The following is a 222,709-nucleotide window of genomic DNA, read 5'->3' as shown; positions in this document are numbered from 1 at the left end:
TCGACCAGTATCTCGTTCGACGGAGACGACCTTATGACGAGGATCACGACGCGTCACCTCGGCTTCGCCGCCGGGCTGGCGACCCTGGCCGCCGCCTCGCCCGTGGCGGCGACCGACCTGCCCCCCGCGCCCGAGGAAGCCCTCTACGATCCGCAGCCGACGGTGGAGCCGGACCGGTTCACCCTGACGGCCACCGGCGTTCTGGCGACGGACCGGTTCGAGCGGGGCCTGACCCGGACCGAGCACGGCTTCTACGCGGAGACGCGCCTGACCGCCACGTCGGGCATGGTGCGGGGCGAACTGGCGGCGATCACCGCCGGCAACGATCCGGACGTGGGCTTCAACGCCAGGATCGCGGTCGCGCCCCGGTTCGAGGCGGTGGCGCTGGACCTTTCGGTCGCCCGCACGCACGTGCCGGGATACGAGCGGGACGAGGCCTGGACGTTTGCGCTCGGCGCCGAGGTCGCCGTCACGGACGCCCTGACGGCCCGGTCCGGCCTGGTCTTCGACCTGTTCGACGCCCGGCAGGATCGCACCGGCGTGACCGTCGGCGGCGACTACCGGTTCGACGGCGGCGTGAGCGCCAACGCGACGCTCACCTATGAACGGGAGACGGGGGACTCGCTCACCTACGGCGGCGGGGTTTCGGTGCCGGTGACCGACACGGTGTCGGTCGGCGGCGGCCTCGCCTACCGGCAGCAGTTCTCCGGTCCCCAGTCCTACGCCTACTGGGACGCGGGGATCACCTGGACCCCGACCGACTGGGCGACGGTGGACGTGCGCTATCACGGCAACACGCTGTCGGACGACGGCTGCGCCACCCACGCGGCCTCGTCGTGCGACGAGAGGGTGCTGGCGACGCTGACGCTGAGCGGGGACGTGATGGACGTGCTCGGCGGGGAGTGAGCGCGCCGGGGGGGCCGGGTCACGCTTCGCTCCGACGGCCACTCTCAGGTTGGCGGCCCAGCATGCGGGTCGGCGCTTGACGTCCGGCGCTTCGGCGTGCGGATGGCCGTTCCAACGCCGCCATGAGGATCGTCATCCCGGCGAACGCCGGATCCAAGCGGACCGTCCGCTGTCCGGAACGGTGGCAGGTTGCTTCGCGCGTCGTGCCGGGTGAGCCGTCGGTTGGATCCCGGCGTTCGCCGGGATGACGGGATGGGATCGGCATTACGGGCGGGTCAGCAAGGAGCGCGCTCGAGGCGTGGCTCGATACCCATGCGCACGCGGGCAGGCGTGCGTGCCGAATCATGGCCCGGATGCGGTGACCGCTCGGCCTTGCCACCTCACCCGTCCCCCTCGTGGAAATAGTCGTAGATGGCCTTGGCGGTGGCGGTGCTGAGGCCGGGGACGGCTTCCAGGTCGGTGAGGGCGGCGCGTTGGATGGCCTTCAGCGTGCCGAAGTGGTTGAGGAGGGCGCGCTTGCGGGTGGGGCCGACGCCGGGGATCTCCTGCAGGCCGCCCTGGCTGATCTGCTTGGTGCGTCGCGCCCGATGGCTGCCGATGGCGAAGCGGTGGGCCTCGTCGCGCAGGCGCTGGATGAAATAGAGCACCGGGTCGCGGGTCGGCAGCATGAAGTCGGCCCGGCCGGGCACGAAGAAGCGCTCGCGGCCGGCGTCCCGGTCGGGGCCCTTGGCGACGCCCACCATGGGAATGCCCGTGAGGCCGATCTCGTCCAGGATGGCCTTGGCGGCGTTGAGCTGGCCCTGGCCGCCGTCGATGAGGACGAGATCCGGCCAGGGGCCGAAGCCCTCCTCGTCGCGGGGCGCGGCCTCGCGGCTGCCGTGCTCCTTGAGGAGGCGGGAGAAGCGGCGCGTCATGACCTCGCGCATCATGCCGAAGTCGTCGCCCGGGGTGATCTCGTCGGAGCGGATGTTGAACTTGCGGTACTGCGTCTTCACGAAGCCGCCGGGGCCGGCGACGATCATGGCGCCCACCGGATTGGTGCCCATGATGTGGGAGTTGTCGTAGACCTCGATCCGCTTCGGCACGCCGTCGAGGCCGAACACCTTGCCGACGCCCTCCAGGAGCCTCGCCTGGGAGGAGGTGTCGGCGAGCTTGCGGGCGAGCGCCTCGCGGGCGTTCTGCACCGCGTGGTCGACGAGCTCCTTCTTCTCGCCGCGCTTCGGCACCGTGACCTCGACCTTGTGGCCGGCCTTCTCGGTGAGGGCGCGGCCGAGGAGGTCCAGCTCCGGCAGGTCGTGGCTGACGAGGACCAGCCGGGGCACCGGCTTGTCGTCGTAGAACTGGGCGAGGAAGCTGGTCAGCACCTCGGCGGCGCCGGTGCCGGCGGTCGCCTTCGGGAAGAAGGCGTGGTTGCCCCAGTTCTGGCCGGTGCGGAAGAAGAAGACCTGGACGCAGTGCTGGCCGCCGTCCTGGTGGAGGGCGAACACGTCCGCCTCCTCGACGCTCTGCGGGTTGATGCCCTGGTGGCCCTGGACGTGGCTGAGGGCGGCGAGCCGGTCGCGGTAGACGGCGGCGCGTTCGTAGTCCATGGCCTCGGCGGCGTCGCTCATGGCGGCGGCGAGCTCGGTCTTGATGGCGCCGCTGCGGCCGGACAGGAAGTTTTCCGCCGCGTCCACCAGCCGGCGATAGTCGGTGAGATGGATCTCGCCGGTGCAGGGGGCCGAGCAGCGCTTGATCTGGTGGAGCATGCAGGGGCGCGTGCGGCTGGCGTAGACCGAATCCGAGCAGGTGCGGATGAGGAACGCCTTCTGCATGGCGTTGATGGTGCGGCTGACCGCGCCCGCCGACGCGAACGGCCCGAAGTAGCGGCCCTTCCGGCTGCGCGCGCCCCGGTGCTTCACCAGCTGGGGCGCGTCATGGTCCTCGGCGATGAGGATGTAGGGGAAGCTCTTGTCGTCCCGGAGCAGCACGTTGTAGCGCGGCCGGAGCTGCTTGATGAGGTTGGCCTCCAGGAGCAGCGCCTCGGTTTCCGTGCCGGTGCGGACGAACTCCATGGAGGCGGTGAGCTGGACCATGCGGACGATGCGCGTGGGAAGCTGGCCGAGGCGGGTGTAGTTGGCGACGCGCTTCTTCAGCGAGCGGGCCTTGCCGACGTAGAGCACGTCGCCGGCCGCGTTCAGCATGCGGTAGACGCCGGGCGCGTTCGGCAGCAGCTTCACCATGGCGGAAATGACGGCGACGCCCTTGCGGCCCTCGGCGGCGTCGAGGTCGAGGTCGGAGCCCTCCGCCTCGATGGCGGCCACCTCCTCGTCGGACAGCTCGGCCGCGGCGGCCTCCTCGGCACCGGCGACGTCGGGCGCGTCCGCGTCGGGCGTCTCCTCGGTCTTCAGGAGGGCGAGCGTGTCGTCGTCGCCGCCGGCCACGGGCGCGAGCGGCGCACCCGCCTCGGCGGCGGCCTCGGCCGCCTCGGGGTCGAGGCGGACGGCGGTCGAGGGGCGCTGGGCGATGGGATCGGTCATGCCTCACCAGTCCGGGGCGTTCCGCCCTCTTCTTGCTGCCGAATCGCGTCATCCGGCGTCAGGGGTGAATATAGGGGGAATGGGGCGGGTTTGCGTGGGGGTGGGGGTGGGCTTCGGCGGTGGGTCGCTCCTCTTCAAGGGGAGAGGGAGGGTTGGCGGCGGGCGGCGGTGGTTCACCCCTCTCCCCCACCCTCTCCCTCAGGGGGAGAGGGGGCGCGTCGAGGTGGGGGAGAGGGGGTGCGAGACGTTCGAGGGGTGTTCGTGAATCGTCTTTGGCGGCGGTGGTTCACCCCTCTCCTTCACGGGGAGAGGGATGGAGGGTTGGCGGTGGGTGGGGGTGGTTCGCCCCTCTCCCCCACCCTCTCCCTCAAGGGGAGAGGGGGACCGAGGGAGGTTCATCGCAGACCCGTCAAACGTCTCGCCCCCCTCTCCCCCGCCTCGACGCGCCCCCTCTCCCCTTGAGGGAGAGGGTGGGGGTGAGGGGTGTCGGCTCGACGCCGATCGGTGATCCGGTGGGGAGAGTCGGGGCGAGAGTGGCCGGTGTTCTGGCAGGGAGTGTCGGCGCGGCGCTCATCACTGATGCGGCGAGACGTGTCGGCTCGACGCCGGCCGATCCGTCGTGCGGGTCTCTCGCCTGTCCTATCGCCGTGGACGGACCGGCCGGGTCTTGCCGGCGAGGAGGCCCTTCAGGATGCTGGCCATGGCGTTCTTCTCCGCCGGGGGCTCGGTGGAGGAGGACGCGGATCGCGGGTCTTGACCGGCGGTCGACTGCGGTTCGCCCGCCGGGGCGGATGGGCCGGTGGCCGGGGCGGCCGCCGACTGCGGCTCGCCCGCCGGGCCGGCGGCCGACGGGGCTTGCGGCTTGTCGGGCTTGGGCTTGCGCTCCTTCTTCGGCTCAAGGAGAAGATGGATGCGGTTCGCGAAGGTCTGGTCGTCGCCCTTCACCACGTCGTCGATGTGGTCGGTGACGGCGTCGAGGAAGGGCTCGAGCCAGGCGAGGTCGGCCTTGTGGAAGTCGGAGAGGACGTGGCCGTGGACCAGTTCCTTCTGGCCCGGATGGCCGATGCCGAGGCGCATGCGGCGGTAGCCGTCGGTGATCTGGCTGGTGATGGAGCGCAGGCCGTTGTGGCCGCCGTGGCCGCCGGCGAGCTTCATGCGCAGCTTGCCGGGCGGCAGGTCCAGCTCGTCGTGGAGGACGACCACGTCGGTGGGGGCGAGCTTCAGGAAGCGGACCGCCTCACCGACGGCGCGGCCGCTCTCGTTCATGTAGGTCTGCGGCTTCATCAGGAGCACGCGCTCGCCCGCGATGGTGCCCTCCGCCACCTCGGACTGGAAGTTCCGGCGCCAGGCCGGGAAGCGGTGGCGGGCGTGGATGCGGTCCACCGCCATGAAGCCGATGTTGTGCCGGTTGCCGGCGTATTTGGGTCCGGGGTTGCCGAGGCCGGCGAGGATGATCATGGACGTGTCTCGTCAGGGTCGGGGCGGACGGAAGGACAACGGGCGCAACGAAAAAGGGGTCCCGACCTTGTGGCCGGAACCCCTTCGTCAGGCAAGCCCTGGAGCGATGTCCGACCGGGCGGGATCGTCCGGTCGAGGATATCGCTCCCCAGGCAACGGACCGAGCGTTCCCCGCCGGACCGGGCTTTCGACCCGGCCGGAGGAGGCTCCGGCGGCGATCAGGCCTCGCCGGCGGCTTCCGACTGGGCGGCGGCGGAGCCGGCGATGGTCGCGATCGTGAAGTCGCGGTCCTTGATCACCGGAACGGCGCCGGCCGGCAGGGTGACGGCCGAGATGTGGATGGAGTCGCCGATGTCGGCGTTGGCCAGGTCCACCTCGATGAACTCGGGGATCGCGTCCGGCGACACCTCGAGCTCGACCTCGTGGCGGACGATGTTGAGCACGCCGCCGCGCTTCAGGCCCACGGAGGTGTCCTGGTTGATGAAGTGCACCGGCACCTCGACGGAGACCTTGCTGGAGGCGGTGACGCGCAGGAAATCCACGTGGAGGAGGAAGTCCTTCACCGGATCGAGCTGATAGTCGCGCGGCAGAACGCGGATGGCCTCGCCGTCAACGGACACGGTGGCCACGTGGGTGAGGAAGCCGCCCGCGTGGAGCTTCTTGGTCACCTCGTTGGCGTCGATCGCGATCGACAGGGGGGCCTGCTTGTCACCGTAGATCACGGCGGGGATCAAACCCTCGCGGCGCAGCTGTCGGGCGGACCCCTTTCCCACCCGGGCGCGCGCGGAGGCCTTGAGCTCGTAGGTCTGAGCCATGGCGGCTATCCTTCGCATTGGAACCTTGAAAACACGACGGCGGCCCACCGGCCGCCGCGCGGACCGCGCTCCCTCCAGGGGGGTCGGCGCGGACGCGCGGTGCATAGCCGGAAAGCCGCGGAAACGCAAGGACCCATGAGCATGGCGGACGGCATGATCGCGGCCATCGCGCGGCGGCATGGGGCGGCGCTGGCGACGCGCAACGGGGGGGATTTCGGCGGGGCGGGCCTGTCGGTCGTCGATCCGTTCGCCCCGCCGCATCCTCGGCCAGCCCGCGACCCCCTTTGACAGGCCGGCCCGCCGTCGCCACCATCCGCGCCTCACGACGAGGTGCTTCGCGATGATGGTGCGGTCCCCTACCCTTTCGGCCCTGCCGGGCGTCCGGCATGGCTGGTTCACGCGCGAGGGCGGCGTGTCGGACGGGATCTACGCCGGGCTGAACACGGGGCTCGGGTCGAACGACGACCAGGGCCGGGTGCGCGAGAACCGGGCGCGGATCGCCGCCGCCATGGAGGTCTCCCCGGACCGGCTGGTGACCTGCTACCAGGTGCACTCGCCCGACGTGGTGGTGGCCGAGACGCCGTGGGCGCCGGCCGACAACCCGAAGGCGGACGCGCTGGTGACCCGGGTGCCGGACCTCGCGATCGCGGTCTCGTCCGCCGACTGCGGCCCCGTGCTGTTCGCGGACGGCGAGGCGGGCGTGGTGGGCGCCGCCCATTCCGGCTGGAAGGGCGCGTTCACGGGCGTCCTGGAGGCGACCGTCGACGCCATGGAGCGGCTCGGCGCCGACCGCGGCCGGATCCACGCGGTGGTCGGGCCGATGATCTCCGGCGAGGCCTACGAGGTGGGGCCGGAGTTCGTGGCGCGGTTCGAGGCGGCCGGCGAGGACGTGGGGCGCTGGTTCCGGCCGACGGACAAGGCCGGCCACGCCCGCTTCGACCTGCCGGCCTACATCGTCCACCGGCTCGCGCGCGCCGGGATCGCGCGGGCGGAAAACCTCGGTCTCTGCACCTATGCGGACGAGGACCGCTTCTTCTCCTACCGGCGCATGACCCACCGGGGCGAGGCCGACTACGGCCGCCATCTGTCGGCCATCGCGCTCACCCCCCGCTGAAGGCATTCCACCATGGCACTGCATTTCGACCGCGCCGAGTTCAACCGTCGCCGCGTGGCGCTGAACGCCGCCCTGGAGGCCCGGGGCCTCGACGCCATCCTGCTGTTCGCGCAGGAGTCCATGTACTGGCTGACCGGCTACGACACTTTCGGCTTCTGCTTCTTCCAGTCCATGCTGGTGACCCGCGACGACCGGCTGGCGCTGCTCACCCGCTCGGCGGACCTGCGGCAGGCGCAGCACACCTCGATCGTGGACGACATCCGGATCTGGGAGGACCGGGCCGACGCGGGACCGGCGGACCAGCTGAAGGACCTCCTGGCGGAGTTCGCGCTCCGGGGCGTGCGGATCGGGGTGGAGTACGACACCCAGGGCCTGACCGCGCGGAACGGCAAGGCGCTGGACACGGCGCTATGGGGCTTCGCCGAGACCGTGGACGCATCCGACATCGTGCCGGCCCTGCGGGTGGTGAAGTCGGCGGCCGAGATCGCCCATGTGCGCGAGGCGGCCCGGATCGGCGACCTCGCCTACACCCGGGCGCTGGACGCGATCGGCCCCGGCGCCGACGAGGGACGGATCCTCGCCGTCCTGCAAGGCACCATCTTCGAGGCGGGCGGCGATTTCCCGGCCAACGAGGTGATCATCGGCTCCGGCCGGGATGCTCTCCTCTGCCGCTACAAGGCGGGCCGGCGGGTGCTGGACGCCAACGACCAGCTGACCCTGGAGTTCTCCGGCGTCTACCGCCACTACCACGCGCCGCTGATGCGCACGGTGGTGATCGGCGCGCCGACCGACCGACACCTGGAGCTGTTCGACGCCGCCGCGGAGGCGCTGGCCGCCGTGGAGGCGGAGCTGAGGCCCGGGCGGACCTTCGGCGACGTGTTCGCCGCCCACGCGCGGGTGCTGGACGGCCGCGGCCTTTCCGCCCACCGGCTGAACGCCTGCGGCTATTCGGTGGGCGCGCGCTTCACGCCGAGCTGGATGGACCGGCAGATGTTCTACCGCGACAACCCGGAACCGGTTCTGCCCGGCATGACCCTGTTCGCCCACATGATCCTGATGGACAGCGAGAGCGGCACCGCGATGACGCTGGGCCGGACCAGCCTGGTGACCGAGACCGGGCCGGAGGTGCTCTCGTCCCTGCCGCTGACCCTGTCCGTCCGGGCCTGAGGGGGACGCCGGGACGGCGGCGGGCGCGGCTCGCGGGCCCGACCGAGGCGGTCCGAGGGCCTGTCCGGGCCCTTCCGGCCGCCGTCAGGCTTGAACGCGGACGCCGCCTCGTCCACAAGTGACTCCGTCGACACCGACAAGAAGCCAGGGGAAGGACACGATGATCGACGTCGCCCGCCAGAGGGTTCCGATGCGCCGGACGGCAGCCGTGCTCGCCACGGGCGCGCTCGCCGCCCTTCTCCTCGCCGGCTGCCAGAACGGAACCGCCTCCAAGGTGACGGCGAACGCCGCCGCGCCCACGGCGCGGACGCTCAATACCCCGCCGGAGGCCGTCAGCCCGACCGTGCCGCCGATCCCGGCGGCGCAGGCGACCTTGCGCTTCGACCAGGTGCTGGGCGTGCCGACCAACAAGGCGGACAGCCTGGCGACCGACCTCGGCCGCTACGCCCGCGGCCGCAACCTGACGCTGGTGCGACGGGGCGACCCGACGGCCAGCTACCGGGTGCTCGGCTATCTTTCGGCCGTGGGCGGCGACGAGGCCACGAACGTGACCTACGTGTGGGACATCCTGGACGCCAGCGGCAACCGGCTGCACCGGATCACCGGGATCGAGATCGCCGGCAAGGCGGACGCGGACCCTTGGTCCGGCGTCAACGAGGCGGTGCTGAACGCGGTGGCGGCGCGCACCGTGGAACAGATCTACGCCTGGCTGAACCAGGTGCCGGCGGGCCCCGGCGCCCCGCCCATGCCGGCAGCCGCGGCCCCGATGCCGGGCACCGCGATCTGACCGGCGCGGACCGCCGGGAGCATTCACGACAGTTCTGTGAAGCACGGCGGCAATCCGCCGAACGGCAGGTTTACGCGCCCGGCCACCCCTGCTAAAAGGCGCGCGAACGCGGGGAAGGACCGCCCTTTCGGCCTGACGCAGTCACGTCCGTCGATCCCGCCGACCCATCGCAAGGATCGCCCGTACAATGAAGCTCGTCTCCGGGAATTCGAACCGCACCCTCTCCGAGGCGATCGCGGACTATCTGGACCTTGAGCTGACCCGCACCTCCGTGAAGCGTTTCGCCGACCAGGAAATCTTCGTCGAGATCCAGGAGAACGTGCGCGGCGAGGACGTGTTCGTCATCCAGCCGACCAGCTATCCGGCCAACGACAACCTGATGGAGCTCCTGATCATCACGGACGCCCTGCGCCGGTCGTCGGCCAAGCGCATCACGGCCGTGCTGCCCTACTTCGGCTACGCCCGCCAGGACCGCCGCTCCTCCGGCCGCACGCCCATCTCGGCCAAGCTCGTCGCCAACCTGATCACCAACGCGGGCGTCGACCGGGTGCTGACCCTCGACCTCCACGCCGGCCAGATCCAGGGCTTCTTCGACATCCCCACCGACAACCTGTTCGGCGCGCCCGTGCTGGTGCGCGACATCAAGGAACGCTACGCGGTGGAGAACGTGACGGTGGTGTCGCCGGACGTGGGCGGCGTGGTGCGCGCCCGCGCGCTCGCCAAGCGCATCGACGCGCCGCTCGCCATCGTGGACAAGCGCCGCGAGCGGGCGGGCGAGAGCGAGGTGATGAACATCATCGGCTCGGTCGAAGGGCGCGACTGCATCCTGGTGGACGACATCGTGGACAGCGGCGGCACCCTCTGCAACGCCGCCGACGCGCTTCTCAACAAGGGCGCCGCGTCGGTGACCGCCTATGCCACCCACGGCGTCCTCTCCGGCGGCGCGGTCGCGCGCATCACCGCCTCCCGGCTGAAGGAGATGGTGATCACGGACAGCATCCAGCCGACGTCGGCGGTGCTGGAGAGCCCGCGGCTCCGGGTGATCTCAATCGCCCCGCTGATGGGCGAGGCGATCGCCAGGACGGCGTCGGAACAGTCGGTGTCGAGCCTGTTCGACTGAGGGCGCCTGCCGAGGGCGTCGTCCCGGACGCTGTTGGCTTCGTCGCCTGATCGGCGGCGTGATCCGGGACCGTGTGGGCTCCGTCGCCTGACTAAGGGCGTGATCCCGGACCGTGTGGGCTCCGTCGCCTGACTAAGGGCGTCATCCCGGCGAAAGCCGGGACCCAGCCGACCAGGGGATCAAGTGGGACGGGTGGTCCTGTCGAGCCGACGGTTGGATCCCGGCATTCGCCGGGATGACAGCTGATGGGGGCCGGGGTGCTCGACCTGGACCGTGACGCCGGGACCGCGCCGACGGTTGGATCCCGGCTTTCGCCGGGATGACGGGTGGCGGGGGCGGGGTGCTCCACCGGGACCGTGACGCCAGGCCGGGACGACGGTTGGATCCCGGCGTTCGCCGGGATGACGGGTGATGAAGGTCGGGGTGCCTCGACGGCTCATTCCGCTCTTTCGGCCATCCTGTCCTCCTGCCGCTCAGAAGCCCGGCGGGGCGACGCCCGGGCGGGTGACGGCGATGGCCTTGAACAGCGTGCCCATCTGGTCCGGCGACGCCAGGCGGTTCACGGCGGCGACGAGGGCGGCGCGGGCGGTGTCGTCCTTGTCGGCGCCGAGCTGGCCGGCGCGCTCCAGGAGGCCGAGGGCGAGGAGGAAGTCGCCCTGGCCGACGGGGCCGTGGACGGCCGCGCCTTCCGAGCGGGCGGCGGCGGCGAGGGCTTGGAAATCCACCTGCACGGTCACGTCCACCTCGCCCGGCCGCTCCAGGGCGTCGGCGAAACGGTGGGCCGAGACGGCCTGGAGGGTGTCGCCGGTGCCGGAGCGGTCGCTGCCGTAGTCGATGGCGAGGAGCGCCCCGCCGTCGCGCACGATCCGGTGCGCGAGTCCGGCCATGATGGCGGCGGACGGGCCGGCGACCTCCACGACCGTGCCGACCGGCGCGAGCGCGGCGTGGGGCGGCACGAGATCCGGGTCGATGCCGGCGGCGCCGGCCCCGAACAGGAGCGAGCCGTCCGGCGCGAGGCCGATGACCCGTTCGCGCCAGCCCTCCGGGGTTCGAACGAGCTGGCGCACCGGGAGCGCATCGAAGAACTCGTTGGCGATTACGATGGCGGGGCCGGGCGGCAGGGTGTCGATCCGGTCGTGCCAAGTGGGCGTGACGCCGGAGGCCGCGAGGGTTTCGGCCTGGACGGCGCGCAGGCGCGGGCTCGTCTCCACGAGATGGAGGTCGATGGCGGCGCGGAACGCCGGCCGCACCCGGGCGGCGCGCAGAAGATCGGCCATCAGGGTGCCGCGGCCCGGGCCGAGCTCCACGAGGCGCACCGGATCGGGCGCGCCGATCGCCGCGTGGACGGCCATCGCCCAGGCGCCGATCAGCTCGCCGAACATCTGGCTGATCTCCGGGGCGGTGACGAAGTCGCCGGCGGCGCCGAACGGCTCGCGCGAGGCATAGTAGCCGTGCTCCGGGTCGCCGAGGGCGAGCGCCATGAAATCGGCCACGGAGATCGGGCCTCCGACCTCGATCAGCGTGCGGATCCGGTCGGCGAGGACGCCCATGGGATCAGGCCTTCATGACCGTGTGGCCGCCGCGCGCATAGACGACGAGGGCGGCCCCGATGACGACGAGCGGCACGGACAGGAGCATCCCCATGGTGACGAAGTCGAGGGCGATGTAGCCGACCTGCGGGTCCGGGCTGCGGAAGAACTCCACGAAGCTGCGCGACAGGCCGTAGCCTATGCCGAACACGCCGGTGACGAGGCCGGGCCGGGCGAGCGCGCCGGAGCGGACGAGAAGCGTGAGCACCACGAAGAGCACGAGGCCTTCCAGCCCCGCCTCGTAGAGCTGGCTCGGATGGCGCGGGTAGTCGTCGGCGGTGGGGAAGACGACGGCCCAGGGCACGTCGGTGGGGCGGCCGAAGAGCTCGCCGTTGATGAAGTTCGCGATGCGGCCGAGGAAGAGGCCGACCGGCACGGCTGCGGCCGCCAGATCGTAGAGCGACCAGACGTTCTGGCCGTTGCGCCGGGCGTAGAGCAGGATGGCGAGCGCCGTGCCGGCGAGTGCGCCATGGAAGGCCATGCCGCCGTGCCAGACCTTCAGGATCTCCCACGGATCCTCGCGGTAGGCGGCGAAATTGTAGAAGAGCACGTAGCCGATCCGCCCGCCGAGGACGACCCCGAGGGTGACCCAGACGAGGAGGTCGTCGATGTCGAGGGCGGTCGGGCGGCGGGTGGCGCCCCAGAGCGACGGCGAGGAGACGAGCCGGCGCAGGTACCACCAGCCGAACAGGAGGCCGGTGACATAGGCGAGCGCGTACCAGCGGATCGCGAAGGGGCCGATCTCGATCAGGACCGGGTCGATGGCCGGGAAGGGCAAGGCCAGGAGGGGCATCGAGGGCTCTCGGTCTGGGGCGGCGCGGGCGGGCCCGGAAGGGTCCCGGACCGGCCGGACGTTTGCGGGACGACGGCGGCCGCGTCAAGGGCGGGGGTGCGAACCGTTCAACCTTAGGCGAAGGCATGGAACCCGTGCGGAACAGCGGCCCGAACCCGGCGTTTCTCAAGGACAAGGCCCCGCGCGGGCCGGGCCTCGAATTCCCGAGGTGCGGCGCTCCGCGGTTCCGGGTATGATGGCGGCGGTCGGCCGGACGTTCCGCGCCCGTCCGCCTTTCGTGGAGTATCGCCATGTCCCAGTCTCAAGGCCGCCTGTTCGACGAGTTCGCCAAACTCATGAACGACGCGGCGGGGGTCGCCCAATCGGCGCGACGCGAGGTTGAGACGGTGATGCGGAGCCAGGCCGACCGGTTCGCCTCCGAGATGGATCTCGTTCGCCGGGAGGACCTGGAGATCGCCCAGGACCTCGCCACCCGGGCGCTGTCGGAGGTGGAACGCCTGTCGGCCCGCGTGGCCGCCCTGGAGGGCCAGATCGCCGTCCTCATGGCGGACAGCCGCAAGGGCGCGACCGCCGGCTCCGGCCCGGTGCCGGACGGCGCCGCCGGAGGCGCCTGAAGCCGCCATCGATCCTTGGAACGGAAGCGGAGCGCCGGCGACGAAGGTCGACCGGGCGCCGGCACAATTCCGTTGTACCGCAAGAAAAGCTGCCGCTATCGTGAGCACGATGAGGAAGGATGCAGGGGGCGCCCACGCCACACGGGTGGAATTATCGACGTTCGGGTCGAGATCACCCGTTTCGGTGCTTCCGATCGGCCCTATACTGATCCGAGATGAGATTCGCCGCGCCGGCCGCACGGCCCGCCGCGTTGCGCACCAGGTGGCTTTGAAGGAATTCCCGGGGGTTGCGTTGGCGCCCGCGGGTGACGAACCGACCGGTCGTCCGCACCTCCTCCCGTGGGGCGGCCGTCGGGGTGAAGGACGCTCCGGCCGGAGCAGCGGCCCCCGTCGTCGGGACGGGGTTGGCCGCTTCGGCCTCGGCCGGCACGTCCTTGAGGAAGCTAGCGTGCTGGGGTCCAGCCGCAACCTTGGAGGTCGACCGTGACCCTCATCGATGTCTCTACCGAGCGACCGAGCAATCCCGTCGATTCGATCGAACTCATCGCCGCCCAGAACGACTGGTCGTTCGAGCGGTCCGGGGAGGACGAAATCACCGTTTCCGTGCAGGGGAACTGGTGCGACTACCACGTCTCCTTCTCCTGGATGGAGGACCTGGAGGCGCTGCATCTCGCCTGCGCGTTCGACATCAAGGTGCTGGAGACGCGCCGCACCGAGGTGATCAAGCTCTTGTCCCTGGTGAACGAGCAGATGTGGGTCGGCCACTTCGACCTGTGGCAAAAGGAGGGCGTGATCATGTATCGCCACGCCCTGCTCCTGGCTGGCAACGCCGAGGCCACCGACGAACAGATCGCCGCCATGCTGGAGAACGCGCTGGAGTCCTGCGAGCGCTTCTACCAGGCGTTCCAGTTCGTGGTCTGGGCCGGCAAGCCCGCCCGCGAGGCGCTGGACCACTCGCTGATCGAGACGATGGGCGAAGCCTGATCGCGGACGCGGGGTTTCCTGGTTCGACGGCGTCCGGAGAGATCCGGGCGCCGTTCCCTTTTTGGCGGGGCGGCGCCCTCCCCTCTCCGGACGCGTCGTGGCCGGCCCGGGATGATTGGCCCGTTGTCGCTACACTGATGAAGTCGTGGGTGGTCCGCATTCGCGGACCATGACGGTCGGGGCGGGGGAGCGGAGGCAAAATGCGTGGGTGGTCCGCGTTCGCGGACCATGACGGTGGGGGCGGGGGAGCGGAGGCAAAATGCGTGGGTGGTCCGCATTCGCGGACGATGACGTCTGGGCGGGGGAGCGGGAAATCGCGTGAGCCGGGGAGCGGCGGAGCGCTCGCTGGCGGGGGCCGTGCGCCTGACGGGTGGTACGCCGAAGTCGTTGGGGCGCCGAATGCGTCGGGGCGCCTGACGGGCGGGGCGCCGGAGAGGCGGGGCGCGTGACGGGTGGAGGCGGCGCGGCGGGGCGGCGCTCGGGCCGGGGCGCGGCGTCAGTGCCCCGGGCCGCCGGGCGCGGGCCCGGCGGGTGGGTTTCAGCCGGTGCGGAACGAGAGGCGGGAGGCCACCTCGTCCATGTGGTCCTGGTCGAGCGCGTCGCCGGCGGCGCGGTCGCGGAGCTGGTCCCGCTCCTCGATCAGTTCCACCTTCTTCATGTCTTCCACCGCTTCCGACAGCGCCGCGCGGGCGGCGTCGAGCTGGACGCGGAGGTCGCCGGCCGACACGAGCAGATTGTCGCGCCGCTGCATGGCGGCCTTGGCGAAGGTCGGATAGGCGAAGTGGGTCACGTCGGTGATGCCGACGCGCTTCTGCTCCGCCTGGATCTGGTCGTCCAGTTCGGTCGCCATGCGCTCGAACTCGGCGATCATCATTTCGATCTGGGTCACCTGCCGACGCTTCTCGTCGACCTGGAACCGCTTCAGCCGGATGAGACTGTTACGCGACTTCATCATTCGTTACTCCCCGGATGCTGGGAAGCTTAACCCGATGGTCGTTTCCAAAAGGTTGGCGAGGAGGTGATAACCATCATCACGTGACGTGCATTCATCTTTACCCTGGGACAGAAAGGCCTCCAGGGGGCCGTTCACCGCGATGGCGTCGTCCACCTCCGGGCTGGAGCCCTTCCGGTAGGCGCCGAGCCGGATGAGCTCCTCCATGTCCGTGAAGGTGGCCATCAGGCGCCTGGCCTCCTTCAGGACCGGCCGCCACCGGGGCTCCACGCACCCCGGCATCGTGCGCGAGACGGACTTCAGCACATTGATGGCCGGATAGCGACCCCGCTCGGCGATGGCGCGCTCCATCACGATGTGGCCGTCCAGGATGCCGCGGACCGCGTCGGCGACCGGCTCGTTGTGATTGTCGCCCTCCACGAGGACGGTGAAGAGACCGGTGATGGACCCCTCCCCCGACCGGCCCGGACCCGCGCGCTCCAGGAGGCGCGGCAGTTCGGTGAAGACAGTTGGCGTGTAGCCCTTCGACGTGGGCGGCTCGCCCGCCGCCAGACCGATCTCGCGCTGGGCCATGGCGAAGCGGGTGACGGAGTCCATGAGGCAGAGGACGTCGCCGCCGCCGTCGCGGAAGTGCTCGGCCACCGTCAGCGTCAGATAGGCCGCCTGCCGGCGCATCAGGACGGACTCGTCGGAGGTCGCCACGATGACCACCGACCGGGCGAGGCCCTCCGGCCCGAGATCGTCCTCGATGAACTCCTGGACCTCGCGGCCGCGCTCGCCGATGAGGCCGATCACCGCCACGTCGCAGGCGGTGTAGCGGGCCAGCATGGAGAGGAGCACCGACTTGCCGACGCCGGAGCCGGCGAAGATGCCCATGCGCTGGCCGCGGCAGCAGGTCGCGAAGGTGTTGAGCGCCCGCACGCCGAGATCGATCGGCGCGCCGACGCGGGTGCGCTCGGACGCGGCCGGGGGCGCGGCGCGCAGAGACCGCTCCAGCGGCCCCTGGGCGAGCGGCCCCTTGCCGTCGATGGGCTCGCCGAACGCGTTGACGACCCGGCCGAGCCAGGCGTCGGACGGCCGCACCGTGGCGGCGTTGGACAGGATCGTCGCCTTGGCGCCGAGGCGCACGCCCTCCATGGAGGCGAACGGCAGGCAGAGCGCGCGGTCGCCGCGAAAGCCCACCACCTCCACGCCGACCGTGCGGCCGGCGAACCCGGTGACGCCGAGGCGCGCCCCGACGCTCATCTCCTGGACCGGGCCGGCGACCTCGACCAGGAGGCCCTGGACGGCCGCCACGCGGCCGTAGACCTCCCGCTCCGGAATGCCCTGAAGGGCTGCGATCAGACCGTCCATGACGCCCTCCTGGAGGCTCCCGCCTTCCTGGTGTGACCGGATTGCGACACTCTCGAATCCGTGAATGCGAAGTCCCGTTTGATTCGTCCAGGGTAACGGTTCGTTTACGGGCGGCGTTAATGATTTACCCGAGTGCGATGGGCGGCGGATGGCCGTGGCCCGGGCGTGCTGTGGACAACCCGGATGGTTGAGTCGTGTGAGTCGGTTAGGGGCCTTTGTTAAAATGGTAAGTGAGGTTCTCCGCCCGTGATTCCCGAAGGAATCAGAACGTGTTGAGACCCAATTTGCAGACTCTTCTCCAATTCGCTTGCGGCGTGGAATCAGAGTTTGTTAACCATTTCTGGGTAGCCTGAACTCCGACGTCGACGGCCCGGCAATGCCGGACCCCGTGGCCGACAGGAAGTTGGGACGGGGCCGAAAAACACGAGGGGATTGGCATGCGCGTTTTGCTGATCGAGGACGACAGCGCGACCGCACAGAGCATCGAGCTGATGCTGAAGTCTGAGAGCTTCAACGTCTACACGACGGACCTGGGCGAAGAAGGCATCGACCTGGGTAAACTCTACGACTACGACATCATCCTGCTCGACCTGAACCTCCCGGACATGTCCGGCTACGAGGTCCTGCGGACGCTCCGTGTGTCGAAGGTGAAAACGCCCATCCTGATCCTCTCGGGCCTGGGCAACATCGAGGACAAGGTGCGTGGTCTCGGCTTCGGCGCCGACGACTACATGACCAAGCCGTTCCACAAGGACGAGCTGATCGCCCGCATCCATGCGATCGTGCGCCGCTCGAAGGGACACGCCCAGTCGGTGATCGTGACCGGCGACCTGGTGGTGAACCTCGACACCAAGACGGTGGAAGTGAACGGCCAGCGGGTGCACCTGACCGGCAAGGAGTACCAGATGCTGGAGCTCCTGAGCCTGCGCAAGGGCACGACGCTGACCAAGGAGATGTTCCTCAACCATCTCTACGGCGGCATGGACGAGCCGGAGCTGAAGATCATCGACGTCTTCATCTGCAAGCTGCGCAAGAAGCTCGCCAACGCGACCGACGGCAAGAACTACATCGAGACCGTCTGGGGCCGCGGCTACGTGCTGCGCGAGCCGGACGACATCCGCGAGATCGCCTGACGGGAGAACCGGGCGCCGATCCGGCGTCCGCACCCGGAGAGCACCGACGAGCCCCGCCGACGCGGGGCTTTTTCGTGTTCGGCGGGGCGCACGGGGTGCGCTTCGCCTTGACGCGGACGGCCGGACTCCCGATAGTTGCGGACGCGGCGGACCCGTCGGACGTCGCCAAGGGTGGGGACCGTGCGCGTCATTTCCGTCGTGAACTCCAAGGGCGGCGTCGGCAAGACGACCGTCTCGACCAATCTGGCGTGCGCCCTGGCGCGGTCGGACGTCCGTCTGACGCTCGCCGACGCGGACTACCAGAAGAGCCTGACCCGGTGGAACGCCGCGCGGTCGGGCTACCCGGCCATCGCGGGCTGCCTGGACTTCCGCAAGCTCGACGCGGACGCCCTGAAGGCCGCCAAGACCGACGTGGTGCTGGTGGACGGGCGCGCGGGGCTGCGCAAGCAGTCGCTCCAGGACCTGATTACTCTCTCGGACGTGCTGGTGGTGCCGCTCTCCGCCTCGCCGCTGGACGTGGACGCGACGCTCGCCCTCATGAAGGCGGTGAACGAGAACAAGGGCGTGCGCAAGAACCGCATCGCCGTCCACTTCGTGCTGAACCGGGTGCGCAAGTCGCCGGCGACGGCCCGCGTGGTCGCCGAGGTGGAGGAGAAGCTGGGCGCGCCGGTGGCGGTCGTGCTTCCCGACAGCGTGGAATTCCAGCGCATGGTGCAGGCGGGCGGTGGCATGTTCGAGAGCGGCCACCCGGGCCGGGTCGCGATCGGCACCGACCTGATGCGTCTCGCGGACCTCTGCCTCGGCTGAGCCGGACGCGCTCATCCGCCGGTCGCTTCGCGCACCCAGGCCTCGACCCCCTCCCCCGCCGTCTCCACGGCGACCACCTCGACGGCCGGGAGGTCATAGGGGTGGGCCGCCTTCACGGCGGCCAGGAGCTCCGGCACCCGGTCGGCGGTGGTCTTGATCGCCGCGAGCACCTCCCGGTCCTCGCAGATCTCGCCCTCCCACCGGTAGACCGACAGGACGCCCGGCAGCACGTTCACGCAGGCCGCCAGCCGCGTCGCCACCACCTGGCGGGCCACCGCCCGGGCGGTCTCCTCGCTCGGGAACGTGACGGTGACGAGGCGCAACTGCGACGGTGCGGCCATGGGGTTGCCCTCCGTTGTCCGTTCCCTTTTCAAGGCGGCCATGTTAGCGGATGAAAAGCGGCAGAACGCGGACATGCGGGGGGCACCCTCCGGCAAAGGTCACGGAGGCACCGGCGCGCCGGGCCCCATGTCACGAGAGGACCGATGGCGCATCGCGTGATCCCCTCCTTCGATCGGCTCGCCTTCGTGGCGAGCGACACGGAAGAGGCGCAGGAGGCCCGCGCAAAGCTCGTCGACCTCTATGGCGACGTGCCGCCGGAGGAGGCCGACGTCATCATCACCCTCGGCGGCGACGGGCTGATGCTGACCACCCTGCACGCCTTCATGAACACCGACAAGCCGATCTACGGCATGAACCGCGGCTCGGTCGGCTTCCTGATGAACGAGTTCCGCTACGACGCCCTCCGGGAGCGCCTCGCAAACTCGGTGGTGACGGCGATCCACCCGCTGATCATGACCGCCGTGGACGCCTCCGGCGCGAGCCACGCGGCGCGGGCCATCAACGAGGTGTCGCTGCTGCGGCAGACCTATCAGGCCGCCAAGCTTCGGATCGCCATCGACGGCAAGGTGCGGCTGGAGGAACTGATCTGCGACGGCGTGATGGTGGCGACGCCCACGGGCTCCACCGCCTACAACCTGTCGGCCCACGGCCCCATCCTGCCGATTCACGCGCCGCTGCTGGCGCTGACGCCGATCAGCCCGTTCCGGCCGCGGCGCTGGCGCGGCGCCCTGGTGCCGAACCGTTGCACGGTGGTGATCGACGTGCTGGAGACCCAGAAGCGCCCGGTGAGCGCGGCGGCCGACTTCACCGAGATCCGGGACGTGGTGAAGGTGACCGTGCGCGAGGACCACAAGCAGCGCAGCCTGATCCTGTTCGACCGGGACCACAATTGGGACGAGCGGATCCTCGCCGAACAGTTCCGCTACTGACCGGCCGGCGGACACCTGAGCCATTCAGCTAAGCAAAAGTTTAACCCCGATCGGTCACTGTCGGGGATGGGAGCGCGCCGGCCGGGCCGGCGCCCGGCTGAGGACACGTCCGATCATGGCCGCACGCAAGCAGGCGCTCGAGGTCGTCGAGGCGAAGAACGATCTCCGCAAGAAGGTCCGCGAGGTAAAGAGCCGCGGCGCCGGCGACGACCCGGTGAGCCGGGCCGAGGCGGCGCTGAAGATCCTGTCGTCGAACTTCGAGACCTGGATGAGGGACGAGATCGCCACGGTGGGCCGTCGCTACGAGGCCTGGGGGGCGGCCGGCCATCCGGACGGCGAGGCGCGCGACGCCTTCTTCCGGGCGGTCCACGACCTGAAAGGCCAGGCCACCACCCTCGGCTATCCGCTGGTCGCCCATGCGGCGGGGAGCCTGTGCGCCCTCCTCGACCGGCTGCCGAGCCGGGACGACCTGCCGCTCGCCCTGGTGGACCAGCACGTGCAGGCGATCCAGGCGATCTTCCGGGAGTCCGTGCGCGACGAGGGCGACCGGATCGGATCGGAACTCGTCTCGCTGCTGAACGGCCTTTCGGCCGCCTACCTGGCGGAGCACGCTCCGCCGGAGCCGTCGCTGGACTGACCCGCCCCGGAGCGCCGCCGCCGGCGTCCGCCGCTCACGCGGCCATGTCCACGTCGGGCATCCGGGCGACCGCTTCGTCCATCATCTCGGCGGCCCGGGCGCGCGCCGCGTCCCGCGCGGCCTCGGCGGCGAGCCGGCGCAGGAGCGCCAGAAGATCGTCCACCTCGTCGTCCTTGAAGCTGCGGTAACGCGTCAGCACCCGCTCGACCATGCGCCGGGCGAAGGTGGGGCCCTCCACCACGGTCTCCTCGGCCACGAGCTCGCGCCAGGCTTCAAGGGCGGCGTAGAGCGCTCCGCGGCAGCGTTCCGGCAGCCCCGCGCGGGCGAACAGGGCGAGCACCGCCGATTGGCGACCGTCGATCAGGATGGCGTAGACCCGGTCGCCGGCAAGCCCCGTCAGGCGGGCGAGCGCGGCCTCCAGGAAGCGGATGTTGCCCGTGCAGGCGGAGCGCAGGATGAGCGCCGGCGTCAGCTGGCCGGTGGTGCGCAGGTGCTCCACGAGGTCCTCCAGCTCCTCCTCGCCGGCTTCGGCGGCCAGGACGACCGTGGCCTTCTCGCACGCCTCGCGCACGATGGACTTGGCGCGATCGCCGGCTATCCAGTCGCGCGCGACCATGAGACCGTTGAGGGCCGTGCCGAGGCGCGCGATGACGGACTGGCGGACCGCGATGGGAAGGTCCGGCCGTCCGAACAGGACCGCGCGCACGTCGGGATCGTCGCCGAAGCGCTCCGCCGCGGTGGCGAACGCCTCGTAGGAGAGGTCGGCGCCGTCGTTGCGCAGGAGCGCCAGCACCGCGCGGCCGTCCGCCTCGGCGGCGATGATGTCGGACACCGCGAAGCCGACCCACGGCCGGGAGGCGACCGCCACCTGGGCCCGCACGGACCCGCCGCGCACCGCCTCGACGAGTTCCGGATCGAGCAGGCAGGGCGAGCGCCGGAGCACGGGCTCGGCGACCGACGGCAGGTCGTGGGCGAGCGCCACGATGAGATGGCGGGGGGCGGTCTCGTGGATGGCGAGCGCCTCGGCGAGCGCGCGGCGCACCTCCGGCGCCGGGTCGTCGAGGAGGAGCGTCATGGCGACGTCAAGTGTTTCGCGGGCCGCGGGCGACAAGGCCTGGTGCATGTAGCTGTTGACGAGCGGGGCGACGGCCCCGGCGCGCGCCGGAGGCGGCGCGTTGTCCAACCACTGAAGCAACCGGACCGTGACCATCGACAGCCTCCGCCAGGACGCGCCGGCCGCCGTCCATCTGCCGTGGCGGCCGGGCCCAGACGCCGGATCGCGCCGCGAGGGCGCGCGCCCGACTCTGGTTCCGTGAAAGTGCCACGGTGATGCTTAACGAGCGGTTCACCACGTTTGGAAACCGGTCGTTCACCACTGCGGCGCGGAGAAGCCGCGCGGCGGGAAGGTGCGCGATGCGACCGAACTGCAGGCGGCCGGGCCGGGGGTCGCGCGCGGCCGGGGCCGCCTCGTCGGCGGGCGGGCGGGCGCCACGGCGTGGCGGCGTCAGGACTTGATGTTCAGGAAGCGGGTGAGGTCGAGCGGGCCGCGCCGCTTCTTGCGTTCGGCCTCGGCGAAGGGCGACGGGCCGGGCGTGGAGAGCGGCTGGGCTTCTTCGGCCGCGGCCGTCTCGGCGGCGGCCGTGTCGGCGGCGGCGGCCATCTCGAACAGGCCGGGCGCCAGGCTGAAGCCGCGGAAGAAGGTGGCCGTCTGGCCGACCGGCTTCGACGGCCCGTCGGTGCGGAACAGGCTCTCGAACGCGCCCGAAGCGGCCGCGGCGGTCCAGCCCGCGCGCACCCGGTCGCCCGGGTCCGCGTAGCCGAGCACCGCGTCGGCGCCGGCGATGCGCGCGGCGATCTCGACGCCCTCGGGAGACGGCTCGACGAGACCGTTGACGGTCTCGTCGACGGACGCGGTCGACGCCGATCCGGCGACGGCCGCCGTCCTCACCGGCTCGCCGCCGGCCGGATCGTTGCCGCGGTGGAGGCGCACCAGTTCGCCGTAGACCTCGCCGATCGTGCGGGCGCCGTCGCCGTCGTAGAATATGTGCCGGTTCGCGCCGGCCTGCCGGGGAAAGGCCGACGCGGCGTTCGCCTGGGGCGAGGCTTCGGCGAGGGCGATGAAGGAGGCCGCGCCGCGAGCGCCGAGGAAGTGCGCGATGTAGAGTTCGCCCGCGCTCGCCTCGCGGCCGAGCCGCCCGGCAAGATAGCTCGCGTTCTGGCGGGTGAGTGCGCCCGCCATCATGGACGAGATGTCCGGGTCGTAGCGAAGGTCCAGGATCTCGCGCCGGAGCCCGGGATCGCGGACCGTGTAGCGTCCGTTCGCGCTCCGCTCGATGGCGTCGGCGTAGCGGCCGAGACCGAAGTCGGCGCCGGCCGTCTTCATGGTGGCGAGCCAGGTGCTCTCGATGAACTGGAAGAGGCCGGCGGCGGACGACGTGCGGGCGTTGGCGGTGGTGTCGAGCGAGGACTCCCGCTGGGCCGTCTTCAGGAGGTATTCAAAGGACGTGCCGGTGGTGTCGCTGGCGGCGGCGAACGCCTGCTCGATGCGGTCGCTGACGGCGCTGTTGGACGGTTTGGGCGACGCCGGCCGCGCGGCCGTGGTCTGCGGCGTGTAGACCCATTCGAAGGCCGACTTCATCGATGCGTCCCCATGGGAGAGCCATGAGCGCAAACTGCCGCCATCATGGTTAACAACAGGTAAATTCGAATGAATACATACGACCAGAGGGCGTCGAGCCTGCGCGATCGCCATCGCTGGCTCGACCTGAAGCCGGGAGAGGTGGCGCCGTCGCGGTCGGTGGCGGCGAGGAGCGTCCACGATCCGGCTCCGGCGGACCTCGTGCGGCTGGACTGCCGCGCCGACGAGGCGACCGTGGCCGCCGCGGTGGCGCGCGCGCCGACGGCGCTGCTCGTCTCGGGGACGGGGGACATGGACGACTTCGGCCGCTTCCTCGTTCGGCTCTCGGTGGCGGAGGCGCTTCTGGACCGGCCGGACGGAGGGACTGCGGTCGCGCTTCTCCTGGACCGGCCGGCGGCCGTGCTCGCCGCCCCGCTGCTCGCCGCCCAGTCGCCCCGCCTTGTGGCGCTCGGGCTGGACCGCCCCGCGCTCGCGGCCGCGCTCGGCGGCGACGGGTCGGCGGGCGTGGCCACGGCCCGGGGGCTGTTGGCGCTCGCGGCGGCGGCGCGGGACCTGGTGCCGTTCGAGCGGACGGCGGCCGGCGAGCCGGAGACGGACGGGGACAGGAATGGACCGGCGGCGCGGCTGTCGCCGCTCGCCTCCGCCGTCGCCTGAGGCGCCCGGCGGCGGGGGGGCCGACGGCGGGGAGGTCGGCGACGGTCTGACAGGCGGCGGTCAGGCCGGCGGCTTGGGGCGCGCCATGTCGAAGACGCTCTCCACGACCGCGTAGTTCATGTAGCCGAGCCGGGCGAGCGGCTTCAGGCGGGCGGTGTCCACGAGGCCGTCCGACAGGATGCTCTCGTCGATGTGGATGCCGACCACCTCGCCGAGCACCAGATGGGCGGCCGGCTCGCCGCCCGCCGCGCCGCGGATCCCGACCACCTGGACCGTGACGCATTCGAGCGCCGCGAGCGCTTCGGCCACCCGGGGCGCCGCGACGAGGCGGGACGGCGCCGCCGTGAGCCCGGCGACCGCGAACTCGTCCACGTGCGGCGGCACCGCCACGGACGAGGCGTTCATGGCGTCCCGCAGGGAGAAGGACGCCACGTTGACCACGAAGGCGCCGGTCTCCTCGGCGTTGCGGACGCTGTCCTTGCGGGCGGTGCCGGAAAAGCCGACCACGTAGGGCCGCGTCGAGAAGGCGTTGAAGAAGCTGTAGGGCGAGAGGTTCGCCACGCCGTCCCTCGCCCGGGTGGAGATCCAGCCGATCGGCCGGGGCGCCACCAGGGACAGGAAGGGATCGTGCGGCAGGCCGTGCGGCTCGTGCCGCGGATCGTAGAACATCGCCCCCTCCCCTTTCAGCCGGCGGACCACTCGCTGACGATGTCGGCGAGCGCCGGGCGCGGGCGATCCTGCGGCGGCTGGGCGGGCGTGCCGATATGGACGAGGCCGGCGATGCGCTCGCCCTCCCGGGCGCCCACGACGGCCGCCGCCTCCGCGTCGTAGGCGACCCATTCGGACAGCCAGGCGGCGGCGAAGCCGAGGGCGTGGGCGGCGGTGACGAGGTTCATGGCCGACGCGCCGGCCGACAGCTGCTGCTCCCAGAGCGGAATCTTCACGTGCTCGGCCGCCCGGCTGATCACCGCGACGACCAGCGGCGCCCGGGCGAACCGGCGGCGCTCCTCCTCCAGGCGCGCGTCCGTGACGGATGGATCGCGGCGCTTCAGGAGGTCGGCGAGTCGCTCCCCGAGGCGGTGGCGGTTGTCGCCTCGGATCACGATGAAGCGCCAGGGGGCGAGCTTGCCGTGGTCGGGCACGCGGGAGGCGATCGTCAGCAGGGTGGCGATCTGGTCGTCGTCGGGGCCGGGTTCGACGAGGAAGGCCGGCGCGACGGAACGACGGGTGGAAAGCAGCGTCAGGGCATCGGTCATGGAGTTCTCGACAGGCTTGGGTCGAAGACGAAGAGCGCGAAAAGGGGTGGGTGGGCCACGACGGGGCTTGCCTTCCGGTGACCACTTAAGGACGATCGGCCAGAAGAGGAAGCCCCCGCCTCGACGAGACTTGAAATCGCCACGAATTTTCCCGATCAACACGGGATGCGCCCGGAGCATGCCACGGCGGGCGCCCCCCCAACTGAACGACGATGGACGGATCTCACGTGATCGAATGGTCGGGTCGCCGCCTCCGCCGGGCTTTCCGGTCGGTGCTGGCGCTGGTTCTGCTCGTCGCCGTCTGTCCCGCCGCCGCCCAGTCGTTCGACGGCGGCGCGGGCTCCCCGCTTCCCCCCGCCGCCATCCCGGGGCTGCCGCCGGGCCCACCGCTGGACCTGCCGTCGCTCGGCGCGCCGGAGGTTCCGCCGCCGTCCGACGCGACGCCGCCGCTTGATCCGGCCCTCGGGACCGGGAGCGGCGATCTCGGCCTGCCCGAGGCGGCGGCGCCGTTCGCGCCCTCCGATACCCTGACCGAGCCGAGCTTCGGGCTCGACAAGCTGCGGATCGGGGATCCGGAACTGGTTCTCACGGCCAAGCTGACCGCGGACGGCGATTCCCTGCGCAGCGGTCTCGTCTGGCGCGTCTTCGCGGCCAACCCCGGACCGGACGGCCGGCTGCCCATGGTGGCCTCGGCCAAGGGCGGCGACGCCAGCTTCCGCCTGCCGCCCGGCTCCTACCTGGTCCACTGCTGGTTCGGCTATGCGGACCGGACCGTGCGGGTGGACCTGGCCGGCCCGGTGAAGCAGGAGGCCGTGGTGCTGGACGCCGGCGGCCTGAAGCTGCTCGCCCAGGCGGACGACAGGCCGCTGCCGGACGCGGACGTGCGTTTCGACGTGCTCGCCCCGGAGACCGACGCCCGCGGGGAGCGCCGGCTGGTGGCCGGTGACGTGAAGCCGGGCGACCTCGTCCGCCTGCCGGCCGGCACCTATCACGTGGTCAGCCGTTACGGCGGCATCAACGCGGTGACGAGCGCCGAGGTGGTCGTCACCTCCGGCAAGCTGTCGGAGGTGACCCTCTACCAGCGCGCCGCGGAGGTGACGCTGAAGCTCGTGGGTGAACCGGGCGGCGAGGCGATCGCCGACACCCGCTGGTCGATCCTGACGCCCGGCGGCGACGTGGTGTCTGAAGGCGTCGGCGCGTTCCCGTCCTTCATCCTGGCGGAAGGCGACTACACGGCCATCGCCAAGCACGAGAACGGCGTCTACCAGCGCGTGTTCGGCGTGGAGACCGGGCGGGACGACGAGGTGGAGGTGCTGGCGACCCAGGCTTCCATGCAGCCCGGAAACTAGAGCAGTCTCCAATAAAGTGGCAGGACCCGATCGCCGAGAGAACGCTCCAGCTCATCGAATCTGGAGCGATGCCCTGTCGACCTGACGATTCCGTCAGGTCGGAAAGCGCTCCAGGACGGGCGACCGTCCGCCCGTCAGTCGGCCAGCTTGGCGATGCCGATGGTGCCGTTCCCGAGGCAGGAGAGGCTGCCGAGGAAGCGCATGCGCGTGCCGAGGCGGTCGGTCACCGTGATGGGCACCACCCAGGTCTCCTCCGCGTAGGTGATCGCGGACTCGTCGATGGCGGCGTCATAGGCGTCCGGGATGGCCGGGTCGACCGGGGCCTGCTGCTTCAGCTCCTGGAGGACGATCTGCCGGACCTGCGCGGTGGACCAGCCGGCGCAGGCGGTGTCCCGCGTCAGGACGTAGGCCGCGGCCGCGGCCGCGGCCACGACCAGGACAGCGACGACCAGAGTGCTGGCTTTCATTGCGACCTTTCGAAACCGGCGGAACGGATCGAGGCGAGGTCGGCGGCACCCCCTTCGGGCGGGGCCGGGCCGCGCGAAACCCTCACCAGCCGCCCGGGCGGGCGGCCGGGCCGGACATTAGCGGCGGGGCGGAAAGCCTGTCAAACATAGGTTTGGAAGCATGCGCCGGCAGGACCGGAGCCGGCCCCGGCCGGCGCGCGGGTGCGCCCGAGACGGGCGACCCGCGCGTCCGGGAGCGTCAGAAGCCGCCGAGGCCGGCCACCCGGACGCCCGCGATCGGGGCGGCGCCGCCGGCGGCGACGAGGTTCGGCGCGTAGAGGCCGCGCCGGTCGGGGACCGGCTTGAACGCTTCGGACAGGCCCACCACCGTCTCGGCGGCGCCGAGCACCATGTAGCCGTCCGGGGCGAGGAGCTTGCCGATCCGGTTGATGATGTCGGCCTTGGTCGGCTGGTCGAAGTAGATCAGCACGTTGCGGCAGAACACGATGTCGAACTGGCCCAGCCCGGCGAAGCTCTCCAGGAGATTGAACTTCCGCCACTGCACCATGGAGCGCAGTTCGGCGCTGATGGTCCACTGGTCGCCGGACTGGGTGAAGTATTTGAGGAGGTTCTGGATGGGCAGGCCGCGTTGCACCTCGAACTGGGTGTAGACGCCGGCGCGGGCGCGATCGAGCACCTCGTTGGAGATGTCGGTGCCGAGGATCTCGACCCGCCACCCGGCGAGGCGCGGCCCCATCTCCTTCAGGCACATGGCGAGCGAATAGGGCTCCTGGCCGGTGGAGGCCGCGGCGCACCAGATCCGCAGGTGACGCTTCGCCGCCCGGCGCTCCAGGAGCTGGGGCAGCATCAGCTGGGTGAAGTGATCGAACGGCACCTTGTCGCGGAAGAAGAAGGACTCGTTCGTCGTCATGGCCTCGACGACCGCGTCGGCGAGCTGCGCCTCGCGCGGGTCGCGCAGCTTGGAGACGAGCGCCGCGATGGACGCCAGCCCCGCCTTGCGGGCCACCGGCAGGAGCCGGCTCTCGATGAGGTACTGCTTCTCGTTGGACAGGACCAGACCGGACCGCGCCTTCAGGAACTGGCGCAGAAAATCGTATTCCGCAGGGCTCATGGGCGCCCTCCGAGCAGGATGCGCGACACCTTGCGGCCGATCTCCGGAAGCGGCAGCACGTCGGAACACTGGCCCGTGTGGGCCGCGGCGCCGGGCATGCCCCAGACCACGCTGGTCTCCTCGTCCTGGGCGATGATGCTGCCACCCGCCCGGCCGATGTCGCCGACGCCGCCCGCGCCGTCCGACCCCATGCCGGTGAGCACGACGGCGAGGCTTGCGTTGCCGTAGATCTCGGCGACGGTCTTGAACAGCGGGTCGACCGCCGGCTTGCAGAAGTTGACCGGCGGACCGTCGGTGAGGCGGACCACCGTGTCGGCGCCGTGGCGGGCGAGGATCATGTGCTTGCCGCCGGGCGCCACGTAGATCCGGCCGGGGGCGAGCACGTCGCCGTCCTTGCCCTCGGCGGCCGGGCGTCCGGCGGCCTTCGACAGGTGTTCGGCCAGGATGGCCGTGAAGGTGGGCGGCATGTGCTGGGTGATCACCACCGGCACCTGGCCGATGGACGAGCCGATCTCGCCGAAGAGCGTGTTGAGCGCCTGCGGGCCGCCGGTGGAGCTGCCGATCGCCAGGATGCGCGGGCGGACGGACGAATAGGCTCGGATCGTGAAGGAGGCCTTGGCCTTGGCCGCCGGCGCGGGCGCCGGGCGGCCGATGACGGGCATGCCGCTGCCGGGCGTGGAGGGGCGGCCGGTGACGCGGGAGCGGGCGCGCTGGCCGAGGTGGAGGACCTTGTCCACGAGCTCGCGGCGGAAGTCCGCCGACGTGGTCACGCCCGAATTGGTCTCCGGCTTGGGCACGTAGTCGGCGGCGCCGAGCTGCAGGGCCTTCAGCGAGATCTCGGCGTTGCGCCTCGTGAGCGTGGAGGCGACGAGGACGAACAGGTCGCGCTTCTTCTCCAGAAGCAACGGCAGGGCGGTGAGCCCGTCCATGTCCGGCATCTCGATGTCCAGGATGACCACGTCCGGGTTGGACTTGGTCACGTCGTCCACCGCCAGTCGGCCGTTGCGGTGGCTGGCCACGAGGGTCATGGCCGGATCCTCCTCGATCCAGCGACCGACGATCCCGCGGACGACGACGCTGTCGTCGACGACCATCACGCGGATCGGATTCGTGGCTGCGCCCGCGGCATTCGTGTGCCGAGCGATTGCCGACATGATGCTGCCCCCCTTCATGCTATCGAGTCAGATCAGGCCGACTTCCTGGAATTTCGCCTCGACGATCTCGCGATCGAAAGGCTTCATGATGTATTCGTTGGCACCCGCCCGGATGGCCTTGGCGATGTGGCCGACGTCGTTCTCCGTGGTGCAGAAGACGACCTTCGGGGCCTCGCCGCCGTCGAGCTTGCGCAGCTGGGCGAGGAATTCCAGGCCGTCCATCACCGGCATGTTCCAGTCGAGCAGGATCGCGTCCGGCATCTGCTGCCGGCAGGACTCGAGCGCCTGCTGGCCGTCCTCGGCTTCGGAGATCGCGAAGGACAGGTCCTCCAGGATCCGACGCGCGACCTTTCGGATGACGCTCGAGTCGTCGACTACGAGACAATGCTTCATTCCACTCTCCCAGGGTCCCGGGCGGTCACCCCCGCCGGACTTGTTCACGCGGCAAGCTGGTCAAGCATGCGGCCGAGCACGCGCTCGACGTCCAGGATGACCATGAGCTGGCCGGACAGGCGATGGACGCCGCCGGAGATCTCGGCCCACCGGCGATCGAGGTTGGCCGGGTTGGATTCCCGCCCGCTGGTCTGCAGGTTCAGGACCTCGCCGACCTCGTCGATGATCAGCCCGTAGGATTCGCCGCGGTACTCGATGCCCACGGCCATGATGCTGGAGCTGCCCTCGCGCGGCGGGAGGCCGAGCCGCCGTCGCATATTGATGGCCGTCACGATCCGGCCGCGCAGGTTCAGCACGCCGGCGATCTCGGGCGCCGACAGGGGCACCCGGGTCATGCTCTCGGGCACGAACACGTCGTGCACCTTGTGGATGGGCAGGCCGAACAGCTGACCGCCGATCATGACGGTCACGTACTGGATCGAGTCCTGGTGGGCGTCGTTGGCGGCGGCGCCGGGCGCGGTCGCGGGTGCTTTGCTCATGCGGCGAGTCCGACTTCGTGGCTGGTGAATTCCTTGAGCGAGGCGATGAGGCCAGGGCGGTCGAACTTGGCGACGTAGTCGTCGAAGCCCGACTGGCGGCCCCGCTCGATGGAGGCGGGGGTGCAGACGGCCGACAGGGCGATGATCGGCGTCTGGCGGAAGCGCGGGTCGCGGCGCAGCATCTCGGCGAGCTCGAACCCGTTCACGCCCGGCATCTCGATGTCGGACACGATGACGTCATACCGCTCGCCTTCGCCGAGGCGGCGCATGGCCTCGGTGGCGGACCCGCAGGTGGTCACGTCGAAACCGGCCGCCTTCAGCACCGGGCCCAGCATGTTTCGGAAGAACGGGCTGTCGTCGATGAAGAGGAGCGAGCGGGTGAGCGCCGCGGAGGAGATCTCCTTGCGGTGGAACCAGTCCTCGAAGGCGAGCGGCAGGAAGTGGCCGATGTCGATGATCTCGGTGGCCTTGCCCTTGATCACCGCCGAGCCGAGGACGCCGGAGATGTCGGAGCCGACTTGGATGTCCAGCTGCTCCTCCACGATGTCGACGATCTCGTCCACGACGAGGCCCATGGAGCGGCCGCTGTCGGAGAAGACCAGCATGGGCTGGGTGCCTTCCGTGCGCCGCTGGACGGTGTGGCTGAGGTAGACGAGCGGCATGAGCGAGCCGCGGTACTGGACGAGGTCGCGGCCGTTGGAATGCTCGATCTTGTCGATGTCGAACTCCTCCAGGCGCGTGACGAGGGACAGCGGCACCGCCTTCGGCTCCGGCGAGCCGGCGCGGAAGAGCAGCATGGAGACCTTCGCCGGGTCGTCCACGGACCGGGCCTTGGCGGCATCCTCCTTCTCGTTCACCTCGGCCGCGACGGCGGTGCCGATCGCGCTCGCCACCCCGTTCGGGTCGACGATCATGATCACCGAGCCGTCGCCGAGAATGGTGTTGCCCGAGAACATGGTGATGTGCCGGAGCATCTTGGACATCGGCTTGACGACGATCTCCTCCGTGTGGAAGACGCCGTCCACCACCATGCCGAAGGTGACGTTGCCGACCTGCATGACGACGATGAAGCCGTCGTCCTCGCTCTTCTCCCCCTCCTCGGCGACGCCGAGGATGCGGGCGAGCGGCACCAGCGGCAGCAGCTTGTTGCGCAGGCGCAGGACCGGCGTGTCCTTGATGCGCTCGATCCGGTGCTCCGAGTTGGACTGGACGCGGACGAGCTCCACGACGGAGAGCTGCGGGATGGCGAAGCGGTCGCCGGCGCTCTCCACGATGAGCGTGGACACGATGGCGAGCGTCAGCGGGATCTTGATGGTGAAGGTGGAGCCCTTGCCGGCCACCGACTTCAGGTCGATGGTGCCGCCGATCATCTCGATGTTGGTGCGCACCACGTCCATGCCGACGCCGCGGCCGGAGACGCTCGTCACCTTGGCGGCGGTGGAGAAGCCCGGCGCGAAGATGTACTTGAAGATCTGGCCTTCCGACATCTTCTCGAGCTCGGCCTCGCTGGCGAGCCCGTTCTCGACGACCTTCTGCTTGATCCGCTCCACGTTGAGGCCGCGGCCGTCGTCGGCGATGTCGATGATGATGTGGCCGCCCTCGTGATAGGCGGAGAGCTTGATCGTGCCCTTCTCCGGCTTGCCGGCCGCCTTGCGGTCCTCCGGCTTCTCCAGGCCGTGGTCGGCGGAGTTGCGGACCATGTGGGTCAGCGGATCCTTGATCAGCTCCAGCACCTGCCGGTCGAGCTCGGTCTCGGCGCCGAGCATCTCCAGCTCGATCTGCTTGCCGAGTTCGCCGGCGAGGTCCCGGACGATGCGCGGCAGCTTCTGCCACGCGTTGCCGATCGGCTGCATGCGCGTCTTCATGACGCCTTCCTGCAGCTCGGCCGTGACGTTGGAGAGGCGCTGCAGCGGGACCTTGAACTCGCTGTCCTCGTGACGGCGGACGATCTCCAGGAGCTGGTTGCGGGTGAGCACGAGCTCGGACACCATGGTCATCAGGTGCTCGAGCGTCTCCACGTTGACGCGGATGGACTGGCTCGACACGGAGCCCTTGCCGTCGCCCTTGGCGTCGGCGTCCGAGTCCTTGTCGTCGGCGACCTTCTCGGCCTTCTCCGGCTTGGTCTCGGTCTGCTTGTTGAGGCGCGCCTCGATCTCGGCGGCCACCTTGACGAGGTCGATGCCCTGCTGGGTCTGGTGGGAGGCGGGCGCCGCATCGGCGACGGCCACGGCCTCGACCGGCGCCTCGGGCTCGGCGGGAACCTCCACGGCGGTTTCGCGGAAGGCCTTCTCCAGGTCGTCGAGGGACACCTCGCCCGGACGCAGGCCGCGCTCCAGCACCTGGTAGACCAGGGAGCCGGCGCTCTCCTCCTTGGGTTTCTTGGCCGCTGCCGGCGCTTCCGCCGGCTTCTTGGCAGCCGCCTTGGCGGCGTCGCCGGCGAGCGACATGGCCTCCAGCTGCGAGATCAGGTCGCCGTCGTCGCCCTTCGGCTCCTCGCCCTCCAGGGCCTCCAGCTCGGCCAGGATGCCCTTGATCCGGTCGATGGTCTGGAGGATGAGGCTGACCGCCTCCTTGGTGACCGGAGCGCCCTCGCGGAACTTGCCCATGAGGGTCTCGGCCGCGTGGGCCAGCGCTTCGAGCCGGGGGAGCCCCAGGAAGCCGCAGGTGCCCTTGATGGTGTGGACCAGCCGGAAGATATTGTCCAGAATCCGAGCGTTGTTCGGCTCTTGTTCAAACTTGACGAGTTCGACGTCGACGACGTCGAGAGACTCGTTGGTCTCCGTCAGGAATTCCCGAAGCAGGTCATCCATCGCTCACCCCCAGAAGGTCGGCGTCAGGTCATCCCGCCACCGACTGTTTTCGCGACAGGCAGCACTCGTCGCACTCTGGGGAAGTGTCCAGTCAAACGGTTAAGATTGGTTGAAATCCGAAGGGCGCATCCAACCGAATAGCAGATTTGCTTCTTTCTATTTTAGACTGTGGGTCGCGCTTCGAAGATAACGGTCTCTTCACTTTTACTGATCTTGACGGTGAGTCCCGCTTCGCGGGCGAGCGAGCCGGCGTAGTACGGCTGGATCGCGTGGGCGTCGAGGCCGTCGCCGACGTCGCCGTTGATGAGGTCGGCCACCCGGGGCGGGATGCGGGACGACGGCCCGGTCGCCTCGATGATCTGGGCCGGGCACGGCATGTCGCCCTCGGTGCGGACCACGATCTTGCCGCCGCGCGGCACGGCGTGGAGCGACACCAGGAGAAGATTGAGCATCAGCTTGACCTGGTTCTTCGGCAGCAGCCGGCGCTCCGCCTGCCAGACCAGGTCCGCCTTCTCGCCCTCCATGTAGCGCTTGGCCACCGTCTCGGCGTCGCCGAGGTCCACCTCGGCGCCGGCCGAACCGGCCGCCCCGAAGGCCAGCCGGGCGAACTGGAGCTTGGAGGACGCGGTCTTGGCGCTCTTGCGGATGAGGTCGAAGGCGAAGGCCTTCATCTCCTCATTGTCCTCCTCGTCCAGCACCTCCAGGCCGTTGGTGATGGCGCCGACGGGCGAGATGATGTCGTGGCAGACGCGGGAGCACAGGAGGGCTGCGAAGTCGAGCGCTTCGATCTTGGTCGGCTCGGTCATGGCGGTCTCGGGTCCGGACGTGAGGCGTCAAGGGGTGACCGCTGCCTCGAATCGAAACATCGGCCGTTGTCCTGTGGATACAGGCCGAAAACCCGCCTGCCAACCGGGGACTGTCGGCGCGGACGGCAGAAAGCCGCCCGATTCAGCGCGCGAGGACCGCCGACAGGGTCGGCCAGCGCTCGAACGCGCGGCCGAGCTGGCCGTCCGGATCGGCCAGGAAGGCGTCCCGGTCGGCCGCGCGGGCGAAGAACAGGAGCCTGGACCGGTGGATCAGGAAGATCTCCGGATCGCCGGGCTGGAGGGCGCCCCGGGCGAGGCTGGCGGCGCAGTGGCCGCCGAAGAGCGGGGCGTAGACCGTGGGGGCGGCCGCGAAGGCCGCCGCGTTGCCCGGGTTGGCGAACCGCCAGTAGCCCCCGTCCCAGACCACCTCGATCCCGCGCCCGCGCACCGCCGCGCCGTCGGTGAAATAGGCGACCGGATCGTAGCCGCCGAGGGCGAGCCCGGTGTAGGGGTCGTGCACGATGCGCTCGTTGAGGGCGGACGCGGCCGCCGGGCGGGTCCACGGCCCGGCGAGACCGGCCGTCGCAGCCGCGAGAACGACCGCCAGCGTCGCCGCCGCCGTTTTCCGCCGGCGCCGCCGTTCTCCTGCCGGATTCGCGCTACACATGGGACGCAACGGATTATCGATTCGGATGATGGTGTCTTTCGCATTGATATCGGCGCGGACCTGTCGGCCCGGTTAACGGCGGCCGACCAGGATGGGAGGGCAGACATGGTGCGGTTGTTCGATCGGTTTCGGATTGTGACGGCGCTTCTCGCCTTGGTGGCCCTCCTGATGGCGCCGCCGGCGGGCGCCTTCGCCCAGCAGGCCCGCGCGCCGCAGCCGGGCGCCGGCACCAACTTCTCCTCGGAGGAACTGGTCAACGCCGGTAACGCCTTCTTCGGCGAGGTGTCGAGCGGGCTCGCGACCGTGATCGAGAAGGCCGTGGCGGACTACGGCCAGCCGAACGGCTACGTGCTCGGCCAGGAAGGCGGCGCCGCGCTCTTCGGCGGCCTGCGCTATGGCGAGGGCATGCTCTACACCCGCAACGCCGGCACGCACCGGGTCTACTGGCAGGGCCCTTCGCTCGGCCTCGACCTCGGCGCGGACGGCGCCCGCACCATGGTGCTGATCTACAATCTTCCGTCCGTGAACGCCCTCTTCAACCGCTACGGCGGCGTCGCCGGATCGGCCTATCTTGTGGGCGGTTTCGGCCTGACGGCGCTCAGGGCCGGCGACGTGACCCTGGTGCCGGTCCGCTCCGGGCTCGGCGCGCGGCTCGGCATCAACGTCGGCTATCTGAAGTTCACGCCGGAGCCGACCTGGAACCCGTTCTGAGCCGGCGCCGCCGCGGCCCGCTTGACCCGGCGCCGCCGTTGGGTCCAAGTGGCAGGAATGGCCCGGGCGCCCGGCTGGCGGCGCCCGGAGACCCGATGTCGTCACCGTCGGACCCGATGTGATCGAAAGCGCCCTCGTCTTCACGCTCGGTGCCCTGGCGGCCGGGCTGATCGCCCTCCTGGTCTTTCCGGCCTTCACCCGCCGTGCGGCCCGCCTCGCCCGCAAGGAGGCCGAGGCGCGCCTGCCCCGCTCGCTGAACGAGATCGCCGCCGCCAAGGACGCCGTGCGCGCCCTGTTCGCCGCCCGCACGGCCCGGGTGGAGGCGGAATCCGCCATGCTGCGCGAGAGGCTGACCGAGGAGCGGATGGCCCGCGCCGAGGAGAGCCTGCAGGTGAGCGCGGCGCGCGCCGAGGTCCAGTCGCTGACCACCGCCCTTCGCGAGACCGAGGAGCGCTTCGCGGCGCTCCACGCCCAGTTGCGCGACCGGGAGGAGGCCGTCGCCCGCCTGACGGTGGAGCGGCGCGACCTGGAGCGCCGCTACTCGGCCCTCCTGCAGCGCGCCCGCGCCGCCGAGACCCGCGTCGCCGAGGCCGAGCAGGTCATCAACACGCTCCGGACGCAGATGCCCGAGATGGGCTGGAGCGACACGGACGAGGCCTTCGCGGCGCCCGCCGACGACTACGTGGACGTGGACTATGCGGAGCTCGACGAGCGCCCGCGGCCGGCGGACGCGCAGGCCGCGCCGGCGCTTTCGCCCGCCGCGCCGGAGCGGCGGGACCGGGGCTTCGACCCCGTGCCCCTCCGGCCGGCGCAAGCCGCCGGGCCGGCGGAGGCGAGCGGGAGCGTCTCGGCCGATGGACCGGTGACGACCTATGGATCGGCGCTTCGGCCCGACGACGCGCCCCGGATGCCGGTGTCCGCGTCGGCGGCGCTCGCCACCGATACGGGCGTGGCGGGAATCGAGCCCGCCCGGCCGACCCGGCTGGAGGCGACCGTGGACTGGTCTGAGCGCATCGACGAACTCGCCCGCCGGATCCGCCGGTTCCGGACGGCGGCTGCGCCGACCGGGTCGCCGGCGGACGAAGCCGCCGACGCCGGTCCGGCGACCGCCGGCTCGCCGCCCGCCCCGGCCCCGTCGGACGTCGAGCGGCCCGAGGCCGGGCCGGCCGCCGCCGTGCCGGCGAGCGAACGCCAGGACGCCTGACGGCGCCGAGGCGCTCGCGTCAGGATATCCGGCCTCTGGTCAGGAGTTCTGCTCCATGGCCGACACGAGCGCATCGGCGTTGTGGCGCATCATGTCGATATAGGTGGCACCCGGCTCGCCCGCAGGCGACAGGGCGTCCGAATAGAGCGCGCCGCCGATGCGGGCCCCGCTTTCGCGGGCGATCTGGTCCAGAAGGCGCGGATCGGAGACGTTCTCCACGAAGAGGACCTTGACGCCGGTCTCCCGCACCTGGCGGACGAGGCGCGCCACATCCGACGCCGACGCCTCGCTCTCGGTGGAGACGCCCTGCGGGGCGAGGAAACGGACGCCGTAGGCGGCCGCGAAGTATCCGAAGGCGTCGTGGCTGGTGATCACCCGCCTCTTCTCGGACGGGATCGCGGCGATGCGCGCCTTCACGTCCTTCTCCAGGGCGTCGAGCTCCGCCGTATAGGTCGCCGCGTTGGCGCGGAAGCCGTCGCAGCCGGAGGCATCGACGCCGCAGAGGCCGTCCGTCACCGCCTCAACGTAGAGCTTCGCGTTGGCGATGCTCTGCCAGGCGTGCGGGTCGAGGCCGCCATGATGATCGTCGTGCCCGTCCGCCTGCGCCTCCTCGTGGTCGTGCTCGGCCTCGGCGTGAGCCTCCCCGTGCGCGTGTCCGGCCTCGGCGTGCGCCTCGCCATGGCCGTGACCATCGGCATGGGCGGCCTCGCCGTGGCCGTGCTCCTCCTCCTCCTCGCCGCCCGCGATGGGCGTCACGGCGGCGGCGGCGGTGACGACCGGGCCCTTGTACTCGGCGGCGGTGAGAAGGCGATCGAGGAAGCCCTCAAAGCCGAGGCCGTTCACCACCACGAGATCGGCGCCGAGCAGGGAGCGGGCGTCCGCCGGGGTGGGCTGATAGACGTGGGCGTCGCCGTTCGGCCCCACCAGCGTGGTGACCTCGACACGGTCGCCGCCGACGCGGGAGACCATGTCGCCGAGGATGGAGAAGGTGGCCACCACCTTCAGCGGTTCGGCGGCGGCGGTCCCGGAGGCGAGCGCCAGGAGGGCGGCGGAGGCGAGAAGCGTTGTCACGCGCATGAGGGATCTCCCGTTGGATAGGAACGGATCGGTGGTCATCCCGCCCGGTGCGGCGCCGGGATCAGCCGCGGCACCACGCCGCCGACCGGGCCGAACAGGACGGAGACCAGGTAGATGACGCCGGCGACCAGGATAATGGCGGGGCCGGACGGCAGATTGGCGTGGTAGGACAGGAGGAGGCCGGCGACGCACGCGACGGCCGCCACCAGGATGGCCACGGCGCAGAGCGCCCCCACGTCCCGCGCCCAGAAGCGGCTGGTGGCGGCCGGCAGCATCATGATGCCGACGGCGAGGAGCGTGCCGAGCGCCTGGAAGCCGGCGACGAGATTGAGCACCACCAGCACCATGAAGATCATGTGGATGGTCGCTCCCGCGCCGCTGACGACCCGGAGGTAGCCCGGATCCACGCATTCCACCACGAGCGGCCGCCAGACGACCGCCAGCGCCACCAGCGTGACCGACGCGATCGCGGCGATGAACTGGAGCGCCGCGTCGTCGAGCGCCAGCACGGTGCCGAAGAGCACGTGCATGAGGTCGACCGACGAGCCCTTCCAGGACACGATGAGGACGCCGAGGGCGAGCGATATGAGATAGAAGGCCGCGAGGCTGGCGTCCTCCCTCAGCACCGTGACGCGGGCGACCAGGGAGGTGAGCAGCGCCACCAGGAGGCCCGCCCCGATGCCGCCGACCGTCATGGCGAAGAGGTCGAGGCCGGAGATGAGGAACCCGATCGCCGCCCCCGGCAGGATGGCGTGCGCCATGGCGTCGCCGGTGAGGCTCATGCGCCGGAGGGTGAGGAAGACGCCGATCGGCGCCGCCCCGGCGGACAGCACCAGGCTGCCGACGAGCGCCCGGCGCATGAAGCCGAACTCCACGAACGGCGCGAACAGGAAATCCCAGGCAGTCACGGCGCGTCCTCGTGCCGGCAGATCGGGGCGTGGTCGTCCCAGGCCTCCGTCATGGCCCGGGTCGAGCGCAGCGCGTCGGCGGTGATCACGGTCCGGGTGTCGCCCCAGGCGACCACCCGGCGGGCGATCAGCATCGTGGTGGGGAAGTGATCGCGCACCTGGTGGAGGTCGTGGAGGACGGTGACCACCGTGCGCCCTTCCGCGTGCCAGCCGAGCACGAGGCCGAGAAGGGCCTCCGACGTGGCGTCGTCGAGCGCCGTGAAGGGCTCGTCGAGGAGGATGAGCGGCGAATCCTGCAGGATGAGGCGGGCGAACAGCACCCGCTGCACCTGCCCGCCGGACAGGGTGTCGAGGGTGCGGCGCTCGAAGCCGGCGAGGCCGACCGTCGCCAGCGCCCCGGCGACCGCCTCGTCCGCGCGGCGATCGAAGCCGCCGAAGAGACCCACCGACCGCCAGAGGCCCATGGCGATGAAGTCGAACACCGGGATCGGGAAGGACCGGTCGATTTCGGACTGCTGCGGCAGATAGGCGACCCGCCGGCGCGGGCAGCCCTCCACCCGGATCTCGCCGTCGAGCGGCGGCAGGAGGCCCGCGATGGCCTTGAGGAGCGTGGACTTGCCGGCGCCGTTCGGCCCGATCACCGCCACCAGGCTGCCCGGCTCGATGCCACCGTTCACATGATGGATGGCCGGGTGCCGGTCGTAGCCGACGGTGGCGTTGCGGAAGCGGATCGCCGCCTTGCGCGGGTCCGCGACCGACTGACGCATCAGGGACATGGACGGCCTCATCCGATCACCGAAAGGGTGGCGCTCCACACCGCCGCGACCAGGACGCCGGCGATCGCCAGCCGCCCCGGAAGTCCGAACCGGATCAGGGACGGGCGCACCAGGATGGCGCGCACCGGGCCGGCCGCGAACGAGGAGCGGATCGCGGCGCCGTGGGAGAGCGCGGGTCGGGAGGGAACCGTCTCGGCGTGCCCTTGGGCGTGCCGGTGATGGTCGTGCGGATGGCGGTCGTGGGAGTGATGGTCGTGCGGATGGTGGTCGTGCGGATGGCGGTCGTGCGCCTGATGGGCGTGGCCGTTCGTGCCGTGATCGTGCGTTTCGGGGTCGTGAGGGGGGTGGTCGTGCGCCCCGAGACCGTGAGCGGCATCCCGCTGGTCCTGGACGTCCCGGCCGTGGTCGTGCGCGACTGAAGCGATATCCATCGATGCGATCCCGTCCTGCCGACGCCGCGACGCGGATCATGCCGCGCGAAGCGGCCCCGCGCGCCCGTCCGGCCCTCGGTCCAGGAAAACCCGGTTCCCGGCGTCACTCGCCTGTTGATGTAACTTTATAACATTACGCTGTCAACACAACCTGAGATTGCGTCCAACCGACAGGTTTGTCCGGCCGCTGATATACGTAGAAATCGTTATGAGCGCCTCGATCGGCTCTCCTTCGAAAATGCAGATTTGATTTCGTCGGATCTTTTAATAGTAGTGGGAATAAGGTGATCACCCGGCCGTTTTGCTTCCGGAGACACCAGAGATCGGGATGAGCGGTCGTCAAGCTCCGTTCATATCGCTCTGCAAATCGCGGGATTAGCTCTGAAAACGCGCTCCAACGCCGACGACCGGCCGGTTGGCTTGAAGTCGGACAGACGGGTGACGTTGCGCAATCGACAGGGGCGATTAATTGTCGTATTTAATGTTCATATGCCACATGGCATCGACTCTTCGCGATGGCGTCACCCAAATGCCTGATGCGATCCACAACCGCCCTGCCCCAGCCCGCCTCAATTACCGGACATAAAGTGCATACGAAACTAGCGTCCGAGAGCGACTCGACCGCATCCAGCTCCATGCCGTTGGATCGTCCCAGCCTCATGACGGCGCTTCTGCGCGCCCGCGAGGCGGTGATGAGACAGCTCCGTCCGGCTCTCCGTCAGCATGGGCTGACCGAGCAGCAGTGGCGTGTGCTCAGCCAGCTTCTCGCAGCCAATGAAATCGCCGCGTCCGAGCTCGCCGCGGCCACGTGCCTGCGCGCCTCGTCGCTGTCGCGGATCATCAAGGATCTGGAGCAGCGCGGCTACATCGGCCGCCGTGCCCAGCTGGAGGACCTCCGCCGCACCATGGTGTCCATCACGGACCGCGGCCGGCGCACCATGCAGGCGATCGAGCCGGCGACCGCGGAGGTCTATGCCAGCATCGCCGAGCGCTTCGGCGACGAGCGGATCGACCTGATGATCCAGCTCTCGGTGGACCTCGTCACCTCGCTGGTCGGCAACGCCGCGCTGGTGCCGGAGGAGAACGGCGACGACTGACCGGCCGGGCGCCGACCATCGCGTCATCGGTGCCACAGGAATTCTGCAACGGAATCGTCGAGACAGGGCCGGATCGCCGCGAGGCGGCCCGGCTTTTTGGTGTCCGTCGCGGACGAGCGCTCAGGTCACGGCGCGGGGATCGGAGGCCGGGTCCGGCGGCGGGGCGGTCATCAGCACCTTGTCGATGCGCCGGCCGTCCATGTCGACCACCTCGAACGTCCAGCCCGCCCAGGAGATCACGTCGCCCGTGTTCGGGATCGCCTTGGAGACGGAGAGCACGAAGCCCGCCAGCGTCTCGTAGTCCCGGTCCGGATCGTCGAGCGCCTGGCAGGCGAGCTTGTCGGCCACGAGGTCCACCGGCAGGTCCGCGTCCACCAGCCAGGAGCCGTCGGAGCGGCGGACGATCGCGCTCGGCTGTTCGTCCTCGTCGGCCGCAAGGCTGCCGACGATGGCCTCCAGGATGTCGGCCGCCGTCACGATCCCCTCCACGGAGCCGTACTCGTCCACCACGATCGCCATGTGGACGGGCGCCCGGCGGAGGAGTTCGAGCACGCTGAGGGCGGGCGCGGAATCCGGCACCACCTCCACGGCCTTCATGGCCCGCTCCAGGTCGATCCCCTCGCCGGAGAGGTGGCTGTCGAGCAGGTCCTTGGCCTGGACGATGCCCTGCACCGTGTCGATCTCGCCGCGATAGACCGGATAGCGGGAATGGGTGGACCCGGTCAGCACCTCAATGACGCGCTCGTGGTCCCAGTCGAGATCGAGGCCGACCACATCGCGGCGCGGCGTCATGATGGCCCGGATGGAGCGGTCGCTGAACCGCATCACGCCGGCCATCAGCTCCTTCTCCTCCGGTTCCAGGATGCCGGTCTTGGTGCCCTCCGCGATCACGGCCCGGATCTCCTCCTCGGTCACCGACTGGTCGGCCGAGGTGTTCAGCCGCAGAAGCGCCAGCACCAGCCGGGACGAGAGGTCGAGCACGAAGACGATCGGCGCCGCGGCGATCGCCACCACCGCCATGGGCCCGGCCACGATCGCGGCGACGCCCTCCGGATTGGAGAGCGCGATCTGCTTCGGGACGAGTTCGCCGACGATCAGCGACGCGTAGGTGATCGAGCCGACCACGATGGCGATCGACAGGGCGTTGGCGGCGGACGACGACAGGCCCTGCTCCGCCAGCCAGGCGCCGAGCGGCTCGGCGAGCGTGGCGCCCGAGTAGGCGCCGGCCAGGATGCCCACGAGGGTGATGCCGATCTGGACCGAGGACAGGAAGCGGCCCGGATCGGACGCGAGGCGCAGCGCGGTCCGGGCGCCGCGGCTGCCCTGGGCGGCCATCGTCTCCAGCCGGGTCCGCCGGGAGGACACCACCGCCAGTTCCGACATGGCGAACCAGCCGTTGATGACCAGCAGCACGACCACGATACCGATCTCGAACACGTAGGACATCGTCTTTCCGTTCAGGCCAGCGCGTTGCGGATCAGGAAGATCCCGATCTTCACGAATCCATAGACGACGCTCGAGGCGATGATCACGCTCCCGGCGGCCGCCACGATCCCGACGGCCGCCATCAGGCCATCGTACTCGATCATCGCGAGAGCGATGAAACAGATCGCCAGCGCCGGCAGAAGATTGGCGAGCGGAATCGGCAGGGTCAGGATCACCGCCATCATGAGCGCGATGGCGGCGAGCACCCGTTCGCCGTTCGGGCTGACGAGAACGCGCAGCCGGGGTCTCAGCAGCCGCTCGACCCGCTTCAGCCAGGGTTCCGCCTGGACGACGAAGCGGCGGAAGTCCTCCGTCGCGATGGACCGGTCGCCGAGCACCTTCGGGAACCACGGCCGCGGCCGCCCCATCACCTGCTGGGCCGCAACGAGGACGAGCGGCACGCCGAGGATGGCCGTGACGCCCGGAACCGGGTTGGGGATCGCGTTCGGGATCGCGAAGATCAGAAGGATGAGGCCGTAGACCCGATCGCCCAGCATGTCGACGATGTCGGCGAGCCGGACCCGATCGGAAGCCCACGTTGCGGCGAAATCATTGAGAAGGGTGGAGGCCGAAGGCGGACGCTTCGGCTCGATGAAGGGTGGCGGTTCGCCGAAAGGCACGGAGTGGGAAGGTCCTCGACCCAGTCGTTGCGGACGCGCCCTTATAGCGAAGGCCGGGCGCAAGCAAAAGCATACCGTCAACCCGACGTGGCCGGCCACGGTTCCCGCGCCCGCCGGGCGGGGGGATCGGCCGGCGGCGCGTACCAGCGCGCGCCGGCGCGCTTGCGGCCAACCGTGCGGCCCTGCCAAAGTCCACCCCGGAAGGACGGTCGGCGACCGGTCGGGAATTCATGCGCATCTTGCTGGTGGAGGACGCGGAGGATCTGGGGCACGCGGTGGCACGGCACCTGACCCGGGCCGGCCACGCGGTCGACTGGGCGCGCGACGGCGGCGACGGCGGCCACCTGCTCGCCAGCGCCGACTATGACGCCGTGCTCCTAGACCTCTCGCTTCCGGGCGTCAGCGGCACCGATCTCCTCGCCCGGCTGCGGGCCGCGGGCCGGCGCGAGCCCGTGATCGTGCTGACCGCGCGCGGCGACATGGACGACAAGCTGCGCCACTTCCAGCTCGGCGCCGACGACTACCTGGTGAAGCCGTTCGACCTTCGCGAGCTGGACGCCCGCCTGGAGGCCCTGCAGCGCCGGCGGCACGGCCTCGGCGCCGGACCGCTCGTGCTCGGCAACATGGCCTTCGACGCGGGCGGCCGGCGGGTGAGCGTGGACGACCGGCTCGTGGACCTGTCGGCGCGGGAGTACCGGCTGCTCGAATACTTCGTCCACGGACGGGGGCGCATCCTCTCCAAGGAACAGATCCTGGACCAGCTGTTCAACCTGGACGGCGAGAGCGGCCACAACGCGGTGGAGCTCTCCGTGTCGCGCCTGCGCCGCAAGCTGGAGGGCTCCACCTTCGAGATCCGCACCATTCGCGGCCTCGGCTACGTGGCCGAGGTGCGCCGTGACTGAGCCCGCCGCCTATTCCATCGGCCGCCGGCTCGCCCTCTGGGGCGCCCTGTCGGTGGCGACCTTCCTGACGGTGATCGCCGCCATCGTGGTGGGCTTCGCCGAGCGGGCGGCGGACGGCGCCTACGACCGGCTCCTGATCGCGTCCGCCCTGTCGGTGGCGGATGCGATCCAGATCGCCGACGGCTCGGTCACCGTGGACGTGCCGACGACGGCCTTCTCCATGCTGGCGATCGGCAAGACGGATCGGGTCTTCCACCGGGTGTTCGACGACACCGGCGCGACCGTGACCGGTTATGCGGACCTCGACGTGGCGCTCCGCTTCCCGCGCGGCAGCGACGTGGCGACCGCCGACGGCGTGTTCCGCGGCTTCCCGGTGCGCGTCGCCGCCAACCGCCGGCTCATCACCGTGGAGGGCCGGCCGCGCTGGGTGACGGTGGCCATGGCGGAGACGCGGGAAAGCCGCGAGATGCTCGCCGCCGAGATCCGGACCTACGCGATGGTGCCGCTGATCGTGGTCGGGATCGCGGCGATCGTCATGATCCCGCTCTCCATCCGCCAGGTGCTGCGGCCGGTGGCGGCGCTGGAACGGGCGCTGGAGGCGCGGGGCAGCGCCGACCTCGGCCCGCTCGGCCTCGCCGGCGTGCCGACCGAGATCGCGCCGCTCGTCCGCACGCTCGACCATTTCGTCGACCGTCTGCGCACCACCCTGGAGCGCAACCGCGACTTCCTGGCGGAGGCGGCCCACCAGATCCGCACGCCGCTCGCCAGCCTCATGTCCATGGCCGAGGTGGCGAGCACGGAGACCGACCCGTCGGAGTTGCGCGACCAGGTGCGCCGGATCCGCCGCAACGCCGAGGTGGCCACCCGGATCACCAACCAGCTTCTCGCCGACGCGGCGGTCGCCAATCGCCTCGTGCTCGGGCGGGGGGAACCCGTGCGGCTGGACCGGCTGGCGGCGGAAACGGTGAACGACGCCTACGCCTATTCGGCCGACCGGTCGATCCGCTTCGACGTGGCGGAGGACGCCGAGGGCGCCGTGGTGAGCGGCGACCCGGTGGCGCTCAGGGAAGCGATCCGCAACCTCCTCGACAACGCCCTCGCCTATGCGCCGCCGAGCGAGCGCGTCGACGTGACCGTGCGGCGGACGGACGACGGCCACTGCGTGGAGGTGATCGACCGCGGGCCGGGCATTCCGGACGCCGACAAGGCGCGCGTCCTCGGCCGGTTCGAGCGCGGCGCCGATCGGTCCGGAGCCGGATCGGGGCTCGGGCTCGCCATCGTGGCCCGGGTGGCGGCCGCCCATGGCGGCCGCGTATCGCTTCGCGACCGGCCGGGAGGCGGGCTCGTCGCCGCCATCCACCTGCCGGCCCGACCGGTGCCGGGCGGCCCCGCGCGGGACGGGGCCGCGCCGTCTCAGCGGTAGACGTGGACGATGCGCCGGGTGTTCGGGTCGACGAGCACGCGCTGGCCGTTCACATAGGCATAGCGGTACTCGTACTCCGGCACCGGGGCGAGCTGCACGGTCTCCGGCACGCCGGCGCCGACCACGACCTCGCCTTCCAGGTAGACCGGCTCGGTCTGCTGCTCGGTCACGTAGGTGCGCACGCGCTCCGGGGGATCGACCGTGCCGCCGAGGGTCGCGCCCGCCACGCCGCCGATTGCGGCGCCCACCGGGCCGCCGATCAGTGCGCCGGTGATGGCGCCGCCCGCCGCGCCGGTGACGGCGCCTGTGGAGCCGCTCGCCGACGTGGTGGTGCTGCTGGTCACGTAGCGGTCGCGCTGGCTGTAGAAGGGCTGCTGGCGATAGTTCTCGTCCCAGTAGACCTGGGTGTCGTAGTTGGCGGTCGGCACCTGCACGCGGCCGGCGACCTCCGGGATGGCCATGCGCTGGCCGCCCACCTCGGCGGCGAGATAGGTGGCGTAGGCCCAGCCACGCGTGCCGTTCCAGACCACGTCGCACCAGAGCCCGCTCGGCGTGCAGCCGAGGATCTGCACGGCGCCGTTCGCGTCGATCGCCGTCACCACGGGATATTCCGGCCCCGGGCCCGCCCGGAGGTTGAGATCGGTGGTCGCATAGGCGACCTGCGCCTGCGTCGCCTGGCCCTGCACAACCTGCGGAGAGGTCGTCTGGGCCAGGGCGCCGCCCGAGGCGAGCACGGTGCCCGCCAGGACGGCGACGGCGAGTGATACGGTCTTGGTCATGACAACCCTCGAAGTCCGCGCCCCCGCGCACCGGATGAACGCCGCCCGGACAAGGGGTGTTCCGGCGCTCATGCCGGCAGGGTGAACACGTCCGCCTTCACGGTGAAGCGGTCCGGGTCGGCCCGCTCCGGCCCCGGGGCGTCGTAGAGCACGATGAGGGACCGGCGCTCCGGGTCCGGCCAGAGGTCGAGGCCCTCGGGGTGGTCGGTGTCGTGCTCGTAGGGGAGTTCGGCCAGAACCTCGATCCGATCCGGCGGCACCACGCCGGACGCGTCGTCCTCCGTCACGCCGCGCCAGCGGATCACGTAGGCCTGCCCGTCGAGCGACATGGTCGGGCCGACGAGGAGCAGCATGTCGTCGCCGCAGAGGCGCATGTCACGGATGCCGAGCCCGCGAGTGTCGATCAGGTGCTTGTGGAAATGGCGCGCGCCGTCCACCCGCCTGCCCTTGAGATGACCCTTGCGCCCTTCCGTGAGCTGGAGGTCGAGCACGACCGCATGGCCCCGGAGCACCGGCCCGCGCAGCCCCACCCACACCCGGTCGCCGCGGACGGCGAGGCCTTCGGCGTCGAAGCCGTTCTCCTTGGAGGGAATGTCCAGGAAGGGCGCCAGATGGTCGTCCTCGGCAATCCACCGGAGAAGCCGACTGCGGCGCCGGCCGACCTTCAGCCAGGCGGCCCGGCGGTCGCCGTCCGCCTCCACCAGGCGCCAGAGGCCGGCCCCCTCCTCCACGAGCGGGACGCGGCCGAGGAAGGAGCGGTTCGGCTCGCGCTCGGTCGCCCGCATCCGCTTCATGGCCTTCTCGCGGCCGTGCTTCTCCACCTCCGGCTTGCAGCGCTTGGCCGCGTGCGAGCCGAGGATCCAGAGATAGCCGTCCGAGGCGCAGAGCCCCTCGATGTCCATCTCGCCATCGCCTCCCGCCGGCAGGCGCACCAGGTCGTCGAGCGGCACGTGCTTGTGGTCGCCGAACGAACCGTCCCCGGTGCGGCGCAGCCGTTCCACGCTGGCGGTCTCGTCGCAGGCGACGAACAGGGTGTCGCCGACGAGGGCCACGGCGGACAGGTCCTTGTGGAGCGGATCGTCCACATGGCGGAGCGGCCGCCAATCGGAAAAGACGAGGTCGATCTGGCGGGTCGGCGTGGCTGCGGGCATGGGATCTTCCTCCGGTCGTCACCGTCGCGCGCGAGCGCTGACGTGAACGGCGCCGCCATGGCCGATGTTCCTCGCCGACGGCCCGCCGGACCGTCGTCGTCCCGGCAGGACCCTTGCCGTTTCGACCGGGAGCCCTGGCAGGTTCTGCGCCGTCGCGCCGCATCGCCGCATGGCGGCCCTGTCGAGAACGGTCGGGTCGCGGCCGCCCGAGTCGGCTAGAGTGGCCATCCTCCCGGAGTTCCTCATGTCCCTTCCTCTGCCGCTGCTCGCCCTGGCGGCCGGTGCCTTCGGCATCGGCACCACCGAATTCGTCATCATGGGTCTCCTGCCCCAGGTGGCCGCCGATCTCGGCGTCACCATCCCGGAGGCCGGCCTCCTGGTCACCGGCTACGCGGTCGGCGTGGTGGTCGGCGCGCCGCTCCTGGCGATCCTGACCGCGCGCCTGCCGCGCAAGGGCACGCTCCTCGGCCTGATGGCGCTGTTCGTCGCCGGCAACCTCTTCTGCGCGATCGCGCCCGGCTACTGGAGCCTGCTCGCCGCCCGGGTGCTGACGGCCTTCGCCCACGCGGCCTATTTCGGAATCGGCGCGGTGGTGGCGGCGAGCCTGGTGCCGGCCGACCGGCGCGCCCAGGCCATGGCCCTGATGTTCATGGGCCTGACGGTCGCCAATATCCTGGGCGTGCCCGGCGGCACGGCCCTCGGGCAGGCGTTCGGCTGGCGCGCCACCTTCGTGGCGGTGGCGGCGATCGGCGTCGTCGCCTTCGCGGGCGTCGCGCTCTTCGTGCCGCGCGCCTTGAAGACGCCGGAGGGCGACGTGCTGAAGGAGTTCCGGGTGCTGCGGGACCCGCAGGTCCTCCTCGGCATGACCATGAGCGCGGTCTCGGCGGCCGCCTTCTTCTGCACCTTCACCTACGTGTCGCCCATCCTGCGGGAGGTGACCGGTCTGTCCGAGGAGGCGGTGACGGCCGCGCTCTTCCTCTACGGCTTCGGCCTCACCGCCGGAAACTGGATCGGCGGCCGCATCGCCGATTGGGACGTGCACCGGGCGATCATGGGCGTGTTCACGGCGGTGGGCCTGACCATGGCGGTCTTCCTCTTCACCGCCCATTCGGTGCCGCTCGCCTACGCGACCCTGTTCGTCTGGGGAATCGTGTCGTTCGCGGCGGTCGCGCCGCTGCAGATGCTGGTGGTGGACAGCGCCCGGGCGGCGCCGAACCTCGCCTCCACGCTGAACCAGGGCGCCTTCAACGTGGGCTGCGCCAGCGGCGCCTGGTTCGGCGCGCTCGCACTCGACGGCGGGCTCGGGCTCGACCGCCTGCCGCTCGTCGGCGTCGCGCTCACGGCGGTCGGCCTCGCGCTCTCGGTCGCCACCTGGCGCAGCGCCCGGGCCGAGCCGGTCGCGGCGGAGTGAGCCGGCCCGATCGCAGCCCGACATGACAAGGCTCCGGTCCGTCGCCGGACCGGAGCCTTCACGTCGTTCTTCGGATCGCCCGGTCAGACCGACGGGGCGGGCACGGACATGGGCGGTACGCGGGTGTCGTCCTGGACGCCCAGATCGCGGCAGGCCTGGTCCCAATGTTCGGCGGCGCGGCCGTCGGGACGGCCCTCCTCCTCCCAGATCTCGTAGGCGCGCTTCTGCACCCGTTCTTCCGTTTCCTCGTCCATGGGTCGTCTCCTTGATCGATGGGCGGTTCGGGATGCAAACCGGCCGGCCCGAGCCTTGTTCCTTTGCCGGTCCCGTGCCGTCACCTGGCCGCGAGGGCACCGCCGCGGCTGGCGAAATAGGCGGCCACCGCCTCCAGGTCCTCGTCCTTCAGCTCGTGCACGGCCGCCGTCATCAGGCGGGCGTAGGGAGAGCCGCCGCGCTCGCCCTCCCGGAACAGGCTGAGCTGACGGGCGAGATAGTCGCGATGCTGGCCGTCGAGCCGCGGGAAGTGGACGTCTCGGGGCCTGCCCTCGCCATGGCAGGAGAGGCAGGCCGGCACCCCGTCGATCGGGACGCCCGCCTCGGCGATCACCCGGCCGCGCTCCACCTCGCCCGGGTTCGCATCCAATGCCGGCTGGGGCCGAGCGGGGGTCTGCGAGGCGTAGTGCTCCGCCAGCCGGTCGAGGGTCTCCACCGAGAGGTCGGCGACGGCGCCCTGCATGAAGCCGCTCGCGCGCTCGCCCGCCGCGTAGGCCCGGAGCGAGGCCGCCAGGTAGACGGGCTTCTGGCCGCCGATCACCGGGATGCGGTCGCTGCGGCCGGCGCCGTCCGTGCCGTGGCAGCGGGCGCAGTCGCCGAGCGCCCGATCGAAGGCGGCGTCGCCGGAGACGGGGGTCGTGCCCGCCTCCCCGTAGGCGAGCGTCCGGTAGGTGGCCTCGTCCATGTCCGGCAGGCGGTCGAGGAAGGCCACCATGGCCCAGACCTCGTCGGGCCGCTTCAGGCTGGGCCAGGCCGGCATGCCGGAGTATTTCACGCCATGCTCCACGATCCGGTGGAGTTCCTTGTCGGTCCAGTCCACGTGCGCCAGCCACTCGTGCAGCGCCGGCGGCGGCGGCGTCATCGCCTCGGCGATCTGGGACTGGGGCTCGCCGGGAGCCGCGTGACACCAGGCGCAGCCCTGGGCGTAGTGACCGGCGGCCGCCGGCAGCAGGGCCGGATCATCGAGAGGCGGCGGCGTCTCCACCGTGGCGAGCGCGTAGGTGCGCACGGAGTTCTGCATCACCCAGTGCAGGAACCAGTTGGTGATCGGCCAGTGGCCGGTGCTCGCCGCCACGTTGAAGAGGCCGGACCAGGCGAACAGCATGCCGGCGGCCGCAAGGGCGAGAACCGCGAGCACGGCCCGCCGCACGGTGAGGATCATGGGCGTCTCCCGGTGAGGACGGCGGCCTCGGCGGCCGGGCGGTCGGGCTCTCCGTCGGCGAGGAGCCGGCGCATCAGCCCGACGCCGCCGGCGAGGTAGACGGCCGCGCCGACGAGAAGCATCACGACGCCGCCGATGGTCTGGTCGTCCACCGCCTCGAGCGTCAGCCCCAGGCAGGTGACCACGCCCTCGCCGTAGAGCGGCCGGGGCGTGAGCGCGAGAAGGGCGCCGAGGAGCGTCATGTGGACGGAGGTGAGGAGGAGGCCGAAGGCGCCCGCCGCCGCCCGCTTCGGCCCCTCGCCGGCCCGGTGACCGACGCACGAGAACCAGAGCGCGAGGCCGACGAGGAGGAAGCTCGCCTGCTCCAGAACGAGAGCGGCGGCGGACCCGTCCGCGAACGCCCGCGCCGCCGGCGCATGCCAGCCCCAGACGACGACGAGTTCCGCAAGCGAGATCGGGACCGGCGCGAAGACGGCCGGCCAGCGCGCCGACGGATCCGCCGGCCCGCCGGCGAGCCCGACCGCGATCAGCGGCGCCGCCACCGCCACCACGCCCATGTGGGCGATCATGTGGGCGGCGAAGGATTCGCCGTCGCGCGTCAGCAGCGGCCCGCCCCAGACGGCGGCGAGCACCACGAGGCCGGCGATGAGGGCGACACGCTTCACCAGGTGCACTCCGGGATGAAGGCGGCCGGGAGCGCCACGAAGATCACCGAGACGGCGCTGAGCGCGGCAAGAAGCAGGGTGGCGTAGCCGAGGAAGCGGCGCCGGTCCTCCTCCGTGTCGTCCGCGTGGGGCGGCTCGTACCGGCCGAAGCCCCAGACCCGCCAGGCGTGGTAGCTCGCATAGGCGATGGCCGCGAGCGCCAGGACGGTCATCACCCCGATGCCGATGCGGGCGGTGAGATAGATCGCGTCTTCGTGGGTGGTCTTGGCGCACGCGATCGCCGCCCAGACGTAGGAGGCGGTGAAATGGATGGCCCAGACCGCCGGCGGCCCGATCAGGGGCCAGAGCGTCTCGTTGCGGCCGCCGTGGATGAACATCGCGTCCCCTCCTTCAGCCGACCACGGGGAAGAGGCCGACGACGCCGAAGGTCACCACGGCCGTGATGGCCATGAAGTGCCAGTAGAGGGCGACGTTCGCCATGTCGATGTCCCACTCCCGGGTCAGCCGGCCGGCGAGGCTGCGGGCGAGGCAGTAGAGAAGCATGATCACCGCGACGCCCGCGTGGACCACCGCCCAGATCACCAGGATCCAGACGATCGCCGGATAAACGTCGCTGGTCGGATCGAGGTTCGTCGTCCACGGCCCCCAGAGGCCGGCCGCTCCGCCCGCCACGGTGAGGACCGTCGCGACGGCGAGCGAGAGGCGCACCGCCCCGGCGCGGCCGGCAGTGTTGAGCCGCCGCGCGGCGAGCGTCGCCGCCCAGGCGGCGACCAGGAGGCCCATCGCCACCATGGGCCAGAGCACGCCCGGCCCCGCTCCCTCGGGGACGAAGTCGGCATGGATGGTCCAGTAGAAGAAATAGCCGAACACCAGGCTCGCGAAGGCGGTGGCGTCGCCCACCATGGTGATGAACATGGCCCACCAGCCGATCGAAGCCGGCCCCGACCGGTAGATGGGCAGGACGAGCCCGTGGCCGACGTGCTTCTCGGTCTTCTCCGGGATCACGGACGTGCCCGTCCACAGCCAGTAGATCAGCGCCGCCAGGAAGGCGACGCAGAACACCAGGGTGGTGATCCAGAGCTTGAACGTGGCCGCGATGAAGACGCCGCCGAGGGTGAACGCCGCCACCATGGGGACGACGGCGTTGCCCGGCACGCGCAGGCACTGGATCGGCTCGGCGTCGAGCACGGAGGTTACCAGCGTCTCGCGCTTGCCCTCCTCCGCGTCCGGCAGCAGGCCGCGCCCCTCGTCCACGTCGCGGATGAGGTCCGGCTGGTCCCAGAGCGGATAGCGGCTCTTGATGAAGGGCACGGACCGGACGCCCCAGGACTCGCCCGGCATGCCGATGAGCCATTCCAGGGTGCCGGCGTTCCAGGGATTGCGCGCCGCGTAGGGCTCGCGGCCTTTCGGCCGCACCACGTCGTAGACGACCACCAGCACGCCCGCCGCGAAGATGAAGGCCCCGACGGTGGAGACGAGGTTCAGCCAGTCCCAGCCGAGCCCGTCCGCATAGGTGAACACCCGGCGCGGCATGCCCCTCAGCCCGGTGAGGTGCATGGGCAGGAATCCCACGTTGAACCCGACGAACATCAGCCAGAAGCCGATCTTGCCGAGGCGCATGGAGAGCATCTTCCCCGACACGAGCGGGTAGAAGTAGTAGATGCCCGCGGTGATCGGGAACAGCATGCCGCCGATCAGCACGTAGTGCAGGTGCGCCACCACGAAATAGGTGTCGTGGGCCTGCCAGTCGAACGGCGCGAGCGCCACCATGACGCCGGTGAGCCCGCCGATGACGAAGATGGCGAGACCGCCGGTGGCGAACAGCATCGGCACCGCGAAGATGACCCGGCCGGCGAGCAGGGTGGCGATGAAGACGAAGATCTGCACGCCCGTCGGGATCACCACCGCCTCGGACGCCGCTGAGAAGAAGGCGAGCGAGATGGTCGGCAGGCCGGTGGCGAACATGTGGTGGACCCAGAGCCCGAAGCTCAGGAACCCGGTGCCGACCGCCGCGAGCACGATCCACGAATAGCCGACGATCGGCCGCTGGGCGAAGGTCGGCACGATCATGGCGATGAGGGCGATCGCCGGCAGGAAGACAATGTAGACCTCCGGGTGGCCGAAGATCCAGAACAGGTGCTGCCAGAGCAGCGGATCGCCCCGCCGCTCCGGGTCGAAGAACGGCCAGTCGAACATCCGCTCCATCTCGAACAGGATGTCGCCGGCGATGAGCGGCGGGAAGGCGAACAGGATCATCCCGGCCACGATCAGGATGTACCAGGCGAACAGCGGGATGAGGTTGATCCGCATGCCCGGCGGCCGGCACTTCAGCGTGCCGACGATCAGCTCCACCGCCGCCGCGATGGACGCCACCTCGATGAAGGAGAGGCCGAGGAGCCAGATGTCCGCCCCGATGCCCGACTGCTTCTCGTCGGTGGCGAGCGGCGGGTACATGAACCAGCCGGTGTTCGGCGCCGCGTTGAAGAAGATGGACCCGCACACGAACACGCCGCCAAGGACGAAGCTCCAGAAGCCGAAGGCGGAGAGACGCGGGAACGGCAGGTCCCGCGCGCCCAGCATCTGCGGCAGGATCACGATGGCCACCGCCTCGAAGATCGGCACGGAGAACAGGAACATCATCACCGTGCCGTGCAGGGTGAAGGCCTGGTTGTAGAAGTCCGCCGAGACGAGGTCGTTTTCGGGCACCGCCAGCTGCGCCCGCATGATGAGCGCGAGGACGCCGGCGAACAGCATGAAGGCGAAGGCCGTGGCCGTGTACCAGACGCCCACCTCGGTGTTGTTGACCGCCGTCCAGTAGTGCCAGCCGGAGGGCGTCTCCCAGGCCTTGCGCAGGCGCACCTCCTGGGTGCGGCGCCGCTCCAGGTCGGCCGGGCTGTCGCGCTCCGGGAGGGTCGGCCGCGCCTCGATGTCGCTCGTCGGGGCGGTCATTTCAGGTCTCCCAGGAAGCGGGCCAGGGTCTCGATCTCGGCCGGCGGCAGCATGTCGTAGCCGGGCATGCGCACGCCCGGCTTCACGGCGTCCGGGTTCCTGAGGAAGCGCTCCCGCGAGGCCTGGTCGTTCGGCAGGGTCGCCGCCGCGATGGTCGGCCGCGACCCGACATGGGTGAGGTCCGGCCCCACGCCGCCGCGCGCCTCGGTGCCCCGGATGGCATGGCAGGCGGCGCAGCCCTTCTCCAGAAAGAGCCGGAGCCCCTCCCCGGAGGTCACCGCCGCCGGCCGGGCCTCGGCGGCCGCGAGCGCGGCGTGCTCCTGCGGCGGCACGGCGCGCACGGTGAACGCCATCAGGGCGTGGCTCTCGCCGCAGAACTCCGCGCAGACGCCCCGGTAGACGCCCGGCCGGTCGGCCCTCAGCGTGATGCGGTTGGTGCGGCCGGGGATCATGTCGATCTTGCCGGCGAGCGCCGGGATCCAGAAGGAGTGGATCACGTCCGGCGAGGTGAGGGTCAGGTCCACCCGCTGGCCGACGGGCACGATCAGCTCGTTGGCGCTCTCCACCGGGCCGCCCGGCCCCTCCATGCGCACCCGCCACCAGTACTGCTCGGCGGTCACGTGCCCCTTCACGCCTCCCTCGGCCATCGCTTCCCGCGTCCAGGGACGGAGGTCCGGCATCAGCCAGAGCGCGTAGGCCAGAAGGGCCGCGAGGATCAGCGTCGGCACGACGGCGCCGCCCCAGAGGATCAGCCGCTGGCCGGTCTCCTCGCTGAGGGTGCGCTGCTTGAAGCCGCCCGCATAGACCGCGAGCGCGATCACGGCGAGCCAGATGACGGCGCCGCCGATCGTCATCACGAAAAAGAGATGGGCCACGGTCTCGGCTTCGCGCCCGGCCGGGTCGAGGGCCGACTGCGGGCCGCTGCATCCGGCCGCCGCAAGGCAAAGGGCCAGGGGCAAGGTCCGACGGGCGGCCGTCTGGGTCGCGGAGAGCAGTGGTGTCACGAAACGATCCGGTGCGCGATGGGCCGACAAGCGGGCCCGCGACGACAAAGGGGCGCGGCTTCCGCTCAAGGTGGCTCTGGGTCGAACGGCGGGGACGCGATTCTGTTCCGACCGGATCGCCCGCTCCGGCCCGCGGCGCACGCCGGGCCGTCCAAGCCACCACCTTCTGGTCAGCGATCACAAATCACAGATCCGGGAAGTATTCCCGCCAAGCGACAGCGGGAGCTCGGCATGATTCAAAAATATTTCATAGGAACAAGCGATCCGGAAGGCTGTTCAACCGGCGGTGTCAGGCCACGAAAAGGAGCAGAACGATGTTCTACACAGACGGAAAACTGCAGTATCCGGTACGGGTCGAACGTCCGAACCCGAATTTCGCACGCGCCCTTCAGCAGGCGATCGGCGGCGTGGAAGGTGAGATCCGCGTGGCCATGCAGTACATGTTCCAGGCGTTCGGCGCCCGCGGGCCGGCCAAGTACCGCGACATGCTGCTGAACACGGCCACGGAGGAGCTCGGCCACATCGAGATGCTGGCGACCGCCGTGGCGCTCAACCTGGAGAACGCGCCCCTGTCGATCAAGGAGGACGTTTCCAAGGACGCCATCGGCGGCGCGGTGCTGAACGGCGTCGACTTCCGTCACATCCTGTCGACCGGCCTCGCGGCCCTTCCGTCCGATGCCAACGGCGTTCCGTTCGACGCGTCGCACGTCTATGCGTCGGGCAACCTCGCCGCCGACATGGTGGCGAACGTCACGGCGGAATCCTCCGGCCGCGTGCTCGCCGTGCGTCTCTACAACATGACCGACGATCCGGGCATGAAGGACATGCTGTCCTTCCTGATCGCCCGCGACACCATGCACCAGCAGCAGTGGCTGGCGGCCATCGAGGACATGGGCGGCATGGCGGCGTCGCTGCCGATCCCGAACAGCTTCCCGCAGGCCCAGGAGAACACCGAATTCTCCTACGTCTACCTCGGCCACATGGTGGACGGCTCGATCCCGGAAGGCCGCTGGACCAACGGCTCGAGCCTCGACGGCAAGGGGCAGTTCACCGCGCAGGTCTCCCAGCCGCTCGGCGAGAAGCCCTCGCTCGCCCCGGCCCGTCCGGACGGCGGCGCCCAGAGCGAGCAGACCTCCAAGTCCGGCATGGGCGGCGTGATCGGCGCCGTGGAAGGCGCCATCGAGCGCAATCTCTGATCCGCATCGGATTCATGATGGAAGGGCGGCGGACCGCGACCGGTTCGCCGCCCTTTTCCCTGCCCCCCTGCGACGCCATGCGCGCCGCACATGCCCGGTTTGCCGGCTTTCCGACGTGACGCTCGGCGGAAAGTGCGCTAACCGACGGCGATCCTGGGCGGCTCCCGCGAAAAGCCAGATCCCCGCCCGTCCCATTTCGCGCCGGACCCTGGCCGAGACCGGCGCTTGAACGCCCGTCCGCTTCGGTCTAAGTGTCCGCCGACCTGTCCGCAGCGAGCGTCCGATGAGCAATTTCTTCGAGGAACGCGTCCTCTCCGTCCACCACTGGACCGACCGTCTCTTCAGCTTCACCACCACCCGCGATCCGGGCTTCCGGTTCCTCAACGGCCAGTTCGTGATGATCGGCCTGATGGTGGACGGCAAGCCGCTCCTGCGCGCCTACTCCATCGTGTCGGCCAACTACGAGGAGCACCTGGAGTTCTTCTCCATCAAGGTGCAGAACGGCCCGCTCACCTCGCGCCTCCAGCACCTGAAGGTGGGCGACACCATCGTGGTCGGCCGCAAGGCCACCGGCACCCTGGTGCAGGACAACCTCGTCCCCGGCCGCAACCTCTATCTCCTCTCCACCGGCACCGGCCTCGCGCCTTTCCTCAGCGTCATCAAGGACCCGGAGGCCTATGCCCGCTACGAGAAGGTGATCCTGGTGCACGGCACCCGGACGGTGGCCGAGCTCGCCTACGAGGACCGCATCAAGGTGGAGCTGCCCGAGGACGAGTTCATCGGCGAAGACGTGCGCGCGAAGCTCCTCTACTACCCGACGGTCACCCGCGAGCCCTTCATCAACCAGGGCCGCATCCCGGCGCTCCTGGAGACCGGCCAGATCCAGGCCGACCTGCAGATCGAGCCGCTCGACCGGGAGCACGACCGGGTGATGATCTGCGGCAGCCCGGAGATGCTGAAGGACACGGTGGCGCTTCTGGAAGCCCGCGGCTTCCAGGAAGGCAACACCGGCGAGCCGGGCGACTACGTGGTCGAGAAGGCGTTCGTGCAGAAATGAGCCGGCGACCGCCGGCCTTGGCAACGGCGTCCGCCCCGTCTATCTCTCCGGCCGCTTGAACCGGAGACGTCATCCCATGTCCGATACCCCGCCCGACCGCCTCTCCAACGACCCCGACAGCCCCTTCTACGACGCCGACCTGCTGCAGCGGGGCGTGGGCATCCGCTTCAAGGGCCAGGAGAAGACCAACGTGGAGGAGTATTGCGTCAGCGAAGGCTGGATCCGCGTGGCGGCCGGCGCCGCCAAGGATCGCAAGGGACGGCCGCTGACCCTGAAGCTCAAGGGCGAGGTGGAGCCCTATTTCCGCGACGAATGACGGGCCTCGCGGCGGCTAGCGCCTGCGCAGCCGCCGCACGACGGCGATGGCCCACCGGCGCACCAGCCGCGGCAGATCCGGCGCAACGTCGCCCACCGGCCGGGCCGCAGGAGCCGGACCGGACGACGGCGGCTCCGGACCCTCGGCCAGCCCGTCGGCGGGCGTCGGACCGCTTTCGACGGCAGCTTCCGTCGAGGCGGTTACCGGCTCCGGGTCGACCAGGACCGCCCCGGTGGTCTCCACGGCCTTTGCCGCGCCCGCCTCGTCCGGGCGATCCGCCGGGCGGGCCGCGTCGAGAGCCGACGAACCGGACGGCGGGGCCGTCCAGCCCTCGCCCGTCGTCACGACCTCCGGCCGGTGTCCGGCGGACGGATCCGAACCGCCCGCGACCGCCGATTCGCTCGACATGCCCGCCTGCGGGACCGCACGCGCTCGTCCCGCGCCGCGTTGAGCGGGACGGCGGGCCCGAGCCGGCGACAGGTCCGCCAGGGTGGCGGGCGGCGGCGCGTCGGCCGTCGCCGTCGGCGGGTCTTCCACCGGAAGCAGTCCCCACACGTGCGCCGCCGCCACGGTGGCGGACACGCCCGCGTCCAGGAAGAAGGGCGCGGGCTCGGCCGCGAACGGGCCGGTGAAGCTTGCCGGCGTGCCGTGGCCGAGGCTCTCGATCCGGTGGTCGCGCACCCGCGCGCGCCCGTCGGCCGCCCACGTCCGCCGCACCATGCGGCCGTGACGCTGCTCCTCGGCCGGAGGGGTGTTCGACAGGCCGTGGAGGTCCAGCCACTGGGCGACGAGCGCGTCGGCGTTGGAGGGATGCACCGTCCGGTCGTCGGTGCCGTGCCAGATGTCCACCACGGGCCAGGCGGTCCGGTCGCCGGAGACGGCCCGCACGCGCCCTCCCCAGTCGTCCGCCGGATCCACGCCGTCCATCATGGCGCTGAAGGCCTGGGAAACGCTCGTCGCCGCCCCGAACGGCAGGCCCGCGATGACGGCGCCACCGGCGAACAGCTCCGGATGGAGCGCCATCAGGGTGGCCGTCATGGCGCCGCCGGCGGACAGGCCGGCGATGTAGACGCGCCTGTCGTCGGCCTGGTGCCGCTCCACCGCCGAGACGATCATCTGGCGGATCGACTCCGCCTCGCCGGCGCCCCGGCGGGTGTCGGTCGGCTTGAACCAGGAGAAGCACAGGCGGCGGTTGTTGGCGCTCACCTGTTCCGGATAGAGCACCACGAAGCCGCCGGCGTCCGCGAGGTCCGACCAGCGGGAGCCCTGGTCGTAGATCGCCGCGCTCTGCCGGCAGCCGTGCAGGACCACCACCACCGCCGGCCGCTCGGCGCGCCGCGCGGGCACGTATTCCACGAGCCGCAGGCCGCCCGGGTTCGCGCCGAACGCCTCCACCGCCGCGAGTCGCCCGGTCCGGGCCGCCGGTTCCGGACCGTCGCCATCAAGGGATTGGAAGCGCCGGCGACCCCGGTCGAGGTCGCGGAGGGTCTTGCCGAGGGAGGCCATGCGTCTGTCCCGAGCCCAAGCGGCGGTGCCACTCATCGCCGCGCATGCTGCACTGCAGCCAAGATAGGTGCAACGCACAATGCGGCTATGGGTTCACGCGCCGGCCGAACAGGGCAGCCGCGCCACACGGAACCGTCAGGCGGGCGCGAGACCCGCCGCCTCGGCGATCAGCCGGTAGGACCGGGTGCGCACCGCCGGGTCGTAGGCGGGCGCGAACAGCACGACCTCGTCCAGCCGGTGAGCCTCGGCGACCGCCTTCAGATTGGCCACCACCCGTTCGGGCGTACCGACGAGCGTCAGCCGTCGGAGCCGGTCGACCTGGCCCTCCTCCTCGGGCCGAAGCGCGCGGGCGGCGGCCATCTCCACGGACGGGAACGGCAAGGTCCGCCCCCGGTCGCGATCGAGCCGCCAGAGCGCATAGGGCCGGAACAGGGCGTCCGCCTCGTCCTCGGTGGGCGCCGCCAGGGCGAAGACGCAGAGCGACGCATAAGGCTCCGCCCGCCTCTGGGACGGCCGGAACGTACGCCGGTAGAGATCCACCGCATCCGCCGCGCCGACGCCGTCGTTGAAGAAATGGGCGAAACAGTAGGGCAGGCTGAAGTGCGCGGCGAGCTGGGCGGTGAAGTTCGTGCTGCCGACGATGAAGCAGTCCGGCGCCGACGGCCCGGTCGGCTGGGCCTTGATGCCGTGGAAGGTGTGGGCGTCGTCCGGGCCGTCGCCGCCCGCCCAGGCGATCACGTCCTCCACCGCCTGGGGGAAGCTGTCCATGCCGGACATCATGGCGATCGGGTTGTCCATGGAGTCGGGCTTCAGGGCGTAGCTGGTCATCCGGTCGGCGCCCGGCCCGCGTCCGAGGCCGAGGTCCACCCGGCCCGGCGCGAGGGCCTCCAGCACGCGGAACTGCTCGGCCACCTTCAGCGGCGCGTAGTGCGGCAGCATCACCCCCGCGCTGCCGATCCGGATCGTCCGGGTGGACGCCGCCAGGGCGCCGAGCAGCACCTCCGGGGCGGACCCGGCGATGCCGTCCGTGTTGTGGTGTTCCGACACCCAGAAGCGATGATAGCCGAAGGTCTCGCAGGCCTTGGCGAGCGCCAGCGTCTCGCGGATGGACTTGTCCGGCGAGACCCCGGCGGCGACGCCCGACTGATCGAGAACGGACAGGCGCATGGCGTGCACTCCCCATCGTGGGTCCGGCCGCCGGCATGGTGGCCCGCGGTCCGTCTCGGAGCCGAGCAAGACCCGTTCCAGCCGCCGCGTCCGCCCCGCCCGCCCGGCCGGATCCACGGCCCGCCGCCGGACCGCCGGCCGGCCCTGCCGAGGAAAGCGGCGCGATGACCATTCCCGGTGCAACGGATGCTCAGGCGAGTGCCGGGCGAGGTTTGCCCTTTGGGGATGGTCGCCGCCCTGCCGAAGCGGCTAGCGTCCCGGCATCTGTTCGGACCGCCGTCCGCGTCGGCAGACCAGGGCCGCGGCTCCCCTGCACGGCGCTGGTGCCCCCAAGCACGGCCGGGCGGCGGCCCGAGCCTTCTTTCGCCATTCCCCGACGAGGCTCGGCGGCGGCCATGGGCCGACGCGCGCGCCCTGATGCGCCGAGTGCCATGCCGCCGACCGACGTTCCCCTTCTCGCCGACGACCTCCCCGTCCAGGGCCGCCCGGCGACGGCGGCGGCGCGCCCCGCCCGGGAGACCTGGGCCGAGCACGCGGCCGACACCCTGCGCCTGTCCGCGCCCATCTCCATGGGCCATCTCTCGTTCCTGGCCACCATGACGGCCACCCTGGCGCTGTTCGGCTCCCTCGCCCCGGCGGCGCTGCCGGCCGGGGGCCTGTCGCTGCGCATGAGCATGTCGGGCTTCGTGATGGCCGGCATCCTGATCGTGGTCGGCGTGGCGGTGGCGGAGGCCCAGGGCGCCCGGCGCACCGGCAGCATCCCGGGCCTCTACTGGAACGGGCTCTACCTCACCGGCGTGCTCTCGGCGGTCTCCTTCGCCTGGTTCACCTACGGCCACCATGTGCTGACCGCCCTCGACCAGCCGCCGGACGTGGTGCGCCAGACCGATGAGTGCATGCGCATCATGCGCTGGGCGGAACCGGCGAACGTGCTCCGCCTCGGCCTGATGCGCACCGTGCTGCCGGCCTTCGGCCTCGCCCGCGTGCTCTACGTGCTGACGCCCCTGTCGCTGGCGCTCTACGTGCTGCTCGCCTGGGCGCTCGTGGACGGGCACCTGGGGCTGCCGGCCCTCGGCTGGCAGGGCATCGCCTGGGCCTTCGTGATCTCCACCACCCTCAGCGCCCTCGCCATGCTGGCGACCGTGCACGGCACCCGCTTCCGCAAGCAGATCCCGTTCACGCCGCCGAGCCTTGCCCACCTCGGCGCCATCCTCCGGCCCGGCCTGCCGATCGGCCTGCAGATGACGGTGGACAGCGCCTTCTTCCTGATCATGACCCTGCTCATGGGACAGCTCGGTGCGGTCGCCATCGCGGCGCACCAGATCGTCCACAACTTCGGCACCATCTGCTACGTGCTGGCCGCCTCGTGCGGCGACGCGGCGGCCTTGAGGATCAGCTATCGGCGCGGCGCCCGGCGCTTCCACGACGCCACCCTGTCCGGCTACGTGGCCTTCGTGCTCGGCATGGCCGGCATGGCCGGGGCGGCGCTCGTCATCTACGTCTTTCCCGAGGTCTTCATCGGTCTCTTCATCGACATCCGCGCCCCGGAGAACGCCGAGGTCCTCGCCTTCGCGCTGTCGCTCATCCCGGTCTGCGCCCTCTATGTGCTGGCCGACGGCTTCTACGGCGTCGGCATGGGTCTGCAGCGCGGCCTCAACGACAACACCTTCACCTTCTGGCTGGTGACCGTGTCCTACTGGGCGGTCGGCTTCCCGGTCGGCTACGGTCTCCTGACGCAGACCGACCTTGGCGCCCACGCGCTCTGGTGGGGCCTGATCGCGGGCCTCACCGCCATCGGCGCCGGCACGCTGTGGCGCTACGGGGTTCTCAGCCGGGCGGCGGCCGAGGGTCGCCTGCCGGCGCGCCGATCCCGGGCGCCCATCCCCGATCCGCGCGCGGAGACCTCATGAACGGTCCGATCCAGGAGCGCGGCACGGACCTCGCCGCCGGCGGCGGCGAGGAGGCCCTGCTCGCCACCGCGACGGTGATCGCCGACCCGCCCCGCCGGCGCGCCCGCGTCTACCGGATGGCCGATCTCACCGCCCTGCAGCGCCGGAGCGCCGGCCGTTTCGTCACCGCCTCGCCCAACCTTCAGGGCTCGGTGATGATGCTCGCCTCCATCGTGCTCTTCAGCATCATGCTGGCCGGCATCAAGCTGATCGGAGAGCGCCTGCCGGTGACGCAGATCCTGTTCCTGCGGCAGGTGATCCTCTCGGTCCTGCTCGTGCCGCTGTTCATGAAGGACATCCGCGGCACCCTGAGGACCAACCACCTGGGGCTCCAGCTCGGCCGCGGGCTCTTCTCGCTGGGCTCGCAGCTCTGCTTCTTCGTCGCCCTCGTCAACCTGCCCTTCGCCGAGATGACCGCCCTCGGCTTCAGCCAGGTGCTGTTCATGACGGTGCTGGCCGTGGTGATCCTGAAGGAGCGGGTGGACGCCCGCCGCTGGATCGCCACCGGCATCGGCTTCGTCGGCGTGCTCGTGATGCTGAAGCCGACCGGCGAGGGCCTGAACGTCTACGCCCTCATGTCCATCCTGGCGGCCCTCCTCGTCTGCGGCGGGACCATCACCATCCGGATGATGGCGACGCGGGAATCGACCGCCACCATCCTGATCTACCAGACGATCGTGCTGGTGCCGGCCTACCTGGTGCCGACCATCGTCTGGTGGGTGCCGCCGACGCCCTTCGAATGGGGCCTTCTGCTCGTCATCGGGGCGATCAGCACCGCCGCCCAGTGGCTGTTCACCCGCGCGTCCCAGATCGGCGAGGCGGCGGCCCTCGCGCCGTTCGAATTCACGCGGCTGCTGTTCGCCGTCGTATTCGGCTACGCGCTGTTCGCAGAGCTTCCGGACCTCGCCACCCTGGTGGGTGCCGCCATCGTGATCGGCTCGACCGCCTACACCATCCGGCGGAACACGGCGCGCGGAAGCTGACGGCCGGGGCCCGTCCTCGCGTGCGGCGGCCGTCCGCCGACGGGCCCGCCCTTAGGCGGGCCAACCGTTCAGCGCGCGCTGCGCTTGATGTCGAACGTCTCCTGGCCGCCACCCCTGGTCTGGACGCGCGGCGCCTTCAGCCGGGCGGCCGCGAGGGTGGAGACGGTCGGGTCCGAGCCCGTTTCCATGTGAAGGTCCACCAGGCAATCGACGAAGCGGCGGGCGAGCTTGAAGTCGGCCGAGCTCGGCCCCGTGATGGCGGTGATGGGATTGACCAGCCGGGCCAGGTCCGTCCTCAGCACCCTCAGCTGGCCGCGCTCCACATAGGCTTCGGCGATATGGCTCGGCACGTAGCCGATGTTGCGGCCGGACAGGATGAGCGCGAGGTGCGCATGGGCGCCGTGGCCCACGTCGCCGCGGGTCTCGCTCTGGCGCACGCGTTCCGGGTGGAAATACTCCAGATGGCCCCGGTGGCAGTAGGTGGCCGTCTCGATCATCTCCCGGGTCAGCGCCTCGTCGGGCACCTTGAAGAGCGGGTGCTTCGGCGCGCAGCAGATCCAGGCGTGCTCGTCGTAGAGATGCTCGAACGACAGCTGCTGGAACTGGTCGTTGATGAGCCCGATGCCCACGTGGATGAGGCCGTCCGCCACCCGGCCGATCAGCTGGAAGCCCAGCATGATCTCCACCTTGAAGCGCACGTTCGGATAGTATTCCGCGAAGCGCTCCATCGCGTCGGCGATGCGCGACTTCGGGTTCTCCACGATGCCGTCCTGGATCCCGATGGAGAGCTCGTAGATCGTGCCTTCGTTGATGTTGGACGCCCGCTGCTTGAACGTCTCGATGGAGGCGAACAGCTCCTTGGCGGCCTGATAGACCACCTCACCCTCGCGGAACAGCTTGAAGCCCTTGGGGCCGCGCTGGCAGAGCCGGGTGCCGAGGCGGATCTCCAGCGACTTCAGGTACTCGCTCAGCATCGACTGGGACAGATTGAGCGTGGCCTGCGCCGCCGTGAAACTGCCCTCCTCCACGATGGTGCAGAAGCACCTGAGGAGCTTCAGATCGACGTCGTAGATCTGGCTGAGGTTCGACATGACGACCGGATCCTTCTGAACAAGTCCGTACGTGTTCAAAAGAAAAGCATCGCAACCTTCGTGCCACGGCGCCTGCGACAGCTCGTCCGACCGGCCATCCTCTTAAGCTCCCACTTAATTCGCACTGCCGAAGGGCGTCTCGGCATCGCAGCATGCGGGAAACCCCGTGTGCCGCCGGGCCACCTGCCCAGAAAGCGACCGGAACCGGAGGCGATTGCCTAACCGGGCATCTGTGGTTCCCCGGATCGGCGCTTCCCGCTTTCCGGATGGTTCGCCCCCGGGCGTTGCGCTTCACTTTCCGAACAGAACGACCAGCCCGGTTTCCGCGGCCCGCCCTCACTGATCGGCGGACCGCCGTCTAAACCGGTCCTGGCCGTCGCCTCGCGGACGCAGCGGTGTCCCGCAAGGTCCCGAGCGACTGGCTACCTGGGGGATCAGACATGCCGAAGCCGTTCCACCTCGCCTGGTTCATGAACTTCGCCGTGGACGACTGGAACACCACCTATTCGGCGGGCGGCAAGCCGTGGGACGGCGGCTTCTACGTGGACATGGCCCAGGCCATGGAGCGCGCCGGCTTCGACTTCATCATGATCGAGGACACGCTCATGATGTCGGAGGCCTACGGCCACTCCAGCGAGGCCTATCTCAAGTACGCCCTCATGGGGCCGAAGGGCGATCCGGCGCCGCTCGCCGCGCTCATCGGCCAGAAAACCTCCAAGATCGGCGTGGTGGCGACCCTCTCCACCATGGCCTATCCGCCCTTCATGCTGGCCCGGCTCTGCGCCACCCTGGACCACATCTGCAAGGGCCGCTTCGGCTGGAACATCGTCACCAGCGGCGAGGATCTGGCGGCCCAGAACTTCGGCATGGACCATCTGCCGCCGCGCGAGGCGCGCTACGAGATGGCGGACGAATACGTCCAGGTCTGCATGAAGCTCTGGGGCAGCTGGCAGCCGGACGCGGTGGTGCGCGACCGCGCCACCAGCACCTACGCCGACCATTCCAAGGTCAAGCCCATCCACCACGAGGGCAAGTATTTCAAAGTCCGCGGCCCGCTCAACACCACGCCCATGCCGCAGGGTCGGCCGGCCTTCGTGCAGGCGGGCGGCTCGCCGCGCGGCCGGCAGTTCGCAGCCGAGACCGCCGACAGCATCATCGTCGCCGCCACCGGCGTGCCGGCCATGAAGGAGTTCCGCGACGACATCCGCAAGCGCGCCGCGTCCGCCGGCCGCAACCCGGACGACGTGAAGGTCTTCTTCATCGCTCAGCCGGTGCTGGGCGAGACCCGCCAGGAGGCGATGGACCGCTACGAGCGCTACTTCAATTCCGAAACCTACATCACGATGACCCTCGCCTCGATCTCGTCGGTGACGGACATCGACTTCTCTCAATTCGACCTCGACCAGGAACTGCCCCGTCTCACCACCAACGGCGAGCAGGGCTCCCTGGACGCCTTCGCCCAGTGGGGCAAGGGCAAGACCCTCCGCCAGCTGGTGAAGGACCGGGCCACTCGCGGCCTCGACGGCGTCGTCGGCACGCCGGAGGACGTGGCCGACCGGCTCGGCGAGGTGATGGAGGAGGTCGGCGGCGACGGCTTCCTGATCTCGTCGCCGTTCCAGAAGGTCAACCGCCAGTACATCAACCAGATCTGCGAAGGCCTCGTGCCGGCGCTGCAGCGCCGCGGCCTGACCCGGACCACCTACACCAAGTCGCACCTGCGCGACACCATGCGCGAGTTCTGAGCCGCCGCCGGCGGGCCGCCCGCCACCGCCCGGGCGCGGCTTCATTCCCCGCGCCCATCGCCCAAGACGATCCGCCGCCCGCGCCACCGGCGGCCACCAGACAAGGAAACTCCAGATGGCCACGCGCTTTCACCTGGGCTGGTTCACCAACTTCACGCCCGACGAGTGGAACAAGCCCTTCGCCAACGGCGGCGAACCGTGGGACGGCCAGTTCTTCATCGATTTCGCCCGGGCCATGGAGCGCGCCTGCTTCGACTACATCATGCTGGAGGACACGCTGATGATCTCGGATGCCTACGGGCATTCGACGGAGGCCTACCTCAAGCACGCCATCATGGGCCCGAAGCACGATCCTGCGCCCCTCGCCGCCCTGATCGGCGCGAACACCACGCGCATGGGCGTGGTCGCCACCATGTCCACCATGGCCTATCCGCCCTTCACGCTGGCGCGCCTCTGCACCACGCTCGACCACATCTGCAAGGGCCGCTTCGGCTGGAACATCGTGACCAGCGGCGAGAACCTCGCCGCCCAGAACTTCGGCATGGACGAACTGCCGCCGCGCCAGTCCCGCTACGACATGGCCGACGAATACGTGGAGCTCTGCAAGCAGCTCTGGCACTCCTGGGACCCGGACGCGGTGGTGCTGGACCGGGACACCAACACCTACGCCGACTACCGGAAGGTCCGGCCGATCAACTTCCAGGGCCAGTTCTTCAAGTGCCGCGGGCCCTTGAACGTGGCGCCCTCCCCGCAGCTGGAGCCGGTCTACGTGCAGGCGGGCGGCTCGCCGCGCGGTCGCCAGTTCGCCGCCGAGACGGCCGACAGCATCATCGCGCCGGCCTCCAACATCGAGTGGTGCAAGTCCTACCGCGACGACGTGCGCGCTCGCGCCGCCGCGGCCGGCCGCAACCCGGACGACATCAAGATCCTCTTCCTCGTCGCGCCCATCCTCGGCGAGACGGAGGCCGAGGCGAAGGCGAAGTTCGAGCGCATCCACACCGCGCCCGACTACCTGGAGAAGGTGCTGGCCTCCATCAGCTCCATCACGGACATCGACTTCTCCAAGTTCGACCTCGACAAGGAACTGCCCAAGCTCACCACCAACGGCGAGCAGGGCTCGCTGGACGCGTTCGCCCAGTGGGGCAGCGGCAAGACCCTGCGCGAGCTCTGCATCGAGCAGGTCTCGCGCGGCCTGGACGGCCTCGTCGGCACGCCCGACCAGGTGGCGGAGCGCATGGGCGAGATCGTCGACTACATCGGCGGCGACGGCTTCCTGATCACCCGGCCCTTCACCACCATCATCAGCCGCCAGTACATCAACGAGATCTGCGAAGGGCTCGTGCCGGCGCTGCAGCGTCGGGGGCTGGTGCGCACCGAATACAAGGGCGGCACCCTGCGCGAGGTCCTGCGCGAGTTCTGACGCGTCTCCGGGGCGCCAGGCCCGGCGCCCCGCCTCCGTCCGCCGCGTGTGGACGGATCCTTGCATAAGGACCGCCGGAGGACCGCCGGCGATCACCCTCCGCCAGCCTCCGCCGTGCCTGCGCCCTTCGAACACCCGCTTCCGACCGTTTCGCCAGGAGAGCCCTCGTGACCTACTCCGCCAGCATCACCACCCCGGCCGTGCCGCTCGATCTCCCGGTCGAGCCGGTGGACCGGCAGGTCTACCGGAACGGCATGTCCAAGCTCGCAGCCGCCGTGAACATCATCACCAGCGTCGGCCCGGACGGCCCGGTCGGCTTCACCGCCTCGGCCGTCACCAGCGTCACCGACAGCCCGCCGACGCTTCTCGTCTGCATCAACAAGACCGCCCAGTCCCGGCCGATCATCCGGGACAGCAACGTCCTGTGCGTGAACACCGTCGCCAGCCCGCACGAAGACCTCTCCATGCTGTTCGCCGGCGCGGGCGGCAACAAGGACATGGCCGCCCGCTTCGCCGCCGGCGAGTGGAAGACCCTCGTGACCGGCTCGCCGGTGCTCGTCGGCGCCAGCGTGTCCTTCGACTGCCGGGTCGCCGAGGTGGCGGAGATCGGTACCCACGACGTGCTCTTTTGCGAGGTTCTCGCCGTGGAGGAGAGCGGCCCGCCCGAGGGACTCGTCTACTTCTCGCGCAAGTTCCACCGCGTGGCGTGAGCGACCGCTCCTCCACAGGCACCGACACACACGCCGCCACCGGGGCCGCCGAGCGCGGTCCTGACCATGCCGAGGCCGCCATGAACACCTTCGCCCGCCGAAACGACTACGCCCCCGAGATCCCGCTCGCTCCCCTCTCCTCCGCCGAGGAGATCATCGCGGAGGCCCGCGCCGGCCGGATGGTGATCCTGGTCGACGACGACGACCGGGAGAACGAGGGCGACCTCGTCATCCCGGCCGACTGCGCGACGCCGGAGGCGATCACCTTCATGGCCCGGCATGCCTGCGGCCTGATCTGCCTGTCGCTCACCCAGGAGCGCATCGACGCGCTCGGCGTGCCGATGATGCGCCACGGGCCGGCTCACCGGTTCGAGACGGCCTTCACCCTCTCGATCGAGGCGAAGGACGGCGTCACCACCGGCATCTCCGCCCACGACCGCGCCCGCACCGTGGCCGTTGCGATCGATCCGGCCTGCGGCCCGGCCGACATCGTGGTGCCCGGGCACGTGTTCCCGCTCGCCGCCAAGGCCGGCGGGGTGCTGGAGCGCCCCGGTCACACGGAGGCCGCCGTGGACCTGTCCCGCCTCGCCGGCCGGGCGCCCGCGGGCGTGATCTGCGAGATCATGAACGAGGACGGCACCATGGCGCGCCTTCCGGACCTGATGGCCTTCGCCTGGCGGCACGGGCTGAAGATCGGCACCATCGCCGACCTGATCGCCTATCGCCGGCGCACCGAGCCGGGCGCCCGGCCCTGACACGACGGAGGACCGTTCATGACCGATACGCCTGCCTCCCTCCCGCGCATCGACGTGAAGACCTTCTGGCGCGTGCTCGGCGAACGCGCCACCGGCATGACCATCGTGACCGCCGACAGCGACGAGGGCCCGACCGGCTTCCTGGGCCTGTCCGCCGCCCATGTGACCGCCGACCCGGCCACCCTCCTCGTCTCCATCGACCGGAAGACCAGCGCCCTCGCGGGCGTGCTGTCGCGCCGGCACTTCGCCGTCAACTTCCTTCCCGCCACCGCCGGCCCCGTGGCGGACGCCTTCAGCGGCAAGGCGGGCCTTTCCGGCGCCGCCCGGTTCTTCGAGGGCGACTGGACGACGCTCGCCACCGGCGCGCCGGTCTACAAGGCCGCTCTCGGCGTGTTCGACTGCGTGGTCGACGACGTGATCGAGCGCGGCTCCATCTCCATCGTCATCGGCACCGTGGTCGGCGCCAGCACGGGCGAAGGCGAGCCGCTCGTCTTCTTCCGCGGCAAGACCCGCCCCGGCGTGCTTCCCGCCGAATAGGCCAAGTCACCGTCATCCCGGACAGAAAAGGCCCGCGGAGAACGCTCTTCGCGGGCCTTTTCCATGCCGATCGAACCCTCGCGAAAGTCGGGACCATCCCCTCGGGATTCGGTGGTCATCCTCTCGGAGCGTCGCCAGCCGCGTCGCAAGGCTTATGCGCGCCTTGACGCGAAACGGCCGCCGGGGCAGCCGGCGGCCGTGTCGGGCCGGAGTCCTCTCAGTGGAGATCAGTGCAGGATCTGGGCGAGGAAGGCCTTCAGCCGATCGCTCTTCGGCGCCTCGAAGAATTCCTCCGCGCGCGCCTCCTCGACGATCTCGCCCTGGTCCATGAACACGCAGCGGTTCGCCACCCGGCGGGCGAAGCCCATTTCGTGGGTGACGCAGATCATCGTCATGCCGTCCTCGGCGAGGTCCTCCATCACCTGGAGCACCTCCTTGATCATCTCCGGGTCCAGGGCGGACGTGGGTTCGTCGAACAGCATGATCGGCGGCTCCATGCAGAGCGCCCGGGCGATCGCCACCCGCTGCTGCTGCCCGCCGGAGAGCTGGCTCGGATATTTGTGCGTCTGGGCGCCGATATGCACCCGCTCCAGGTACTTCAGCGCCAGCGCCTCGGCCTGCGTCTTGGAGAGCTTGCGCGTCAGGCGCGGCGCCAGCATGCAGTTCTCCAGGATGGTCAGGTGCGGGAACAGGTTGAACTGCTGGAACACCATCCCGCATTCCAGCCGCACGTCCTGGACCGAGGTGGGCGATCCGTCGAGGGTGATGCCGTTCACCACGATGGTGCCGCCGTCGTGCGGCTCCAGGCGGTTGATGGTGCGGATGAGGGTGGACTTGCCGGACCCGGACGGGCCGCAGATGACGATCTTCTCGCCCTTGCGGACCGTCAGGTCGATGCCCGACAGGGCCTTGAACTTCCCGTAGTATTTCTCCACGCCGGTCATCTCGACGGCGATGGGGCGCGGCGCGGCCACGGGCTGCGGGCCCGTCTCGGTCTGGAGGGCGCTCATAGGGCGTGTTCCTTCGGCGTGGCGGTGGAAAGGGCGGGCGCCGCGGCCTTCACAGGCACCGGGCGACGATCGGAACCGATCATCCGGCGAAGCGGCGCGACGGGCGCGCCCGCCGGCGGTTCGGCGGCGGCTGCCGCCGCGCCCGCGGGGGTGGTGGGCTTCACGGCCTGTTCGCGCCGCTGGTGGCGGTTGAGGTGGTTTTCCAGCGCCCCGAACCCGAGCCGGATCGCGTTGACCAGGCACCAGTAGAAGGCGGCCGCCGTCAGCATGGGCGTGAACGGATCGTAGGTCTCCTCGAACAGTTCGTTCGCCACCGCGGTGAGGTCGATCACCGTGATGACGCTCACCACGGCCGTGCCCTTGGTGAACATCACCACCTCGTTCTGGTAGGCGGCGAGGCCGTAGCGCATGGCGAGCGGCAGGCGGATGTAGGTGAAGGTCTCGCGCGGCGTCAGGCCCAGCGCCGCGCTCGCCTCCACGAGGCCCGCCGGCACCGCGTTCAGGCTGCCGCGCACCACCTCCACCATGTAGGCGACGTGGTTGAGCGTGAGGCCGATCACCGCGCAGGCGAAGGCGCTGCCGAAGATCACCCAGAGCGGGCCGTCCCGCAGGGCCTCGATCTGGCCGAACCCATAATAGACCAGGTAGAGCAGGATCAGGAGCGGCGCGCCGCGGAAGAAGACCACGAAGGCCGCCGCCGGCCAGGACAGGATCCGGCTCCGCGACATGCGGGCGAGGGTCACCAGCACCGACAGCGGCAGGCCGAGCACCAGAACCAGAACGGTGATCAGCAGGGTGGTCACCAGGCCTTCTGCCATCTGCGGAAGGCTGTCCCAGGCGAGGGCGAAGTCGATCGGAAGGGCGCTCATGCTTTGACCTCCGCGAGGCCGCGGCCGAACCGCGCCTCGAGCCGTGCCGACAGCCGCAGCGTCAGGGCGCTGAAGACGATGAAGAAGAGCGAGGCGGCGATGAAGAAGATGAACGGCTCCTTCGTCGCGCCCGCGGCGATCTTGGCGTTCGCCACCAGGTCGTTGAGCCCGGCGAGCGAGACCAGCGGGGTGTCCTTGAGGACGATCATCCAGATGTTGACGAGGCCCGGCAGGGCGAGCCTCGTCAGCTGGGGCAGGATCACGTGTCGCCAGGCGGCCACGGGCCCGATGGCGAGCGCCGAGCAGGCCTCGAACTGGCCCTTGGGCAGGTTCATCACCGCCCCGTGGACCAGTTCGGCCACGTAGGCGGCGTAGACGATGGTCAGCGCCGTGACGCCGGCCCCGAAGGGCGTGACGTCGAACGACCGGTCGGTGCCGAAGAGGCCCGACAGCATGGCGCTGCCGCCGTAGTAGAGCAGGAAGATGATGAGGAGCGACGGCACGCCCATGATGATCGAGGCGTAGGTCTTCCAGACCGCCTGGATCAGCCAGTTTCTCGACAGCGTCACGATGCCGATCAGCGTGCCGAGGACGAGGGCCAGGGTGAAGCCCGCGGCGAACAGCTGGAGGGTTATGTAGGCCCCCTGGACCATCTGCCAAAGGTAGCCGTTGAATTGATCCGAGAACAGTTCCATCGCGGGAAGCTCCCTGCCCGTGTCGCGAAAGGAGAAAGGCGTCCTTTCGCGTCAGTTCGTCTTGGCTTCGCACTCCGCGTCAGCCGGCAGCGTCGTGATGTCCAGGTACTTCTTGCGGATCTTGGTGTAGGTGCAGTCCGCGATCATGGCCGCCAGGGTGGCGTCGATGCGGTCGCGCAGCTCCTCCCGGCCCTTGGCGACGGCCCACGACAGGCCGCGCTCGGCTTCCGGAACGGACTGCTCGCCGATCCAGTACTCGCCGCCATAGAGCTTGTAGTCCTTGCCTTCCGGCTTGTTGATCAGCTCCAGGGTGACGTTGATCTTCGCCTCGAACAGCATGTTGATGCGGCCGGCGAGAAGATCCATGCGGGTCTGGTCGGGGTTGTCGTAGAAGCTGTACTCGAGCGAGTCGCCGAGCCAGTTCTCGATATACTTGATGTGGGCGCCGCCGCGCTGCATGCCGATCTTCACGCCCTTGCCCTTCAGGGCCTCCTTGGTCAGGTCGGCGTTGAAGTCCTTGGGCACCACGAAGGTCATCGGGTTGGCGACCACGCGCTGGGTGAAGAGCATCTTCTCCTTGCGCTCGGCCGTCGGGGTGAGCTGGCTGATCAGGATGTCGAACTTGCCCTGCAGCATGGACGGCACCAAGGCCTTGAAATCCATGACGACGATCTCGCATTCCACCTTCATGCGGGCGCACATCTCGCGGGCGAGATCCGGCTCCACGCCGGTCAGGTTGCCGGCCGAATCCACCATGCTGAAGGGCGGGTAGACGCCCTCGTTGCCGAGCTTGAGCTTTTCCGCGCGGGCGGACACGGCCGTGCCGGCGATGAGCGTGCCGGCGAGGGCGAGCGAGGACAGGAGCGCGCCGAAACGGCGGACGAGAGCGGACTGGGACGACATCGAAACGATCCTTGACCGGGTGACGGGACATGGGTGGAACGCGATGCGCTGAAAGGCCCGGCGGCCGGGCCTGGAACGCGAACCCCCGTGGGCGTTTCGCCTCGTCGAGGGACAGGCTGTACGGACGATCCTCCCCCGTCAGCAACGTCGACCAGTGTGCATCATCTCCAACAAGAGTCAAGTATTACTACTTATTTCGGCTGGCGTCGCGCCGTATATTTTCTGAACGCACTTGTAGATCCCTTGGTCACGCAAAATCAGGAACGAGAAATTCGCCGCCGACCGGAGATCAAGATCCGGATCGGCGGCGATTTGTTGTGTCCACGACTGGATCAGAACTCCAGGAGATTGTCCCGGAGCTGCTCGTGGGCGTACTTCTTGCGGACGAGACCTCGCTGCTGGAGCGCCGGCACCAGGCCGTCGCAGATGGTCGCGATCGACCGGCGGGAGACGTCGGGAAGGTTGATCAGGAAGCCGTCGCCGCCGACCTCCTCCATGGCTTCGGCCATCTGGCCGGCCACCACGTCGGGGGTGCCGATGAGTTCGGTGGAATAGCCGCTGCTGGCGTGGGCGATGATGGCTTCCCGCAGCGTCTTCTTGCCGGCCTTGGTGACGAACTGCGCCAGCGACGACTGGTGGCCGTTGGTGCTGAGCTCGCCCACAGGGGCGTCCAGGTCGTGGCCGGAGAAGTCGATGTTGGTGCTCCAGCCGAGCTGGGCGAGGCAGCGGTCCACGTTCTTGGAGGCCCACACGGCCCTCTGGCCGGCCCGCCAGTTGGCCTCGTCCATGGTCTCGGCCACGATGGGGGTCACCAGGAACAGGATCTTGCAGCTGTCCGGGTCGCGGCCCATGGCCTTCATCTGGGCGCGCACGTCGTCGCGGTAGGCCTTCATGGCCGGGATGCCGCGCGGGGCGGCCACCACCGTGTCGGCGTACTTGGCGGCGAACGCCTTGCCCTTCACCGATCCGCCCGCCTGGGCGATCACCGGCTGCCCCTGTGGCAGCGGCCCGGAGTTGAGCGGTCCGCGGCAGCGGTAGTATTCGCCCTCGAAGTCGATGGTGTGGACCTTGGTGTGGTCGATCAGGATGCCGCTCTCGCGGTCGGCCACGATGGCGCCCGGCTCCCAGCTGCCCCAGAGCTGGCGGCAGATCTGGATGTACTCCTCCGCCATGTCGTAGCGCTTGTCGTGGTCGGGCAGCTGGTCGGCGCCGAAGTTCATGGCCGACAGGTCCGACGACCCTGTCACCATGTTCCAGCCGCCGCGGCCGGCCGAGATCTGGTCCAGCGTGCCGACGATGCGGGCGGTCAGGTAGGGCGCGTAGGCGAAGGTGGAGAGCGTCGGCACGATGCCGAGCCGGGTGGTCGCGGCCGCCATGATGGCCGCCACCACCGAGGGCTCCTGGCGCGGAACGGACATGCCGTTCTCCAGGAACATCTGCCGGCTGTCCTTCCAGTTCTGGCCGATGTAGATGGAATCCTCCACGAGGATGTAGTCGAAGCAGGCCCGCTCCATGTTGCGGACGAGATCGAGGAACATGGAGGCCGAGCCCCACTCCTCGCTGATGTTGCCCGTCCACGGCATGCCCCAGGCCTGGATGCTCGACCCCTGCAGGAACCAGGCGAGATGAAACGGATTGGCTGCCACGGCTGAAAGCCTCCTGAAGCGGGTGAATGCCGGAAGGACCGGGGGCCCAATCCCCGTGCGATCCTTCTCTCCACTGCCTGAAAGACTAGTCGGGCGTCCGCGACAGCGACCATCAACAAGGGGCAAAGCATCGTTGCGGCGCACTGGCGGCGTCGCATGCACGCGCCGTGCTCCCCGCGGCTAAATTCGCGCCACCCTGGCCGCACCCTGATCCGGCAAAGGACTGATAAGTCGCGCGATTTGGGTTCCGCTCCGGTTCCGGTCCAGTTGACCACCGGATAAGCGGTCCTGATCGTCGGCCCACATCTTGGGACGACGGCGGGGAAACCAAGCCGCCGGTCGGGTGTTTCATGGGCCGGGGGCCTGAACACTCGGAACAGCGATGACGGACCCTCTCGTGGGCCGGACCGTCGAGGTCGACGGCCGCCGCGTTCACTTCCACGTGCGTGGCGACGGCCCGCCGGTCGTCCTTCTCCACGGCCTCGGCAGCCTCGCCGAGGAGATCCTGCCGGCCTTCACCGCCACCCTGCCCGGTCGGCGCCTGTTCGCCTTCGACCGCCCCGGCTACGGCTTCTCCGATCCGCTGCCCGAGGCGGAGGCCGGAGCCGACGGCCAGGCCGACTGGCTCGCCGGCGTCCTGTCGGCGCTCGGCCTCTCCCGGATCACGCTCGTCGCCCATTCCATCGGCGCCGGACCCGCCCTCGCCTTCGCGGCCCGCCATCCGGGCCGGCTCGCCGGCGTGCTTCTGGTCGCGCCCTTCTGCCGGCCCACGCCCCATGCCCCGATGCCGCTCTTGAGGGCAGCGATCGCGCCGGTCATCGGGCCGGTGATGCGCACGGCCGTGGTGCCGCTGATCGCGCCGCTGATCGGGCCCGGCATCCTGGCCGCCGCCCTGAAGCCGAACGAGGTGCCGGACTATCTCGCCGACTTTCCGTTCGTTCACGCCGGGCGCGACAGCGCCATCCTGGCCATGGCGGCCGAACTCCTCGCCTTCAACGACGCCATGGCGGCGGTCGCGCCGATTCTCGCCGGCGGCGGCGTGCCGATGGCCGTGGTGGCCGGCGAGGCGGACGAGATCGCCGAGCCGGCCTGGCATCTCGCCTGGCTGTCCGGCGTCCTGCCGGACGCCCGGGTGGAGACGCTCCCCGGTGTCGGCCACGCGCCGCACCACGCCGACCCGCCCGCCGTCGCGGCCGCCCTCGCCCGCATCGGCGTCCCCTGACGGAACAAACGGCCCGGACGGCGGGTCTGGACTTGAGAGACCTGGAGAGCATCATGACCAAGGACGTCACCACCACGGCGCGGCTGCGCCACGGCATCGACAGCACGGAATCCGGCGACAAGGTCGCCTTCCCGGATCCGGCCGCGTCCCCGCTCGGCACCGACGACGAGGCCGCCGGCCGGCCGCCCACCGCGGACGCGGTGCGCGAGGCGGCGAGCCACGAGCTGCGCGGTCCCGCCGGCAGCGCCGTCGGCCAGCGCACCTCCGAGACCGGCCGCGCCATCAGCGGCGAGCCGGGCCGCACCACCGAGGCCACGACCCGCGCCAGCTTCGTCGGGCCGCTGATCGCGGTGCTCGTGCTGGCGGCCCTGATGGCGGTGTTCGGCTTCTGGCTGGCCTGAACGGAGGCGGACCGGAGACGCCGCCGGCGGTCACGTCTTTCTGATCCCGCTCCGCCCACGCTCAAGGCAACGGAAGGGCGAGCTTGGCGTTGACCGGTCGACGCACCGCAACCACCGAGCCGCCGCCCTTGCACTTCGGCCTCATCGCCCCGTCCTTCCCGAGCCACGTATCCGCCATCGAGGCGATCGCGGAGGCGCTGGTGGCGCGCGGCCACCGGGCGACGCTCGTGCATCGCCCGGACGTGCGCGGCTTCGTCGGGAGCCCTGCGCTAGGCTTCGCGCCCGTCGGCGAGCGCACCCACCCGCCCGGCAGCCTCGCCGCGGTGATCGCCCGCGCCGCCCGCCCCGGCGGCCCCTTCGGCATCCGCCGGGTGGTCGCCGACATGGTGGACGCCACCGACCTTCTCTGCCGGGAGGCGCCGGCCGTCCTTTCCGGCCTCGGCGTGGACGCCGTGGTGACCGACCAGATGGAGGCGGCGGGCGGCCTCGTCGCCGAGCATCTCGGTGTGCCATTCGTATCGGTCGCCTGCGCCCTGCCGGTGAACCGCGAGCCGGCCGTGCCCCTGCCGGTCCTCTCCTGGCCCTATGATCCCTCCGAAAGGGGCCTCGCCCGAAACCGCGGCGGCGAGTGGGTGAGCGGCTTCCTGATGAAGCCGCACGAGGACGCGGTCGCCGCCTGGGCGGAGCGTCTCGGCGTGCGCCCCCGCCGCCGGCTCGACGAGGGCCTGTCCCCGCTGGCGGACGTGGTCCAGCTCGTCCGCCGGTTCGACTTCCCCCGCACGCGGCTGCCGCCGCACGTGCACTATGTCGGTCCCTTCCGCCGCCCGGGCGACGACCACCGCGACCTGCCGTTCGAGTCGTCCGGCCGCCCCTTGGTGTTCTGCTCCCTCGGCACGCTCCAGGGCGGCCGGGCGCGCCTCCTGCGCACCGCCGCCAAGGCGGCGCGCTCCCTGGGCGCGGAGGTGCTGGTCGCCCATTGCGGCCTCCTGTCGGACAGGGAAGCGGCCCGCATCCCGGCCGACCACGTGGTCGCCTTCGCGCCGCAACGGGCGGTGATCGCCCGGGCGGCGGTCATCGTCACCCACGGCGGCCTCAACACGGTGATGGACGCCCTGTCCTTCGGCGTCCCCATGCTGGTTCTGCCGATCGCCTTCGACCAGCCCGGCATGGCGGCCCGGGTCCGCCACGCCGGCGTCGGCCTCGTCGCCGACCATCGCCTGCTGACCGCCAGCCGAACCGCCCGCGCCCTCCACCGCCTCCTGTCGGAGGACGGCTTCCGGAGCCGCGCCCGCGCCTTCGCGGACGACGTCGCCACCGCCGGCGGAGCGGAACGGGCGGCCGACATCATCCTGCAGGCGGTGCGCACCGGCTCGCCGGTCCGCGCCGAACCGGTGCCCTCATGACCAGCCGGACGGTCGACGTGCTCCTCGTCGGCGGCGGCCTCGCCAACGGGCTCCTCGCCCTGGCCCTGACCCAGCGGCGGCCGGACCTCTCCGTCCTCGTCCTCGAGGCGGGCGACCGACTCGGCGGCAATCACACCTGGTCCTTCCACGACACCGACCTCGACGCGGCCGGATCGGCCCTGGTGGCGCCGCTCGTCGCCCATCGCTGGCCGGCGCAGGCGGTCGTCTTCCCCGGCCACGCGCGAGAGCTCGCCAGCGGCTACGCGTCGGTCCCGTCGGACCGCTTCCACGACGTCCTCGCCGCCCGCCTCGGCGATCGCGTTCGTCTCGGCGCGTCCGTCGCGGCTCTCACCCCCACAACCGCGACCCTGTCGGACGGCGCCGTGCTGACCGCCCTGACGGTGATCGACGGGCGCGGGCCGGCGCCGAGCCCGCACCTCCGCCTCGGTTGGCAGACCTTCCTCGGCGAGGAGATCCGGCTCGCCGCGCCGCACGGCGTTCGCGCGCCGGTCATCATGGACGCCACCGTGCCGCAGCGGGGCGGCTACCGTTTCGTCTACGTCCTGCCGTTCGGCCCCGACCGGCTCCTCGTGGAGGACACCGCCTATGCGGACGCCCGCGACCAGCCGGGCCTCGATCACGCGGACAGCCTCGCCGCCTACCGGCGCGCCCGAGGCTGGGGCGAGGCGGAGGTGATCCGCCGGGAGACGGGCGTCCTCCCCATCACCCTCGACGGCGACGTGGAGGCCTTCTGGGCGGCGGCGGACGGCATCCCGCGCTCGGGCCTGAGAGCCGGCCTCTTCCACCCGACCACCGGCTATTCGCTGCCCGACGCGGCGCGCCTCGCGCTCCTGGTCGCCGATCTGCCGGACCATGCGGCGCCGGCGGTGTTCGCCGCCATCCGCGACCACGCGGTGCGCACGTTCAAGGAGCGGCGCTTCTTCCGCGCCCTCAACCGCATGCTCTTCCTCGCCGGACGGCCGGAGGCGCGCGTCGGCGTGATGGAGCGCTTCTACCGCCTGCCCCGGCCGCTCATCGAGCGCTTCTACGCCGCCCGCCTCACCCCGCTCGACAAGGCGCGCCTCCTCGCCGGCAAGCCGCCCGTGCCCGTGGGCGCGGCGCTCGCCGCGATCGCCGCCCCCACCCTCCGGAGACGCCTGCCATGACACAGAGAACAGCCGTGGTGATCGGCGCCGGCTTCGGCGGGCTCGCCCTCGCGGTGCGCCTGCAGGCGGCGGGCATCGCCACCACGCTCGTGGAGAAACGGGACAAGCCGGGCGGCCGCGCCTACGTCTACGAGGACGAGGGCTTCGTGTTCGACGCCGGCCCCACCGTCATCACCGACCCGGCCTGCCTGGAGGAGGTGTTCGCCGCCGCCGGCCGGCGGATGGCCGACTACGTGACGCTCCTGCCGGTCACGCCCTTCTACCGGCTCGCCTGGGAGGACGGCACGTCCTTCGACTACCTGGACGACCAGGACGCCCTCGACCGGCAGATCGCCGCCCGCAACCCGGCCGACGTGGAGGGCTACCGCCGCTTCCTCGCCTATTCGGAGGCGGTCTACCAGGAGGGCTACGTCAAGCTCGGGGCGGTGCCGTTCCAGTCGGTCGCCGACATGGTGCGGGTCGCCCCGCAGCTCGCCCGGCTGGAGGCCTGGCGCAGCGTCTACGGCATCGTCTCGCGCTTCATCAAGGACGAGCACCTGCGTCAGGTCTTCTCCTTCCACTCGCTCCTCGTCGGCGGCAATCCGTTCGCCACGTCGTCCATCTACACGCTGATCCACGCCCTGGAGCGCCGCGGCGGCGTCTGGTTTCCGAAGGGCGGCACCGGGGCGCTCATCCAGGGCCTCGCCCGCCTGTTCCGGGAGATCGGCGGCACGCTCCTCCTCGACACGCCCGTCGAGGCCATCACCACCGAAGGCGACCGGGTGACCGGCGTGCGGGCTGGCGGGCGCACGATCCCGGCCGATCTCGTCGCCTCCAACGGCGACGTGGTGCACACCTACGGCACGCTGCTGGCGGGTCATCCGCGCGGCCCGGCGCGGGCGAAGGCGCTCGCCGCCAAGCGGCACAGCATGTCGCTGTTCGTCATCTACTTCGGCCTGAAGCGGAACCACACCCGGCTCGCCCACCACACGGTGTGTTTCGGCCCCCGCTATCAGGGCCTCATCGACGAGATCTTCAAGCGCGACAAGCTCGCCGAGGACTTCTCCCTCTATCTCCACGCCCCGTGCGTGACCGACCCGTCGCTCGCCCCGCCCGGCTGCGGCAGCTACTACGTGCTCGCGCCCGTGCCGCACCTCGGCAACGCGCCGCTCGACTGGGCCGTGGAGGGACCGCGCTATCGCGACAGGATCCTCGCCTACCTGGAGGAGCGCTACATGCCCGGCCTCAGGTCCGACCTCGTGACCGTGCGCCACTTCACGCCGGTCGACTTCCGCGACGAGCTCAACGCCCACGTGGGCTCCGCCTTCTCGCTGGAGCCGATCCTCACCCAGAGCGCCTGGTTCCGTCCGCACAACCGCGACGACCGGATCCACAACCTCTACATCGTCGGCGCCGGCACCCATCCGGGCGCGGGCGTCCCGGGCGTCGTCGGCTCGGCCAAGGCCACCGCCGGCCTCGTGCTCGCCGACCTCGGGATGGCGGGGCCGCGATGAGCGCCGCCGTCCCCCTCGCCCACGCGGATGCCGCCATCACGGCCGGCTCGAAGAGCTTCGCGGCGGCGGCGCGCCTGTTCGATCCGGCCACCCGGCGGAGCGCCGTGCTGCTCTACGCCTGGTGCCGGCACTGCGACGACGTGATCGACGGTCAGGTGCTCGGCCACGGGGCCCTCCTCTCCCGCACGAGCGCGGCCGACCGGCTCGCCCGGCTGGAGGACCTCACGCGGCGGGCGCTCGCCGGCGAGCCCATGGCCGAACCGGCCTTCCAGGCGCTCCAGGCGGTCGCGACAGCCCACGCCATTCCCGACCACCTGCCCTTCGACCATCTGGCCGGCTTCCGGCTCGACGTGGAGGAGCGCACCTACCGGACGCTCGACGACCTCCTGGTCTACTGCTACGGCGTCGCCGGCGTGGTCGGCCTCATGATGGCCCATGTGATGGGGGTGCGCGGCGGCACGCCGGAGGGGGACGACACGCTCCACCGGGCCTGCGACCTCGGGCTCGCCTTCCAGCTCACCAACATCGCCCGGGACCTGGTGGAGGACGCCGCCGCCGGCCGCTGCTACCTGCCGCTCGCCTGGCTGGAGGAGGCCGGCGTCCCGCGCCGCGAGGTGGCCGCCACCCGGCACCGGCCGGCGCTCGCGCGCCTCGCGGCCCGGCTCGTCGCCGCCGCGGAGCCCTACTACGCCTCCGCGGAGGTCGGCGTCGGCCGCCTGCCCTATCGGTCCGCCTGGGCGGTCGCGACGGCGCTCAGGGTCTACCGGCAGATCGGCACCAAGGTGGTCGCCGCCGGCCCGGACGCCTGGGTCGGCCGGATCTCCACGTCGAAGGCGGACAAGCTCGGCCACGTGGCGGCCGGCGCCGCGATGGCGCTCGCGGCCCGCCGCCTTAAGCGCCGCCCGCGCGACCCGGCGCTCTGGACGCGGCCGGCGTGACGCCGGCGCCGCCCCGGGGCGTGATGCGCCCCGCCGGAGGCCTCAGGCCTCCCTGTCACTCTTCGAGCACGCGCTTCACCTTGCCGCCGTGGCGGGCGCGCAGATCCTGGCGCAGCTTCTGGAGCGGCGGCGCGTAGAGGAAGCCGAACGACACGCAGCCGTCCCGTCCCTCCACCGCATGGTGCAGCCGGTGCGCCTGCACCAGCCGCTTCAGGTAGGGATTCTTCGGCTGGTGCCGGAAGGGCCAGCGCTGGTGCACCAGGCCATCGTGAACGATGAAGTAGAGCACGCCGTAGACCGTGACCCCGACGGCCACCCAGAAGAGCGGCGGCCACCAGGCGGACCCGACCGTGAACAGGCCGATCGCCAGGATGGTGGAGAGCACCGCGTAGAGGTCGTTCTTCTCGAACGTGCCCTCGTGGGGCTCGTGGTGCGACCGGTGCCAGCCCCAGCCGAAGCCGTGCATGATCCACCGGTGCGACGCCCAGGCGACCCACTCCATGGCGGCGACGGTCGCGATCACGATCAGGATGTTGGTGACGACGGTCACGGTGGCAGAACCCTGTTGCTGTCCGCGCTCAGCCGAGCGCGGCCCGCCCGGCCCGCTCGCGCTTGGCCTCCAGCGCCTCGCCGAACACCCAGCGCACCATCTGGCCAAGCCGGCCGGCGCCGCGCGGCTGTTCCTTGAGGGCGCCGATCGCCTTCGACACATGGTGTCCCAGCCGCCGGCGTCCACCCTCCATGCCGACGAGCGCGATCAGGGTGGCCTTGTCCCGGTCCTGCTGCACGTCCTTGCCGAGCGTGTCCGCGTCGCCCGTCATGTCGAGGATGTCGTCGAGGATCTGGAAGGCCTGGCCGAGCTCGCGGGCGAACTCCCGCAGTCGCTTCCGGCAGGTGTCGTCGGAGCAGCCGATCACGCAGACCGCGTCGAGCGCCGCGGTGAACAGCGACCCGGTCTTGCGGTCGTTGGCGACCGCGATGTCCGCCGCGGTCCGCTCCCGCCCGCTCCGGAGGTCGGCGTACTGGCCGCCGACGAGCCCGTTCACCCCCACCGCGTCGGACAGGATGGTGACGAGCCGGGCGCGCTGGTCGCCGGTCACCCGCGGCACCGCCGCCATCAGCCCGAAGGCCTGCGAGAGGAGCGCGACCGCCGCCAGGATGGCGATGTCCTGGCCGAACCGCACGTGGATGCTCGGGTTGCCGCGCCTCAGCGCCGCGTCGTCCATGCACGGCAGGTCGTCCAGGATGAGCGAGGCCGTGTGCACCATCTCCAGGGCGCAGCCCGCGTCCAGCACCGCCGTCTCGTCGGCGTCGAGGTCGCGCGCGGCGAGAAGCGCCAGCATGGGCCTCAACCGCTTGCCGGGCGACATCACCGCCTCGTGCATCGCCTGGCGGACGAGGTCGCCCGTGCCCGGGTCGGGGACGAGCAGCTTGCCGAGGCGGGCGTCGATCAACCGGCGGAGGTGCCGGGTCTCCAGGTCGAACGCGTCGAAGTCCCTGGTCTCGCGTAGATCCTTGGGCTCTGGAACGACGGAGGACGCAGGCTCGCTGATCATGGGTTCTTCGACCTCCCGCGCCGGGCGCGCGGTCCCGTGGGACATGACGCGCCGCCATGTGAACTCTATTGCTCGCCCCGCGTTCATCGAAGCGTGAAGCCGAACCTCGAGTTTGGACGACAACGCCGGGAGTTGAACGATGGTTGCGTCCGGATCGCCCGACGTGCGTACCCGGTCCGCGGGGCTGGAAGCCCGGAAGGACGACCATCTGGACATCGTCCTGTCCGGCCTCGCGAGGCCGAGAGGCGTGGACACCGGCTTCGACTCCATCCGGTTCAGCCACGCGGCCGCCCCGGAACTCTCGCTCGACGAGATCGACCTCTCCACCCGCTTCCTCGGCCGGCGGATGACGGCCCCGCTCCTCGTCAGCTCCATGACCGGCGGCCCGCTCCGCGCCGCGGCCATCAACCGGCACCTGGCCGAGGCGGTCCAGCACCTCGGCCTCGCGCTCGCGGTCGGCTCCCAGCGGGTCGCCATCGAGACCGAGGCGGCCACCGGCCTCACCACCGCGCTCCGCCGCCTGGCGCCGGATGTGCCCCTTCTCGCCAATCTCGGCGCCGCCCAGCTCGTCCGCGGCTACGGCCTCGACCAGAGCCGCCGGGCCGTGGACATGATCGAGGCGGACGGCCTCATCATCCACTTCAACCCGCTCCAGGAGGCGCTCCAGCCGGAGGGCGACCGCGACTGGCGCGGCGTGCTCGCGGCGGTCGAACGCCTCGCGGCCGGGCTCGGCGTGCCGATCGTCGCCAAGGAGGTCGGCGGCGGCATCTCCGGCGCGCTCGCCCGGCGCCTCGTCGACGCCGGCGTGTCGGCGATCGACGTGGCCGGCGCCGGCGGCACCAGCTGGGCCGCCGTGGAGGCCGAGCGGGCGCCGTTGCCTGCGGACCGGGCGGTCGCGCTCGCCTTTGCCGGCTGGGGCATCCCCACCGCCATCGCGATCGCCGATGTGCGGGCCGCCTGCCCGGAAGCGACCGTGATCGGCTCCGGCGGCGTCCGCGACGGGGTCGACGCCGCCAAGGCGATCCGGCTCGGGGCCGACCTGGTCGGACAGGCCGCCGGCGTCCTCCAGCAGGCGACCGTCTCCACCGAGGCGGTGGTGGAGCACTTCCAGGTCGTCATGCGCCAGCTCGCGGTGGCGTGCTTCTGCACCGGATCGCGGGACCTGGCGGCCCTGCGCGAGGCGCCGCTGCTGACGCTTGCGTGAGCCGGCCGCCGCGCCGGAAACCGCACCGCCCCTTCGGGCATTTCGCCAGAAGGCCCCGATGGATGGAGCCCGACGGAGACGGCTGTTCATGACCCGCTTGGCGGCCCTGCCGCGTGACGTCTGGAAAACGGTGCGACGCTGGCTTCCCGCCCGGCGGAAGCGCTCGCCGCCGCCGCTGTCCGCCCCCGCCTATTGGGCCGTCGGCGTCGGCCTCGTGGTAGGCCTCGTCGGCCTCCTCGTCCTCTACGGCCGGCCGGTGCTCGGCCCGCCGGGCTTTCTCCTGGTGGGTCCGTCGGAGGGCTCCCTCGGATCGAGCGCCCTCTTCGACGGCTACACCATCCTTCACGGCGTCTACGGCATGGGTCTGCGGCTCCTTCTGCGGCGCACGTCCGGCCACTGGCCGGCGCCGTGGCTCGTGCTCGTCACCGTTGCGGCGGCCGTCACCTGGGAGGCGGTCGAAAACCTGCCCCTCATCGCGGAGGCCTTCTCCCTGGAGCCCGCCGCCGCCTACGAGGGCGACACCATCCTCAACGCCCTCGGCGACGTCGCCGCCGCTCTCGTCGGCTACGGCCTCGCCGCCGCCCTCCCCTGGCCGGCGGCGGTCGCCACGGCGGTCGCCCTGGAGATCGGCCTCGTCGCCGTCGGCTTCGACGGTATCGCCAGCGCTACCTGGAAGGTTCTGGCCGGCGCCGCTTGACGACGCATAAGGGACTTTCCTAATGGTGGATCCGTCATGGCCGCATGCAATTTGTCTTAACGACCTTCCGGTCGGGCACGGCCGTGCTATGGTTCGCGGAGCTGCCCGGGGGAATCCATGCTGCATACAGGTCATCCGGGCGAGGCGCAGTTTCGCGAGCTCGCCGATTTCGCCCCGGTCATGATCTGGCGGTCCGACCTCGACAAGCTCTGCGACTTTTTCAACGCGCCGTGGCTCGAGTTCACCGGGCGTCCCCTGGAGGCGGAGCTCGGGTTCGGCTGGGCGGACGGGGTTCATCCCGACGACTACGACCGGTGCGTGGCCATCTACTCGACGGCCTTCGACGAGCGGTCCAGCTTCTCCATGGACTATCGCCTCCGCCGTCACGACGGGGAATATCGCTGGGTCCGGGACAACGCCCGACCGTTTCTGACGAACGGTCAGTTCGCCGGCTACCTGGGGTCCTGCATCGACGTCACCGACATGATCGACGCGGTCGAGGAGCGCGGCCGCCTCGTCGCCGAGAAGGCGGCGCTCACCCGCGAACTCCACCACCGGGTGCGCAACAATCTCCAGCTGATCACCAGTCTGCTGGTTCTGCAAGCGGACACGGTCGACGGGCCGACCACGCGGGACGCCCTGCGCGAGGCGGCCCAGCGGGTCCAGACCATGGCGCTCGCCCAGACCACGCTGCACGAGACGGACAGCTTCAGCTCGGTCGACCTGTCGGACTATCTGCGCCTGCTCGTGGAAGCCGCCGGCTCGCTTCAGCCCGGCGCCGCCCGGTTCGAATTCACCGGCGTTCCCGTCCGGATGACCCTGGAGCGGAGCCTCTCCATCGGGCTCGCCATCAACGAGGCGCTCATGAATGCGGCCCGGCACGCCTTTCCGGACGGCCGGAAGGGGCACGTGTCCGTCACGCTGTCGTCCGGTCCGGACGACGCCATCCATATCGACGTGATGGACGACGGCGTCGGCCTGCCACGGCCGGATCTCTTGCACCGGCCGCGCACGCTCGGCCTGCGCCTCATGACCCGTCTGATCGCGCAGTCCGGCGGAGCCGCCCAGGTGCTGCCGTCCGAACGGGGCGCGTCCCTGCGCTTCCGGCTCGCGCCCTGATCCCCGGGTGGCCGGCGCCGTCCGCCGCACGCGGAACGGGCGGGTCCTCGCCGGAGCCCGCCCGTTCATGACGCGAATGTGAGAGGCGCCTCGACGCCCGTCCGGAGACCCTATCCCTCAGAACAGGTTGTAGCGCAGGCCCACGCGGAACTCGTGGGCGGCGATGTCCTCGTATTCGATGCTCTGGGTGAAGGTCGGGATGGTGTCGCTCTTGGCGTCGCCGAGATGCAGGTATCGGTAGTTGAAGTCGATGAGCATGTTCTCGCTCACCCGGACCGCCGTGCCGGCCATGAGCGCCCAGGACAAGTTCCAGGTGCTGTCGCCGTCGTAGCGGCTGCCCGGAGGCGCGTCGGCGCGCACGTTCGACGTGGAAACGTAGCTGGCGCCGATGCCCGCGCCCACATACGGGGTCAAGCTGCCCCATGTGGCGACGTCCACATAAGCGTTCACGAGCCCGGTCCAGGCGTCGATGTCGGCCTCTTCCAGGCTGGTGCCGCCGCCGCAGGGGCCAAGACAGGCGAGCCGGCCCGCGTAGCCGGCCTTGAACTCGTAGTCGAGCGTCGTGTCGAGACGCAGGTATTCGTTGACCTGATAGCCGACACCGAAACCGATCACCGCGGTGTCGTCCATCGATTCGTCGAACAGCCGGCCGTAGCCCGGCGCGTCGAACACCGCGTCCGGCGTCTCGTAGACCTTGTAGCCGATGTCGCCGCGCAGGTACCAGCCGCCCACCGCGGGCAGCGGCATGGGTTCCGGCGTCTCGATGATCGGGTATTCGGGCATGTCGGCCGCGGTGGCCGGCCCGAGAAGCCCGGCGACGGCCGCCGCGGCGACAGCGGCGAGAACGTGATACTTCATGGGGCGTCTGTCCCTTCACGGCACGAGCGGCCCGGCGAGGCCGATCGACGATTCATCCTGCGTCAACCATATTGGGAACCGGTTAAACGACGCTTAACCACGTTGATTAACCACGACGGGGCGGCCGACGGCCGTGAACGCGAAAAAGCCCGCCGACGACGCCGGCGGGCTTTTCGTGCGTGAAACGGGATCAGGCCGGCGCGATGGCCCGCGAGGGCTTTCGGTCGGCCGTCAGGCGGCCGCCTTGATGGCCGTGATGATGTCGTCCACCACCTCCGAGACGAGGCGCTCGTTGTCGCCCTCGCCCATGACGCGGATCAGCGGCTCGGTCCCGGACGGCCGCACGATGACACGCCCCGCGGCGCCCAGCCGCTCGGTCGCCGCGCTGATCGCGGCCCGCACCGTGTCGAGCTCCAGCGGCTTGCCGCCGGCGGTGCGCACGTTGCGCAGGATCTGCGGCACCGGGTCGAACCGGTGGCAGATCTCGCTCACCGGCCGGCCCGACCGCTTGACCACCGACAGCACCTGCAACGCGGCCACCAGGCCGTCGCCCGTGGTCGAATAGTCCGACAGCACGATGTGGCCGGACTGTTCGCCGCCCACGTTGTAGCCGCCGGCGCGCATCTCCTCCACCACATAGCGGTCGCCCACCTTCGTGCGCACCAGCGACAGGCCCTGGCCCGCCAGATAGCGCTCCAGGCCCAGGTTGGACATGATGGTCGCCACGATGCCCGGGCGGGACAGTCGGCCGTCCTCCGCGAAGGAGTGCGCCACCACGGCCATCAGCTGGTCGCCGTCGACGATCTGGCCCTTCTCGTCGATGAGGATCACCCGGTCCGCGTCGCCGTCGAGGGCGATGCCGATGTCGGCGCGCACCTCGTGCACCTTGGCGACCACCGCGTCCAGGCTGGTGGAGCCGCAATCCTTGTTGATGTTGAAGCCGTTCGGGTCCACCCCGAGCGTCACCACGTCGGCGCCGAGCTCCCAGAGCGCCTCGGGCGCCACGCGGTAGGCGGCGCCGTTGGCGCAGTCCACCACCACCCGCAGGCCGTCCAGCGAGAGGTGGCGCGGCAGCGTGCGCTTGGCGAACTCCACATAGCGCGCCCGGTCGCCGTCCACGCGCTTGGTGCGGCCGAGCTCCTGCGCGCCGGCGAGACGGCCCGACAGGTCGCTCTCGATCAGCGCCTCGATCTCCGCCTCCACCTCGTCCGACAGCTTGTAGCCGTCCGGCCCGAACAGCTTGATGCCGTTGTCCGCGAAGGGATTGTGGGACGCCGAGATCATCACGCCGAGATCGGCGCGCAGCGACCGGGTCAGCATGGCGACCGCCGGCGTCGGCACCGGCCCGGTGAGGAACACGTCCACGCCCACCGCCGTGAAGCCCGCGGTCAACGCCGGCTCGATCATGTAGCCCGACAGGCGGGTGTCCTTGCCGATCACCACCCGGTGCCGATGCTTGCCGCGCCGGAAGGCCAGGCCCGCCGCCATGCCCACCTTGAGGGCGATCTCGGGGGTGATCGGGAAGCGGTTCGCGGTGCCGCGGATGCCGTCGGTGCCGAAGTAGGTGCGCGCCATGGATGCAGGTACCGGTGAATGTCTCGGACAGGGTCGATCGACGACAGGGTCGATCATCGCGTCTTAACGCAAATCGTCCCGGCAAATGGTTCAAAAATTATGTGCGTCTGTAACGGTGCCTGAAGCTTGCCGGAAGCGGCGACGCCGTGCGTCAGCGTTCGGTCAGCTTCAGCTCGATCCGCCGGTTGCGGGCGTTGATCGCGTCCTCGTCGCCGGGCTCCAGCGGCTGGAACTCGCCGAAGCCGGCGGCCACCAGGTGTTCCGGAGACACGCCCCGGGAGACCAGGTATTTCACCACCGAGATGGCACGCGCTGCGGAAAGCTCCCAGTTGTCCCGGAACCGGCCGGATCCGGACAGCGGCCGGGCGTCCGTGTGGCCGTCCACGCGCAGCACCCAGGCGATCTCGTCCGGGATCTGCCCCTCCAGCTCCAGGAGGGCGGCGGCGAGCTTGTCCAGCTCCTGCTGGCCCGCCGGATTCACGTCCGCCTGGCCGGAGTTGAACAGAACCTCCGACTGGAAGACGAACCGGTCGCCCACGACGCGGATGTCTGAGCGCTGGGACAGGATTTCGCGCAGCCGGCCGAAGAAATCCGACCGGTAGCGGGCGAGCTCCTGCACCCGCTGGGCGAGCGCCACGTTCAGCCGCCGGCCGAGGTCCGCGATCTTGGCCGAGCTTTCCCGGTCGCGGCTTTCCGAGGCGGAGAGCGCGTCCTCCAGGGCGGCGATCTGCCGGCGCAGCGCCGCGATCTGCTGGTTGAGAAGCTCCACCTGCGCGAGCGCCCGCTGACTGGTGCGCTTTTCGTCTGACAATTGCCCCGACAGGGTGGAGATCTGCTGGTCCGCCGCCCCGGCGGTGCCGGCGTCCTGGTCGATGAGGCCCTGCAGCTCGTCCCGGGCGGTTTCGGCCGCGGTCAGGCTCGACTGCAGCAGCGAGATGTTGTCCTGCAGGTCCCGGTTGTTGGCCCGCTCCAGGGCCAGCAGTTCCGTCAGCTCGGCGATCTGGGCGTTGAGGCGCGTCAGCACCGTGTCGCGGTCGGTGATCTGCTGGCTTAGGAAGAACTGGGCCAGCATGAACACCGACAGGAGGAAGATGATCGACAGCACCAGCGTCGTCAGCATGTCGACGAAGGCCGGCCAGTAGTCCTGCTGTGCGGTGAACCGGCGGCGGCTGAGCATGGTCCTAGTCCTTGGTGCGTTCGACGGCGCCCGTCAGCAGCTCCAGGAGGCGGCGGATCTCCTTCTGCTGCTCGGCCTGGGCGTCGGCCCAGGAGCGGACCAGCTGCTGCTCCGCCCGCATGTGCTGGACGAGACCTTGCACCCCCTCGGCCAGGTTGGCGAGGGCGTGGCTCTGCAGCCGCCCGCCGCCGTCCTGCACCGTCCGGGTCAGGCGCTCGATGGCGAGCCGCAGCTGGTCGGTGGAACTGCCGCCGAAGCGCGACGCCCCGCCGTCGGTGTCGTCGAGCTCGGTCTGGGTGGACAGCCAGTCCTCCAGGTCCAGGTAGAAGCGGTTCTGCGCCTGGCCGGCCTGGAGGTCCAGGAAGCCGAGGATCAGCGAGCCGGCGAGGCCGAAAAGCGACGACGAGAAGGCCGTGCCCATGCCGGCGAGCGGCGCCTGCAGGCCCGCCTTCAGGTCTTCGAAGATCACACCGGCGCTGCCGGAGCCGACGTCCAGCGCCTGGATGGTGTTGCCCACCGACGAGACCGTGGAGATCAGGCCGTAGAAGGTGCCGAGGAGGCCGAGGAAGACCAGGAGGCCGGTCATGTAGCGGGAGATCTCCCGCGCCTCGTCCAGGCGGTTGGCGATCGAATCGAGCAGCGACCGCATGGCCGAGGTGGAGATGGAGGTCTGCCCCAGCCGGTCGCCGAGGAGGGTCGCCATGGGGGCGAGCAGCACCGGCTGGCGTCGCACCTCCAGGCCCGGCTCGCCGTAGCGGTAGGAGTTCACCCACCGGACCTCGGGAAAGAGCCGCACCACCTGCCGGAACGACAGCACGATGCCGATGAAGCCGACCGCGAAGATGAGCGCGTTGAGGCCCGGATTGGCCAGGAAGGCCGTTTCCAGCTGCCGGTAGAGGAGCAGCAGGAGGAAGGCGACGATCACCAGGAAGACGACCATCCGCAACAGGTAGACCACGGGACTGGAAAGCTTGTTCGGCTCGATGTCACTGGCCATGGCGTCGCTTCGTCCGGGTTCGGGTGCCGGCGGCAAGTAAACGCGGGCAAACCGGTTTAGGCAACGGGTCCGCCACGCTTATCCCGCTCCGCCTGCGTGCGGCCGCTGGTCTCGGCGACGCGCTGCGACGAGGTGCGGCGGACGGGCGACAGTGGGCGGGCCCCGACCATCCATCGGCCCATCGATCCGCCCGGCGGGAAGTCCGCCGCCCGGTCACCCACGCGCCTTGGCGAGCGTCGCCAGGAGCTGCCGGTGGATGTGCTCGTTGCCGGCCACGATGGTCCGGGTCTCGTGGATCTTCTCCTTGCCGTCGATGTCGGTCACGAAGCCGCCGGCCTCCTTGACCATCAGCCAGCCGGCGGACACGTCCCAGGGGTTGAGGCCGTGCTCCCAGAAGCCGTCGTAGCGCCCGGCCGCCACCCAGGCGAGGTCGAGCGCCGCCGAGCCGATGCGCCGTATGCCGGCGCAGTTCGCCATCACCTGGCGCAGTTCGCCGAGATAGGCGCCGTGGTCGCCGCGCCCGAGATGGGGAACGCCCGTCCCGATCACGCAGTCCACCATGTCCTTGCGGGCCGCCACGCGCAGGCGACGGTCGTTCAGGAAGGCGCCGCCGCCCCGCTCGGCGGTGAAGAGCTCGTCCGTGGCCGGATTGTAGATGACGCCGGCTACCGGCACCCCCGCCCGTTCCAGCGCGATCGAGATGGCGAACTGCGGGATGCCGTGGAGGAAGTTGGTGGTGCCGTCCAGGGGATCGACCACCCACACATGGTCCGGATCGTCGCCGGAGTGGACGCCCGATTCCTCCATCATCAGGCCGTAGCTCGGCCGGGCGCGGCGCAGCTCCTCCAGGAGCACGCCCTCGGCCTTCTTGTCGGCGGCGGAAACGAAATCGCCCGGGCCCTTCATGGAGACCTGCAGGTTCTCCACCTCGCCATAGTCGCGCGCGAGCCCGCGGCCGGCCTTGCGGGCGGCCGCCACCATCACGTTGAGAAGAGCCGATCGGGCCATCGGGCTGGGTCCTTGGGAAGAGGTCTGCGGAAAGTCGAGCGCGGGATGCACCATAAACGGCCGGGCAGATCAAGCGAAAAGCCCGGCCGCCCTGTCAATTCGGAGCGGCCGGCGGCGGTTCGGCCGCCGAAGGCCCGGCGGGGTCCGCCTCGCCGGCGCCGGTGGGCGCAGCATCGCCCGCGCCAACGGGAGAAGTCTCGCCCGCGCCGGCGGGGGCCGGGCCGTCCTCCTTCGGCATCATGTCGCCCACCATGCCGTCGAGCCACAGGTCGGAGATGCCGGCCTTGCGGGCGCGCGCGTGCCACTTGGCCGCCTCCTTGAGGCTGATCGGCACGCCGAGCCCGGCCGCGTAGAGCCGCGCCAGCCGGTTCTGCGCCACCGGGTTGCCGGCCTTGGCGGCGAGCTGGAACCAGGCGGCGGCCATCCGCTCGTCCTTCTCCACCCCGGCGCCGTTGAACAGCATGATGGCGTATTCGATCTGCGCGCCGATGTGGCCGCCGCGCGCGGCCCGGCCCATGCGCCGGGCCGCCTCGGCGGCGTTCCGCTCCACCCCTCGCCCCTCGGCGTACATGGTGGCGAGCGCATAGTCCGCGTCCGGGTTGCCGGTCTCGGCGGCCGTGGCGAACACCCGGGCGGCCTTGGCGAGGTCGCCGTCCTTGTTCTGGGGGTCCAGGTACAGAAGCCCGAGCCCGTAGGCGGCGTCCTTGCGCCCCTTGTCGAGCGCGGTCTCCAAAAGCGCGCGCGCCCGCGCCTGGTCGCGCTCCACGCCCTCGCCGAGGGCGTAGAGGTTCGCGAGCTCCACCATGGCGGCCGCGTCCCCGCCCTTGGCGGCGAGGTCGAACCAGATGGCCGCCTCCTTGGCGTCGCGCGGCACGCCGAAGCCGCCGGCATAGAGCATCCCGACCAGCGTCTGGGCGGTCGCCTCGCCGCCCTTGGCGAGCTCCAGCGCGATCGCGAGGGCGGTCAGGTAGAGCCCCCGCTGGAACGCCCCGTAGGCGTAGTCGATCGTGTCCGCGTTCGGCAGTTCCTGGAGCGGGTTGACGTCGATCGGCGGCGGCAGGAAGGGCTCCACGCCCGGCTCCGCCGCCTCGCCGATGCTCACGCTGTCGCGGCCGAGGGTCAGCGTCTTCACCGGCACAGCGTCCGGACCGGTGGTGCCGCCGGGCGCGGTGAGGCCGCCGGCGCCGCTCGGCGTGCCGCCGGCCGTGCTCGGCGCCGCGCCGGGCGCGGCCGCCGGCGGCGGAGTCTCGGCGGGCTCCTGCGCCGCCGCGCGCGGACCAAAGCCCGTCCCTGACAGGACGAGCGCCGCCGCCAGCGCCGCAAGGGTCCGCCGCGCCGTCCTCATTCCGCCTCTCCGATCCGCCCGTGGACCGCGTCGAGGATCGCGTTCGCCTCGGCGACGGCCGCCGCCGGGCCGTCCGGGTGATCCCACACGAAGCCGCGCACGGCCACGAACTCCGCGCCGGTGGCGGCGCAATCCTCCACGGACTGGCGGGTCCGGCCGGCGAGCACCACGCACGGCGGCTCGAACAGGCTCGCCCACCAGGCGCCGAGGTCCAGCGTCTTGCGGTGGGCCTCCTCGTCGTCCTCGCGGGCGAGAAGGCCGAACATCACGTAGTCCGCCCCGGCCTCGCCGGCCGCCATGGCCTCGTGCCGCGTCTTCAGGTTGCCGGCTCCCACGATGGACCGGCCCTCGAACTTCTCCACCGCCTCGGCGAGCGCCTCCAGCCCCGCCTCCACGTGAAGGCCGTCGGCCTTGGCGCGCCCCATGGCGCGGGTGTCGTCGGCGACGAGCACGGCCACGTCCCTCGCCTGGGCGATGGGCGTCAGCGCCTCGGCGATCCGCTGCAGGTGCGCCTCCGACGACACCTCCGGGGCGATCAGCAGCGAGGCGACGTCCCCACCGGCCAGCGCGGCCTCCAGGGTCGCCGGAAAGGCGGAAAGGTCGATGGCGCGGGGCGTGACGAGATAGAGGCGGGCGCGAGGCACGGGCGGGTACGGCTTTCGTGATGTCGGATCGGCATCGTGATGCGATCCGATTGCGGCGAAACAGGGAAGGCCGGACCGTCCCGCCTCCGCCGCAGCCTCTAGCACGGGAGCGGGATGCGCGTCAGGGGGAAGGGGTTCGGGGGCCGGGCTTCGGGCGTCGAAGTTCGGGCGTCGGGCGTCGGGCTTCGGGCTTCGGGCGTCGGGGGTGGGGCTTCGGGCTTCGAACGTGCGCTTGCCCCGCCCAACCCTCCCCGTCACGGTCCGCGCAGGCGGACCATCGATCCCCCCGCGTCATGGTCCGCGCAGGCGGACCACCCACGCCTTTGTCGTCATGGTCCGCGAAGGCGGACCACTCATCCTCCCCCGTCATGGTCCGCGAACGCGGACCACCGATCCCCCCCGTCATGGTCCGCGAAGGCGGACCACCCACGCCTTTGTCGTCCCGACCCTCATCGACGCGCCAATCGACCGCGCCCTGTCATCCCTGCATCAGCGCCTTAACGCCCGGCAGGTCCTTGCCTTCCAGCCATTCGAGGAAGGCGCCGCCGGCGGTGGACACGTAGGTGAAGTCGTCCGCCGCGCCGGCATGGTTGAGGGCCGCCACCGTGTCGCCGCCGCCGGCGACGGAGAGGAGCTTGCCGGCCTTGGTGCGCTCGGCCGCGTGCCGCGCCGCCGCCACGGTGGCGGCGTCGAAGGGGGCGATCTCGAAAGCGCCGAGGGGGCCGTTCCAGAGCAGCGTCGCGGCGCCGTCGATCTTCTCCGCCACCACGGCGACGGACGCCGGGCCGGCGTCGAGGATCATGGCGTCGGCCGGAACCTGGTCGACCGGCACCGTCTCGCTGTCGGCCCCCGCCTTGAACTCGCGCGCCACCACGGCGTCGACCGGCAGCACGATCTCCTTGCCGTCCGCCTTGGCCTTGTCGAGGATCCGCCGCGCCGTGTCGGCGAGGTCGTGCTCGCAGAGCGACTTGCCGACGTTCACGCCCTTGGCGGCCAGGAAGGTGTTCGCCATGCCGCCGCCGATGACCAGGATGTCCACCTTGGAGACGAGGTTCTCCAGGAGATCGATCTTGGTCGACACCTTGGCGCCGCCGACCACCGCCAGCACCGGCCGCTTCGGCGTGCTGAGGGCATTCTGGAGCGCGGTCAGCTCCGCCTCCATGGTCCGGCCCGCATAGGCCGGCAGCACGTGGGCGAGCCCCTCCGTGGAGGCGTGGGCCCGGTGCGCCGCGGAGAAGGCGTCGTTCACATAGGCGTCGCCGAGCTTGGCCATCTCGGCGACGAGGCCCGCGTCGTTCTTCTCCTCGCCCTTGTGGTAGCGGGTGTTCTCCAGAAGCAGGATCTCGCCGTTCGCCAGCATGCCGACCGCCGCCTCGGCGGTCTCGCCCACGCAGTCGTCCGCGAAGGCCACCGGCCTGCCCACCGCGTGGGCGAGCGGCGCCACCACCGGCTTCAGGCTGTCCTCCGGCTTGCGCTCGCCCTTCGGCCGGCCGAAGTGGGCGATGAGGATCACCTTGGCGCCCTTGTCCGACAGGTCCCGGATGGTCGGGACGATGCGGTCGATGCGGGTGGTGTCGGTGACGACGCCGTTCTCCATCGGGACGTTGAGGTCCACGCGCACGAGCACGCGCTTGCCGGCGAAATCGCCGTCGTCGAGGGTCTTGAAGGCGGACATGGGGAGGTCCTCCGGGAAGGTAGTTGAGAATGGACTCGTCATGCGGCGGGAAGGCCTCGAGGCGATGGTCCTTTAATGGCGGCGGTTCACCCCTCACCCCAACCCTCTCCCTCAAGGGGAGAGGGGGACCGTCGAGGGGCGGGTTGACCGTTGAGCCGAACCCGCCATGGAGCTATCCCCCGAACCACCCCCGCACCCCCTCCCCCCTGGAGGGGGAGGGTTGGGGAGAGGGGGAACCACCCACGTCAGCCGCCGAGAAACCCCACGCCAGCCGCCGAAAACATCCGGCCCACCAGCCGCCCCCACCCCACTGCGCCATCGAAAAGCCCCGCCTCGCGGCAGGGCTCGTCGTCTCAGAGCGTCTTCGCCAGCGCCACGGCGGTGTCCGCCATGCGGTTGGAGAAGCCCCACTCGTTGTCGTACCAGGACAGGATGCGCACCAGCACGCCGTCCATCACCTTGGTCTGGTCCATGTGGAAGGTGGACGAGTGCGGATCGTGGTTGAAGTCGATCGAGACGTTCGGCTCGTTGGTGTAGCCGAGCACGCCCTTCAGCGGGCCGTCGGCCGCCGCCTTGATGGCCGCGTTGATCTCTTCCACCGACGTCGCGCGCTTGGCCGTGAAGACGAGGTCCACCACCGACACGTTCGGGGTCGGCACCCGGATGGCGACGCCGTCCAGCTTGCCCTTCAGCTCCGGCAGCACCAGGCCCACGGCCTTGGCGGCGCCGGTCGACGTCGGGATCATGGACATGGCCGCGGCGCGGCCGCGATAAAGGTCCTTGTGCATGGTGTCCAGCGTCGGCTGGTCGCCGGTGTAGCTGTGGATGGTGGTCATGAAGCCCTTCTCGATGCCGACGGCGTCGTTGAGGACCTTGGCCACCGGCGCGAGGCAGTTGGTGGTGCACGAGGCGTTGGAGATCACCACGTGCTCCTTGGAGAGCTGCTGGTGATTGACGCCGTAGACCACGGTCATGTCGGCGCCGTCGGCCGGGGCCGACACGATCACCTTCTTGGCGCCGGCGGTCAGGTGCGCGGACGCCTTCTCCTTGGAGGTGAAGATGCCGGTGCACTCCAGGGCGATCTCCACGCCGAGGTCCTTGTGCGGCAGCTCGGCCGGGTTGCGCACGGCCGTCACCTTGATCGGGCCGCGGCCCACGTCGATGGTGTCGCCCGACACGGTGACGGTGCCCGGGAACTTGCCGTGCACGCTGTCGTAGCGCATCAGGTGAGCGTTGGTCTCGACCGGGCCGAGGTCGTTGATGGCCACCACCTCGATGTCGGTGCGGCCCGACTCGATGATGGCGCGCAGCACGTTGCGCCCGATGCGACCGAACCCGTTGATGGCGACCTTCACAGCCATGCGCGTCACTCCTTGAGTCAAGACCTCGCCCGTTCGTTCGGCGGGCGGCGGTGGCAGTCCACGCCCTCGGGCGCGGGATGGGGGGCCGAGGGCGGTGGCTGGCACGGGTTTATCCCCGCGAACGCCACGCGTCCACACCCCCGCTGATAGAAGTGCCCGAAGCTACACCGGGTCGGGGCCGTTTTCGGCGCGACCATAGTCGCGTCGGCAACCGCCCCGGAACCCGTTATCCCTCACGCCTTTGCAAGCGCCGCCTTGGCCTTCTCGGCCACCGCCTCGGCGGTGATGCCGAAGTGGGCGTAGACCTGCTCGGCCGGTCCGGAGAGGCCGAAGCCCGACATGCCGACGAAGATGCCGTCCTGGCCGATCAGCGCGTCCCAGCCCTGCCGGATCGCCGCCTCGACGCCCACCTTCACCGCCGCCGTGCCGATCACCGCCTTGCGGTAGGCCTCCGGCTGGGCGGCGAACAGCTCGAAGCTCGGCACCGAGACCACGCGGGTCGGATGGCCGGCCGCGTCCAGGATCGCCTTGGCGGCGACGGCGAGCGATACCTCCGAGCCCGTGGCGAAGATCGACACCACCGCCTCGCCGGCCGCCGGCGCGATCTCGTAGGCGCCCTTGGCGACGAGGTTCTCGGCGCTGTCCGTGGTGCGCAGCGCCGGCAGGTTCTGGCGCGACAGGGCGAGCACGGACGGACGCGCCCGCTCGCCGACCGCCACCTCCCAGGCCTCCAGGGTCTCCACCGCGTCCGCCGGGCGGAACACGAGGAGGTTCGGGATGGCCCGGAGCGCCGCCATGTGCTCCACCGGCTGGTGGGTCGGGCCGTCCTCGCCGAGGCCGATCGAGTCGTGGGTGAGCACGTGGATCACCCGCTGGTGCATCAGCGAGCCGAGGCGGATCGCCGGACGCGAATAGTCGGAGAAGACCAGGAAGGTCCCGCCGTAGGGGATCAGCCCGCCATGCAGCGCGAGGCCGTTCATGGCCGCCGCCATGCCGAACTCGCGGATGCCGTAGTGGATGTAGCTGCCCGAATAGTCGCCCGGCATCACCGGCGGCTGGCCCTTGGTCTTGGTCAGGTTGGAGCCGGTGAGGTCGGCCGAGCCGCCGATCATCTCCGGCACCGCCTTGTTGATCACCTCGAGCGCCATCTCGGACGCCTTGCGGGTCGCCACCTTCGGCTTGGAGGCGACGAGCTCGGCCTTGTAGGCCGCCACCGCGGCGGCGAAGTCCGCCGGCAGGTCGCCCTTGATCCGCCGCTCGAACTCGGCCCGCACCTCCGGTGCCGCCGCCGCGAGGCGCGCCTCCCAGGCCGCGCGCGCATCGGCCGAACGCCGGCCAGCCGTGCGCCACTGATCCAGGATCTCCGCCGGCACCTCGAACGGCGCCGCGGTCCAGCCGAGCGCCTGCCGGGCCGCCGCGATCTCGTCGCCGCCGAGCGGCGAGCCGTGCACCGAATGGCTGCCCGCCTTGTTGGGCGCGCCCTTGCCGATCACGGTCTTCGCCGCGATCAGCACCGGCTTGTCGGAGGTCTTCGCCGCCGCCAGCGCCGCCGCGATCTCGCTCGGATTGTGGCCGTCGATGCGCGAGGTCGCCCAGCCGGCCGCCTCGAAGCGACCGAGGATGTCGCCGGTCTCCGACAGCGAGACGGGGCCGTCGATCGAGATGCCGTTGTCGTCCCAGATCACCACCAGCTTGTTCAGCTTCAGGTGGCCGGCGAGCGAGATGGCCTCGTGGCTGATGCCCTCCATCAGGCAGCCGTCGCCCGCGATCACATAGGTGCGGTGGTCGACGAGATCATCGCCGAAGCGGGCGTTCATCAGCCGCTCGCCGAGCGCGAAGCCCACCGACATGGCGAGGCCCTGGCCGAGCGGGCCGGTGGTCGTCTCGATGCCGGCCGCGTAGCCGAACTCCGGATGGCCGGCGGTCTTGGAGCCGAGCTGACGGAAGTTGCGGATCTCGTCGAGGCTCATGTCGGCGACGCCGATCAGGTGCAGCACCGAGTAGAGCAGCATGGAGCCGTGGCCGGCCGACAGGATGAAGCGGTCCCGGTCCGGCCAGTAGGGCGCGGCGGCGTCGTACTTGATCGCCTGGCCGAACAGCACGGCGGCGATGTCCGCGCAGCCCATCGGCATGCCGGGATGGCCGGACTTGGCCTTTTCCACGGCGTCCATGGAGAGCGCCCGGATGGCGTTGGCCATGGCGGGGATGGAGGAGAGGTCGGTCATCGCGGATCCTATGTCAAAGGCTCGGCGGACGGCTGCGGACGGCCCGGCCTGTCGCCCGTTGGTCTGGTGCGCTCCCTACCATCGCCCGGGTCCGCAGAAAAGCGCCGGACCGGGTTCGGCGCACGATTCTTCACGCTCGCGCGCCCACCGTCCGCCCACCCCGACGGCCCGGAGTCTCCTTGTCGGGCCGGCTTGGCCGAAACCTGCAGCTTGTTCTAGTGTTTGTCTCTTGACGGTCGGGCGCGGCGGCCGGCTGGCAGTGGCAATGGTTTGAGAATCGTGGTCAAACAGTTGGGAGACCATCGTTTCTCGAGGGTCGGCGGAGGCGTGGAATGTCCGAAGCAGTGTCGCTGGATGCGGCCCTGTCCTCTCTGGATCAGGCGATCGGCCGGCTCGAGACCGCCGTCGACCGTCGGCTCGACGCCGACCGCACCATCATGACCCTGGAGGACGAGCTGTCCCGCCTCGGCGAGGACCGCTCCCGTCTCGCGCTCGACCTCGACGGCGCCATGGCCCGCGCGGGCCGCCTGGAGGACGCCAACCGCGAAGTGTCCCGCCGTCTCGTGGCCGCGATGGAGTCCATCCGCGCGGTGCTCGACGCGCATGGCGGCTGATCCCATGGCCCAGGTCACCGTCACCATCGCCGGCAAGACCTACCGCATGGCCTGTGACGACGGCCAGGAGGAGCATCTCTTCGGCCTCGCCCGGCGCCTGGACGAGACCGTGGACCAGCTCCGCGGCGTGTTCGGCGAGATCGGCGACCAGCGGCTCACGGTCATGTCGGCCATCACGGTGCTCGACCGCCTGTCCGAGGCGGAGCGCCGGCTCGACGCCCTCGCGGCCGAGGCCGACGCCGCCCGCGCCGAACGCGACCAGCTCCTCGACCAGCAGGCCGCCCTGGAAGCCCGCGTCGCCGAAACCCTCCTCACCACCGCCGGCCGCATCGAGGCCCTCGCCGAAAAGCTCGCCCCCGGCAAGACGACCGGCTGACCGCCCGCCCGAACCGGCCGGGAACCACCGCCATCGCCGAAGCGCACGAACCACCTTCATCGTCGAAGCGCAGGAAACCACCTCCCGTCATGGTCCGGTTCATCCGGACCGCCCACGCATTCCGCTGTCGCGCCGCCTTCGACGGCCCCGGCCGACTGCGCGTGCCTGACCTCCCGGCGCGGAGCATGACGTCGCCGCCCCCCTTCCCCTCCCCCTCGCCGGCCCCTATATTCGGCTCGTGGCGTTGCTGCGCTTCGCGTCAGGAACTCTAATATCCCCGGGGCCTTACGATTCCAAACGGGGGCTGTACCTGACCGGGCTCGTGGGCTCGGACAAACGGCTCCCACCTACGCTGTAGGTTCCCGGGATCGATCTTCCAACGGTCGCCGCGGGACGCCACGCTCGCTCTTCCGTCCGCCGGCCGCCAGGGTCCGGCGGTCTCGGCCGGCGATCCCCCGCGCCGGTGCCCGGCAGCCGCTGGCCCGCCCGATCGGGCGAGGACCTCCGGCCGCCGCCCATCGCCGCGGAGACCTCCCCTTGACCGGCCAGCCCACCACGCCCTCGCCCGGTTCGTCCGGCCTCGATCCGGCCGCAGTCGCGGCCCGCAAGGCGGCCCTCCGGGCCGAAAGCCTCGCCCGCCGCGACGCGCTCGGCGACGAGGAGCGCGCGACCGGCTCGCTCGCCATCGTCGGCCGGATCGCCGCGCTCGACCTGCCGGCCGGCGCCGCCGTCTCCGGCTTCCTGCCGATCCGGTCCGAGGTGGACCTCCGTCCTCTCCTCGCCGCCCTTCACCAGGCCGGCCACCCGGTCGGCCTGCCCTTCATGCGCAAGCCCGACCTGGTGTTCCGCCGCTGGACGCCGGAGACCGAGCTCGTCCCGTTCGGCTTCGGCACCTACGGCCCGCCGGAGACCGCGCCCGAAGTGGTTCCGGACGTCATGCTCGTCCCCCTGTCGGTGTTCGACCGCAAGGGCGGCCGTATCGGCTACGGCAAGGCCTACTACGACATCACCATCGCGCGCCTGCGATCGGAGGGACGCGATCCCCGCTTGATCGGCGTGGGCTTCTCGGTGCAGGAAGCGGAGGACGTGCCGATGGAGGCGCACGACATACCCCTCCACCTCGTCCTCACCGAGCGGGAGGTCATCCGCCCCGCCAGACCTTGAACGCGTTCCGACCGGAGTTTCCCCGCATGCGCATGCTCTTCATCGGCGATGTGGTGGGCCGATCCGGACGCAACGCCATCGCCGAGCGCCTGCCGGGGCTCGTCGCCGACCACCGGCTCGACTTCGTGGTGGTGAACGGGGAGAATTCCGCCGGCGGCTTCGGCATCACCGAGGAGATCTGCCAGGATCTCCTGGACGCGGGCGCCGACGTCGTCACCACGGGCAACCACATCTGGGACCAGCGCGAGACGCTCGTCTACATCGAGCGCCAGGGCCGCCTCCTCCGCCCGCTCAACTTCCCGGCGGGCACGCCCGGCCGGGGCGCCACCCTCGCCATCGCCCGCAACGGCGCCCGGGTGCTCGTCGCCAACGTGATGGGCCGCGTCTTCATGGACGCCCTCGACGATCCGTTCGCCGCCATCGAGCGGGAGCTCGCGGCGTGTCCGCTCGGCGAGCAGGCGGACGCGGTCCTCGTCGACATGCACGCGGAGGCCACGTCCGAGAAGCAGGCCATGGCGCATTTCCTCGACGGCCGCGCCACCCTCGTCGTCGGCACCCACACCCACGTGCCGACCGCCGACCACCAGATCCTCGCCGGCGGTACCGCCTACATGTCGGACGCCGGCATGACCGGCGACTACGACAGCGTGCTCGGCATGGAGAAGGACGAGCCGGTCAGCCGCTTCCTGCGCAAGATCCCGTCCGGGCGCTTCCAGCCCGCCATGGGCGAGCCCACCCTCTCCGGCGTCGCCGTGGAGGTTTCCGACCGCACCGGCCTCGCCGAAAAGATCGCCCCCCTCCGCCTCGGCGGCCGCCTCAGCGAGACCCGCCCGGACTTCTGGTGAGAGGCGCTGGCGCCGGGAACGGCGTTGGTGACGCCGCGTCCGACGGCTTACCTCCCTTCGCCGTCTCTTTATTTCCCGCGCCCCACCGCCTATAAGTCCGCCATTCCACGCTGGGGCCGGACCGGCCCTCGACGCCGCCGCGGTCGTCGGGCGCCGATGCCCGGGGCCGTCCGCGGCTCCACACCACGCCGAGGCTCCGATGGCCGGACACAGTCAGTTCAAGAACATCATGCACCGCAAGGGCGCGCAGGACGCCAAGCGGTCGAAGATCTTCTCCAAGCTCGCGCGCGAGATCACCGTGGCCGCCAAGATGGGCGGCGCTGATCCGAACATGAACGCCCGGCTGCGCCTCGCCATCCAGAACGCGCGCGCCGAGAACATGCCGAAGGACAACGTCGAGCGCGCCATCAAGAAGGCCGCCGGCGCCGACACGGACAACTACGACGAGGTCCGCTACGAGGGCTACGGCCCGGGCGGCGTCGCCGTCATCGTCGAGGCCCTGACCGACAACCGCAACCGCACCGCGTCGGCGGTCCGCTCCTACTTCACCAAGTCGGGCGGTGCGCTCGGCGAGACCGGCTCGGTCGCCTTCATGTTCGATCGGGTCGGCCAGATCACCTGCAAGGCCGATGTCGGAACCGCGGACGCGGTGCTGGAGGCCGCCATCGAGGCCGGCGCCGACGACGTGGAGTCCTCCGACGAGGCGCACGTGATCATCTGCGCCTTCGAGAGCCTGGGCGATGTCGCCAAGGCGCTTGAGGCGGCGCTCGGTCCGGCGGAGAGCGTGAAGAGCGTGTGGCGCCCGAAGACCGGCACCTCCCTCGACGAGGAGAAGGCCCAGTCCCTGATGAAGCTCATCGACACGCTGGAGGACGACGACGACGTCCAGAACGTCTACTCGAATTTCGAGGTGTCGGACGACGTGCTGGCCAAGCTCACGGCGGCCTGAGCGGATACCGCCGGCCCGGTTCGGGCCGTCCGGAAAAGCTAGCCGGTTCCAAGACACCGCTCCACAATGGAAGGCCGACGCCCCCGGTTCGATCCGGCGGCGTCGGCCTTTCCGTTTCCGGCCGTCGGGACCGTTCAGGTCCCGGGCCGTTCACGTCACTGGCGGCTCAGGCCCACGCCGGCGAGGCGGCGGGTGAGGTCCCGGTACGTTTCCGCCAGAGTGCGGATGTCCCGGGAGACGGTCTCGACGGTCTGGAACCGGTTGGCGATGCCGGCGGAGAATTCGGACGGCTGGGTGGAGGACCACTTGGACTTGGGCATCTTTCAACTCCTGACTGGTGGGATGCCTGATAACACCAAAGATACGTAGTTCTTACAGCGTTGGATCACCGGTCAGACTAAAAAACATGACTAATAGTGGTTCTAGCAGAAGCTAAGCGATTGTTAACCGTTGATCGGGATTATTGCGGAGCCGGGGAGTGGCCGAACCGCTCCGTTCGGCTTGCACACGAGCGCCCGAGCCTTCCGCCATGTCTCTTTTGTCCTTCCGCGCGACGACGACGACTACCTCGCCCGCCTCCTTCAGGACCCTAGTTGACACGCTGCCCCTTGCGGTCATGACCTGCCGGCCCACCGATTTCGTCATCGACTACGCCAACCGGGCTTCCGTCGCGATGCTGGAACGGATCCGCCACCTGGTCCCGGTCGACCCGGCCCGGATCGTCGGCACGTCGATCGACGTGTTCCACAAGAACCCCGCCCACCAGCGCGGCCTGCTGGCCGATCCGCGCAACCTGCCGCACAAGGCCACGATCAACCTCGGCGAGGAGATCCTCGAGCTCGACATCCAGGCGATCCGGGACGCGCGCGGCGGCTATCACCGGGCCATGCTCGTCTGGAACATCGTCACCGAGAAGGTGAAGGCGGACAAGGAATCCCGTCGGCTCCTGCAGATGATCGACAAGATGCCGGTCAACGTGATGACGTGCGACCCGAAGACCTTCAAGATCAACTACATCAACAACACCAGCCTGGAGACCCTGCGCCGGATCGAGACCTATCTGCCGATCCGCGCGGACCAGATGCTCGGCGCCTCCATCGACGTGTTCCACAAGCGGCCGGAACACCAGCGCGCGATGGTGGGCGAAGGCAACCGCTCGCTGCCCCACAAGACGGTGATCCAGGTCGGCCCGGAGCACCTGGAGCTGAACGTCTCGCCGATCACCAGCGAGGACGGCCGCTATCTAGGCCCCATGCTCTCCTGGTCGATCGTCACCGACCGGGTGAAGATCGCCGACGACGTCGGCGGCATTGTCCAGACGATGAACGACGTGGCCGACAGCCTGGAAACCGCGTCGGGAGAACTCGGCGCGGTCGCCCGGGACGCCCAGACGAAGTCCGCGGCCGTCTCGGCGGCGTCCGAGGAGATGAGCGCGTCCATCCGGGAGATCAATCTGCGGATGAACGAGACCGCGAAGGTCAGCGAGGACGCGGAACGCGAGGCGAGCGTCTGCACCCAGCGCATGTCCAGCCTGTCGACCACCAGCAGCCGGATCAGCGAGTTCACGGCCATCATCGAGGCGATCGCCGAGCAGACCAAGCTGCTCGCCCTCAACGCCACCATCGAGGCGGCCCGCGCCGGCGAGGCGGGCCGCGGCTTCGCCGTGGTGGCGGCCGAGGTGAAGGCCCTGTCCGAACAGACGGCGCGCGCCACCGAGCAGATCCGCAGCCAGATCGACGCCATCCAGGCCGACACGGCCGCGGCGGTCACCGCCAGCACCACCGTCAGCACGGTGATCGGCCGGATCCGCGAGTTCACCACCGCCGTCGCGGGCGCCATGGAGGAACAGCAGGCCGCCACCCAGGAGGTGGTCTCGCTCATCGGCGGCGTGAACAGCGCCGCCGCCTCCACCATCGACTCGGCCCGGTCCGTCGCCGAGGTGATCGGCCGGGTGCAGGAGGCGAACGCCCTGAACAGCCGGATCAAGGGCTATCTGCAGCGCGACTGACCGGACGCGAAGAGGCCCGCGCGGCGTGCGCGCAGGCCTCTTTCCGTCTCCCGATCTCGGCCCTCTCGGCGTTTCGCCTCTCAGGCGGCCCGGATGGTGCCGAGGAACCGACGCACCTCGGCGGACAGCACGTCCGCCTGGGCGAGCAGCCCATCGGACGACGTCAGCACCTGCCGGGAGGCCTCGGCCGCGTCCCGGGCCGCCCGGGACACGCCGAGGATGTTGGCCGACACCTCCTCGGTTCCCTTGGAGGCCTGGCTCACGTTCTGGGCGATCTCCCGGGTCGCGGCGCTCTGCTGCTCCACCGCGGACGCGATCGCCGAGGAGATCTCGTTGAGCTGGGAGATCACGCCGCTGATCTCCGCGATCGCCGTCACCGTGCCGGTGGTGGACGCCTGGATGTCGTTGATCTGCGACGCGATGGAGGACGTCGCCTTCGCGGTCTGGTCGGCGAGCTGCTTCACCTCCGCGGCCACCACCGCGAAGCCGCGGCCGGCCTCGCCGGCGCGCGCCGCCTCGATCGTGGCGTTGAGGGCCAGCAGGTTGGTCTGCCCCGCGATGGTCGTGATCAGCTCCACCACCTCGCCGATCTTCTGGGCGGCCGACGACAGGGCCCGGATCTGCTGGGCCGTGCGCTCCGCGTCGGCGGTGGCCCGGCCGGCCACCCGGGCTGCCTCGTCCACCTGCCGGCCGATCTCCAGGATCGAGGAGGCGAGCTCCTCGGAGGCGGACGCCACGGTCTGGACGTTCGCCGACGCCTGCTCGGACGCCGCCGCCACCGTGGACGACCGGGCGAGCGCCTGCTCGGAGGTGGTCGACATGGCCTCCGCCGTCCCTTTCAGCCCCGCGGAAGCCTGGCCGATGCCCGTCACAACCGATCCCACCGCCGTCTCGAAGTCGGCGGCGATGCGCTCCAGCATGCGCCGCCGCTCGTTGGCGGCCGCGATCGCGTAGGCCTCCATCAGCACCTCGATGTCGAGCCACGCGGCCCGGGTGAGGCTCAGGAGCAGGTGTTCGTGCCCGGCCACCGCCTTGCCGTTGAGCCCCAGGCGGTTGGCCGGCCGCGTCGCGGAGAGGGTGCGCAGCGCCACGTCGAGCACCGCGTTGTGGCAGAGCACGATGGAATGGGCCGGGATCTTCTTTTCCACGAAGGCCGCCGCGAAGCGCAGGGCCGACGTGACGAACTCCGGGCCGTAGTCGCCCGTCGCGGCCCGCATCCAGTGCTCTCGCCGCGCCTGGTGGATGACCGGCTCCGACAGCGACGCCACGATCTCCGGCCACTCGGCGAAATGCTGCCTGCTCTCCACCAGGATCGTTTCGAGATGGGTCTCGAGCACCGGCCTGAGCGCGCGCAAGGCCGCGATCTCGGCGCCGGACATCTTGAAGGCCCGCAGCTGCCTGGAAACGTCGATCGTGTCCATCGTATCTCCGAATTGATCAAGCGTGCCATACCGTTCCGGCCGCAGAGCCCGAACGCGCACGGCCGGCGCACCCTCGAGCCGAACGGGCCGGGCGCTTAAAAAATATGCAGGTTTCGGTGTTGAATGGCCGTATCTGCGGATCTTTTTCGGAGCTGTCAAAACAGCTTCAAGGCCCGCTTTTTCGGTCAGCGAACACCGACGCTCCGGTCCGGCTGAGCGGTTTTGTGCTTTCGCCCCCGGCGCCGTCCAACTCGGCAACCTATAGTCGCGTGCCGGCTCCATACATAGCGGCGAAGGATCGTCCGGCCGACCTTCCGCGTCTCGACCTGAACGGAAGTCCGGCCCGCGCGCCGTTTCTTGCGATCGTCTTCACGCGGCCTTCACTCTGGCGAGGCCGGATCCGCCGCGGCGAGGTAGACGGCCAGCGCGCCGCCGAGGTCCGCCCCGAAGGTCACGCCCCGGCGCGACAGCGCCCGCGCGACCGCGGACCACGCCGCCTCGCCGATCGCCCCGGAGCCGTCCGCCTCGGCCCGTCGCACCGTGGAGAGGGACACCTCGGCCGCGGTCGCCAGGTCGCCGAGCGACCAGTTCAGGAAGGCCCGCGCCGCGCGCAACTGGTGCCCCGGCACCGTCGCCGGGGGCGGCCTGTCGGCGCCCTGCAGGTCGTCCGCCCCGCAGGCGCCGAACCACCAGGCGACCGCGCCATCGCTCGTCCGCAGAGGCAGCGCCCTGGAATGGACCCGCGCATAGGTCCCGTCCGGGCGGCGCAGCCGGTAGCGGGCCTGGTACCGCTCGCCGCCGCTCACCGCCTCGCGCCAGGCGGCGCGGACGGTATCCCGGTCCTCCGGGTGCACCGCCTCCAGCCGCCCCCAGCCGGACACGTCCGCGGACGACTGAGCCGTCTTCCGCCGCCACGCCGCCGTGTCGACGGCGGACCCGTCCGGCCCGGCCGTCCAGAGTTCCACCTCGAGGAGCCGCGCCAGGAGGTCGAGCCGCCGGTTGGTCGCCTCCAGGGTGGCGCGCGCCTCCTCCTCCTCGGTGATGTCGCGCACGAGGCCGGTCATCAGCACCGCGTCCCCGTCGCGCGAATGGATCATCTCGACCCGGCTCGCCACGTGGCGCAGGCACCCGTCGCGCCGCAGGATCCGGAACGCCCGGCGCGTCAGCTTGCCGTCGGTGACGATCTGCGAGGGCTCGGGAAAGGCCAGCCGGTCGTCCGGGTGGATCATGGACCGAAACAGGTCGAGCGACACGGTTTCCGATGGGTCCACGCCGAGGATCCTGTAGAGGCCGGCCGACCACGTCAGGCTGTTCAGGGCGAGGTCCCAGGACCAGATCCCCAGACGGCCGTCCTCCTCCACGATCCTCAGGAGTTCATACGAGGACATCTTCCGAATCGAACCCACCTCGAGCCTCCCGGCCGAACCATCGGGCGACGGTCTTACAAGTCAGCCGGGGCGCTTGCCACCGTATGTGAATTGCATGTGTGAGTGGTCCATATGCTTTTTCTTGTAATGTTCACCGCACGTTGCGCCTGAACGGCGGCCTGGACGCGTGCGGGCGCGCCCGCCCCGGCCGTCGCCGCCTCACCACACCGGCAGCCCGGCGAGCCCGGCCCCGGCGATCAGCCCGTATGCGACGAGCCGGTAGGTCCGCTCGCTGGTGCGTCCGAACAGGCTGCCGCCGAGCGTCATGCCGGCCGCGAACACCGGCGCCATCCAGAGCACCTTCAGCCACACGGCGCCGTCGATCAGCCCGGCCATGAGGTAGGTCGCGAGGGTCGCGGCCGTGCCGATCGCGAAGAACAGCATGGCCGAGGCCCGGATCGTCTCCGGCGGGATCGCCCGGCCGAGCCAGAAGAGGATCAGCGGCGGGCCGCCGATCTGGGCGAGGCCGTTGAGGAAGCCCGACGCCGCTCCGACGCCCACGGCCGTGCCGGGCCCGGCGGTGGTCGGGACCTTGACGCCGGCGGCGATCAGCGCCACGCCGCCGAGCACCGCCAGCGAGATGGCCCAGCGCACCGTCTCGGTCGGGGCGGCCACCAGCGCCCACGCGCCCACCGGCGTCATCAGGCAGGCGCCCGCCGCGAGGGGCACCACCTCGCGCACGTTCGCCTTCGGCAGGAGGCGGATCACGAACGGCAGGGCGGCCGGGATGTCGAACAGCAGGATGGTGGCCGCCGCCGTCTTCGGGCCGAACAGGGCGGAGGCGACCGGCACGTAGATGAGCCCCGCCCCGAAGCCGGAGAAGCCGCGCACGAGGCCGGCGACGAACACCACCGCGAGCGCGACGGGCATGGCGCCCTGAAGGGGCACGGCGAGGAAGTCGGCGAACATGGGGCGGGTCCGGGCGCGGGCGGGAGACGGCCGCGCCACGCGCACCCTCTTCGGGACCCGCGCGCGGCCGTCGTCCCTCATCTCTAGCCGAGAACGTCCCGGATTCCGATGGACGTCTCGCCACTCGCCCGCCTTCGGGCGACACGCCGCGCGGCCGGCTGTACGAATCGGGAACGCCGGACTACACCTCGCTCATGAGCACCTTCGGCCGCATCGGCACCGTCACCCGCATCATCGGCATCGACCCGGGCCTGCGCCGCACCGGCTGGGGCGTCATCGACATCGCCGGCAACTCCCTCTCCTTCGTGGCCTCCGGGACGGTCACGTCGGACGGCGACGACGACCTCGCCCGCCGGCTCGTCTCGCTCCACGACGGCCTGGACAAGGTGCTGGAGACGTTCCACCCGGACGAGGCGGCCGTGGAGCAGACCTTCGTCAACAAGGACGCGGGCGCCACCCTGAAGCTCGGCCAGGCGCGCGGCATCGCCCTCCTCGTCCCGGCCCGCCGGGGCCTTGCCGTCGCCGAATACGCGCCGAACGCCGTCAAGAAGGCGGTGGTCGGCGCCGGCCACGCGGAAAAGCAGCAGATCCGCCTCATGGTGACCGTCCTGATGCCCAAGGCCGAGTTCAAGACCGACGACGCCGCGGACGCGCTTGCGATCGCCATCACCCATGCCCATCATCGCGGCTCGGCGACGGCTCGGCTCGCCCGCGCCGCCCTCGCCTGACGCGACGCCGCCGACGACGACCCACCCCGCTCCGCCACCTGCCAGACACACGAGACCGGTACCGCCATGATCGGCAAGCTGAAGGGGGTCGTCGACAGCGTCGGCGAGGACTACCTGATCCTCGACGTGCACGGCGTCGGCTACCAGGTCTTCTGTTCCGCCCGCACCCTGCAGCGCCAGGGCCGCGTGGGCGAGGCGCTCGTCCTCCACATCGAGACCTTCCTGCGCGAGGACATGATCCGCCTCTACGGCTTCGTCAGCGAGACCGAGCGGGAGTGGTTCCGCCTCCTCAACACCGTCCAGGGCGTCGGCGCCAAGGTGGCCCTGTCGGTCCTTTCCGTGCTCGATCCCGGCGGCCTCGCCACCGCCATCGCGATGCGCGATCTCACCGCCCTCTCCCGTGCGCCCGGCGTCGGAAAGCGGGTCGCCGAGCGCATCGCCACCGAGCTGAAGGACAAGGCGCCGGCCTTCGCGGACGCTGACCCCGCCGTCCTGCGCACCGCCGTGGACGTCGCCGAGGCCCGCGCCTCGGGCCCGGTGACGGAGGCCGTGTCCGCCCTCGTCAACCTCGGCTACGCCCAGCTCCAGGCCGCCGCGGCCGTCACCGCCGCGGCAAGGACCGCCGGCGAGGAGGCCACAACCGAAAAGCTCATCCGGCTCGGCCTCAAGGAACTCGCCCGCTGATGCCGCGCCGGTCCGGGTCGAACCCGCCGCCGCCCTGGCAGTTCGGTCAGGGTGCGGCCGGCTTCGCTTCGCGCTAGACAGGCTGCGACGCGAGCGCGCACCCCGGGAGATCCGCATGGGCTTGTTCAGGGGACTGATGGTCCCGATTTCCTTCGTGCTCTTCCTCGCCGTGTTCGGCGCCACGGCCGTCGCGGTCATCGCCGCCGGGCCGATCTCCGGCGGCCTCGCGCCCGCCGACCTGCCGACGCTCCTGCCCGCCGGCCAGGGCGCACCGAATCCCTTCTTCATCGCCGCCGCCCTCGCGCTCGTGGCGGATCTCTTCATCGGCATGATCGCCATGCTGATCTCCGAGCGCGTCCACACGGTCGGCGGCTTCCTCGGCAAGGTGCTGAAGACCACCCTCTGGTTCGCGGTCATCTTTGCCGGCGGCCTTGCCGTCTACCTCAACGGCCTGCCGGGCGAGGGCCTGCCGAAGTGGCTGCCCGCTCTCCTTCTCGCCGGCGGCCTCGTCGCCGGCGCCATCGTGGCGTCCATCCTCCTCGGCCTGCCCTTCCTCTGGTGGGTGAGCGAGCGCCCGCCCCGGAAGCGCCGCCGCCGGGCGCCCCCTCCCCCGCCGGTCGAGGTGGTCATCGAGGCGGAGCCGGACGCCGCCGCGCCGGGCGTCTACGCGCCGACCGCCCACACCGCCGCGCGCGCGCCAGAGCCGGCCGCCCACCCCGCCGAGCGCACCCTGGAGCCGGCCAGCGACGATCCGCGCCATCATCCCGCCGCGCCAGCCGCCGCACCGGCCGATGGCCGCGCGACGCCGCTCTCGCCCGCCGGCGCGCCGCCTCCCCCGGCGGTCTGAGCCTCAGCGGCGGCCGGTGACGACCGGCGCGATCGCCGACCAGATCTCCTCGCGGATGTCGTGGCTGTCGGGCGTCAACCGTGTCAGTTCCCGGCTGAAGAGGCCCGGCGACAGGCTGGCGAGCGGCAGCACGCTCACGGCACCGCGGGCGTACATCATGGCCACCGCCTCGTCGTTCATGGACGCCTCCACCCTGTCGGGCTTGAGGGCGATCACCGGCCGGCGCGCCGTCACCGCCTCGGTGATCATGGAGAGGCTGTCCTCCGTCACCACGATGGCGTCGAGCGCGAACAGCGCGTTGGCCGACCCCGCCCCCGCCGACCGGTAGTCGATGAAGCTATCCAGCACACCGCGGGCCGCCTGGCCGGCGAAAAGGTCCGCCACCTCTGTCGGCGTCCGCCGCGACGTCGACACGCTCCAGCGGATCCCGAGGGCCGCCGCGCTCTCCTCCACGAAGCGCACCACCGCCCGCCACTCGTCGGCCCGGAACGTGTGGCCGTGCGACTTGCCCCCGAGGAGGAGCGCGATCCGCGCGCCCTTCAGGTCGGCCTCGGTCTTCAGCGGCTTCGGCGTCGGCAGGGCGTCCGGGTCGATCATGCAGGGGATCGGCGAATAGGTGCTCCGCGGCTCCGCCGCATAGCGCGGGAACGGCACCAGCATCAGCCGGAAGTCCGCGCGGTCGTAGCCGGTGGCGCGGCCCGTGTAGACGAGATCCGCGCCGAAATGCCGGGCGAGGAAGATGCCCGCCGCGATCGTCGGCCGCCCGGACGCCAGGATCACGTCCGGCTTCGCCACCGCCGACACGTCCACCCCGTAGAGCCGCTCCAGCCAGACCGCCGGGTCCTTGCCGAACCAGCGCAGCGCCGCCCGGCGCACGAACGAATGGGCCAGCCGCCGCGGCTTCACCGGCAGCCGGTCGATCTCCGCCGGCACGCGGGCGGCGATCAGGCGCGCGAGGCCCTCCGTCTGGTGGAAGTGGCCGGGCTTGCGGTCGCGGACGATGAGAAGGCGCAACGAGCGGGTCCTGGTGTGACGACGTTCTGGCGCGTCGGCGCGTGGCCCGACGCATGCAACTCCGATATATCGTGAACCAACTGATTTGTTTCGATCAAAGTGACCGGCCCGCGCGGGCCGCCGAAAGCCTCATGAAGATCGCTCTCGTCCACACCACGTCCGACATCGGCCACCACGGCTGCACCCTGGTGAATCGTCGGATCGAGGCCCTCGCGGCTGCAGCCGGCCTGGAGATCGTCCGTCGCCTGCCGCTCTTCTTCGACGATGCGGCCGCGGACTGGCGGGGCATCGACGCGATCGTGCTCAACGGCGAGGGCTCGCTCCACCACGACCGCAAGCCCGCGCGCCGGATCGCGGACCTCGGCCGACGCTTCGCGGACATCGGCCTCCCGGCCCATCTCGTCAACACGATCTACGAGGGGAACGGCCCGGAGGTGGCGGAGGGCGTCGCCCGGTTCCGGTCCGTCACGGCCCGGGACGGCGCCAGCGCCGCCAGCCTCCGGGCCGCCGGCATCGAGGCCGGCATGGTGCCGGATCTGTCGCTCACCTGGGAGCCGGGGCCGGAGCTCGCCCCGCGCGGCACGCGCGTGGTGATCGGCGACAGCGTCCACCGGGACGTCTCCGCGGACCTCTGGCGCTACGCCAACAGCATCCAAGCCCCTTTCTTCTCGATGATGACCGTGCCGCCGGTGCTCGTCGACTATCCGGACCGCAACCGCCGGCACCGGCTGCGCTACGTCTGGCGGCGCGCCTCCACGGCGCTCCTGCCCGGTGGAGCCCGCCGCGCCCGCACCTGGGCGCAGTTCCCGACCTTCGAGCGCTACGTCCGCTTCCTCGCCGACAAGGCCGCGCTCGTGGTCACGGGCCGCTTCCACCAGCTCTGCATCGGCCTCGACATGGAGATCCCGGTGGTGGCCGTCTCGTCCAACACGCGCAAGCTGGAAAGCCTGTCCGCCGACGCGGGCGTGGAGGGCCGCGTGGTCGCGGATGTCGCCGCCGCCCGCGCGCTCGTCGCGGAGAAGGGCCTCGACGGCCTCGCCTACACGCCGGACGAGATCCGGCGCCTTCGCGCCTTCAGGGCCGACGCCCGCCAAAAGGCCGCCGCCCTGTTCGCCGCCATCGCCAGCGGCTGATCAGTTCAGGCGAGCACGTCGCAGACCCTGGCGACCTCCGTCCAGGCGCCGTCCACGTGCGGCTTCACCAGGATCGGCAGGCGCCAGCGCTCGAAGGACGCGAAGCTCTCCAGGTCCACCGTGATCTCCCGGTCGGTCCAGGTGAGCGGCACCCGCTCCACCTTCACGGTCCCGAAGTCGATGGCGACGCGCCCCACCTCCGGCCCGAAGCCCGGGTTCTTCAGCCGGATCACGTCCCGACGGTGGAAGCTGTCGTAGACCCGCTCGCCGATCCCGCCCGCCTTCGACGCCACCGTGCGGCGGAAGTCCTCGTAGCGGGCGTCGAGCTCGGCCGGAATGTCCACCGTCCGCCGGGCCGACCAGTCGATCGGCGCGGGCGGCGGCGCGTCCTTGCCGAAGTAGCGCACCGGCACGAACCGGTCGAAACCGGAAAACCTGTGCCGGTTGCGCTCCTGGTTGCGCACCAGCACCTGCACGGGCGTGCGGAAGCCCACGCACGGCAGCGCCGTGTGCAGGCGCTTGGTCACCACGAACTCCGCATGCCGCAGGAGGTCGCAGGTGCGGGCGATCTGGACGGCCCGGGCCAGCGGATCGTCCGGGATCAGCGGCGCCATCTGGTTGGAGATCCGCACGGCCCGCTCGCGCAGGTCCGCCGGGATCTCCGGTTCGATCTCCGGGTTCACGTCCACGAAGTAGACGCCCGACCGCTCCTCCTTCGGCACCGTCCTCAGGAACCGCCCCATGCGCAGGGTCAGGCAGCCGGCGAAATGGCCGTCGACGCCGATCCGCTTCAGCCGGTCCACCGAGTTGGCGTCGCGGCAGCCGATCGGCTGGTGCTTCTTCAGGTAGCGGGGCCAGAAGCCCCGCTTCATGTCCTCGCGGCCGTAGCAGAAGCCGCTGAAAATGGGGTCGATGGCGTCAGACGGCGCCAGGATGCGCTGCTGGGTGAACCAGGCGTTCATCACCACCAGGTGGCGCTCCGGCAGCCGCAGCTGCGCCAGCCGGTCGCGGTCCACCAGCCGGTCCACGTGGGGCAGGTTGAACGCCACGGCGAGCGACTGGAGATCGTCCCCGAGATTGGTGCTGGTGTAGCTGATCAGGCCGATCTTCATGCTGTCCTCGTCGGCGGACCGCGTGGTGCGGCGGCGGCGGAGCGCCCCGGGCGGGCCGTCGCGGTTCTCTCCGATCGGGCCGGCGCTGACAACATCCTTTTTCGAGCATGTCCGCCGTCCGCCCGGGCTCGTCGGGCGGACGCCGCGTCCCCGCCCTTCCCTTCGCCGCTCGATCCGTGCAAAACGAAAGGCGAACGCCCGTGGGCGTCGGCCGGTCCGAATCGCCCACCTCCCAGACCGCGGACACACGATGACAACGCCCAAGCGCCTGGTGACGGGCGAAAAGCGCGACGAGGACCTGGACCAGTCGATCCGCCCGTCGGCCCTTGCCGATTTCGTCGGGCAGAAGCCCGCGCGCGCCAACCTCCAGGTGTTCATCGACGCCGCCAAGGCGCGCGGCGAGGCGCTCGACCACGTGCTCTTCGTCGGCCCGCCCGGCCTCGGCAAGACCACCCTCGCGCAGATCGTCTCCCGCGAGCTCGGCGTCAACTTCCGCGCCACGTCCGGCCCGGTGATCGCCAAGGCCGGAGACCTCGCCGCCCTCCTGACCAACCTGGAGGAGCGCGACGTCCTCTTCATCGACGAGATCCACCGCATGTCCCCGGCCGTGGAGGAGATCCTCTACCCGGCCATGGAGGACTACCAGCTCGACCTCATCATCGGCGAAGGCCCCGCCGCCCGGTCGGTGCGCATCGATCTCGCCAAGTTCACCCTCGTCGGCGCCACCACCCGCCTCGGCCTCCTGACGACGCCGCTCCGCGACCGGTTCGGCATCCCGATCCGCTTGGAATTCTACACCACCGAGGAGCTCGAGCTGATCGTGCGCCGCGGCGCGCGCATCTTCGGCATCGGCATGACGGAGGACGGCGCCACGGAGATCGCCCGCCGCTCGCGCGGCACGCCGCGCATCGCCGGCCGGCTCCTGCGCCGCGTGCGCGACTTCGCCATCGTGGCCGGCGCCGACAAGGTGGACCGGCGCGTCGCCGACGAGGCCCTCACGCGGCTGGACGTGGACCCGATCGGCCTCGACGCTCTCGACCTCCGCTACCTCAACACCATCGCGCTCTCGTTCGGCGGCGGCCCGGTCGGCATCGAGACCATCGCGGCCGCCATCGCGGAGCCCCGCGACGCCATCGAGGACATCGTGGAGCCCTACCTGATCCAGAAGGGCTTCGTGCAGCGCACCCCGCGCGGCCGCGTCCTCACCCCCCACGCCTTCCGCCACCTGGGCCTCGCGGTCCCGAGCGGCCCGGAGCCACCGCAGCTGGGCCTCCTGTTCGGCGACGACTAGAGCGCTGTCCGACCTGACGGTAACGTCAGGTCGACAAGAAATCGCTCCAGATTCAATAAGCTGGAGCATTCTCCCGGCGATCAGGTCGTGCAACTTGATCGGAGAAGGCCCTCGACCGTCCTTCGGGACGCGGCTTGCACCGCCACCCGGGCCCGTCTATCCGTGCCGCCATGAGCAGCGCCCCGACGAGCCGTACAGCCCCCCACACCCACACCGTCCGCGTCTACTGGGAAGACACCGACGCCGGTGGCATCGTCTACCACGCGTCTCACATCCGATTCTTCGAACGCGGGCGCACCGAACTCCTGCGCTCGCTCGGCGTGCGCCAGTCCGCCACCGCCGACCGGTCGGCCGACGACGCCCTCCTGTTCACCGTCCGGCGCATGGAAGTCGACTACCTGAAGCCCGCCGTCCTGGACGACCTCCTCACCGTGGAAACGTCGGTGAAGGACCTCGGCGGCTCCCGCGTCACGCTCCTGCAGCGGCTCGTCCGGGGCGACGACCTCGTCGCCGAGGCGGTGGTCGTCGTGGTGGCGGTCGGCGGGGTCGGCCGGCCCAAGCGCATCCCGCCGGAGCTCAGATCCCGATTCGTCGCGATGCAATAACGCTTCCTTAACCTTGACGAACCATGACTGGATCGTCCGCTGAGGCGGCAGTCCATGTTTTGACAAAATTTCCAGGCAAGCCCGGCGTGTGCCGTGGATGCGTCTCGGTCCGGGGGCCAATCGGACGACGTCGAGGACACGGCGCCCATCGTGCAGTGCAGCAAGGGCCTGGATCCCGGACGACCGGACCGCCGGCCGGCGAACACCCGCCGGGTCCGGGCCGGACGTCGGACGTGGACGCCGCGCCCAGACGGCGAGGAGCCGGGCGGCTCCGGACGATTTCTTCAAGAAGGTTTTGACGAGACCCCATGAACCCGGCCGAACTCACCCAGGCGGCGCTCGCCGCTCCCGCCCCCGACATGACGCTGATCGGCCTGTTCCTGCAGGCCCACCTCGTCGTGAAGCTGGTGATGCTGGGCCTTCTCGGCGCCTCCGTCTGGTGCTGGGCCATCATCGTCGACAAGGTCGTCCTGTTCTCCCGGATGACCAAGTCCATGGATCGGTTCGAGAAGATCTTCTGGTCCGGCCAGTCGCTGGAGGATCTCTACCGCTCCCTCCTGAACCGTCAGAACCACGGCCTCTCGGCGGTCTTCGTCGCCGCCATGCGCGAATGGAAGCGCAGCCACGAGGCCGGCCGCACCTCCTTCCTCGGCCTCACCGACCGGATCGAGAAGGTCATCGACGTGACCATCGCGCGCGAGATGGAGCGGTTCGAGGGCCGGCTCCTGGTGCTCGCCACCGTGGGCTCCGCCGGTCCCTTCATCGGCCTCTTCGGCACGGTCTGGGGCATCATGACGTCCTTCCAGGCCATCGCGGCCTCCAAGAACACCAATCTCGCGGTGGTGGCGCCCGGCATCGCGGAGGCGCTGTTCGCCACCGCCATCGGCCTTGCGGCCGCCATCCCGGCGGTGCTCGCCTACAACAAGTTCACCGCCGACGCCGCCAAGCTCGGCGCCCGGATGGAGGGCTTCGCGGACGAGTTCTCCGCCATCCTGTCCCGCCAGATCGACGATCGGAGCTGACCGATGGGCATGGGCGTAGCGGGCGGAGGCGGTCGGGGCGGACGCCGGCGCGGACGGCGGGGCGGCGGTCGCGCCGTCATGAGCGAGATCAACGTCACGCCCTTCGTGGACGTGATGCTGGTGCTCCTCATCATCTTCATGGTGGCGGCGCCGCTCCTCACCGTGGGCGTGCCTATCGACCTTCCCGAAACGGCGGCCAAGCCCATGGAGGGCCAGACCGACCCGATCAACATCTCGGTCGACGCGGAGGGCCGCGTCTTCCTCCAGGACACCGAGATCCCCGCCGAGGAGGTGGTCGCCAAGCTCACCGCCATCGCCAAGAACGGCGTCGAGGACCGCATCTACGTGCGCGGCGACCGGAACGCCGACTACGGCACGGTGATGCGCGTCATGGCCCGCATCTCGGCCGCCGGCTTCAAGAAGATCGGCCTCATCACCACGGAAGAGACGGGCGCCCCGGTGCCCGCCAGCTGAAGTTTCCGAGAGTTTCCAGAAGTCCATGCGCGTCGGCCTCACCACGTCCGTCATCGGGCACACGCTTCTTCTCGCCTGGGGGCTCGTCTCGCTCCCGAGCGCGAAGCCGTTCGACGTGCAGGCCCAGGTGGACGCTCTTCCGGTGGACCTCATCCCGCTCTCCGACGTGACCAGGATCTCCGAGGGCAAGAAGACCGCCCCCAAGAAGGAGACCGCGTCCACCGGCAAGGCCAAGCCGCCGACGCCCCGGCCCGAGAGCCAGAAGATCGGCAACGCCAGGACCGACCAGGACGCCCCGGTCACCGAGAAGACCACCGACACCGCCGCCGCGCCCACCAGGCAGGCGGCCGCGCCGACGCCTCCTCCCCCGCCGCCCGCGCCGGAGCGCCCGAAGGCGCCCGAGAAGGCCCCGACGCCGCCCGCCCCGCCGGAACCGGCTCCCGCGCCGGAGCCCGAGCCCGTGAAGACCGAGGCGCCCAAGGAGGCCCCGAAGCCGACCGCCGAGGTGGCCGAGCTTCCCGCCGAGCCGGAGAAGCAGGTCGAGACCCCGCCGGCCCCGACGCCCGCCGTCGCGCCGAAGTCGAAGCCGAAGCCGCCCGCCCCGGTTCAGACCGCCGCGCTCGACCCGAAGCCCGCCCCGCCGTCCAAGGAGACGAAGCGGTCCGAGGAGGTGAAGCCGGTCGACACCAAGGCGCCGCCGAAGGAAGAGAAGACCGAGACCTTCAACCCCGACGACATCAACGCCCTCCTCAACAAGGTGGACCCGTCCGGCGGCGGCTCGCAGGCGTCCACCGAGGAGGCCTCCCTCGGCTCGGAGAAGGCCACCGGCCCGGTCGCCGACATGAGCCAGAGCGAGATCGACGCGCTCCGCTCGGCGGTGGCGGCCTGCTGGAACTATCCGGCGGGCGCGGACGGCGCGGAGAACCTCGTCGTGCGCCTGCGCATCGAGTTCACGCCCGACGGCGACGTCGCCGGCACGCCGGCCATCCTGGAACAGCCCGCCGGGCCGCTCGGCACGGTGGCGGCGGAGGGCGCCGTCCGGGCGGTCCTGCGCTGCGCGCCCTACACCTTCCTGCCGCCGGAGAAGTACGAAGTCTGGCAGGTGGTGAACTTCCGCTTCAACCCCGCCGAAATGTTCTGACGGCACGAAACGGGCGGCGCCGCGCCACAGAAAAGCGCCGATCGAATGTCTTTGGAAGCGCCATGATCACTGGAGAAGTTGGACACATGACGGGAGCACTTCCCATGCGTCGCGGTCTCGTCGAGCGGTTGGTGACCAGCCTCTTGACCCACATGCGGGCCGGCGCCGTCGCCCTCGTCGGGCTTGCCGCCGTGGTGGCGCCCGCCTCGGCGGAACTCAACATCGACATCTCGCAGGGCACCGTCCAGCCCCTGCCGATCGCCATCCCGGACTTCGTGGGCGGCGGCGACACGGCCCAGCTCGGCCGCGACATCGCCGGCGTGGTGTCGGCGGACCTGAAGCGGTCCGGCCTGTTCGCCACCCTGGACCCGGCCTCCTTCGTGGACCGGGCCGTCAACCCGAACGCCCTGCCGAACTTCCAGAACTGGCGCGTCATCAACGCCCAGGCCCTCGTCACCGGCGCCATCACCCGCGCGCCCGACGGCCGCCTGCAGGCGGACTTCCGCCTCTGGGACGTGTTCGCCGGCCAGCAGCTCACCGGCCAGCAGTTCTTCACCACGCCGGAGAACTGGCGCCGGGTCGCCCACATCATCGCGGACGCCATCTACGAGCGTCTCACCGGCGAGAAGGGCTACTTCGACACCCGCATCGTCTTCGTGGACGAGAGCGGCCCGAAGACCAACCGGATCAAGCGCCTCGCCATCATGGACCAGGACGGCGCCAACGTGCGCTACCTGACCAAGGGCCAGGACCTGGTGCTGACGCCGCGCTTCTCGCCGACCACCCAGGAGATCACCTACATGTCGTTCGGCAACGGCGACCCGCGGGTGTTCCTCCTCAACATCGAGACCGGCCAGCGCGAGGTCGTGGGCAACTTCCCCAACATGACCTTCTCGCCCCGCTTCTCGCCGGACGGCCAGCGGGTGGTGATGAGCCTGGAGCAGGGCGGGAACGCCAACATCTACGCCATGGACCTGCGGTCGCGCTCCACCACGCGCCTCACCGACGCGGCGGCCATCGACACCTCCCCGTCCTATTCGCCGGACGGCTCCAGGATCGTGTTCGAGTCCGACCGGGGCGGCAACCAGCAGCTCTACGTGATGAGCGCGGGCGGCGGACCGGCCCAGCGCATCTCCTTCGGCCAGGGCCGCTACTCGACCCCGGTCTGGAGCCCGCGCGGCGACCTCATCGCCTTCACCAAGCAGATGGGCGGCCGCTTCGCCATCGGCGTGATGCGCCCGGACGGCTCCGGCGAGCGCATCCTCACGGAAGGCTACCACAACGAGGGCCCCACCTGGGCGCCGAACGGCCGCGTGATCATGTTCTTCCGCGACGCCGGCGGCCAGTCCGGCGGCCCGCAGCTCTGGTCGGTGGACCTCACCGGCCGCAACGAGCAGCGCATCCCGACGCCGGCCTTCGGGTCGGACCCGGCATGGTCGCCGCTCCTCAACTGACATGGTGAACGAAGCGTCCGGCGGATCCGGGGGGATCCGGCCGCCGGACGTGTGACGGGAAACGACGCTCCGGCGGAAATCCGGCCCCAGACGCTCCGGTTGACGACGGCGATCAACGCCCGGTTAACCTAAGTCGTTTACCAAGGCGGGCATGGACCTCCGGTCGGATGTACAGAGGGTTACCGGGATGACCAGCATCGCATCGAAATCGTACCTCAGCCGCGCGGCCATCGCGTTCGGCCTCGCCCTTCTCGCCAGCGCCTGCGCCAAGAGCCCGAGCGAACTCGACTCCTCGCTCGCCGGCGGAGCCGGTGCCGGCGGCGCCGGCGCCGCGACCCCGGGCAGCGCCCAGGACTTCGTCGTGAACGTCGGCGACCGCGTCTTCTACGAGACCGACTCGTCCTCGCTGACCGCCGACGGCCGCTCCACCCTGGACCGCCAGGCCCAGTGGCTGAGCCTCTATCCGCGCTACACGGTCACCCTGGAAGGCCACGCCGACGAGCGCGGCACCCGCGAGTACAACCTCGCCCTCGGCGCCCGCCGCGCCAAGGCCGCCTACGACTATCTCGTCTCCCGCGGCGTCTCCCCGCAGCGCGTGAAGACCATCTCGTTCGGCAAGGAGCGCCCGGTGGCGCTCTGCAACGAGGACAGCTGCTGGGCCCAGAACCGGCGCGCCGTCACCGTGCTGAACAACGCCGGCAGCTGATCGGACCCGCCGGCGGTCGGCCCGACCGCCCGGCCCCTCGTCGCGGCCCCGCCCGGAGCGATCCGGCGGGGCCGTCGCGTTTTTCGCCCGGCCGTCCCTCTCGGTCCTCCGTCGGCCAAAATTTGGCCGATATGCCGGAGAGCTATGGTAGATCAGGCGGGCCGGGATCGATCCCCGCTCGCCGTGCCGGCACGCGTCGGCCCTTCACCCTCGATGCCCCAAGGAAACAGGCCGAGCTCATGATCATGGACGTCAAAGGCGCGATCGCGCGGCACGGATTGCCCGTCGCCGTCGCGCTTCTCCTCGTGACGGCGACCGCCGGCGGCGCCGCCGCCCAGATGTTCGGGCGCAGCCCGCCGACGCCTCCGGCCGCGATCGGCGGGACCGCGACCGAGGCGCAGTCGTCGGCCATCTACGCCGAGCAGTCCATGCGCATCGACCAGATGCAGGAGCAGATGCGCCAGCTGAACGGTCGCGTCGAGGAGCTGACCTACCAGATCCAGCAGCTCCAGGAGCTCATGCGCCGTCAGCAGGAGGACGCGGAGTTCCGCTTCCAGCAGCTCGAGGGCAACGGCCGCCCGGCCCAGAAGCGCTCGGACGCCGCCACCCCGGCGCCGAGCCGCGACACCGCCGCCGTGCCGACCCAGCCCGGCTTCACCGCGACCCCGCCCGCCACGGCGGACGGCTCGCTGACCGCCGGCGCGCCGCCGGCCGTCCTCGGCACCATCCCGGGCGACGGCAGCATGACGGCGCCCCCGTCCAACAGCGCCCTCGGCGGCCCGCTCGACCTGTCGGCGATCGCCCGCGGCGTGGAGCCGTCGGACACCTTCGGCTCGCCCGGCCTCGGCACTGGCTCGCTCGGAGCCGGCCCGGCGGGCGATCCGACCTTCGGGGCGCCCCAGCCGGGCGCGCTCCCCGGCGTCGCGACCGCGCCTCCGGCGGGCGGCCTCGGCGCCCCCCGGCCCGCGCCCGACGTCGGCACCCGGACCGCCGCGGTCATGCAGCCGACCGATCCGCGCGCGTCCTACGATCAGGCCTACGGCTACATCCTCTCCGGCGACTATCAGATGGCCGAGATGAGCCTGAAGCAGTTCCTCAGCGACAATCCGCGGTCCGAGCTCGCCTCCAGCGCCCAGTTCTGGCTCGGCGAGAGCTATTACGCGCGCGACCGCTTCCGCGAGGCCGCCGACGCCTTCCTGACCACCTATCGCGACTATCCGAAAAGCCCGAAGGCGCCGGAAAGCCTTCTGAAGCTCGGCCTCTCCCTGGAAGGCCTCGGCGAGCGCGACGCCGCCTGCGCCACCTATGGCGAACTCTCCAGGAAATTCCCGTCCGCGCCCGCCGCGCTCCTCGACCGCGCCAGCGCCCAGCGGACCAAGGCCGGCTGCTGACCGTGCCCGCGCCGGACCCTCGCCCGGTCGGCGACGACGAACTCGACGGCCTGTTCCAGGGCCTCGCCGATGTCGGCACCCTCGGGGTGGCCGTTTCCGGCGGCCCGGATTCCACCGCCCTTCTTCATTGCCTGCATCGGTTCGCGGCGCGCCGCGCCCCGCCGCCGCGCCTCGTGGTGCTGACGGTCGACCACGGCCTGCGCCCCGGCTCCGCCGCCGAGGCCGACGCGGTGTGCGCCCTCGCCCGGTCGCTCGGCCACGGGGCCGAACGGCTCGCCTGGGTCCACCACGACGCCCCGCCCGCCTCCGACCTACAGGCCCGCGCCCGCGCCGCCCGCTATCGCCTGCTGGCCGAGGCCGCGGCCGGCGCCGGCTGCGGCGCCGTCGCCCTCGCCCACACCCTCGACGACCAGGCCGAGACGTTCCTGATGCGCCTCGTCCGCGGCTCCGGCGTCTACGGCCTCGCCGGCATGGCGCCGGAGCGCGTGGTGGACGGCATGCGCTTCGTGCGGCCACTCCTCGCCGTCCCCAAGGCCCGGCTCGTCGCCACCTGCCGCGCCGCCGGGCTTGCGTTCGTGGACGATCCCTCCAACGCCGATGCGGACCGGTTCCTGAGGGCGAGGGTCCGGGCGCTCGCGCCCGCGCTCGCCGCCGCCGGCCTCACCGCCGAGGTCCTCGCCGACACCGCCGCCCGCCTCGCCCGCGCGGCCGCCGCGCTCGACCGGGTCACGGCGGATCTGGAGGCCGCCGCCGTGACGGACCACGGCGGGGTCGTCTCGGTGGAGGCCGCGCGCCTTCTCGCCGCCCCCGAGGAGGTCGCGCTCCGCCTCGTGTCGCGCCAGATCCGGCGCATCAGGCCCGGCGACCATCCGCCGCGGCTCGCCCCGCTGGAGGCCTGGTGGGCGCTCGTCGGCGCCGCCGCGCCGGCCGACGCCTGCCGGCGCACCATCGCGGGCGTGGTGCTGGAGCGGCGGGCCGGCCGGATCTGGCTCTACGCGGAGGCCGGCCGGCGCGGCTTTCCGGTGGTGCCGGTTTCCGCTGCCGGCTCCGTGCTCTGGGACGGCCGCATCCGCCTTCAGGTCGCCGGCCCGGTGCCGCCCGGCACCGTGATCCGGGCCGCCCGCGGGGACGAGCGGCGGCCCGATCTGCCGCCCCGGGCGGCCGCCAGCCTGCCCGTCGTGGCCCCGGCCGAGGCCGCGCCAGAGGCTCGGAACGGAAACTCCATTTCAGACTTTCAATAAACCACGACAGAAAAGGCCGACCGCAAAGCGGAAGGTCGGGTTGGCAACGGGGGCTCGGCCCCCTATCTTCAGGCTCGGGACAGGATCATTGGTACAGGATCACCTTCCCGATCGTGTCATTACCCGCGTCGTGCTTCGCGGCGCCAAAGGTCGACGATGAACGCCAATTTCCGCAATTTCGCCCTGTGGGTCATCATCGGGCTCCTGCTCATCGCCCTGTTCCAGCTCTTCCAGAGCCCGGGTCAACGGCCGACCTCCAACGAGATCACCTTCTCGAAATTCCTCCAGGAGGTCGAGCAGGACAACGTCCGTGACGTGACGATCATGGATCAGGCGATCAGCGGTCGCTACGCCAACGGCCAGACGTTCCAGACCTACGCGCCGCAGGGAGCTGACTACATCGCCGCGCTGCGCGACAAGAACGTCCAGATCGCCGCCAAGCCGCAGACCGAGGGCTTCTCCCTCATCGGCACGCTGATCTCGTGGCTGCCGATGATCGTGATCTTCGCGCTCTGGATCTTCTTCATGCGCCAGATGCAGGGCGGCGCGGGCGGCAAGGCCATGGGGTTCGGCAAGTCCAAGGCGAAGCTCCTGACCGAGGCCCACGGCCGCGTCACCTTCGACGACGTCGCCGGCGTCGACGAGGCCAAGGAGGACCTGCAGGAGATCGTCGAGTTCCTCCGCGACCCGCAGAAGTTCCAGCGCCTCGGCGGCCGCATTCCGCGCGGCGTGCTGCTCGTCGGCCCTCCGGGCACCGGCAAGACGCTCATCGCCCGCGCCGTCGCCGGCGAGGCGAACGTGCCCTTCTTCACCATCTCGGGCTCCGACTTCGTGGAGATGTTCGTGGGCGTCGGCGCCAGCCGCGTGCGCGACATGTTTGAGCAGGCCAAGAAGAACGCGCCCTGCATCATCTTCATCGACGAGATCGACGCGGTCGGCCGTCATCGCGGCGCCGGCCTCGGCGGCGGCAACGACGAGCGCGAGCAGACCCTGAACCAGCTGCTCGTCGAGATGGACGGCTTCGAGGCGAACGAAGGCATCATCATCATCGCGGCCACCAACCGTCCGGACGTGCTCGACCCGGCGCTCCTGCGCCCGGGCCGTTTCGACCGGCAGATCGTGGTCCCGAACCCGGACGTCGCCGGCCGCGAGAAGATCCTCAAGGTGCACGTCCGCAAGGTGCCGCTCGCGCCGGACGTGGACCTGAAGATCCTCGCCCGCGGCACCCCCGGCTTCTCGGGCGCCGACCTGATGAACCTCGTCAACGAGGCCGCGCTGCTCGCCGCGCGGCGGTCCAAGCGCCTCGTCACCATGGCGGAGTTCGAGGACGCCAAGGACAAGGTCATGATGGGCGCGGAGCGCCGCACCCTCGTGATGTCGGAGGAGGAGAAGAAGCTGACCGCCTATCACGAGGCCGGTCACGCGCTCGTCGCCCTCCACATGCCGGCGTCGGACCCGATCCACAAGGCCACCATCATCCCCCGCGGCCGCGCCCTCGGCATGGTGATGCGCCTGCCGGAGCGGGACCAGGTGTCGCTGACCCGCGCCAAGTGCAAGGCCGACCTCGCCGTCGCCATGGGCGGCCGCGTCGCCGAGGAACTGATCTTCGGCTACGAGAAGGTCACGTCCGGCGCCTCGGCCGACATCAAGATGGCGACCAACCTTGCCCGCGCCATGGCGACCCAGTTCGGCATGTCGGACCGGCTCGGCCCGCTCCTCTACGGCGACAACCAGGACGAGGTCTTCCTCGGCCACACGGTCGCCCGTCACCAGTCGGTGTCGGACGAGACCCAGTCGATCGTCGACGAGGAGATCAAGGGCTTCGTCAACCAGGGCTACGAGACCGCCAAGCGGGTGCTGACCGACAACATCGACCAGCTGCACGCCATCGCCCAGGGCCTCCTGGAGTACGAGACGCTCAACGGCGAGGAGATCCGCGGCCTGATCAGCGGCAAGTCGCCGATGCGCGACACCTTCGACGACGCGCCGACCTCGCGCACGTCGGCGGTGCCGACCACCCGCCCGAAGCCGAAAGGCGGCGAGGAACCCGACGCCGGCCTGGAGCCCCAGCCCTCCGCCTGAGGCCCGACCCTCCGCCTGGAGCCCAGAGACGAAACCAAGAAGCGCCGGACCAGCGATGGTCCGGCGCTTTCGTTTCGGAATGCCAGTCCCTTCCTGCTTCCGCCGTGCGCAAAGCAACCACGCCGCCACGCCCGAGCCGCCGCACCCCGCTCCCGTCACTCGGCCGCCACTCCCGAGCCGCCGCAACCCGCGCCCGTCACTCAGCCGTCGCTCCCCGCCCCGCTCCACTGCCACTGCCGCGCCCCGCCCCACACCGTCATCCCGGCGAACGCCGGGATCCAACCGCATGCGGCCTTGACCGCTACGCCGGCAGTCTCTCCTCGGACTCCTCGGACCCACTGTCCGAGCCTATCGACACCCCATGCCGCGCTCCCTTTCCGTCGGCTGGATCCCGGCTTCCGCCGGGATGACGGCCAACGTGCGACGACCAACGAGCGACAGCGAGCAAATAACAACGCGCGCACCAAGCCCCCACCACACGCCCCGCTCCAAATCCGTCATCCCGGCGAACGCCGGGATCCAACCGCATGCGGCCTTGACCGCCACGCCGGCAGTCTCTCCTCGGACCCACTGTCCGAGCCTATCGACACCCCGTGCCGCGCTCCCTTTCCGTCGGCAGGATCCCGGCGTCCGCCGGGACGACGGCGTGCGAGCGAGCGACGGCCAACGAGCGACGGCGCGCAAACGCCCGCCCGCCGAGGCTCCTCCCCCGCCCCCTCACGCCTCGGCGAACTGCAGCCGCGCCAGCCGCGCGTAGAGGCCGCCCCTCGCCACCAGCGTCTCGTGGGTGCCTTCCTCCACGATCCGGCCCTCGTCCAGCACGAGGATCCGGTCCGCCCCCACCACCGTCGCCAGGCGGTGCGCGATAACCAGGGTCGTCCGGCCCTTGGCCATCCGGTCCAGCGCGTCCTGAACCAGCCGCTCGCTCTCCGCGTCGAGCGCCGACGTCGCCTCGTCGAGGAGCAGGATGGACGCGTCCCGCAGGATCGCGCGGGCGATGGCGATGCGCTGGCGCTGGCCGCCCGAGATGGTCACGCCCCGCTCGCCGAGGAGCGTGTCGTAGCCCTCCGGCAGGGTGCGGATGAAGCCGTCCGCGTTGGCCGCCAGGGCAGCCTCCTCCACCGCCGCCCGGGGCGCGTGGGGGCGGCCGAACGCGATGTTGTCATAGGCCGAAACGGCGAAGATCACCGGGTCCTGGGCCACCAGGGCCATGCGGTCGCGCACGTCCACCGGGTCGGCGTCGCGGATGTCCACGCCGTCGAGCAGCACGCGCCCGTCCGTCGGGTCGTAGAAGCGCAGGAGAAGCTGCAGCACGGTGCTCTTGCCCGCCCCGGACGGCCCCACGATGGCGACCGTCTCTCCCGGCCGCACCGTGAAATTCACGCCGCGGAGCGACGCGATGTCCGGCCGGGTCGGGTAGGAGAAGGACACGCCCTCGAACCGGATCTCGCCCCGGGGCGGGGTCGGCAGGCGCGCGGGCCGCGGCGGCCCCACGATTGCGGGCTCCACGGCGAGGATCTCCATCAGCCGCTCGGTCGCGCCGGCGGCCTGCGAGATCTCGCCCCACACCTGGCTGAGCTCGCCGAGGGCGCCCGCCGCGAACACCGCGTAGAGCACGAACTGGCCAAGCGTCCCCGGCGTCATGGTGCCCGCCAGCACGTCGGTGGCGCCCACCCAGAGCACCGCCACCACGCTGGCGAAGACCAGGAACATGGCCACGAAGGTCAGCACCGCCCGCGACCGCATCTGGCCGCGCGCCGCCTCGAAGGCCCGCTCCACCGCGTGCCGATAGCGGTCGGCCGCCGCCGCCTCGTAGGTGTAGGCCTGCACGGTCCGGACCGCCCCGATCGACTCCTGGGCGTAGGCGCTCGCTTCCGCCAGGGTGTCCTGCGCCGACCGGGACCGCCGCCGAACCGAGCGGCCGAACGCCACCAGCGGCAGCACGATCAACGGAATGGCGCCCAGCACGAACATCGACAGGCGCGGGCTCGTCACCACCATCATGAAGGCCGCGCCCGCGAAGAGCAACAGGTTGCGCAGCGCCACCGAGGCGCTGGAGCCCACGGCCGCGCGGATCTGCGTCGTGTCGGCGGTGAGCCGCGACACCACCTCGCCCGACTGGGCGGTGTCGAAGAAGGCCGGCGACAGGATCATCACGTGCCGGAACACCGCCGCCCGGATGTCGGTGATCACCCGCTCGCCGAGCGTCATCACCAGGTAGTAGCGCAGCGACGAGGCGGCCGCGAGCCACAGCACCACCACGCCGAGCCCGAGGAAGGTCTGGTTGATCCGGTCCCCGTCCGCCGCCGAAAAGCCGTGGTCGATCACGCCCTTCACGGCCACCGGCACCATCAGCGTCGCCGCCGAGGCCGCCACCAGGGCCACCACCGCGCCGGCGAGCCGCCCCCGGTAGCGGAGCGCGAACGGCAGCAGCGCGCGGAGCGGCTTGATGCGGATGCGCCGGCGGTCGTCCGGGGTGGTGCCGTCGTCTGCCCTGTCGCGCGTCGCCACGTGGTGTCGTCCTGTCGCCCGTTGGTTCAAAGCCGCAGGAGATTGCCCCCATCCGCCGACCCCGCGCAACCCTCCGCGCCGCCACGGACGCGCCCCTCGCCCAGCCCGGTCGACCGGAGGCGGCCGCCCACCCCGTCCCGCCTCTCCCCTGCCTTGTGGGTCGGCCGGTCTTCCTGTATAGAGGCCGCCGAACGCGAGCAGTCCAGGGTCGCCACGCTTTCGTCGGCGGCCGTTCCGTCGTGTGCCCGTCGCCCTCTTCCGGGCGGATGGCGCGGGCGGCGCAAGGCCCTGGGACCGCTCTCTCACCGTATTCGGGCCCGCCTCGTCCGGCGCCCGCGTGCCCCGCGGCACGTCAGTCGATGCCCGCGGCACGTCAGTTGATGAAGGAACGACAGCGATGAAGCAGGGCATCCACCCCGACTATCACACCATCAAGGTCGTGATGACGGACGGCACCGAGTTCACCACCCGGTCGTGCTACGGCGCGGAAGGCGAGACGCTGAACCTCGACATCGACCCGAAGTCCCACCCGGCCTGGACCGGCGGCAACCAGCAGCTCCTGGACCGCGGCGGGCGCGTGTCGCGCTTCAACAACAAGTTCGGCAGCCTGTTCGGCAAGTGATCCGAACGGCTTCGGCCGATCCGACGAAACGCGAAAGCCCCGGTCACCCGGGGCTTTTTTCATGGCGGCAGGCGCGGCTGTCGAAAAGGTCGGCCCGGCCGACGGCATCCCGCCGCCGGAGAAAAGCACGGCGTCTCGACGAGCGAGCCACCGCCCGCTCGCCCTCGCGGCCGTCAGTCCCGGCGCGCCCCGAAGGCATCCGCGAGGCGGCCGAGGTCGCGCGCCACCGGGTTGGCGGTCGCGTCCACCACCGGCTTCGGGCCGTACATCGCCTGGTCCAGGTGACGGATCCGCTCCTGCAGCCGGCTCGACCGCTCGATCAGCGAGCGGAGCGCGTCCGGCAGCTCGTCGTAGCCCGCCACGGCCGAGGCGGTCGGCACGCCGTCCAGGCGCACCTTGCGCTTTTCCGAATTGGCCTGTTCGGACGAGATCTCGCCCTCGTTCACCGCCCGCTGCAGCAGCAGCCAGGAGGCGAGCTGCATCAGGCGCGTGGTCAGACGCATGGACTCGGTCGTGTAGAGCAGCGATCCGGCGCGCGGCAGGGTGCGGCTGTCCCGCCGCCCCTCCCCGTCCAGATAGGACGCCGTTTCCTCCACCAGGGTCATGCCCTCGCGGAACAGGTCCCGGAAGGTGTCCGAGTTGGCGAAACGCTCCGCGAACGCGATCGGATGCGGATCGGATGGATCGCTGGAGACGACATACTCACTCATACTCGCCAAGCCTCTCGTCCTCGAAGATCCGCTCGCGAGACCCCGCAAGCGCCGCATCCCCAGGCGTCGTTCCGACCGGACCGGCCAGGAAACCGATCATAGCGCGTTTCGTGCCGTTCCGGGACTCGTTGCGCCCAGGGATATGGCACACAGGCAACGCCCGTGCCACGCCTCCTATTCCGACCATCCGGAAAAGAAAAAAGGGCCGCGACGAGCGCGGCCCGGTGCAGTTGAACAGGGAGGCGTCAAAAAGAGTGACGATGGTCACCCACGATCCAGAAGTCTGGACAAGGCAAGTGTGCGCCGGAGTGGTTAACGGTTAGTTAAGCTAAGACGCATGTTTCGCCGCGATCCCGTTTCGGCACAGTCTTCGCCGCCGTTCGCCGCTTTCAGTGCTGGACGCGACGTTTCCGACTACAGTCGGCGGCAAGAAGACGTGGCATTCGCCGGCTCCTAACGGCGGAACAGGGAGTCCGCCGCCGTCCGGACCGAAGCCTTCGCCCGCATCGCGTTTTCCAGGCGGAGGATCTCCGCCTTGAGCATCTCGATCCGCTCGGCAAGGTCCTCCTCCGACAGCGACGACAGGTCCTGGCCGATCTGGTGGCCGGGTGGCTTCACAGCGCGCTCATCGTCCCACACCATGGCGTCCTCTCCTGACGGTGACGTCTGTCCAAGGTAGGGCGGCGACGGCGGCGGGAAAACAGGCCGGGTGCAGTCTTTGCGCGACGCGCCCCGGCCGCCTCAGAAGGAAATGCCTCCGTGTCCGACATCCCCGCCACCATGACCGCCATCGAGATCACCCGCCCGGGCGGCCCCGAGGTGCTGGCGCCGGCGACCCGCCCGGTGCCGTCGCCCGCCCCGCGCGAGATCCTGGTGAAGGTGGCGGCCGCCGGCGTGAACCGGCCCGACAGCCTGCAGCGCGAGGGCGGCTACCCGCCGCCGCCCGGCGCGTCCGACATCCCGGGCCTGGAGATCGCCGGCACCGTGGTCGCCCGCGGCGACCTCGCCGGCCCGTGGAAGGTCGGCGACCGGGTCACGGCGCTCGTCCCCGGCGGCGGCTACGCCGAATACGCCGTGGTGGACGGCTCCAACGCCCTGCCGCTGCCGGAGGGCTACGACATGGTCAAGGCGGCCGCCCTGCCGGAGACCTTCTTCACGGTCTGGTCCAACGTGTTCGACCGGGCGGGCCTCCTGTCCGGCGAAAGCTTCCTCGTCCACGGCGGCACCAGCGGCATCGGCACCACGGCGATCCAGCTCGCCAAGGCCTTCGGCGCGACGGTCTTCGCCACCGCCGGCAGCGACGAGAAGTGCCGCGTCTGCCGCGAACTCGGGGCGGACCTCGCGGTCAACTACCGGGAGGAGGACTTCGTCGCCGCCGTCAAGCAGGCGACCGGCGGCAAGGGCGTCGACGTCATCCTGGACATGGTCGGCGGCGACTACATCGACCGCAACTACGAGGCCGCCGCCGTGGAGGGCCGCATCGTCCAGATCGCCTTCCTGCGCGGGGCGAAGCAGACGGTGAACTTCAACCGCCTCATGCTGAAGCGCCTCACCCACACCGGCTCCACCCTCCGCGCCCGCGACCCCGCCTTCAAGGCCAAAATCGCCGCCTGCCTGGAGGAAAAGGTCTGGCCCCTCCTCGCCGCCGGCACCGTCGCCCCCGTCATCGACGCCGTCCTCCCCCTCACCGACGCCGCAAAGGCCCACGCCCTCCTCGAAGCCGACCACGTGGGCAAGATCATGCTGACGACGGAGTAGAGCTCCCCGCCGTCACGTTCGCGACGGCGGCCGCCCCAAGAGGTCCCGCCATCGTCCCCCACTCCCTCCCCGCCCCACGCAGAGCCGCCCGCACCATCCCTCCCCTCAGGGGAGGGTCCGGCGAAGCCGGGGGAGGGGTCGTCTTCTCCAGCTGGCGCAGGCTCGCCTCCAACCGCAAGCCCACCCCTCCCCCGAGCGCCCCGTCTTCCCTCTTCCGAAGAATTGCGTGGATCTTCTCAAGTGGATATAAGGACCCACATTCCCCGTCATCGCGAAGCGACTTCGGGCCACCGGCGAGAGCCGGGGGACCACACGAGAAGGATTTGACTTGATGTCGAACGCGCCCCTCATGCCGAAGGCGACGGCCGTGTGGCTGGTCGAGAACACGGCCCTGTCGTTCGATCAGATCGCCGCGTTCTGCAAGCTCCACCCGCTCGAGGTGAAGGCCATCGCGGACGGCGAGTCCGCCCAGGGCATCAAGGGCCTCGACCCGGTGCTCACCGGCCAGCTCACCCGCGACGAGATCCAGCGCGCCGAAAAGAACACGGAGCACCGCCTCAAGCTCGCCGACCCGAAGGTGCGCGTGCCGGAGGCCAAGCGCCGCGGTCCGCGCTACACCCCCGTGTCGCGCCGCCAGGACCGGCCGAACGCCATCCTCTGGCTGGTGCGCAACCATCCGGAGCTAAAGGACGCGCAGATCATGCGCCTGGTCGGCACCACCAAGTCGACCATCGCCCAGATCCGCGACCGCACCCACTGGAATTCCGCCAGCCTCTCCCCGCTCGATCCGGTGACGCTCGGCCTCTGCTCGCAGCTCGAGCTCGACATGGAAGTGGAGAAGGCCGGCAAGGCCTCGCCGGAGAAGGTGCTGGAGCCGGCGCCGTCCCTGCTGCCGGTGGACGAGACCACGTCCGAGGACGCCCTGGCGGGCTTCCGCTCCGGCTCGCGCGCCGACGAGGACGAGGAGCTGGACGCGGACGCGGTGTTCGCCAAGCTGAAGTCCATGACGCGCAAGCCCGAGGACGAGGACGACGACGCCTGACTGGCGCCGCCCTTCCCTCTTCGAGCTGATCGCAGCGGCGGCCGGGGCGACCCGGCCGTTTCCGCATCCGCCCCCTCCCGGCCGGTCTCCCCGGCCTCATCCGCGCCCGGCGCCCCGGTCCCTCCCCGGCGGCCCCGGTCGCCGCCGCGGCCTTATCCGTAGGCCTTCAGGAACACGTCCGCCGCCCGCTCCGCCGCGCGGCGGTTGTCCTCCGCGGTCGGCGTCGGGCTCGCGCCGAACAGGAGCCGCTGGCGCGTGGTGCCGAGGAGGAGGCCCACATAGTGGTCGGCGGCGACGTCCGCGCTCTCCGCCGACAGCCGCCCCGCCTCCACGTGCGGCCGCAGGTGGTCCGCCAGCAGCGCCACGCTCCGCTGCGGTCCGATCTCGTGGTGGACGAGCGCCAGGTCCGGGAACTGCCCCGCCTGGCCGATCAGCAGCCGGTGCAGACGGATCGTCTCCGGCGCGGTGATCTTATCGAGGAGCGCCGATCCGAACCGCACCAGCACGTCCCGGAGCGGCGCGTCCGCCGAAAGCGCCTCGTGCACCGGCCACTTGGTGCTGAGCGCCATCGCCCGGTAGAGACCTTCCTTGCTGCCGAAGTGGCTGTAGATCGTCTGCTTCGAGACGTCCGCCTCGGCGGCGATCCGGTCCACGCTCACCGCGAAGCCGTCCTCCAGGAAGCAGCGCTGGGCCGCCTTCAGGATCGCGTCCCGCTTGGCCTCGCCCCGCCGGCCGGTTTTCGGCTCGTCGTCTTGCATAATCATACTGGACCGTCTAGTTTGATTGTCATCACGTCTCCAACGGGAACAGATAGCATGACGGCCGGATCATTTCGCGCCACCGCAGTGCCGATCGCCGGCGCCACCTTCGCAACCATGCTGGGCTTCGGCATGATGGTGCCGGCCCTGCCGCTGCTCACGGCGGAGAACGGCAAGGGCGCGCTGGCGAGCGGGCTCCTCATGGGCGCCTTCGGCTTCGCGCGGCTTCTCTCCAACGTGCCGGCCGGAGTCCTGGTGGATCGGGTCGGGCTCCGGGCCGCGGCCGGCATCGGCCTCCTGGTCCTTCTCGCCGGATCGCTGCTCGCCATCGCGCCGCTCGGCTTCGCGGTGCTCATGGCGGCGCTCGCCCTCCAGGGCGCCGGCTCCGCCCTCTTCTCCACGGCGGCCATGACGGCACTGATCCTGAAGGCCGGGCCGGACCGGCGCGGCGCGGCCATGTCGTGGTTCCAGAGCTCGCTGCTGCTCGCCTTCGCGGTCGGGCCGCTCGTCGGCGGCTTCCTCACCGGGCCGTTCGGCGCCCACGTGCCCTTCATGGCCCAGGCCATTCTCGCCGTCGCGGCGCTCGCCGTCGTCCGGCTGCTCCCCGCCGCGCCCGCGACGAAGCCGGAGCGCGCGTCCGCCGGGGTCGCGGAGCGCCTCGTCGCGCCCATGCTCCTCGGCGGCGCCGTCATGGGCTGCGCGGCCTTCGTCGCCCGCATCGGCGCCGGCTGGACGGTGATCCCGAACGTCGGCCTCGCCGACCTCGCCCTGTCGCCGGAAACGATCGGCGCCATGGTGGGCATCGGCACGGCGGCCAATCTCGCCGTCATGCCCCTGTCGGCCCTCGGCATCGACCGGTGGGGCGCGGGCCGCACCCTCGCGGCCGCCTCTGCGGCCACCTTCGCGACCCTCGTCCTGATGGCGCTCGCCCCCACCGTGCCGGTGTTCTGGGTCGGCACCGCGCTCCTGATGGCGACCACCGGCACCATGATCCCGGCCGCCGGCGCGGTGGCGCTCCGCGGCGTCGACCGCCGGCACACCGGGCGGGCCATGGGCCTCTTCCGCACCGGCACCGATCTTGGCATGTCGCTCGGCCCCGTGGCCGTGCCGGGCCTCACGGCGGCGCTGATGCTGCCGCCGGCCGCCGGCTTCTCCGTCGCCGCCGGCGCGGTCGCGCTCGCCGCCGTCATCGCCCTCGGGCTCGACGCCGCCCGCCGACGCGCCCCGGACGCCCTTGCCGACCGGGCCGCCTGACGGCGGATCGCCCCGTCCCGCCGTCCTCATGCCGCCGCCGGGCCGTCTCGGCCCGCCGTCCTCATCAAGCCGCCGGGCCCTCTCGGCCCGGCGTCTCCGTCCCGCCTCAGGCCTTGCCGGTCTTCGCCCCCACCGCCGCCCGGATCTCGTCCAGGATGGCCGGGTCGTCGATGGTGGCCGGCATGCGGAAGTCCTCGCCGTCGGCGATCTGCCGCATGGTGCCGCGCAGGATCTTGCCCGATCGCGTCTTCGGCAGCCGGTCCACCGTGATGGCCAGCTTGAAGGCCGCCACCGGGCCGATCCTGTCGCGGACGAGGCCCACCAGCTCCGTCTCGATCTCCGCGTGCGGCCGGGTCACGCCCGCCTTCAGCACCACGAAGCCGCACGGCGCCTGCCCCTTCAGGGCGTCCGCGATGCCGATCACCGCGCACTCGGCCACGTCCGGGTGGCTCGCCAGCACCTCCTCCATGCCACCCGTGGACAGGCGATGGCCCGCGACGTTGATGATGTCGTCGGTCCGGCTCATGATGAACAGATAGCCGTCCTCGTCCATGATGCCGGCGTCCGCCGTCTTGTAGTAGCCGGGGAACTCGGCGAGATAGCTCGACCGGAAGCGCTCGTCCGCGTTCCACAACGTGGGCAGGCAGCCCGGCGGCAGCGGCAGCTTGATGACGATGTTGCCGAGCTTGCCCGCCTCCACCGGATGGCCGGCGTCGTCCAGCACCTCCACGTCGTAGCCCGGCATCGGCACCGTCGGCGATCCGTGCTTCACCGGCAGGAGGCCGAGGCCCACCGGGTTGGCGGCGATCGCCCAACCGGTCTCCGTCTGCCACCAGTGGTCCACCACCGGCACGTTCAGCTTCTCCTCGGCCCACTTCACCGTGTCCGGGTCCGCCCGCTCGCCGGCGAGGAACAGGGTGCGCAGGGACGAGAGGTCGTACTTGCCGATGAAGGCGCCGGTCGGGTCCTCCTTCTTGATCGCCCGGAAGGCGGTCGGCGCGGTGAAGAGCGCCGAGATCCGGTATTCCTCCACCATGCGCCAGAAGGCGCCCGCGTCGGGCGTCCCCACCGGCTTGCCCTCGTAGACCACGGTCGTCGCGCCGATCAGGAGCGGCGCGTAGACGATGTAGGAATGACCCACCACCCAGCCGACGTCGGAGGCCGCCCAGAACACCTCCCCCGGCTTGATGTCGTAGACCGCCCCCATCGACCAGGCGAGCGCCACAATGTGGCCGCCCGTGTCGCGGACCACGCCCTTCGGCTGGCCGGTGGTGCCGGACGTGTATAGGATGTAGGCCGGGTCCGTCGCCTTCACGGGTACGCACGGCACGCGCCGTCCGGCCACCGCCGCCATGGCGGCCGCCAGGTCCAGGTCGCGCCCCGCGTCGAGGCTCGCCGTCAATTGCTCGCGCTGGTGCACCAGCACCGTCTCGGGCTTGTGCGTGGAGAGGCTGATCGCCTCGTCGAGAAGCGGCTTGTAGGCGATGATCCGGTTCGGCTCGATGCCGCACGAGGCCGAGATGATGGCCTTCGGCTTGGCGTCGTCGATGCGGGTGGCGAGCTCGCGCGAGGCGAAGCCGCCGAACACCACCGAGTGGATCGCCCCGATGCGCGCGCAGGCGAGCATCGCCACCAGCGCCTCCGGGATCATCGGCATGTAGACGATCACCCGGTCGCCCGCCGTCACGCCCCGGTCCACGAGCACGGCCGCCACCGCTTCCACCTTGGCGGTCATCTCGCTGTAGGTGAGCACGCGCTTGGTGCCGGTGACCGGGCTGTCGTGGATCACCGCCGCCTGGTCGCCGCGCCCGGCCGCCACGTGCCGGTCCAGGCAGTTCCAGGCGGTGTTGCACACGCCGCCCACGAACCAGCGCCCGTAGACGCCGGCGTTCGGGTCGAACGCCGCCGTCGGCGTCTCGATCCACTCGATCGCGGCCGCGGCCTCGCTCCAGAAGCCGGCCGGATCCCGCTTCCACGCGGCATAGACCTCGCCGTAACGGCTCATCGCGTCTTCCTCCCGCTCCACCGATTTGGGCCGAAATGTCCGCCGCGCCGGCTGTTTTGGCAAGCGACGAGCGATGCCACTTTGGATGCGAGACTTTCGGCGATCCGCGTTTTGTCGTACGCGGGTGTCCCCTCCCGGAGGACGCCTCCCCGCCGATGCTGACCGACCCCTGGTTCTATGCCGCCGCCGTGCCGGCCGTCCTCCTCACCGGCCTGTCGAAGGGCGGCTTCGGGGGGGCGTTCGGCTTCGCCGCCGTCCCGCTCCTCGCGCTCGTCATCTCGCCGGTCCAGGCGGCCGGCCTGATGCTGCCGATCCTGCTCATCATGGATGCGGTGTCGGTCTGGGCCTACCGCAGCACCTTCGATCGCGGCGTGGTGCTCTCGCTCCTGCCGGGCGGCATGGTCGGCACCGCCGTCGGCTGGGCGACCGCCTCCCTGGTGTCGGACGATGCGGTCCGCCTCATCGTCGGCGCCATCGCGCTCGCCTTCCTGATCCGCTACGGCCTGCAGGAGCGCCGCCGCGCCCTGGCGAAGCGCACGCCGGAGGGCGTCCCCCCGATCAGGAAGCCGAACGGCGCGGCCGCCGGCTTCTGGGGCAGCCTCGCCGGCTACACGAGCTTCGTCGCCCACGCCGGCGGCCCGCCGTTCCAGACCTATGTGGTGCCGCTCCGCCTGCCGCCGGTGCTCTACGCCGGCACCTCGGCCATCTACTTCGCCATCCTCAACAGCGTGAAGGTGGTGCCCTACGCGGCCCTCGGCCAGTTCACCGCCGAGACCATGACGGCGGTCGCCATCCTGTCGCCGGCCGCCATCGGGGCCACCCTCGTCGGGGTCCGGCTCGTCCGCCTCATCAACGAGACGGCCTTCTACCGGCTGCTCGCCGTGTCGATCTTCCTGATCGCCATCAAATTGATCATCGACGGCGTCTCGGGTTTGGCGGCAAACTGAAGCGCGGCCGTGGCGGCCTGGACCGGCCGCTCATCTGCCGTTCAGGTTGCCGCGGCTACGGTCCCGGTGAACAACAGGACACGCACGCCCATCATGACCGTCAAGAGCCTCGGGGCGCGGGATCACCGGATCGATTTCATCCGCGGTCTCGCCCTCCTGACCATCTTCATCAACCACGTGCCCGGCAATGTGCTGGAGCCGTTCACGCACAAGAACTTCGGCCTCACCGATTCCGCCGAGCTGTTCGTGGTGCTGGCCGGCATCGCCGCCGCCTTCGCCTATTTCCCGCGCTTCAGCGAGGGTCATCGCCTGCTCGCCAGCCTGAAGGCGGTGAAGCGCGCCGGCACACTCTACGTCGCCCACGTGGCGTCCATCGTCGCCGGCATCGCGGTCTTCGCCTGGGCGGCCGTGCACTTCGGCCGCACGGACCTCCTCGACACCCTCAACATCGCCCCCGTGATGGCGGATCCGGTGCGCGGCCTCGTCGGCCTCGCCGCCATGACGCACCAGATCGGCTACCACAACATCCTGCCGATGTACGTGCTCCTGCTTCTCGCCCTGCCGCTGATGATGCTTCTCGCCTCCCGCGGTCTGGCGCCCCTCCTCGGCGTCTCGGCCATCGTCTACGCGCTCACGCAGATCTACGGCTGGTCGCCGCCCGCCTATCCGGCGGCGGGCCACTGGTTCTTCAATCCCTTCGCCTGGCAGCTCCTGTTCGTCACCGGCTTCTTCGTCGGCGTCCGCCTCATGCAGAAGCGCCCGCCGGTGCCCTATGTGCGCCCGCTCTGGTGGCTCGCCCTCGCCTATCTGGTGGCCGGCTGCGTCTTCCACCGCTGGAACCTCTACGGCTCCATGCCGGACCTGCCCCTACCCGACCGCTTCTACGCCAACGAGAAGCCGTTCGTCGCCATCGGCCGGCTCCTCCACATCCTGTCGCTCCTCTACGTGGTCGGCCACAGCGGGCTGATGGACCTGGTCCGCCGCCTGCCCGCGTCCAACCCGCTCACGGTGGCCGGCCGTCATGCCCTGCCGGTGTTCTGGACCGGCACCCTCCTCTGCATGGTCGGCCAGACCGTGATGGCGGTCTACGCGCCCACGGCGGGGGTCCAGCTGCCGCTCCTCGCGCTCGCGATCGCGATCCAGGCCGGCCTTGCCTACGGGCTCGACTGGATGGCGAGCGCCGAAAAGGCCGCGCGCGCCGGCAAGGCCGCCGGCCGCGCGGAGCCGGGCCTTGCAGCCGGCGTTCCCGCCGCCGCCTGACGGCCGTCCGCCGGCCCGTCGGCCGTCGGTCCGTTCTCCAGGCTCTTTCCAGGCTCTCTCCAGAGCTCCACGCGAAAAGGGCGCCGCGGTTGGCCGCGGCGCCCTTTTCACATGGTAGGATCTCTAGGAAAGATGTCTCAGTGCACCGAAGGTTTCGCGCTCGCCAATCTGACGATCTCATCCTTCAGGTGAAGCTTCCGTCGCTTGAGCTCTTTGAGTTGAATCGCATCGACACTGGGATGCTGCGCCGCTTCTTCGATTTGCCGCTCCAGGGCGGCATGACGACGCTCGAGCTCTGCAATATGCGACTGGATTGACATGTGGGCCTCCTTCCGTTGATCCCATGCCTACGTGACCAGTGTGTCACCAAACCTACATGATGTCGACCGGGAAGGACTGCAAGGGGGCAACTTTCCAAACTTCAAGCCGCCGAAACGGGTAATTTTGTTGCTCGAATTTGAACGGCCGGGTCAGGAATTCCCAAGGGGTCCGCACCGCCCCCGCCCGCGCTCGTCGAAGCCGTTGACGGACGGCAGACGGCACATGAAGTGGCGGCGAAGTTCTGGTATAGGGAAGACGGAATGACGTCATCCGGCCGCAAGGCCCGGCCGGGCGGCGTGCCGTGTTCGCGGGGTTAGGGCGGCGTATGACCGAGCACGATGAGCAGGAAGTCCGAATCGAATTGGCCCGCTTGCGTCAGGAGCATCGCGACTTGGACGCGGCGATCTCGGCCATGGTGGCGCTCGGCACGGGCGACACCATCCAGATCCAGCGCCTGAAGAAGCGCAAGCTGGTGCTGAAGGACCGGATCCAGCACCTGGAAGACCAGATCGTCCCCGACATCATCGCCTGACCGCCGGCCCGGCCGAAGCGCGCCCGCGCGCCGCCTTGCCTCCGGGCCCCGATCCGGCTAACTCCCCCTCCCGAACCTCACGAGAAGGGACCGGTGTCCGCGATGTCCGAGGCCAAACCCGTTGCCATCATCATGGGCAGCCAGTCCGACTGGTCCACCATGAAGCATGCGGCCGTCACCCTGGACGCGCTCGGCATCGCCTACGAGGCCCGCATCGTCTCCGCCCACCGCACGCCGGAGCGCATGGTGGCCTTCGCCAAGGGCGCCCGCGACGCCGGCTTCAAGGTCATCATCGCCGGGGCCGGCGGCGCCGCCCATCTGCCCGGCATGACCGCCTCGCTCACGCCTTTGCCGGTGTTCGGCGTGCCGGTGGAGAGCAAGGCCCTCTCCGGCGAGGACAGCCTCCTCTCCATCGTCCAGATGCCCGGCGGCATTCCGGTCGGAACGCTCGCCATCGGCAAGCCCGGCGCCATCAACGCCGCCCTCCTCGCCGCCGCCGTGCTGGCGCTGTCCGATCCGGATCTCGCCGGCCGGCTCGACGCCTTCCGGTCGGCCCAGACCGCCGCCGTCGCGGAGGTGCCCGTCGATGACGCGTGATCCCCTGAAGCCCGGTTCCGTCATCGGCATCCTCGGCGGCGGCCAGCTCGGCCGCATGGTGGCGCTCGCCGCCGCCCGCCTCGGCTTCCGATGCCACGTCTACTGCCCGGATCCGGCGAGCCCCGCCTTCGAAGTCGCCGCCGTCCACACCATCGCGCCCTACGAGGACGCGGACGCCCTCGCGGTGTTCGCCCGCGAGGTGGACGTCATCACCTACGAGTTCGAGAACGTCCCGGCGGAGACCGCCCGCATCCTGTCGGCCGCCAAGCCCCTCTATCCGGACGCCCGCGCCCTCGCGATCACCCAGGACCGCGTGGCCGAGAAGCGCTTTTTCGCCGGCGCCGGCATCGCGGTCGCGCCCTTCGCGCCCGTGGACGCCGAAGCGGACCTGGAGGCCGCCGTCGCCGTCACCGGCCTGCCGGCCATCCTGAAGACCACCCGGTTCGGCTACGACGGCAAGGGCCAGGCCAAGGTCGCCACCCTCGAGGAGGCCCGCGCCGCCCTCGCGCGCCTCGCCGCCCCCTGCATCCTGGAAGGCCTCGTCCCGTTCGCGCTGGAGGTCTCGGCCATCGTGGTCCGCGGCCGGTCCGGCGACACCGCCGTCTACGAGATCGGCGAGAACCGGCACGAGAACCACATTCTCGCCACCACCACCGTGCCCGCCGCCGTCTCGGCGGACACGCTGACGGCCGCCCGCGACCTCGGCTGCCGCATCGCCGAGGCGCTCGACTACGTGGGCGTCCTCGGCGTGGAGATGTTCGTCGTCCGCGACGGCGCCGGCGAGCGGCTCCTCGTCAACGAGCTCGCGCCGCGGGTCCACAACTCCGGCCACTGGACCGAGGACGGCGCCGTCACCTCCCAGTTCGAGAATCACGTGCGCGCCATTGCGGGCTGGCCGCTCGGGTCGGTGGACCGGCTCGGCGACGTGGAGATGCGCAACCTGATCGGCGCCGAGGCGGACGACTGGTTCGCCATCGTGTCCGATCCCGCCGCCCGCCTGCACCTCTACGGCAAGGCCGAGTCCCGTCCCGGCCGCAAGATGGGCCACGTCAACCGGGTGGTCCGCCGGGGCTGATCGCGCCGGCCGGGGAACCAGACGGACGCTCGGGAATTTGATGGGAGCGATGGTGGACAGGGCGGCCGGCATTTGCTAAAGCACCGTCCACTCGTGCGGTGGTGCCACCGCGGCGGGGGGCTTTCTTGGCTCCTCCTTTCTTGAGTTTCTAGTGTCGCGTCGATGATCATGTCCGCCGGCTGCCTGCGGTGCCGGACCCCGGACCATCGTCGAGGCGCAACCGACAACAGGAAGATCACGCGTGCAGGTACTCGTTCGCGACAACAACGTCGATCAGGCTCTCAAGGCGCTCAAGAAGAAGATGCAGCGCGAGGGCATTTTCCGTGAGATGAAGCTCCGCGGCCATTACGAGAAGCCGTCGGAGAAGAAGGCTCGCGAGAAGGCCGAGGCCGTCCGCCGCGCCCGCAAGCTGGCCCGCAAGCGCGCCCAGCGCGAGGGCCTCGTGCAGGGCAAGCCGACCCGCCGCTGACGACCGGACGAGGGTCCGCGCCGTCCGCGCGGCCACCCTCCATGCGCCCTGGCGCGCCGCCCGTCGGCGCCCATCATCGGCGCGTCCATCCTGACGACCGGATCCGACCAGAGACGACCCCGCCCGGGTCGTCTTTTTCGTTCGGCGCGGCTCCTCTCGTCCAGCGCGGCCGCTGTCTCCGTCAAGGTCCGCGACCGCGGACCACCCGCTCATCGCCCGTTTCGACCTCCCCCACCCACCGCTCCGGGCCATCCGGGGGAGCGCGTCCGCCCTCCCCATCTGTCGCCCCCGCACCACAGCCGGCACCCCACGGCTCTTTGATCGGCGGGTCCGGTGGCGCCCGGCGACCCGTCGCTCTATGGTCGGTTCCCGGCGATTCCCGTCGCGCTGAGGCTGAAGAGGCCCGCTTCTCGCGACGGGCGGCGATCGATCGGTTTGTGAGGGAGATTTGGCATGAAGCCCGCGACCCGTCCCACGAAGCACCGGCTGCGGCTTGCCGGCGCCCTTCTTGCGACCGTTCTCGTCTCGGCCTGCCAGACCAGCGATCCGGCCCCGATCGACCCGACGCCCATCGACCCGAACGCCGGGTCCGAGGCCAACCTGTCCTCGCTCACCGCCGTCATCCAGCAGAACCCGTCCGATCCGACCGCCTACAACATCCGCGGCACCGCCCTCGGGCAGGCGGGCCGGCTCCAGGAGGCGGTGGCCGACTTCGACACCGCCATCCGGCTCAATCCGTCCTTCCATCAGGCCTACGCCAACCGGGCGCTCGTCTACCGTCGCCTGCAGCGCAACCAGCAGGCGCTCAACGACTACAACCAGGCGATCGCCATCAACCCGAACTACGCGGTGGCCTATCTGGGGCGCGGCACGCTCTACCGGCAGGCCGGCCGGCTCGACCAGGCCCTTGCGGACTTCAACACCGCCATCACGCTGAACACCTCGGACGCCCGCGCCTACTACAACCGGGCCCTCATCTACCAGGCCCAGGGCGACCACACGCGCGCCATCGCGGACTTCGACGTGGCCATCGCGCTCGATCCGAACGCGGCCGAGCCCTACAACGCGCGCGGCCAGAGCCACCTCGCCGTCGGCGACAACGCCGATGCCCTCACGGACTTCGCCGCCGCCGTCAACCGCAACAAGCAGTCCGCGCCCTTCTGGACCAACCTCGGCATCGCCCAGGTCCGCACCGGCGACGTCTCCAACGGCCGCAACTCGATCACCCGCGCCACGGTGCTCGATCCGAACTACCGCCCCGCCAAGGACGCCCTGCGCACCACCGGCGTCTGACGCGTCCGTCCCGTCCGCCTCGCCGGCCGGACGCGGCCCGCCTCCCGAGCCGCCCGCGCCCCGCCGGGCCACCCGGGCCCGGCGGCGCGTTTCCGAGACGCCGTTGTCCGTCTTTTTCCGGCCCCTCGGGGCCATCCCGTCGGGCAGCTCTCTCAGGCCGCCAGTTCCTTCACGAACTTGCGCACCTCGCTCTGCAGGGCCGCCGCCTGGGAGGCGAGATCGCCCGACAGCGTCATCATCTGGGCGGAAGCCGCCCCGGTCGATTCCGCAGCCCGGCCCACGTCCGAGATCGTGGACGTCACCTCGCCGGCGCCCCGCGCCGCCCGCTGGGTGTTGACGGCGATCTCCCCCGTCACCACGCCCTGCTGCTCGATGGAGCTGGCGATCGCCGTCGATATGGCGCGGATGTCGTCCACGGTCCCGACGATCTTGTCGATCGAGCCGACCGTCCGGCTGGTGGCGTCCTGGATCTCCTGGATCTTGGCGCCGATCTGCTCGGTGGCTTTCGCGGTCTGGGAGGCGAGCTGCTTCACCTCCTGGGCGACCACCGCGAACCCCTTGCCGAGCTCGCCCGCCCGCGCCGCCTCGATGGTGGCGTTGAGGGCGAGCAGGTTCGTCTGGCCCGAGATGGTGTTGATCAGGTCCACCACCTCGCCGATCTTCACCGCCGCCTTGGCGAGCTGCGTCACGTCCGCCTCGGTCCGCGCCGCCTCGTCGGCCGCCAGGGCGGTGACCGTCGTGGAGCGCGAGACCTGGACGGTGATCTCCCGGATCGACGCCGCCATCTCCTCAGCGGCCTGCGCCACCGTTTCCACGTTGAGGGAGGCCTGCTCCGCCGCGCCGCTCACCGCCTGCGCCTGCCGGGACGTCTCCTCCGCCGTGCCGGCGAGGCCTCGCGCGGCCTGCGACACCTCCTTGGAGGAGCGCGAGAAGGCCTCTGCCAGCGTCTCCATGCGGCCGGCGAACTGTTCGGCCACCTCGGCCCGGCGCAGCTGCTCGTCCCTCGCCGCCTCCTCGGTCCGGCGCTGGGTGGCGCGCGCCGCCTCGGCTTCCACAAGACCGACGCGGAACACCTCCAAGGCCTTCGCCATGGCGCCGATCTCGTCCGTCCGGTCGGCGCCTTCCGCCGCCACCGTCAGGTCGCCCTGCCCCATCCGGGTCATGGCGCCGGCGAGCCGCCGCATCGGCGCGCTGATCTCGCGCAACGTCACCACCGTCGTCAGAGCCACCACGACCGCGAACGCGGTCAGCACGCCCGCGAGCGTCATCGTCATCGCCCGGCCGGACGCCTCGGACTCCGCCGCCGTCCGCCGCTCCATCTCGGCGACCTCGGTGTCCACCAAATGGGCGATGGTGGGCACCATCTCGCGGATGGCGGGCGAGCAGGTCTCGAACAGGGAGAGTTTCGCGGCCCCGGCCTGGTCCGGCCCGGCGCTCGCCAGGCGGATGGTGTCCGCGCAGGCCGCCTCGGCCGTGTCGAACATGGCGAGGATCGGCCGCAGCTGCTCCGAGAGCTCGGGCTTCAGGGCCAGGGCGTTGGCCACCTCCGCCTGGAAGCCCGCCCGCCCGGCCTCGATCTCCGAAAGCGCCATCTCGTCCTCCTCGCCCGGGTCGGCCAGGATCAGCCGGTTGACCGAGCGCACGTAGAAGACGAAATGGCGGTTCGCCCGCGCGAGCGAGAGCGCCGCCATGGCGTCCGACGTCACGAGGGCTGCGAACGCCTCCTTCGCGCTTCGGGTCACGGCTGATGAATAGAACGTCGAGGCCATCGCCACCCCGGCGAGGATTGCCAGCAGGGTGAGCACCTTCCACAAGATGGGCACGTTCCTGAACGACATGGTCACCCCTGCATCCTGAGATCCCGCCTTCGGAGCGCGAGACACTGTGGAATGCTGAGTGGAGATGATTACCCGGAGGTGAAAAACGAGCCCCTCTACCGTAAAAATACACAATGCAGAGTGCTGCGCCTGGGCTGTGGCGAACGGACGGCGCCTCCACCGCGGGCATGGCCCGCGGCGGAGGCCGTCCTGCTCACTCCAGGTTCTTGACGATGCTCTCCACCATCTTCTTGGCGTCGGCGAACAGCATCATGGTGTTGTCGCGGAAGAACAGCTCGTTCTCCACGCCGGCGTAGCCGGACCCCATGCCGCGCTTGATGAACAGCACCGTGCCGGCCTTTTCCACGTCCAGCACCGGCATGCCGTAGATGGGCGACGCCTTGTCGGTCTTCGCCGCCGGGTTGGTGACGTCGTTGGCGCCGATCACGAAGGCCACGTCGGCCTGGGCGAACTCGGAGTTTATGTCTTCGAGTTCGAACACCTCGTCATAGGGCACGTTGGCCTCGGCCAGCAGCACGTTCATGTGGCCCGGCATGCGGCCCGCCACCGGGTGGATGGCGTATTTCACCTCCACGCCCTCGTGCTTCAGCTTGTCGGCCATCTCGCGCAGCGCGTGCTGGGCCTGGGCCACCGCCATGCCGTAGCCCGGCACGATGATCACCTTGGAGGCGTTCTTCATGATGAAGGCCGCGTCCTCGGCCGAGCCCTGCTTCACCGGCCGCTGCTCCACCGCCCCGCCGGCCGCCCCGGCGGTCTCGCCGCCGAAGCCGCCGAGGATGACGGAGATGAAGCTCCGGTTCATGCCCTTGCACATGATGTAGCTGAGGATCGCGCCCGACGAGCCCACCAGCGCGCCGGTGATGATCAGCGCCGTGTTGCCGAGCGTGAAGCCGATGCCCGCCGCCGCCCAGCCGGAATAGCTGTTCAGCATGGAGACGACCACCGGCATGTCGGCGCCGCCGATCGGCACGATGATCAGGCCGCCGAGCACCAGCGACACGATCACGATCAGCCAGAACACCGCGTGGCTCTCGGTCTGGACGAGCACCACGATCAGGATCACCAGCAGCGCCGCCAGCCCGCCGTTCACCCAGTGCCGCATGGGCAGCAGGATCGGCCGGCCGCTCATGCGCCCGTCGAGTTTCAGGAAGGCGATCACCGAGCCCGTGAAGGTGATAGCGCCGATGGCGACGCCGAGGCTCATCTCCACCAGCGCCTGGGCGTGGATCTCGCCCCGCTCGCCGATGCCGAAGGCCGCCGGCGCGTAGAGCGCCGCCGCCGCCACCAGCACCGCCGCGAGGCCGACGAGGCTGTGGAAGGCCGCCACCAGCTGCGGCATGGCCGTCATGGCGATCTTGCGGGCGATGTAGGCGCCGACGCCGCCGCCGATGGCGAGCGCCACCACGATCAGCGCATAGGCGCCGAATGACGGCGGGATCAGGAACAGGGTGGTCAGCACGGCGATGGCCATGCCGGCCATGCCCATGATGTTGCCCCGGCGCGAGGTGACCGGGCTGGAAAGGCCCCGGAGGGCCAGGATGAACAGCACACCCGACACGAGGTAGAGGGTGGCGGCGACGTCTGCGGACATGGGTACGCCTCCCTCAGCTCTTCTTCTTGTACATGGCGAGCATGCGGCTCGTGACGAGGAACCCGCCGAAGATGTTCACGGCGGCGAGCACCACGGCGACGAAGCCGAAGCCGCGCGCCACGCCGGTGCCCGGCTCCATCAGCTCCACGCCGACCGCCAGGAGCGCGCCGACGATGATCACCGACGAGATCGCGTTGGTCACCGCCATCAGCGGCGTGTGGAGGGCCGGCGTCACCGACCAGACCACGTAGTAGCCGACGAAGATCGCCAGCACGAAGATCGAGAGGCGGAACACGAACGGGTCGATGACCCCGCCCGAGGCGGCCGAGACCGCGTGGGCGATGCCGTCCGCGGCGGTGTCGAAGCCGCCGGACGAGTGGATCGCGGCGCTCGCCGCGTTGGCGGCCTCGCGGGCCTCGTTGGCGGCGCGGAGCGCCGCGTCGGCTGCCTGGCGGGCCTGCTCGATGGCCTGTTCGGCGGATTGGGTGTCAGCCATGGAAGAGCCTCCCCGGTCAGCTCTGGAACTGCGGATGGACGACCGCGCCGTCGCGGGTGAGAACCGTCGCCTTGACGAGTTCGTCGTCCCAGTTGATGGCGAGCCGCTTCTCCTTCTTGTCGATCAGCGTCTCCACGAAGGCGAAGAGGTTCTTCGCGTAGAGCTGGGACGCGGTGGCGGCGATCCGGCCGGCGGCGTTGTCGAGGCCGACGATGGTCACGCCGCCCTCCGTCGCCACCGCCTTGCCGGCCGTCGCGCCCTCCACGTTGCCGCCCCGCTCCACCGCGAGGTCGACGAGCACGGAGCCCGGCTTCATGGAGGCCACCATGGCGGCCGACACGAGCTTCGGCGCGGGCCGGCCCGGGATCAGCGCGGTCGTGATGATGATGTCCTGCTTCTTGATGTGCTCGGCCACCAGCGCCGCCTGCTTGGCCTGGTATTCGGCCGACATGGGCTTGGCGTAGCCGGCGGCGGTCTCCGCCTGCCGGAACTCGTCGTCCTCCACCGCCACGAACTTGGCGCCGAGGGATTCCACCTGCTCCTTGGCGGCCGGGCGCACGTCCGTCGCCGTCACCACCGCGCCGAGGCGGCGGGCGGTCGCGATCGCCTGGAGGCCCGCGACGCCGGCGCCCATCACGAACACGCGGGCGGCCGGCACGGTGCCGGCGGCGGTCATCATCATCGGGAAGGCGCGGTCGTAGGCGGCGGCGGCCTCGACCACCGCCTGGTAGCCGGCGAGGTTGGCCTGGGAGGACAGCACGTCCATCACCTGTGCGCGGGTGATGCGCGGCATCAGCTCCATGGCGGTGGCGACGATGCCGGCGTCGGCGAGGCTCTTCAGCGCCTCGCCCTGGCCGTAGGGGTCCATGATGGCCACCACCATGGCGCCGCGCTTCAGGGCGGGCAGTTCGGCGGGGGCCGGCCGGCGGACCTTGAGGACGATGTCGGCGTCCGCCACCGCCTCGGCGGCGGACGGCGCCACGGTGGCGCCCGCGGCCGCGAAGTCGGCGTCGGGCACGCGGGACTTCAGCCCCGCTCCGCTCTCCACGAAGACCGTGGCTCCGAGGCCGACGAAACGTTTGACGGTGTCCGGTGTCGCCGCGACGCGGCTCTCCTCCGGATCGACCTCGCGGGGAACGGCGATCTTCATGCGGGCTCCTCTGTCACGGCTGCACCCCCGCATCCCCGGAAGGCGATGCGGACGTCGATGCGGGCCGGCGGGAACCAGCGTCGCCGAGGCCGACGAACCGCCCGGATGTCGGGCGGCGCCGGCCGCGGGTCAGAGGAGGAAGAGGGCCATCAGGATCAGGATGACGACGACGATCGCGGTGCCGTACTTGGTGAGCGTGATGAAGAGCCCATAGGTCTTCTCGTGCTCGTTGTAGTCCATCGCGCTGTCGTTATCGGCCACGGTCTTTCCTCCCGATCGGGTTGAACCAGATGACAGCGGCTTTACCGCAATCGCCGTGGATCGGCAATGCGGCCCGATGCCCTCGATCGTCCCGTCCCCACCGGAGATATGCTCATTCTGAGTACGTGAACAGCCAATAGTCGGATAGGCTTCGGATATCAAGCGCCAACGCGCCTGCCCGATGGTCCACTTGCATTCTGGACGGAGCCTGCGGCCGCTGCCATCCTGCCCCGGCGGACCCTTCGCGCCGGTCCAGACGTTTGAAAGTCCGCCTCTGTCGCCGGTCGTGGCCGGCCCGTTAAGCTTCGGCGGCTAGGCTGATGCTCCCCGGGGACGGCGATTCGCCCGGGAAGGCGCCGCGGCGGTCGTTCGCCGGGGCCGCGAAGCCGGGCGATCGGCCCGGCCATGGACTTGGGTCGCCGAGGGGAATGGGCATGTCCGACTTCGATCCGGAAGCCGATATCGAGGCCTTGGTCGACAGCTATGCGGCCGGGATCAACGACCACGACGTGGACGCGATCCTCGACTGCTTCCTCTACCCGTCGGTCATCTGGCAGTTCGGCAAGGGCCACGTGTTCGCCGACGCCGAGGAGATGGCCGAGAACGTCAAGGCCGTCCTGAAGCTCTATGACGAGGCCGGCGCCGTCCTCTCCACCCCCACCATCACGGACGTCTCCGTCCACGGCGGGACCGCCCTCGTGACCGTCGAGTGGGACCAGGAGGACGCCGACGGCGAAGCCGTCTTCGACTTCGCCTGCCACTACCACCTCCTCCTCGACGGCCCCGAATGGCGCATCGCCGGAGTCGTCAACATCATGCCGGCGGACGACGACGAGGACGAGGACGAGTAACGGTGGCGAGGACGCGCCCGGTTCATCCGGACCACCCCCGCATTCCACCCGCTCCACACTCTGAGAACGCATGTGCGGTGCGCCTCCGCGAACCATCCATGCGTGGTCCGACACCGCGAACCATGCACGTGTGGTTCGCCTCCGCGAACCATGCGTGGGCGGTTCGCCTCCGCGAAATATGCGTGGGTGATCCGCCTCCGCGAACCATGACGACCTGAATCGAACGCCACCACTTCACCGGCCGCCGTTCACGCCGGCGCCAGCCGTCCGGCACACCCCGCCAGCAGCACCCCCCCGCGCCCTGATCACCCGCCCCACCGTCATGGTCCGGTTCATCCGGACCACCCACGCATTCCACCCGCTCCACACTCGCAGAATGCATGTGCGGTGCGCCTCCGCGAACCATGACGACCCGCATCGAACGCCGCCGCTCCACCGGCCGCCCTTCACGCCGGCGGCAGCCGTCCGGCACACCCCGCCAGCAGCACTCCCCGCGCCCTGATCACCCGCTCCACCGTCATGGTCCGGTTCATCCGGACCACCCACGCATTCCACCCGCTCCACACTCGCAGAATGCATGTGTGGTCCGCCTCCGCGAACCATGACGACCCGCATCGAACGCCGCCGCTCCACCGGCCGCCGATCGCCGGATCGCCACTCACTTAATTCCTGACCTGCTCACACACCCCCTCACCCGGCCAGCCCGGCCCGGGCTAGCGCGCCGGCCTGCTTTTCCGTCAGGGCGGCCAGGGAGAAGTCCTCGATCTGCTCCTCGAACAGGCGGTGGAAGTTCAGTTCCGCGTCGAGGTGGAGGAACACGCCGCCGAGGCCGATGGCGGCGCGGTCCATGAACACGAACTCGCGCGGGATCGTCACCGGCCCCTTCTCCTTCAGCGCCTGGTGCACCCGGAACGCCTGCTCCCGGCCGTACTGGCCGGGGCTCACCCCGTCCGCCACCGTGCGCACCCGGTCGTCGAGGAGCGGGCCGTAGATGAAGCGGGCCCAGATGTTCAGCACCTCGATCAGATCCTTCTTCAGGCCCCGGAAGCCCCAGGTCTCGTAGGCGTGCACGATGCGCTCGCCATCGTGGGTCCTGAGGCCGTGGTAGAGGTCCACCACGCCGCCCACGAAGGCGGGCGGGAAGATGCGGATGCAGCCGTAGTCGAGGAGGTTGATGCCGGCGCCCGTCACCGTCTCGCCGCCCTCCTCACGATCGAAGGCGGTGTAGTTGCCGAGGTGCGGGTCGCCGTGGATGATCCCGACGTGCGCGAACGGGTACCACCAGGCCTGGAACAGCGCCGTGGACAGCCGGTTGCGGGTCGCCTGGTCGGCCTCCTTGTGGTCGAGGAGCCGGCGCCCCTCCAGCCAGTCCAGGGTGATCAGCCGGCGCGTGGAAAGGTCCGCGTGCACCGCCGGCACCCGGACGAGCTCGTCGCCCGAAAGCACCTCGCCGTAGAGCCGGGCGTGCCGGGCCTCGCGGGTGTAGTCCAGCTCCTCCCGGATCCGGTCGGCGATCTCGGTGAAGATCTCGCGCGTGTCCACCGCGGGGCGGAACCGGCGGTGCACCGAGAAGGCGAGATCCAGCTGCTTCAGGTCGGCCTCCACGGCCGACTGCATGTCCGGATACTGCAGCTTCACCGCCACGGGCCGACCGTCCGGCAGCGTCGCCCGGTGCACCTGGCCGAGCGAGGCGGCCGCCGCCGGCAGGCGGTCGAAGCTGCGGAAGCGCTTCTCCCAGTCGAGGCCCAGCTCGGCCGCCATGCGGCGCTTCACGAAGGCGGCGCCCATGGGCGGCGCGTTCGACTGCAGCTGCGACAGCTCCTCGGCATACTCCGGCGGCAGCGCCTCCGGGATGGTGGCCAGCAGCTGCGCCACCTTCATGATCGGCCCCTTCAGGTTGCCGAGCGCCGCCGTCAGCGCGGCCGCCGCGGCCTTGTCGTCGTCCGCGCCGAACAGGCGCTGGCCCGCCATGCGCAGCGCCGCGCCGCCGAGATTGGTCCCGACGCGGCCGTATCGGCTCGCGCGGGCTGTGAAGCGGTTGCGTTCGGTGTCGGGCGGAAGAGCCATGGAGCGTCGCTGCCTTCTGAACCGGAGGTGTCGTTCATGTAGGTCGGGCGCACCGAATGTCACGGGCGAGGGCCGGTTCGGCGGGCGGGCGCGTCGGTCCGGCAAAACCGAAACGCCTCGGCCGGAGCCGCTGCGCGGCGGCATGACATCGGCGAGGGTCCCCAGGCGACGGCCATCCGCTGCGCGATCGATCGACCTCTCCCGTCTGCCAGGCGTCGCCGTCGGCGCGAGCGCCGTCCTACTCCATTCACCTGGAATGCCACCGCAGGTTCATTCGGAGGGCGCGCGGTAAACAATTGTCAAAACTATTGACGTCATAGTTTTCATGTCACATTCGGGAACTTGCGCAGGGTGACCGTGGGCAGGAACAGCTCGTTCAAAGCGAACAGTCACGAACTCCCCGCCCCGGGTGAGATCCGCCTGTCCGTGGCGGGCTGGATCGAACAGTCGTGGCGTCGCGAGGACGGGGGCGATGTGGCCGGGGCGCTCGCCGCCGTGAAAGCCGGCCTGGAGGTCGCCCGGCGCGAGCAGTTGCCCGACCCCCTCCTCGAACTGCTCTGCCAGAAGGCGCGTCTCAAAAGAGTGGGCGGCGATTGGCTCGCCGCGATCGAGATCATCGCGTCGGCCGAACCCCTTGCGAAGCGCTGTTCCGATCAGCGCATCCTCGCCGGCTATTGGTCTCTCTACGCCTACTACGTGTCGGAATTCGGCGAGTTGGAAAAGACCGCCGTGTTCAATCGCCTGGCGTTGGCCTGCGCCAGGAAGGCCGGCAGCGAAGCCTTGTACCTGGCGCAGACGCGCCATGGCCTTTGCCTTCTGGCGACCAACCGCGCCGGAGAGGCGGTCAAGGTCTTCACCGACGCCATCGCGACGCTGCGGCTGCTTCCGCCGGGACCGAACGCCGGATACCGCTGGTGCTATTCCCCGTCCCTCCTCGGCCATGCCCTGACCGAGTTGGCCGCCGAAGCCGCTGCGCGCGACCAACCGATCGAAAGCTGCGCGCTCGCGCGGGCGGATCAGGTCCTGACCGAGGCGCTGAAGCTGGCGCAGGAGTCCGTGCCGGTGCTCCGCTTCGAGGTCCAGGTCAACCTCGGCCGCTGCCGCTCGCTCCGCGGCATCGTGGACGAGACGTGCCGGCGGGCGCTCCTCGACGCCAGCTTCAAAGACCTGGTCTCCTGCTCGAACCTCAGACTGATCAGCGTGATCGCCTGGGCCAGATACGAGGCGGAGATCCGAGGCGACGTGGCGTTCGCCCGCCAGGTTCTCGATCGGGTCATCGAGGTCCGCACCGACCGGTCCCTGCTTCCCTGGCTGCATCATTGGCACGCGGCGTCCGCCGCCGTTCACCGGGTCGAGGGCCGTTTCGACGAAGCCGCCCTCGACCTTGAGACGGCCTACGACGCGGTCCGCGATCTCCGCGCCCACCAGGTCGCCGTCATCCTGGACATGGCCGAACGAGTGTCGGAGGCGGAGGCCAGCCGGCGGCGGGAACGCGCCGCCGCGCTCCGGGCGGCGAGGCTGAGGACGCGCAACGAGGAACTCTCCGCCGAGAAGCAGCGTCTGGCCGAACGCGCCCTCACCGATCCGCTCACCGGCCTCGGCAATCGCCGCCGCCTGGAGCAGGAGGTGGCCCGGATGGAGGCCCGGTCCCTAAGGCGCGAGACCACCGTCGCGATCATCGACATCGATCATTTCAAGTCGATCAACGACCGCTACTCCCACCAGGTCGGCGATCAGGTCATCGCCATGGTGGCGTCCCGGCTTTCGCAATCGGCGCGGCGGAACGACCTTTGCGTCCGCTATGGCGGCGAGGAATTCCTGATCCTGTTCAAGGGCGAGGTCTCCCCGCGCCGGCTCGACAAAGTTCGTCTCGCCGTCCAATCCCTCGACTGGTCTCCCCTGGCACCGGACCTTCGGGTGACGGTCAGCATCGGGGCGGCGCCATGGGAGAGTTCCACGCCGTTCGCGGCCGCCCTGTCGCTTGCCGACAAGCGCCTCTACACGGCGAAATTCCTCGGCCGGAATCGCTGCGTGGTGGAGTGACGCGGGCCGCCGCGCCGTCGCCGATCCGGACAGCAGCCCTTCAGGCCACCGGTTCGGGCTCGGCGATCGCCTGCAGGCGAGCGGCCAGAAGATCCCGGTGGGCGGCCAGCGACTTGTAGGCGAGCTGCGGCCCGTCCAGCTCCAGCAGCTGGGCGCGCAGGCCCGCCGCCAGGCTGCGCCCGTCCGGGTGGCGGGCGAAATCGGCCACCGGATCCACGTGCACCTTGATGGTGAACAGGATGTCGCCGCTGTCCGGCATGCGGGTCAGCGTCTGCCGCTCCACCCGGATGAAGGCCTGGGCGGACGGCGCGTTGAACCAGTCCCGCGGCAGCTGCTTGGATTCCGGATGGTGCAGCTCCGGGTCCGGATAGATGGACCAGTTCAGCCGCCAGACCGGAATATCCGCCTTCAGCGCGTCGAAGATGCGGTTCATCCGTGCCGCCATGGCGCCCGCGTAGTCGGGCACCGGCCCGTGGATCTCGTCCAGGGTGCGGCCGAACTTCTCCTTCAGCGACCAGGACGACGGGAAGCAGAGCGCCGCCGCCACCAGCCGCCAGCCGCGCTCGTCGCGGCGCATGAGCACGAGATCCTCCTGCACCACTCGCGACGCCGCCAGGATCGGCGGCTCCTCCGGCCGGAGCGGCACCGACATCCCCGCGGGCGCCACGTGCAGCCGGCCGCCCTCCACCCGGTAGACATCCGGAAAGCGCGCCGGCAGATGGGCCGCCAGCGCGTCGAACACCTCCCGCTGGGCCGCCTCCGTGCCGGCCTCGGCGGCGAACACCATGTCCCGACGTTCCGCGTAGAGACGGGTCTTCTCGGCGAGATGGACCGGCAGGTGGTCGTCGGGCTCGATCCAGGTCGACACGTCGAGAGGGGCGAGGCCGATCGTGAAGGGTTTCTTGGACCCGTCGTAGGGCGTGTGGGCGAACTGAGGCATGATCGTCCTGATGGAGAGCGGTCGGCGCGCCGCACCGGACGGGGCGCGGCGTCGCCATTCAAATCTCGGGCCTGTCCGGCCGCCGCGGGCGTCCGACCTCTCGGCCGACCCCGCCCGGCCGCTCCGGTCAGCCCTCCAGAGTCTCGAGTTCGCCGATCATCCGCTCGATCACCCCGAGCCCCAGGTGCCAGAAGGTCGGATCTGAGGCGTCGAGGCCGAACGGCTTAAGGAGTTCGGAATGGTGCTTGGTGCCGCCCGCCTCCAGGAGCGCGAAATACTTGTCCTGGAAGCCCGGCTCCGCCTTCTCGAACACGGCGTAGAGCGAATTCACCAGGCAGTCGCCGAACGCGTAGGCATAGACGTAGAAGGGCGAGTGGATGAAGTGCGGAATGTAGGTCCAGTAGGTCTCGTAGCCGGGGCCGAACGTCACCGCCGGCCCGAGGCTTTCCGCCTGAATGCCGAGCCAGATCTCGTTGATCTGCTCGGCCGTCAGCTCGCCGTCCCGGCGGGCGGCATGCACCCGCCGCTCGAACGTGTAGAAGGCGATCTGCCGGACCACCGTGTTGATCATGTCCTCCACCTTGGAGGCGAGCAGCGTCCGCTTCTCCGCCTTGGAGGCCGTCTTCCTCAGAAGCGCCTGGAAGGTGAGCATCTCGCCGAAGACCGAGGCGGTTTCGGCCAGCGTCAGCGGCGTCGGCGCCATCAGGGCGCCTTGCCGGCCGGCCAGCACCTGATGCACCCCGTGGCCGAGCTCGTGGGCGAGCGTCATCACGTCCCGGGTCCGTCCGAGGTAGTTGACGAGCACGTACGGATGGGCGGACGGCACGGTCGGGTGCGCGAAGGCGCCCGGGGCCTTGCCGGGCCGGGTCGGCGCGTCGATCCAGTTCTCGTCGAAGAAGCGGCCCGCGATCTCGGCCATGCGCGGCGAGAAGCTGCCGTAGGCGCCAAGCACCGTGTCCTTGGCCTCGGTCCACGGGATCAGCCGGTTCACCGCCCCCGGCAGGGGCGCGTTGCGGTCCCAGTAGGCGAGCGCGTCCTTGCCCATCCACTTCGCCTTCAGGGCGTAGTAGCGGTGGGAGAGGCGCGGATAGGCGTCGGTCACGGCGGAGACCAGCGCGTCCACCACCTCGCGCTCCACCCGGTTCGACAGGTGGCGGGCGTCGGCGATGTCCTTGAAGCCGCGCCAGCGGTCGGAGATCTCCTTGTCCTTGGCGAGCACGTTGGTGATCAGCGTGAAGATGCGCAGGTTCTCGCCGAAGGTCTTGCCCAGGGCCTCGGCGGCCGCCTTGCGCTTGGCCTCGTCCGGCTCCTGCATCAGGTGCAGCGTCGGCTCGATGGCGAGATCCTCGCCGTCGACCGTGAAGCGCAGGCTCGCGATCGTCTCGTCGAACAGGCGGTTCCAGGCCGAATAGCCGGTGATCGACTTCTCGTGGAACAGCTCCTCGATCCGGTCCTCCAGCTGGTACGGCTTCTCCAGCCGGATGTCCGTCAGCCAGGGCCTGTAGTGGGCGAGCGCCTGGTCCTTCAGCGCCGCGTCGATGACGCCGTCGTCGAGCCGGTTCAGCTCCAGCTCGAAGAACAGGAGGTTGCTGCTCGCCGCCGTCACCTTCTCCTGCACGTCGCCGTAGAACTTGGCCCGCGCCGGATCGGTGGTGTTGCCCGAATAGGTGAGGCCCGCGAACGACATCAGCCGCCCGAGGAGTTCGCTCAGCCCCTCGTACTCGCGCACCATGGCGGCGAGCTTGGCGCCGCCGTCCGGGGCGGACGCCACGTCCTTCAGCGTGCCCTTGTGGGCCTTGGCGAAGGCCTCCGTCTCGGTGCGCGCCCGCTCCAGGTCGGCCTTCAGCGCCGGCGCGTCCATGGCCGGGTAGAGGGCGGAGAGGTCCCATTCGGGAAGGGACCCAAGCGTCTCGGGGGCGGCGTCGGCGGGCATCGGGCGAAACTCCGATCAATGGCTGTCGTCCATCCATATTGGCTGAACGCCCCCCGGATCAACCGTCTCGGCCGCCCGCCCGCCATCCGCAGGCGACACCGCCGCGGTTAAACCCGCGTTTACCCCGTTGCGCCAGGATGACCCGAATTGACACAGGCCGCGCCTCCGCTGCGGCCGTTCGCCAACGATCCGGTGCCCCGCGTCATGTCCGCTCGCCTCCTCATCGTCGACGACGACCCCGTCCAGCGCCGCCTCCTGGAGGAGTCCGTGCGGCGATTCGGCTACGAGGCCGCCGTCCTCGACGGCGGCGAGGCGGCCGTCGCGGCCCTCGCCGGCGGCGCCGACGCGGACCTCGTCATCCTCGACCTGGTCATGCCGGACCTCGACGGCATGGGCGTCCTGGAGCGGCTGAACAAGGCCGGCGTCGAGGTGCCGGTCATCGTCCAGACCTCCCGCGGCGGCATCGACACGGTGGTCGGCGCCATGCGGGCCGGCGCCTTCGACTTCATCGTCAAGCCCGTCAGCCCCGAACGCCTGCAGGTGGCGATCCAGAACGCCCTCAAGGTGTCGGCGCTCGAGGGCGAGATCCGCCGCTCGCGCCGCCCGTCCGGGGCCATCGGTTTCCGCGACATCGTCACCCGCTCCGGCGAGATGGCCCGCGTCATCCGCCTCGGCGAACGCGCCGCCGCCTCCACCATCCCGGTGCTCATCGAGGGCGAGTCCGGCGTCGGCAAGGAACTGGTCGCCCGCGCCATCCAGAGCGCGTCGGACCGGCGCACCAAGCCCTTCGTCACCGTCAACTGCGGGGCGATCCCGGAGAACCTCGTGGAGAGCACCCTCTTCGGCCACGAGAAGGGCGCCTTCACCGGCGCCGTCGACCGGCACGTGGGCAAGTTCCAGGAGGCCAACGGCGGCACGCTCTTCCTCGACGAGGTGGGCGAGCTTCCTCCCGCCGTCCAGGTCAAGCTCCTGCGCGCCCTCCAGGAGGGCGAGATCGAGCCGGTCGGCGCCCGCCGGTCCGCCAAGGTGGACTTCCGCCTGATCTCGGCCACCAACCGCCGCCTCGTCGACATGGTCAAGGAAGGCCGCTTCCGCGAGGATCTCTACTACCGACTCAACGTCTTCCCGATCTTCGTGCCGCCGCTCCGCGACCGGCGCGAGGACATCCCCGGCCTCGTGGAGCATTTCGTCCGGCGCATCGCCGCGGAGGAAGGCAAGCGCCGCGTCTCCGGCATCACCGGCGAGGCCCTCGCGATGCTCCAGGCCTATCCCTGGCCCGGCAACATCCGCCAGCTGGAGAACGCCGTCTTCCGGGCCGTCATCCTGTGCGACGGCGGCGAACTCACCGTGGACGAATTTCCCCAGATCGCCGCGCAGGTCGGCCACGTCTCCGCCGTCCGCCGCGTCGCCGGCGCCGACGAGCCGACCCGACCGGCGCCCGTCCCGGCGGACGCGGCGCCCGTCCCGCCCGCCGCGCTCGCGTCCGTCGCCCTGCCGTCGGACGGCCTGATCGGCGTCGCCGTCAGCCAGCCGACCCGCCACGACCCGGCGCCCTTCGGCTTCCTGCGCTCGCTCGCGGACGACGGCCACGTGCGCACGCTCGCGCTCATCGAGGAGGAGATGATCCGCCTCGCCATCGATCACTACGGCGGCCGCATGGCCGAGGTCGCCCGGCGCCTCGGCATCGGCCGCTCCACGCTCTATCGCAAGCTCAAGGAATACGGCCTCGCCGACCAGCCGGACGAACCGGGTGTGGCCGCCGAGTGACGCTTCACGGATAACGACGGAACCAGCGCGCCCGCGCTTGCGCAGACCGGTGGATCGGACGCAGAACTGCGGGCGTATTTCGGGGATTTTCGAGATGACGAAGGGTTTGGTTCGACGCTTGCTGGTCGGTGTCCTGGCTTCCGGAACGGCGCTCACGCTGCCGGCCGCCGCCACCGAGCCCGGCAAGCCGAAGGCGGTGACGATCCAGAACGGCGCGCTCCGGGAGCTTTCCACCGGCGCCGCGCGGCCGCTCGTCCTGTCGGTCGCCGGCAATCCCGCCGCCCCCGCCGCGCGGGCGCCCGCTCCGCTCGCCGAGGCCCCTCTCGCCCCGCCGGCGCCCGCCGCGCCGGATGCTGCCGCCGCCGCTCCCTCCGCCACGCCCGGCGCGGTCGAAGGCCGGCCGCTGACCCGGATGGCCACCACCCGGCCGGCGCCCGCCGCGCCGGAGGCGGTCACCGCCGAGCCGGGCCGCGAGCCCGTCGCCGCCACGATCCGCTCCGTCCTCGATCGCCTGTCGGTCGCGCCGGACTTCGCCTCCAAGCGCCGGGCCGCCGCGCTCCAGGCCTTCTACGCCGAGCGCCAGGACGCCCCCGCCTGGGTGTCCGCCGACCGCTTCACCCCCGCCGCCGAGGCCGTCGCCGAGCGCCTCCGCCGCGCCGCCGAGGACGGGCTCGATCCGGCCGCCCTCGCGGTCCCGGACCTCGCCTCCGGCGTGGAGGCGGCCCCGGGCTCCGTCGCCGAGCGCGACGTCGCGCTCTCGCTCGCGGTCGTCACCTTCGCCGAGCAGGCGTCGGGCGGGCGGGTGGAGCCCGGCCGCATCTCCAAGAACATCACCCGCAAGCCGCCGCGGGTCGACCCGATCTCGGCGCTCCGCCAGGTGGCGACCGCCGCCGACCCGGCCGCGGTGCTCGACGGCTTCAACCCGCCGCACGAGGCCTTCGCCGACCTGAAGGCGGCGCTCGCGGCCGTCCGCGCCCGCGGCGAGCCGACCGAACGGCCCGCGCCGATCGCCGAGGGCCCGGCCCTCAAGCCCGGCATGCGCGATTTGCGCGTCGCGTCCCTGCGCTCCCGCCTCGGCCTCACCGACCCGGCCGTGGAGACCGACGCGGACCTCTACGACCCCGCCGTGGTGGAGGCCGTGAAGGCCTACCAGCAGCAGGCCGGCATCATCCCGGACGGCATCATCGGCCCGCGCACCCTCGCGGTCCTCAACGGCGTCGACCGGGACGAGGAAGGCGAGATCCTCGCCAACATGGAGATGTGGCGCTGGATGCCGCGCGACCTCGGCACCGACCACGTCATCGTCAACGTGCCGGAGTTCATGGTCCGGGTCGTGCGCCACGGCGCCGTCACCCACACCGCCCGGGTCGTGGTCGGCACGGTCAAGAACCAGACGCCGGTCTTCTCCGACGAGATGGAATACCTCGTCGTGAACCCCTACTGGAACGTGCCGGAAAGCATCAAGATCAAGGAGATGCTGCCGGAGATCCAGGCCAATCCGGCCGCCTACTTCCAGCGCCACGGCTACGAGGTGCTCTGGAACGGCCAGCCGCTCGACCCGTCCACCATCATCTGGGACGAGAACGCCGCCAAGGCGGTGCACATCCGCCAGGTGCCGGGCGAGGCGAACGCCCTCGGCAACATCAAGTTCATGTTCCCGAACCAGCACGCCGTCTACCTGCACGACACCCCGTCGCGCAAACTGTTCGACCGCACCGTCAGGGCCTTCAGCCACGGCTGCGTGCGCGTGGACGAGCCGCTCGAGTTCGCCCGCGCGGTGCTCGAGGGCGAATCCGTCTGGACCGCCGAAAAGGTCCAGGCCCTTTATGGCGGCCAGGAGCGGCGGCTTGACCTGGAGCGCCACCTGAAGGTCCACATCGGCTACTTCAACGTCTGGGTCGACGACGCCGGCATCCTCCAGGTGCGCGACGACATCTACGGCCACAGCGCCAAGGTGAAGACCGAACTCGGCCTCTGACACCAAGCGCGGGCGCCCCCGCCCGCGCTCGTCGTCTCCCCTCCCCCGCCGCGTCGAGCCGATCCCGCCGAACACAACCCCTTCCGGCCTTCCGGGCCACCTTCCCCTGAGGGGAAGGATTTGTCCCCCTAACCGCCCATATCCTTCTCCTCAGGGACAGGTGTCCTCCTACCGCCCATATCCTTCCCCTCAGGGGAAGGTGCCTCGCGCAGCGAGGCGGAAGGGGTCGTCTTCTCCCGTCCCCTCCCCCTCCCCCTCCCGCGTCACGTCCGCGTTCCCCCGCATGGACGCGGCCGGCGCTTCCCGTCAGAACGCCTCGTCCGAACTGTCCACGCCATGCCCGGCGATTCCGGGCTTGGCGAACGAGGGTACGCCGTCTACTCTGCGCCCGCTCGTCTGGGGCAAGCGCGACAGATGGGGGCATACGTCGGATTGTTAGCAAGGTCTTACGGTAAACCGTCGCTTAACGGTTTGCGGATCAAGATGGCTGATGGGCTGGCGCGATAACCCTGACACCTGGCAGGACCGCTTGAAACGGAAAACTGTATCTGATCGGTCGACCGCCGCGGCTGGCATTGCCGGGCCGCAGCGCGAGGGGGACCCCTCGGCGTTGTCGACGCTCCTTCCTGCGGCCGGGCCGACGTCCGGAAGCCGGATCCCCCGATCCTTCACGGATCGCCTCTTCGGCGCCCGCATGGTCGGAGCCGTGGCCGGCGCGCTGGCGCTTCTCGTCGTCGCCACCGCGATGCCGACGAACGCGGCCGCGGAGACGCGAACGCTTGATCTCTACTACACACACACCAAGGAACGGTTGACGATCACGTTCAAGAAGAACGGAAAGTACATTCCGAGCGCCTTGAAGGAGCTCAACCGCTTCCTGCGCGACTGGCGTCGCAACGAGCCGACCAACATGGACCCCCGGCTGTTCGACACGGTCTGGGAGGTCTACCAGCAGTCGGGCTCCCGCCAGCCGATCCACATCGTGTCCGCCTACCGGTCGCTCGCCACCAACAACATGCTGCGCTCCCGCTCCAAGGGGGTCGCCAAGCACAGCCAGCACTCGCTCGGCAAGGCGATGGACTTCTTCCTGCCGGACGTGGGCGTCGCCAAGCTGCGCGCCATCGGCATGAAGCTCCAGCGCGGCGGCGTCGGCTACTATCCGAACGCCGGCAACGCCTTCGTGCACATCGACGTCGGCAGCGTACGCGCCTGGCCGCGCATGTCGCGCCAGCAACTGGCCAAACTCTTCCCCGACGGCAAGACCGTCCACCTTCCGGCCGACGGCAAGCCCCTCGCCGGCTACCAGCAGGCCCTCGCCGAGCTGAAGCGCAACGGCGCCTCCGCGCGTCCGCTCGCCATGGCCGAGGCCGGTGAATCGGGCGGGTCCCGCCGCAAGGTCGGTCTCCTCGCCATGCTGTTCGGCGACGAGGAGGACGCGACCGAGGAACTGAACGCCGCCTCCACCACCGGCAAGTCGCTGACCGCGCCGCCGGACGAGGAGAGCGCCCCGGCCGTGGTCCGCACCCAGCGCGTCACGCCGCCGGCCGTCGCCCCGGCGCCGGCCGCCCCGGTGGTGGTCGCCGATGTTCCGAAGCCCGCCCGCGCGCCGGAACCGCCGGCCCCCGCGTCGCTCGCCGATGCCACCCTTCCGGCCGGCGCCCCCGCTCCCGCCGAGGCTCCGGCCGACGTGGCCGCCGCCGCGCCGCCGCCCCGTCCGAAGCAGAAGCCGGAGGAACTGGTGGCGCTCGCGGCCCTGCCGGAGCCGCCGGCCATGACGCCGCGCGAAAAACCGCCGGAACTCCTCGCCGCCATGGCGGCCGCGGCCATGCCGCCGGTCCGCCCGAGCCTGCCGACCGTCGCCGAGGCGGCCGTCCCGGCCCCGGCGGCGACCCCCGGCCAGGACGAGCCGGCCTCCGCGGCCCTCGCCCTCGCCGAGGTCGCCCAGGATCCGGTGGAGGACCGCCGCGCCCTCACCGCGCTCGGCTACGCCTCCGCCCAGGCGGATCCGGTGGTCGCCCCGAAGCCGGTGCTGCCGCCGGCGCCGGGCGCCCCGCGCATCGCCCGCGCGGCCGTCACGTCGGACCTCACCATGCCGTCCCCGGCGATCGGCGGACAGGGCGATCCGCTCGCCCCGCTGCCGCTCGGCCTGACGGAGAAGTCCGACCCGCTGGCGATCCTGACCTCCGCTCTGCCGCCGGCCGACATGCCGGTCTACGACGGCGCCGCATCGGTCACCCACGGCGACTTCGCCTTCCTGCGCCACCCCGACCAGATGTCCACGGACCTTCTGTTCGAGGCGCCCGCGACGGTGGTCAGCGCCGGCTTCTCCACCGTCCGGACCGCCGGGCTGGAGACCAACCGGTTCACCGGCGCGGCCGTGGCCCGGGTCGACGTCGTCACCTTCCAGAAGCGCCGCGATCTCGCCATGCGCTGAAGCGCGGCCGGGGACGACAGTCTTTGCGAGACGATCAGCAGCGGCCGCCGGAACCCCGGCGGCCGTCTTGCTTTATGAACGCCGTGCCCTTTCCTTCCCGGGCACGCCAGCCCCGCTTCGCCCGAACCCCGAAGGACAGTCATGGCCTCTTCCGATCCCCGTGATCTCGCCGGAGCCGAAACCGCCTGCGTGGTGATCGGGGCCGGCGCCGCCGGACTCGGGGCCGCCCGCCGTCTCGCCGAGGCCGGCGTGCCGCACCTCGTCCTGGAGGCGCGGAACCGGGTCGGCGGGCGGGCCCACACGGTCGCGGCGCTCGGGTCGTTCCCCATCGACCTCGGCTGCGAATGGCTCCACTCGGGCGACCGCAACCCCTGGACAGCCCTCGCCGAGGCGAGCGGCTTCACGGTGGACCGCAGCCCGCCCGGCTGGGGCGAACAGGCCGGCGGCGTCGGCTTCGCGCCCGGCGAGGTGGAGGCCTTCAACGCGGCGCTCGGCGCCTTCTACGAGGCGGTCGGCGAGGACCCCGACACGGAGGACCGACCCGCCTCCACGCTCCTCACCGCCGGGAACCGGTGGAACCCGCTGATCGAGGCGGTGAACAGCTATGTGAGCGGCACCGACACCGCCCGCACCTCCGTGCGCGACCTCGCCCGCTACGCGGACACGGAGGTGAACTGGCGCGTGCTGGAAGGCTATGGCGCGCTCATCGCCCATCATGCCGCCGGCCTGCCGGTCGTCCTGGACTGCCCGGTCCTTTCCATCGACCATTCCGGCCCGCTCGTCCGGGTGGAGACCGCCCGCGGCGCGGTCGCCTGCCGCGCCGTGGTCGTCACCCTGCCGTCCGGCCTGATCGCCCGGGGCGAGCCGCGCTTCGTCCCCGCCCTGCCGGACAAGCAGGCCGCCGCCGCCGGCCTGCCGCTCGGCGTCGCCGACAAGGTCTTCCTGTCCGTCACACCCGCCGCCGACATCCCGCGGGGCCACGTGTTCGGCCGGCCGGACCGGGCCGGCACCGGCAGCTATCATCTCTTCCCCCACGGCCGGCCCCTGATCGAGGGGTTCTATGGCGGCGACTGCGCCCGCGACCTGGAGGCCGGCGGTCCCGACGCCTTCGAGAGCTTCGCCCGGGAGGAACTCGCCGGCCTGTTCGGCTCCGCCGTCCTCCGCCACCTCGGCCCGCTCGCCGCCACCGCCTGGGCGGCGGACCCGCACGCCCTCGGCTCCTATTCCACCGCCCTTCCCGGCCACGCGGACGACCGGGCCCGCCTCGCCGGCCCGGTGGACGGCCGCCTCTTCTTCGCCGGCGAAGCCACCTCGCCGAACGACTTCTCCACCGCCCACGGCGCCTACGAAAGCGGCCGGCGCGCCGCTGGCGAAGTCGTCGCCGCGCTCGGGCTCGCCCCCGCGCGCCAGCCCGTCCCCGCCGACGGCCGGCAGACCTGACGCCCTGATCCGCCCGGCAGCCCGGGTCGTAGGAGGACCACCATGCGATCCATTCCGCTCCCGGCCCTCGTCCTCGGCGGCGCCGGCCTTCTCCCCACGGTCGCGGCCGTCCTCGCCCTCGCCGTCGGCTCGCAGGCGACGGCCGCCCTCGGCTTCAGCGTCGGGGCGATCTATGGCGTCACCATCCTGAGCTTCCTCGGCGGCGCCTGGTGGGGCCTCGCCGCCGGCCGGGCGCCGGCGGGGTCGCTCGCGGGCTGGCTCACCGTCAGCGTGATCCCCTCCCTGGTCGGGACGCTGATCCTGTTTTTCCTCTCCGCCGGGTCGGTCGCCGTCCTCGGTCTCGCCTTCCTGTTGTCCCCGGCGGTGGACCAGGCTTTGAGGCGCGCCGAACTTGCTCCCGCATGGTGGATGTCCCTGCGCGTCCCGCTCTCCGTCGGCATGGGAGTCCTGCATCTCGCCATGGCGTTTCTCGCCTGGGGCACCGCCGGCTGACCCGTGTCCCACATCCCGCCGACAACCGGGCCACGTCGGGCCGAGGTGGCCCACCTGTCGGCCTTGATCGCAAAGGGAAAGGCCCCGACCGGTGTCCCACGCCGGGTGGTGTCGTCGGCGACCTCATGTCCCCGTCAGAGCGCCCGGTTGGCGGTGCCCTTCATCAGGATGGGGCCGGTCGGCCGCCCGGTCGGCGAGCCGCCCTCCGGCTCCAAAGTGATCTCGAACAGCTGGTCCACCGCAGGCGCCGGAAGGCTGGACAGACCGAGCTCGATGCTCCTGAGGGCGTCCAGGAGACCCACCGAGACGGGGCCGCGCTCGCGGTCCCAGAGGGTCCAGACCTGAAGCGATTTGCCTTCCGGCACAGGCACTTGCGTCAGCGGCACCAGCTCCGTCCGCCCGTCCGGGTAGGTGTTCACCACCGCGGCCGGCCGGTTGTCCGCCGAGAGCATCACCGTCACCAGCGCCGGCGCCCGCCCCGCCCGCTCCACCGTCACGCCGAGCGCGACCGCCAGAACCAGGCTCGCGGCCGCCGCCGCGAGGCCGAGCGGCCGCCAGAAACTGGCGCAATTCCAGAGGCTTGGCCGCTCCGCCGGCCTCCGCGGGGCCGCCGGAGAGGGCGTGGTTTCCACCGGTCGGCGGTCTTCCAGACCCGCCTCGATCCGGCTCCAGAGCGCCGGCGGCGGAGCCTCCGGGGCGGCGGTCGCGTCCAGTTCCGCAAGACGCCCGCGCCAGTCCTCCACCAGCCGGGCGAAGGCCGGATCCTCGGCGAGAAGCGCCTCCGCGAGGTCCTGTTCCGCTCCCTCCAGGAGCCCCAGGACATGTTCGGCGGCGAGCCGGTCGTGCAGGTCCGAGGTCATGCCAGGCACTCCCTCAGGACCAGAAGACCTCGACGAATCCAGGACTTGACCGTCCCCAGCGGCTGGCCCAGCCGGCCCGCGAGCTCCCCGTGGCTGAGGCCGTGGGTATAGGCGAGCACCACCGCCTGGCGCCGCACCGGGTCGAGCCGCTCCAGGCAGCGGCGGAGCGCCCCCGCCTCCGACAGCGCCGCCACGATCGCCTCAGCGTCCGGTCCGTCGTCCGCAAGGCCGAGCGGCTCGAAGTCGTCCACGAGGTCGTTCCGCGCCTCCCCCCGCAGGACGTTCAAGGCCCGGTGGCGGAGGATGGCGAACATCCAGGTGTCCGCCCGACCGCGCGCCGGATCGAACCCGGCCGCCTTCTCCCAGATCGCCAGGAACGTGTCGTGCACCACCTCCTCGGCCAGGTCCCGCCGGCGCACCAGGCGAAGCGCGACGCCCAGCATGCGCGGAGCGAGCCGGTCGTAGAGCGAGCGCAGGGCCGCCCCGTCGCCGGCCGCGCAGCGGGCGAGCGCGGCGGCGAAATCGCTGCCGCCGTCGGGGGTTGGCACGGGCTGGGGAGAGGCGCGGAGAGACATGGCGGCACGGCTTGGAGGGCTCATGGAGACCATACACGCCGGCGCGCCGAACGGATGACCCGGCCGCCCAAAAAAGTTTCGTGTCTTTTGCATCCAACGTCCGCCCTGGCGGGTAGCCGCTCGGTCCGGGCCCACAAGGTTGGCCCGATCGCACGGAGGACGACCCATGAAGACCGCCGCCCTGATCGCCCCGCTCGCCGGCCTCGCCGCCTTGTCCGCCGCCCCCGCCGAGGCGGCCTCGGTCGCCGCGCTGATGGACGGCAACCGCATCGCCATCGTGGACACGGCCGCCTACAAGGCCGGTGAGGCTATGACCGTCACCGGCGTCGACGGCACCCTCGTCGGCATCGACGTGCGCCCGGCAGACGGCATGCTCTACGGCCTCGCCTCCGACGGCACGGTGGTGACGATCGACGTCGATTCCGGCCAGGCCACTGTAAAGTCGAAGCTTTCCACCATGCTGCCGGAGGGCTCGGCCGCGACGGTGGACTTCAACCCGGTGGCGGACCGGCTCCGGATCATCGGCAGCGACGGCACCAACCTGCGCGCCAACGTGGACGACGGGAAGGTCACGACCGACGGCAAGCTCGCCTTCGCGGAGGCCGACATGCACAAGGGCGAGACCCCGAACATCGTGGCCGGCGCCTACACGAACTCCGTGGCGGGCGCGAAGGAGACGGCTCTCTACGACATCGACGCCACGATCGGCGGCCTCATCAAGCAGGCCCCGCCCAACGACGGCGTGCTCAACGCGGTCGGCAAGCTCGGCGTCACGGCGGATCGCTACGCGTTCGACATCCGCCCCGGCGAGGGTGCCGGCGAGGGCTGGCTGATGGCGGGCGACACGCTATACGCGGTGGATCTCGAAACCGGCGCGGCGACGGCCCTCGGCAAGGTCGCCGGCGCCAGCGGCCCGGTGCTCGACATCGCCGTGCTGCCGGAAACCTGAGCCGACCGCCCGGTCCCTCGAACGAGAAACCCCGACGGTCCTTGGGACCGCCGGGGTGTTGCGGCCGCCGTGGCGGCCCGCTCATACTTCAGGCTTCAGGCCTCACTGCGCCATGCACTCGCCTTCGGCGGTCTGGCGGCGCTGGCCATCGGGGCAGCCGCGGGTCAGCTCTTCATTGAGGCTGGTGCCCTGCTCGGACTCGCTCGGATTGGTGTTCTCCGGAACGACGTTGGTCGAGCCGGTCGCGGCGGTGCCGGTGCCGGTGGTCGTGCCAGCGGCGGAGCCGTCCGTCGCCATCGGCGGCTGGTTGCTCGGCGCGATCTGCTCCACGGTGCCGGCGTCCTGTTCGGTCTCGCTCGGGTTCGTGGTCGTGGCGCCCGGCGTGGTGGTCTGGGCGAAGGTGGCGGTGGAAAGGCCCATCAGGGCCGCGAAGGCGAAGGCGGACAGGGTCGTAGTGCGCATGTCGAACATCCCTCATCGATAAGCCCACGATCAGGCCTATGCGCATGCAACGGGCTTTTCCTGAGGTTGTTCCGAACGACGCTGAACCGGCGGCCCGCCGCGCGGAGGGGTCAGCGTCCCTCTCTCAACGCCCGAAGCGCGTTCAGGATCACGGCGACGTCGATCGCCTCCTGGAACAGCGCCCCCTGCACGGGCGGCAGGTGGCCGGCCGCCGCGAGCGCCATGCCGAAGGCCGAAAGGCCGAGGCCGACGACTACGCTCTGAAGCGCGATCCGGCGGGAGCGCCGCGCGATCGCCATCGCGTCCGCCAGCCCGCCGAGGCCTTCGGAGAGGAGCACCACGTCCGCCGCCTCGGCGGAGGCGGCCGCTCCTTTGACGCCCATCGCGACGCCCACGTCGGCGGCGACGAGCGCCGGGGCGTCGTTCACCCCGTCGCCCACCATCATCACCGGCCCGTGGGCCTGCTCGGCCCGAACCACCGCGATCTTGTCCTCGGGCGACAGGTCCGCCGCTACCGCGTCGAGCGCCAGGCCCGCCGTGATGCCGAGCGCGACCGCGCGCCGGTCGCCGGTGGCGAGCACGATCCGCCGCGCCCCGAGTCCGCGGAGGCGATCCAGCGTGGCGGCCGCGTCCTGGCGCAGACCGTCGGCGAGCCGGATCGCGCCGGCGAAGGCGCCGTCCACGGCCACGAAGACCGCGAGCGCGCCGTCGCGGGTGGCCGCCCGATGGAGCGCCGGATCCGGATCCGGCAGGCCGGCGAGCGCGTAGGCGCGGCCGCCGACCCGCACCCTTCGCCCGTCCACCAGGCCCTCCACCCCCTCCCCGGGAGTCTCGACCGCGCCGTCCGGCACGGCGAGCGCCACATCCCGGGCGAGCGCCTCGTCGACGAGCGCGCGCGCCACCGCGTGCTGGGACGCCTGGTCGAGGGAGGCGGCGAGCCGGAGGATCTCGGCTGGCGACGCATCGCCGGCCGGCAGCACCTCGGCGACCGACGCCGTGCCGTGGGTGAGCGTGCCGGTCTTGTCGATGACGAGGCCGCGCACCTGCCCCAGCCGCTCCAGGGCGCCGCCGCCCTTGACAAGAACGCCGCGGCTGGCCGCCCGGGAGAGCCCGGCCACGATGGCGACCGGCACCGCCAGGATGAGCGGGCACGGAGTGGCGACCACCAGCACGGCGACGGCCCGCACCGGGTCGCCGCTCGCCATCCAGGCGCCGATCGCCAGGACGGCGGTGGCCCCCATGAAGCCGAGGGCGAACCTGTCGGCGAGGCGCGTGGCCGGAGCCTTGGCGCGGGCCGCCGCCTCCACCAGCCGGACGATGCCCGCGTAGGCGCTGTCGGCGGCCACCCGCCGCGCGACGAGATCGAAGGCGGCGCCCACGTTTGACACGCCGCTCAGCACCGGCTCGCCCGGACGCCGGGTGACCGGCCGGGATTCGCCGGTGAGCGCCGCCTCGTCCAGCACGGCGACGCCGGCCGTCTCGCCGTCGACCGGCACCACGTCGCCCTGGCGGACGAGCAGCCGGTCCCCGGGCCGGATCGCGTCGATCGGGATGGTCTTCAGCGTTCCGTCCTCGTAGCGGACCGCCGTATGCGGCTGGCGCGCCAGGAGGGCGTTCATCTCCCGGCCCGCCCGGCCCGCCGCATAGGCCTCGAGCGCCTGCCCGCCCGCATACATGAGCGCGACCACCGCCGCCGCCAGTGTTTCGCCGACCATGAGGGCGGACGCCATGGCGGCCGCGGCGACGAGATCGAGGCCGACCTCGCCCTCGCGCAGACTGCGGACGATTTCCAGGATCAGAACCGCCAGGACGGGAAGCACGCCCGCCGTCCAGAGGAGCGCCGCAAGGTCCGCCCGCCCGGCGAAGGTCGCCACGGCGCCGGCGGCGAGGCCCGTCGACGAGACCGCGATGGATGCGGCGCGGAGCCGTTGCTCCGACAACCAAGGCCGCGGCCGGTCCGGGCCTGACCGCGATCTCGGCGACATGCTCCCCTCCCCCGCTGGCCCGTGGCTCGCTCCATCCGGTTAGGCGATCTGCGGACGGCTGCCAAGGGGGATGGGTCAGGCGCCCGGCCGGCGGAACCGGCTGACGGCGGGTCGGCTGCCGCCCGAGGCCCGGGCGCCGCCGGGCGGCTCCGAGTCCGGCGGGCATGCGCGCCGGCACGGCTGGGTCAGGCCGGCTCGACGGCCACGATCTCCAGGTCGCCGCTGCCGAACGGCACCACGTCGCCCACCCTCTTGCCGAGGAGCGCCACCGCGAGCGGCGACACGTAGGACACCGAGCCGCGCGCCGGATCCGCCTCGTCCTCGCCGACGATGCGGTAGGCCTGACGGCGCCCGTCGTCGCGCTCGAAGCTGACACGTCGCCCGAAGGCCACCACGTCCGGTTCGGCGGTGCTCTCCACGAGCTCCGCGGTGCTGACGCGCGCCGTGTAGTAGCGCAGGTCCCGGGTGGCCTGGGCCATGGCGGTCCGGTCGGCCTGGACGTCGCCGCTGGTCTGGGCGGCCGCGTAGGCGCGCCGGGCCTCGGCGAGGCCCGCCTCCAGGGCGGCGAGGCCGGTGCGGGTGACGAGGTTCCGGTGGGAGGAGATCGGCCGGTCCGGCAGATGGGCCGCGGCGGCTTCAAGGTCTTCTTCCCGGGTGAACGCGACGCTCATGGACCTGAACTTTCGAGACGACGGCGCGGGGGCCGGGCGCATCGGCCGGCGTGTCGATGGCCGGACCGGTCGCCACGCCCTCCCGACCGGAGGGGTAGCCGGCGAGTCTCCGCCCGCCGGCCCCTCGCTGTCAACCGCCGCCGGCAGCGGTGCGCCGGCCGCCGCGCAGCGTCAGTCCAGAGACGGCAGGCGCGCCTTGATGGAGACGCGCCGGGGCTCCAGCACGTCCGGCAGCTTCAGGTCCGTCCCGAGATCTTCCAGCGGCTCGTCCACCGTGAAGCCCGGCACATCCGTGGCGATCTCGAAAAGCACGCCGCCGGGCTCGCGGAAGTAGACCGACCGGAAATAGGTGCGGTCCCGCTGTGCCGTGACGGCGAGCCCGTGGGCCGCGCGCAGCCGGTCCACCATGGCGGCCTGGGCGTCGTCGTCCGCCGCCCGGAAGGCCACGTGGTGCACCGTGCCGGCACCGAGCCGACCGGCCGGCAACCCTGGCGCGGCGCGAAGGTCCACCACCGCGCCCACGGCGGCGCCGGGCGCACGGAAGCGCTGCCGGTCGCCCTCCTCGCCGGCCTTCTCGAAGCCGAGCACGTCGGTCAGGATGTCGCCCGTGGCGCCCGCGTCCGGAACGACGAGCGTGACCGAGTGAAGGCCGCGGATCGCCTCGTCCGCCGGCACGGCGTCGGAGGGAACCGGCTCGCTCTCGGCGCCGTCGACCCCGACGAGCGCCAGCCGCATGCCGTCGGGATCGGCAACCGTCACCACCATGTCGCCGAACCGATCCTGCGGCGCGGAGGGGTGCAGGCCCGCCTCCTCCAGGCGATGTCGCCAGAGGCCGAGCGAGGCGAACGGCACCCGGAAGGCGGTCTCGTGGGTCTCGCCGCCGCCGAACCGGCCGGGCGCCGCGTGGGCCCAGGGAAAGAAGGTGAGGATGGATCCGGGCGAACCGGTCCGGTCGCCGTAGTAGAAGTGGTAGGTGCCCGGATCGTCGAAATTCACCGTCCTCTTGACCAGCCGGAGGCCGAAGAGGTCCGTGTAGATGTCCAGGTTTCGGCGTGCCGGCCCGGCGATCGCGGTCACGTGGTGAAGGCCTGCCGTACTCATGATGCACCTTTTCGATCAGGGCGGTTCCGCCCGTCGGATAGGCTCCGGATATGGACCCGCCGCCGGGGTGCCACATCCCCGGGAACAGGTCCACACACTGTTCACCACTCCTGACCGGCCGCGACCCGCATCCGACGAAAACGGTTCAACCCGGTGAGGGTTCGCCGGGCGCGACGATCGATTCCAGGAGCGTCTGCCGCGCCGAGGCGAGGTGCCGCCGACAGGCGTCCTCCACCCTCAGAGGATCGCCGGACCTGAGCGCCGCGATGTAGAGCAGGTGCTCCTCCACGGCGCGCGTGTTGCGGACCCGGGCGGCCGCCTTGTTCCACTGGTAATGATAGTGGAACACGATCGCGATCACGTCGTAGAAATCGATGATGAAGCGGTTGCGCGAGGCGCCATGGACGAGCCGGTGGAAGCGCTCGTCGAGCTCGGAAAAGTCCATGTAGCGGTCGTCGATCTCGCGCAGGAGCGTGGCGTGCTCCTCCTCGATGGCGGCCAGTTCGCGCCAGGCGCCGTGGTCCCTCGGCAGGCGCGCGAAGGCGGCGGCGGAGCGCAGCTCGAACATTTCCCGCACCTCGGTGAGCTCCAGGGCGAAGTCGCGCGTGAACCCCTTCAGGATCCAGTGGCTGTTGCGGCGCTTCTCGATCAGTCCGAAGCGGCTGAAGCGGATCAGGAATTCGCGCACCGGCGTGGTGCCGACCCCGATGTCGCGGGCGAGCTCCAGTTCGTTGATCTGCATGCCGGGCTCGGCGCCGCCGGCCAGGATCTGCTGCATGAAGCGGCGCTCGATGATCTCCGCCACGCTGTCGGTCTCGTGGTCGGGGAAGCGGTCCTCCGGCGCGGGCGAGCGCAGCACGGTCTTGTCCCGCTTGTCCCATCGGATCAGGCCGGATTCGGCGAGCTGAGACAGGATGGAGCGGACGGTCGTGCGGCTGACGCCGAGCCGCGACCCGAGTTCCGGCTCGGACGGAAGCCGGTCGCCGTCGACCAGGAGGTCGAGGGTGCGGTTGTAGGCGTCCTTGAAGACGGTGTTCTGCTTGGACATGTGCCGACGCGGCCCGCCCCTCTTTGTATTTTCTCCAGAAAGAACACAAAGCCTTCTCTCTGAAAAGATGGTCTATGGCCGCATCGGCTGATCTCCGGCGAGAGATACGTATTACTGCATGCTGCAAGACGACAAAGAAATGCTGCGAAGCAATAACTTCTGCGGTGCACGGGTCACCTCTTGCAGTGGCCCGTCGTTTGATCTAGCGTCCGGGTGTCATCTGTTTTTTATGTATAAAGTTCGGTCGAGCGGCGTCCTCGAACCGAGCAGACGATAAGCCGAACGCCGAGGGAGAACAGATCAATGACCGCTTTCAAGTCCCTGACCCGCCGTGCCTTCGTCGGCGCCGCCGCAGCCGCCGTGATGCTCGGCGCGCTGCCGGTCTCCACCGTCGCCGCGCAGGACGTGACCATCCCGATCATCGTGAAGGACACCACGTCCTTCTACTGGCAGATCGTCCTCGCCGGCGCCCGCAAGGCCGGCAAGGACCTCGGCGTCAACGTGCCTGAACTGGGCGCCCAGTCCGAGGCCGACATCAACGGCCAGATCTCCATCCTGGAGAACGCCGTGGCCGGCGGCCCGGCCGCGGTCGTGATCTCGCCGACCGAATTCAAGGCGCTCGGCCAGCCGATCACGGAAGCCGCCAAGTCGGTGAAGATCATCGGCATCGACTCCGCCGCCGACAGCGACGCCTTCACGTCCTTCCTCACCACCGACAACGTGCAGGGCGGCCGGGTGGCGGCCGACGGTCTCGCCGAGGCGATCAAGGCCCAGTACGGCGCGGCGGAGGGCGAAGTGGCGCTCATCACGTCGCTGCCGGGCGTCGGCTCGCTCGATCAGCGCGCCCAGGGCTTCAAGGAGCAGCTGGCGGCCAAGTATCCGGGCCTGAAGCTGGTGGCCGACAAGGTGGCCGACGGCCAGGCGACCACCGGCCTCAACATCATGACGGACCTGATCACCGCCAACCCGAACCTTCGGGGCGTGTTCGCGTCCAACCTGATCATGGCCCAGGGCGCCGGGCAGGCGATCGCCGAGAACACCATGCAGGACAAGATCAAGCTGATCGGCTTCGACAGCGACGACAAGCTGGTCAAGTTCCTGACCGACGGCGTGATCGCCGGCCTCGTGGTCCAGGACCCGTACCGGATGGGCTACGACGGCATCAAGACCGCCCTCGCCGCCTCCAAGGGCGAGTCGGTGGAGAAGTTCGTCGACACCGGCGCCAACCTGGTCACCAAGGCCAACATGGGCGACGAGAAGATCGCCGCCCTGCTGAACCCGAAGCTCGACTGATCGACGGCGCCGGAAGGCCGTCCCGGAGCCGGAAAACCGGCGGCGGGGCGGCCGTCCGACGGTCCGGCCGGGCGAGTCGGCCCTGTTGAGTTGCATCGAGCGCGCGCCGGACCGGAGCGGACCTCCGGTCCGGACGCGTTCGAGGCCGCGGGATGCCGACGCCCTCCCCCGTTCGTCGAGGATCTTCATCCGCAGCGGACGGACCTGAGGGCTCCTCGCGAGCCCGCGCCACGACCGGGCGCCCCCGCCCGATCCCGGGAGAGAAAAGATGACGGCATCCATCCCCGACGCGACCACGCTCGGACGGCCACGGGGCACGTCCGGCGTGCCGATCCTGGAACTGCGGGGGCTGGAGAAGCGCTACGTGGGCACCCACGCGCTGAAGCCGGCGACGCTCGCCTTCGAGGCCGGCGAAATCCACGCCATCGTGGGCGAGAACGGCGCCGGAAAGTCCACCCTCATCAAGTTGCTGACCGGCGTCATTCCGCGCACCTCCGGCGAGATCTTCTGGGAAGGCCGGCCGGTGGGTCTCGCCACGCCGCACGAGGCCATCGACCTCGGCATCAACGCAGTCCACCAGGAGGTGGTGCTCTGCCGCCACCTGACCGTCGCCGCCAACATGTTCCTGGGCGAGGAGACCTCCCGTTTCGGCCTGTTGCAGCACCGGGCGATGGTGCGCGAGGCGCAGCGGACCCTGGACGACCTCGGCTTCGACCTGCCGGCCCACGTTCTCCTCGGCGACCTTACCATCGGCCAGCAGCAGCTGATCGCCGCCGCGCGAGCCGCCACCCGTGGAACCCGGTTCCTGATCTTCGACGAGCCGACGGCCTATCTCACGCGGCGGGAGGCGGCCCAGCTGTTCGCGCTCATCCGGCGGCTGGAGGCGGAGGGCGTCACCATCGTCTACATCAGCCACCGGATGGAGGAGGTGTTCGAGCTCGCCACCCGCGTCTCCATCCTGCGCGACGGAACGCTGGTCGGCACCCGCCGCATCGGGGAGACGGACGAGGCGGACCTGATCGCCCTGATGATCAACCGCTCCATCGAGCAGATCTACCACAAGGACAAGTACACGCCCGGCAAGCCCATCCTGGAGACCCGCGGTCTGTCCGGGCCGGGCTTCGAGGACGTGTCGATCACGGTCCGCGAGGGCGAGATCGTCGGCCTCTACGGGCTGATCGGCGCCGGACGGAGCGAGTTCGTCACCACCGTGTTCGGCCGCCACAAGCGCACCGCCGGCGAGGTTCTGTGGGACGGCCGGCCGGTGACCATCCGGTCGGAGGCGGAGGCGATCGAGCTCGGCATCGCGCTGGCTCCGGAAAGCCGGCGCGATCAGGGCCTCTGCCTCAACCTGCCGGTGGGGCTGAACCTCAACCTGCCGGTCTACACCAAGCTGGCTCCAACCGGCCTGATCTCGGCCCGGCAGGAGGCGGAGCGCGCCGACCGGCAGATCGCCGGCCTGCGGATCAAGACGCCCGGCCGCGCGACGCTCGCCTCCAGCCTGTCCGGCGGCAACCAGCAGAAGATCGTGATCGGCAAGTGGCTGAACCACGGCGCCAAGCTGTTCATCTTCGACGAGCCGACCGTGGGCGTCGACGTGGGCACCAAGGCGGAGATCTACCGGCTGTTCTCGGAGCTTCTCTCCAAGGGCGCCGGAATAATCCTGATCTCGTCCTACCTGCCGGAGGTCTACGAACTGGCCGACACCCTGCACGTGTTCCGGCGCGGCCGGCTGGTCTCCAGCCACGGCTACCACGCCGCCACCCATGAAGACATCCTGACCCGGGCCATCGGGGTTTGACGGAGCGATCGATGACGGACGTGACCAACAAGGCCCGCGGCCTGCCCAAGGGGCGGCTGAACATTCTGTTCGGCCTGACGCTGTTCGCCCTGCTCCTGCTTCTGTGGGTGATCCTCGGCTTCGCGACGAACAGCTTCTGGACCGGCAACAACATCTCCAACCTGCTCCGGCAGGGGTCCATGACGGCGATTCTCGCCATCGGCCAGACCTTCGTGATCATCACCGGCGGCATCGACCTTTCGGTCGGGGCGATCGTGGGCTTCACGAGCGTGATCGTGTCGCTCTTCCTCCAATGGGGCCTGCCGATCTGGGCGGCGGTGGTGCTGACCCTCCTGTTCGGCGTGGCGATCGGCCTCTTCCACGGCTTCGGCATCGTCCGCATGGGCCTGCCGCCCTTCATCATCACCCTGGCGACCCTCACGTCGCTGCGCGGCATCGGCCTCCTCATCACCAACGGCGCCACGATCTCGATCACCAACGACGAGTTCACCGCCTTCTCGCGGGCGAACTTCCTCGGCGTCCCGAGCCTCTTCTGGATGGTCATCATGGTGGCCGTGCCGGCCTACATCCTGCTGAACCATTCCCGCTGGGGCCGCTACCTGTTCGCGGTCGGCTCCAACGCCGAGGCCGCCCGCCTCTCCGGCGTGAACGTGCCCCGCATCATCTACATGGCCTATGTGCTGTCGGCCCTGTTCGCCTCCTTCGTGGGCCTCCTCCTCGCCGCCCGCATCGGCATCGGCAACGCCACGCAGGCGGAAGGCTGGGAGCTTCAGGCGATCGCGTCGTCCGTGATCGGCGGCACCTCGCTCTTCGGCGCGATCGGCTCCGTCCACGGCCCGCTCCTCGGCGCCTTCATCCTGGCGACCATCAACAACGGCGCGAACCTCCTGAACGTGAACTCCTTCTGGCAGAGGATCGTCACCGGCGTCCTGATCATCGTGATCGTCTACTTCGACCAGCTGCGCCGCCGGCGCGGCTGAGAACGCGGGCCTCGCGCGAACCCGGCCGGCCCGAATGGCCGGCCGGGTCTCGTCGGCGGGTGATGCCGCGCGCCAGAACGAAGCCGTCAGAGCCGGGCGAGCAGTTCCCGCTTCGAAGTGGCGAACTCGTCGTCGGAGAGGAGCCCTTTCTCCTTGAGCCCGGCGAGCCGCTCCAGCGCCGAGACGATGTCGCCCGGACTCTCCCGGCCGCCGGATCTTGCAGCGTCGCCGCTCGTCGGCTCGGTCGGGCGATGGCTGGGCTGGGGCGCAGCCGGCTGGTCGTGCCCCGGGCCGGCGGACAGCGCGGGCGTTTCGGTTGCGGGCCGGCCGTCCATAGGAGGAGCCACTGTTTCGGGCATGCCGGCCGTTTCGGGCCTACCCGCCGTGTCGGCGCGCGCCGCCCGGGCGTCGTCGGGCGAAACGCGCTTCAGGTCGCGCGCTCGCACCGTCCCGTACTGGCTTTGGAAGGTCAGGTCGGCACCGGACCCCTGCTGCTGCGACACCCCGCCGATCTGGTGGTCGCCGGTGTCGTAGACCGAGACCGTCCCGTTCTCCTCGACCGCCAGTCGACGGGTGGCGGGAAACACCGCGTAGCGCGAGCTGTTCTGGCCACCGGCCGACGAGGGGGACCCGAGCCCGTCCGGCCACCAGGCGCCGCCGAAGCCACCGCCGGCTGCGGCCTTCCGCTCCGCCGCGACCGAGCCCGTGGCGATCGCCGCCGACAGGTCGTCCGCGAAGGCCGAGACGCGCGCCTTCAGGGCGTTGTTGAACATGTCGCCGATCATGATCATGCCGCCCTGGCTCCACTGGCCCATGCCGCCGAGCTCCGGGTGGGCGAACTGGGCCATGCGGCCGCCGCCGTGAAGGAGCGCAGCCAGCAGCACGTGGGCGGCGTCGGGCGAAAAGCCGTGGCGTCCGGCAATCTCCGTCAGGAGCTGCTCGCCGGATGCGGAAAGGGGCGTCGACATGGGCGGGTCTCCGGTGGAGTGAAAGATCGGATGGGAGCCATAACGCGTCGCGGCGGGGATGGCTCCACCCGGGGATGCATGGGCGGCAGCCGAGCCGTGCGTTGCGGCGTCCGGCATCGGCCTACCGGTCACCACTCCGGCGCGCGGACACCATCGCCCGAACGGACAGCGCATCGGCCGTGGCCGCGAAGGCGGCCGTGTTGTCCAGGATGCACCAGGCCGTCGCGCCCTCCGCCCGGCGGGCCAGGAGGCTTTCCGATACCCGCCCGAGGAACGCCTCGTCATAGGCCGAATAGTAGATGCGCGGCGAGCCGTGGAGCCGCAGGTAGACGAGCCCCGGCCACCCGCCCGGCGCGTCCGCGCCCGGGACCGGCGGCGGATCGGCCGCGACGCGGGCGATCCGCAGGCTTTGAAGCAGCGCCTCCACCCGGTCGTCGAACCAGCTGCGGTGACGCGGCTCGCAGACGATCGGCGCGTCCGCGCGGCCGGCGAGGTCCGCCAGGAACCGGTCGGCCATCCCGGGCCGGAACGGAAGGCTCGGCGGCAGCTGCACGAGGAGCGGACCGCGCCTGGCGCCGAGCCCGGCCGTCTCTTCCAGGAAGGCGCCGACCAGGGCGTCGCAGCCCTCCAGGCGCGCGTCGTGGGTGATCGCCCTCGGCACCTTCACGGCGAAACGGAAATGGTCTCCGACGGTCGCCGCCCACCGTTCGTAGGTGGCGCGCCGGTGCGGCCGGTAGAAGGACGAGTTGATCTCCACCGCGTTGAACACGGCCCCATAGCGGGACAGATGCGAGCCCTCGTCCGGGAACGCCGCCGCGTGCGCCTTCGGGACGCTCCAGCCGGCGGTCCCGACCCGGATTTCCGCTGCATCGTCGGTGGACACCGGCTTCGCCTCCTCGCTCGTCACCGCAACGGGGCGCGGAGCGGGGGGTTCCGGCGCGTCAGCCGATGGCGCCCATGAGCGAGAGGGCGTCGAGCGCGATGCGGCCGGCGGCCAGCAGGGCGGCCGCCGCGGTGGCGAGGGCGGCCCTGGAGTTGAGGATCTGGGTCCGGTTGAGGGCCGTCACGATCCGGTTGATGTCGGCCGCGTCGAGCGTCTCCCTCAGCGAGATCCGGCGGACCCGCTGACGACTGGCGAGCCACCAGAACCACGCGGAGGCGAGCGCCGCCGCCACGATCGCCCAATCGATAATCTGGATGAGAACCCCCACGCAGCCGCCTCCCGTCGCCGTCGCGCCGGACCCAACCGCAGCCCGAGGCGCGTCGTCAAGACCGATCGGGCGGCGTGCGCGGATCGGTCCGGCCTATGCCGGCCGGCCTCCTTGCGAGGGGAACCGGCGTCCCGGGGCCCGGTTGATGGAGGATCGACCCAAAGCGAGGGAGACGACCATGGCCCTATCGATCGGTGAGATCCGCGCCGCGCTCGGCCCCGTCGACGACGCGGTTGCGGCCGAGGTGATCCGGCTCGACGCCACCCTGGCGGACCTTCAGGCCGCCAAGGCCTGGATGCTTTCGGACGAAGCCCTGGCCAACGATCACCGCAGCCCTCCGTCAGGCACGGTCGCCCGGATCATCGACGTCCTTTCGACCGATGGCCTGGAGGATCCGGACGAGACCGACGGCGCCCCACTCGCATGAGCGGGCTTGGTCGAATCGGCCACACGCGCTAGGCAGGAGACATGTGGGTCGTTCTCCTCGTCAGCATCCATCTGCTTCTCGGGCCGAACGTCACGGTGGTCGCCGACTTCGGCCCCTACCGGACGCGGCAGGCCTGCGAAGCCGATCTCGTGCGCGTCCAGGCGCAACTGCCCGACGAGGACAAGGCGGCCGTGACCGAGGGCGAGCTCGCGCTCCTCTGCTTGTCGGTCTCCGACTACCGCGCCCTCGCCGAGCCGGAGGCGGAAAGCCCCTGACCGTGGCTTTCCCCGTCAGCCGCTCCGGCCGGCGGCGTCCGCCTCGGCCTCCGCGATCTTGCGCTTCACCGCCACGAAGCTGTCCGGCGTCACCGAGATGGAATCGATGCCGCGCGACACCAGGAAGGCGGCGAACTCCGGATGGTCGCTCGGCGCCTGGCCGCACAGGCCGATCTTGGCGCCGGCCGCCTTGGCGGCATCGATCACGTGGCCGATCATCCATTCGACGGCGGGATCCTGCTCGTCGAAGAGCGCGGCGAGATCCCCCGCGTCCCGGTCCACCCCCAGCGTCAGCTGGGTGAGGTCGTTGGAGCCGATCGAGAAGCCGTCGAAGCGCTCGGCGAAGGCCTCCGCCAGCACCACGTTCGACGGGATCTCGCACATGACGAAGACCTTGAGGCCCTTGTCGCCGCGCACGAGTCCCTCCTCGGCCATGACGGCGAGCACCTTGTCGGCCTCCGCCGGCGATCGGCAGAACGGGATCATCACCACCACGTTGTCGAGGCCGATCTCCTCCCGCAGCTTGCGGATGGCCCGGCATTCGAGCGCGAAGCCGTCCCGGTACCGGTCCGAGTAGTAGCGCGATGCGCCCCGGAAGCCGATCATCGGGTTCTCCTCGCGCGGCTCGAACTGCGCGCCGCCGACGAGGCCGGCGTATTCGTTGGTCTTGAAGTCGCTCATGCGCACGATGACCGGCTTCGGATACTGGCTCGCGGCGATCTTGGAGAGCCCGCGCGCCAGCGCCTCGACGAAGAAGTCGGCCTTGCGGTCGTAGCCGCGGGTCATCTCCTCGATGGTCCTCCGGGCATCCTCGTCGCGCAGCTCGGAGAAGCGCGTGAGCGCCACCGGATGGATCTTGATGGCGTTGCTGATCACGAACTCCATCCGGGCGAGACCGACGCCGTCGGCCGGCAGCCGCCACCAGCGGAACGCGCTGGCCGGGTTGCCGATGTTCAGCATCAGCTCCGTCCGCGTGCGTGGCAGCGCGTCGAGCGCCACCACCTCGGAGGTGAACGCGCCGGCGCCGTCGTAGACGACGCCCTGGTCGCCTTCCGCGCACGAGACCATGACGATCTGGTCGTCGTGGAGGATCCGCGTCGCATCCCCGGCGCCGACGATCGCCGGCAGGCCGAGCTCCCGGCTCACGATGGCCGCGTGGGAGGTGCGCCCGCCGTGGTCGGTGACGATGGCGGCGGCCCGCTTCATGATCGGCACCCAGTCGGGATCGGTCGTACGGGTCACCAGGATGCAGCCGTCCGGGAAGTCGGCGATGTCCTTGGCGTCCTCGATAACCCGCACGCGCCCGCTCACCACCGCGTCGCCGATGGCGAGCCCGCGGATCAGCTCCGGCCCCTTCCCGGTGAGCGCATAGGTGCGGATCTCGCCGCCTGACGTGCGGGACTGAACGGTCTCCGGCCGGGCCTGGACGATGAAGAGGTCGCCGCTCTCCCCGTCCTTGGCCCATTCCATGTCCATCGGGCAGCCGTAGTGCCGCTCGATCTCCGCGGCCCAGCGGGCGAGGAGCAGGATCTCCGGGTCGGACAGCACGAAGCTCTCCCGCTCGGCGCGGGACGTCGGCACCTCGCGGACGGGCCGGGCCTCGCCGCTGGCGTAGATCATCTTCACCGCCTTGGCGCCCAGGCGCTTCTCCAGGATGGGCGCGACGCCCTCCCGGTCGAGGAGCGGCTTGAACACCACATAGCCGTCCGGGTCCACCCGGCCCTGCACCACGGTCTCGCCGAGTCCCCAGGCGGCGTCGATCAGCACCACCTTGTCGAAGCCGGTCTCCGTGTCGATGGAGAACATCACGCCCGACCCGCCGCGATCCGACCGCACCATCTTCTGGACGCCGATCGAGAGGGCGATCTGCAGGTGGTCGAAACCCTTGGCGATGCGGTAGCTGATCGCCCGGTCGGTGAAGAGCGAGGCGAAGCAGCGCCGGCAGGCGTCGAGCAGCGCGTCCTCGCAGCGGATGTTGAGGAAGCTCTCCTGCTGCCCGGCGAAGCTGGCGTCCGGCAGGTCCTCGGCCGTCGCGCTGGAGCGCACCGCCACGTCCGTCTCGGCGACGCCATAACGAGCCGACAGGGCGCGATACCGGCCGCGGATCTCGTCCGCCATCGCGGCCGGCCAGGCGCCCTTCAGGAAAGCCGCGCGGATCGCCGCCCCGGCCGCCGCGAGATCGCAGTCGCCGGCCTCGAAGGCCGCGATCCGGTCGCGGATGACCGGCGCGAGCCCGTTCGCCTCCACGAACGCCCGGTAGGCGGACGCGAGCGTCGCGAAACCCGCCGGCACCCGGATCCCCCGGCCGCCGAGCGTGCGCACCATCTCGCCGAGCGAGGCGTTCTTGCCGCCGACGCTGGCCACATCCCCGCGGCCCACGTCTTCGAACCAGGTCGTGTGAACGGTTGCTTCCGACATCGGACATCTCCCCTTCTTCAGAAGGAGATACGCCCCGCGCGGCGGGTCCACATTGTTCGAGATCAAGCACCGCGGCTGTTCCGCGCCCTGGGACACGGGCCGACGGCCTGCGGGACAAGGAACAAAGATCCGGCGACGCGGCTTCGTTCGGCGGAGCGAACTGCGGAGCGCGTGTTGACCGAGGCTTACATCTTCGTCACGTCGATCATCTGGCTCAGCCTGGGCGCCCTGCTTTCGCTTCCGGATCTGTCGCCGAACGCCATGCTGCAGAACGGCATCGCCATCACCTTCATCCTGGGTGGTGGCGTGTTGCTGGTGATTTCCCTCGTGCTCCGGGCGATCGGGCTGAGCAGGCGATCGAAGGAGCCCTCGTCCTGATCAAAGGCGAGTGCGCGGCCGCGCCGTTCGCGACACGACCGCTTTCCGGCTGGGTTTTCGCCGGCAGGTCGGCACCCTTGCATCAGCCCCTGCCCGCCGTTCGGGCAGGGCGCCACATGGCCAGGATTTCCGGATAGCCCGGAGCCTCCACGATGCCGACGATCTCGAAGCCGTTGCGGGCATAGAGCGCGGCATTTCGCCGGCTCGTCGCCTCCAGGTAGACCGGGAGGTCCGCGGCGTCGGCGCGTTCGAGGCCGCGTCGAAGCAGCGCGCCGCCGATGCCGCACCCGGTCGCCTCCGGCCGGACGCCGATCCAGGGCAGGTACCAGTGCGGCTCCGTCGGGTGGAGACCGGCCTGGATCTCGAAGCCCGCCATCAGCATGTGGAACCGGTCCGGCGAAACGGTCGCCGCGAGATGCTCGACGACCGCTTCCCCGTCGGGCTCGAGCCCGGGCGGGTACCAGAGGGCGGCGGCTCCCCGCTCGGGATCGCAGTCGGCGGTGCCGACCTCGAAGGCGCGCCCGCCGAAGGCCGTCAAGAAGCCCGGAAAGTGGCGCCGGTACTCGTGCTCGTCCGGATAGATCGCCCGAACGGCGGGGTCGTTCGCGAAGGCCGCGACGAGGATGTCGACGGCGGTGGTTCGCGCCGGCAGGGCCGGCGCTTCGACGAGAAGGTCATGCATGAGATCCGCTCCCGTCAGGCCGCCAGGGCCCGGGCCCGTCGGACGAAGAGTTCGCTGAGCGGGCTGTCGTGGCGCCGCTCCGCGCGTTCGGCGGCGAAGGCCATGGCCATTTCGGGCTCGCCGGACCGGATGGCGGCCTCGATCAGCGTAAGGTCGAGGACGTCCCGTTGGGCGTGGCTGCCGCCGAACGTGGCGGCGATCGAGCGCACCGGGCGCAGGAGCGCGACGACGCGTCGGTAGTCGCCGTCGCCGAAGGCGATCAGCGCCCTGACCACCGGCTCGCCGACCTTGGCGATGAAGTCCGCATTGTCGCCGCCCCGCGCCTTCGCGTCCTCCTGCCCGGCGAGAACGGCGAGCGCCGCGTCGCGCCGGCCCGCTCCGACGAAAGCCATCACCGCATGGGCGTCGTTGAACGCATAGGTGCCGCTGGTGGCGATCGGCGCCCAGTTGTCCGCCACGGCCGACCAGCGATCGCCCAGGTCGATGCCTCTCAGGTGGAGCCGCCAGAGGAGCGCCGAGGCGTCCACCATGTCGAGAACCACGCCGGATCTGGCGCCGTAGATCTCCCGGTCGAACAGCGCGAGCACCGCGTCGGTCTCGCCGCGCTCCAGATGGTAGAGCGCCAGGTGCCACCAGTTGTGGACCTGGAAGAAGCTGTCTCCGGTCCAGCCGTCGTTCGACCGCATCCACGCGATGCCGTCGGCGCTGCGGTTCTGCATCTCCAGCACATGGGCGACCGCATGCTGCGACCAGCCGTCGTGACGCTCGAGGTCCACGCCGCGACGGCCCTCCGCCTCCGCGCGGGCATAGTCGCCGGTCTCCTCCAGGCCGAAGGCATGCATGCCGAGGAGCGAGTGGTAGCCCGGCATCGCGGCATCCCAGTGCGGCAAGGCGCGGGCGATCCGGTCGCGCAGCATGCGGCTGTGGCCGGTGAAGAAGTCGATCTGATGCCCCACGAGGAGGCCGAGCGCGTCGCGCGGGGCGGCGATCGTGACGTCTTCCATGACCCGGCTCGCCGCATGCCAGCGGCCGTCCACCAGGTGGCCGATCGCCGCGAGATGGCCCTTTTCGCGCTCGGTCGCCTTGAGCGTCCCGGCCGCGTCCAGGGCGGAGCGGGCCACCGGCAGGCCGCCCGGTTCCGTCCCGAGCAGATGCAGCCAAGCCTTCAGGGCGTGCGCCATCACGAAGTCCGGGCTCTCCTCGATGGCGGCGTCCACTTCGGCGACGGGATCGCCGCGGTAGCACTGCAGGAGCCTGACGGCCGCCTCGTAGCGGGCCGCGCTCGTCTCTGTCGCGCCGGTGAGCGCAAGGCCCAGGCTGTCGGTCACGAATGTCATGCGCCTCTCCTCTGATCGCAGGAGGCCGATCCGCCGAGGATCGCCTCATGCCTCAAAGGCGTGAGGTGCCGCCTCACAGCGTGAGGCAGCCTTGTCGGACAGGTGTGAGGCGCCCATGTCGATCTCGTGGCGCGGCACCGTCACGGGTGGGGAAGGTCAAGGATGGATGCGCCGCTTCAACGCCACGGGGGTCTGCCGACCGCCGCCGACCGGTCAAGATGACGAGATCCCGCACGAGGGCGTCGGCGACGGACCGGGCTTGAGCCCCGCGGCGGCGCGCCGACGACGGCGACCCGCCACGGCCGAGCGGAGATCGCTCCGGGGCCGCCGCGAGCGCCCGGCGGCGCTTCCGCAGGACCTCCGGACCGACATCACGCCATTCCGAGAGCGCTCTTGTAGAGCTCCAGGATCGCCTCTTCCTCCTCGCGCTCGTGCGGCTCCTTGGCCCGCAGGCGCACGATGGCGCGGATCGCCTTCACGTCGTAGCCCCGGCCCTTCGCCTCGGCGTAGACGTCGCGCACGTCGTCGGCGATCGCCTTCTTCTCTTCTTCCAGGCGCTCGATGCGCTCGACGAACTGCTTCAGCTCGTCGGCGGCGACGCCGGTGTCTGCTACTTCCGCGACCATGACGATCGACCTTTCCTGTCGGCTGGCCGGCCGCCCGAACGGGGCCGGTCAAAGGGATGGATACGGCGAGGGGTCCGGCGCGCCCGAGCCGATCCTCTCGGCAGGGATCTGCGACAGGATCGAACGTTCGTCCGCCAAGCCGGCAAGCGCCGTCCTCTCAGCCGTGTGCGGCCGGCGTGGTTAACATTCCGTCACCGAGACGTCCATCCGCCCCCGGTCGCCGCGTCGCCGCGAGGATCAATGTTGCGGGCGGTTCTTCTCGAACGACGAGATCTGGTCGGGCGAGGCCTCGCGCTGGTTCTTCGCCTGCCATTCGGCGTAGGGCATGCCGTAGACGATCTCGCGACTCTCGTCCTTGGAGAGCGGCAGGCCGCGGGCCTCGGCGGCGTCCTTGTACCAGTTGGCGAGACAGTTGCGGCAGAAGCCGGCGAGGTTCATCAGGTCGATGTTCTGCACGTCGGAGCGGCTGGAGAGGTGCTCCAGCAGCCGGCGGAAGGCGGCGGCCTCCAGTTCGGTGCGGGTCTTGTCGTCGATCTCGGGCATGACGGGCCTCCTGTCGGGGGTCAGGCGCCGGCGCCGTTTCGGGTCGCCGGAAGCGGAATGGGTGGCCGGCGGGGATTGTGGTCGGAGCGCGAGCCGTAGTGCCGCACGCTCCGCACCGCCGGGTCGGCGAGGATGGGCTCGATGTGCCGCCAGAGCCGGTCGCCCCAGGCGGCCGCGCCCTCGTCGGTCGCGATCAGGTCCTGGCGAATCTCCACCAGCGTGTGGGCCAGCCCCCGCCGGGTGGCGTGCTGGTGGAGCGTGTCGTTCTTGAGAGCGCCGTCATAGGGCTCGTTGTCGCCGACCAGGACGCCGGGCTCGGACGCGAGCCCGGTGAAGAGCGGCGCGCTCACCCGGTCGTCCAGATCCCACAGCAGCGTCACGTGCCAGGGGCGCGGCACGCCCTTCCAGAAGGGCGTGAACGAATGGATGGACACGATGGCCGGCACGATGCCGCGGGCCGCCGCCTCGTCGAGCCGCGCCGCGATCGCCTGGTGATAGGGTCGGTGAAAGGCCTCCAGCCGGCGCCGGCGCTCCGCCGCGTCCGCCCGCGCGTTGCCCGGCACCACGGCGCCGTCCGAGAGCCGCATCACCAGGGTCGGGTCGTCCTCGCCCCGGTTGGGATCGATCAGCAGGCGCGACACCCGCGTGAGAAGAGCCGGCGCGCCGGAGAGCGCCGCGAGACGGCGGGTGACGGCGGCCGCCCCGATGTCGTAGGCGATGTGCCGGTCGAACTCTGCGGCGGGAAGGCCGAGGTCGCCGTACTCCGGCGGCAGCGCGTTGGAAGCGTGGTCGCAAAGGAGCAGGAGGCCGGTGCCGAGATCGCCGGCGATCTGCTCGACGGGGTCGAAGGGTGATGTCGGTCCGGTCACGGCGCATGCTTCCTGTTCGGTCCGGCGGACAATAGGCAGTCTCGCCGGGGCTTGCCAGACCTTCTCGCCGCGCGCACCATCCGCGCCTTCCTGGCGGCCTCCCCGGCCGCCGTCGTCTCCAGTTCCCGGTCGTTCAGCGTACCATGTCCCTGCCCCATACCGCCGCCAGGCCCTCCCCGCTCGCCAGCGCCTATGGCGCCCTGGTCCTCGGCGCCGTCGCCATGGGCGTCTCGCCCGTCATGGTCCGCCTCGCCGACGTGGGCCCCTACGCCAGCGCCTTCTGGCGCGTGGGCCTGGCGCTTCCGATCCTCTATCTGTGGGCGCGCAGCGAGGCCGGCAACGCCGCCATCGCGGCCGCCCTCCGCACGCCGGCCGTGCTCATCGCCGGGCTCCTGTTCGCCGGCGACCTGTTCTTCTGGCATCTCGCCATCGTCAACACCACGGTCGCCAACGCCACCTTCCTGGCCACCACCGCGCCCATCTGGGTGGTGCTCGGCTCGTGGGCGCTCATCGGCGAACGGGTGGAACGGCAGGTGATGGTCGGCCTCGCGCTGTGCGTCGCCGGCGGCGCCGTGCTCCTCGGCGGCAGCTACAGTCTGGCGCCGGAGCGGATCTGGGGCGACCTCTACGGCATCGTCACCTCCCTCTTCTTCGGCGGCTATTTCCTGGCCCTCCGGGTCGCGCGCCGCACGGTGGCGAGCGGCGCCGCCACCTTCGCCAGCACCGTGGTGACCGCGCCCGTGCTGCTCGCCGTCGCCGCCGTGCTGGAGCCGACCCTCTGGCCCGCGTCGCTCGGCGGCGTGGCGGCCCTGTTCGGCCTCGCCTTCATCAGCCATGCCGGCGGCCAGGGCCTTCTGGCCTTCGCGCTCGGTCACCTGCCGGCCGCCTTCTCGTCGCTGGTCATCTTCCTGGAGGCCGTGGCGGCCGCCCTCATCGCCTGGCTGGTGCTCGGAGAGACCCTCGGTCTGGAGCAGGCCATCGGCGGAAGCCTGATCCTGGGCGGAATCGTGATCGCGCGGCCGCGCGCGTGATATTTCGTAATGATGCTATGTACGGTCGCTCTCCGATTCGCCGGGGCGGCCCGCCGGGCCCGACCTGGAGGCGAACCTTGAACGTGGACTTCCATGCGGCTCCCGAATGGCCTCTCACCGATTGGCGCTTCGCCATGCCCCTCGGGCGGTTGACACCGCGCGACCCCTCACGCGATAAGACGGGCGCCTACGGATGACGTCGGTAAGGATGACGATGGTGGCGGCACGGACGGAGCGCGGTCTGCGCACCACGCTCGGACGATTGCTGGGGGCGGGCCGGGGCGGGGTCGGCCCGGGAACCATAACCTCGCGGATCCGTGCCGCTTTATGGCGCGCCGCGGCCGGCGGGGCGGTCCTGGTCGCCGCGACGGCGTTCGGCGCGACGACGGCGCAGGCGGACCTGCGCCTCTGCAACAAGACCAAGTCAACGGTGTCGGTGGCCATCGGCTACAAGGGCAAGGACGGCTGGCGGACCGAGGGGTGGTGGAACATCAAGGGCGAAGGGTGCGGCACCCTGCTGCCCGGCGCCCTCGGATCGCGGTACTACTACATCTATGCCGTCGACAGTCAGCGCGGCGGCGAGTGGGGCGGCAAGTCCTTCATGTGCACGAGACGCAAGATGTTCACCATCCTCGGCGTGGAGGACTGCGTCGCGCGCGGATACGAACGGACCGGGTTCTTCGAGATCGATACGGCCGAGCAGCGCAGCTGGACGATCCATCTCTACCAACCGACGAGAGAGGGGAACGGGTCTCGATGAGACGCAATCGCAAGGTCAAGATTCTCGCCACGCTTGGCCCGTCGTCCTCCGACGAGGACCAGATCAGCCGTCTCCATGTGGCCGGAGCGGACGTGTTCCGCATCAACATGAGCCACACCAACCACGACAAGCTGCGCGAACTCGTCACCAACATCCGCGCCGTGGAGACCCGCCACGGCCGTCCCATCGGCATCCTGGCGGACCTGCAGGGGCCGAAGCTGCGCCTCGGCACGTTCGCGAACGGCCCGCAGATGCTGACGATCGGCCAGCGCTTCAGCCTGACGAACGAGCGGGTCGACGGCGACGCCACCGCCGTCCACCTGCCCCATCCGGAGATCCTGGAGGCGCTCCGCCCCGGTCACCGCCTCCTGATCGACGACGGCAAGCTGCGCCTGAGGGTGATCTCCTGCGACGGCCAGGTGGCCGTGACCGAGGTCGAGATCGGCGGCAAGGTGTCGGACCGCAAGGGCGTCAGCCTGCCGGACACGATCCTTGCCACCGGCGCCCTGACGGACAAGGACCACGCCGACCTTCTTGCCGCCCTCGACGCGGACGTGGACTGGATCGCCCTTTCCTTCGTGCAGCGGCCCGAGGACGTGGCGGACGTGCGCAAGGTGGTGCGCGGCAAGTGCGGAATCATGTCGAAGATCGAGAAGCCCCAGGCGGTGGAGCGGCTCGACGAGATCATGGAACTGTCCGACGCCATCATGGTCGCCCGCGGCGATCTCGGCGTGGAGATGCCGCTGGAGGCGGTGCCGGGTATCCAGAAGCGCATCACCCGCGCCTGCCGCAAGGCCGGCAAGCCGGTGGTGGTCGCCACCCAGATGCTGGAGAGCATGATCCAGTCGCCGGTCCCGACCCGCGCCGAGGTGTCGGACGTGGCGACCGCCGTGTTCGAGGGCGCCGACGCGGTGATGCTGTCGGCCGAATCCGCCGCCGGCGCCTATCCGGTGGAGGCCGTCACCACCATGAGCCGGGTGGCCGAGGAGGTGGAGAAGAACGAATACTTCCTGTCCATCCTGAACGCCCAGCGGCCCGAGCCGCAGCAGACCGGCGCGGACGTGATCTCGTCCGCCGCCCGGCAGATCGCCGAGACGCTCGGCCTCGCCGCCATCGTGTGCTTCACGTCCTCCGGCGCCACCGGCATCCGCGCCTCCCGCGAGCGGCCCAACACGCCGATCATCGCGCTGTCGCCGAACCGCGCCATGGCGCGCCGGCTGGCGGTGGTCTGGGGCCTGCACTGCGTGGTCAGCGACGACGCCCGCAACCTTGACGATCTCGTGGACCGGTCCTGCCGGATCGCCTACCAGGAGGGCTTCGGCCGTCCGGGCCAGCGGGTGATCATCACGGCCGGCGTGCCGTTCGGCACCCCCGGCGCCACCAACCTCATCCGCATCGCCTTCATCGGGGCGGACGGGCTCGGCGGCATCTGACGCCTACCCGGCGACAGCGTCCCTCCCCCGCCATCTGACGCCGCCCTGGCGACGGAGTCCTCCCCCGCCCCGACGCTCAGCCGGCCGGCGAGCCTTTCCGCGACCCTTCGGCGGTCGCGAGCGCGCGCGCCGTCACCCGGTCGATGGCGGCCATCACGGCGTCCGGCCGGGTGTGGTGCGGCATGTGCCCGACGCCGGGCAGCACGACGAGTTCGGCTCCGGCGATGTCGCGCTTCAAACCTTGCGAATGGACGGACGGCCAGACCACCGCGTCCTGGTCGCCGGTGACGATCACCGTCGGCGCGGTGATCTCCGGGTAGCGCGGCGAGAGGGCGGTCACGTTCGCCTTCAGGTCCGCCACGTCCTCCGCGTTGGCGATGAAGCTTCGCGGCCGCAGCACCAGCTCCACGTGCGCGTCGTCGCGGTAGCGGTCCGGGACGGGCTCCGGCGCGAACACGCCGGTAGCCGCCCGCTCCAGCGCCAGCCGGCCGACCGGATAGGCGAGCGTCCAGGCGAACAGGCGGCCGACCACCGGGTGGGCGGCAACCGAATAGTACCAGGTCACGCCCCCCGGCCAGGGATGGGTGGCAGGCGCCACGAACACCAGGCCGGCCACCTTGTCCTTGTGGAGGACGCCGAGCGCCGCCACCACCGCCCCGCCCCAGGAATGACCGACGACGATGGCCCGGTCGATGCCGAGATGATCGAGAAGGCCGGCCATCAGCCGGGCCTGCGCCGCCGGAGCGGCGAGACGGCGGCTCGGCCGATCGGAATGGCCATGTCCCGGGCGGTCCACGTAGACGACGCGCCGGCCCGCCAGATGGCGGCCGAGCGCCGTCCGTGGCTCGTTCAGATTGCCGCTCGCCCCGTGCAGCACCAGCACCGGCGGACGTGGCCGCGCCTCCGGCTGGCCCGGACCCGTATCGAGATAGTGAAGCCGAACGCCGTCGATGGTCGCATAGGCGCCGACCGACGCCAGGGTGCGGTCGAGTTGATGCTGGCCGAACGCCGTATAGCCCACGAGGGCGAGCACGATCGCCAGAACGGCGGCGGCCACGGCGGTCAGCATGGAGACGTCGTCAGCATGGAAACCTGGCCATTCGCCGGCTCCCGCCTGGTCAGATCCGCCGCCCGGCGGCGGTCTCGTCCAGCTTGGCGAGCGCCTCCTTGACGGCGTCGAGTTGCGGCGCGATCGCGAGGGCCCGGCGGTAGATGTCGCGGGCCCGCTCCGGCTCGTCCAGTTCGGCCAGGATGGCGCCGAGCCCGGTCATCGCCCCGAAGTGACGGGGCTGCAGGGCGAGCGTGCGGCGGATGTCGCCCATGGAGCGCGTGTAGTCGTCCAGCATGTAGTAGACTGTCGCGCGGCGGTTGTAGGCCTCCGCGAAGTCCGGCTTCAGCACGACCACGTCGTCCAGGAGATCGAGGGCGGCCGGATAGTTCTTGGCGGCGATCGCCTGGTCGGCCCAGCCCATCAGGAGGTCCACGGTGGAACTGCCGCTCTCGTTGAAGATGCGCAGGATCCGCTGCTCCAGCGGATGGGCCTCCATCTTGGTCTTCGCCTGCGCGAGTTGCTCGAACAGCGGGTCGAGTTCGACGGCCGGGTCGACCGCGAGGGCCGACTTGGCGGCGCGGTCGCTGGTGGCGGGACCGCGTCGGCCGGCGCCGGGGCTGAGCCGATCGAGGCGCGGCTCCCCGGCCTGGGGAGCGCCGCCGGGCGCCGAAGGGGCGGCCGTCTGGCCGGCGGCGGGAGCGGCGGCGATGACACCGGCGAGTGCCGCGACAAGGAGGACGTGCCTGAAGGCGGGGCGTACGAACGAAATCATGCCGGGAAGATAGTCCTCCCGGCATGCCGCGTCGAGATCATCGACAGAATGTGAAGTCGGCGCACCGCGATCGGCCGCCCCGGCGTCGGCCGGAAACAAGGAAGACCGCCGCCGCGGCTCGTGTCCGATCCAGCCGGGCCGGATCGCCGCGAACCGGGCCGCCGGGGCTTAGCCCTGGCGCGCCTTGTAGCGCGGGTTCTTCTTGTTGATGATGAAGATGCGGCCCTTGCGGCGCACCAGGCGGTTGTTCCGGTCGCGGCCGAGAAGGGACCGCAGCGAGTTCTTGATCTTCATGGGTACGTTCCCTTCCGAACCCACGAACCGGCGGCGGAGCCGCGCCTCGTCAGAGGCGGCGCGCTACTCATCCTCAGTTCGACCGGATCCGATCTGTTGATGAAACGGGCGGGCGCGTGACGCCCCATGCCCGAAGTCGCGCGGACCATAAGGACGAGACGGTCCGATGTCAATTGCGCGGCACGGCGGAATTCCGAAGGGTTCCGCCGCGCCGGCCGGCCCGATCAGGCCGCGCGCACGCTCGTCAGGAAGCTGTCCAGCTTGGCCTGGAGATCGCCCGCCTTCGCGCCGAGCGTGGTGGCCTGCGCCAGGAGTTCGCGCGACGCGGACCCGCTGCGCAGCGCCGTCGCCTGCACGTCCTGGATGACCGTGGCCACGTGGCCGGCGCCGCCGGCGGCGTCCTGGATGCGGCTCGCGATCTCGCCCGTGGCGGCGTTCTGCTGTTCCGCCGCCGCGGCGACCGCGCCCGTGATCCCGTCCAGCGTGGAGATGCGGGCGGAGATGTCCGCGATCCGGCTCACCGTCCGGGCGGTGGCGGTCTGGATCGCCGTCATCTGCGCCTCGATGTCCTGGGTGGCCTTGGCGGTCTGGTTGGCGAGCGCCTTCACCTCGCTCGCCACCACGGCGAAGCCGCGTCCGGCGTCGCCCGCGCGCGCCGCCTCGATGGTCGCGTTGAGCGCCAGGAGGTTGGTCTGCTCGGCGATCGCCTGGATCATGGCCACGATCACGCCGATCCGGCTCGTGCCGTCGGCCAGCGCCTTCACCTCCTCGTCGGTCGCGCGCGCCTCGCCCACGGTCTCGCTGATGAGGCCGGACGCGTCGGTGATCTGGCGGCCGATCTCGGCGATCGACGCCGAGAGTTCCTGCGAGGCGCCGGCCACGGCCTGGACGCTGCCGGAGGTCTGCTCGGAGGCGCTTGCGACGCTCGCCGAGCGCTGCGAGGTGGCTTCCGCGTCCGCCGCCAGCGTCTCGGCCGCGGCGAGCAGCGTGCGCGACGACTGGGCGACCTGGTCGATCAGGTCGCCGACCTCGCTGCGGAAGCGCCGGGTCAGTGCGTCCGTGTCCTGGCGGCGCTGCTCCACCGCGTCGGCCTCGCGCCGCCGCTGGTCGGCGCGCAGGTCCTCGGCGGCCTTCAGGGCATCGCGCAGGCGCTCGACCGTGCGCCACAGGCGGCTGATCTCGTCTCGGCCGATCCGGGCCGGGATGGAGGCGTTGAAGTCGCCCTCGGACACCCGCTCCAGGACGCCCGTCACCGACGTCAGCGGTCGCGAGATGGTGCGCAGCCCGATCCAGGACGCGACGCCAGCGCCCGCCAGGATGCCGATGGCCGCGACCAGCACGATCACCGTCGCGCGCTCCGAACGGAAGGCCGCAAGGTCCGCCGTCACCTGGTCCAGGTGCGCCCGGTCGTCGGTGACCAGCGCGTCCACCGCCGCCTGGAACTGCTTGCGGTTGGCGCGATTCGCCTCGTTGTTGCCGAGCGCGCTGGCGGCGGCCGGCGATTCGGCCTCGCCGAGGCGCGCGACCTCGGACCGGAAGGTCACGAACGACTTGGCCTCGGCGACCACCGAATCGAAGGCAGCCGCTCCCTCCGCCGGAACCAGCGGACGCCAGGAGTCCAGGTGGCTCTCGATCGTGCCGAGCGTCTTCCGCAGACCCGCGGCGAACGGAGCCGCCTCCGCGGTGGACGAAGCGGCGTAGATGCCGCGGGAATCCATCACGGCGGCGGTCACGAGGCGGTTCAGGTGCTCGCCGTTCCAGGCGCGAACGGAGGCGTCCTGCAGGCGCCGGACCTCCGTGTCGTAGGCGCCCATGGACAGGAGCGCGAGGCCGGCGATCGAGGCGGCCACCATGCCGAGCACTGCCACGATCGCGTAGAGTTTGGTTTGAATCGTCACGTCCGGAACTCCTGAGCACATTTCGTTTCGGACCGTGCCAGTCGTCCGTAAATGACAAGATAATCAGAGACTTTTTACACTATGAATGATCGACGCTTATTTCGTCCAGTCGGGCGCGAGGTCGGCCGGCGACACGAGCCGCCCGGTCGGTGAGCCGATCCGGTTGATGGCGTGCATCTCGTCGTCCGTCAGTTCGAACGAGAACACATCCAGGTTGCCCCGCATCCGCTCCTCGCCGGACGCCTTCGGGATGGCGATCACGCCGGGCTGCTGGATCAGCCAGCGCAGGGTCACCTGCGCCGGGGTGATCTTGCGCAGGTCCGCGATGCTGGAGATGGTCGGCTCGTCCACGATTCGCCCCTGGGCCAGAGGCGAATAGGCTGTCAGCGCCATCTTGTGCCGCCGCAGCGTTTCCAGGAGCGGCGTCTGGTCGATGAACGGGTGGTATTCCACCTGGTTGGTGGCAAGTGTGCCGCCCGAGGCGGCCGCCGCGCGGTCCACCTGCTCCCGGTTGAAGTTCGAGATGCCGATGCCGCGCGTGTAGCCCTTCTCCCGGGCGGCCACCAGTTGCTCGACGGCCTCCTCGAGGGTCGTCTCGAACTTCGGCCAGTGGATCAGGAGGAGGTCCACCCGGTCGAGGCGCAGCTTGCGCAGGCTCTCCTCCACGGAGGCGAGCATGCGATCCGGATGGGTGTTGTCCGGCCAGACCTTGGTGGTGACGAACAGCTCGTCACGCGGAAGGCCGGCCGCCGCGATGGCGGCGCCCACGTCGGCCTCGTTGTCGTAGATCTGCGCAGTGTCGAGATGGCGGTAGCCGACGGCGAGCGCCTGTTCGACGATGGCGCGGCTCCCCTCCCCCTTCACCTTGAAGGTGCCGTAACCGAGAGCGGGTATCTTGAGGCCGTTGGCGTCGACGTCGAACATGAACATCTCCTGTTTGGGGAGCCGGTGGCGGGCTTTGGTTTCCGGGCTGTCCGGTGGGGAACGCACGGCCGGTTGATCGGGTTCGCTTTTCGCTGCCGACGGAAAGGACCGTCACGGTTCCGCCCGCCCCCGGCCATGTTCGGGTGCTATGGGGGACGGAAACGCCGGACGTCGGATCACGCCGGATTGGAGAGACCATGCGGGCCTGGACCGCCGCCCTGATCGGATGCACTTGCCTGGTGGCCGCCTCGCCCGCGGCCGCCCAGTGGTGGAACCCGTTCGACGAAGGGCCCGACTATCGCGAGCCGCCGGTCATCTATGAGGAACCGCCGCCGGTCTACGCGCCGCCGCCCGGCTACTACGAGGCGCCGCCGCCGGGCTACGGCCCGCCGCCGGGCTTGAGCAACCGCCGCCCGCTGCCGCCGGCGGACGTTCCCTATTCCGACGAACTGGACGCGAGGGGCATCGAACCGGGTTATGGCCGGGATCGTGACCTGCCGTCTGGCCGCTACATCGTCCGCCCGGACGAGGGCGACCTGCCGCCGGAGGACTACGGCTATCCGGACGCCGACGGCCGGACCGGCGATCCTTACGCCGACGACGATGTCTATGGCCGCGAGGAGCCCTACGGCCAGCGGCTGGAGGACGCCGGCCGACCGGCGGAGCCGGACACGCGCCGCAGCCAGGCTTTCTCCTACGACGCGCTCGACGCCCTCGCCCGCTACGCGCCCGCCAAGAAGGCCGCGGTGGCTCTCAACGACGCCTTCCGCAAGGCCGCCGCAATCCGGACGGCCAACACCTTTCTGATCAGCGTCTCCGCCCGCCCGGCCACCGGCGCGACGGTGAGGACCGTGGACCGTCTTCTCGGCATCGACGTGTCGGACGCCGCCACGACGGCCCTGCCCCCCGCCGGCACCCAGGTGGAGCGGCCCGAGGCCGGCGACCTCGATCCGGCGGCGGACGAGGCGATCCGGCGGATCGAGGACTACGCGAGGGACAAATCCGACGCGGCTGCGGCGCGGGACGACGCGGCGGCGAAGGCCGCCGAGGCGCGGCTCGCCGAGGCGGTCGCCGGGGGCCTCGACGCCGTGGCGATCGCCGGGCTCGACGCCTACCTCGGCCTCGGGGAGGACCCCGCCCTGGTGGAGGCGCCGACGCCGGAGCGCGACGAGCGGATCGTCCGCTGATCCGCCCCTCCCCTCCCTCAGGGCGATTCGGCGGACTTGAGCAGCGCCACCAGCGCGCCCTGGTGGCGCGTGCCGGTCTTGCCGAAGATGCGCGCCAGATGGGTCCGCGCCGTGTTGATCGAGATGCCGTTCTCGGCGGCGGTCTCGGCCAGCGAAAGGCCGCGCATCAGCGCGTCGGCCGTCCTCACCTCGGCACGGGTCAGCCCGAACAGGGCCTTCATGGTGTCCGGATCGGACGGCGCGCGGAGCGGGCGCAGGATGAGCGCCGCCCCGTGATGGGGATCGGAGAAAGGCCGGAGGTTCGCCGGTAGGTGTTTCACATGGACCGCGATGGCCGGCAGGCCGCCATGCTCCGGAACGAGCATCGCTCCGTCCTTCGGCTGCGGTCCGTCCATGGCCTGGCGAATCAGGATTTGCAGTCTCGCGCCGCACTCCACGGGAAGCGCCGACAGCCTGCCCGAAGCAAGGACCAGGGCGCAGTCCTGTCGGCTCATCAGGAGTTTGGCTTGCGTGTTGGCGTATGTGACCTCGGATCGGCGGTCGACGATCACCACTCCCGCGGCCAGGAGGTCGAACGCGCCAAAGCAAGACGCATGAGTCGGGCATGTTTCGAAGTCACCGAATGCGTCTGCTAAAATCATGAAGATCGCTCCCAGGAACGCCGAACCTGTCGGAATTCACTATAGTTTACAGGCGCATTAGTTCGCAATGGTAACAGACAATGCTCCACGTTGAAAGATCCAAAAACAATCCAAACTCCCACCGCTGATCAAGGTGCCGCGGTGCTTGACAGGTAGGATTGAAGGTCGGCGGTGGTCGGCAGGGCGCCGAGCACGCCGAAGCGCCGCACCACCAAGGCGCCGCAAGCTGCGCCCCGTACGAGCGCGTCAGCCGGCGCGAGCCCCTCCGCGAGCGCGGTCGCGAAACCGGCCGTGAAGGCGTCGCCCGCCCCAATGGTGTCGACGACCGGCACCGGAAACGCCGGCTGCCACAAGGGCGGCTCGTCCGGCCTGTGGAGAACCGCCCCTGCCGCTCCGAGCGTGACCAGCAGCATTTCGACCCCGCATGCGAACAGGCGGGAGGCGACGCCGCCCGCGACCGCCTCGATCGGCCCCACCTCGCCGTCGCCCGCCATGTGGTGGAGTTCCGTCTCGTTCACGACCAGGATGCTCGTCGTGCGCAGAAGAGCCTCGCTGACCGGCCGATAAGGCGATGGGTTCAGGAGGGTGCGAACGCCCGCCGCCCGGGCCAGGCGAAAGGCTGCGACAATCGGTCCGTCCTCGATCTCGAATTGCGCCAGCACCAGATCGGCGGCCGAAAGTCTTGGCGCCGCCGATACGACATCCTGTTCGGATAGAAAACTGTTTGCGCCAGGAAAGACGGCGAGGCAATCCTCCCCGCCCGTCGTCACGAATCCGATTCCCGCACCGGTCTGCGTAGGGTATTGTACGAGGATCCGGGCCGGAAGGCCTTCTTCGGCAAGCGCTTTTTCGGCGAGACCGGCGTGGAGGTCCGTGCCCACGGCCATCAGCCCATCGACCGACGCACCAAGACGGCGGGCCGCGACGAGAAGATTGAACCCCTTGCCGCCGGCTTCGATCGAGAAGGCGTGCGCCCTGAGAGACTCGCCCACCCGGGGCAACCGCGTTATCTGGGCGACGGAAGCGGCCACGAAGCTGGCCAGCACGAAGAGAGACGGATTGGACACGGACGCCCTTATCGATCCTGATGTCGCGGAAGAGACGGAGCTGGCGGTCGCCGGCCCCGACGACCTGGACTATAGCGCCGGCGCGCCCCTTTCGGCGTCGTCATTTTACGCGATGGTGACGGTCCGGGCGGACACGGCGCAGCCCATCTACCAGCAGCTGGAGCGGCAGATCGCGGCCCTCATCCAGGACGGCACCCTGCCGGCCGGCACGACCCTTCCGGCGGAGCGGCAGCTTGCCCAGCACCTCGGGCTGAGCCGGGCCACCGTGCAGCGCTGCTACCAGGCGCTCCGCCGCCGGCGGCTTCTCGGCGCCAACGGACGGCTCGGGTCCAGCGTCCAGGGACCCGCCAAGCCGCTCCAGACCGGCATGGACCGGCTGAAGAGCTTCACCGAGGAGATGCGGGAGATCGGCCGGGAGCCCTCCACCCGGGTCATTCGCCACGAGATCGGCGCCGCGCCGGACATCGCCGCCGTGTTCGGCCTGAAGCCGACCGCGCCCTTCCTGCATCTCGTCCGCGTCCGCTTCGGCGACGGCATCCCCATGTCGTTCGAGAAGGCCTGGTACAATCTGACCGCCGCGCCCGGGCTGCGCGCGGCAGATCCGTACGGCTCCATCTACGCCCAGCTGAAAGAGCGCTGCGGCCTTTCCCTCAGCTTCGCCGAGCAGACCGTGAAGGCCACCATGCCGGACGACGAGGCCGCCGGATGGCTGCAGTTCGACGACATGCTGCCCTGCCTGCTCCTGACGCGCCGCAGCTACACCGCCGACGAGGTGATGCTGGAATATGCGGTCGGGCTGTTCCGGGGCGACCTCTACACCTACAAGGTCCGCATGCGGACCTGACCGGCCCGCGCCCCTGTCGTTGGCGCCGACGATCCGCCCGCCGGCGAGTTCCGCGTCGCGCCCGGCCCGCTTGCACTGGCTTTTCGGATCTGGAGCGATTTCTTGTCGACCGGACGATTCCGTCAGGCCGGAAAGCGCTCTAGGCTCGCCGGCGTGGAGAGTTTCGTCATGAGCGCCGGCCGCCTGCTTCCCGATCCGACGTCCGAACAGCCTGGCCCGGCGCCCGTCTCCCGCTTGAAGCTGCGGGTGGACGTGGCCGGCGGCGGCCGGATCGGGCCCGGCAAGATCGACCTCGTCGACGCCGTCGCCCGCACCGGCTCCATCACGGCCGCCGGCCGCGAGATGGGCATGTCGTACCGGCGCGCCTGGCTGCTCCTCGACGCGCTCAACCGCATGTTCGACGAACCGGTGGTCACCACGTCCGTCGGCGGCGCCCACGGCGGCGGCGCGGTGGTGACGCCCTTCGGCCATGCCCTCGTCGCCGCCTACCGCGCGCTGGAGGATGACGCCGCCCGGGCCGCCGCCGACCGGCTGGGCGCAATTCTCGCCAAGGTGCGCCCCGATGGCGGCGCCACTGCCGGCGACGACGCCTGACCTTTCAACCCCGCCCGTCCGGGCCCGGTCCGCCGGCGGAGCGCTCGTCCACCGCCACGCTCTTGACGAGCGCGAACACCCGGTCGCCGACGTCCAGCCCCAGATCGTCGATTCCCATCCGGGTCGCCACCGCGGTCAGCGCCCCTCCGCCGGCCAGCGCCACGCCCACGGTCGCCAGCGGCCCGGCGTCCCGCACCACGCTCAGCACGGTCCCCTGCAGGGCCGTGCGGATCGTCACGTTGCGCGGCAGGCTGGTGGCGAGCGCCACGTCCGTGCCGCGCACCACCACGCGCACCTCCCGGCCCTCCCGGTCCACGCGGCCCGACAGCCAGATCGTGCCCGCCGGGTGGTGGACCGGCGTCATCCCGTAGGCGGCGTCGTGCGCCCCCGCGACCCCGGCAAGGACCGACGCGATGGCGAACCGGTTGCCCTCCAGCCCCCGCGCCGGGCGGAGCACGTCCGCCGGCGCGCCGACCGCCGTCACGCGGCCGGCCTCCAGCATCACCACCGTGGAGGCGAGCCGCGCCACCTCCTCCACCGCGTGGCTGACGTAGAGGATGGGAATGCGGAACTCGTCCCGCAGGCGCTCGACCAGAGGCAGCACCTCCATCTTCCGCCCCGTGTCGAGGGCGGCGAGCGGCTCGTCCATGAGCAGCAGCCGGGGCGAGGCGAGCAGCGCGCGGCCGAAGGCGACGCGCTGGCGCTCGCCGCCGGACAGGGTCGCCGGCCGCCGGTCGAGGAGCGGCCCGATGCCGAGCGTCTCCACCACCGGGTCGAAGGCGATGCGCCGCTGGCGCGCCGGCGCGAACATCCGGCCGAACAGGAGGTTCCGCCGCACCGTGAGGTGCGGGAAAAGGAGCGCGTCCTGGAACACCAGTCCCACTCGCCGCTTGTGCCGCGGCACGAAGACGCCGGCGTCCGTGTCGGTCAGCACCCGGCCCTCGGCCACGATCCGCCCCCGCGCCGGCCGGCGCAGGCCGGCGATCAGGTCGATCAGCGTCGACTTCCCCGATCCGGAAGGCCCGAACAGCGCCGTGATCCCGCCATCGCCCGTGAAGGCGGCCTCCAGGGTGAACGCGCCCTGCCGGTGCGTGACGTCGACCTCGATCATCGGCCGGCCCGGGTCGCCGCGCCCGCCCGGCGCGTCAGGAGTTCGGAAACGACGAGCGCCGTCAGGGCGATGACCACCGACACCACCGTCAGCCGCAGCGCTTCGGCGTCGCCATCCGGGGTCTGGGTCGCCGTGTAGATGGCGGCCGAGATGGTCCGGGTCTCGCCCGGGATGTTGGACACGAAGGTGATGGTGGCGCCGAATTCGCCGAGGGCCTTGGCGAAGGCGAGCACCGACCCGACCAGCACGCCCGGAAGGGCGAGCGGCAGGGTGACGAGGAGGAAGGTCGCCACCGGTCCGGCCCCCAGCGTGGAGGCGGCCTGCTCCAGCCGCTGGTCCACCGCCTCGATGGACAGGCGGATCGCCCGCACCATCAGGGGAAAGCCCATCACCGCGCAGGCGAGCGCCGCGCCGGTCCACCGGAACGAGAGCACGATTCCGAACGTGTCCGCCAGGAAGGCCCCGATCGGCCCGCGCCGCCCGAACAGGAGCAGCAGCACGTAGCCGGTCACCACCGGCGGCAGCACGAGCGGCAGGTGCACGATGCCGTCCAGCAGGGTCTTGCCCCGGAACCGGCCCCGCGCCAGCAGATGCGCCACCAGGATCCCGACCGGCAGGCTGGCGAGGGTCGCCACCGCGGCGATCTTCAACGAGAGGACGATGGCGGTCCACGCCTCGTCGGACAGATCCATCATCCCCGACCGCTCCCTCCGGACGCCCGCGAGCCTAGCCGAGACCGTCGGCCTGCGCGAGACGGCCGGCGCTCCCATGGCCCAGCCCGCGCTATTCCCAACCGTATATGCCGGCAGGCCGTGACGGCCAAGCCCTCGGCCCGAACCGCTCCGCCGGCCGCGAGGCGCATTGCTGCGATGCGAAAAGCGCGCTGGACGACGGCGGCCCTGTGGTGCACGGAGGTCGACGGGAGGTTTCCCGCGCCGGGAGGGGCGCCAGGACACCACTCGGACAGGACATGTCGGAACATCATCGCTTCGCGGGCCGATTGCGCAAGCTGCAGAAACCGGACGCGGATCTTCTTCGGACCTTCTATCTCGGCCTCGACGCCGAAACCCGCCGGTCCCGCTTCCATGCGGCCGTGGCCGACGATTTCGTCGCGCGCCATGCCGCCATGCTGATCGCGGACGCGGTCGTCTATGGCTTCTTCCTCGGCGACGCGCTGGTCGGCGTCGGCGAACTCATGCTGCCGCAGGACCGGTCCGGCGGTCTCGCCGAGGCCGCCTTCGTGGTCGCGCCGCAGGCGCGGCGGCGCGGCATCGCCACCCGCCTCATGAGCGCCGTTCTGCGGTCGGCCGCGAACCGACGCTGCCGCACGCTCTCCATCGTGTCGCTGCGGGACAACTGGGCGATGCGCAAGATCGCGTCCAACCTCTCGGCCCGCCTGTCCATCGCGTTCGACGCGCTGGAGGCGGAGATCGCCGTGCCGGCGCCAACAGCCCTCTCGGTTCTCCGGGAAGCGATGGCGGACGTCTCGGACACGCTGGTGTCCCTGGCGGAGGACGCCGGAAACCGTCGTCAGGCCGCGCCGGCCTGAGCGGAGGCGCGCGGACCATGAACGCAGAAACGCCCGCGCGGGACATCCGGGCGGGCGTTACTGCGTCAGCACCAAACCAATGGCCAGGAGATCCGGACCGTCGAGGGAAACGGGCCGGGACGAGACGCTCGAGGCGTGAGGGACACTCTCTTGCGAGGAAGGCGGCGGGCGGATCGACCTAGGGATATCGGAACCGCGCCGGGCCGCCGTCCTTTCTGGCTGAACCCAGAATGCCGCCGGGTGCGATGCGGGACCAGTTACAAATCATCCACGTTTTGTTGAGGAGCCCGGTTGAGAAAGGGGCGCCGCGTCGGCCAAGGTCCGACGGACGATTCGGGATGGAGCCGCAACCGCGTGTCGACCTGGCGGGCAGAACGGAACGAGCGCGCGCTGGCGCGTCTGGACAAGAGTCTCACCCGTCCCCTGCCGCCGGGCGTCATGGGACACGCTCTCCGCCAGTCCCTGATCCCGCCGACGCCCCGGGCCATCGTGGAGAGCTACTGGCGCCACCATCCTTTGCGGGCGGACGTCCTCGCCCGCGCGCTCGCGGCGCGGTCCGGCGCACCGGGCGACTGGTCGTGGCGGATCGGGACGGACGGCGTGCCGACCAGCTTCCGCCTGCCGCCGGCGCCGTTCCGCGAAGCCGCGCACGACCGCGGCCCGGGCGCCTGCGTGGTCTGCGGCCAGCCTGTCTATCGCTGGGGATGGCACGCCGACCTCTGGGGCGACGGAGGCGTCAACCGCAACGCGACCTGGCACGCGTGCTGCGCCGCCGCCTGGAAGGTCTGGACCGCGCCGAGCGACCAGGTCGCGGCCCTGAAGCGCCGGCAGCGCCACCGCTGTGCCGAGACGGGCAAGCGCCTCCTGAAGTCCGCCGAGGTGGACCACCGCGTGCCGCTGTTCGAGGTCTGGCGGTCGCGGCGGCACGAGCCTTGGCCCGTGCTCCTCGGTTATTGGGGCGTTCCGAACCTGCAGGTCATCAACCGCGCCGCCCACGTGGAGAAGTGCGCGCGCGAGGCCGGCGCCCGCAGCCTTGCCGCCCGGTCGGACTGACCCGCCCGCCACCCCGCGCGGCGCGCGGGTCCTCACAACGCAAAAGCCCCGCTGCGGGCGGGGCTTCATGATCGGCTCTCGACGGGCCGGCGGATCGCCTCAGAGGGCGCGGCCGCGGGCGACCGCCTCGATGTCCATCGGGCGCAGCCCGATGTCGTCGAGTTCGCGGGGGCTCAGGACCGAGAGCTTGTCGTAGACCTTGCGATAGGAGTGATACGCCTTCAGACGGCGAGCGATGGAGCGGAACATGGGAGTGTCACCGACGTGTTTTGACCGGTTGGTGAAACTTATCTAGCGACCCGACCTGCCTCAATGAAGAGCAGATTCTGCAACACCGTTGTGCACTGCGTGCATGGGATGTGCAGGTCGTGGTCACGCTTACGGAAAAGGCAGGCCTGCCGCCGCGCACGGGCGGTGTCGTCCGGCGCCGGAACGGAGGGATTCGGCGATCACGGCCGCCGCTTCGGCGAAATCGCCGGGAATATGTCCCGACGCCCCGCGTTTGGGAGGACGTGGTCAGCACCACCGGCCGGTATCATTGCTCCGGTTCGCGACAGATCATTGCCTGTTTGCGTCCCCGCCGCTCCGACCCTGTCGGGGCGGCGGTTTTGCTCGGGCCTTCATGTCGGCGGATCCTGCCGCACTGCACGCGGGACCTGATGCCGGAGGCGGACGCTCATCCACCCCGGCCGCCGTTCACTCCGCCGTCCAGCCGAGATCGGCCGCGATCGCCTCGGCCAGGATGTCCGCCATCCTGGCCTGGGAGCCGACGTTCGGGTGCCAGCCGCAGCCGAAGCTCTCCTGGCTGATCACGAAGGACAGGAAGCGGACCGCCGTGTCGCCGTCCGCCCGGCGTGCGTCGGCCGCCGCCATCACGGCGTCTTCGGCGGCCGCCAGATCGTCGCCGGACAGCATGGGCCCGATGCCCAGGTAGATGGGCGCGGTCGGATAGCGGCTGCGGAGCCGGTCGAGAAGGGCGGCAAAGTCGGCCTGGAAGCGTTCAGGCCGGTGACCTCCGCTGAAGTCGTTCGTTCCGAGGTGCACCACCACGGCGTCTGCGTCCGTGCGGGCGGTCGGGCCGACCGGCACGCCGGCGTCCGTCGGCACGGCGCGGTCCATCAGCTTCGGCATCGTCTCGTCCGTGGTGCCGTCATAGTTCCGGGCGAGGCCCTTGCCGGTCGCCGCGAGGGTGATGACCTCCGCCCCGAAGCGCTTCGCCGCCACCGCCGCATAGCTCAGCGCATGGTTCTGGGTCTCCGGCGTGAAGGGACAGTCCATGCTGTCGCCCTCGACCCCGGAGCCGGTGGAGATGGAATCCCCGATCACCAGGATGTGCCGCTCCGGCCCGGTCCCGGGCAGGAAGGGGCCGTCGGATTTCGCCACCACCAACGTCGAATGCCAGAACAGGCCTTCGGTGAGCCGCGTCGCCCGCACCATGTGCTCGCCCTTCGGCAGGCCTTCGGCCAGCACGTATGTCTTCCGCCCAGGGTCGAGGTCCAGGCGGCGCGACTGGCCGTCCACCTCCACAAGGAGGCTGTTGTCGCCCGGATCGTCCAGGATCACCTCCACACGGGTGCCGTCGAACCGCAATTCGAACCCGCTGCCTGGCCAGCCGAACCGTCCCGCGAGCGGATCGACCTGTCCGATCCAGCGCGACGGCATGCGGACGCTTTCCGCCGAGGCCGCCGATGCGGCGAACAGACCGGCCGCGCAGGCGGCGGCGAGCACCGCCCGGTGAAATCCTGGATGATTCATGATTCTGCTTCGGCCCCGCAGGCCGCCTCTTCAAGCTCCCGGCCCGCCCACGCGCCGCACCGCGCCCGACCCGGCGTTCTGCGCGGACGCCGGACCGTGCACCGCCCAACCGGGACCGGCCTTCGCCAGCGGCGTCCGGCCCGGAGCGACCGTTCGCATCAAAAAATTCCGGAAGCGCTATGTCAACCGACGCGCCGCCACCCGCCGCGCATGCCTTCGGGGAGGCTTAACGGCCAACGGCCAACCGAGGACGCGCCGAGCTGCCGCTAGCCGACGGCACCGCGACCGCTTGTCAGGATCGTCGAAAGGGTCTGGACGGGGGCTGAATGGTGGGCGTGACAGGGATCGAACCTGTGACCCCTACGATGTCAACGTAGTGCTCTCCCGCTGAGCTACACGCCCGTCACCATTCTGCGGGGCCGCCCCGGGGGGCGGCGTGGCCGGGTGTATAACGGGGTTTATCCCCCGTGGCAAGGCCGTTGAACGCCTTTCCCGAACGACCCGCCGGACCTTCCGGAGTCCGCGCGGAACCGGCGCGGGCGGGTGTGGGGCGGCCGTGCCGGCGCGCCCCGTACCGTCGGTCTCAGGCGGCGGTCAGCATCTTCTCCACCTCGCGGACGAGGTCCTTCAGGTGGAACGGCTTCGACAGCACCTTGGCGTCCTTGGGCGCCTGGCTGTCCGGGTTCAGCGCCACCGCGGCGAATCCCGTGATGAACATGATCTTCAGGTCCGGATCGAGCTCGGTCGCCCGGCGGGCGAGTTCGATGCCGTCCATCTCGGGCATCACGATGTCCGTGAGCAGCAGAGTGAAGGGCTCTTCCCGCAGGCGCTCGTAGGCGCTCTTGCCGTTGTCGAAGGACACCACGTCGTATCCCGCGTTGTTGAGAGCCCGCGCCAGGAAGCGGCGCATGTCGTTGTCGTCTTCGGCAAGAAGGATACGATTCATCGGTACGTCCGAATGGTCCAGAACGGGAGGGAGCCGAATAGGCGCTGGCGTGATGCAAGTCATCTCATAGAGAGCCGTCGCGGTAAATATGGGGTAACCGGCCCGCCCCGTTGCGGAAAAGAGGTGCGGAACGCGCGGCGCGCTGGCGCCGTTCTCCGACCGTGTGGACAGGGCCGGCAGAACTTGGCACGATGCCCGTCGGACCGTGCGAGAGACATGGCGCGCGGGGCTTCAACCGGAGTGGGCATGCGCGTCGTCGCGGACTTCGTCACGGAAGCGCCCTTCGAGGTGACGGCGCCCGCCGACCAGACCCAGGCGTTCGTTTTCAATTCCCCCCATTCGGGCAACGCCTACCCGGTGTCCTTCCTGGAGGCGTCCCGGCTTGATTCGCGCCGGATCCGCCTGTCCGAGGACGCCCACGTGGACCGGCTGTTCGACCACGTGGTGCAGCGCGGCGCTCCCCTGGTGCGGGCGCACTTCCCGCGCGCCTACCTCGACGTGAACCGCGAGCCCTACGAGCTCGACCCGAAGATGTTCGCCGGCCGCCTGCCGTCCTATGCCAACATCCGGTCCATCCGGGTGGCCGGCGGGCTCGGCACCATCGCGCGCGTCGTCGCGGAGGCGGAGGAGATCTACCACGGGCCCATCGCCGTGGAGGAGGCGCTCGACCGGATCGAGGCCATCTACAAGCCCTATCACGCCCTGTTGCGCCGGGTGCTCGCCCAGACCCACGTGCGGTTCGGCGCCGCCGTCCTGATCGACTGCCATTCCATGCCGTCCAACGTGCGCGGCCAGGATCCGCGCACCCGGGCCGACTTCGTGCTCGGCGACCGCTACGGCACCGCCGCCTGCCGGGGCCTCGTGGAGCATGCGGCCGACCTCCTCACCGATCTCGGCTACACGGTCGCCGTGAACAAGCCCTACGCCGGCGGCTTCATCACCGAGCACTACGGCCGGCCCGCCAAGGGGCTGCACGCCCTCCAGATCGAGGTGAACCGGGGCCTCTACATGGACGAGCGCTCCTTCCAGGAGACCGCCGGCTTCCTGTCGCTGAAGGCGGACATCGCGCGTTTCGCGAACGCCCTCATGGACTATCCGGTCTCGGCCCTGGTGCCGACGCCCTCGCGCCTTGCCGCCGAATAGGCCCCGCGCCCGCTGTCGGGCCAAAAAAAAGGCCGTCGCGGTGCGGCGGCCTAAGTCTTAGGGAGGAAACGCCCAAGGAGGGCAGGCGACACGGAAATCCGTGCCGCACAGCAACAAAATGACCGTGCACCGCATCATGGTCAAGCGGTCGCCACCGGTCAGTCTGTCGCAATCCGGCCCTTGGCGGTCCCCGCCATTACTCTGGACAGACCCCGCCCGGCCGGATTAGTTCGACGTTCCAAGAAATTAGGTCGTGGATCGCGGCAAGGCGCCGCAGTCCCCGCCAGACCTTCGGGAAAGGCCACCACATGGCGGATCCGCACCACACGCATGACTGGGCGCCGTTCTTCCACAGGCTCGCCGACGCGGCGGGGGCGGCCGCCCTGCCCTACTTCCGCACCCGCCTGGCCGTGGACAACAAGGAGATCGACGCCTTCGACCCGGTGACCGAGGCCGACAAGGCCGCGGAGGTGGCGATTCGCTCGCTCGTCTCCGAGCGCTTTCCCGACCATGGCTTTCTCGGCGAGGAGTTCGGCGACGACAGCGGCGGCGCCGAGCACGTGTGGGTGGTCGATCCCATCGACGGCACGCGGGCCTTCATCGCCGGCCTGCCGGTCTGGGGCACGCTCATCGGCCTGAAGCGCGCCGACGCGCCCGTCTTCGGCATGATGGCGCAGCCCTTCATCGGCGAGCGCTTCTTCGGCGACGGCCGCACGGCCGGCTACACCGGCCCGCACGGGTCCGGCCCGCTGCGCACGCGCCCCTGCGCGGACCTTGCGTCGGCCACCCTCTTCACCACCACGCCGGCCCTCTTCAAGGGCGCGGAGGCGGACGCCTTCGGGCGCGTGGAGGGCGAGGTCCGCCTCTCCCGCTATGGTTGCGATTGCTACGCCTATTGCATGGTGGCGGGCGGCCACGTGGACCTCGTCATCGAGACGGGGCTGAAGACCTTCGACATCATGGCGCTCATCCCGGTGATCGAGGGCGCCGGCGGCGTCGTCACCGACTGGGAGGGCGGCTCGGCCATCGACGGCGGCCGCGTGGTGGCGGCCGGCGATCCCCGCGTGCACGAGCAGGCCCTGAAGCGCCTCGCCGGGCTGTAGAGCATTCTCCGACCAGGTTGCACGACCTGGTCGGAGAATGCTCCACGGTCTTGGCCTGGAGCGATGTCGTGTCGACCTGACGATGCCGTCAGGTCGGGACGCGCTCCAGGCGACCGACAGGCCGCCCGGTCAGCCGGCCCGGTCAGTCCTTCGAGCCGGGCACGAAACTGTCGAACGCCGCCCAGAACTGATCGGCATAGACCGGCGCCTCGAACATGATCTCGTGCCGGGCGCCGGGCACCAGCACGTAGGCGACGGAGCGGAGCCGGCGGGCCATGCGCTCGTTCGCGTCCACCGACACCAGGGTGTCGGCGCCGCAGTTGACGATCATGATCGGTATCTGGATGCGATCCGGAAAGTCCTCCGCTTCGAGCCGGTCCATGGCGACGGCGGCGGCGTGGATCCAGCCGTTGGTCGGCGGCCCGAGCCACAGTTCCGGATAGATCCGGGTGAGCGCGGTCATGATCCGGAACTGCTCCGGGTCTGACGTGAGCGGGTTGCCGTCGAACTCCCGCACCACCGCCAGCTTGCGGGTCGGCCCCGGGATGCTCGACCGACCGAGGCCGATCAGGCGCATGGCCATGGCGAGGCGGCGCACCGTGGAGCGGCGGAACGGCACGGATCCGAAGTCCAGGAAGGGCGCCGACAGCACGATCCGCCGGAACCAGGGCGCCAGCTTGGGCGCCGCGCCGAGCACGATGTTGCCGCCCATGGAGTGGGCGAGCGCGAAATAGGGCCCCGGGCAGTCCGGCAGCACCATCTGCCGGCGGAACACCTCGATGTCGCGGGTGTAGTGGCGGAAGTCGGCCACGTGGCCGAGTTCGCGCTTGCGGCCGAGCCGGTCCGATCCGCCCTGCCCGCGCCAGTCGAACGTCGCGACCGCGAAGCCGCGGTCGCGCAGCGTCTCAACCACCGGAAAGTACTTTTCGATCTGCTCGCCCCGCCCCTGGAACAGGCAGACGGTGCCGAGCGCCGGCCGCACCCGCGCGGGCCATCGCGCCGCCCGGATCGCGACGCCGTCGCTCGCCACGAGCCGCTGCTCGACCGTGTCCGGCGGGAGGGGCAGTTCGGGCAGCGCGTGGAGCGTCATGGGGGCTCGTGGGCTGGAAGGGCTCGCCGGCATCGATCGGCAAAGGTCTAGCGGACCCCGGCCGGCCTGACCAGCCGCCCCGGCGCGACCGGCACGCCGCGCGGCCGCGACGCCACACCCGTCCGCCCCCTCTTGAACCGTAAAACCGGCGATCGCACATAAGCCCTGCGGATGCCCGACTGGGGTCCGCCGGGAGATCGAGGGACCGGGTCGGCCATGTCGGCGACCAGACCGAACCTCCTCCCGTGGCAGCAAACCGCAACAGTCGCTCACCGGAGGACTTTGTCATGCGTCACGTTGATTTCAGCCCGCTCTACCGTTCCACCGTCGGTTTCGACCGTCTCTTCTCCATGCTGGACCAGATGGCCGCCACGGACGGTAGCGCCCAGACCTATCCGCCCTACAACATCGAGCGCACCGGCGAGAACGCCTACCGCATCACCATCGCGGTGGCCGGCTTCGCCGAGACCGACCTCTTCATCGAGGCCCGCGAGCACACCCTGACCGTGCGCGGCGAGAAGAAGCCCGCGGACGAGAAGTCCGCCGAGGTCCTCTATCGCGGCATCGCGTCCCGCGCCTTCGAGCGCCGGTTCCAGCTCGCCGACCACGTGGAGGTGAAGGGCGCCTCCCTGGAGAACGGGCTCCTGCACATCGAGCTCGCCCGGGAGATCCCCGAGGAGAAGAAGCCCCGCCAGATCCCGATCGGCCGCGACGGCGATGCGCGCCAGATCGAGGCGGCTCCCTCGGTCAACTGACCGGCGGCGGGACGACGGCTTCCCCGTCCCGACTTCCCTTCGCGACAGCGCGACACGAGGCGTTCCGGGCGACCGGAGCGCCTTTTTCGCATCCGCGTCCCACCGACGGATCGGCGCTCCCGGCCCGGCTCAGTGGGAGCCGTCCTCCAGGGCGCGCATGAACGCCGCGACGTCGTGCTTGGACGTGGCGAAGCTCGTCACCAGCCGCACCACCTCCTCGTCCGCCGTGGGCATCTCGTCCGCCGACAGGCCGTCGGCGGGCCATTCGTAGAACAGCGCCCCCGCCTCCCTGAGACGGCGCGAATAGGCCTTCGGCCAGACGGCGAACACCTCGTTCGCCTCCGGCTCGAACAGCACCCGGGCGCCGCGCACCTCGGCGATGGAGGCCGCCAGCCGGGTGGCCATGCCGTTTGCGTGGACGGCATTGTCCAGCCAGTGGCCGAGGTCGAAATAGCCCTGGAACTGGGCCGCCACGAAGCGCGACTTGGAGAACAGCTGGCCGGCGCGCTTGCGCGCATAGGCGAGATCCTCGTCCAGCTTGCGGTCGAAGGTCACGATCGCCTCCGCCGCCCAGCAGCCGTTCTTGGTCGCCCCGAAGGAGAGGATGTCCACGCCCGCCCGCCAGGTCATGTCGGCCGCCGCGCTGCTCCGCCCCACGAGAGCGTTCGCGAAGCGGGCGCCGTCCATGTGCACCTTCAGCCCGGCCTTGTGGGCGATCTCGGCCAGGGCGGCGATCTCGTCGATCGTATAGGTGGTGCCCCATTCGGTCGCCTGCGTCAGGCTCAGCGCCACCGGCCGGCCATGGTGCACGCCCGGCGGCATGTAGCGCCGGAGCGCCGCCTCCAGGCCCTCGGGCGTGATCTTGCCGCGCGCCCCCGCGATGCCGTGGAGGACCGAACCGCCGGAGAAGAAGGCCGGGGCGCCCGCCTCGTCGTTGGCGATGTGCGCGTTCTCGTGACAGAGGATGACGCCGCCGGGCTTCGAGACCGCGGCGAGGGACAGGCAGTTGGCCGCCGTCCCGGTCGCCACGAAGAAGACGCCGACCGGCCGCTCGAAGATCTCGGCGAACCAGTCGTCCACCTTGCGCGTGGCGTCGTCGGTGCCGTAGGCGGGGGCGAGGCCCCCGGTGGCGGCGGTGATCGCGGCGGCCACCGGCGCCGAGGCTCCCGCCCAATTGTCGCTGGAGAAGTTCATCATCGAGGTTCTACCGGAAAGCCCTTCGAAGCGGAACCGGCCGGCCCATGGACCTCCTATGCGCATCGCGCAGTTCTGCGGGCGGCCGGATCGGCGCTCCGTCCCCGACCCCGCCGCCCGCCTGGTCCCGGAAAGGCGGCCCTGGAGGATGCCGGCGCAACTTTCCCTCCAAAACCGGCGCTCGGTCCGGGTTGGCGATTGACGGCCGGCAAGGTTATGCGTAATACGCATCAGGCATGCGGGACTGCGATAGATCTCTGTCGCAGCCCTCCGCATGTCCGCCGGACCCGACGTCGAAGTCGTGCGTGATTTCGTCACGCGCAATTTTATTGCGGGATCGGTCGCGGTCTGGATCGAGTATGTCGCTGGCGGTTTGGCCCGCGCAATGTTCGGCATGGCCGCCTGTTGGAAACCTCTTGTTATCCGTGCCTGGTTTCGGCATGGTGCCATGAGGAAAAAGGACAGCACACCTGTCCATTCGGGAGCGCTCCACGAGGAGTGCGCCGGGCGCGCGGCGGCGACCGCCGGGCCCGAACCCGGATCGGACGCCGGTGCGGGCGGCGGGCGAGCCACATCGCCGGCCGCATGACGATTTCAACGCCCGACAGGCCCCGTCGGTCGAGCCGCATCGAAGGATGCGACCCGAACGGTGGAGAGCCGCCGGGCCACAGGTGTCGGCGGTCCGTCATGGACCGCCCTTAGGGTTGCCGGGCTCCGGTGGGGAGGCCGGCATCGAGGACCGCCAGAGCCGCGCATGGTGCGCGGCTTCGAGCCAACATGGGGACCGGCGATGAACAGGCACGACAAGGCATGCCCGTCTGAGGCGCGGATCGAGAGCGCGGTGGCCGAGAAAGCCGCCAGCCGCACGACCGTGATGACGGCCGCCGCCCGCGCCCGCGCCGCCGAGGCGGGCCTCTACAGTCCCGCCCACGAGCACGACGCCTGCGGTGTCGGCTTCATCGCCAATCTCAAGGGCGAGAAGTCCCATTCGATCGTCGCCAACGGCCTCCAGATCCTGGAGAACCTCACCCATCGCGGCGCCGTGGGGGCGGACCCGCTCATGGGCGACGGCGCCGGCATGCTGGTGCAGATCCCGCACGACTTCCTGAAGGACGAGGCGCGCGCCCTCGGCTTCGACCTGCCGGCGCCGGGCGCCTACGCGGTCGGTCACCTCTTCATGCCGCGCGACCCCGCGTTCCGGGCCTGGTGCGAGCAGGTGGTCGCCGAGGTCGTCGCCGACGAAGGCCAGGTCCTTCTCGGCTGGCGCGACGTGCCGGTCGACAATTCTTCTCTCTCCAAGGCGCCGGAGATCGCCGCCACCGAGCCGGTGCACCGGCAGGTGTTCATCGGCGCCGGCGCGTCCGCCGCCGACCAGACCGAGTTCGAGCGCCGGCTGTTCATCCTGCGCAAGGTGATCTCCAACAAGGTCTACGCCAAGTCCGGCGTGGAGGATTCCGGCTTCTACGTGGTGTCGCTGTCCTCGCGCACCCTCGTCTACAAGGGCATGTTCCTGGCCTACCAGCTGGGCGCCTACTACAAGGACCTCACCGACCCGCGCTTCGTGTCGGCCCTCGCGCTCGTCCACCAGCGCTTCTCCACCAACACCTTCCCGTCCTGGAAGCTCGCCCACCCGTACCGGATGGTCGCCCACAACGGCGAGATCAACACGCTCCGGGGCAACGTCAACTGGATGGCGGCGCGGCAGGCCTCGGTGGAGAGCCCGCTCTTCGGCGACGACATCTCCAAGCTCTGGCCCATCTCCTACGAGGGCCAGTCCGACACCGCCTGCTTCGACAACGCCCTGGAATTCCTGGTCCAGGGCGGCTACGAGCTCGCCCACGCCGCCATGATGCTGATCCCCGAGGCCTGGGCCGGCAACCCGCTGATGGACGAGGACCGGCGCGCCTTCTACGAGTATCACGCCGCCCTCATGGAGCCGTGGGACGGCCCGGCCGCGGTCGCCTTCACCGACGGCCGCCAGATCGGCGCCACGCTCGACCGCAACGGCCTCAGGCCGGCCCGCTATTTCGTCACCGACGACGGGCTCGTGGTGATGGCCTCGGAGGCCGGCGTGCTGCCGATCCCGGAGGAGCGGATCGTCGAGAAGTGGCGTCTCCAGCCGGGCAAGATGCTGCTCATCGACCTGGAGGAAGGCCGCATCGTCTCCGACGACGAGATCAAGCAGCGCCTCGCGACCGCCAACCCCTACAAGGAGTGGCTCGCCCGCACCCAGATCGTGCTGGAGGACATGCCGCCGGTCGCGGTGTCGTCCATCGTCAGCCACGAGAGCCTGCTCGATCGCCAGCAGGCCTTCGGCTACACCCAGGAAGACCTGAAGATCCTGATGGCGCCCATGGCCGTGACCGGCCAGGAGGCCATCGGCTCCATGGGCACCGACACGCCCATCTCGGCGCTGTCCGACAAGGCCAAGCCGCTCTACACCTATTTCAAGCAGAACTTCGCCCAGGTGACGAACCCGCCGATCGACCCGATCCGCGAGGAGCTCGTCATGTCGCTGGTGTCCTTCATCGGGCCGCGGCCGAACATCCTGGATCTTGAGGGCGTCTCCACCATCAAGCGGCTGGAGGTGCGCCAGCCCATCCTGACCAACCAGGACCTGGACAAGATCCGGATGATCGGCGACATCGCCGAGAACCAGTTCCAGGCGAAGACCCTCGACATCACCTTCGACGTGAAGCGCGGCCCGGCCGGCCTGAAGATGGCGCTCGACCGCCTGTGCGAGCGGGCCGAGGAGGCCGTGCGCGCCAAGTACAACATCATCATCCTGTCGGACCGGCAGCTGTCCCGAAACAGGGTCGCCATCCCGGCGCTGCTCGCCACCGCCGGCGTGCACAACCACCTGATCCGCAAGGGCCTGCGCACCTCCGTCGGCATCGTGCTGGAATCCGGCGAGCCGCGCGAGGTGCACCACTTCTGCGTCCTCGCCGGCTATGGCGCCGAGGCGATCAACCCCTACCTCGCCTTCGACACGCTCCTCGCCATGAAGAGCCAGTTCCCGGAGGAGGTGGACGAGGAGGAGATCGTCTACCGGTACATCAAGTCGATCGACAAGGGCATCCTGAAGGTCATGTCCAAGATGGGCATCTCGACCTACCAGAGCTATTGCGGCGCCCAGATCTTCGACGCGGTCGGCCTGAAGTCGTCCTTCGTCAACGAATACTTCTTCGGTACCGCCACCACCATCGAGGGCGTCGGCCTGGAGGAGATCGCCGAGGAGACCGTGGCGCGCCACGCCGCCGCCTTCGGCGACGACCCGGTGCTCGCCCGCAGCCTGGACGTCGGCGGCGAATACGCCTATCGCCAGCGCGGCGAGGCGCACATCTGGACGCCGGACATCGTGGCCGAGCTTCAGCATGCGGTGCGCATGAACCTGCCCGACCACTATCTCTCCTACGCCCGTCAGGTGAACGAGGAGACCGGCCGCTTCTCCGTGCGCGGCCAGTTCCGCATCAAGACCGCCGCGGAAGCCGGCCGCAACCCGGTGCCGCTGGAGGAGGTCGAGCCGGCGTCGGAGATCGTCAAGCGCTTCGCGACCGGCGCCATGTCGTTCGGCTCCATCAGCCGCGAGGCGCACGAGACGCTGGCGGTCGCCATGAACCGGATCGGCGGCAAGTCGAACACCGGCGAGGGCGGCGAGGAGAGCGACCGCTTCCGCCGCCTGCCCAACGGCGACTCCAAGCGCTCGTCCATCAAGCAGGTGGCCTCGGGCCGGTTCGGCGTGACCGCGGAATACCTCGTCAACGCCGACATGATGCAGATCAAGGTCGCGCAAGGGGCCAAGCCCGGCGAAGGCGGCCAGCTGCCCGGCCACAAGGTGGACGCGGTGATCGCCAAGGTCCGGCATTCCACGCCGGGCGTCGGTCTCATCTCGCCGCCGCCGCACCACGACATCTATTCCATCGAGGATCTCGCCCAGCTGATCTTCGACCTGAAGAACGTCAACCCGGCGGCCGAGGTGTCGGTCAAGCTCGTCTCCGAGGTGGGCGTCGGCACCGTGGCGGCCGGCGTCGCCAAGGCGCGCGCCGACCACATCACCATCGCAGGCTATGACGGCGGCACCGGCGCCTCGCCGCTCACCTCCATCAAGCACGCGGGCAGCCCGTGGGAGATGGGCCTTGCCGAAACGCACCAGACCCTGGTGCTGAACGGCCTCAGAAGCCGCGTCTGCCTGCAGGTGGACGGCGGCATGAAGACCGGCCGCGACGTGATCGTCGGCGCCCTCCTCGGCGCGGACGACTTCGGCTTCGCCACCGCGCCGCTGATCGCGGCCGGCTGCCTGATGATGCGCAAGTGCCACCTGAACACCTGCCCGGTCGGCATCGCCACCCAGGACCCGGTGCTGCGCAAGCGCTTCAAGGGCACGCCGGAGCACGTGATCAACTACTTCTTCTTCGTCGCCGAGGAGGTGCGCGGCTATCTCGCCGAGATGGGCTTCCGTTCGCTGTCGGAGATCACGGGCCAGTCCGACCTCCTCGCCCACGCGCCGACTCCCGGTCACGCCAAGGCGTCGGGCCTCGACTTCAGCCGGCTGTTCTTCAAGCCGGACGCGCCGCCGGAGGCGATCCGCTGGACCGAGCGCCAGGTGCACCCCATCGACGACGTGCTCGACCGCACGCTGATCGCCAAGGCGCAGCCCGCCCTCGTGGAGCAGAAGCCAGTGGTGATCGAGGCGGCCATCAAGTCGGTCGACCGCACGGCCGGCGCCATGCTGGCGGGCGAGGTGGCGAAGCGCTTCGGCCACGAGGGCCTGCCGGACGGCACCATCACGGTGAAGCTGACCGGCACCGCCGGCCAGGCCTTCGGCGCCTTCCTGGCGGCCGGCATCTCCCTGGAGCTGACCGGCGAGGCCAACGACTACGTCGGCAAGGGCCTTTCCGGCGGGCGCATCGTGGTGCGGCCGTCCGAGAAGGCCAGGATCGTGCCGGAGAAGTCGATCATCGTCGGCAACACGGTGCTCTACGGCGCGACCGAGGGCGAGGCCTACTTCCAGGGCGTCGCCGGCGAGCGGTTCGCCGTGCGCAATTCCGGTGCGGTCGCGGTGGTGGAAGGCTGCGGCGATCACGGCTGCGAATACATGACCGGCGGCGTCGTGGTGGTGCTCGGCGCCACCGGGCGCAACTTCGCGGCCGGCATGTCCGGCGGCGTCGCCTACGTGCTCGACGAGGACCGCACCTTCGCCAAGCGCTGCAACATGGCCATGGTGGACCTGGAGCCGGTGCCGGAGGAGGACGAGCTTCTGGAGAAGCTCCACCACCACGGCGGCGACCTCATGTTCAAGGGCCGCGTGGACCTCTCGTCCGACATGACCCGTCACGACGACGAGCGCCTGCGCGCCCTGATCCAGAACCACGTGCTCTACACGGGCTCGGCCCGGGGCAAGGACATCCTGGACCGCTGGGAAGTCTTCCGGCCGAGGTTCGTGAAGGTCATGCCGGTGGAGTATCGCCGGGCGCTGCGCGAGATGGAGAAGATGCGCATGGGCATCGCGGCGGAGTGATGGAAACGGCCGGCAACGGCGTGATATGCTTTGGCATATGACACGGAGGCCGGCCATGACCATCATCAAGCGGGACGAGCGGGAGGTCAGCCTCTTCCGCAACGGCCGAAGTCAGGCCGTGCGCATTCCGAAGGAGTTCGAATTGGACGCCGACAAGGCGGTGATGTGGAAGGACCCGGACGGGACCATCCATATCAAGCCGAAGCGGAAGCGAAGGACGCCGGCGGAACTCGTCGATTGGCTGCGCGCCCAGCCGCCACTGGAAGAGGACTTCCCCGAGATCGAGGAACTCCCGCTGGAAGACGTCGACCTGGGGCTCGAGCCGTGAACTGGATGCTGGATACGAACATCGTCTCCAGCATTCTGCGCAACCGGACCGGCGAGGCCGCCTGTCGGTTTCGGGAAACGATGCCTGGGAGCGCAGGGACCAGCATTCTTGTCGGGGCGGAACTCCGGTTCGGGTACCTCAAGACCGGTTCGGCCCGATTGCGTGATCTCGTGGAAAACTTCCTGGCGGACGTCGATGTTGCGGACTGGGTAGAGCCCTGCGGGATCATCTATGCGGAACTCCGCACCGACCTGGTGCGTCGGGGCGCCCTGATCGGTCCGATGGACATGTTGATCGCCGCCCATGCGCTCGCGCTGGACGCGGTGCTGGTGACGGACAACGAAAGGGAGTTCGGCCGTGTTGCCGGGCTCAAGGTTGAGAACTGGATCCGCTGAGGATCCGAAAGGGTCGGCCGGCCGGCCGGATCACGAACCGATACGGACAGAGACGATGGGCAAGGTCACAGGTTTCCTCGAGATCGACCGGCAGGAACAGAAGTATCAGCCGGCGTCCGATCGCATCCGCCACTTCCGCGAGTTCACCATCCCGCTGTCGGAGCAGGAGGTGGGCCGGCAGGCCGCGCGCTGCATGGATTGCGGCATCCCCTACTGCCACGGCCCCACCGGCTGTCCGGTGCACAACCAGATCCCCGACTGGAACGACCTCGTCTATTCGGGCGACTGGGAGGAGGCCTCGCGCAACCTCCACTCCACCAACAACTTTCCGGAGTTCACCGGCCGCATCTGCCCGGCGCCCTGCGAGGAGGCCTGCACCCTCAACCTGGAGGACAGCCCGGTCACCATCAAGACGATCGAGCAGGCGATCGCCGACAAGGCCTGGGACATGGGCTGGATCACGCCGCAGATCCCGGCGGTCAAGACCGGCCGGAAGGTGGCCGTGGTCGGCGCCGGTCCGGCCGGCATGGCGGCCGCCCAGCAGCTCGCCCGCGCGGGCCACGACGTGCACGTCTACGAGCGGGAGCCGAAGGCCGGCGGCCTGATGCGCTACGGCATCCCCGACTTCAAGATGGAGAAGCACTACATCGACCGCCGCGTCCACCAGATGGCCGCGGAAGGCGTGACCTTCCACTACGGCGTCAACGTGGGCGTCACCCACTCGTTGGAGGACCTGGTGGCCGGCCACGAGGCCGTGCTGCTCACCGCCGGCGCCGAACGGCCGCGCGATCCGGGCATCGGCGGCAAGGACCTGGTCGGCTGCCACTACGCCATGCCCTTCCTCGTCCAGCAGAACCGCCGCATCGGCGGCGAGGACGTCAGCCACGAGGAGCCGCTGCTCGCCGCCGGCAAGCACGTGGTGGTGATCGGCGGCGGCGACACCGCCTCTGACTGCGTCGGCACCTCGTTCCGCCAGGGCGCCCTGTCGGTGACCCAGCTCGACATCCGTCCCATGCCGCCCATGAAGGAGGACAAGCTGAAGGTCTGGCCCTACTGGCCGACCAAGTTCCGCACCTCCTCGTCCCAGGCGGAAGGCGCCGAGCGCGAGTTCTCCTGCGCCACCCTGGAGATCGTCGGCAACGCCAAGGGCAAGGTCACCGGCGTGAAGTGCGCCCGCGTGGACGAGAAGCGCGAGCCCATCCCGGGGACGGAGTTCATCATCCGGGCGGATCTGGTGCTGTTCGCCATCGGCTTCGCCGGCCCGCTGGAAGGCACCTTCCTGGCTGGCGCCGGCGAGGCGCTCGCCCGCGACCGCCGGTCCAACGTGGCCGCCGACACGACCGACTACCGGACCTCCATGGACAAGGTGTTCGCCGCCGGCGACCTCCGCCGCGGCCAGAGCCTCGTCGTCTGGGCGATCCGGGAGGGCCGCCAGGCCGCCCGCTCCATCGACACCTTCCTGATGGGGTCCAGCGCGCTCCCGGTCTGACCACGTCCGGCATCCGACGGAGAAGGGCCGGCGCGGGATGCCCCTGCGCTAGCCTTCCCCGTCAGACAGTCCGAGCGCCCGATCAGTTCACCGACGCGAGGTCGTCCACCCGGCCGAGGCGCGGCGCGAGCGGCCGTCCTTCCACCACCAGCCGGTGGAGCGCGCTTCCGGAGCGGGGCGCCGGCTGGGAAACCTCCACGGCGAAGTCCTCGTCCGCCGCCACCTCCGGATCGGACAGCGACACGACGAGCCCGCCCGCGGCGTCCGACTTCGGCAGCACGAAGCCGGGCGCGCCGGTGGCGAGCCACGTGCTGATCTCCTGCTCCACGAAGAAGGCGAGCTTCCGGTTGCCGGATTTGGTAAAGCCGACGCCGTCCTTCAGCCTCAGGCGGCGCGACTGGCCCTCCACGTCGGCGCCGGTCATGGTGAAGCCGCCGGTCGCGTCCGCGAACGCGTTCCACACGTCCACATAGACCGCGAGGCTCGAGCCCGCCTCCTGGCGGAACACCTCGTCCAGGTAGGCGAGATCGGTGGTCAGCTCGAAGTCGGCGGTCGGCACGAGGCCCACCCAGTAGACCGGCAGGTTCCTGGACCGGGCGGCGGCGATCAGCGCCTTGGCGCGGGCCCGGTAGACGGTCTCCCAGGGCTTGGTTCGGAAATCCGCCACCGCGCCGTCCACCGTCATCGGGCGACGGTCGCTGAGGCCGAGCATCACCACCAGGGCGTCCGGCGGCTCGGCCGCCGCGAGCCGCGTCTCCAGCTTCTGGCGCAGGTCCACCGGTTCGGTGGACGACAGGCCGGCGTCCGCCGCCACCAGGGCCTCGAACTTCACCGTCGGGGTGTCGGCGAACGCCACGTCGAGGCCGGAGGCGAGCCCGCCGGCGAACTGGTCGCCGAGCACCAGCACCACCTTGGCGTCCGGGTTCTTCGGCGCGATCGCGATCGCCGGCGCCTGCGGCTTCACCACCTTGGCGCCGCCCGAACGGGGGCTCCCCGGCGTCAGCACCATCGGGCCGCCGCTGCCGCGGGTCGCCGGCGGCACCTGCAGCACCTTCGGCTGGACCTGCCGCTTCGGCCGCTCCTCGATGCCGAACAGGCGCAGGAAGAAGGGCGACCGCTCTAGGATCTGGGCGGAGGCCGGATCGGGCGCGACGGCCAGCATGCCGGCGAAAACCAGAAGCACGGCGGCGGCGGCCTGTAGTCGTTTGCGGAACACCACACAGCTCCCGACAGTTCTTGCAGGCGTCACCCGGACGCATCCGGGTCGACGTCGACGGGCGGATCCGGTCGCCGGACCAGCCGCCCAACCTTTCAGACCTTCGAGGATGGGATGCGGTCCGGTCAACCTCTTCGCGCGCCGTCAGCGGCCTGTCCGCAGCCTGTCGAGGAGTTCCTGGGACGGCGAGCCGTCGGCGGGAAGCCCGGCCTGGGCCTGATAGGCCCGGATGCTCTCGATGGTTCCGGTCCCGATCAGGCCGTCGATCGGACCCACGTCATAGCCCCGGCGCGCCAGCAGCGTCTGCAGTTCCTCGCGCTCCGGTATCGTGAGCGCCCGGTCGTCCCGCGGCCACGGGGTCACGAACGGTCCGCCGCCGGCGATCCGGTCGGACAGGTGGCCGACGCCGAGCGCATAGGAATTGGCGTTGTTGTACCGCTTGATGACCGCGAAATTGTGGAGGAGCAGGAAGGCCGGCCCCGCCGCGCCCGCCGGGCGATAGAGCCGCCCCTGGTCAGCGTCCCGCGGGAACGGCGCGCCGTTCGCCCGCCGCACGCCGGCGGCCCGCCAGTCGCCGATCGGGCGGCGGGTGTCGTCCGCCGCCCCCAGGCCGGCGGGCAGCACCACCTCGTAGCCCCAGGTCTCGCCGGACCTCCAGCCCGCCTTGCGCAGGTAGTTCGCCGTGGAGGCGAGCGCGTCCGGGATCGAGGTCCAGATGTTGCGGCGGCCGTCGCCGTCGAAATCCACCGCATAGGCCTCGTAGGTGGTCGGGATGAACTGGGTGTGCCCCATGGCGCCCGCCCAGGAACCGGTGATGTGGATCGGGTCCGTGTCGCCGCGCTCCAGGATGCGCAGCACCGCCAGAAGCTGCTGGCGCCCGTAGCGGGCCCGCTTGCCGCCCTTCCAGGCGAGCGTCGCCAGCGCCCGGACGGCGTTTCGCACCACCTTGGGATTGCCGAGCACCGCCCCGTAGGAACTCTCCATGCCCCAGACCGCCACGACGACCGTGCGCGGCACCCCGTAGGTGGCCTCGATCCGCTCCAGCGTCCCGGCGTGGGCGCGCAGCATCTCCCGGCCGGTCGTCACGCGGGTCTCCGACACGGCCCCGTCCAGGTATTCCCAGATCGGTTTCACGAACTCGGCCTGGCGCGACGCGGCGTCGATCACGCTCTGGTCCGGGCCGAGCCCGTCGAACGCCGCGTCGAAGGTGCGGCGCGAGACGCCGCTCGCCGACGCCGCCGGCCACAGTGTCTCCACGAAAGCGGTGAAGGCTGGGGGAATGGGCCCGTCGGACCGCGGCGGCTCGCCGACCGGGGACGCGGCGTCGAACCCGAACGGTTCACCAAGAGACAGACACCCGGAAACGGCGACACTGAGGGCGGCTGCAAAGAGAAGTTTTGTCGCGGTTTTAAAGTGCATCACCAATCCGGACCACAGGAGACAGGGGACGCAAACCGTAACTCTTAAGATTTACGATGCGTTTAGGGCCATGCAGAATCATCTGCTCCCGTGGGTTGTCAATGCAAATGTCGGGATGATACGCCTCACTCCCGACCGACACGGACGATCGATCATGCGCTCGACCTCAACACCACGATCGGCGTGATGGTCGGGTCGAACTTGGAGTCACGAATGACCAAGACGATTCGCAAAGCAGTGTTCCCGGTCGCGGGCCTCGGCACGCGGTTTCTGCCGGCGACGAAGGCGGTTCCCAAGGAGATGCTGACCATCGTGGACCGTCCTGCTTTGCAGTACGTGGTCGACGAGGCGAAGGCCGCCGGCATCGAGCACTTCGTGTTCGTGACCGGACGCGGCAAGGCCGTGATCGAGGACCATTTCGACATCAACTTCGAGCTGAACGCCACGCTCGAGGCGCGCAACAAGACCGAAGCCCTGGAGAGCGTGAACCGCGACCTGCCGAAGGCGGGCGCCACCAGCTTCACCCGCCAGCAGGCGCCGCTCGGCCTCGGCCACGCGGTCTGGTGCGCCCGCGACATCATCGGCGACGAGCCCTTCGCGGTGCTCCTGCCGGACATGCTGATGAAGCATCACACCCCCTGCCTGAAGAGCATGGTGGACGCCTACGCCAAAACCGGCGGCAACGTGCTCAGCCTGGAGGCCTGCGATCCCTCACAGACCTCGTCCTACGGCATCGTCGCCCTCGGCGACACCCTGGACGAGGACGTCTTCCAGGTCACCGGCATGGTGGAGAAGCCGAAGCCGGCGGATGCGCCGTCCAATCTCTTCATCTCCGGCCGCTACATCCTGCAGCCGGAGGTGTTCGACCTGCTGGAGACCCAGGAGCGCGGCGCCGGCAACGAGATCCAGCTGACCGATTCCATGCTGCGTCTTCTCGGCACCAGCCCGTTCTACGGCGTGCGCTTCCGCGGCACCACGTTCGACACCGGCACCAAGCTCGGCTTCCTGCAGGCGAACCTCGCCTACGGCCAGGAGCGCACCGACATTCATCCGAACATCAAGGACGAGCTCCGCGCCGTCCTCGGCTGACCGCCAGCACCCTCCACGTCAAAAGCCCGCGCCGGTCCCGCCCGCGCGGGCTTTTCCATGCGCCCTCGTCACCGGCGGACGGTCACGCCAGCCTCGACCGTGGTCTCCCGCGTATCCTCGCCGGACACGTTGGAGTCTTCCACCTCGTGGGTGGCGGTGAGCGTGAGTTCGACCGAGGGGTTCAGCCGCCAGGCGGCGCCCGCGCGCACCGCCACCGTGGCGACGCTCCGGTTCACGCCCCCATAGTCCTGGAACGACAGGGCGCCGCCGAGATCGAGGATGAGGTTCGGCTTCAGCGCATGGGCGATCCCCGCCGAGACGCTGCGGGTGATCGACCCGCTCGCCCCCGCGAGCCGGCTCGTCTCGAAGCTCGTGTCGGCCGCGAGCGTCACGGTGGTCAGCGGCGTCACCGCCCAGGCGAGCGAGGCCTCCAGGATCATGCCGCGCAGCGGGTCGAGCCGGTCGTCCTCCAGCACTTCCGTGCCGTAGCCGACCGCCACCTCGCCGGTCAGGAGGCCCGTGTCCACCGCCGTGCCGAGCTTCGCCTCCGCGCCCACGCTCGACCGCCGGAAGCCGTTCTCGTCCACGGTGCGGTCGGGCCGGCGCGCGAAGACGCTCGTCTCCGCGAAGGGCTCCAGCACGGCGCCGCTGTCGAGCGATAGCCGCAGGGTGCCGGAGAGCGCCGTGTCGTCCCGGTCGTCGCCGTCGTAGATGGTCCGGTCGAGCGCGCCCTTGAGCGTCACGCCGATCAGCCCCGCCGACCGGGCGTAGCCGGCGGTGGCCGACAGGGTGTGGATGTCCACCCCCTGCCCGGCCGGCGTCTCGATGCTGAAGCCGGTGTCCTTGCGGAAGGCATAGCGGGCGCCGGCGGTCAACCGGTCCACCTCGGTCAGGTCCAGCCGGCCGTCCGCGGTCGCCTCCAAGGATGGCTCGAGCTCCGCGTCCCCGCCCAGGTAGTCGCGCACGCCACCCCGAAGCGCGAGGTCGATGCCGCCGCCGTCGAGGTCGGACCGGGCGGTCACGTCGCCCTTCAGCCCCCAGAAGGCGGCGCCCTCGCCGTCCGGAGCGCCGCCCGGGTTGGACGACCAGCCGAGGGTCGACGTGGCGCTCGACAGGATGGTGAAGGTGCGCACGCGCAGCCCGAGCGGCTCGTAGGCCGACCGCGCCGCCTCCTCGGTGTTGATGGCGACCGGCGCGCCGCCGGCGATCGGCTTCAGGGGCTCCACCGGCGGCACCGGTCGCACCACCGATCCGAGGGTCGGCCGCAGCGCCGGGCGGCGGTTCGGCTGGGCGGCCGGCGCGGTCCCGGTCGCCGCCGCGCCGGCCGAGGGCACGGCCGGGTCGGTGGCGGACGGGTCGGCCAGAGGATCGGCCAGGGGATCGATCGCGCCGGCGAGGCCCGGATCGGTCGGCGCCGTCACGTCTTCGATCAGGTCGTCGATCCCGAGTTGATCCGTCGCCGGCCGGACCACCGGGGACCCCACCTCCCCTGCCGTCGCGGCGTCCTGGGCCTCGGCGGACGGGGGCGATCCGACCGCCAGTCCGGCAGCAGCAACGGCGACAAGGAGGATGGGCCGCATGGAAAGGCGCAGCACCCGGGTTCGAGGCGATCGGAACGGGCTCGGCCCGCCCCACGCGGGCGGGCGACCACCCTTTCCGACCGGTAAACGAACACGGTTAACGTTTGGTTGAGCAGCCGGCCCCGACCCCGCGCGCCCGCCCGTCCGGCTCGCCGGGGCCTCCGTCGCCGTCAGCGCGGGGCCACCACGAGGCGCCCGTCGCGCACGTCCACCACGGTCACGGTCGTGCCCGCCGGCAGGTCCGGCCCGCTCACCCGCCACAAGGTGTCGTCGAGCCGGATGTGGCCGGACCCGTTCGCGAGCGCCGTCTCCAGCACCGCCGGCCGGCCCACCTGCCGGCGCATGCGGTCGTTGAGCGGCGGGGCGTCCTCCGCCGGACCGTTGCGCCCGTAGAGCCGGCGTCCGAGGAGCGCGCTCAGGCCCGCGAAGACGACGAACAGCAGGATCTCCGCCTGCCAGCCGAGGTCGACCGTCAGGGCGATGCCGCCGACGATGATCGCCGCCACGGCGAACCAGATGAAGAAGGACCCCGGCGCGAACACCTCCACGGCGGCGAGCAGGATGCCGAGCACCCACCAGAGCCAGGGACCGAGCTGGACGACCAGTTCGCGGAGCATCGGGCGGCCCTCGTCAGACGCGCCCGGACGGGTCGCCGACGGCCGGCACCGTTCCGGGCCGCCGCCGCGGCGCGCCGGGCGTCGACGCCGGGTCGTCGCCGAAGGACGCGCGCGCCAGTTCCGCGATGCCGCCGAGCGAGCCGAGGATCGCGGTCGCCTCCATGGGCATCATGAGGATCTTCTGGTTGGGCGAGGTGGCGAACTGGGCGAGCGCCTGGGTGTACTTGTCGGCGATGAAGTAGTTCAGCGCCTGGACGTCGCCCTTGGCGACCGATTCGGACACCAGCATGGTGGCCTTCGCCTCCGCCTCGGCCAGCCGCTCGCGGGCTTCCGCGTCGCGGAACGCGGCCTCCCGTCGGCCTTCGGCCTGCAGCACCTGGGCCTGCTTCTCGCCCTCCGCCCTCAAGATGGCCGCCTGCCGCAGGCCCTCCGCCTCCAGGATGGAGGCGCGCTTGTCGCGCTCGGCCTTCATCTGCCGCGCCATGGATTCCACGAGGTCCGCGGGCGGGTTGATGTCCTTGATCTCCACCCGGGTGATCTTCACGCCCCAGGCCTCCGTGGCGGCGTCCACCACGTGGAGGAGCCGGGCGTTGATCTCGTCGCGATTGGAGAGGAGGCTGTCGAGATCCATCGAGCCCATGACCGTGCGGATGTTCGTCATGGTGATGTTCAGGATCGCGTTCTGCAGCCCGCTCACCTCGTAGGCGGCGCGGGAGGCGTCGAGCACCTGGTAGAAGGCCACCCCGTCCACCGTGCAGGTGGCGTTGTCGCGCGTGATCACCTCCTGGCTCGGCACGTCCAGCACCTGCTCCATCATGTTGAGC

208 protein-coding genes, 1 tRNA gene, 1 other RNA gene and 1 pseudogene (1 of these 211 cut by a window edge) are annotated in these 222,709 nt (G+C 70.7%); 101 read left to right on the top strand and 110 right to left on the bottom strand.

From position 1 onward, the window contains the following. Positions 1–33: 33 nt before the first annotated feature. On the top strand, positions 34–906 hold the full coding sequence (locus HND91_RS11700) for a porin family protein (protein ID WP_181706737.1): 873 nt from the start codon (positions 34–36) through the stop codon (positions 904–906). 380 nt (positions 907–1,286) lie between these two features. On the opposite strand, the gene uvrC is transcribed toward HND91_RS11700, so the two are convergent. The 3 genes from uvrC to HND91_RS11685 all read right to left on the bottom strand — a co-directional run bounded on the left by uvrC (position 1,287) and on the right by HND91_RS11685 (position 5,698). Next, positions 1,287–3,425 carry an excinuclease ABC subunit UvrC gene (gene uvrC, locus HND91_RS11695; RefSeq protein ID WP_181706736.1) on the bottom strand — a complete coding sequence of 713 codons (2,139 nt, stop codon included), beginning with the start codon at positions 3,423–3,425 and terminating at the stop codon, positions 1,287–1,289. 639 nt (positions 3,426–4,064) lie between these two features. After that, the gene (gene pth, locus HND91_RS11690) at positions 4,065–4,883 is read right to left on the bottom strand and encodes an aminoacyl-tRNA hydrolase (RefSeq protein ID WP_181706735.1); all 819 of its coding nucleotides are present in this window, start codon (positions 4,881–4,883) and stop codon (positions 4,065–4,067) included. A 218-nt stretch (positions 4,884–5,101) separates the two neighbouring features. Next, positions 5,102–5,698 carry a 50S ribosomal protein L25/general stress protein Ctc gene (locus HND91_RS11685; RefSeq protein ID WP_181706734.1) on the bottom strand — a complete coding sequence of 199 codons (597 nt, stop codon included), beginning with the start codon at positions 5,696–5,698 and terminating at the stop codon, positions 5,102–5,104. A 141-nt stretch (positions 5,699–5,839) separates the two neighbouring features. On the opposite strand from HND91_RS11685, the gene HND91_RS11680 reads away from it, so the two are divergent. From HND91_RS11680 to HND91_RS11660, 5 genes are all read left to right on the top strand, one after another. After that, positions 5,840–5,986, top strand: a complete 147-nt coding sequence (locus tag HND91_RS11680; protein ID WP_181706733.1) for a PIN domain-containing protein — start codon at positions 5,840–5,842, stop codon at positions 5,984–5,986. Positions 5,987–6,038: 52 nt separating this feature from the next. Further along, complete coding sequence (gene pgeF / locus HND91_RS11675; RefSeq protein ID WP_181706732.1) at positions 6,039–6,812, top strand: peptidoglycan editing factor PgeF; 774 nt, start codon at positions 6,039–6,041, stop codon at positions 6,810–6,812. 12 nt (positions 6,813–6,824) lie between these two features. Beyond that, a complete protein-coding gene (locus HND91_RS11670; RefSeq protein ID WP_181706731.1) occupies positions 6,825–7,979 on the top strand; it encodes a M24 family metallopeptidase in 1,155 nt (384 codons plus the stop codon). A gap of 160 nt (positions 7,980–8,139) precedes the next feature. Next, positions 8,140–8,766 (top strand): hypothetical protein, encoded by a 627-nt coding sequence (locus HND91_RS11665; protein WP_181706730.1) that lies wholly within the window; start codon positions 8,140–8,142, stop codon positions 8,764–8,766. Between the two features lie 187 nt (positions 8,767–8,953). Further along, on the top strand, positions 8,954–9,886 hold the full coding sequence (locus HND91_RS11660; protein WP_181706729.1) for a ribose-phosphate pyrophosphokinase: 933 nt from the start codon (positions 8,954–8,956) through the stop codon (positions 9,884–9,886). A 473-nt stretch (positions 9,887–10,359) separates the two neighbouring features. On the opposite strand, the gene HND91_RS11655 is transcribed toward HND91_RS11660, so the two are convergent. Together HND91_RS11655 and lgt are read right to left on the bottom strand one after the other, a co-directional pair. Beyond that, complete coding sequence (locus HND91_RS11655) at positions 10,360–11,436, bottom strand: class I SAM-dependent methyltransferase (protein ID WP_181706728.1); 1,077 nt, start codon at positions 11,434–11,436, stop codon at positions 10,360–10,362. Between the two features lie 4 nt (positions 11,437–11,440). Beyond that, a complete protein-coding gene (gene lgt / locus HND91_RS11650) occupies positions 11,441–12,268 on the bottom strand; it encodes a prolipoprotein diacylglyceryl transferase (protein WP_181706727.1) in 828 nt (275 codons plus the stop codon). 290 nt (positions 12,269–12,558) lie between these two features. On the opposite strand from lgt, the gene HND91_RS11645 reads away from it, so the two are divergent. Together HND91_RS11645 and HND91_RS11640 are read left to right on the top strand one after the other, a co-directional pair. Beyond that, positions 12,559–12,882, top strand: a complete 324-nt coding sequence (locus HND91_RS11645) for an accessory factor UbiK family protein (protein WP_181706726.1) — start codon at positions 12,559–12,561, stop codon at positions 12,880–12,882. Positions 12,883–13,365: 483 nt separating this feature from the next. After that, entirely contained in the window at positions 13,366–13,866 is a 501-nt protein-coding gene (locus HND91_RS11640; protein ID WP_181706725.1) for a YbjN domain-containing protein, read from the top strand. A 538-nt stretch (positions 13,867–14,404) separates the two neighbouring features. Here the strand turns inward: HND91_RS11640 and fliJ are convergent. Together fliJ and fliI are read right to left on the bottom strand one after the other, a co-directional pair. Beyond that, a complete protein-coding gene (gene fliJ / locus HND91_RS11635; protein ID WP_181706821.1) occupies positions 14,405–14,818 on the bottom strand; it encodes a flagellar export protein FliJ in 414 nt (137 codons plus the stop codon). Positions 14,819–14,824: 6 nt separating this feature from the next. Next, positions 14,825–16,171 (bottom strand): flagellar protein export ATPase FliI, encoded by a 1,347-nt coding sequence (gene fliI, locus HND91_RS11630; protein WP_181706724.1) that lies wholly within the window; start codon positions 16,169–16,171, stop codon positions 14,825–14,827. Positions 16,172–16,608: 437 nt separating this feature from the next. Here fliI and ctrA point away from each other — a divergent pair, with 437 nt between their 5' ends. Then, the gene (ctrA, locus tag HND91_RS11625) at positions 16,609–17,304 is read left to right on the top strand and encodes a response regulator transcription factor CtrA (protein WP_181703221.1); all 696 of its coding nucleotides are present in this window, start codon (positions 16,609–16,611) and stop codon (positions 17,302–17,304) included. Between the two features lie 180 nt (positions 17,305–17,484). Continuing rightward, positions 17,485–18,111, top strand: a complete 627-nt coding sequence (locus tag HND91_RS11620) for a nucleotide-binding protein (protein ID WP_181706723.1) — start codon at positions 17,485–17,487, stop codon at positions 18,109–18,111. A gap of 11 nt (positions 18,112–18,122) precedes the next feature. On the opposite strand, the gene cutA is transcribed toward HND91_RS11620, so the two are convergent. After that, positions 18,123–18,452: a divalent-cation tolerance protein CutA gene (gene cutA / locus HND91_RS11615; protein WP_181706722.1), complete on the bottom strand. Its 330-nt coding sequence runs from the start codon at positions 18,450–18,452 to the stop codon at positions 18,123–18,125. A 144-nt stretch (positions 18,453–18,596) separates the two neighbouring features. Between cutA and HND91_RS11610 the strand changes: the two genes are divergently transcribed. Further along, positions 18,597–19,382: an NAD kinase gene (locus HND91_RS11610; protein ID WP_181706721.1), complete on the top strand. Its 786-nt coding sequence runs from the start codon at positions 18,597–18,599 to the stop codon at positions 19,380–19,382. 115 nt (positions 19,383–19,497) lie between these two features. Then, positions 19,498–20,019 carry an Hpt domain-containing protein gene (locus HND91_RS11605; protein ID WP_181706720.1) on the top strand — a complete coding sequence of 174 codons (522 nt, stop codon included), beginning with the start codon at positions 19,498–19,500 and terminating at the stop codon, positions 20,017–20,019. A 34-nt stretch (positions 20,020–20,053) separates the two neighbouring features. On the opposite strand, the gene HND91_RS11600 is transcribed toward HND91_RS11605, so the two are convergent. Together HND91_RS11600 and HND91_RS11595 are read right to left on the bottom strand one after the other, a co-directional pair. Next, entirely contained in the window at positions 20,054–21,229 is a 1,176-nt protein-coding gene (locus tag HND91_RS11600; RefSeq protein WP_181706719.1) for a DUF2336 domain-containing protein, read from the bottom strand. A 294-nt stretch (positions 21,230–21,523) separates the two neighbouring features. Then, positions 21,524–22,657, bottom strand: coding sequence for a lytic transglycosylase domain-containing protein (locus tag HND91_RS11595; protein WP_181706718.1), 1,134 nt, complete (start codon positions 22,655–22,657; stop codon positions 21,524–21,526). Positions 22,658–22,726: 69 nt separating this feature from the next. On the opposite strand from HND91_RS11595, the gene HND91_RS11590 reads away from it, so the two are divergent. After that, positions 22,727–23,311, top strand: coding sequence for a hypothetical protein (locus HND91_RS11590; RefSeq protein WP_181706717.1), 585 nt, complete (start codon positions 22,727–22,729; stop codon positions 23,309–23,311). Between the two features lie 60 nt (positions 23,312–23,371). Here the strand turns inward: HND91_RS11590 and HND91_RS11585 are convergent, their stop codons facing one another. Together HND91_RS11585 and HND91_RS11580 are read right to left on the bottom strand one after the other, a co-directional pair. Then, entirely contained in the window at positions 23,372–23,980 is a 609-nt protein-coding gene (locus tag HND91_RS11585) for a flavin reductase family protein (protein ID WP_181706716.1), read from the bottom strand. Between the two features lie 14 nt (positions 23,981–23,994). After that, positions 23,995–24,567, bottom strand: coding sequence for a nitroreductase family protein (locus HND91_RS11580; RefSeq protein ID WP_181706715.1), 573 nt, complete (start codon positions 24,565–24,567; stop codon positions 23,995–23,997). 227 nt (positions 24,568–24,794) lie between these two features. Here HND91_RS11580 and HND91_RS11575 point away from each other — a divergent pair, with 227 nt between their 5' ends. Continuing rightward, positions 24,795–25,916 (top strand): hypothetical protein, encoded by a 1,122-nt coding sequence (locus HND91_RS11575; protein ID WP_181706714.1) that lies wholly within the window; start codon positions 24,795–24,797, stop codon positions 25,914–25,916. 134 nt (positions 25,917–26,050) lie between these two features. On the opposite strand, the gene HND91_RS11570 is transcribed toward HND91_RS11575, so the two are convergent. The 8 genes from HND91_RS11570 to HND91_RS11535 all read right to left on the bottom strand — a co-directional run bounded on the left by HND91_RS11570 (position 26,051) and on the right by HND91_RS11535 (position 33,863). Continuing rightward, complete coding sequence (locus tag HND91_RS11570) at positions 26,051–26,383, bottom strand: hypothetical protein (protein ID WP_181706713.1); 333 nt, start codon at positions 26,381–26,383, stop codon at positions 26,051–26,053. A 238-nt stretch (positions 26,384–26,621) separates the two neighbouring features. Continuing rightward, on the bottom strand, positions 26,622–27,494 hold the full coding sequence (locus HND91_RS11565) for a CheR family methyltransferase (protein WP_181706712.1): 873 nt from the start codon (positions 27,492–27,494) through the stop codon (positions 26,622–26,624). Next, positions 27,491–28,648: a protein-glutamate methylesterase/protein-glutamine glutaminase gene (locus tag HND91_RS11560; protein ID WP_210272666.1), complete on the bottom strand. Its 1,158-nt coding sequence runs from the start codon at positions 28,646–28,648 to the stop codon at positions 27,491–27,493. The genes HND91_RS11565 and HND91_RS11560 overlap by 4 nt, the downstream gene beginning before the upstream one ends. A 27-nt stretch (positions 28,649–28,675) precedes the next feature. Next, positions 28,676–29,041 (bottom strand): response regulator, encoded by a 366-nt coding sequence (locus HND91_RS11555; RefSeq protein ID WP_181706711.1) that lies wholly within the window; start codon positions 29,039–29,041, stop codon positions 28,676–28,678. A gap of 44 nt (positions 29,042–29,085) precedes the next feature. Beyond that, entirely contained in the window at positions 29,086–29,580 is a 495-nt protein-coding gene (locus HND91_RS11550; protein ID WP_181706710.1) for a chemotaxis protein CheW, read from the bottom strand. Next, positions 29,577–32,390: a hybrid sensor histidine kinase/response regulator gene (locus HND91_RS11545; protein WP_181706709.1), complete on the bottom strand. Its 2,814-nt coding sequence runs from the start codon at positions 32,388–32,390 to the stop codon at positions 29,577–29,579. Before HND91_RS11545 ends, HND91_RS11550 begins: the two co-directional genes overlap by 4 nt. 161 nt (positions 32,391–32,551) lie before the next feature. Beyond that, entirely contained in the window at positions 32,552–33,196 is a 645-nt protein-coding gene (gene chpT / locus HND91_RS11540) for a histidine phosphotransferase ChpT (protein WP_181706708.1), read from the bottom strand. A 142-nt stretch (positions 33,197–33,338) separates the two neighbouring features. Continuing rightward, the gene (locus tag HND91_RS11535; RefSeq protein ID WP_246329421.1) at positions 33,339–33,863 is read right to left on the bottom strand and encodes a YHS domain-containing (seleno)protein; all 525 of its coding nucleotides are present in this window, start codon (positions 33,861–33,863) and stop codon (positions 33,339–33,341) included. A 105-nt stretch (positions 33,864–33,968) separates the two neighbouring features. Here HND91_RS11535 and HND91_RS11530 point away from each other — a divergent pair, with 105 nt between their 5' ends. Continuing rightward, positions 33,969–34,574 carry a DUF1134 domain-containing protein gene (locus HND91_RS11530; protein WP_181706707.1) on the top strand — a complete coding sequence of 202 codons (606 nt, stop codon included), beginning with the start codon at positions 33,969–33,971 and terminating at the stop codon, positions 34,572–34,574. 118 nt (positions 34,575–34,692) lie between these two features. Beyond that, on the top strand, positions 34,693–35,778 hold the full coding sequence (locus HND91_RS11525) for a hypothetical protein (protein ID WP_181706706.1): 1,086 nt from the start codon (positions 34,693–34,695) through the stop codon (positions 35,776–35,778). A gap of 39 nt (positions 35,779–35,817) precedes the next feature. Here the strand turns inward: HND91_RS11525 and HND91_RS11520 are convergent, their stop codons facing one another. From HND91_RS11520 to HND91_RS11505, 4 genes are read right to left on the bottom strand one after another with little or no spacing between them, the layout of a single operon-like run. Then, positions 35,818–36,855, bottom strand: a complete 1,038-nt coding sequence (locus HND91_RS11520; protein WP_181706705.1) for a metal ABC transporter substrate-binding protein — start codon at positions 36,853–36,855, stop codon at positions 35,818–35,820. Between the two features lie 35 nt (positions 36,856–36,890). Beyond that, the gene (locus HND91_RS11515; protein ID WP_181706818.1) at positions 36,891–37,715 is read right to left on the bottom strand and encodes a metal ABC transporter permease; all 825 of its coding nucleotides are present in this window, start codon (positions 37,713–37,715) and stop codon (positions 36,891–36,893) included. Between the two features lie 44 nt (positions 37,716–37,759). Further along, positions 37,760–38,539 carry a zinc ABC transporter ATP-binding protein AztA gene (aztA, locus tag HND91_RS11510; protein ID WP_246329420.1) on the bottom strand — a complete coding sequence of 260 codons (780 nt, stop codon included), beginning with the start codon at positions 38,537–38,539 and terminating at the stop codon, positions 37,760–37,762. Between the two features lie 8 nt (positions 38,540–38,547). Continuing rightward, positions 38,548–38,970 carry a hypothetical protein gene (locus tag HND91_RS11505; RefSeq protein WP_181706704.1) on the bottom strand — a complete coding sequence of 141 codons (423 nt, stop codon included), beginning with the start codon at positions 38,968–38,970 and terminating at the stop codon, positions 38,548–38,550. Between the two features lie 515 nt (positions 38,971–39,485). Here HND91_RS11505 and hpaR point away from each other — a divergent pair. After that, positions 39,486–40,067 carry a homoprotocatechuate degradation operon regulator HpaR gene (gene hpaR / locus HND91_RS11500; RefSeq protein WP_343057315.1) on the top strand — a complete coding sequence of 194 codons (582 nt, stop codon included), beginning with the start codon at positions 39,486–39,488 and terminating at the stop codon, positions 40,065–40,067. 120 nt (positions 40,068–40,187) lie between these two features. Here hpaR and HND91_RS11495 read toward each other — a convergent pair whose 3' ends face one another. Beyond that, positions 40,188–41,513: a hemolysin family protein gene (locus HND91_RS11495; protein ID WP_181706702.1), complete on the bottom strand. Its 1,326-nt coding sequence runs from the start codon at positions 41,511–41,513 to the stop codon at positions 40,188–40,190. An 11-nt stretch (positions 41,514–41,524) separates the two neighbouring features. After that, the gene (locus HND91_RS11490; RefSeq protein ID WP_181706701.1) at positions 41,525–42,172 is read right to left on the bottom strand and encodes an exopolysaccharide biosynthesis protein; all 648 of its coding nucleotides are present in this window, start codon (positions 42,170–42,172) and stop codon (positions 41,525–41,527) included. 230 nt (positions 42,173–42,402) lie between these two features. On the opposite strand from HND91_RS11490, the gene HND91_RS11485 reads away from it, so the two are divergent. Both HND91_RS11485 and HND91_RS11480 read left to right on the top strand, forming a co-directional pair. After that, complete coding sequence (locus HND91_RS11485; protein ID WP_181706700.1) at positions 42,403–43,074, top strand: response regulator transcription factor; 672 nt, start codon at positions 42,403–42,405, stop codon at positions 43,072–43,074. Continuing rightward, positions 43,067–44,497, top strand: coding sequence for a sensor histidine kinase N-terminal domain-containing protein (locus HND91_RS11480; RefSeq protein WP_181706699.1), 1,431 nt, complete (start codon positions 43,067–43,069; stop codon positions 44,495–44,497). Before HND91_RS11485 ends, HND91_RS11480 begins: the two co-directional genes overlap by 8 nt. Here HND91_RS11480 and HND91_RS11475 read toward each other — a convergent pair. After that, on the bottom strand, positions 44,488–45,276 hold the full coding sequence (locus tag HND91_RS11475; RefSeq protein WP_181706698.1) for a DUF1236 domain-containing protein: 789 nt from the start codon (positions 45,274–45,276) through the stop codon (positions 44,488–44,490). The two genes, HND91_RS11480 and HND91_RS11475, sit on opposite strands and share 10 nt — an antisense overlap. A 68-nt stretch (positions 45,277–45,344) precedes the next feature. Then, on the bottom strand, positions 45,345–46,427 hold the full coding sequence (locus HND91_RS11470) for a DUF3616 domain-containing protein (RefSeq protein WP_181706697.1): 1,083 nt from the start codon (positions 46,425–46,427) through the stop codon (positions 45,345–45,347). A gap of 244 nt (positions 46,428–46,671) precedes the next feature. Between HND91_RS11470 and HND91_RS11465 the strand changes: the two genes are divergently transcribed. Then, positions 46,672–47,838 (top strand): MFS transporter, encoded by a 1,167-nt coding sequence (locus tag HND91_RS11465; RefSeq protein WP_181706696.1) that lies wholly within the window; start codon positions 46,672–46,674, stop codon positions 47,836–47,838. Between the two features lie 83 nt (positions 47,839–47,921). Here the strand turns inward: HND91_RS11465 and HND91_RS11460 are convergent, their stop codons facing one another. The 6 genes from HND91_RS11460 to coxB all read right to left on the bottom strand — a co-directional run bounded on the left by HND91_RS11460 (position 47,922) and on the right by coxB (position 53,891). Beyond that, positions 47,922–48,092 carry a DUF2934 domain-containing protein gene (locus HND91_RS11460; protein WP_181706695.1) on the bottom strand — a complete coding sequence of 57 codons (171 nt, stop codon included), beginning with the start codon at positions 48,090–48,092 and terminating at the stop codon, positions 47,922–47,924. Between the two features lie 80 nt (positions 48,093–48,172). Beyond that, entirely contained in the window at positions 48,173–49,273 is a 1,101-nt protein-coding gene (locus tag HND91_RS11455) for a c-type cytochrome (protein WP_181706694.1), read from the bottom strand. Next, positions 49,270–49,938 (bottom strand): cytochrome c oxidase assembly protein, encoded by a 669-nt coding sequence (locus HND91_RS11450; RefSeq protein WP_181706693.1) that lies wholly within the window; start codon positions 49,936–49,938, stop codon positions 49,270–49,272. The genes HND91_RS11455 and HND91_RS11450 overlap by 4 nt, the downstream gene beginning before the upstream one ends. Beyond that, a complete protein-coding gene (locus HND91_RS11445) occupies positions 49,935–50,315 on the bottom strand; it encodes a hypothetical protein (protein ID WP_181706692.1) in 381 nt (126 codons plus the stop codon). Before HND91_RS11445 ends, HND91_RS11450 begins: the two co-directional genes overlap by 4 nt. Before the next feature lie 13 nt (positions 50,316–50,328). Further along, the gene (gene ctaD / locus HND91_RS11440) at positions 50,329–52,887 is read right to left on the bottom strand and encodes a cytochrome c oxidase subunit I (protein WP_181706691.1); all 2,559 of its coding nucleotides are present in this window, start codon (positions 52,885–52,887) and stop codon (positions 50,329–50,331) included. Then, positions 52,884–53,891: a cytochrome c oxidase subunit II gene (coxB, locus tag HND91_RS11435; RefSeq protein ID WP_343057311.1), complete on the bottom strand. Its 1,008-nt coding sequence runs from the start codon at positions 53,889–53,891 to the stop codon at positions 52,884–52,886. The genes ctaD and coxB overlap by 4 nt, the downstream gene beginning before the upstream one ends. A 314-nt stretch (positions 53,892–54,205) precedes the next feature. On the opposite strand from coxB, the gene HND91_RS11430 reads away from it, so the two are divergent. The 3 genes from HND91_RS11430 to HND91_RS11420 all read left to right on the top strand — a co-directional run bounded on the left by HND91_RS11430 (position 54,206) and on the right by HND91_RS11420 (position 56,460). Continuing rightward, positions 54,206–55,087: a manganese catalase family protein gene (locus HND91_RS11430; protein ID WP_181706690.1), complete on the top strand. Its 882-nt coding sequence runs from the start codon at positions 54,206–54,208 to the stop codon at positions 55,085–55,087. Positions 55,088–55,370: 283 nt separating this feature from the next. Further along, positions 55,371–56,144: a ferredoxin--NADP reductase gene (locus HND91_RS11425; RefSeq protein ID WP_181706689.1), complete on the top strand. Its 774-nt coding sequence runs from the start codon at positions 55,371–55,373 to the stop codon at positions 56,142–56,144. A gap of 76 nt (positions 56,145–56,220) precedes the next feature. Beyond that, a complete protein-coding gene (locus tag HND91_RS11420) occupies positions 56,221–56,460 on the top strand; it encodes a DUF3297 family protein (protein WP_181706688.1) in 240 nt (79 codons plus the stop codon). 15 nt (positions 56,461–56,475) lie between these two features. Here the strand turns inward: HND91_RS11420 and HND91_RS11415 are convergent, their stop codons facing one another. Continuing rightward, complete coding sequence (locus tag HND91_RS11415; RefSeq protein ID WP_181706687.1) at positions 56,476–57,966, bottom strand: extracellular catalytic domain type 1 short-chain-length polyhydroxyalkanoate depolymerase; 1,491 nt, start codon at positions 57,964–57,966, stop codon at positions 56,476–56,478. A 135-nt stretch (positions 57,967–58,101) separates the two neighbouring features. After that, entirely contained in the window at positions 58,102–59,133 is a 1,032-nt protein-coding gene (locus tag HND91_RS11410; RefSeq protein ID WP_181706686.1) for an LLM class flavin-dependent oxidoreductase, read from the bottom strand. Between the two features lie 431 nt (positions 59,134–59,564). On the opposite strand from HND91_RS11410, the gene HND91_RS11405 reads away from it, so the two are divergent. Next, positions 59,565–61,043 (top strand): MATE family efflux transporter, encoded by a 1,479-nt coding sequence (locus HND91_RS11405; protein WP_181706685.1) that lies wholly within the window; start codon positions 59,565–59,567, stop codon positions 61,041–61,043. Continuing rightward, entirely contained in the window at positions 61,040–62,065 is a 1,026-nt protein-coding gene (locus HND91_RS11400; RefSeq protein WP_181706684.1) for a DMT family transporter, read from the top strand. Before HND91_RS11405 ends, HND91_RS11400 begins: the two co-directional genes overlap by 4 nt. A 68-nt stretch (positions 62,066–62,133) precedes the next feature. On the opposite strand, the gene HND91_RS11395 is transcribed toward HND91_RS11400, so the two are convergent. Next, positions 62,134–63,156, bottom strand: a complete 1,023-nt coding sequence (locus HND91_RS11395) for a LysR family transcriptional regulator (RefSeq protein WP_181706683.1) — start codon at positions 63,154–63,156, stop codon at positions 62,134–62,136. A gap of 440 nt (positions 63,157–63,596) precedes the next feature. Here HND91_RS11395 and HND91_RS11390 point away from each other — a divergent pair, with 440 nt between their 5' ends. From HND91_RS11390 to HND91_RS11370, 5 genes are all read left to right on the top strand, one after another. Further along, positions 63,597–64,898 carry an NtaA/DmoA family FMN-dependent monooxygenase gene (locus HND91_RS11390; protein WP_181706682.1) on the top strand — a complete coding sequence of 434 codons (1,302 nt, stop codon included), beginning with the start codon at positions 63,597–63,599 and terminating at the stop codon, positions 64,896–64,898. 115 nt (positions 64,899–65,013) lie between these two features. Beyond that, on the top strand, positions 65,014–66,318 hold the full coding sequence (locus HND91_RS11385) for an NtaA/DmoA family FMN-dependent monooxygenase (protein WP_181706681.1): 1,305 nt from the start codon (positions 65,014–65,016) through the stop codon (positions 66,316–66,318). 167 nt (positions 66,319–66,485) lie between these two features. After that, complete coding sequence (locus HND91_RS11380; RefSeq protein WP_343057310.1) at positions 66,486–67,028, top strand: flavin reductase; 543 nt, start codon at positions 66,486–66,488, stop codon at positions 67,026–67,028. An 80-nt stretch (positions 67,029–67,108) separates the two neighbouring features. After that, positions 67,109–67,783, top strand: a complete 675-nt coding sequence (gene ribB, locus HND91_RS11375) for a 3,4-dihydroxy-2-butanone-4-phosphate synthase (RefSeq protein ID WP_181706680.1) — start codon at positions 67,109–67,111, stop codon at positions 67,781–67,783. A gap of 18 nt (positions 67,784–67,801) precedes the next feature. Further along, on the top strand, positions 67,802–68,320 hold the full coding sequence (locus tag HND91_RS11370) for a flavin reductase family protein (protein ID WP_181706679.1): 519 nt from the start codon (positions 67,802–67,804) through the stop codon (positions 68,318–68,320). A gap of 227 nt (positions 68,321–68,547) precedes the next feature. On the opposite strand, the gene HND91_RS11365 is transcribed toward HND91_RS11370, so the two are convergent. The 5 genes from HND91_RS11365 to HND91_RS11345 all read right to left on the bottom strand — a co-directional run bounded on the left by HND91_RS11365 (position 68,548) and on the right by HND91_RS11345 (position 73,443). Then, a complete protein-coding gene (locus tag HND91_RS11365; RefSeq protein ID WP_181706678.1) occupies positions 68,548–69,330 on the bottom strand; it encodes an amino acid ABC transporter ATP-binding protein in 783 nt (260 codons plus the stop codon). After that, positions 69,327–70,199: an ABC transporter permease subunit gene (locus HND91_RS11360; protein WP_181706677.1), complete on the bottom strand. Its 873-nt coding sequence runs from the start codon at positions 70,197–70,199 to the stop codon at positions 69,327–69,329. The genes HND91_RS11365 and HND91_RS11360 overlap by 4 nt, the downstream gene beginning before the upstream one ends. Beyond that, positions 70,196–70,894: an ABC transporter permease gene (locus HND91_RS11355; RefSeq protein ID WP_181706676.1), complete on the bottom strand. Its 699-nt coding sequence runs from the start codon at positions 70,892–70,894 to the stop codon at positions 70,196–70,198. Before HND91_RS11355 ends, HND91_RS11360 begins: the two co-directional genes overlap by 4 nt. A gap of 51 nt (positions 70,895–70,945) precedes the next feature. Beyond that, entirely contained in the window at positions 70,946–71,797 is an 852-nt protein-coding gene (locus HND91_RS11350; protein WP_181706675.1) for a transporter substrate-binding domain-containing protein, read from the bottom strand. A 332-nt stretch (positions 71,798–72,129) separates the two neighbouring features. Continuing rightward, positions 72,130–73,443: an NtaA/DmoA family FMN-dependent monooxygenase gene (locus HND91_RS11345; RefSeq protein ID WP_181706674.1), complete on the bottom strand. Its 1,314-nt coding sequence runs from the start codon at positions 73,441–73,443 to the stop codon at positions 72,130–72,132. A gap of 382 nt (positions 73,444–73,825) precedes the next feature. On the opposite strand from HND91_RS11345, the gene HND91_RS11340 reads away from it, so the two are divergent. From HND91_RS11340 to HND91_RS11315, 6 genes are all read left to right on the top strand, one after another. Beyond that, positions 73,826–74,665 (top strand): alpha/beta fold hydrolase, encoded by an 840-nt coding sequence (locus tag HND91_RS11340; protein ID WP_181706673.1) that lies wholly within the window; start codon positions 73,826–73,828, stop codon positions 74,663–74,665. 53 nt (positions 74,666–74,718) lie between these two features. After that, positions 74,719–75,066 (top strand): hypothetical protein, encoded by a 348-nt coding sequence (locus tag HND91_RS11335; protein WP_181706672.1) that lies wholly within the window; start codon positions 74,719–74,721, stop codon positions 75,064–75,066. A gap of 128 nt (positions 75,067–75,194) precedes the next feature. Continuing rightward, positions 75,195–76,469 (top strand): glycosyltransferase, encoded by a 1,275-nt coding sequence (locus tag HND91_RS11330; protein WP_210272665.1) that lies wholly within the window; start codon positions 75,195–75,197, stop codon positions 76,467–76,469. Beyond that, on the top strand, positions 76,466–77,635 hold the full coding sequence (crtY, locus tag HND91_RS11325) for a lycopene beta-cyclase CrtY (protein WP_181706671.1): 1,170 nt from the start codon (positions 76,466–76,468) through the stop codon (positions 77,633–77,635). The genes HND91_RS11330 and crtY overlap by 4 nt, the downstream gene beginning before the upstream one ends. Further along, positions 77,632–79,128: a phytoene desaturase gene (locus HND91_RS11320; protein WP_181706670.1), complete on the top strand. Its 1,497-nt coding sequence runs from the start codon at positions 77,632–77,634 to the stop codon at positions 79,126–79,128. The genes crtY and HND91_RS11320 overlap by 4 nt, the downstream gene beginning before the upstream one ends. After that, positions 79,125–80,066, top strand: a complete 942-nt coding sequence (locus HND91_RS11315) for a phytoene/squalene synthase family protein (RefSeq protein WP_181706669.1) — start codon at positions 79,125–79,127, stop codon at positions 80,064–80,066. Before HND91_RS11320 ends, HND91_RS11315 begins: the two co-directional genes overlap by 4 nt. 55 nt (positions 80,067–80,121) lie before the next feature. Here the strand turns inward: HND91_RS11315 and HND91_RS11310 are convergent, their stop codons facing one another. Together HND91_RS11310 and HND91_RS22735 are read right to left on the bottom strand one after the other, a co-directional pair. Then, positions 80,122–80,616: a sterol desaturase family protein gene (locus HND91_RS11310; RefSeq protein ID WP_181706668.1), complete on the bottom strand. Its 495-nt coding sequence runs from the start codon at positions 80,614–80,616 to the stop codon at positions 80,122–80,124. Between the two features lie 28 nt (positions 80,617–80,644). After that, positions 80,645–81,622, bottom strand: coding sequence for a polyprenyl synthetase family protein (locus HND91_RS22735; RefSeq protein ID WP_181706667.1), 978 nt, complete (start codon positions 81,620–81,622; stop codon positions 80,645–80,647). Positions 81,623–81,761: 139 nt separating this feature from the next. On the opposite strand from HND91_RS22735, the gene fni reads away from it, so the two are divergent. From fni to HND91_RS23065, 3 genes are all read left to right on the top strand, one after another. After that, positions 81,762–82,826 carry a type 2 isopentenyl-diphosphate Delta-isomerase gene (gene fni / locus HND91_RS11300; protein ID WP_181706666.1) on the top strand — a complete coding sequence of 355 codons (1,065 nt, stop codon included), beginning with the start codon at positions 81,762–81,764 and terminating at the stop codon, positions 82,824–82,826. A gap of 88 nt (positions 82,827–82,914) precedes the next feature. Beyond that, a complete protein-coding gene (locus HND91_RS11295) occupies positions 82,915–83,523 on the top strand; it encodes a DUF2585 family protein (RefSeq protein ID WP_181706665.1) in 609 nt (202 codons plus the stop codon). Between the two features lie 117 nt (positions 83,524–83,640). Then, the gene (locus HND91_RS23065) at positions 83,641–84,642 is read left to right on the top strand and encodes a sensor histidine kinase (RefSeq protein ID WP_210272663.1); all 1,002 of its coding nucleotides are present in this window, start codon (positions 83,641–83,643) and stop codon (positions 84,640–84,642) included. A gap of 117 nt (positions 84,643–84,759) precedes the next feature. On the opposite strand, the gene HND91_RS11275 is transcribed toward HND91_RS23065, so the two are convergent. The 10 genes from HND91_RS11275 to tkt form a co-directional block, all read right to left on the bottom strand. Next, positions 84,760–85,500, bottom strand: coding sequence for an outer membrane protein (locus HND91_RS11275; RefSeq protein ID WP_181706664.1), 741 nt, complete (start codon positions 85,498–85,500; stop codon positions 84,760–84,762). A gap of 231 nt (positions 85,501–85,731) precedes the next feature. Next, entirely contained in the window at positions 85,732–87,075 is a 1,344-nt protein-coding gene (gene glmM, locus HND91_RS11270) for a phosphoglucosamine mutase (protein ID WP_181706663.1), read from the bottom strand. Between the two features lie 151 nt (positions 87,076–87,226). Continuing rightward, positions 87,227–88,252, bottom strand: coding sequence for a peptidoglycan -binding protein (locus HND91_RS11265; RefSeq protein WP_181706662.1), 1,026 nt, complete (start codon positions 88,250–88,252; stop codon positions 87,227–87,229). Between the two features lie 4 nt (positions 88,253–88,256). Continuing rightward, positions 88,257–89,249 carry a flagellar motor protein MotA gene (locus HND91_RS11260; RefSeq protein ID WP_181706661.1) on the bottom strand — a complete coding sequence of 331 codons (993 nt, stop codon included), beginning with the start codon at positions 89,247–89,249 and terminating at the stop codon, positions 88,257–88,259. A 213-nt stretch (positions 89,250–89,462) separates the two neighbouring features. Beyond that, positions 89,463–90,257 carry an inositol monophosphatase family protein gene (locus HND91_RS11255; protein WP_181706660.1) on the bottom strand — a complete coding sequence of 265 codons (795 nt, stop codon included), beginning with the start codon at positions 90,255–90,257 and terminating at the stop codon, positions 89,463–89,465. A 94-nt stretch (positions 90,258–90,351) separates the two neighbouring features. Continuing rightward, a complete protein-coding gene (locus tag HND91_RS23060; RefSeq protein WP_181706659.1) occupies positions 90,352–91,602 on the bottom strand; it encodes a tetratricopeptide repeat protein in 1,251 nt (416 codons plus the stop codon). Further along, positions 91,599–92,246 carry a thiamine phosphate synthase gene (locus HND91_RS11245; RefSeq protein WP_181706658.1) on the bottom strand — a complete coding sequence of 216 codons (648 nt, stop codon included), beginning with the start codon at positions 92,244–92,246 and terminating at the stop codon, positions 91,599–91,601. The genes HND91_RS23060 and HND91_RS11245 overlap by 4 nt, the downstream gene beginning before the upstream one ends. 478 nt (positions 92,247–92,724) lie before the next feature. Further along, the gene (locus HND91_RS11240; RefSeq protein WP_181706657.1) at positions 92,725–93,921 is read right to left on the bottom strand and encodes a phosphoglycerate kinase; all 1,197 of its coding nucleotides are present in this window, start codon (positions 93,919–93,921) and stop codon (positions 92,725–92,727) included. A gap of 353 nt (positions 93,922–94,274) precedes the next feature. Continuing rightward, complete coding sequence (gap, locus tag HND91_RS11235) at positions 94,275–95,282, bottom strand: type I glyceraldehyde-3-phosphate dehydrogenase (RefSeq protein WP_181706656.1); 1,008 nt, start codon at positions 95,280–95,282, stop codon at positions 94,275–94,277. Between the two features lie 233 nt (positions 95,283–95,515). Beyond that, on the bottom strand, positions 95,516–97,507 hold the full coding sequence (gene tkt, locus HND91_RS11230; protein ID WP_181706655.1) for a transketolase: 1,992 nt from the start codon (positions 97,505–97,507) through the stop codon (positions 95,516–95,518). A 332-nt stretch (positions 97,508–97,839) separates the two neighbouring features. On the opposite strand from tkt, the gene HND91_RS11225 reads away from it, so the two are divergent. The 6 genes from HND91_RS11225 (at position 97,840) to HND91_RS11200 (ending at position 101,455) form a co-directional block, all read left to right on the top strand. Continuing rightward, positions 97,840–98,121, top strand: coding sequence for a DUF4164 domain-containing protein (locus HND91_RS11225; protein WP_181706654.1), 282 nt, complete (start codon positions 97,840–97,842; stop codon positions 98,119–98,121). Between the two features lie 4 nt (positions 98,122–98,125). Then, positions 98,126–98,497, top strand: a complete 372-nt coding sequence (locus HND91_RS11220; RefSeq protein WP_181706812.1) for a cell division protein ZapA — start codon at positions 98,126–98,128, stop codon at positions 98,495–98,497. A 241-nt stretch (positions 98,498–98,738) separates the two neighbouring features. Next, positions 98,739–98,895: non-coding RNA, 6S RNA (gene ssrS / locus HND91_RS11215), on the top strand. A 139-nt stretch (positions 98,896–99,034) separates the two neighbouring features. Continuing rightward, on the top strand, positions 99,035–99,661 hold the full coding sequence (locus HND91_RS11210) for a 5-formyltetrahydrofolate cyclo-ligase (protein ID WP_181706653.1): 627 nt from the start codon (positions 99,035–99,037) through the stop codon (positions 99,659–99,661). 26 nt (positions 99,662–99,687) lie between these two features. Next, positions 99,688–100,506 (top strand): TIGR00282 family metallophosphoesterase, encoded by an 819-nt coding sequence (locus HND91_RS11205; protein ID WP_181706652.1) that lies wholly within the window; start codon positions 99,688–99,690, stop codon positions 100,504–100,506. Between the two features lie 199 nt (positions 100,507–100,705). Then, complete coding sequence (locus tag HND91_RS11200; RefSeq protein ID WP_181706651.1) at positions 100,706–101,455, top strand: YebC/PmpR family DNA-binding transcriptional regulator; 750 nt, start codon at positions 100,706–100,708, stop codon at positions 101,453–101,455. A 155-nt stretch (positions 101,456–101,610) separates the two neighbouring features. On the opposite strand, the gene HND91_RS11195 is transcribed toward HND91_RS11200, so the two are convergent. Continuing rightward, positions 101,611–101,775 carry a hypothetical protein gene (locus HND91_RS11195; RefSeq protein WP_181706650.1) on the bottom strand — a complete coding sequence of 55 codons (165 nt, stop codon included), beginning with the start codon at positions 101,773–101,775 and terminating at the stop codon, positions 101,611–101,613. Positions 101,776–102,071: 296 nt separating this feature from the next. On the opposite strand from HND91_RS11195, the gene HND91_RS23055 reads away from it, so the two are divergent. Beyond that, on the top strand, positions 102,072–103,463 hold the full coding sequence (locus HND91_RS23055) for a methyl-accepting chemotaxis protein (RefSeq protein ID WP_281379073.1): 1,392 nt from the start codon (positions 102,072–102,074) through the stop codon (positions 103,461–103,463). Positions 103,464–103,543: 80 nt separating this feature from the next. Here the strand turns inward: HND91_RS23055 and HND91_RS11185 are convergent, their stop codons facing one another. The 3 genes from HND91_RS11185 to HND91_RS11175 all read right to left on the bottom strand — a co-directional run bounded on the left by HND91_RS11185 (position 103,544) and on the right by HND91_RS11175 (position 107,220). Then, on the bottom strand, positions 103,544–104,884 hold the full coding sequence (locus HND91_RS11185) for a globin-coupled sensor protein (RefSeq protein ID WP_181706648.1): 1,341 nt from the start codon (positions 104,882–104,884) through the stop codon (positions 103,544–103,546). A 380-nt stretch (positions 104,885–105,264) separates the two neighbouring features. Continuing rightward, the gene (locus HND91_RS11180; RefSeq protein WP_181706647.1) at positions 105,265–106,272 is read right to left on the bottom strand and encodes a PAS domain-containing protein; all 1,008 of its coding nucleotides are present in this window, start codon (positions 106,270–106,272) and stop codon (positions 105,265–105,267) included. Between the two features lie 198 nt (positions 106,273–106,470). Then, on the bottom strand, positions 106,471–107,220 hold the full coding sequence (locus tag HND91_RS11175; protein ID WP_181706646.1) for a sulfite exporter TauE/SafE family protein: 750 nt from the start codon (positions 107,218–107,220) through the stop codon (positions 106,471–106,473). Positions 107,221–107,432: 212 nt separating this feature from the next. On the opposite strand from HND91_RS11175, the gene ruvC reads away from it, so the two are divergent. The 3 genes from ruvC to HND91_RS11160 all read left to right on the top strand — a co-directional run bounded on the left by ruvC (position 107,433) and on the right by HND91_RS11160 (position 109,479). Continuing rightward, complete coding sequence (gene ruvC, locus HND91_RS11170; RefSeq protein ID WP_425485444.1) at positions 107,433–107,948, top strand: crossover junction endodeoxyribonuclease RuvC; 516 nt, start codon at positions 107,433–107,435, stop codon at positions 107,946–107,948. Positions 107,949–108,014: 66 nt separating this feature from the next. Next, positions 108,015–108,632, top strand: coding sequence for a Holliday junction branch migration protein RuvA (ruvA, locus tag HND91_RS11165; protein WP_181706644.1), 618 nt, complete (start codon positions 108,015–108,017; stop codon positions 108,630–108,632). A 115-nt stretch (positions 108,633–108,747) separates the two neighbouring features. Further along, the gene (locus HND91_RS11160) at positions 108,748–109,479 is read left to right on the top strand and encodes a hypothetical protein (RefSeq protein ID WP_181706643.1); all 732 of its coding nucleotides are present in this window, start codon (positions 108,748–108,750) and stop codon (positions 109,477–109,479) included. A 3-nt stretch (positions 109,480–109,482) separates the two neighbouring features. Here HND91_RS11160 and HND91_RS11155 read toward each other — a convergent pair whose 3' ends face one another. Then, positions 109,483–110,493 carry an ELM1/GtrOC1 family putative glycosyltransferase gene (locus tag HND91_RS11155; protein WP_181706642.1) on the bottom strand — a complete coding sequence of 337 codons (1,011 nt, stop codon included), beginning with the start codon at positions 110,491–110,493 and terminating at the stop codon, positions 109,483–109,485. Positions 110,494–110,624: 131 nt separating this feature from the next. Between HND91_RS11155 and HND91_RS11150 the strand changes: the two genes are divergently transcribed. Beyond that, positions 110,625–111,626 (top strand): polysaccharide pyruvyl transferase family protein, encoded by a 1,002-nt coding sequence (locus HND91_RS11150; protein WP_181706641.1) that lies wholly within the window; start codon positions 110,625–110,627, stop codon positions 111,624–111,626. Positions 111,627–111,631: 5 nt separating this feature from the next. On the opposite strand, the gene HND91_RS11145 is transcribed toward HND91_RS11150, so the two are convergent. After that, positions 111,632–112,738 (bottom strand): polysaccharide pyruvyl transferase family protein, encoded by a 1,107-nt coding sequence (locus HND91_RS11145; protein ID WP_181706640.1) that lies wholly within the window; start codon positions 112,736–112,738, stop codon positions 111,632–111,634. A gap of 250 nt (positions 112,739–112,988) precedes the next feature. Here HND91_RS11145 and ruvB point away from each other — a divergent pair, with 250 nt between their 5' ends. From ruvB to ftsH, 10 genes are all read left to right on the top strand, one after another. Then, positions 112,989–114,029 (top strand): Holliday junction branch migration DNA helicase RuvB, encoded by a 1,041-nt coding sequence (gene ruvB, locus HND91_RS11140; RefSeq protein ID WP_181706639.1) that lies wholly within the window; start codon positions 112,989–112,991, stop codon positions 114,027–114,029. Positions 114,030–114,199: 170 nt separating this feature from the next. After that, a complete protein-coding gene (ybgC, locus tag HND91_RS11135) occupies positions 114,200–114,634 on the top strand; it encodes a tol-pal system-associated acyl-CoA thioesterase (protein WP_181706638.1) in 435 nt (144 codons plus the stop codon). A 308-nt stretch (positions 114,635–114,942) separates the two neighbouring features. Continuing rightward, positions 114,943–115,656: a protein TolQ gene (gene tolQ, locus HND91_RS11130; RefSeq protein ID WP_181706637.1), complete on the top strand. Its 714-nt coding sequence runs from the start codon at positions 114,943–114,945 to the stop codon at positions 115,654–115,656. Between the two features lie 3 nt (positions 115,657–115,659). After that, positions 115,660–116,130 (top strand): protein TolR, encoded by a 471-nt coding sequence (gene tolR, locus HND91_RS11125; RefSeq protein WP_181706636.1) that lies wholly within the window; start codon positions 115,660–115,662, stop codon positions 116,128–116,130. Positions 116,131–116,155: 25 nt separating this feature from the next. Then, the gene (locus HND91_RS11120) at positions 116,156–117,271 is read left to right on the top strand and encodes a cell envelope biogenesis protein TolA (RefSeq protein ID WP_181706635.1); all 1,116 of its coding nucleotides are present in this window, start codon (positions 116,156–116,158) and stop codon (positions 117,269–117,271) included. Positions 117,272–117,357: 86 nt separating this feature from the next. Beyond that, positions 117,358–118,725 (top strand): Tol-Pal system beta propeller repeat protein TolB, encoded by a 1,368-nt coding sequence (tolB, locus tag HND91_RS11115; protein WP_425485441.1) that lies wholly within the window; start codon positions 117,358–117,360, stop codon positions 118,723–118,725. Between the two features lie 187 nt (positions 118,726–118,912). Further along, complete coding sequence (gene pal / locus HND91_RS11110; protein ID WP_181706634.1) at positions 118,913–119,431, top strand: peptidoglycan-associated lipoprotein Pal; 519 nt, start codon at positions 118,913–118,915, stop codon at positions 119,429–119,431. A 239-nt stretch (positions 119,432–119,670) separates the two neighbouring features. Further along, on the top strand, positions 119,671–120,822 hold the full coding sequence (ybgF, locus tag HND91_RS11105) for a tol-pal system protein YbgF (protein WP_181706633.1): 1,152 nt from the start codon (positions 119,671–119,673) through the stop codon (positions 120,820–120,822). Positions 120,823–120,824: 2 nt separating this feature from the next. Beyond that, the gene (gene tilS / locus HND91_RS11100) at positions 120,825–122,063 is read left to right on the top strand and encodes a tRNA lysidine(34) synthetase TilS (protein ID WP_181706632.1); all 1,239 of its coding nucleotides are present in this window, start codon (positions 120,825–120,827) and stop codon (positions 122,061–122,063) included. A 156-nt stretch (positions 122,064–122,219) separates the two neighbouring features. Next, positions 122,220–124,145 carry an ATP-dependent zinc metalloprotease FtsH gene (gene ftsH, locus HND91_RS11095; RefSeq protein ID WP_181706631.1) on the top strand — a complete coding sequence of 642 codons (1,926 nt, stop codon included), beginning with the start codon at positions 122,220–122,222 and terminating at the stop codon, positions 124,143–124,145. Between the two features lie 717 nt (positions 124,146–124,862). Here ftsH and HND91_RS11090 read toward each other — a convergent pair. Then, a complete protein-coding gene (locus tag HND91_RS11090; protein ID WP_343057303.1) occupies positions 124,863–126,656 on the bottom strand; it encodes an ABC transporter transmembrane domain-containing protein in 1,794 nt (597 codons plus the stop codon). Positions 126,657–127,053: 397 nt separating this feature from the next. Here HND91_RS11090 and rpmE point away from each other — a divergent pair, with 397 nt between their 5' ends. After that, the gene (rpmE, locus tag HND91_RS11085; RefSeq protein ID WP_181706629.1) at positions 127,054–127,278 is read left to right on the top strand and encodes a 50S ribosomal protein L31; all 225 of its coding nucleotides are present in this window, start codon (positions 127,054–127,056) and stop codon (positions 127,276–127,278) included. A 173-nt stretch (positions 127,279–127,451) separates the two neighbouring features. Here the strand turns inward: rpmE and rcdA are convergent, their stop codons facing one another. Both rcdA and HND91_RS11075 read right to left on the bottom strand, forming a co-directional pair. Then, positions 127,452–127,988 carry a protease adaptor protein RcdA gene (gene rcdA, locus HND91_RS11080; protein ID WP_181706810.1) on the bottom strand — a complete coding sequence of 179 codons (537 nt, stop codon included), beginning with the start codon at positions 127,986–127,988 and terminating at the stop codon, positions 127,452–127,454. Positions 127,989–128,441: 453 nt separating this feature from the next. Further along, positions 128,442–128,630 (bottom strand): DUF1192 domain-containing protein, encoded by a 189-nt coding sequence (locus HND91_RS11075; RefSeq protein WP_181706628.1) that lies wholly within the window; start codon positions 128,628–128,630, stop codon positions 128,442–128,444. 138 nt (positions 128,631–128,768) lie between these two features. On the opposite strand from HND91_RS11075, the gene HND91_RS11070 reads away from it, so the two are divergent. Together HND91_RS11070 and HND91_RS11065 are read left to right on the top strand one after the other, a co-directional pair. Further along, the gene (locus HND91_RS11070) at positions 128,769–129,746 is read left to right on the top strand and encodes an NAD(P)H-quinone oxidoreductase (protein WP_181706809.1); all 978 of its coding nucleotides are present in this window, start codon (positions 128,769–128,771) and stop codon (positions 129,744–129,746) included. Between the two features lie 331 nt (positions 129,747–130,077). Then, positions 130,078–130,788: a DUF1013 domain-containing protein gene (locus tag HND91_RS11065; RefSeq protein ID WP_181706627.1), complete on the top strand. Its 711-nt coding sequence runs from the start codon at positions 130,078–130,080 to the stop codon at positions 130,786–130,788. 152 nt (positions 130,789–130,940) lie between these two features. On the opposite strand, the gene HND91_RS11060 is transcribed toward HND91_RS11065, so the two are convergent. Further along, on the bottom strand, positions 130,941–131,552 hold the full coding sequence (locus tag HND91_RS11060) for a TetR/AcrR family transcriptional regulator (protein WP_181706626.1): 612 nt from the start codon (positions 131,550–131,552) through the stop codon (positions 130,941–130,943). Positions 131,553–131,603: 51 nt separating this feature from the next. Between HND91_RS11060 and HND91_RS11055 the strand changes: the two genes are divergently transcribed. Continuing rightward, positions 131,604–132,800, top strand: coding sequence for an MFS transporter (locus tag HND91_RS11055; protein ID WP_181706625.1), 1,197 nt, complete (start codon positions 131,604–131,606; stop codon positions 132,798–132,800). A 106-nt stretch (positions 132,801–132,906) separates the two neighbouring features. On the opposite strand, the gene HND91_RS11050 is transcribed toward HND91_RS11055, so the two are convergent. Continuing rightward, on the bottom strand, positions 132,907–134,805 hold the full coding sequence (locus HND91_RS11050; protein ID WP_181706624.1) for a propionyl-CoA synthetase: 1,899 nt from the start codon (positions 134,803–134,805) through the stop codon (positions 132,907–132,909). 155 nt (positions 134,806–134,960) lie between these two features. Between HND91_RS11050 and HND91_RS11045 the strand changes: the two genes are divergently transcribed. Continuing rightward, entirely contained in the window at positions 134,961–135,752 is a 792-nt protein-coding gene (locus tag HND91_RS11045) for a sulfite exporter TauE/SafE family protein (RefSeq protein WP_181706623.1), read from the top strand. Between the two features lie 93 nt (positions 135,753–135,845). After that, positions 135,846–137,012, top strand: coding sequence for an OpgC family protein (locus HND91_RS11040; RefSeq protein WP_181706622.1), 1,167 nt, complete (start codon positions 135,846–135,848; stop codon positions 137,010–137,012). A 137-nt stretch (positions 137,013–137,149) separates the two neighbouring features. Here HND91_RS11040 and HND91_RS11035 read toward each other — a convergent pair whose 3' ends face one another. Continuing rightward, positions 137,150–137,332: a YdcH family protein gene (locus tag HND91_RS11035; protein ID WP_181706621.1), complete on the bottom strand. Its 183-nt coding sequence runs from the start codon at positions 137,330–137,332 to the stop codon at positions 137,150–137,152. 326 nt (positions 137,333–137,658) lie between these two features. Here HND91_RS11035 and HND91_RS11030 point away from each other — a divergent pair, with 326 nt between their 5' ends. From HND91_RS11030 to HND91_RS11010, 5 genes are all read left to right on the top strand, one after another. After that, positions 137,659–137,865 (top strand): YdcH family protein, encoded by a 207-nt coding sequence (locus tag HND91_RS11030; protein ID WP_075215220.1) that lies wholly within the window; start codon positions 137,659–137,661, stop codon positions 137,863–137,865. 102 nt (positions 137,866–137,967) lie between these two features. After that, complete coding sequence (gene purE, locus HND91_RS11025; protein WP_181706808.1) at positions 137,968–138,462, top strand: 5-(carboxyamino)imidazole ribonucleotide mutase; 495 nt, start codon at positions 137,968–137,970, stop codon at positions 138,460–138,462. Then, positions 138,452–139,537 carry a 5-(carboxyamino)imidazole ribonucleotide synthase gene (locus HND91_RS11020; protein WP_181706620.1) on the top strand — a complete coding sequence of 362 codons (1,086 nt, stop codon included), beginning with the start codon at positions 138,452–138,454 and terminating at the stop codon, positions 139,535–139,537. Before purE ends, HND91_RS11020 begins: the two co-directional genes overlap by 11 nt. Positions 139,538–139,778: 241 nt before the next feature. Beyond that, positions 139,779–140,006, top strand: a complete 228-nt coding sequence (gene rpsU / locus HND91_RS11015; RefSeq protein ID WP_181706619.1) for a 30S ribosomal protein S21 — start codon at positions 139,779–139,781, stop codon at positions 140,004–140,006. 453 nt (positions 140,007–140,459) lie between these two features. Further along, positions 140,460–141,299 (top strand): tetratricopeptide repeat protein, encoded by an 840-nt coding sequence (locus HND91_RS11010; protein ID WP_181706618.1) that lies wholly within the window; start codon positions 140,460–140,462, stop codon positions 141,297–141,299. Positions 141,300–141,451: 152 nt separating this feature from the next. On the opposite strand, the pseudogene HND91_RS23345 reads toward HND91_RS11010, so the two are convergent. The 5 genes and pseudogenes from HND91_RS23345 to HND91_RS10985 all read right to left on the bottom strand — a co-directional run. Beyond that, positions 141,452–142,492: pseudogene (locus tag HND91_RS23345) on the bottom strand (methyl-accepting chemotaxis protein); the annotation flags it as partial. Between the two features lie 838 nt (positions 142,493–143,330). Then, positions 143,331–144,728, bottom strand: coding sequence for an NAD(P)(+) transhydrogenase (Re/Si-specific) subunit beta (locus HND91_RS11000; RefSeq protein ID WP_181706616.1), 1,398 nt, complete (start codon positions 144,726–144,728; stop codon positions 143,331–143,333). A gap of 13 nt (positions 144,729–144,741) precedes the next feature. Continuing rightward, entirely contained in the window at positions 144,742–145,224 is a 483-nt protein-coding gene (locus HND91_RS10995) for an NAD(P) transhydrogenase subunit alpha part 2 (protein ID WP_181706615.1), read from the bottom strand. Positions 145,225–145,240: 16 nt separating this feature from the next. Further along, positions 145,241–146,374 carry a Re/Si-specific NAD(P)(+) transhydrogenase subunit alpha gene (locus HND91_RS10990; protein WP_181706614.1) on the bottom strand — a complete coding sequence of 378 codons (1,134 nt, stop codon included), beginning with the start codon at positions 146,372–146,374 and terminating at the stop codon, positions 145,241–145,243. Between the two features lie 129 nt (positions 146,375–146,503). Further along, complete coding sequence (locus tag HND91_RS10985; protein WP_343057302.1) at positions 146,504–146,635, bottom strand: aa3-type cytochrome c oxidase subunit IV; 132 nt, start codon at positions 146,633–146,635, stop codon at positions 146,504–146,506. A 434-nt stretch (positions 146,636–147,069) separates the two neighbouring features. On the opposite strand from HND91_RS10985, the gene HND91_RS10980 reads away from it, so the two are divergent. Next, positions 147,070–147,486, top strand: coding sequence for a DUF4440 domain-containing protein (locus HND91_RS10980; RefSeq protein ID WP_181706613.1), 417 nt, complete (start codon positions 147,070–147,072; stop codon positions 147,484–147,486). Between the two features lie 690 nt (positions 147,487–148,176). On the opposite strand, the gene HND91_RS10975 is transcribed toward HND91_RS10980, so the two are convergent. After that, a complete protein-coding gene (locus HND91_RS10975; protein ID WP_181706612.1) occupies positions 148,177–149,553 on the bottom strand; it encodes an ABC1 kinase family protein in 1,377 nt (458 codons plus the stop codon). 351 nt (positions 149,554–149,904) lie between these two features. Here HND91_RS10975 and HND91_RS23215 point away from each other — a divergent pair, with 351 nt between their 5' ends. After that, entirely contained in the window at positions 149,905–151,596 is a 1,692-nt protein-coding gene (locus tag HND91_RS23215) for a diguanylate cyclase (RefSeq protein ID WP_181706611.1), read from the top strand. A 40-nt stretch (positions 151,597–151,636) separates the two neighbouring features. On the opposite strand, the gene HND91_RS10965 is transcribed toward HND91_RS23215, so the two are convergent. Both HND91_RS10965 and HND91_RS10960 read right to left on the bottom strand, forming a co-directional pair. Then, positions 151,637–152,536 carry a heme-dependent oxidative N-demethylase family protein gene (locus tag HND91_RS10965; RefSeq protein WP_181706610.1) on the bottom strand — a complete coding sequence of 300 codons (900 nt, stop codon included), beginning with the start codon at positions 152,534–152,536 and terminating at the stop codon, positions 151,637–151,639. Positions 152,537–152,663: 127 nt separating this feature from the next. After that, positions 152,664–154,469: a M3 family oligoendopeptidase gene (locus tag HND91_RS10960; RefSeq protein WP_181706609.1), complete on the bottom strand. Its 1,806-nt coding sequence runs from the start codon at positions 154,467–154,469 to the stop codon at positions 152,664–152,666. Between the two features lie 204 nt (positions 154,470–154,673). Between HND91_RS10960 and HND91_RS10955 the strand changes: the two genes are divergently transcribed. The 5 genes from HND91_RS10955 to HND91_RS10935 all read left to right on the top strand — a co-directional run bounded on the left by HND91_RS10955 (position 154,674) and on the right by HND91_RS10935 (position 162,580). Further along, positions 154,674–156,236, top strand: a complete 1,563-nt coding sequence (locus HND91_RS10955) for a sigma-54-dependent transcriptional regulator (RefSeq protein WP_181706608.1) — start codon at positions 154,674–154,676, stop codon at positions 156,234–156,236. A 118-nt stretch (positions 156,237–156,354) separates the two neighbouring features. After that, positions 156,355–158,214, top strand: a complete 1,860-nt coding sequence (locus HND91_RS10950) for a L,D-transpeptidase family protein (RefSeq protein ID WP_181706607.1) — start codon at positions 156,355–156,357, stop codon at positions 158,212–158,214. Positions 158,215–158,908: 694 nt separating this feature from the next. Then, positions 158,909–160,648 carry a peptidoglycan L,D-endopeptidase MepK gene (locus tag HND91_RS10945; RefSeq protein ID WP_181706606.1) on the top strand — a complete coding sequence of 580 codons (1,740 nt, stop codon included), beginning with the start codon at positions 158,909–158,911 and terminating at the stop codon, positions 160,646–160,648. Between the two features lie 141 nt (positions 160,649–160,789). Further along, complete coding sequence (locus HND91_RS10940; RefSeq protein ID WP_181706605.1) at positions 160,790–162,088, top strand: flavin monoamine oxidase family protein; 1,299 nt, start codon at positions 160,790–160,792, stop codon at positions 162,086–162,088. A 42-nt stretch (positions 162,089–162,130) separates the two neighbouring features. Further along, the gene (locus HND91_RS10935) at positions 162,131–162,580 is read left to right on the top strand and encodes a DUF3429 domain-containing protein (RefSeq protein ID WP_181706604.1); all 450 of its coding nucleotides are present in this window, start codon (positions 162,131–162,133) and stop codon (positions 162,578–162,580) included. A gap of 134 nt (positions 162,581–162,714) precedes the next feature. Here the strand turns inward: HND91_RS10935 and HND91_RS10930 are convergent, their stop codons facing one another. Together HND91_RS10930 and HND91_RS10925 are read right to left on the bottom strand one after the other, a co-directional pair. Next, entirely contained in the window at positions 162,715–163,440 is a 726-nt protein-coding gene (locus HND91_RS10930) for an anti-sigma factor (protein ID WP_181706603.1), read from the bottom strand. Further along, positions 163,437–164,015, bottom strand: a complete 579-nt coding sequence (locus tag HND91_RS10925; protein ID WP_181706602.1) for a sigma-70 family RNA polymerase sigma factor — start codon at positions 164,013–164,015, stop codon at positions 163,437–163,439. Before HND91_RS10925 ends, HND91_RS10930 begins: the two co-directional genes overlap by 4 nt. A gap of 166 nt (positions 164,016–164,181) precedes the next feature. Between HND91_RS10925 and HND91_RS10920 the strand changes: the two genes are divergently transcribed. Continuing rightward, positions 164,182–164,964: a DUF4394 domain-containing protein gene (locus HND91_RS10920; RefSeq protein ID WP_181706601.1), complete on the top strand. Its 783-nt coding sequence runs from the start codon at positions 164,182–164,184 to the stop codon at positions 164,962–164,964. A 102-nt stretch (positions 164,965–165,066) separates the two neighbouring features. Here HND91_RS10920 and HND91_RS10915 read toward each other — a convergent pair whose 3' ends face one another. From HND91_RS10915 to HND91_RS10895, 5 genes are all read right to left on the bottom strand, one after another. Further along, positions 165,067–165,426 (bottom strand): hypothetical protein, encoded by a 360-nt coding sequence (locus HND91_RS10915; protein WP_181706600.1) that lies wholly within the window; start codon positions 165,424–165,426, stop codon positions 165,067–165,069. 110 nt (positions 165,427–165,536) lie between these two features. Further along, positions 165,537–167,411 carry a heavy metal translocating P-type ATPase gene (locus HND91_RS10910; protein ID WP_181706599.1) on the bottom strand — a complete coding sequence of 625 codons (1,875 nt, stop codon included), beginning with the start codon at positions 167,409–167,411 and terminating at the stop codon, positions 165,537–165,539. 185 nt (positions 167,412–167,596) lie between these two features. Then, on the bottom strand, positions 167,597–168,082 hold the full coding sequence (gene greA / locus HND91_RS10905; RefSeq protein WP_181706598.1) for a transcription elongation factor GreA: 486 nt from the start codon (positions 168,080–168,082) through the stop codon (positions 167,597–167,599). 171 nt (positions 168,083–168,253) lie between these two features. After that, positions 168,254–169,183 carry a ring-cleaving dioxygenase gene (locus tag HND91_RS10900; RefSeq protein ID WP_181706597.1) on the bottom strand — a complete coding sequence of 310 codons (930 nt, stop codon included), beginning with the start codon at positions 169,181–169,183 and terminating at the stop codon, positions 168,254–168,256. A 145-nt stretch (positions 169,184–169,328) separates the two neighbouring features. Further along, complete coding sequence (locus HND91_RS10895; RefSeq protein ID WP_181706596.1) at positions 169,329–170,231, bottom strand: GntR family transcriptional regulator; 903 nt, start codon at positions 170,229–170,231, stop codon at positions 169,329–169,331. A gap of 303 nt (positions 170,232–170,534) precedes the next feature. Here HND91_RS10895 and HND91_RS10890 point away from each other — a divergent pair, with 303 nt between their 5' ends. The 3 genes from HND91_RS10890 (at position 170,535) to HND91_RS10880 (ending at position 174,305) form a co-directional block, all read left to right on the top strand. Continuing rightward, positions 170,535–171,524: an ABC transporter substrate-binding protein gene (locus HND91_RS10890; protein ID WP_181706595.1), complete on the top strand. Its 990-nt coding sequence runs from the start codon at positions 170,535–170,537 to the stop codon at positions 171,522–171,524. 268 nt (positions 171,525–171,792) lie between these two features. Next, entirely contained in the window at positions 171,793–173,325 is a 1,533-nt protein-coding gene (locus HND91_RS10885) for a sugar ABC transporter ATP-binding protein (protein ID WP_181706594.1), read from the top strand. A gap of 11 nt (positions 173,326–173,336) precedes the next feature. Continuing rightward, on the top strand, positions 173,337–174,305 hold the full coding sequence (locus tag HND91_RS10880) for an ABC transporter permease (RefSeq protein ID WP_181706593.1): 969 nt from the start codon (positions 173,337–173,339) through the stop codon (positions 174,303–174,305). Between the two features lie 86 nt (positions 174,306–174,391). On the opposite strand, the gene HND91_RS10875 is transcribed toward HND91_RS10880, so the two are convergent. The 3 genes from HND91_RS10875 to HND91_RS10865 all read right to left on the bottom strand — a co-directional run bounded on the left by HND91_RS10875 (position 174,392) and on the right by HND91_RS10865 (position 176,484). Then, positions 174,392–175,273 (bottom strand): SHOCT domain-containing protein, encoded by an 882-nt coding sequence (locus tag HND91_RS10875; RefSeq protein WP_181706592.1) that lies wholly within the window; start codon positions 175,271–175,273, stop codon positions 174,392–174,394. A 121-nt stretch (positions 175,274–175,394) separates the two neighbouring features. Next, complete coding sequence (locus HND91_RS10870) at positions 175,395–176,156, bottom strand: DUF72 domain-containing protein (protein ID WP_181706591.1); 762 nt, start codon at positions 176,154–176,156, stop codon at positions 175,395–175,397. Positions 176,157–176,214: 58 nt separating this feature from the next. Then, a complete protein-coding gene (locus HND91_RS10865; RefSeq protein WP_181706590.1) occupies positions 176,215–176,484 on the bottom strand; it encodes a hypothetical protein in 270 nt (89 codons plus the stop codon). A gap of 178 nt (positions 176,485–176,662) precedes the next feature. Here HND91_RS10865 and HND91_RS10860 point away from each other — a divergent pair, with 178 nt between their 5' ends. After that, positions 176,663–176,911 carry a hypothetical protein gene (locus HND91_RS10860; protein ID WP_181706589.1) on the top strand — a complete coding sequence of 83 codons (249 nt, stop codon included), beginning with the start codon at positions 176,663–176,665 and terminating at the stop codon, positions 176,909–176,911. Between the two features lie 41 nt (positions 176,912–176,952). Next, positions 176,953–177,186 carry a hypothetical protein gene (locus HND91_RS10855; RefSeq protein WP_181706588.1) on the top strand — a complete coding sequence of 78 codons (234 nt, stop codon included), beginning with the start codon at positions 176,953–176,955 and terminating at the stop codon, positions 177,184–177,186. Between the two features lie 15 nt (positions 177,187–177,201). On the opposite strand, the gene ppsA is transcribed toward HND91_RS10855, so the two are convergent. After that, positions 177,202–179,604, bottom strand: a complete 2,403-nt coding sequence (ppsA, locus tag HND91_RS10850; protein ID WP_181706587.1) for a phosphoenolpyruvate synthase — start codon at positions 179,602–179,604, stop codon at positions 177,202–177,204. 174 nt (positions 179,605–179,778) lie between these two features. On the opposite strand from ppsA, the gene HND91_RS10845 reads away from it, so the two are divergent. After that, positions 179,779–179,982 carry a hypothetical protein gene (locus tag HND91_RS10845; protein ID WP_181706586.1) on the top strand — a complete coding sequence of 68 codons (204 nt, stop codon included), beginning with the start codon at positions 179,779–179,781 and terminating at the stop codon, positions 179,980–179,982. Between the two features lie 82 nt (positions 179,983–180,064). On the opposite strand, the gene HND91_RS10840 is transcribed toward HND91_RS10845, so the two are convergent. The 5 genes from HND91_RS10840 to HND91_RS10820 all read right to left on the bottom strand — a co-directional run bounded on the left by HND91_RS10840 (position 180,065) and on the right by HND91_RS10820 (position 184,039). Next, positions 180,065–180,664 carry a GNAT family N-acetyltransferase gene (locus tag HND91_RS10840; RefSeq protein WP_181706585.1) on the bottom strand — a complete coding sequence of 200 codons (600 nt, stop codon included), beginning with the start codon at positions 180,662–180,664 and terminating at the stop codon, positions 180,065–180,067. A gap of 14 nt (positions 180,665–180,678) precedes the next feature. After that, on the bottom strand, positions 180,679–182,001 hold the full coding sequence (locus tag HND91_RS10835; RefSeq protein ID WP_181706584.1) for a tetratricopeptide repeat protein: 1,323 nt from the start codon (positions 181,999–182,001) through the stop codon (positions 180,679–180,681). Between the two features lie 371 nt (positions 182,002–182,372). Then, positions 182,373–182,627 (bottom strand): DUF2312 domain-containing protein, encoded by a 255-nt coding sequence (locus HND91_RS10830; protein WP_181706583.1) that lies wholly within the window; start codon positions 182,625–182,627, stop codon positions 182,373–182,375. Between the two features lie 237 nt (positions 182,628–182,864). Next, positions 182,865–183,170: a DUF1244 domain-containing protein gene (locus HND91_RS10825; protein WP_181706582.1), complete on the bottom strand. Its 306-nt coding sequence runs from the start codon at positions 183,168–183,170 to the stop codon at positions 182,865–182,867. Positions 183,171–183,190: 20 nt separating this feature from the next. Beyond that, the gene (locus HND91_RS10820) at positions 183,191–184,039 is read right to left on the bottom strand and encodes an N-formylglutamate amidohydrolase (protein WP_181706581.1); all 849 of its coding nucleotides are present in this window, start codon (positions 184,037–184,039) and stop codon (positions 183,191–183,193) included. 143 nt (positions 184,040–184,182) lie between these two features. Here HND91_RS10820 and HND91_RS10815 point away from each other — a divergent pair, with 143 nt between their 5' ends. The 3 genes from HND91_RS10815 (at position 184,183) to pyk (ending at position 187,263) form a co-directional block, all read left to right on the top strand. Then, the gene (locus HND91_RS10815) at positions 184,183–185,070 is read left to right on the top strand and encodes a DMT family transporter (RefSeq protein WP_181706580.1); all 888 of its coding nucleotides are present in this window, start codon (positions 184,183–184,185) and stop codon (positions 185,068–185,070) included. A gap of 208 nt (positions 185,071–185,278) precedes the next feature. Continuing rightward, complete coding sequence (locus HND91_RS10810) at positions 185,279–185,830, top strand: DUF1036 domain-containing protein (protein ID WP_343057300.1); 552 nt, start codon at positions 185,279–185,281, stop codon at positions 185,828–185,830. Beyond that, a complete protein-coding gene (pyk, locus tag HND91_RS10805) occupies positions 185,827–187,263 on the top strand; it encodes a pyruvate kinase (protein WP_181706579.1) in 1,437 nt (478 codons plus the stop codon). The genes HND91_RS10810 and pyk overlap by 4 nt, the downstream gene beginning before the upstream one ends. Positions 187,264–187,339: 76 nt before the next feature. Here the strand turns inward: pyk and HND91_RS10800 are convergent, their stop codons facing one another. From HND91_RS10800 to HND91_RS10780, 5 genes are all read right to left on the bottom strand, one after another. Further along, positions 187,340–188,332, bottom strand: a complete 993-nt coding sequence (locus tag HND91_RS10800; protein ID WP_181706578.1) for an alpha/beta fold hydrolase — start codon at positions 188,330–188,332, stop codon at positions 187,340–187,342. Between the two features lie 49 nt (positions 188,333–188,381). Then, positions 188,382–189,086 (bottom strand): tetratricopeptide repeat protein, encoded by a 705-nt coding sequence (locus tag HND91_RS22705; RefSeq protein ID WP_246329419.1) that lies wholly within the window; start codon positions 189,084–189,086, stop codon positions 188,382–188,384. 168 nt (positions 189,087–189,254) lie between these two features. Beyond that, entirely contained in the window at positions 189,255–189,380 is a 126-nt protein-coding gene (ykgO, locus tag HND91_RS10790; RefSeq protein WP_075215160.1) for a type B 50S ribosomal protein L36, read from the bottom strand. A 224-nt stretch (positions 189,381–189,604) separates the two neighbouring features. After that, positions 189,605–191,278 carry a methyl-accepting chemotaxis protein gene (locus HND91_RS10785; protein ID WP_181706577.1) on the bottom strand — a complete coding sequence of 558 codons (1,674 nt, stop codon included), beginning with the start codon at positions 191,276–191,278 and terminating at the stop codon, positions 189,605–189,607. A 96-nt stretch (positions 191,279–191,374) separates the two neighbouring features. After that, a complete protein-coding gene (locus tag HND91_RS10780) occupies positions 191,375–192,202 on the bottom strand; it encodes an aldo/keto reductase (protein ID WP_181706576.1) in 828 nt (275 codons plus the stop codon). A 197-nt stretch (positions 192,203–192,399) separates the two neighbouring features. Between HND91_RS10780 and HND91_RS10775 the strand changes: the two genes are divergently transcribed. Beyond that, positions 192,400–193,389 carry a hypothetical protein gene (locus tag HND91_RS10775; RefSeq protein ID WP_181706829.1) on the top strand — a complete coding sequence of 330 codons (990 nt, stop codon included), beginning with the start codon at positions 192,400–192,402 and terminating at the stop codon, positions 193,387–193,389. Between the two features lie 17 nt (positions 193,390–193,406). Here the strand turns inward: HND91_RS10775 and HND91_RS10770 are convergent, their stop codons facing one another. After that, a complete protein-coding gene (locus HND91_RS10770; RefSeq protein ID WP_181706575.1) occupies positions 193,407–194,030 on the bottom strand; it encodes a helix-turn-helix transcriptional regulator in 624 nt (207 codons plus the stop codon). A 128-nt stretch (positions 194,031–194,158) separates the two neighbouring features. Continuing rightward, positions 194,159–195,097 carry a ribokinase gene (locus HND91_RS10765; protein WP_343057299.1) on the bottom strand — a complete coding sequence of 313 codons (939 nt, stop codon included), beginning with the start codon at positions 195,095–195,097 and terminating at the stop codon, positions 194,159–194,161. Here HND91_RS10765 and HND91_RS10760 point away from each other — a divergent pair. Together HND91_RS10760 and HND91_RS10755 are read left to right on the top strand one after the other, a co-directional pair. Then, a complete protein-coding gene (locus HND91_RS10760) occupies positions 195,090–195,941 on the top strand; it encodes a GntR family transcriptional regulator (RefSeq protein WP_246329418.1) in 852 nt (283 codons plus the stop codon). The two genes, HND91_RS10765 and HND91_RS10760, sit on opposite strands and share 8 nt — an antisense overlap. A 168-nt stretch (positions 195,942–196,109) precedes the next feature. Further along, positions 196,110–196,535, top strand: coding sequence for a winged helix-turn-helix domain-containing protein (locus HND91_RS10755; protein WP_181706574.1), 426 nt, complete (start codon positions 196,110–196,112; stop codon positions 196,533–196,535). Between the two features lie 4 nt (positions 196,536–196,539). Here HND91_RS10755 and modC read toward each other — a convergent pair whose 3' ends face one another. Together modC and modB are read right to left on the bottom strand one after the other, a co-directional pair. Then, entirely contained in the window at positions 196,540–197,646 is a 1,107-nt protein-coding gene (modC, locus tag HND91_RS10750; protein WP_181706573.1) for a molybdenum ABC transporter ATP-binding protein, read from the bottom strand. Then, positions 197,643–198,341 (bottom strand): molybdate ABC transporter permease subunit, encoded by a 699-nt coding sequence (gene modB / locus HND91_RS10745; protein WP_181706572.1) that lies wholly within the window; start codon positions 198,339–198,341, stop codon positions 197,643–197,645. The genes modC and modB overlap by 4 nt, the downstream gene beginning before the upstream one ends. 275 nt (positions 198,342–198,616) lie before the next feature. On the opposite strand from modB, the gene HND91_RS10740 reads away from it, so the two are divergent. Both HND91_RS10740 and HND91_RS10735 read left to right on the top strand, forming a co-directional pair. Beyond that, positions 198,617–199,195, top strand: coding sequence for a GNAT family N-acetyltransferase (locus HND91_RS10740; RefSeq protein ID WP_181706571.1), 579 nt, complete (start codon positions 198,617–198,619; stop codon positions 199,193–199,195). Positions 199,196–199,549: 354 nt separating this feature from the next. Continuing rightward, positions 199,550–200,248 (top strand): hypothetical protein, encoded by a 699-nt coding sequence (locus HND91_RS10735; protein ID WP_181706570.1) that lies wholly within the window; start codon positions 199,550–199,552, stop codon positions 200,246–200,248. A 99-nt stretch (positions 200,249–200,347) separates the two neighbouring features. Here HND91_RS10735 and HND91_RS10730 read toward each other — a convergent pair whose 3' ends face one another. From HND91_RS10730 to cpdR, 4 genes are all read right to left on the bottom strand, one after another. Beyond that, entirely contained in the window at positions 200,348–200,497 is a 150-nt protein-coding gene (locus HND91_RS10730) for a DUF1127 domain-containing protein (protein ID WP_181706569.1), read from the bottom strand. Between the two features lie 447 nt (positions 200,498–200,944). Next, on the bottom strand, positions 200,945–202,003 hold the full coding sequence (locus HND91_RS10725) for an SGNH/GDSL hydrolase family protein (RefSeq protein WP_181706568.1): 1,059 nt from the start codon (positions 202,001–202,003) through the stop codon (positions 200,945–200,947). A 327-nt stretch (positions 202,004–202,330) separates the two neighbouring features. Next, positions 202,331–202,405 (bottom strand) — tRNA-Val (locus HND91_RS10720). A 181-nt stretch (positions 202,406–202,586) separates the two neighbouring features. Beyond that, positions 202,587–202,949 carry a cell cycle two-component system response regulator CpdR gene (cpdR, locus tag HND91_RS10715; protein ID WP_181706567.1) on the bottom strand — a complete coding sequence of 121 codons (363 nt, stop codon included), beginning with the start codon at positions 202,947–202,949 and terminating at the stop codon, positions 202,587–202,589. A 246-nt stretch (positions 202,950–203,195) separates the two neighbouring features. On the opposite strand from cpdR, the gene HND91_RS10710 reads away from it, so the two are divergent. Both HND91_RS10710 and hisN read left to right on the top strand, forming a co-directional pair. After that, on the top strand, positions 203,196–204,092 hold the full coding sequence (locus HND91_RS10710; RefSeq protein WP_181706566.1) for an N-formylglutamate amidohydrolase: 897 nt from the start codon (positions 203,196–203,198) through the stop codon (positions 204,090–204,092). A 308-nt stretch (positions 204,093–204,400) separates the two neighbouring features. Beyond that, entirely contained in the window at positions 204,401–205,195 is a 795-nt protein-coding gene (hisN, locus tag HND91_RS10705; RefSeq protein WP_181706565.1) for a histidinol-phosphatase, read from the top strand. Between the two features lie 142 nt (positions 205,196–205,337). On the opposite strand, the gene HND91_RS10700 is transcribed toward hisN, so the two are convergent. Then, positions 205,338–206,285: an alpha/beta fold hydrolase gene (locus HND91_RS10700; protein WP_181706564.1), complete on the bottom strand. Its 948-nt coding sequence runs from the start codon at positions 206,283–206,285 to the stop codon at positions 205,338–205,340. A gap of 287 nt (positions 206,286–206,572) precedes the next feature. Here HND91_RS10700 and HND91_RS10695 point away from each other — a divergent pair, with 287 nt between their 5' ends. After that, positions 206,573–207,040, top strand: a complete 468-nt coding sequence (locus HND91_RS10695) for an Hsp20 family protein (RefSeq protein ID WP_181706563.1) — start codon at positions 206,573–206,575, stop codon at positions 207,038–207,040. Positions 207,041–207,169: 129 nt separating this feature from the next. On the opposite strand, the gene HND91_RS10690 is transcribed toward HND91_RS10695, so the two are convergent. Then, on the bottom strand, positions 207,170–208,234 hold the full coding sequence (locus HND91_RS10690) for a threonine aldolase family protein (RefSeq protein ID WP_181706562.1): 1,065 nt from the start codon (positions 208,232–208,234) through the stop codon (positions 207,170–207,172). Between the two features lie 874 nt (positions 208,235–209,108). Here HND91_RS10690 and gltB point away from each other — a divergent pair. From gltB to HND91_RS10670, 4 genes are read left to right on the top strand one after another with little or no spacing between them, the layout of a single operon-like run. Continuing rightward, complete coding sequence (gene gltB, locus HND91_RS10685; RefSeq protein ID WP_181706802.1) at positions 209,109–213,752, top strand: glutamate synthase large subunit; 4,644 nt, start codon at positions 209,109–209,111, stop codon at positions 213,750–213,752. Between the two features lie 55 nt (positions 213,753–213,807). Next, positions 213,808–214,080, top strand: coding sequence for an antitoxin (locus HND91_RS10680; RefSeq protein WP_181706561.1), 273 nt, complete (start codon positions 213,808–213,810; stop codon positions 214,078–214,080). A 5-nt stretch (positions 214,081–214,085) separates the two neighbouring features. Beyond that, positions 214,086–214,475 (top strand): type II toxin-antitoxin system VapC family toxin, encoded by a 390-nt coding sequence (locus HND91_RS10675; RefSeq protein WP_181706560.1) that lies wholly within the window; start codon positions 214,086–214,088, stop codon positions 214,473–214,475. A 55-nt stretch (positions 214,476–214,530) separates the two neighbouring features. Then, complete coding sequence (locus tag HND91_RS10670) at positions 214,531–215,964, top strand: glutamate synthase subunit beta (protein WP_181706559.1); 1,434 nt, start codon at positions 214,531–214,533, stop codon at positions 215,962–215,964. Between the two features lie 82 nt (positions 215,965–216,046). Here the strand turns inward: HND91_RS10670 and HND91_RS10665 are convergent, their stop codons facing one another. Both HND91_RS10665 and HND91_RS10660 read right to left on the bottom strand, forming a co-directional pair. Further along, positions 216,047–217,180, bottom strand: coding sequence for an SGNH/GDSL hydrolase family protein (locus HND91_RS10665; protein WP_181706558.1), 1,134 nt, complete (start codon positions 217,178–217,180; stop codon positions 216,047–216,049). A gap of 144 nt (positions 217,181–217,324) precedes the next feature. Next, complete coding sequence (locus HND91_RS10660; protein WP_181706557.1) at positions 217,325–218,599, bottom strand: lytic murein transglycosylase; 1,275 nt, start codon at positions 218,597–218,599, stop codon at positions 217,325–217,327. A 213-nt stretch (positions 218,600–218,812) separates the two neighbouring features. On the opposite strand from HND91_RS10660, the gene galU reads away from it, so the two are divergent. Then, positions 218,813–219,688 carry a UTP--glucose-1-phosphate uridylyltransferase GalU gene (gene galU / locus HND91_RS10655; protein WP_181706556.1) on the top strand — a complete coding sequence of 292 codons (876 nt, stop codon included), beginning with the start codon at positions 218,813–218,815 and terminating at the stop codon, positions 219,686–219,688. 68 nt (positions 219,689–219,756) lie between these two features. On the opposite strand, the gene HND91_RS10650 is transcribed toward galU, so the two are convergent. From HND91_RS10650 to HND91_RS10640, 3 genes are all read right to left on the bottom strand, one after another. Continuing rightward, positions 219,757–221,268 carry an outer membrane beta-barrel protein gene (locus HND91_RS10650; protein ID WP_181706555.1) on the bottom strand — a complete coding sequence of 504 codons (1,512 nt, stop codon included), beginning with the start codon at positions 221,266–221,268 and terminating at the stop codon, positions 219,757–219,759. A 170-nt stretch (positions 221,269–221,438) separates the two neighbouring features. Next, positions 221,439–221,885, bottom strand: a complete 447-nt coding sequence (locus HND91_RS10645; RefSeq protein WP_181706554.1) for an NfeD family protein — start codon at positions 221,883–221,885, stop codon at positions 221,439–221,441. 13 nt (positions 221,886–221,898) lie between these two features. Beyond that, positions 221,899–222,709, bottom strand: the 3' portion of a protein-coding gene (locus HND91_RS10640; RefSeq protein WP_181706553.1) for an SPFH domain-containing protein. The gene runs 188 nt beyond the window's last position; the window shows 811 of its 999 coding nt (coding positions 189–999); its start codon lies beyond the right edge, outside the window; its stop codon occupies positions 221,899–221,901.

This window comes from Chthonobacter rhizosphaerae, assembly GCF_013839525.1.
GTDB lineage: Bacteria > Pseudomonadota > Alphaproteobacteria > Rhizobiales > Pleomorphomonadaceae > Chthonobacter > Chthonobacter rhizosphaerae.
This window is presented reverse-complemented; position numbering and strand designations above follow the sequence as displayed.

What these genes read in the sequence shown, in the direction of transcription:
- HND91_RS11255 (WP_181706660.1), bottom strand. Translation starts at nt 90,257, where the DNA reads ATGGCCCGATCGGCTCTTCTCAACGTGATGGTGGCGGCCGCCCGCAAG.
- HND91_RS11320 (WP_181706670.1), top strand. Translation starts at nt 77,632, where the DNA reads ATGACACAGAGAACAGCCGTGGTGATCGGCGCCGGCTTCGGCGGGCTC.
- HND91_RS22705 (WP_246329419.1), bottom strand. Translation starts at nt 189,086, where the DNA reads ATGATTTCGTTCGTACGCCCCGCCTTCAGGCACGTCCTCCTTGTCGCG.
- HND91_RS10730 (WP_181706569.1), bottom strand. Translation starts at nt 200,497, where the DNA reads ATGTTCCGCTCCATCGCTCGCCGTCTGAAGGCGTATCACTCCTATCGC.
- HND91_RS11445 (WP_181706692.1), bottom strand. Translation starts at nt 50,315, where the DNA reads ATGTTCATCCACGGCGGCCGCAACGAGACGCTCTGGCCCCTGATCGGG.
- fni (WP_181706666.1), top strand. Translation starts at nt 81,762, where the DNA reads ATGGTTGCGTCCGGATCGCCCGACGTGCGTACCCGGTCCGCGGGGCTG.
- HND91_RS10880 (WP_181706593.1), top strand. Translation starts at nt 173,337, where the DNA reads ATGACGGACGTGACCAACAAGGCCCGCGGCCTGCCCAAGGGGCGGCTG.
- HND91_RS10885 (WP_181706594.1), top strand. Translation starts at nt 171,793, where the DNA reads ATGACGGCATCCATCCCCGACGCGACCACGCTCGGACGGCCACGGGGC.
- HND91_RS11670 (WP_181706731.1), top strand. Translation starts at nt 6,825, where the DNA reads ATGGCACTGCATTTCGACCGCGCCGAGTTCAACCGTCGCCGCGTGGCG.
- HND91_RS11430 (WP_181706690.1), top strand. Translation starts at nt 54,206, where the DNA reads ATGTTCTACACAGACGGAAAACTGCAGTATCCGGTACGGGTCGAACGT.
- HND91_RS11590 (WP_181706717.1), top strand. Translation starts at nt 22,727, where the DNA reads ATGAATACATACGACCAGAGGGCGTCGAGCCTGCGCGATCGCCATCGC.
- HND91_RS11060 (WP_181706626.1), bottom strand. Translation starts at nt 131,552, where the DNA reads ATGATTATGCAAGACGACGAGCCGAAAACCGGCCGGCGGGGCGAGGCC.
- HND91_RS11495 (WP_181706702.1), bottom strand. Translation starts at nt 41,513, where the DNA reads ATGTCCTACGTGTTCGAGATCGGTATCGTGGTCGTGCTGCTGGTCATC.
- ybgC (WP_181706638.1), top strand. Translation starts at nt 114,200, where the DNA reads ATGAGCAGCGCCCCGACGAGCCGTACAGCCCCCCACACCCACACCGTC.
- HND91_RS10775 (WP_181706829.1), top strand. Translation starts at nt 192,400, where the DNA reads ATGCGGGCCTGGACCGCCGCCCTGATCGGATGCACTTGCCTGGTGGCC.
- HND91_RS10955 (WP_181706608.1), top strand. Translation starts at nt 154,674, where the DNA reads ATGTCCGCTCGCCTCCTCATCGTCGACGACGACCCCGTCCAGCGCCGC.
- HND91_RS10910 (WP_181706599.1), bottom strand. Translation starts at nt 167,411, where the DNA reads ATGTCGCCGAGATCGCGGTCAGGCCCGGACCGGCCGCGGCCTTGGTTG.
- HND91_RS11340 (WP_181706673.1), top strand. Translation starts at nt 73,826, where the DNA reads ATGACGGACCCTCTCGTGGGCCGGACCGTCGAGGTCGACGGCCGCCGC.
- HND91_RS11195 (WP_181706650.1), bottom strand. Translation starts at nt 101,775, where the DNA reads ATGCCCAAGTCCAAGTGGTCCTCCACCCAGCCGTCCGAATTCTCCGCC.
- HND91_RS10830 (WP_181706583.1), bottom strand. Translation starts at nt 182,627, where the DNA reads ATGGTCGCGGAAGTAGCAGACACCGGCGTCGCCGCCGACGAGCTGAAG.
- HND91_RS11175 (WP_181706646.1), bottom strand. Translation starts at nt 107,220, where the DNA reads ATGTTCGCCGACTTCCTCGCCGTGCCCCTTCAGGGCGCCATGCCCGTC.
- HND91_RS23060 (WP_181706659.1), bottom strand. Translation starts at nt 91,602, where the DNA reads ATGAGGACGGCGCGGCGGACCCTTGCGGCGCTGGCGGCGGCGCTCGTC.
- HND91_RS11595 (WP_181706718.1), bottom strand. Translation starts at nt 22,657, where the DNA reads ATGAAGTCGGCCTTCGAATGGGTCTACACGCCGCAGACCACGGCCGCG.
- HND91_RS22735 (WP_181706667.1), bottom strand. Translation starts at nt 81,622, where the DNA reads ATGATCAGCGAGCCTGCGTCCTCCGTCGTTCCAGAGCCCAAGGATCTA.
- HND91_RS10940 (WP_181706605.1), top strand. Translation starts at nt 160,790, where the DNA reads ATGGCCTCTTCCGATCCCCGTGATCTCGCCGGAGCCGAAACCGCCTGC.
- HND91_RS11415 (WP_181706687.1), bottom strand. Translation starts at nt 57,966, where the DNA reads ATGGCCTCCCTCGGCAAGACCCTCCGCGACCTCGACCGGGGTCGCCGG.
- HND91_RS10960 (WP_181706609.1), bottom strand. Translation starts at nt 154,469, where the DNA reads ATGCCCGCCGACGCCGCCCCCGAGACGCTTGGGTCCCTTCCCGAATGG.
- HND91_RS11045 (WP_181706623.1), top strand. Translation starts at nt 134,961, where the DNA reads ATGCTGACCGACCCCTGGTTCTATGCCGCCGCCGTGCCGGCCGTCCTC.
- tkt (WP_181706655.1), bottom strand. Translation starts at nt 97,507, where the DNA reads ATGACCGACCTCTCCTCCATCCCCGCCATGGCCAACGCCATCCGGGCG.
- HND91_RS11600 (WP_181706719.1), bottom strand. Translation starts at nt 21,229, where the DNA reads ATGGTCACGGTCCGGTTGCTTCAGTGGTTGGACAACGCGCCGCCTCCG.
- HND91_RS11355 (WP_181706676.1), bottom strand. Translation starts at nt 70,894, where the DNA reads ATGGAACTGTTCTCGGATCAATTCAACGGCTACCTTTGGCAGATGGTC.
- glmM (WP_181706663.1), bottom strand. Translation starts at nt 87,075, where the DNA reads ATGGCGCGCACCTACTTCGGCACCGACGGCATCCGCGGCACCGCGAAC.
- HND91_RS10770 (WP_181706575.1), bottom strand. Translation starts at nt 194,030, where the DNA reads ATGATTTTAGCAGACGCATTCGGTGACTTCGAAACATGCCCGACTCAT.
- ruvB (WP_181706639.1), top strand. Translation starts at nt 112,989, where the DNA reads ATGACAACGCCCAAGCGCCTGGTGACGGGCGAAAAGCGCGACGAGGAC.
- HND91_RS11580 (WP_181706715.1), bottom strand. Translation starts at nt 24,567, where the DNA reads ATGACCGATGCCCTGACGCTGCTTTCCACCCGTCGTTCCGTCGCGCCG.
- HND91_RS11565 (WP_181706712.1), bottom strand. Translation starts at nt 27,494, where the DNA reads ATGAGCCCTGCGGAATACGATTTTCTGCGCCAGTTCCTGAAGGCGCGG.
- HND91_RS10645 (WP_181706554.1), bottom strand. Translation starts at nt 221,885, where the DNA reads ATGCTCCGCGAACTGGTCGTCCAGCTCGGTCCCTGGCTCTGGTGGGTG.
- HND91_RS10935 (WP_181706604.1), top strand. Translation starts at nt 162,131, where the DNA reads ATGCGATCCATTCCGCTCCCGGCCCTCGTCCTCGGCGGCGCCGGCCTT.
- HND91_RS11655 (WP_181706728.1), bottom strand. Translation starts at nt 11,436, where the DNA reads ATGGGCGTCCTCGCCGACCGGATCCGCACGCTGATCGAGGTCGGAGGC.
- HND91_RS11545 (WP_181706709.1), bottom strand. Translation starts at nt 32,390, where the DNA reads ATGGATGACCTGCTTCGGGAATTCCTGACGGAGACCAACGAGTCTCTC.
- HND91_RS11645 (WP_181706726.1), top strand. Translation starts at nt 12,559, where the DNA reads ATGTCCCAGTCTCAAGGCCGCCTGTTCGACGAGTTCGCCAAACTCATG.
- HND91_RS10810 (WP_343057300.1), top strand. Translation starts at nt 185,279, where the DNA reads ATGACGATGGTGGCGGCACGGACGGAGCGCGGTCTGCGCACCACGCTC.
- HND91_RS11505 (WP_181706704.1), bottom strand. Translation starts at nt 38,970, where the DNA reads ATGGATATCGCTTCAGTCGCGCACGACCACGGCCGGGACGTCCAGGAC.
- galU (WP_181706556.1), top strand. Translation starts at nt 218,813, where the DNA reads ATGACCAAGACGATTCGCAAAGCAGTGTTCCCGGTCGCGGGCCTCGGC.
- HND91_RS11400 (WP_181706684.1), top strand. Translation starts at nt 61,040, where the DNA reads ATGAACGGTCCGATCCAGGAGCGCGGCACGGACCTCGCCGCCGGCGGC.
- tolQ (WP_181706637.1), top strand. Translation starts at nt 114,943, where the DNA reads ATGAACCCGGCCGAACTCACCCAGGCGGCGCTCGCCGCTCCCGCCCCC.
- HND91_RS10800 (WP_181706578.1), bottom strand. Translation starts at nt 188,332, where the DNA reads ATGCTGACCGCCGTGGCCGCCGCCGTTCTGGCGATCGTGCTCGCCCTC.
- HND91_RS11000 (WP_181706616.1), bottom strand. Translation starts at nt 144,728, where the DNA reads ATGTCCGCAGACGTCGCCGCCACCCTCTACCTCGTGTCGGGTGTGCTG.
- HND91_RS11405 (WP_181706685.1), top strand. Translation starts at nt 59,565, where the DNA reads ATGCCGCCGACCGACGTTCCCCTTCTCGCCGACGACCTCCCCGTCCAG.
- HND91_RS10915 (WP_181706600.1), bottom strand. Translation starts at nt 165,426, where the DNA reads ATGCGCACTACGACCCTGTCCGCCTTCGCCTTCGCGGCCCTGATGGGC.
- HND91_RS11240 (WP_181706657.1), bottom strand. Translation starts at nt 93,921, where the DNA reads ATGTCCGCCTTCAAGACCCTCGACGACGGCGATTTCGCCGGCAAGCGC.
- HND91_RS11220 (WP_181706812.1), top strand. Translation starts at nt 98,126, where the DNA reads ATGGCCCAGGTCACCGTCACCATCGCCGGCAAGACCTACCGCATGGCC.
- purE (WP_181706808.1), top strand. Translation starts at nt 137,968, where the DNA reads ATGTCCGAGGCCAAACCCGTTGCCATCATCATGGGCAGCCAGTCCGAC.
- HND91_RS11475 (WP_181706698.1), bottom strand. Translation starts at nt 45,276, where the DNA reads ATGACCAAGACCGTATCACTCGCCGTCGCCGTCCTGGCGGGCACCGTG.
- HND91_RS10855 (WP_181706588.1), top strand. Translation starts at nt 176,953, where the DNA reads ATGTGGGTCGTTCTCCTCGTCAGCATCCATCTGCTTCTCGGGCCGAAC.
- greA (WP_181706598.1), bottom strand. Translation starts at nt 168,082, where the DNA reads ATGAGCGTCGCGTTCACCCGGGAAGAAGACCTTGAAGCCGCCGCGGCC.
- HND91_RS11205 (WP_181706652.1), top strand. Translation starts at nt 99,688, where the DNA reads ATGCGCATGCTCTTCATCGGCGATGTGGTGGGCCGATCCGGACGCAAC.
- HND91_RS10900 (WP_181706597.1), bottom strand. Translation starts at nt 169,183, where the DNA reads ATGAGTACGGCAGGCCTTCACCACGTGACCGCGATCGCCGGGCCGGCA.
- HND91_RS10780 (WP_181706576.1), bottom strand. Translation starts at nt 192,202, where the DNA reads ATGTTCGACGTCGACGCCAACGGCCTCAAGATACCCGCTCTCGGTTAC.
- HND91_RS11370 (WP_181706679.1), top strand. Translation starts at nt 67,802, where the DNA reads ATGACCGATACGCCTGCCTCCCTCCCGCGCATCGACGTGAAGACCTTC.
- hpaR (WP_343057315.1), top strand. Translation starts at nt 39,486, where the DNA reads ATGGCGTCACCCAAATGCCTGATGCGATCCACAACCGCCCTGCCCCAG.
- fliI (WP_181706724.1), bottom strand. Translation starts at nt 16,171, where the DNA reads ATGGACGGTCTGATCGCAGCCCTTCAGGGCATTCCGGAGCGGGAGGTC.
- HND91_RS23065 (WP_210272663.1), top strand. Translation starts at nt 83,641, where the DNA reads ATGCTGCATACAGGTCATCCGGGCGAGGCGCAGTTTCGCGAGCTCGCC.
- ftsH (WP_181706631.1), top strand. Translation starts at nt 122,220, where the DNA reads ATGAACGCCAATTTCCGCAATTTCGCCCTGTGGGTCATCATCGGGCTC.
- HND91_RS10930 (WP_181706603.1), bottom strand. Translation starts at nt 163,440, where the DNA reads ATGACCTCGGACCTGCACGACCGGCTCGCCGCCGAACATGTCCTGGGG.
- cpdR (WP_181706567.1), bottom strand. Translation starts at nt 202,949, where the DNA reads ATGAATCGTATCCTTCTTGCCGAAGACGACAACGACATGCGCCGCTTC.
- HND91_RS11555 (WP_181706711.1), bottom strand. Translation starts at nt 29,041, where the DNA reads ATGAAGCATTGTCTCGTAGTCGACGACTCGAGCGTCATCCGAAAGGTC.
- cutA (WP_181706722.1), bottom strand. Translation starts at nt 18,452, where the DNA reads ATGGCCGCACCGTCGCAGTTGCGCCTCGTCACCGTCACGTTCCCGAGC.
- gap (WP_181706656.1), bottom strand. Translation starts at nt 95,282, where the DNA reads ATGGCTGTGAAGGTCGCCATCAACGGGTTCGGTCGCATCGGGCGCAAC.
- HND91_RS11150 (WP_181706641.1), top strand. Translation starts at nt 110,625, where the DNA reads ATGAAGATCGCTCTCGTCCACACCACGTCCGACATCGGCCACCACGGC.
- HND91_RS11385 (WP_181706681.1), top strand. Translation starts at nt 65,014, where the DNA reads ATGGCCACGCGCTTTCACCTGGGCTGGTTCACCAACTTCACGCCCGAC.
- HND91_RS10650 (WP_181706555.1), bottom strand. Translation starts at nt 221,268, where the DNA reads ATGCGGCCCATCCTCCTTGTCGCCGTTGCTGCTGCCGGACTGGCGGTC.
- modB (WP_181706572.1), bottom strand. Translation starts at nt 198,341, where the DNA reads ATGATGGATCTGTCCGACGAGGCGTGGACCGCCATCGTCCTCTCGTTG.
- HND91_RS11295 (WP_181706665.1), top strand. Translation starts at nt 82,915, where the DNA reads ATGACCCGCTTGGCGGCCCTGCCGCGTGACGTCTGGAAAACGGTGCGA.
- HND91_RS11315 (WP_181706669.1), top strand. Translation starts at nt 79,125, where the DNA reads ATGAGCGCCGCCGTCCCCCTCGCCCACGCGGATGCCGCCATCACGGCC.
- HND91_RS11685 (WP_181706734.1), bottom strand. Translation starts at nt 5,698, where the DNA reads ATGGCTCAGACCTACGAGCTCAAGGCCTCCGCGCGCGCCCGGGTGGGA.
- HND91_RS11700 (WP_181706737.1), top strand. Translation starts at nt 34, where the DNA reads ATGACGAGGATCACGACGCGTCACCTCGGCTTCGCCGCCGGGCTGGCG.
- HND91_RS11585 (WP_181706716.1), bottom strand. Translation starts at nt 23,980, where the DNA reads ATGTTCTACGATCCGCGGCACGAGCCGCACGGCCTGCCGCACGATCCC.
- HND91_RS10755 (WP_181706574.1), top strand. Translation starts at nt 196,110, where the DNA reads ATGAGCGCCGGCCGCCTGCTTCCCGATCCGACGTCCGAACAGCCTGGC.
- pal (WP_181706634.1), top strand. Translation starts at nt 118,913, where the DNA reads ATGACCAGCATCGCATCGAAATCGTACCTCAGCCGCGCGGCCATCGCG.
- HND91_RS11010 (WP_181706618.1), top strand. Translation starts at nt 140,460, where the DNA reads ATGAAGCCCGCGACCCGTCCCACGAAGCACCGGCTGCGGCTTGCCGGC.
- HND91_RS10890 (WP_181706595.1), top strand. Translation starts at nt 170,535, where the DNA reads ATGACCGCTTTCAAGTCCCTGACCCGCCGTGCCTTCGTCGGCGCCGCC.
- HND91_RS11520 (WP_181706705.1), bottom strand. Translation starts at nt 36,855, where the DNA reads ATGCGCGTGACAACGCTTCTCGCCTCCGCCGCCCTCCTGGCGCTCGCC.
- HND91_RS10675 (WP_181706560.1), top strand. Translation starts at nt 214,086, where the DNA reads ATGCTGGATACGAACATCGTCTCCAGCATTCTGCGCAACCGGACCGGC.
- HND91_RS10680 (WP_181706561.1), top strand. Translation starts at nt 213,808, where the DNA reads ATGACCATCATCAAGCGGGACGAGCGGGAGGTCAGCCTCTTCCGCAAC.
- chpT (WP_181706708.1), bottom strand. Translation starts at nt 33,196, where the DNA reads ATGACCGAGCCGACCAAGATCGAAGCGCTCGACTTCGCAGCCCTCCTG.
- HND91_RS11265 (WP_181706662.1), bottom strand. Translation starts at nt 88,252, where the DNA reads ATGCTCAGCCGCCGCCGGTTCACCGCACAGCAGGACTACTGGCCGGCC.
- HND91_RS11160 (WP_181706643.1), top strand. Translation starts at nt 108,748, where the DNA reads ATGGGCTTGTTCAGGGGACTGATGGTCCCGATTTCCTTCGTGCTCTTC.
- HND91_RS11470 (WP_181706697.1), bottom strand. Translation starts at nt 46,427, where the DNA reads ATGCCCGCAGCCACGCCGACCCGCCAGATCGACCTCGTCTTTTCCGAT.
- HND91_RS11530 (WP_181706707.1), top strand. Translation starts at nt 33,969, where the DNA reads ATGGTGCGGTTGTTCGATCGGTTTCGGATTGTGACGGCGCTTCTCGCC.
- HND91_RS11275 (WP_181706664.1), bottom strand. Translation starts at nt 85,500, where the DNA reads ATGAAGTATCACGTTCTCGCCGCTGTCGCCGCGGCGGCCGTCGCCGGG.
- HND91_RS11390 (WP_181706682.1), top strand. Translation starts at nt 63,597, where the DNA reads ATGCCGAAGCCGTTCCACCTCGCCTGGTTCATGAACTTCGCCGTGGAC.
- gltB (WP_181706802.1), top strand. Translation starts at nt 209,109, where the DNA reads ATGACGGCCGCCGCCCGCGCCCGCGCCGCCGAGGCGGGCCTCTACAGT.
- HND91_RS11225 (WP_181706654.1), top strand. Translation starts at nt 97,840, where the DNA reads ATGTCCGAAGCAGTGTCGCTGGATGCGGCCCTGTCCTCTCTGGATCAG.
- HND91_RS11360 (WP_181706677.1), bottom strand. Translation starts at nt 70,199, where the DNA reads ATGAGCGCCCTTCCGATCGACTTCGCCCTCGCCTGGGACAGCCTTCCG.
- HND91_RS10975 (WP_181706612.1), bottom strand. Translation starts at nt 149,553, where the DNA reads ATGGCTCTTCCGCCCGACACCGAACGCAACCGCTTCACAGCCCGCGCG.
- HND91_RS11605 (WP_181706720.1), top strand. Translation starts at nt 19,498, where the DNA reads ATGGCCGCACGCAAGCAGGCGCTCGAGGTCGTCGAGGCGAAGAACGAT.
- ykgO (WP_075215160.1), bottom strand. Translation starts at nt 189,380, where the DNA reads ATGAAGATCAAGAACTCGCTGCGGTCCCTTCTCGGCCGCGACCGGAAC.
- HND91_RS23055 (WP_281379073.1), top strand. Translation starts at nt 102,072, where the DNA reads ATGACCTGCCGGCCCACCGATTTCGTCATCGACTACGCCAACCGGGCT.
- HND91_RS11455 (WP_181706694.1), bottom strand. Translation starts at nt 49,273, where the DNA reads ATGATCCTCACCGTGCGGCGGGCCGTGCTCGCGGTTCTCGCCCTTGCG.
- HND91_RS11410 (WP_181706686.1), bottom strand. Translation starts at nt 59,133, where the DNA reads ATGCGCCTGTCCGTTCTCGATCAGTCGGGCGTCGCCGCCGGGGTCTCG.
- HND91_RS11560 (WP_210272666.1), bottom strand. Translation starts at nt 28,648, where the DNA reads ATGTCGGCAATCGCTCGGCACACGAATGCCGCGGGCGCAGCCACGAAT.
- HND91_RS10690 (WP_181706562.1), bottom strand. Translation starts at nt 208,234, where the DNA reads ATGAACTTCTCCAGCGACAATTGGGCGGGAGCCTCGGCGCCGGTGGCC.
- ppsA (WP_181706587.1), bottom strand. Translation starts at nt 179,604, where the DNA reads ATGTCGGAAGCAACCGTTCACACGACCTGGTTCGAAGACGTGGGCCGC.
- HND91_RS10740 (WP_181706571.1), top strand. Translation starts at nt 198,617, where the DNA reads ATGTCGGAACATCATCGCTTCGCGGGCCGATTGCGCAAGCTGCAGAAA.
- HND91_RS11335 (WP_181706672.1), top strand. Translation starts at nt 74,719, where the DNA reads ATGACCAAGGACGTCACCACCACGGCGCGGCTGCGCCACGGCATCGAC.
- ctrA (WP_181703221.1), top strand. Translation starts at nt 16,609, where the DNA reads ATGCGCGTTTTGCTGATCGAGGACGACAGCGCGACCGCACAGAGCATC.
- HND91_RS11050 (WP_181706624.1), bottom strand. Translation starts at nt 134,805, where the DNA reads ATGAGCCGTTACGGCGAGGTCTATGCCGCGTGGAAGCGGGATCCGGCC.
- HND91_RS11350 (WP_181706675.1), bottom strand. Translation starts at nt 71,797, where the DNA reads ATGTCGTCCCAGTCCGCTCTCGTCCGCCGTTTCGGCGCGCTCCTGTCC.
- HND91_RS11485 (WP_181706700.1), top strand. Translation starts at nt 42,403, where the DNA reads ATGCGCATCTTGCTGGTGGAGGACGCGGAGGATCTGGGGCACGCGGTG.
- HND91_RS11395 (WP_181706683.1), bottom strand. Translation starts at nt 63,156, where the DNA reads ATGTCGAACCTCAGCCAGATCTACGACGTCGATCTGAAGCTCCTCAGG.
- HND91_RS11020 (WP_181706620.1), top strand. Translation starts at nt 138,452, where the DNA reads ATGACGCGTGATCCCCTGAAGCCCGGTTCCGTCATCGGCATCCTCGGC.
- hisN (WP_181706565.1), top strand. Translation starts at nt 204,401, where the DNA reads ATGGCGGATCCGCACCACACGCATGACTGGGCGCCGTTCTTCCACAGG.
- HND91_RS10700 (WP_181706564.1), bottom strand. Translation starts at nt 206,285, where the DNA reads ATGACGCTCCACGCGCTGCCCGAACTGCCCCTCCCGCCGGACACGGTC.
- HND91_RS10920 (WP_181706601.1), top strand. Translation starts at nt 164,182, where the DNA reads ATGAAGACCGCCGCCCTGATCGCCCCGCTCGCCGGCCTCGCCGCCTTG.
- HND91_RS11550 (WP_181706710.1), bottom strand. Translation starts at nt 29,580, where the DNA reads ATGAGCAAAGCACCCGCGACCGCGCCCGGCGCCGCCGCCAACGACGCC.
- HND91_RS11365 (WP_181706678.1), bottom strand. Translation starts at nt 69,330, where the DNA reads ATGAGCGCCCTCCAGACCGAGACGGGCCCGCAGCCCGTGGCCGCGCCG.
- HND91_RS11030 (WP_075215220.1), top strand. Translation starts at nt 137,659, where the DNA reads ATGACCGAGCACGATGAGCAGGAAGTCCGAATCGAATTGGCCCGCTTG.
- HND91_RS11660 (WP_181706729.1), top strand. Translation starts at nt 8,954, where the DNA reads ATGAAGCTCGTCTCCGGGAATTCGAACCGCACCCTCTCCGAGGCGATC.
- lgt (WP_181706727.1), bottom strand. Translation starts at nt 12,268, where the DNA reads ATGCCCCTCCTGGCCTTGCCCTTCCCGGCCATCGACCCGGTCCTGATC.
- HND91_RS10925 (WP_181706602.1), bottom strand. Translation starts at nt 164,015, where the DNA reads ATGTCTCTCCGCGCCTCTCCCCAGCCCGTGCCAACCCCCGACGGCGGC.
- HND91_RS10840 (WP_181706585.1), bottom strand. Translation starts at nt 180,664, where the DNA reads ATGCATGACCTTCTCGTCGAAGCGCCGGCCCTGCCGGCGCGAACCACC.
- HND91_RS11145 (WP_181706640.1), bottom strand. Translation starts at nt 112,738, where the DNA reads ATGAAGATCGGCCTGATCAGCTACACCAGCACCAATCTCGGGGACGAT.
- rcdA (WP_181706810.1), bottom strand. Translation starts at nt 127,988, where the DNA reads ATGAGTGAGTATGTCGTCTCCAGCGATCCATCCGATCCGCATCCGATC.
- fliJ (WP_181706821.1), bottom strand. Translation starts at nt 14,818, where the DNA reads ATGAAGTCGCGTAACAGTCTCATCCGGCTGAAGCGGTTCCAGGTCGAC.
- HND91_RS10835 (WP_181706584.1), bottom strand. Translation starts at nt 182,001, where the DNA reads ATGACATTCGTGACCGACAGCCTGGGCCTTGCGCTCACCGGCGCGACA.
- tolB (WP_425485441.1), top strand. Translation starts at nt 117,358, where the DNA reads ATGACGGGAGCACTTCCCATGCGTCGCGGTCTCGTCGAGCGGTTGGTG.
- HND91_RS11680 (WP_181706733.1), top strand. Translation starts at nt 5,840, where the DNA reads ATGGCGGACGGCATGATCGCGGCCATCGCGCGGCGGCATGGGGCGGCG.
- rpmE (WP_181706629.1), top strand. Translation starts at nt 127,054, where the DNA reads ATGAAGCAGGGCATCCACCCCGACTATCACACCATCAAGGTCGTGATG.
- HND91_RS11035 (WP_181706621.1), bottom strand. Translation starts at nt 137,332, where the DNA reads ATGTCAATCCAGTCGCATATTGCAGAGCTCGAGCGTCGTCATGCCGCC.
- HND91_RS10945 (WP_181706606.1), top strand. Translation starts at nt 158,909, where the DNA reads ATGGTCGGAGCCGTGGCCGGCGCGCTGGCGCTTCTCGTCGTCGCCACC.
- aztA (WP_246329420.1), bottom strand. Translation starts at nt 38,539, where the DNA reads ATGTCCCTGATGCGTCAGTCGGTCGCGGACCCGCGCAAGGCGGCGATC.
- HND91_RS10980 (WP_181706613.1), top strand. Translation starts at nt 147,070, where the DNA reads ATGTCCGACTTCGATCCGGAAGCCGATATCGAGGCCTTGGTCGACAGC.
- ruvA (WP_181706644.1), top strand. Translation starts at nt 108,015, where the DNA reads ATGATCGGCAAGCTGAAGGGGGTCGTCGACAGCGTCGGCGAGGACTAC.
- HND91_RS11425 (WP_181706689.1), top strand. Translation starts at nt 55,371, where the DNA reads ATGAGCAATTTCTTCGAGGAACGCGTCCTCTCCGTCCACCACTGGACC.
- HND91_RS10895 (WP_181706596.1), bottom strand. Translation starts at nt 170,231, where the DNA reads ATGTCCAAGCAGAACACCGTCTTCAAGGACGCCTACAACCGCACCCTC.
- HND91_RS10710 (WP_181706566.1), top strand. Translation starts at nt 203,196, where the DNA reads ATGCGCGTCGTCGCGGACTTCGTCACGGAAGCGCCCTTCGAGGTGACG.
- HND91_RS11055 (WP_181706625.1), top strand. Translation starts at nt 131,604, where the DNA reads ATGACGGCCGGATCATTTCGCGCCACCGCAGTGCCGATCGCCGGCGCC.
- HND91_RS11075 (WP_181706628.1), bottom strand. Translation starts at nt 128,630, where the DNA reads ATGGTGTGGGACGATGAGCGCGCTGTGAAGCCACCCGGCCACCAGATC.
- HND91_RS10670 (WP_181706559.1), top strand. Translation starts at nt 214,531, where the DNA reads ATGGGCAAGGTCACAGGTTTCCTCGAGATCGACCGGCAGGAACAGAAG.
- ctaD (WP_181706691.1), bottom strand. Translation starts at nt 52,887, where the DNA reads ATGACCGCCCCGACGAGCGACATCGAGGCGCGGCCGACCCTCCCGGAG.
- modC (WP_181706573.1), bottom strand. Translation starts at nt 197,646, where the DNA reads ATGATCGAGGTCGACGTCACGCACCGGCAGGGCGCGTTCACCCTGGAG.
- HND91_RS10965 (WP_181706610.1), bottom strand. Translation starts at nt 152,536, where the DNA reads ATGCCTCAGTTCGCCCACACGCCCTACGACGGGTCCAAGAAACCCTTC.
- uvrC (WP_181706736.1), bottom strand. Translation starts at nt 3,425, where the DNA reads ATGACCGATCCCATCGCCCAGCGCCCCTCGACCGCCGTCCGCCTCGAC.
- HND91_RS11665 (WP_181706730.1), top strand. Translation starts at nt 8,140, where the DNA reads ATGATCGACGTCGCCCGCCAGAGGGTTCCGATGCGCCGGACGGCAGCC.
- HND91_RS10825 (WP_181706582.1), bottom strand. Translation starts at nt 183,170, where the DNA reads ATGCCCGAGATCGACGACAAGACCCGCACCGAACTGGAGGCCGCCGCC.
- HND91_RS10860 (WP_181706589.1), top strand. Translation starts at nt 176,663, where the DNA reads ATGGCCCTATCGATCGGTGAGATCCGCGCCGCGCTCGGCCCCGTCGAC.
- ribB (WP_181706680.1), top strand. Translation starts at nt 67,109, where the DNA reads ATGAACACCTTCGCCCGCCGAAACGACTACGCCCCCGAGATCCCGCTC.
- HND91_RS11070 (WP_181706809.1), top strand. Translation starts at nt 128,769, where the DNA reads ATGACCGCCATCGAGATCACCCGCCCGGGCGGCCCCGAGGTGCTGGCG.
- HND91_RS11460 (WP_181706695.1), bottom strand. Translation starts at nt 48,092, where the DNA reads ATGGACGAGGAAACGGAAGAACGGGTGCAGAAGCGCGCCTACGAGATC.
- HND91_RS10875 (WP_181706592.1), bottom strand. Translation starts at nt 175,273, where the DNA reads ATGTCGACGCCCCTTTCCGCATCCGGCGAGCAGCTCCTGACGGAGATT.
- HND91_RS11040 (WP_181706622.1), top strand. Translation starts at nt 135,846, where the DNA reads ATGACCGTCAAGAGCCTCGGGGCGCGGGATCACCGGATCGATTTCATC.
- HND91_RS11185 (WP_181706648.1), bottom strand. Translation starts at nt 104,884, where the DNA reads ATGGACACGATCGACGTTTCCAGGCAGCTGCGGGCCTTCAAGATGTCC.
- HND91_RS10660 (WP_181706557.1), bottom strand. Translation starts at nt 218,599, where the DNA reads ATGCACTTTAAAACCGCGACAAAACTTCTCTTTGCAGCCGCCCTCAGT.
- pgeF (WP_181706732.1), top strand. Translation starts at nt 6,039, where the DNA reads ATGATGGTGCGGTCCCCTACCCTTTCGGCCCTGCCGGGCGTCCGGCAT.
- HND91_RS11180 (WP_181706647.1), bottom strand. Translation starts at nt 106,272, where the DNA reads ATGTCCTCGTATGAACTCCTGAGGATCGTGGAGGAGGACGGCCGTCTG.
- HND91_RS10725 (WP_181706568.1), bottom strand. Translation starts at nt 202,003, where the DNA reads ATGAATCATCCAGGATTTCACCGGGCGGTGCTCGCCGCCGCCTGCGCG.
- crtY (WP_181706671.1), top strand. Translation starts at nt 76,466, where the DNA reads ATGACCAGCCGGACGGTCGACGTGCTCCTCGTCGGCGGCGGCCTCGCC.
- HND91_RS11610 (WP_181706721.1), top strand. Translation starts at nt 18,597, where the DNA reads ATGGCGCATCGCGTGATCCCCTCCTTCGATCGGCTCGCCTTCGTGGCG.
- HND91_RS11570 (WP_181706713.1), bottom strand. Translation starts at nt 26,383, where the DNA reads ATGAAAGCCAGCACTCTGGTCGTCGCTGTCCTGGTCGTGGCCGCGGCC.
- HND91_RS11420 (WP_181706688.1), top strand. Translation starts at nt 56,221, where the DNA reads ATGTCCGATACCCCGCCCGACCGCCTCTCCAACGACCCCGACAGCCCC.
- HND91_RS11465 (WP_181706696.1), top strand. Translation starts at nt 46,672, where the DNA reads ATGTCCCTTCCTCTGCCGCTGCTCGCCCTGGCGGCCGGTGCCTTCGGC.
- HND91_RS11260 (WP_181706661.1), bottom strand. Translation starts at nt 89,249, where the DNA reads ATGGCCAGTGACATCGAGCCGAACAAGCTTTCCAGTCCCGTGGTCTAC.
- pth (WP_181706735.1), bottom strand. Translation starts at nt 4,883, where the DNA reads ATGATCATCCTCGCCGGCCTCGGCAACCCCGGACCCAAATACGCCGGC.
- HND91_RS10815 (WP_181706580.1), top strand. Translation starts at nt 184,183, where the DNA reads ATGTCCCTGCCCCATACCGCCGCCAGGCCCTCCCCGCTCGCCAGCGCC.
- HND91_RS11065 (WP_181706627.1), top strand. Translation starts at nt 130,078, where the DNA reads ATGTCGAACGCGCCCCTCATGCCGAAGGCGACGGCCGTGTGGCTGGTC.
- HND91_RS10695 (WP_181706563.1), top strand. Translation starts at nt 206,573, where the DNA reads ATGCGTCACGTTGATTTCAGCCCGCTCTACCGTTCCACCGTCGGTTTC.
- HND91_RS10990 (WP_181706614.1), bottom strand. Translation starts at nt 146,374, where the DNA reads ATGAAGATCGCCGTTCCCCGCGAGGTCGATCCGGAGGAGAGCCGCGTC.
- HND91_RS10995 (WP_181706615.1), bottom strand. Translation starts at nt 145,224, where the DNA reads ATGGCTGACACCCAATCCGCCGAACAGGCCATCGAGCAGGCCCGCCAG.
- HND91_RS11200 (WP_181706651.1), top strand. Translation starts at nt 100,706, where the DNA reads ATGGCCGGACACAGTCAGTTCAAGAACATCATGCACCGCAAGGGCGCG.
- pyk (WP_181706579.1), top strand. Translation starts at nt 185,827, where the DNA reads ATGAGACGCAATCGCAAGGTCAAGATTCTCGCCACGCTTGGCCCGTCG.
- HND91_RS11535 (WP_246329421.1), bottom strand. Translation starts at nt 33,863, where the DNA reads ATGTGTAGCGCGAATCCGGCAGGAGAACGGCGGCGCCGGCGGAAAACG.
- HND91_RS11515 (WP_181706818.1), bottom strand. Translation starts at nt 37,715, where the DNA reads ATGCGCCGGGCGCTCGTCGGCAGCCTGGTGCTGTCCGCCGGGGCGGCG.
- HND91_RS11120 (WP_181706635.1), top strand. Translation starts at nt 116,156, where the DNA reads ATGCGCGTCGGCCTCACCACGTCCGTCATCGGGCACACGCTTCTTCTC.
- tolR (WP_181706636.1), top strand. Translation starts at nt 115,660, where the DNA reads ATGGGCATGGGCGTAGCGGGCGGAGGCGGTCGGGGCGGACGCCGGCGC.
- ybgF (WP_181706633.1), top strand. Translation starts at nt 119,671, where the DNA reads ATGATCATGGACGTCAAAGGCGCGATCGCGCGGCACGGATTGCCCGTC.